The sequence below is a fragment of the Microbulbifer mixtoriginis (SeqCode) genome (genome assembly GCF_052467515.1).
Window position 1 is genome coordinate 4,127,843 of the sequence record NZ_CP174314.1, and the last position, 230,686, is coordinate 4,358,528.

Annotated in this window: 182 protein-coding genes and 1 tRNA gene (1 of these 183 only partly in view); 64 read left to right on the forward strand and 119 right to left on the reverse strand. The window is 52.2% G+C overall.

Going from position 1 to position 230,686, the window contains the following annotated elements; translation table 11 throughout:
- The 5 genes from alaE to ppc form a co-directional block, all read left to right on the forward strand.
- On the forward strand, window positions 1–88 hold the end of the coding sequence (gene alaE, locus ACJJIT_RS17815; RefSeq protein WP_444899208.1) for an L-alanine exporter AlaE. 407 nt of this gene lie to the left of the window's left edge; the window shows 88 of its 495 coding nt (coding positions 408–495); its start codon lies off the left edge, out of view; its stop codon occupies window positions 86–88.
- A gap of 39 nt (window positions 89–127) precedes the next feature.
- Window positions 128–829 carry an aspartate/glutamate racemase family protein gene (locus ACJJIT_RS17820; protein ID WP_444883594.1) on the forward strand — a complete coding sequence of 234 codons (702 nt, stop codon included), beginning with the start codon at window positions 128–130 and terminating at the stop codon, window positions 827–829.
- 385 nt (window positions 830–1,214) lie between these two features.
- Window positions 1,215–2,588, forward strand: coding sequence for a response regulator (locus ACJJIT_RS17825; protein WP_444899209.1), 1,374 nt, complete (start codon window positions 1,215–1,217; stop codon window positions 2,586–2,588).
- Between the two features lie 128 nt (window positions 2,589–2,716).
- Entirely contained in the window at window positions 2,717–3,079 is a 363-nt protein-coding gene (locus ACJJIT_RS17830) for a DUF4870 family protein (RefSeq protein WP_252084301.1), read from the forward strand.
- 394 nt (window positions 3,080–3,473) lie between these two features.
- Window positions 3,474–6,137, forward strand: coding sequence for a phosphoenolpyruvate carboxylase (ppc, locus tag ACJJIT_RS17835; RefSeq protein WP_444899210.1), 2,664 nt, complete (start codon window positions 3,474–3,476; stop codon window positions 6,135–6,137).
- A 269-nt stretch (window positions 6,138–6,406) separates the two neighbouring features.
- Here ppc and ACJJIT_RS17840 read toward each other — a convergent pair whose 3' ends face one another.
- Window positions 6,407–6,553, reverse strand: coding sequence for a hypothetical protein (locus tag ACJJIT_RS17840; protein WP_444899211.1), 147 nt, complete (start codon window positions 6,551–6,553; stop codon window positions 6,407–6,409).
- A gap of 66 nt (window positions 6,554–6,619) precedes the next feature.
- Between ACJJIT_RS17840 and ACJJIT_RS17845 the strand changes: the two genes are divergently transcribed.
- On the forward strand, window positions 6,620–7,828 hold the full coding sequence (locus tag ACJJIT_RS17845; protein ID WP_444899212.1) for a nitroreductase family protein: 1,209 nt from the start codon (window positions 6,620–6,622) through the stop codon (window positions 7,826–7,828).
- 152 nt (window positions 7,829–7,980) lie between these two features.
- On the opposite strand, the gene ACJJIT_RS17850 is transcribed toward ACJJIT_RS17845, so the two are convergent.
- The gene (locus tag ACJJIT_RS17850; protein WP_444899213.1) at window positions 7,981–9,228 is read right to left on the reverse strand and encodes a DUF945 family protein; all 1,248 of its coding nucleotides are present in this window, start codon (window positions 9,226–9,228) and stop codon (window positions 7,981–7,983) included.
- A 742-nt stretch (window positions 9,229–9,970) separates the two neighbouring features.
- On the opposite strand from ACJJIT_RS17850, the gene ACJJIT_RS17855 reads away from it, so the two are divergent.
- The 3 genes from ACJJIT_RS17855 (at window position 9,971) to ACJJIT_RS17865 (ending at window position 11,749) form a co-directional block, all read left to right on the forward strand.
- Window positions 9,971–10,390, forward strand: coding sequence for a hypothetical protein (locus ACJJIT_RS17855; protein WP_444899214.1), 420 nt, complete (start codon window positions 9,971–9,973; stop codon window positions 10,388–10,390).
- A gap of 92 nt (window positions 10,391–10,482) precedes the next feature.
- Entirely contained in the window at window positions 10,483–11,013 is a 531-nt protein-coding gene (locus ACJJIT_RS17860; RefSeq protein ID WP_444899215.1) for a GNAT family N-acetyltransferase, read from the forward strand.
- Window positions 11,014–11,152: 139 nt separating this feature from the next.
- Window positions 11,153–11,749, forward strand: coding sequence for a DUF1287 domain-containing protein (locus tag ACJJIT_RS17865; protein ID WP_444899216.1), 597 nt, complete (start codon window positions 11,153–11,155; stop codon window positions 11,747–11,749).
- 27 nt (window positions 11,750–11,776) lie between these two features.
- On the opposite strand, the gene ACJJIT_RS17870 is transcribed toward ACJJIT_RS17865, so the two are convergent.
- The 3 genes from ACJJIT_RS17870 to ACJJIT_RS17880 all read right to left on the reverse strand — a co-directional run bounded on the left by ACJJIT_RS17870 (window position 11,777) and on the right by ACJJIT_RS17880 (window position 13,504).
- On the reverse strand, window positions 11,777–12,631 hold the full coding sequence (locus ACJJIT_RS17870; protein ID WP_444899217.1) for an AraC family transcriptional regulator: 855 nt from the start codon (window positions 12,629–12,631) through the stop codon (window positions 11,777–11,779).
- A gap of 80 nt (window positions 12,632–12,711) precedes the next feature.
- Entirely contained in the window at window positions 12,712–13,014 is a 303-nt protein-coding gene (locus ACJJIT_RS17875) for a DUF1330 domain-containing protein (RefSeq protein WP_444899218.1), read from the reverse strand.
- Between the two features lie 58 nt (window positions 13,015–13,072).
- Entirely contained in the window at window positions 13,073–13,504 is a 432-nt protein-coding gene (locus ACJJIT_RS17880) for a DUF4345 domain-containing protein (protein ID WP_444899219.1), read from the reverse strand.
- Window positions 13,505–13,713: 209 nt separating this feature from the next.
- Here ACJJIT_RS17880 and ACJJIT_RS17885 point away from each other — a divergent pair, with 209 nt between their 5' ends.
- From ACJJIT_RS17885 to ACJJIT_RS17895, 3 genes are all read left to right on the forward strand, one after another.
- Window positions 13,714–14,628: an SDR family NAD(P)-dependent oxidoreductase gene (locus tag ACJJIT_RS17885; RefSeq protein ID WP_444899220.1), complete on the forward strand. Its 915-nt coding sequence runs from the start codon at window positions 13,714–13,716 to the stop codon at window positions 14,626–14,628.
- A gap of 118 nt (window positions 14,629–14,746) precedes the next feature.
- Entirely contained in the window at window positions 14,747–16,654 is a 1,908-nt protein-coding gene (locus ACJJIT_RS17890) for a multicopper oxidase family protein (RefSeq protein WP_444899221.1), read from the forward strand.
- A gap of 182 nt (window positions 16,655–16,836) precedes the next feature.
- Window positions 16,837–17,277, forward strand: coding sequence for a hypothetical protein (locus tag ACJJIT_RS17895; protein ID WP_444899222.1), 441 nt, complete (start codon window positions 16,837–16,839; stop codon window positions 17,275–17,277).
- Window positions 17,278–17,633: 356 nt separating this feature from the next.
- Here the strand turns inward: ACJJIT_RS17895 and ACJJIT_RS17900 are convergent, their stop codons facing one another.
- From ACJJIT_RS17900 to ACJJIT_RS17930, 7 genes are all read right to left on the reverse strand, one after another.
- The gene (locus ACJJIT_RS17900; RefSeq protein WP_444899223.1) at window positions 17,634–18,533 is read right to left on the reverse strand and encodes a hydroxymethylglutaryl-CoA lyase; all 900 of its coding nucleotides are present in this window, start codon (window positions 18,531–18,533) and stop codon (window positions 17,634–17,636) included.
- Complete coding sequence (locus ACJJIT_RS17905; protein ID WP_444899224.1) at window positions 18,533–20,533, reverse strand: acetyl-CoA carboxylase biotin carboxylase subunit; 2,001 nt, start codon at window positions 20,531–20,533, stop codon at window positions 18,533–18,535. The genes ACJJIT_RS17900 and ACJJIT_RS17905 overlap by 1 nt, the downstream gene beginning before the upstream one ends.
- A 4-nt stretch (window positions 20,534–20,537) precedes the next feature.
- Entirely contained in the window at window positions 20,538–21,335 is a 798-nt protein-coding gene (locus ACJJIT_RS17910) for an enoyl-CoA hydratase/isomerase family protein (RefSeq protein WP_444899225.1), read from the reverse strand.
- Between the two features lie 71 nt (window positions 21,336–21,406).
- Window positions 21,407–23,014: a carboxyl transferase domain-containing protein gene (locus ACJJIT_RS17915; protein WP_444899226.1), complete on the reverse strand. Its 1,608-nt coding sequence runs from the start codon at window positions 23,012–23,014 to the stop codon at window positions 21,407–21,409.
- Window positions 23,015–23,130: 116 nt separating this feature from the next.
- Window positions 23,131–24,300, reverse strand: a complete 1,170-nt coding sequence (locus ACJJIT_RS17920) for an isovaleryl-CoA dehydrogenase (protein ID WP_444887855.1) — start codon at window positions 24,298–24,300, stop codon at window positions 23,131–23,133.
- Window positions 24,301–24,434: 134 nt separating this feature from the next.
- On the reverse strand, window positions 24,435–24,851 hold the full coding sequence (locus tag ACJJIT_RS17925) for a MerR family transcriptional regulator (RefSeq protein ID WP_444887854.1): 417 nt from the start codon (window positions 24,849–24,851) through the stop codon (window positions 24,435–24,437).
- A gap of 128 nt (window positions 24,852–24,979) precedes the next feature.
- A complete protein-coding gene (locus ACJJIT_RS17930) occupies window positions 24,980–26,062 on the reverse strand; it encodes a hypothetical protein (RefSeq protein WP_252084281.1) in 1,083 nt (360 codons plus the stop codon).
- Between the two features lie 239 nt (window positions 26,063–26,301).
- Here ACJJIT_RS17930 and serB point away from each other — a divergent pair, with 239 nt between their 5' ends.
- Complete coding sequence (gene serB / locus ACJJIT_RS17935; RefSeq protein WP_444899227.1) at window positions 26,302–27,456, forward strand: phosphoserine phosphatase SerB; 1,155 nt, start codon at window positions 26,302–26,304, stop codon at window positions 27,454–27,456.
- A gap of 124 nt (window positions 27,457–27,580) precedes the next feature.
- On the opposite strand, the gene ACJJIT_RS17940 is transcribed toward serB, so the two are convergent.
- The 3 genes from ACJJIT_RS17940 to ACJJIT_RS17950 all read right to left on the reverse strand — a co-directional run bounded on the left by ACJJIT_RS17940 (window position 27,581) and on the right by ACJJIT_RS17950 (window position 30,075).
- Window positions 27,581–27,820 carry a hypothetical protein gene (locus tag ACJJIT_RS17940; protein ID WP_252084279.1) on the reverse strand — a complete coding sequence of 80 codons (240 nt, stop codon included), beginning with the start codon at window positions 27,818–27,820 and terminating at the stop codon, window positions 27,581–27,583.
- Window positions 27,821–27,964: 144 nt separating this feature from the next.
- Window positions 27,965–29,908, reverse strand: coding sequence for a M1 family metallopeptidase (locus ACJJIT_RS17945; RefSeq protein ID WP_444899228.1), 1,944 nt, complete (start codon window positions 29,906–29,908; stop codon window positions 27,965–27,967).
- Window positions 29,909–29,925: 17 nt separating this feature from the next.
- On the reverse strand, window positions 29,926–30,075 hold the full coding sequence (locus ACJJIT_RS17950) for a hypothetical protein (RefSeq protein ID WP_444883570.1): 150 nt from the start codon (window positions 30,073–30,075) through the stop codon (window positions 29,926–29,928).
- A gap of 143 nt (window positions 30,076–30,218) precedes the next feature.
- On the opposite strand from ACJJIT_RS17950, the gene ACJJIT_RS17955 reads away from it, so the two are divergent.
- Window positions 30,219–31,880 carry an alkaline phosphatase D family protein gene (locus tag ACJJIT_RS17955; protein ID WP_444899229.1) on the forward strand — a complete coding sequence of 554 codons (1,662 nt, stop codon included), beginning with the start codon at window positions 30,219–30,221 and terminating at the stop codon, window positions 31,878–31,880.
- A 65-nt stretch (window positions 31,881–31,945) separates the two neighbouring features.
- On the opposite strand, the gene ACJJIT_RS17960 is transcribed toward ACJJIT_RS17955, so the two are convergent.
- Together ACJJIT_RS17960 and epmB are read right to left on the reverse strand one after the other, a co-directional pair.
- Complete coding sequence (locus ACJJIT_RS17960) at window positions 31,946–34,033, reverse strand: EAL domain-containing protein (protein ID WP_444883568.1); 2,088 nt, start codon at window positions 34,031–34,033, stop codon at window positions 31,946–31,948.
- A 312-nt stretch (window positions 34,034–34,345) separates the two neighbouring features.
- Entirely contained in the window at window positions 34,346–35,368 is a 1,023-nt protein-coding gene (gene epmB, locus ACJJIT_RS17965; RefSeq protein ID WP_444900930.1) for an EF-P beta-lysylation protein EpmB, read from the reverse strand.
- 722 nt (window positions 35,369–36,090) lie between these two features.
- Between epmB and ACJJIT_RS17970 the strand changes: the two genes are divergently transcribed.
- The 4 genes from ACJJIT_RS17970 to epmA all read left to right on the forward strand — a co-directional run bounded on the left by ACJJIT_RS17970 (window position 36,091) and on the right by epmA (window position 39,680).
- Entirely contained in the window at window positions 36,091–36,801 is a 711-nt protein-coding gene (locus tag ACJJIT_RS17970) for a TenA family transcriptional regulator (protein ID WP_444899230.1), read from the forward strand.
- Between the two features lie 173 nt (window positions 36,802–36,974).
- Window positions 36,975–37,769: an aldolase gene (locus tag ACJJIT_RS17975; RefSeq protein ID WP_444899231.1), complete on the forward strand. Its 795-nt coding sequence runs from the start codon at window positions 36,975–36,977 to the stop codon at window positions 37,767–37,769.
- A gap of 332 nt (window positions 37,770–38,101) precedes the next feature.
- Complete coding sequence (efp, locus tag ACJJIT_RS17980; protein ID WP_252084272.1) at window positions 38,102–38,674, forward strand: elongation factor P; 573 nt, start codon at window positions 38,102–38,104, stop codon at window positions 38,672–38,674.
- Between the two features lie 52 nt (window positions 38,675–38,726).
- Window positions 38,727–39,680 (forward strand): EF-P lysine aminoacylase EpmA, encoded by a 954-nt coding sequence (gene epmA, locus ACJJIT_RS17985; protein WP_444899232.1) that lies wholly within the window; start codon window positions 38,727–38,729, stop codon window positions 39,678–39,680.
- A 41-nt stretch (window positions 39,681–39,721) separates the two neighbouring features.
- Here epmA and ACJJIT_RS17990 read toward each other — a convergent pair whose 3' ends face one another.
- The 11 genes from ACJJIT_RS17990 to ACJJIT_RS18040 form a co-directional block, all read right to left on the reverse strand.
- The gene (locus tag ACJJIT_RS17990; RefSeq protein WP_444899234.1) at window positions 39,722–40,516 is read right to left on the reverse strand and encodes a GNAT family N-acetyltransferase; all 795 of its coding nucleotides are present in this window, start codon (window positions 40,514–40,516) and stop codon (window positions 39,722–39,724) included.
- A gap of 73 nt (window positions 40,517–40,589) precedes the next feature.
- Entirely contained in the window at window positions 40,590–41,417 is an 828-nt protein-coding gene (gene cysE, locus ACJJIT_RS17995) for a serine O-acetyltransferase (RefSeq protein WP_252084269.1), read from the reverse strand.
- A gap of 1 nt (window position 41,418) precedes the next feature.
- A complete protein-coding gene (locus ACJJIT_RS18000; RefSeq protein ID WP_444899235.1) occupies window positions 41,419–42,405 on the reverse strand; it encodes a serine/threonine protein kinase in 987 nt (328 codons plus the stop codon).
- Between the two features lie 160 nt (window positions 42,406–42,565).
- A complete protein-coding gene (locus tag ACJJIT_RS18005; protein ID WP_444899236.1) occupies window positions 42,566–43,048 on the reverse strand; it encodes an ankyrin repeat domain-containing protein in 483 nt (160 codons plus the stop codon).
- 55 nt (window positions 43,049–43,103) lie between these two features.
- The gene (locus ACJJIT_RS18010) at window positions 43,104–44,603 is read right to left on the reverse strand and encodes a catalase (RefSeq protein ID WP_444899237.1); all 1,500 of its coding nucleotides are present in this window, start codon (window positions 44,601–44,603) and stop codon (window positions 43,104–43,106) included.
- Window positions 44,604–44,737: 134 nt separating this feature from the next.
- Entirely contained in the window at window positions 44,738–45,136 is a 399-nt protein-coding gene (locus tag ACJJIT_RS18015) for a DUF6632 domain-containing protein (protein ID WP_252084265.1), read from the reverse strand.
- Between the two features lie 39 nt (window positions 45,137–45,175).
- On the reverse strand, window positions 45,176–45,553 hold the full coding sequence (locus ACJJIT_RS18020) for a VOC family protein (protein ID WP_444899238.1): 378 nt from the start codon (window positions 45,551–45,553) through the stop codon (window positions 45,176–45,178).
- 193 nt (window positions 45,554–45,746) lie between these two features.
- Window positions 45,747–46,163 carry a RipA family octameric membrane protein gene (locus tag ACJJIT_RS18025; RefSeq protein ID WP_252084263.1) on the reverse strand — a complete coding sequence of 139 codons (417 nt, stop codon included), beginning with the start codon at window positions 46,161–46,163 and terminating at the stop codon, window positions 45,747–45,749.
- Window positions 46,164–46,306: 143 nt separating this feature from the next.
- Window positions 46,307–48,244, reverse strand: a complete 1,938-nt coding sequence (acs, locus tag ACJJIT_RS18030) for an acetate--CoA ligase (RefSeq protein WP_444883557.1) — start codon at window positions 48,242–48,244, stop codon at window positions 46,307–46,309.
- Window positions 48,245–48,504: 260 nt separating this feature from the next.
- The gene (locus tag ACJJIT_RS18035; protein WP_252084261.1) at window positions 48,505–48,870 is read right to left on the reverse strand and encodes a cupin domain-containing protein; all 366 of its coding nucleotides are present in this window, start codon (window positions 48,868–48,870) and stop codon (window positions 48,505–48,507) included.
- A 45-nt stretch (window positions 48,871–48,915) separates the two neighbouring features.
- Complete coding sequence (locus ACJJIT_RS18040; protein WP_444883556.1) at window positions 48,916–49,410, reverse strand: DUF523 domain-containing protein; 495 nt, start codon at window positions 49,408–49,410, stop codon at window positions 48,916–48,918.
- Between the two features lie 173 nt (window positions 49,411–49,583).
- Between ACJJIT_RS18040 and ACJJIT_RS18045 the strand changes: the two genes are divergently transcribed.
- Window positions 49,584–50,501 carry a polysaccharide deacetylase family protein gene (locus ACJJIT_RS18045; RefSeq protein WP_444899239.1) on the forward strand — a complete coding sequence of 306 codons (918 nt, stop codon included), beginning with the start codon at window positions 49,584–49,586 and terminating at the stop codon, window positions 50,499–50,501.
- Between the two features lie 44 nt (window positions 50,502–50,545).
- Here the strand turns inward: ACJJIT_RS18045 and panD are convergent, their stop codons facing one another.
- Together panD and panC are read right to left on the reverse strand one after the other, a co-directional pair.
- The gene (panD, locus tag ACJJIT_RS18050; RefSeq protein WP_252084259.1) at window positions 50,546–50,932 is read right to left on the reverse strand and encodes an aspartate 1-decarboxylase; all 387 of its coding nucleotides are present in this window, start codon (window positions 50,930–50,932) and stop codon (window positions 50,546–50,548) included.
- Between the two features lie 13 nt (window positions 50,933–50,945).
- On the reverse strand, window positions 50,946–51,794 hold the full coding sequence (gene panC / locus ACJJIT_RS18055; protein WP_444885947.1) for a pantoate--beta-alanine ligase: 849 nt from the start codon (window positions 51,792–51,794) through the stop codon (window positions 50,946–50,948).
- Between the two features lie 304 nt (window positions 51,795–52,098).
- Here panC and ACJJIT_RS18060 point away from each other — a divergent pair, with 304 nt between their 5' ends.
- The 6 genes from ACJJIT_RS18060 to ACJJIT_RS18085 all read left to right on the forward strand — a co-directional run bounded on the left by ACJJIT_RS18060 (window position 52,099) and on the right by ACJJIT_RS18085 (window position 59,219).
- On the forward strand, window positions 52,099–52,785 hold the full coding sequence (locus ACJJIT_RS18060; RefSeq protein ID WP_444883554.1) for a DUF6515 family protein: 687 nt from the start codon (window positions 52,099–52,101) through the stop codon (window positions 52,783–52,785).
- A gap of 232 nt (window positions 52,786–53,017) precedes the next feature.
- A complete protein-coding gene (speA, locus tag ACJJIT_RS18065; protein WP_444885946.1) occupies window positions 53,018–54,940 on the forward strand; it encodes a biosynthetic arginine decarboxylase in 1,923 nt (640 codons plus the stop codon).
- Between the two features lie 70 nt (window positions 54,941–55,010).
- On the forward strand, window positions 55,011–56,204 hold the full coding sequence (locus ACJJIT_RS18070; RefSeq protein ID WP_444887836.1) for a saccharopine dehydrogenase family protein: 1,194 nt from the start codon (window positions 55,011–55,013) through the stop codon (window positions 56,202–56,204).
- Window positions 56,205–56,276: 72 nt separating this feature from the next.
- Window positions 56,277–57,470, forward strand: coding sequence for a carboxynorspermidine decarboxylase (gene nspC, locus ACJJIT_RS18075; protein WP_444899240.1), 1,194 nt, complete (start codon window positions 56,277–56,279; stop codon window positions 57,468–57,470).
- Between the two features lie 61 nt (window positions 57,471–57,531).
- A complete protein-coding gene (gene speB / locus ACJJIT_RS18080) occupies window positions 57,532–58,404 on the forward strand; it encodes an agmatinase (protein WP_444891520.1) in 873 nt (290 codons plus the stop codon).
- Between the two features lie 110 nt (window positions 58,405–58,514).
- Window positions 58,515–59,219, forward strand: a complete 705-nt coding sequence (locus ACJJIT_RS18085; RefSeq protein WP_444899241.1) for a DUF6515 family protein — start codon at window positions 58,515–58,517, stop codon at window positions 59,217–59,219.
- On the opposite strand, the gene ACJJIT_RS18090 is transcribed toward ACJJIT_RS18085, so the two are convergent.
- The 6 genes from ACJJIT_RS18090 to rpsF all read right to left on the reverse strand — a co-directional run bounded on the left by ACJJIT_RS18090 (window position 59,209) and on the right by rpsF (window position 63,977).
- Entirely contained in the window at window positions 59,209–60,300 is a 1,092-nt protein-coding gene (locus tag ACJJIT_RS18090; RefSeq protein WP_444899242.1) for a winged helix-turn-helix domain-containing protein, read from the reverse strand. The genes ACJJIT_RS18085 and ACJJIT_RS18090 overlap by 11 nt on opposite strands.
- A 69-nt stretch (window positions 60,301–60,369) precedes the next feature.
- Window positions 60,370–61,812, reverse strand: a complete 1,443-nt coding sequence (gene dnaB / locus ACJJIT_RS18095; protein WP_444899243.1) for a replicative DNA helicase — start codon at window positions 61,810–61,812, stop codon at window positions 60,370–60,372.
- Window positions 61,813–61,920: 108 nt separating this feature from the next.
- Window positions 61,921–62,367, reverse strand: a complete 447-nt coding sequence (gene rplI / locus ACJJIT_RS18100) for a 50S ribosomal protein L9 (RefSeq protein WP_444883547.1) — start codon at window positions 62,365–62,367, stop codon at window positions 61,921–61,923.
- A gap of 37 nt (window positions 62,368–62,404) precedes the next feature.
- Window positions 62,405–63,247, reverse strand: coding sequence for a hypothetical protein (locus tag ACJJIT_RS18105; RefSeq protein WP_444899244.1), 843 nt, complete (start codon window positions 63,245–63,247; stop codon window positions 62,405–62,407).
- A gap of 43 nt (window positions 63,248–63,290) precedes the next feature.
- Window positions 63,291–63,521: a 30S ribosomal protein S18 gene (gene rpsR / locus ACJJIT_RS18110; protein ID WP_108731487.1), complete on the reverse strand. Its 231-nt coding sequence runs from the start codon at window positions 63,519–63,521 to the stop codon at window positions 63,291–63,293.
- A gap of 12 nt (window positions 63,522–63,533) precedes the next feature.
- Window positions 63,534–63,977, reverse strand: coding sequence for a 30S ribosomal protein S6 (gene rpsF, locus ACJJIT_RS18115; RefSeq protein ID WP_252084250.1), 444 nt, complete (start codon window positions 63,975–63,977; stop codon window positions 63,534–63,536).
- A gap of 335 nt (window positions 63,978–64,312) precedes the next feature.
- Here rpsF and ACJJIT_RS18120 point away from each other — a divergent pair, with 335 nt between their 5' ends.
- Both ACJJIT_RS18120 and ACJJIT_RS18125 read left to right on the forward strand, forming a co-directional pair.
- On the forward strand, window positions 64,313–65,143 hold the full coding sequence (locus ACJJIT_RS18120; RefSeq protein WP_444899245.1) for an alpha/beta fold hydrolase: 831 nt from the start codon (window positions 64,313–64,315) through the stop codon (window positions 65,141–65,143).
- A 230-nt stretch (window positions 65,144–65,373) separates the two neighbouring features.
- Window positions 65,374–66,180, forward strand: a complete 807-nt coding sequence (locus ACJJIT_RS18125; RefSeq protein WP_444899246.1) for an isocitrate lyase/PEP mutase family protein — start codon at window positions 65,374–65,376, stop codon at window positions 66,178–66,180.
- Between the two features lie 114 nt (window positions 66,181–66,294).
- Here ACJJIT_RS18125 and ACJJIT_RS18130 read toward each other — a convergent pair whose 3' ends face one another.
- From ACJJIT_RS18130 to rnr, 6 genes are all read right to left on the reverse strand, one after another.
- Complete coding sequence (locus ACJJIT_RS18130; protein WP_444899247.1) at window positions 66,295–67,605, reverse strand: tetratricopeptide repeat protein; 1,311 nt, start codon at window positions 67,603–67,605, stop codon at window positions 66,295–66,297.
- A gap of 51 nt (window positions 67,606–67,656) precedes the next feature.
- Complete coding sequence (locus ACJJIT_RS18135) at window positions 67,657–68,202, reverse strand: hypothetical protein (protein WP_444899248.1); 546 nt, start codon at window positions 68,200–68,202, stop codon at window positions 67,657–67,659.
- A gap of 60 nt (window positions 68,203–68,262) precedes the next feature.
- Window positions 68,263–68,835 (reverse strand): hypothetical protein, encoded by a 573-nt coding sequence (locus tag ACJJIT_RS18140; protein WP_444899249.1) that lies wholly within the window; start codon window positions 68,833–68,835, stop codon window positions 68,263–68,265.
- An 18-nt stretch (window positions 68,836–68,853) separates the two neighbouring features.
- Window positions 68,854–69,408 carry an RNA polymerase sigma factor gene (locus tag ACJJIT_RS18145; RefSeq protein ID WP_444899250.1) on the reverse strand — a complete coding sequence of 185 codons (555 nt, stop codon included), beginning with the start codon at window positions 69,406–69,408 and terminating at the stop codon, window positions 68,854–68,856.
- A 226-nt stretch (window positions 69,409–69,634) separates the two neighbouring features.
- Window positions 69,635–70,390 (reverse strand): 23S rRNA (guanosine(2251)-2'-O)-methyltransferase RlmB, encoded by a 756-nt coding sequence (rlmB, locus tag ACJJIT_RS18150; protein WP_252084243.1) that lies wholly within the window; start codon window positions 70,388–70,390, stop codon window positions 69,635–69,637.
- A gap of 12 nt (window positions 70,391–70,402) precedes the next feature.
- The gene (gene rnr, locus ACJJIT_RS18155) at window positions 70,403–73,132 is read right to left on the reverse strand and encodes a ribonuclease R (protein WP_444899251.1); all 2,730 of its coding nucleotides are present in this window, start codon (window positions 73,130–73,132) and stop codon (window positions 70,403–70,405) included.
- A gap of 242 nt (window positions 73,133–73,374) precedes the next feature.
- Between rnr and ACJJIT_RS18160 the strand changes: the two genes are divergently transcribed.
- Window positions 73,375–73,461: transfer RNA gene (locus ACJJIT_RS18160), tRNA-Leu, on the forward strand.
- 154 nt (window positions 73,462–73,615) lie between these two features.
- On the opposite strand, the gene ACJJIT_RS18165 is transcribed toward ACJJIT_RS18160, so the two are convergent.
- The 3 genes from ACJJIT_RS18165 to ACJJIT_RS18175 form a co-directional block, all read right to left on the reverse strand.
- Entirely contained in the window at window positions 73,616–95,425 is a 21,810-nt protein-coding gene (locus ACJJIT_RS18165; protein ID WP_444899252.1) for a filamentous hemagglutinin N-terminal domain-containing protein, read from the reverse strand.
- A 59-nt stretch (window positions 95,426–95,484) separates the two neighbouring features.
- On the reverse strand, window positions 95,485–97,470 hold the full coding sequence (locus ACJJIT_RS18170; protein ID WP_444887821.1) for a ShlB/FhaC/HecB family hemolysin secretion/activation protein: 1,986 nt from the start codon (window positions 97,468–97,470) through the stop codon (window positions 95,485–95,487).
- A 73-nt stretch (window positions 97,471–97,543) separates the two neighbouring features.
- Window positions 97,544–100,162: a bifunctional serine/threonine-protein kinase/formylglycine-generating enzyme family protein gene (locus ACJJIT_RS18175; protein WP_444887820.1), complete on the reverse strand. Its 2,619-nt coding sequence runs from the start codon at window positions 100,160–100,162 to the stop codon at window positions 97,544–97,546.
- Window positions 100,163–100,753: 591 nt separating this feature from the next.
- Between ACJJIT_RS18175 and ACJJIT_RS18180 the strand changes: the two genes are divergently transcribed.
- The 5 genes from ACJJIT_RS18180 (at window position 100,754) to ACJJIT_RS18200 (ending at window position 105,474) form a co-directional block, all read left to right on the forward strand.
- Window positions 100,754–101,242, forward strand: a complete 489-nt coding sequence (locus tag ACJJIT_RS18180) for an Hcp family type VI secretion system effector (RefSeq protein ID WP_252084237.1) — start codon at window positions 100,754–100,756, stop codon at window positions 101,240–101,242.
- Between the two features lie 156 nt (window positions 101,243–101,398).
- Window positions 101,399–103,306 carry a type VI secretion system Vgr family protein gene (locus ACJJIT_RS18185; RefSeq protein ID WP_444899253.1) on the forward strand — a complete coding sequence of 636 codons (1,908 nt, stop codon included), beginning with the start codon at window positions 101,399–101,401 and terminating at the stop codon, window positions 103,304–103,306.
- Between the two features lie 16 nt (window positions 103,307–103,322).
- Window positions 103,323–103,901 (forward strand): DUF6931 family protein, encoded by a 579-nt coding sequence (locus tag ACJJIT_RS18190; RefSeq protein ID WP_444883486.1) that lies wholly within the window; start codon window positions 103,323–103,325, stop codon window positions 103,899–103,901.
- A 3-nt stretch (window positions 103,902–103,904) separates the two neighbouring features.
- A complete protein-coding gene (locus ACJJIT_RS18195; protein WP_152450772.1) occupies window positions 103,905–104,198 on the forward strand; it encodes a PAAR domain-containing protein in 294 nt (97 codons plus the stop codon).
- 394 nt (window positions 104,199–104,592) lie between these two features.
- The gene (locus ACJJIT_RS18200) at window positions 104,593–105,474 is read left to right on the forward strand and encodes a hypothetical protein (RefSeq protein ID WP_444899254.1); all 882 of its coding nucleotides are present in this window, start codon (window positions 104,593–104,595) and stop codon (window positions 105,472–105,474) included.
- 263 nt (window positions 105,475–105,737) lie between these two features.
- Here ACJJIT_RS18200 and tssH read toward each other — a convergent pair whose 3' ends face one another.
- From tssH to ACJJIT_RS18290, 18 genes are all read right to left on the reverse strand, one after another.
- Window positions 105,738–108,401 (reverse strand): type VI secretion system ATPase TssH, encoded by a 2,664-nt coding sequence (tssH, locus tag ACJJIT_RS18205; protein ID WP_444899255.1) that lies wholly within the window; start codon window positions 108,399–108,401, stop codon window positions 105,738–105,740.
- A gap of 39 nt (window positions 108,402–108,440) precedes the next feature.
- Window positions 108,441–109,571, reverse strand: coding sequence for a type VI secretion system baseplate subunit TssG (tssG, locus tag ACJJIT_RS18210; protein WP_444883483.1), 1,131 nt, complete (start codon window positions 109,569–109,571; stop codon window positions 108,441–108,443).
- Window positions 109,535–111,364 carry a type VI secretion system baseplate subunit TssF gene (gene tssF / locus ACJJIT_RS18215; RefSeq protein ID WP_252084231.1) on the reverse strand — a complete coding sequence of 610 codons (1,830 nt, stop codon included), beginning with the start codon at window positions 111,362–111,364 and terminating at the stop codon, window positions 109,535–109,537. The genes tssG and tssF overlap by 37 nt, the downstream gene beginning before the upstream one ends.
- Complete coding sequence (gene tssE / locus ACJJIT_RS18220; protein WP_444899256.1) at window positions 111,364–111,837, reverse strand: type VI secretion system baseplate subunit TssE; 474 nt, start codon at window positions 111,835–111,837, stop codon at window positions 111,364–111,366. The genes tssF and tssE overlap by 1 nt, the downstream gene beginning before the upstream one ends.
- A 4-nt stretch (window positions 111,838–111,841) precedes the next feature.
- Complete coding sequence (tssC, locus tag ACJJIT_RS18225) at window positions 111,842–113,356, reverse strand: type VI secretion system contractile sheath large subunit (RefSeq protein WP_444883480.1); 1,515 nt, start codon at window positions 113,354–113,356, stop codon at window positions 111,842–111,844.
- 105 nt (window positions 113,357–113,461) lie between these two features.
- A complete protein-coding gene (tssC, locus tag ACJJIT_RS18230) occupies window positions 113,462–114,949 on the reverse strand; it encodes a type VI secretion system contractile sheath large subunit (protein WP_444883479.1) in 1,488 nt (495 codons plus the stop codon).
- On the reverse strand, window positions 114,946–115,467 hold the full coding sequence (gene tssB / locus ACJJIT_RS18235) for a type VI secretion system contractile sheath small subunit (RefSeq protein ID WP_252084227.1): 522 nt from the start codon (window positions 115,465–115,467) through the stop codon (window positions 114,946–114,948). Before tssB ends, tssC (ACJJIT_RS18230) begins: the two co-directional genes overlap by 4 nt.
- Window positions 115,468–115,511: 44 nt before the next feature.
- Window positions 115,512–116,807 carry a type VI secretion system protein TssA gene (gene tssA, locus ACJJIT_RS18240; RefSeq protein ID WP_444883478.1) on the reverse strand — a complete coding sequence of 432 codons (1,296 nt, stop codon included), beginning with the start codon at window positions 116,805–116,807 and terminating at the stop codon, window positions 115,512–115,514.
- 186 nt (window positions 116,808–116,993) lie between these two features.
- On the reverse strand, window positions 116,994–117,776 hold the full coding sequence (locus ACJJIT_RS18245; RefSeq protein WP_444883477.1) for a hypothetical protein: 783 nt from the start codon (window positions 117,774–117,776) through the stop codon (window positions 116,994–116,996).
- Between the two features lie 212 nt (window positions 117,777–117,988).
- Window positions 117,989–118,717 (reverse strand): SapC family protein, encoded by a 729-nt coding sequence (locus ACJJIT_RS18250; RefSeq protein WP_444883476.1) that lies wholly within the window; start codon window positions 118,715–118,717, stop codon window positions 117,989–117,991.
- Window positions 118,718–118,741: 24 nt separating this feature from the next.
- Window positions 118,742–119,413 (reverse strand): type VI secretion system-associated protein TagF, encoded by a 672-nt coding sequence (gene tagF / locus ACJJIT_RS18255; protein ID WP_444899257.1) that lies wholly within the window; start codon window positions 119,411–119,413, stop codon window positions 118,742–118,744.
- Window positions 119,414–119,428: 15 nt separating this feature from the next.
- The gene (tssM, locus tag ACJJIT_RS18260) at window positions 119,429–122,968 is read right to left on the reverse strand and encodes a type VI secretion system membrane subunit TssM (RefSeq protein ID WP_444899258.1); all 3,540 of its coding nucleotides are present in this window, start codon (window positions 122,966–122,968) and stop codon (window positions 119,429–119,431) included.
- Window positions 122,969–123,021: 53 nt separating this feature from the next.
- Complete coding sequence (icmH, locus tag ACJJIT_RS18265) at window positions 123,022–123,888, reverse strand: type IVB secretion system protein IcmH/DotU (RefSeq protein WP_252084221.1); 867 nt, start codon at window positions 123,886–123,888, stop codon at window positions 123,022–123,024.
- Window position 123,889: 1 nt separating this feature from the next.
- Complete coding sequence (gene tssK / locus ACJJIT_RS18270; protein WP_444883473.1) at window positions 123,890–125,227, reverse strand: type VI secretion system baseplate subunit TssK; 1,338 nt, start codon at window positions 125,225–125,227, stop codon at window positions 123,890–123,892.
- A 66-nt stretch (window positions 125,228–125,293) separates the two neighbouring features.
- Window positions 125,294–125,911, reverse strand: a complete 618-nt coding sequence (tssJ, locus tag ACJJIT_RS18275; protein WP_252084219.1) for a type VI secretion system lipoprotein TssJ — start codon at window positions 125,909–125,911, stop codon at window positions 125,294–125,296.
- Between the two features lie 23 nt (window positions 125,912–125,934).
- On the reverse strand, window positions 125,935–127,722 hold the full coding sequence (tagH, locus tag ACJJIT_RS18280; RefSeq protein ID WP_444899259.1) for a type VI secretion system-associated FHA domain protein TagH: 1,788 nt from the start codon (window positions 127,720–127,722) through the stop codon (window positions 125,935–125,937).
- Window positions 127,723–127,855: 133 nt separating this feature from the next.
- On the reverse strand, window positions 127,856–129,355 hold the full coding sequence (locus tag ACJJIT_RS18285; RefSeq protein WP_444899260.1) for a type VI secretion system contractile sheath domain-containing protein: 1,500 nt from the start codon (window positions 129,353–129,355) through the stop codon (window positions 127,856–127,858).
- A 70-nt stretch (window positions 129,356–129,425) separates the two neighbouring features.
- On the reverse strand, window positions 129,426–130,145 hold the full coding sequence (locus ACJJIT_RS18290) for a transposase (protein WP_444899261.1): 720 nt from the start codon (window positions 130,143–130,145) through the stop codon (window positions 129,426–129,428).
- Window positions 130,146–130,335: 190 nt separating this feature from the next.
- On the opposite strand from ACJJIT_RS18290, the gene ACJJIT_RS18295 reads away from it, so the two are divergent.
- The 3 genes from ACJJIT_RS18295 to ACJJIT_RS18305 all read left to right on the forward strand — a co-directional run bounded on the left by ACJJIT_RS18295 (window position 130,336) and on the right by ACJJIT_RS18305 (window position 135,408).
- Complete coding sequence (locus ACJJIT_RS18295) at window positions 130,336–131,199, forward strand: Stp1/IreP family PP2C-type Ser/Thr phosphatase (protein ID WP_444899262.1); 864 nt, start codon at window positions 130,336–130,338, stop codon at window positions 131,197–131,199.
- A 23-nt stretch (window positions 131,200–131,222) separates the two neighbouring features.
- Window positions 131,223–134,303 (forward strand): DUF6531 domain-containing protein, encoded by a 3,081-nt coding sequence (locus tag ACJJIT_RS18300; RefSeq protein ID WP_444899263.1) that lies wholly within the window; start codon window positions 131,223–131,225, stop codon window positions 134,301–134,303.
- An 82-nt stretch (window positions 134,304–134,385) separates the two neighbouring features.
- Complete coding sequence (locus ACJJIT_RS18305; RefSeq protein ID WP_444891552.1) at window positions 134,386–135,408, forward strand: succinylglutamate desuccinylase/aspartoacylase family protein; 1,023 nt, start codon at window positions 134,386–134,388, stop codon at window positions 135,406–135,408.
- Between the two features lie 7 nt (window positions 135,409–135,415).
- Here the strand turns inward: ACJJIT_RS18305 and ACJJIT_RS18310 are convergent, their stop codons facing one another.
- From ACJJIT_RS18310 to ACJJIT_RS18370, 13 genes are all read right to left on the reverse strand, one after another.
- The gene (locus ACJJIT_RS18310; RefSeq protein WP_444899264.1) at window positions 135,416–136,636 is read right to left on the reverse strand and encodes a lytic murein transglycosylase; all 1,221 of its coding nucleotides are present in this window, start codon (window positions 136,634–136,636) and stop codon (window positions 135,416–135,418) included.
- 170 nt (window positions 136,637–136,806) lie between these two features.
- A complete protein-coding gene (trhA, locus tag ACJJIT_RS18315; protein ID WP_252084211.1) occupies window positions 136,807–137,460 on the reverse strand; it encodes a PAQR family membrane homeostasis protein TrhA in 654 nt (217 codons plus the stop codon).
- Window positions 137,461–137,602: 142 nt separating this feature from the next.
- A complete protein-coding gene (locus ACJJIT_RS18320; protein ID WP_252084210.1) occupies window positions 137,603–138,925 on the reverse strand; it encodes an adenylosuccinate synthase in 1,323 nt (440 codons plus the stop codon).
- Between the two features lie 127 nt (window positions 138,926–139,052).
- On the reverse strand, window positions 139,053–140,246 hold the full coding sequence (locus tag ACJJIT_RS18325; RefSeq protein ID WP_444899265.1) for an ATP phosphoribosyltransferase regulatory subunit: 1,194 nt from the start codon (window positions 140,244–140,246) through the stop codon (window positions 139,053–139,055).
- A 188-nt stretch (window positions 140,247–140,434) separates the two neighbouring features.
- Window positions 140,435–141,307, reverse strand: coding sequence for a protease modulator HflC (gene hflC, locus ACJJIT_RS18330; protein WP_252084208.1), 873 nt, complete (start codon window positions 141,305–141,307; stop codon window positions 140,435–140,437).
- 11 nt (window positions 141,308–141,318) lie between these two features.
- The gene (gene hflK, locus ACJJIT_RS18335; RefSeq protein WP_252084207.1) at window positions 141,319–142,461 is read right to left on the reverse strand and encodes an FtsH protease activity modulator HflK; all 1,143 of its coding nucleotides are present in this window, start codon (window positions 142,459–142,461) and stop codon (window positions 141,319–141,321) included.
- A 145-nt stretch (window positions 142,462–142,606) separates the two neighbouring features.
- Window positions 142,607–143,938: a ribosome rescue GTPase HflX gene (gene hflX / locus ACJJIT_RS18340; RefSeq protein ID WP_252084206.1), complete on the reverse strand. Its 1,332-nt coding sequence runs from the start codon at window positions 143,936–143,938 to the stop codon at window positions 142,607–142,609.
- Between the two features lie 136 nt (window positions 143,939–144,074).
- Complete coding sequence (gene hfq / locus ACJJIT_RS18345) at window positions 144,075–144,359, reverse strand: RNA chaperone Hfq (RefSeq protein WP_020413623.1); 285 nt, start codon at window positions 144,357–144,359, stop codon at window positions 144,075–144,077.
- A gap of 191 nt (window positions 144,360–144,550) precedes the next feature.
- Window positions 144,551–145,474 (reverse strand): tRNA (adenosine(37)-N6)-dimethylallyltransferase MiaA, encoded by a 924-nt coding sequence (gene miaA, locus ACJJIT_RS18350; RefSeq protein ID WP_444900931.1) that lies wholly within the window; start codon window positions 145,472–145,474, stop codon window positions 144,551–144,553.
- Window positions 145,475–145,544: 70 nt separating this feature from the next.
- Complete coding sequence (gene mutL, locus ACJJIT_RS18355) at window positions 145,545–147,440, reverse strand: DNA mismatch repair endonuclease MutL (RefSeq protein ID WP_444899266.1); 1,896 nt, start codon at window positions 147,438–147,440, stop codon at window positions 145,545–145,547.
- A gap of 54 nt (window positions 147,441–147,494) precedes the next feature.
- Entirely contained in the window at window positions 147,495–148,805 is a 1,311-nt protein-coding gene (locus ACJJIT_RS18360; protein ID WP_252084204.1) for an N-acetylmuramoyl-L-alanine amidase, read from the reverse strand.
- Window positions 148,806–148,861: 56 nt separating this feature from the next.
- On the reverse strand, window positions 148,862–149,350 hold the full coding sequence (gene tsaE, locus ACJJIT_RS18365) for a tRNA (adenosine(37)-N6)-threonylcarbamoyltransferase complex ATPase subunit type 1 TsaE (RefSeq protein ID WP_444887795.1): 489 nt from the start codon (window positions 149,348–149,350) through the stop codon (window positions 148,862–148,864).
- A gap of 2 nt (window positions 149,351–149,352) precedes the next feature.
- Window positions 149,353–150,834, reverse strand: coding sequence for an NAD(P)H-hydrate dehydratase (locus tag ACJJIT_RS18370; RefSeq protein ID WP_444899267.1), 1,482 nt, complete (start codon window positions 150,832–150,834; stop codon window positions 149,353–149,355).
- Between the two features lie 134 nt (window positions 150,835–150,968).
- Between ACJJIT_RS18370 and queG the strand changes: the two genes are divergently transcribed.
- Window positions 150,969–152,072, forward strand: coding sequence for a tRNA epoxyqueuosine(34) reductase QueG (gene queG / locus ACJJIT_RS18375; RefSeq protein ID WP_252084201.1), 1,104 nt, complete (start codon window positions 150,969–150,971; stop codon window positions 152,070–152,072).
- 62 nt (window positions 152,073–152,134) lie between these two features.
- Here the strand turns inward: queG and orn are convergent, their stop codons facing one another.
- A complete protein-coding gene (gene orn / locus ACJJIT_RS18380) occupies window positions 152,135–152,677 on the reverse strand; it encodes an oligoribonuclease (protein WP_444883459.1) in 543 nt (180 codons plus the stop codon).
- A gap of 86 nt (window positions 152,678–152,763) precedes the next feature.
- Here orn and rsgA point away from each other — a divergent pair, with 86 nt between their 5' ends.
- From rsgA to asd, 3 genes are read left to right on the forward strand one after another with little or no spacing between them, the layout of a single operon-like run.
- Window positions 152,764–153,804, forward strand: a complete 1,041-nt coding sequence (gene rsgA / locus ACJJIT_RS18385; protein WP_444899268.1) for a small ribosomal subunit biogenesis GTPase RsgA — start codon at window positions 152,764–152,766, stop codon at window positions 153,802–153,804.
- Window positions 153,801–154,595, forward strand: a complete 795-nt coding sequence (locus ACJJIT_RS18390) for a sulfurtransferase (protein WP_444899269.1) — start codon at window positions 153,801–153,803, stop codon at window positions 154,593–154,595. Before rsgA ends, ACJJIT_RS18390 begins: the two co-directional genes overlap by 4 nt.
- Before the next feature lie 26 nt (window positions 154,596–154,621).
- On the forward strand, window positions 154,622–155,485 hold the full coding sequence (gene asd / locus ACJJIT_RS18395) for an archaetidylserine decarboxylase (RefSeq protein ID WP_252084197.1): 864 nt from the start codon (window positions 154,622–154,624) through the stop codon (window positions 155,483–155,485).
- Between the two features lie 54 nt (window positions 155,486–155,539).
- On the opposite strand, the gene ACJJIT_RS18400 is transcribed toward asd, so the two are convergent.
- From ACJJIT_RS18400 to ACJJIT_RS18450, 11 genes are all read right to left on the reverse strand, one after another.
- A complete protein-coding gene (locus ACJJIT_RS18400; protein WP_444899270.1) occupies window positions 155,540–156,895 on the reverse strand; it encodes an HD-GYP domain-containing protein in 1,356 nt (451 codons plus the stop codon).
- A gap of 172 nt (window positions 156,896–157,067) precedes the next feature.
- A complete protein-coding gene (gene hemE / locus ACJJIT_RS18405; protein ID WP_444887790.1) occupies window positions 157,068–158,147 on the reverse strand; it encodes a uroporphyrinogen decarboxylase in 1,080 nt (359 codons plus the stop codon).
- 159 nt (window positions 158,148–158,306) lie between these two features.
- The gene (locus ACJJIT_RS18410; protein ID WP_444899271.1) at window positions 158,307–159,725 is read right to left on the reverse strand and encodes an FAD-dependent oxidoreductase; all 1,419 of its coding nucleotides are present in this window, start codon (window positions 159,723–159,725) and stop codon (window positions 158,307–158,309) included.
- Window positions 159,726–159,745: 20 nt separating this feature from the next.
- Window positions 159,746–164,194, reverse strand: a complete 4,449-nt coding sequence (gene gltB, locus ACJJIT_RS18415; protein WP_444899272.1) for a glutamate synthase large subunit — start codon at window positions 164,192–164,194, stop codon at window positions 159,746–159,748.
- Window positions 164,195–164,538: 344 nt separating this feature from the next.
- Window positions 164,539–165,624, reverse strand: a complete 1,086-nt coding sequence (gene aroB, locus ACJJIT_RS18420; protein ID WP_444899273.1) for a 3-dehydroquinate synthase — start codon at window positions 165,622–165,624, stop codon at window positions 164,539–164,541.
- A gap of 79 nt (window positions 165,625–165,703) precedes the next feature.
- Window positions 165,704–166,225 (reverse strand): shikimate kinase AroK, encoded by a 522-nt coding sequence (aroK, locus tag ACJJIT_RS18425; RefSeq protein WP_252085944.1) that lies wholly within the window; start codon window positions 166,223–166,225, stop codon window positions 165,704–165,706.
- Window positions 166,225–168,414, reverse strand: coding sequence for a type IV pilus secretin PilQ (gene pilQ, locus ACJJIT_RS18430; protein WP_444899274.1), 2,190 nt, complete (start codon window positions 168,412–168,414; stop codon window positions 166,225–166,227). The genes aroK and pilQ overlap by 1 nt, the downstream gene beginning before the upstream one ends.
- Window positions 168,414–168,944 (reverse strand): pilus assembly protein PilP, encoded by a 531-nt coding sequence (locus ACJJIT_RS18435; protein ID WP_444899275.1) that lies wholly within the window; start codon window positions 168,942–168,944, stop codon window positions 168,414–168,416. Before ACJJIT_RS18435 ends, pilQ begins: the two co-directional genes overlap by 1 nt.
- Complete coding sequence (locus ACJJIT_RS18440) at window positions 168,941–169,561, reverse strand: type 4a pilus biogenesis protein PilO (RefSeq protein WP_444899276.1); 621 nt, start codon at window positions 169,559–169,561, stop codon at window positions 168,941–168,943. The genes ACJJIT_RS18435 and ACJJIT_RS18440 overlap by 4 nt, the downstream gene beginning before the upstream one ends.
- Window positions 169,562–169,573: 12 nt before the next feature.
- Window positions 169,574–170,164: a PilN domain-containing protein gene (locus ACJJIT_RS18445; protein WP_444899277.1), complete on the reverse strand. Its 591-nt coding sequence runs from the start codon at window positions 170,162–170,164 to the stop codon at window positions 169,574–169,576.
- Window position 170,165: 1 nt separating this feature from the next.
- Window positions 170,166–171,242 carry a pilus assembly protein PilM gene (locus tag ACJJIT_RS18450; RefSeq protein ID WP_444899278.1) on the reverse strand — a complete coding sequence of 359 codons (1,077 nt, stop codon included), beginning with the start codon at window positions 171,240–171,242 and terminating at the stop codon, window positions 170,166–170,168.
- 147 nt (window positions 171,243–171,389) lie between these two features.
- Between ACJJIT_RS18450 and ACJJIT_RS18455 the strand changes: the two genes are divergently transcribed.
- Window positions 171,390–174,074 (forward strand): penicillin-binding protein 1A, encoded by a 2,685-nt coding sequence (locus ACJJIT_RS18455; protein ID WP_444899279.1) that lies wholly within the window; start codon window positions 171,390–171,392, stop codon window positions 174,072–174,074.
- Between the two features lie 140 nt (window positions 174,075–174,214).
- Here the strand turns inward: ACJJIT_RS18455 and ACJJIT_RS18460 are convergent, their stop codons facing one another.
- From ACJJIT_RS18460 to pilG, 6 genes are all read right to left on the reverse strand, one after another.
- Window positions 174,215–174,697, reverse strand: a complete 483-nt coding sequence (locus tag ACJJIT_RS18460; protein WP_444899280.1) for a chemotaxis protein CheW — start codon at window positions 174,695–174,697, stop codon at window positions 174,215–174,217.
- Between the two features lie 42 nt (window positions 174,698–174,739).
- The gene (locus ACJJIT_RS18465; protein ID WP_444900932.1) at window positions 174,740–181,159 is read right to left on the reverse strand and encodes an Hpt domain-containing protein; all 6,420 of its coding nucleotides are present in this window, start codon (window positions 181,157–181,159) and stop codon (window positions 174,740–174,742) included.
- A 159-nt stretch (window positions 181,160–181,318) separates the two neighbouring features.
- Window positions 181,319–183,460 (reverse strand): methyl-accepting chemotaxis protein, encoded by a 2,142-nt coding sequence (locus ACJJIT_RS18470; RefSeq protein WP_252084184.1) that lies wholly within the window; start codon window positions 183,458–183,460, stop codon window positions 181,319–181,321.
- Between the two features lie 160 nt (window positions 183,461–183,620).
- Complete coding sequence (locus ACJJIT_RS18475) at window positions 183,621–184,160, reverse strand: chemotaxis protein CheW (RefSeq protein WP_444883443.1); 540 nt, start codon at window positions 184,158–184,160, stop codon at window positions 183,621–183,623.
- Window positions 184,161–184,176: 16 nt separating this feature from the next.
- On the reverse strand, window positions 184,177–184,539 hold the full coding sequence (gene pilH / locus ACJJIT_RS18480) for a twitching motility response regulator PilH (RefSeq protein ID WP_252084182.1): 363 nt from the start codon (window positions 184,537–184,539) through the stop codon (window positions 184,177–184,179).
- A gap of 235 nt (window positions 184,540–184,774) precedes the next feature.
- The gene (pilG, locus tag ACJJIT_RS18485) at window positions 184,775–185,170 is read right to left on the reverse strand and encodes a twitching motility response regulator PilG (protein WP_020413651.1); all 396 of its coding nucleotides are present in this window, start codon (window positions 185,168–185,170) and stop codon (window positions 184,775–184,777) included.
- A 353-nt stretch (window positions 185,171–185,523) separates the two neighbouring features.
- On the opposite strand from pilG, the gene gshB reads away from it, so the two are divergent.
- From gshB to ACJJIT_RS18530, 9 genes are all read left to right on the forward strand, one after another.
- Window positions 185,524–186,480, forward strand: coding sequence for a glutathione synthase (gshB, locus tag ACJJIT_RS18490; protein WP_444900933.1), 957 nt, complete (start codon window positions 185,524–185,526; stop codon window positions 186,478–186,480).
- Window positions 186,481–186,580: 100 nt separating this feature from the next.
- Window positions 186,581–187,489 (forward strand): energy transducer TonB, encoded by a 909-nt coding sequence (locus ACJJIT_RS18495; RefSeq protein ID WP_444899281.1) that lies wholly within the window; start codon window positions 186,581–186,583, stop codon window positions 187,487–187,489.
- A gap of 35 nt (window positions 187,490–187,524) precedes the next feature.
- Complete coding sequence (locus tag ACJJIT_RS18500) at window positions 187,525–188,109, forward strand: YqgE/AlgH family protein (RefSeq protein WP_252084180.1); 585 nt, start codon at window positions 187,525–187,527, stop codon at window positions 188,107–188,109.
- Between the two features lie 59 nt (window positions 188,110–188,168).
- Window positions 188,169–188,591 (forward strand): Holliday junction resolvase RuvX, encoded by a 423-nt coding sequence (gene ruvX / locus ACJJIT_RS18505; RefSeq protein WP_444899282.1) that lies wholly within the window; start codon window positions 188,169–188,171, stop codon window positions 188,589–188,591.
- An 89-nt stretch (window positions 188,592–188,680) separates the two neighbouring features.
- Window positions 188,681–189,598, forward strand: coding sequence for a hydroxymethylbilane synthase (gene hemC, locus ACJJIT_RS18510; protein WP_252084178.1), 918 nt, complete (start codon window positions 188,681–188,683; stop codon window positions 189,596–189,598).
- Between the two features lie 17 nt (window positions 189,599–189,615).
- Window positions 189,616–190,386, forward strand: a complete 771-nt coding sequence (locus ACJJIT_RS18515; RefSeq protein ID WP_444899283.1) for a uroporphyrinogen-III synthase — start codon at window positions 189,616–189,618, stop codon at window positions 190,384–190,386.
- 119 nt (window positions 190,387–190,505) lie between these two features.
- The gene (locus tag ACJJIT_RS18520; RefSeq protein WP_444899284.1) at window positions 190,506–191,864 is read left to right on the forward strand and encodes a uroporphyrinogen-III C-methyltransferase; all 1,359 of its coding nucleotides are present in this window, start codon (window positions 190,506–190,508) and stop codon (window positions 191,862–191,864) included.
- Entirely contained in the window at window positions 191,861–193,111 is a 1,251-nt protein-coding gene (locus ACJJIT_RS18525) for a heme biosynthesis HemY N-terminal domain-containing protein (RefSeq protein WP_444883436.1), read from the forward strand. The genes ACJJIT_RS18520 and ACJJIT_RS18525 overlap by 4 nt, the downstream gene beginning before the upstream one ends.
- A 93-nt stretch (window positions 193,112–193,204) precedes the next feature.
- A complete protein-coding gene (locus tag ACJJIT_RS18530; RefSeq protein ID WP_444899285.1) occupies window positions 193,205–194,245 on the forward strand; it encodes an alpha/beta fold hydrolase in 1,041 nt (346 codons plus the stop codon).
- Window positions 194,246–194,533: 288 nt separating this feature from the next.
- Here ACJJIT_RS18530 and ACJJIT_RS18535 read toward each other — a convergent pair whose 3' ends face one another.
- From ACJJIT_RS18535 to proC, 15 genes are all read right to left on the reverse strand, one after another.
- Window positions 194,534–194,863: a hypothetical protein gene (locus ACJJIT_RS18535; RefSeq protein ID WP_252084173.1), complete on the reverse strand. Its 330-nt coding sequence runs from the start codon at window positions 194,861–194,863 to the stop codon at window positions 194,534–194,536.
- 288 nt (window positions 194,864–195,151) lie between these two features.
- The gene (locus ACJJIT_RS18540) at window positions 195,152–195,664 is read right to left on the reverse strand and encodes a hypothetical protein (RefSeq protein ID WP_444891574.1); all 513 of its coding nucleotides are present in this window, start codon (window positions 195,662–195,664) and stop codon (window positions 195,152–195,154) included.
- Between the two features lie 242 nt (window positions 195,665–195,906).
- Window positions 195,907–197,025 carry a serine hydrolase domain-containing protein gene (locus ACJJIT_RS18545; RefSeq protein WP_444899286.1) on the reverse strand — a complete coding sequence of 373 codons (1,119 nt, stop codon included), beginning with the start codon at window positions 197,023–197,025 and terminating at the stop codon, window positions 195,907–195,909.
- A gap of 179 nt (window positions 197,026–197,204) precedes the next feature.
- Entirely contained in the window at window positions 197,205–198,671 is a 1,467-nt protein-coding gene (ubiD, locus tag ACJJIT_RS18550) for a 4-hydroxy-3-polyprenylbenzoate decarboxylase (RefSeq protein WP_444899287.1), read from the reverse strand.
- A 154-nt stretch (window positions 198,672–198,825) separates the two neighbouring features.
- Window positions 198,826–199,095 carry an RNA recognition motif domain-containing protein gene (locus ACJJIT_RS18555; protein ID WP_020413665.1) on the reverse strand — a complete coding sequence of 90 codons (270 nt, stop codon included), beginning with the start codon at window positions 199,093–199,095 and terminating at the stop codon, window positions 198,826–198,828.
- A gap of 269 nt (window positions 199,096–199,364) precedes the next feature.
- Window positions 199,365–200,624, reverse strand: a complete 1,260-nt coding sequence (gene rho, locus ACJJIT_RS18560) for a transcription termination factor Rho (protein WP_108731406.1) — start codon at window positions 200,622–200,624, stop codon at window positions 199,365–199,367.
- Between the two features lie 372 nt (window positions 200,625–200,996).
- Window positions 200,997–201,326 (reverse strand): thioredoxin TrxA, encoded by a 330-nt coding sequence (gene trxA, locus ACJJIT_RS18565; protein ID WP_252084169.1) that lies wholly within the window; start codon window positions 201,324–201,326, stop codon window positions 200,997–200,999.
- Window positions 201,327–201,470: 144 nt separating this feature from the next.
- On the reverse strand, window positions 201,471–202,685 hold the full coding sequence (gene hemW, locus ACJJIT_RS18570; RefSeq protein WP_444899288.1) for a radical SAM family heme chaperone HemW: 1,215 nt from the start codon (window positions 202,683–202,685) through the stop codon (window positions 201,471–201,473).
- A complete protein-coding gene (gene rdgB, locus ACJJIT_RS18575) occupies window positions 202,675–203,295 on the reverse strand; it encodes an RdgB/HAM1 family non-canonical purine NTP pyrophosphatase (protein WP_444899289.1) in 621 nt (206 codons plus the stop codon). The genes hemW and rdgB overlap by 11 nt, the downstream gene beginning before the upstream one ends.
- Window positions 203,296–203,425: 130 nt before the next feature.
- On the reverse strand, window positions 203,426–203,869 hold the full coding sequence (locus tag ACJJIT_RS18580; RefSeq protein ID WP_444883429.1) for a DUF4426 domain-containing protein: 444 nt from the start codon (window positions 203,867–203,869) through the stop codon (window positions 203,426–203,428).
- 136 nt (window positions 203,870–204,005) lie between these two features.
- Window positions 204,006–204,596, reverse strand: a complete 591-nt coding sequence (gene metW, locus ACJJIT_RS18585; protein WP_444899290.1) for a methionine biosynthesis protein MetW — start codon at window positions 204,594–204,596, stop codon at window positions 204,006–204,008.
- A complete protein-coding gene (gene metX / locus ACJJIT_RS18590) occupies window positions 204,587–205,792 on the reverse strand; it encodes a homoserine O-succinyltransferase MetX (RefSeq protein ID WP_444899291.1) in 1,206 nt (401 codons plus the stop codon). The genes metW and metX overlap by 10 nt, the downstream gene beginning before the upstream one ends.
- A 103-nt stretch (window positions 205,793–205,895) precedes the next feature.
- Window positions 205,896–207,863 carry a dynamin family protein gene (locus tag ACJJIT_RS18595; protein ID WP_252084164.1) on the reverse strand — a complete coding sequence of 656 codons (1,968 nt, stop codon included), beginning with the start codon at window positions 207,861–207,863 and terminating at the stop codon, window positions 205,896–205,898.
- A gap of 150 nt (window positions 207,864–208,013) precedes the next feature.
- Window positions 208,014–208,622 carry a YggT family protein gene (locus ACJJIT_RS18600; RefSeq protein WP_252084163.1) on the reverse strand — a complete coding sequence of 203 codons (609 nt, stop codon included), beginning with the start codon at window positions 208,620–208,622 and terminating at the stop codon, window positions 208,014–208,016.
- 63 nt (window positions 208,623–208,685) lie between these two features.
- Entirely contained in the window at window positions 208,686–209,519 is an 834-nt protein-coding gene (proC, locus tag ACJJIT_RS18605) for a pyrroline-5-carboxylate reductase (RefSeq protein ID WP_444899292.1), read from the reverse strand.
- 142 nt (window positions 209,520–209,661) lie between these two features.
- Between proC and ACJJIT_RS18610 the strand changes: the two genes are divergently transcribed.
- Complete coding sequence (locus ACJJIT_RS18610) at window positions 209,662–211,665, forward strand: alpha/beta fold hydrolase (protein ID WP_444899293.1); 2,004 nt, start codon at window positions 209,662–209,664, stop codon at window positions 211,663–211,665.
- Window positions 211,666–211,724: 59 nt separating this feature from the next.
- Here ACJJIT_RS18610 and ACJJIT_RS18615 read toward each other — a convergent pair whose 3' ends face one another.
- The gene (locus ACJJIT_RS18615; RefSeq protein WP_252084160.1) at window positions 211,725–212,009 is read right to left on the reverse strand and encodes a hypothetical protein; all 285 of its coding nucleotides are present in this window, start codon (window positions 212,007–212,009) and stop codon (window positions 211,725–211,727) included.
- A 72-nt stretch (window positions 212,010–212,081) separates the two neighbouring features.
- Complete coding sequence (locus ACJJIT_RS18620; RefSeq protein ID WP_444899294.1) at window positions 212,082–212,786, reverse strand: YggS family pyridoxal phosphate-dependent enzyme; 705 nt, start codon at window positions 212,784–212,786, stop codon at window positions 212,082–212,084.
- 69 nt (window positions 212,787–212,855) lie between these two features.
- On the opposite strand from ACJJIT_RS18620, the gene ACJJIT_RS18625 reads away from it, so the two are divergent.
- The 4 genes from ACJJIT_RS18625 (at window position 212,856) to ACJJIT_RS18640 (ending at window position 216,701) form a co-directional block, all read left to right on the forward strand.
- Window positions 212,856–213,890 carry a type IV pilus twitching motility protein PilT gene (locus tag ACJJIT_RS18625; RefSeq protein ID WP_252084158.1) on the forward strand — a complete coding sequence of 345 codons (1,035 nt, stop codon included), beginning with the start codon at window positions 212,856–212,858 and terminating at the stop codon, window positions 213,888–213,890.
- Window positions 213,891–213,937: 47 nt separating this feature from the next.
- A complete protein-coding gene (locus ACJJIT_RS18630; protein WP_152450611.1) occupies window positions 213,938–215,089 on the forward strand; it encodes a PilT/PilU family type 4a pilus ATPase in 1,152 nt (383 codons plus the stop codon).
- A 247-nt stretch (window positions 215,090–215,336) separates the two neighbouring features.
- A complete protein-coding gene (locus tag ACJJIT_RS18635; protein WP_444899295.1) occupies window positions 215,337–216,086 on the forward strand; it encodes an SDR family oxidoreductase in 750 nt (249 codons plus the stop codon).
- A 6-nt stretch (window positions 216,087–216,092) separates the two neighbouring features.
- The gene (locus tag ACJJIT_RS18640; protein ID WP_444899296.1) at window positions 216,093–216,701 is read left to right on the forward strand and encodes a LysE family translocator; all 609 of its coding nucleotides are present in this window, start codon (window positions 216,093–216,095) and stop codon (window positions 216,699–216,701) included.
- A 3-nt stretch (window positions 216,702–216,704) separates the two neighbouring features.
- On the opposite strand, the gene ACJJIT_RS18645 is transcribed toward ACJJIT_RS18640, so the two are convergent.
- Both ACJJIT_RS18645 and ACJJIT_RS18650 read right to left on the reverse strand, forming a co-directional pair.
- Window positions 216,705–217,445, reverse strand: coding sequence for a LytR/AlgR family response regulator transcription factor (locus ACJJIT_RS18645; protein ID WP_444899297.1), 741 nt, complete (start codon window positions 217,443–217,445; stop codon window positions 216,705–216,707).
- Window positions 217,442–218,512, reverse strand: coding sequence for a sensor histidine kinase (locus ACJJIT_RS18650; RefSeq protein ID WP_444899298.1), 1,071 nt, complete (start codon window positions 218,510–218,512; stop codon window positions 217,442–217,444). The genes ACJJIT_RS18645 and ACJJIT_RS18650 overlap by 4 nt, the downstream gene beginning before the upstream one ends.
- Before the next feature lie 176 nt (window positions 218,513–218,688).
- On the opposite strand from ACJJIT_RS18650, the gene argH reads away from it, so the two are divergent.
- On the forward strand, window positions 218,689–220,107 hold the full coding sequence (gene argH, locus ACJJIT_RS18655; RefSeq protein WP_444899299.1) for an argininosuccinate lyase: 1,419 nt from the start codon (window positions 218,689–218,691) through the stop codon (window positions 220,105–220,107).
- A gap of 75 nt (window positions 220,108–220,182) precedes the next feature.
- Here the strand turns inward: argH and cyaY are convergent, their stop codons facing one another.
- A complete protein-coding gene (gene cyaY, locus ACJJIT_RS18660) occupies window positions 220,183–220,509 on the reverse strand; it encodes an iron donor protein CyaY (RefSeq protein WP_444887768.1) in 327 nt (108 codons plus the stop codon).
- 105 nt (window positions 220,510–220,614) lie between these two features.
- On the opposite strand from cyaY, the gene lptM reads away from it, so the two are divergent.
- The 4 genes from lptM to ACJJIT_RS18680 all read left to right on the forward strand — a co-directional run bounded on the left by lptM (window position 220,615) and on the right by ACJJIT_RS18680 (window position 223,962).
- The gene (gene lptM / locus ACJJIT_RS18665; protein WP_252084151.1) at window positions 220,615–220,935 is read left to right on the forward strand and encodes an LPS translocon maturation chaperone LptM; all 321 of its coding nucleotides are present in this window, start codon (window positions 220,615–220,617) and stop codon (window positions 220,933–220,935) included.
- On the forward strand, window positions 220,932–222,185 hold the full coding sequence (lysA, locus tag ACJJIT_RS18670; protein WP_444899300.1) for a diaminopimelate decarboxylase: 1,254 nt from the start codon (window positions 220,932–220,934) through the stop codon (window positions 222,183–222,185). Before lptM ends, lysA begins: the two co-directional genes overlap by 4 nt.
- Before the next feature lie 125 nt (window positions 222,186–222,310).
- A complete protein-coding gene (gene dapF, locus ACJJIT_RS18675; protein ID WP_444899301.1) occupies window positions 222,311–223,141 on the forward strand; it encodes a diaminopimelate epimerase in 831 nt (276 codons plus the stop codon).
- Window positions 223,142–223,224: 83 nt separating this feature from the next.
- Window positions 223,225–223,962 (forward strand): DUF484 family protein, encoded by a 738-nt coding sequence (locus ACJJIT_RS18680; protein ID WP_252084148.1) that lies wholly within the window; start codon window positions 223,225–223,227, stop codon window positions 223,960–223,962.
- A gap of 77 nt (window positions 223,963–224,039) precedes the next feature.
- On the opposite strand, the gene ACJJIT_RS18685 is transcribed toward ACJJIT_RS18680, so the two are convergent.
- The 5 genes from ACJJIT_RS18685 to ACJJIT_RS18705 all read right to left on the reverse strand — a co-directional run bounded on the left by ACJJIT_RS18685 (window position 224,040) and on the right by ACJJIT_RS18705 (window position 227,515).
- Window positions 224,040–224,264, reverse strand: coding sequence for a hypothetical protein (locus ACJJIT_RS18685; protein WP_252084147.1), 225 nt, complete (start codon window positions 224,262–224,264; stop codon window positions 224,040–224,042).
- A 371-nt stretch (window positions 224,265–224,635) separates the two neighbouring features.
- Window positions 224,636–224,974, reverse strand: a complete 339-nt coding sequence (locus ACJJIT_RS18690) for a P-II family nitrogen regulator (protein WP_152450594.1) — start codon at window positions 224,972–224,974, stop codon at window positions 224,636–224,638.
- 86 nt (window positions 224,975–225,060) lie between these two features.
- On the reverse strand, window positions 225,061–226,320 hold the full coding sequence (locus ACJJIT_RS18695) for an ammonium transporter (RefSeq protein ID WP_444899302.1): 1,260 nt from the start codon (window positions 226,318–226,320) through the stop codon (window positions 225,061–225,063).
- Window positions 226,321–226,374: 54 nt separating this feature from the next.
- A complete protein-coding gene (locus tag ACJJIT_RS18700; RefSeq protein ID WP_444899303.1) occupies window positions 226,375–226,713 on the reverse strand; it encodes a P-II family nitrogen regulator in 339 nt (112 codons plus the stop codon).
- A 46-nt stretch (window positions 226,714–226,759) separates the two neighbouring features.
- The gene (locus ACJJIT_RS18705) at window positions 226,760–227,515 is read right to left on the reverse strand and encodes a TorF family putative porin (protein ID WP_444899304.1); all 756 of its coding nucleotides are present in this window, start codon (window positions 227,513–227,515) and stop codon (window positions 226,760–226,762) included.
- Window positions 227,516–227,937: 422 nt separating this feature from the next.
- Between ACJJIT_RS18705 and ACJJIT_RS18710 the strand changes: the two genes are divergently transcribed.
- The 4 genes from ACJJIT_RS18710 to ACJJIT_RS18725 all read left to right on the forward strand — a co-directional run bounded on the left by ACJJIT_RS18710 (window position 227,938) and on the right by ACJJIT_RS18725 (window position 230,591).
- Window positions 227,938–228,180, forward strand: a complete 243-nt coding sequence (locus ACJJIT_RS18710) for an accessory factor UbiK family protein (protein WP_252084143.1) — start codon at window positions 227,938–227,940, stop codon at window positions 228,178–228,180.
- A gap of 34 nt (window positions 228,181–228,214) precedes the next feature.
- On the forward strand, window positions 228,215–229,711 hold the full coding sequence (locus tag ACJJIT_RS18715; RefSeq protein ID WP_444899305.1) for a YifB family Mg chelatase-like AAA ATPase: 1,497 nt from the start codon (window positions 228,215–228,217) through the stop codon (window positions 229,709–229,711).
- 149 nt (window positions 229,712–229,860) lie between these two features.
- Entirely contained in the window at window positions 229,861–230,148 is a 288-nt protein-coding gene (locus tag ACJJIT_RS18720; protein WP_444899306.1) for a putative quinol monooxygenase, read from the forward strand.
- Window positions 230,148–230,591: a MarR family winged helix-turn-helix transcriptional regulator gene (locus ACJJIT_RS18725; RefSeq protein ID WP_444899307.1), complete on the forward strand. Its 444-nt coding sequence runs from the start codon at window positions 230,148–230,150 to the stop codon at window positions 230,589–230,591. The genes ACJJIT_RS18720 and ACJJIT_RS18725 overlap by 1 nt, the downstream gene beginning before the upstream one ends.
- Window positions 230,592–230,686 lie beyond the last annotated feature (95 nt).

Consider the following 230,686-nt stretch of genomic DNA (forward strand, 5'->3'; position numbering starts at 1 on the left):
GGGGCGGCCTTATGGAATTTATCTCGACTGGGTGCGCCGAGTGTGGATTAATACGCTGGTTCCCCTGCTGGGCAGACGCGCCATCTAAGGGGCACCAATACTCGATTGAGCATTACGAGAGAGGAGCATGACTGTGTTGACCGATAACGCCATTGAAAAAAGTTCTATGACCATTGGCGTGGTCGCCGGCACCCCCACAGACACCCGCTTTGGCCTGGATTTCCTCGCCGCGCGTCAGCTGCGTGGCGTCGGTATGTCTCTGTCAACATCGCCCCAGGCACAGACGCAACTGCAAGCCCTAGAGCGCGGCGCTCTCACCCAGCAGCTGATCGAAGCGATTGAACAGCTGCATCAGGCCGGCGCCGAAGCCGCCATGATCTACTGCAATTCCCTTTCCGGTGCGGTGGATATGGAAGCGGTCAAAGCCACCTCGCCAATTGAGGTGGTTTCTCCCCTTGAGGTATACGCCGAACTCACCCAGCGCTACCGCAACTTTGGCCTGCTCGCCGCCAACTGCCAAAGTTGCGCCAATATTGAACGTGAAATTCTCGAGCGCAACACAACCGCCAAGGTGATCGGTATCGGCAATCTGCAGATCGTCGAAGATATTGAGGATGGCCTCGCCGCCGAGATGATCGTGCGTCAGCACGCTTTGGATGATCTGGTCGCGGCTCTGGTGAAAAGCGGCGTACAGATACTGATTCTGGGCTGCACACATTTCGATTATTTTTATCAGGAATTGCTCGCCCATTGTGATGGAATTCGCCTGTTTCTGCCTTCTGAGCGCATGTTGCAGTTATTGCAGGAACGCCTACCTCAGGCCGCTTGAATCAACCCTGATATTTTTAATTTTTTGCGTATTTTATCGAGGAACACTGTGCCACCGATCTCGGTAAAATACGCCAATCCAGTGCAAAACCTCCCGCTATATAAGCCTATGTAATAGCGTGCAATTCTTCAGCATCAAGCCCCTCCAAAAAAACCATCCTCTGTTTTTGGCGCAATAACTCTTGGCTAATGGCGATAGCGTTCATGCCTCTGACCGGATTATCCACCCGTTAGCCTGCCAGTCCTATAAAAATATCTCTTGTACGCCGTGCCATATTGCAGTATCAAACGCTCTGATCTTTTCGGGAGTATCGATCAAAACCTACCGCGAAAATCACACTGCGGACTGCAGGATTTAGTCCGCCCTAACATAAGTGGTTATAAGGATGATAAAAGCCATTTCTTCTGGGGGATTGCCCTCTCGTCGTGTTTTTTTTCACGCTCTGCTAGCCGGAGCACTACTGTGCGGCTCAGTATTTATCTCCACCACCGCACAAGCCATTGAATTAAATGCTCTGCAGCAACAAATTCCTATTTACTGGTTGATCGCGGCGCTGATTTTAACTGTGCTAATTTGTGCTTTTACACTCAATAGACAACTGAGTCTGCGCAAATTGCGTAAAGAGAGTGCAGAGCGTGTCGATAATATCAGCGCTGAAAACAGTAATTTGTTTCAGCAGGTGCATAGCCGCAACAGTGAATTTCTCGCCCTAGAGAAGCAACTCGAAGAAACTCGTGAAAGCCTCGAATTACTGCGCCAGGAAAAATCCGATCTGCTCACAATAGTACGCCACCAGTTGCACCACCCCCTGGATACATTGATGGGCACCCTCAACCTGATTGGACGCAGCGAGGACAACAATATCAAAGCGCTGGTTGAAATCGGCAAGCGACAGTTAAACGCCGCTCTCAAATCTCTGGACGATTTACGTCAGATCGGTAAGGTGGAAACCGTAGAGCTGAAACTTCCCAAGGAAGTGCTCGGCAATACCGGCAGCGGCCTCGCCATCCTGTTGGTGGAAAATAATAAACACGAATCCCTGCAAGCGCCGCTGGAAGCCATGGGCCACCATGTACAAAGGGAGTGTAACGGTATCGACGGCAGCAGCGCAGCCCTCCAAAAAAACTTTGACTTAATCCTGACCGACACCCATCTACCGCTGATGGATGGCGTAGAGGCAGTACGAGAAATTCGCCGCGAACGGGGCAATGATTTACCCATTTTCGCCCTGCTGCAATCTGCCAAAACCGGCGATAAAGAGCGCTATCAGGCCCGAGGTTTTACCGGCGTACTTACCCACCCAATTGCCGATCGCCAGCTAATGCAACTGATGCAATGGGCTTCACGGCGCACGCAGGGGACGTCACCACAACAAAAAAACCGCCCCACCCAGCTGCTCAACACCAGTGCTCTTTTACGCCAGCAGGGCACTCTCGATCACCTGACCTTCGCCGAGTTACTCAGTGACCGCAGCGCCACCCTACCCAAACGAATCACTGCGCTCACCAGCGCCCTAACCGGCCGCCACTGGTTGGATGCAGAAAAACAGGCGCAGGATGTCGCCCGGGCAGCGGCAGAGGTGGGGCTCGATAGCGTAGCCAGTCGTCTGCGCAGTCTCGCCGCCAACCTCTCCATCGACAGCGAACGCGAACACTGCCGTCAGCAGCGTACAGAATTACTGCAACTGATGCGGGAATCGGTGCGACAGCTGAAGGCATGGCGCGAGCGCAATGTGCACACCGAGTGGGCACTAAAATAACATGGGACGTTACGACACCCTGGGCTCTTCACCGACTGTCGTGTAAAAATACCATTCCAACGCAGTCAAGTTGAATTGCGCATTGGGGACCACACTATATTTTTCAGAGTCCACAAGAGAATAAAGTTATGTCAGAGCAGTACCCCACACGCTCCCAAGAGGCCCGCGAACAGAGTGGTCGAGATCTGGCCATCATGGTCTACCTGATCCAGGCCATCAGCCTATTTACCGCGGTTCCGTTTTTTGTTGGCGTACTGATTAACTATTTCAAGCGCAGCGATGTACGCGGCACCCTGGCGGAGTCCCATTTCCGCTGGCAGATCCGCACTTTCTGGTTCTGGCTGCTGTGGACTGTGGTTGGTTCTTTGACCTTTTGGGTTTTCGGTCTCGGCTATGTGATTCTCGCCGTAAACTGGATCTGGGTTATCTACCGGGTTATTCGCGGCTGGCTGCGCCTAGTCGATCGCCGCCCCGCCTATGACTATTACTAAAAACCCAGCCCGCGTGAAAATCTCGCGCGGGCGCTTCTGCCCTGCGCAAATAGGGGATATTTAAAAATCCCATAAATTTTACGCCTTCCTAACCAATTTACTCTTCGCTTTTTCCAATTTAATTCCCCTCCTGATGACCTCCCGCCTAAAAAAATCTGGTCGAGAGCTCTCTCTAATAGCCGATAAAATACCTGGCATGATATTTATACCTGCTGGATTATAAATTTCCTAAAAACCAACTTTTATCGTAAGACTTTTCCTTTATTTATCATTATTTAAGTAAATTTATTACTGAAAAAATCTTTTATTTTGGCAGCACAGCCTCCTTACGAAAAAATTATGCGAAGATAAAGCCCGGTACTTTCACCGGATATCGTTAGGGAGATAAAGGCTTGTGAGTCAGGATCAAAACACCCCGTTGCGGGAGGACGTCCGCCTACTCGGCGAGGAGCTCGGTTCGGTTTTGCGCGAGCAAGCCGGTGATTCGCTATTTAATACTGTGGAAACCATCCGCCAGGCCGCAGTGGAGAGCCGCAGTAGCGGAGAGATGCAGGTGGATCGCTTACACCAGCTGCTGGACCCTCTCGACGACGATACATTGTTGGAAGTGGCGCGCGCCTTTAGCCAGTTTTTGAATCTCGCCAATATTGCCGAGCAGCGCCATCGCGAACGCCTGCACCGGCAGCACCAGCGTTTTTCTGGCGACCCTGATACAGACCGCGGCCTGCGCCAGGTATTGGCGGAACTAAAGAATACCAATCGCTCAACCGACGATATACACACCGCACTCAGGGATCTCTCCGTGGAGCTGGTCCTCACCGCCCATCCCACCGAGGTCACACGTCGCACCCTGATCCGCAAGTACGACCACGTCGCCGATCTCCTCGCCGCACTGGACCGACCAGACCTTACTCAGGAAGAGAGCCGCGAGCTGCGACGTCATCTACACGAGCAAATTCTCTCTGCCTGGAGCACCGATGAAATTCGCCGTGAGAGGCCCACGCCGGTAGACGAAGCCAAGTGGGGCTTCGCCACCATTGAACAGTCCCTATGGCAGGCAGTACCCCAGACTATGCGCGCCATCGAGGAGGAACTAACCCTAGCGGGATTACCGCCACTGCCGGATAACTGGGTACCCATACGCTTCGCCTCTTGGATGGGTGGCGACCGCGACGGCAACCCCAATGTCACCGCAGCGGTAACCCGCAAGGTCTTACTGCTGGCGCGCTGGATGGCCGCCGACCTTTTCTTGCGCGATGTGGAAAACCTCCTGGCCGATCTATCCATGCACAAGGCCAGCGAGGAATTACTGGCACAAACAGGCCCAAGCCATGAGCCCTACCGGCTCATACTCCGCCGGGTGCGCTACCGCTTGCGCAATACTCGCGCGCAACTGGAGGCCCGCATTAACGAGCAGCAGAAACCAGCGGGTGCAGTATTTCACAGCGGTCAACAACTGCTCACTGAGCTGAACCTGATCGACCGCTCTCTGCGCGCGGTGGGGCTCTCGGCTATCGCCGATGGCCAGCTCAAAGACACCCTGCGCCGGCTCAATTGCTTCGGTATCACCCTGTTGCGCCTGGACATTCGTCAGGAATCCACCCGCCATATGGATGCCATCGACGCTATCACACGCTATCTGGGGCTGGGGAATTACGCCAGCTGGGATGAGCAGAGCAAACTGGACTTCCTCCTGGCGGAGCTGGATAACCGCCGGCCATTAATCGATGAGGATTTCTACCATACGGATTTCTGCGATGGGGATGTGCGAGAGGTATTAGAAACCTGCAAGGTGGTTGCTGAGCAGGGCCACGAGGGGTTTGGTGCCTATGTGATTTCCATGGCGAAAAAGCCCTCCGATGTGTTGGCGGTCATGTTGCTGCAGAAAATTGCCGGGGTAACCCAACCTATGCGCGTGGTGCCATTGTTTGAAACCTTGGACGACCTCAATAATGCTGCCGACACCATGAGTACCCTGCTCAATATTCCCCAGTACAAACAGCGCGTGCTGGAGGGCCAGGAAGTAATGATCGGCTACTCAGACTCGGCCAAGGATGCCGGCTTCCTCGGGGCGGCCTGGGCACAGTTCAGTACTCAGGAGGCGCTCACCCAAATTTTCCGCAATCACGGCATTCCCCTAACCCTGTTCCACGGCCGTGGCGGCTCTATTTCCCGCGGCGGCTCTCCAACGCGCATGGCACTGTTGTCGCAGCCACCAGGCTCGGTGGCTGGGCGTATCCGTGTTACCGAGCAGGGAGAGATGATCCGCTTCAAATACGGCCGCCCCTCCGTTGCCGCCTACAATCTGGAGCAGTATGTGGCCGCCACACTGGAGGCTACCCTGATGCCACCGGCCCAGCCTCGTCCCGAGTGGCGCAATCAGATGGAACGCCTCACGGAAGTCTCGGTGCAGAGTTACCGCGAAGTGGTGCGTGACGACCCGGCTCTGGTGGCCTACCTGCGCACCGTCACCCCGGAGACGGAACTCCGCCGTCTGGCTCTCGGTAGTCGACCAGCGAAGCGCAAGCCCGGTGGCGGCGTAGAAACACTACGCGCCATTCCCTGGGTGTTCGCCTGGACCCAGATGCGCCTGATGCTACCCGCCTGGCTCGGCACCGGCACTGCACTCGAACAAGCCCTAAAACAGGCAGACGAAGCCGACACCCTGGGAGAAATGAGTCGTGAGTGGCCCTTCTTCCAGGGCGTGGTGGATATGCTGGAGATGGTTTTGGCGAAATCCGATACCCGTGTCGCCTCCTGGTATGAGGAACGCCTCACAGACAACAAGGAGCTGATAGAGCTGGGGGAAAGCCTGCGCGAACGCCTGGCCCATACAGTGAGTGCTTTGCAGCAACTCACCGGTCGCGAAAGCCTGTTGGACAATAACCCAGTGATGCGTTGGTCCATCCGCGTGCGCGATCCCTATACCGATCCACTACATTTGCTTCAGGCCGAATTAATGGCGCGTCTGCGCGAGCGGGAGAATGACGCCGTGTTGGAGAGTGCCCTAATGGTAACGATCGCCGGTATCGCCGCAGGCATGCGCAATACCGGATAACCGTTGGCGGGCAGAGTCCCCTACTCTGCTCGCCTATACCCTCGCCCCCTATAAAAAGCCTGATACATGTCCAATCAAATCGAGACACTACTGGATACCGGGGCAACTCCTGCACAGCACGAAACATCACGCCCCCATACAATCGATAAGTGTCCATATGCTCTTTTGCTAAAGCCCGTAGATCGTTATTCAGATCTCCCAAAATACAGAGCAACTCCAGCGGAGTATCAGCCAGGTGATGATCTATCGCCCGTGTGAATAAACCAGTTTTACCGCCAAAACCGCCGGAACAGCATCGCCTTATTAACGCCTGCGATACTGGCCATGTCCCTAGTTGTACAGCACCCATAACCATGAGCCATCCATTCGCTGATAACTACTTTAAACAGCTTGGCTTCATCAATGGTGCACCGCATAGAATCTCCTTTACGATATAAACTGGCGCATAATGCAAGTGGTCATTTGCATTACAGGAGATGCCGATGAGCGACCCTGAAACCACGGCTAGAACCCGCAAATCAAAAGTCATTTACGACAGCTTTGGACCCAACGAGCGGGCCATGGTCGACAAAGTGCATCCCCTTTGGCTTCGCCGCCTGTTTATTCGTCTTTTGGGTATAAAGTTGCAACTTCAATTTACTGGTTGGCTGCAGTACCTAATGCCTGTCCCAATCACTCTGGGCCTCTTCCTGTTGGTGGGACTCATATATCTAGTAGGTTTAATTGGACTGGCCAATGTGTTGATCTGGCTACCCTTGATATTAACGGCCATTATTCTTTTTGATATTGTGACTTGCCGTTTTTGTATCCGTTTGCCGGAACCGCTACCCAAAGCCCGCAGCCGAGAAGATATTTTCGCGCTGATTCGTGACCGTAGATCGTGCCGTGCCTATCAAACCCGTCCCTTAATCCCCATCCATGAGCAAGCACTAAAAGCTCGTATTGCAATTCACCTACAGCAACCACGTCTCGGCAATGCACCGATACGCCTGGAGTGGGTCAAAGCACCCATCACTGTTTGGCCGGTGGTCAATGCCAGATATTTCCTCGTTGCAATAGCCCCAGCGGAATACAATCGAACGGCCATTCTTGATATCGGCAGAACCCTGCAAAAGATTGTTTTAGACGCTACGCGAATGGGTTTAGGGACTTGCTGGATTGGTCCCGGAGCAGATCACCGCAGTGTCAAAACCCACCTCCGCGAGCGCTTTGATAAGAAAAAGGATTCTATTATTTGTCTCTGCGCTGTGGGTTACGAAAGCTGGTACGCACCATTATTTATCCGTTTTTTTAACACTCAATTTCATAAGCGTCTGCCGCTGTCCGACCTGTTTTTCGTAGATAACGCCATGAAAGAAGCATTAAAAATAGATAAATCGCCCTGGGAGGCGTTTAATCGATGTTTTGAAAGTTGCCGGTGGGCACCGTCTTCCTATAACGGTCAAACCACACGCTGTATTGCCCACAAGAAAGACTCTCAAGTGCGCCTTGATTTTTATGCGACAACATCTTCTAGATACTATGCCGCAGTGGCTACTGGTATCTGGTGCGCTAACTGGGAGATGGGGTGTGAAGCTCTAGGAATACAAGGAGAGTTTCTAAAGTTGCCCCCACAGGAAAGAAAAAACCTGCCGGACGATGTACTGCCACCTCACTATGATATTAGCTGGCTCAGTGCCCCTTTAATCTAACAGCAAGAGGATTTTTGCATTGTCCGGTCGATATAAATTAGGACGCAATGAGTCCCCAAGATACCGACTTGTTAAAAAATGGATTTACCGGAAAGAGAAAGGAACGATCACATCACTCCTTTCTCCAATCTAACCGTTAAGCCAATCAGATTTTAAAATTGCCCGGTCAGTGCCATTAGGAACAAATCTGGTGGCAACTGCTGGCCATTCACTTCCAGGCGCCCGCGATTCACCTCCAGGTGCATCTGCAGTTCATCATTTTGCTCAATCAGCAAACCGTATTGTCGCAACATCATTGCCTGGCCTACCAGCGGCGACTGCAGCAACGCCGATTCAGCCGCGCTCAGGGTCATGCTGCCCACCAGAGGATTCAGCCATTGATTTAAAGCGCTGCCGTTGCGATGGCGCGGAGGGCGCTTCATTCCTTTCCAGTCAATATCCGCATCCACCAGAACCGGACCATTGCGAGATTCCACTACCAGCTGTTGTTGCAGGCGCAGGGGTGGACGCATATCACTCGCCCAATTGCGCTCCGCCACCGGCAGTAGTACACGTAAATAGTGGCCCAGATCGGCAGCCTTGATCTTAGGCAGGGTCATCTGTTGGCGCACAGAAGTAATAGGAGTGGCAGACTGCACACTCGGTAGCTGCAGATCACTCACCACTTTGAGAGTCTGCGCAGCGAGCATTTCTATATCCAGTTCCAGGCTAATATCCCGCAGTTCCGCCGGCCCCGAATCACGCTCGGCGCGCAACAGTGACAGATATAGCTGTGCCTTACCGCCACGGCGGGGCTCTAACTGAAACTCTCCTTTAAGCGGTTCGGTAAATAATACTTCCACGCCATCGCGCATCTGGGTCAGGCTACCCAGATCGATTACCCCATCCAACACCGCGCCGCTGTAATCTGTCGACACTGCAATCTCACCACCTGTAAATTCCAGCTGGCCAAAATCACCTGAACTTTTAAAGGGTTCCAGGCGCAGGGTATTGAGTACCCGGTTATCCGCTAAAACCAGGGTTTCCAAAACCAGGGGGCTGTTCTGCAAGCGGCCATAGATTCCCTCAAGCTGAGCGCGTAGCTGCGGGTTTAATTGCTCTAGATCTAGGCGGGTCTCGCTATAGATAACCCCCAGACGGGGCCCACCAGAAGTTAACAGCAATGGGCCATGATGAATTTCAGTGTGCAGCTCAGTAGTGCCATTCTGTAGCGCCACCTCAGTATTGGTTTCAGCTCCAAACCAACCGCGTTGATAGCCGGTAGTGCTTCCCCCCTGCATCCTGCTCAGCTGCTGCTTCCAGACCTCCTCCACCTTAGGACCAATGAAACCTGGCGCCGCCAGGGCTGAAATTACCAGTAGAGCCAGTAGGATTAACAGAAGCCAACGCAAGAGTTTCATAAGAGTCGATCTAACAGCAGAATTTGCGCTGATGGTAGCAGATTATGGAGTTATTAGTGCGACAGCAGTAACAGGGCTGAACCTCCTTGCCTATTCCATAGCCCCAATGGGCGATTCCCTTTAGCAGGGGCCACGTTAAACAACCAGACATAACGAATTGCCAGGCTTGATATAAAATAACCCCTGAGCCTGTGAGTTAATGATAATACGGCACGAGTGTTCGCTATAAAAAATTAAAAGCTAAAAATATTCTCCCCTTTTATAAGTGCAATAACTCCCACAGATTCCAATAGCTAACTAACCCTCTATAACCCCAATATCTAGAGTACTTTGGCGCAGTCCTGCCGTATAATGGTATTCAAAGTTGTACCAATCAGAGAGATCTAATTTTGAAACCCGAGGTAACGTTACTAACCGTTAACGCTATAATCATCTGCGCCGCCTATCTCTATATCTACCCAAGGCATGCAGGCGCTGACCTTAACAAGGTCATAATTAATGACCTCCTGGCAACTGGTATCGCACTACTGATCGCCGGCGCTCTCTTTTGGGAGTCCGGATACAATTTTAATATGCTGCTATTTACTGCTAACTGGTTTGGCTTTTCTCTAATCAGCTTTTTACTAATTGAATTACCGTTCTTTAAATGGTACTGGGATAAATACAGCGTTAGCTTGAGATAAGCTCTTTTGGCAGCATAGCCAAGAAATGAGAAGATAAAGAAAAATATAGAGCACAGGGAATGAGTACTAGGCAACCTTATTTAAAGACGTTGGTTTTCTGGAGCATCCTACTTTTAACCTACGTGGTCACTTTATACCTTCCTGAATCAGAACCTTTCTGGAAAACAATTCTTATCACCACAGCTCTGATCTATCTAGCCACAAATCGTAAAAAGTTTCAGCAACCAATAATAGAAGATCCAGTTTCCCATGTAAGGTTTGATGGAGAGTTTATCTTCATTGGTGATCACTCAATCAAGAGATCAGAGATAAGGAAAGTTGCTATCGACTCGGTTAAGGATCGCGGCTACTTTTCTCTCCCTTACAATCAGATATCTCCGGGAGAAATTCCAGAGTTTATCTTTCCCTCCAGCAAATTCACCTCTTTTCGTGCACATCTGCAGAAAGAATTTGATACAAACGTGGAATTTATTACTTAAAAACCCTTGAGAAAACCGTTCCAAACTAACTGAAAAATTTCATCAATTAATCGCCATTACTATCCTTATTGATCAGGAAGTAGATAAACACTATGAAAATACGTAAAGCCTCAAAGCATGATGTACCCACCATCGCTAACATACATAGTGTCAGCTGGCAGGAGAATTATCGTAGCGTGCTTAGCAAACAGTACCTTGAAGATAAGGTTCCAATGGAAAGGATGCGACTCTGGAAAGATCGCTTTGAGCACCCTAAATCCAATCAGCAGGTGTTTTTAGCTGAAGTAGAGGGCAATATCGCCGGCTTTATCTGTCTATACATGGATAATCACCCTGACTGGGGTACACACCTGGACAACTTGCATGTACGCAAAGGCTACCACTCAATGGGAGTTGGCAAAGCGCTCTTTATAGAGGGCGCGCGCAAGGCTTATCAGCAGGCTCCACAAAGAGGCATGTGCCTTTTAGTCAACCAGGATAATATTAAAGCGCAATCCTTCTACCAAAAACTGGGCGGGAGACAAGTACAGGAAAGTATTTGGCATGCTCCCGATGGAAGTAAAGTACCAACTTATTGGTATATCTGGGAGCAACTAAACGAACTGGTCGAGTTAGAGCAATAAAGAACTCAATCTATACATCATTGAATGCACATCCTCTGACCAATGCACAATAGATAGTATGGAAGAGATTTTTATCTATATTATTTTTAGCAAAGTGAATCCACAGAACAAGCAAAATATAGAAGGATAAGATAATAAGGTGAAAAGGTTGATCTTCTTTATTGGTATTATTTCACCCAGTAGCTATGCACAAAATATGACTTTGGCCGAAGCTGCTCTGGAGCGAACCTATCATAAGGTGCGCTATGATCCTGCTTATGTGTCTATCTCCTATCCAAATGGAGATGTGCCGACTGATACCGGTGTTTGTACCGACGTAGTGATTCGATCATATAGGAAGCTGGGGATCGATTTGCAAAAAGAAGTTCACGAGGATATCTCGGGTCATTTTCAAGCCTACCCGTCTAAACGCATATGGGGACTTTCCAGGCCAGATAAAAATATTGATCACCGGCGAGTACCCAATCTACAGGCTTTTTTTACTCGCAAAGGGCAATCGCTCTCAATAAGTGACAAGGCAGAGGATTATCTACCAGGGGACATCGTTACCTGGATGCTGCCCGGTAATTTACCACATATCGGTATTGTGACTGCGAAACGCTCTCTAAAGACCAACCGGTACTTGGTCGCACACAATATCGGGGCTGGACCCGTGCTGGAAGATATGCTGTTTTCCTTTAAAATTACCGGGCATTACCGATACAACGCCGGTCAGGCATCCGAAAAGATTGAGTAGCGAAAAAACTACGCTATTGCCAAGCGATTACGGTCTTTCTTTGATCGGGATATGGAGAAACATTTCCGCTGTCGGGCTGGTAACCTGGTATCTGGGTGGGTACAGCTCAAAGTCTGGCCTCTCAATATAGTCGTAATTGGACTTTGGCAACCAGCTTCCCCAAATATACTTCAATGTCTGTTCCAGGGTGGTAATAGATCCGCGGTGAACAAATTTTGCATATAGCTGCTCCGGTAGTTCCCGCGCCACCATACCCTCGGGTACCTGAGTCAGGTCGGCAACCGGCGCACAGCAGACATACTTAAACTGAATTTCATCACCCGCTTCCTCATAACACTCATAGATACCAAAAGATTCATCGCTGATTCGATTGGGGATTTTATCCCTGTAGGGCTGAAATGCAGACCAGAGCTTTGGCAAGCTGAGATTTTCATGGTCGTATTCCTGCGCTACCCCCACCAACTGCATTGCAGGCCGCGAAATAATTTGTGGCTCCATGGATAGCTCATTTTGCAAGAAGTGCAGCATATGAGGGCTAAATTGATCTTTATACAACAACCGGAAAGGGTCCTGCTGCTTTCGATACTGCGCCGGGGTTACATTAAATAAAGCTTTAAACGCGCGAGTAAACGCTTCTTGGGAATCAAATTGGCACTCCATGGCAAGCTCAAGAATACCAATATCTTCATTCAACAACCTCTTTGCCGCGACGGTCAACCGGCGCTTACGCAAATATTCTTTCGGTGAATCCCCCACTAATGCCTTAAAAATACGGCTGAAGTGGTAGGTGGAGTAATGAGAGGCAGCGGCAATTTCATGAACAGAAATTTTGTCGTATAGATGCTGCTCTACGAAGTTGATACTTTTAAAAAATCTCTGCATATGAGGCTCCTTTCCTACTTGCTTACATTGGGACGGTGAGATTTTTGAGCAATATCTTCCCGGTTTAGCATGTCTTTAAATTAAATTCGTTCACTAGTGATAAAAAAGCGTAAATGGGAAAATGCCTTGTCCCTCAAAGGGATAATCGCCTGGTAGGCTGGATCACTGAAGAATGCATAGATCGCCTCCCGATCCGGAAAAGATACCACAACAAATGCCTTTGGTGACCTACCCCCATCCAGGGCCTCTTCCACATCATAAGAGGCAATAGGCACTCCTCCATACTGTTGCATTAATTGCGGTGCCAGACCTATATACTGATCAAATGCCTGCGATTCTTTCAGGTTTGGTGAAGACTCTATATGTAAAAATACTGGTAACAAAGCAATAACCTCTTAAGCGTAAATAACTTTTAGTTGCTTAACTAAGAGCTTCTAATGACTAACCTTGAGAGGCTACTCGCCTATGCCAAAAAACCAGAAGTGGAACTATCGCAAGCTCAATAATCGTAGGGGGTAAGACCTGATCATCCACCAATCCAAATTCCAGAATATTGCTTAAGCGGCCCAGACCGCCAATAAAGAGGGATAAAGCCACGAAGTAAAACAATGCTTTATGTTTTTCGATATTGCTCAGGAAATACAGTAGAACCAACCCCAGGGCAAAGAAAACACCAAAGGCAAATCGATATTGATTATCCCCAAATCCTCTCAAGGGGCTATCCGGGCCAAAAATCATAGCACCACCACTCAGAGCAGCACTGCCATTCAGCCCTCCAAATGCACTGATACCACCGGGTACAAAACAGATCACCGCTAGCGCTACCACTAACAATTGGAAAATTTTTCTTTCTATAGAACTCGCCTGATTCATAGTGTCACCTTAGTTTGCCGTATTTGGAGTGATGACCTAATCATATTGGCCAGTAAGGCCCTATTTTTGATATTTCTTGCGGTCTTGGTATCCCACTAAGACAGCAAGAAATGTCAAAAGACGAGGCGCTTAACCGCTTATCTTTCTCTCCAACAGCCGGGTATATCCATATCCGGGCACCAGTTCCCAATATCCACAGAGACAGAAAGATGATTAAGAGTGTTTTGATTACCGGAGCGAATGCAGGCTTAGGCAGGAAATGCGCCAAGCAACTGGCGGAATACCAGCAGATTAACAAGATCTATCTCGGCTGCCGCAATCTGCACAAAGCCAAGGAAGCCCAAGCCGATCTGGTGTCGGAAACAGGCAGGAATATCTTCGAAGTATTGCTGATCGATGTCGCGGATCAACAATCAGTGAGAGAGGCAGTTAAGAACCTGGACTCCCCAGTTGATGCTCTGGTTATGAATGCTGGCGGTACCGGGGGGAAAGAGTTTTACAACAAGACCCCTGAGGGAGTCACACAAATTTTCGCCGTCAACCTGCTCGGGCATGCACTACTGACTAACGAGTTGCTGAAAGCCAATAAATTAACGCAGGCTGCTATCTACGCCGGCTCCGAGGCCGCTCGCGGTGTAAAAGAGATGGGGATGAAGCGACCAGAGCTGAAAAGCGCCACTGTGGAGGAATTTATGCAGATCTGTGAAGGAGAGCTCTATGCCAGTACCAAAGACGCTACGGTACCCTATGGTCCGATAAAGTATATGGGCGCCCTATGGATGTCTTCCATGGCGCGAGAATTCCCCCATATCCGCTTCGTAACCATGAGTCCGGGGGCTACTGTAGGCACAGAGGGCTTCAATACACTGTCGTTATTCAAGCAATATATGATGAAGGGCATGATGCGGATTATGCTGCTACTTGGCAAAGTCCACAAAGTAGAGATAGGCGCCAAGCGCTATATCGATGCCCTGCTGGATACAACATCCTTCCGCACAGGTGTTTTTTACGGCAGTGAACGCGGATTGACTGGACCTCTTGGTGAACAGCGGAAGCTTTTCCCGGACCTGGACAATCCTACCTATCAGGACAATGCCAAAACGGCGATCAATCGCTTTATCTAATGAAGGGTCGCATCAGGTAAGGGCCCTGCGCGCCTTTGCCTGAAGTCCAAGTTAACTCCACCGAAACCACCTGCTTACCTATACTTGACTGTTAAATACTTACTGCTAAAAACAACCAATGTTTCGGGTAATCTTTTCCCTGCTGCTGTTAATTCCCCTTGCCCTGACTGCTGCTGAAGATGTGGCTAAAGCAACTCCCCTGCGGCTGCTGGATCCAGCAACTGTGGATAAGTTCGTCAATGAACTGCCAATACCCGTAGAAATCCGCCCTCAGGGCTCAGCCCCGATTAAACTACCCGCCCGCCCCACTGAAGTTTGGATGGGGCTACGGGATAAGGATGGCAAACGCATAATGACTAAGGCCTGGGGTTTTGAATATGCAGGTCGCATCCACTCTCCTGGCCCGACTATTCGCGCCCGAGAAGGCCAACCGGTATTTGTACACTGGGCGAATGAGCTACCGGGTCCGCATCTATTTCCTGTGGATCGATCCATTCACCTCGCCGACGTAAAAGATCCAAAAGCTGTACCTATGGTTATCCACCTTCACGGCGGGCATACAGAATGGAAAAGTGACGGCAACCCCCTCGCTTGGTACACCCGCAATTATCGTGAGACGGGACCATTATTTGAGAAAAGGATTTACGAATACGACAACTCCCAGGATGCCGCCACTATCTGGTATCACGACCACACACTGGGCATGACGCGCCTTAATGTTTACGCAGGTCTATTCGGTTTTTACCTGGTAGGCGATGACAATGAAGACCGTCTGATACAGGAAAAGCTGCTCCCCGCAGAAGAGCGCACTTTTGTAGCCGCTATTACAGACAGCTTGTTTAGCTCCGATGGGCAGCTGTATTTTCCTGGCAGGAGGGACCAGCCTCCATCACCGGTTTCCCATGAGATGGTTAAGGCCAATTGGCCCAATCCGTCCCATCTCGACGAATTTTTTGGCAATTTTATTCTGGTAAACGGTATGACCTGGCCCAAAGTCAGTGTCACTCCACACGTCTATCGATTGCGATTACTCAACGCATCCGATACCCGCACACTGATACTCAGGATCGACGAAAATATACCCTTTGTACAAGTCGGCGGTGACGGCGGATTTCTCGATTACCCTGTAAAATTGAACGAGTTGATATTGGCACCCGCAGAGCGAGCAGATGTTTTAGTAGATTTCAGTGGTTATGAAGAGCGTGAACTGACATTGCGGAACTTTGGACCGGATGTCCCTTTTAAAGGCTTTGTAGAGGCCAATGACCCAAAGAATTCGATTCCACTTGTCTATAACCTGGATGGTAAACGCGTATTAAGCGATGGACGCGGCGGCATCACACCTGCTACCAATCCAAATACTACAGGCCAGATCCTGCAATTCCATATTGCTCAGAAATCTACAGACGCCACTTCTAATAAACAGAAATCAAAGATCAAAAGTACCATTGGAGATTTAAAACTCACCCTAAATACTCCCTTGCGCACCCCTCTTAATAGGCTTAACCATGCCAGTCGCACACGACAACTTGCCACCTACCGGTTGGACGATCCCTACGGCCGCAATCTGCTAATGTTAGGTCCAGTAAAGGAGGGCTCCCTATTTTTTGAAGACCCCACTACAGAAATAATCCAGCACAACGCTGTTGAGATCTGGGAGATATACAACCCTACAGTATCGGCTCATCCAATCCATATTCATCTGGTGGAATTCCAGATACTGGATCGCCAGCCTTTTAAAGGCAAACTTATCCCCAAGCCGCAGAAATTTATGCATACCGATAAGATATTTCAGGGTGCACGATTGGAAATAGAATCTCTACAGGGAAAACCCCTTCCACCACAAGCAGAAGAAAGCGGCCCCAAAGATACGGTCATCGCCCTTCCCGGCCAAGTAACACGGGTAATAGCCCGCTTCGACCGCGAGGGACTCTATGTATGGCACTGCCATCTGCTCTCCCATGAGGACTACGATATGATGAGGCCGTTTAAGGTATTGGCGCCAAAACCAATAAACAACCAGTAATCCATTAACTTTTAAGCTCTAATCTAATATGAAAATTAAACACCTAGAAACTAATCGATAAACCGAACAATAAATAAGACAGCAAGAATAAGAATAGAAGCAAACAACATCATCAATGTTTACAATCACCCAAGAAAATCAAAAACAACTCGGAATTGAGCTTTACAAAATAAGTAATTACGATGAAAACACTAATAATATTATTATTTTTTACACTGGCATCAGGGGCAATTGCCACTGAAATACCGGAATTAACAAAGGAAAACTTGAAGAAAAAAGCTGTCCTTATCAATGAGCTACAAAACAAAATGCTGATGAAGGGATCGACAGTCGAAGATATCGACAAACTATTTTCTCACTACACCGACGACTTTATCTATATCCATGAAGTTTATGGCGGCACCTATACCAGAGAGCACCTATACAACAACTCTGTAAAATATTTAAAGGATGGAGAATATCAAATGACTGGCGCTAGATATAAAATTATATCAATCATCGCTGGTTACAAAGCAGTCTCACTTGAGCGGCAACAAACCTATCAAGACGTTACCTCTAACCACTTAACAGTATTTGAATTTGAGGGCGATCAGATTTCTAGGATTATTGAATACTGGAAATAGGAATCTAATGAAATGTTAGATTTTAGAGCTCTATACATGTCTCTCAATCTATCACTCTTTATTTTGAAATCTACCACTCTGCATATCGTTAATTTCTGGCAATAAAAATCAACAAACAAGAGGGGATATTATTTCTCTAAGCGGAAAGCTGAGCAGCCCCTTAAAGGTTTATATTTATGGAATTAACTGAGAAAGGCGTAAGTATCTTGTATCAGTAAAAGGCAATAGAGAAGGGGTGAGGCAGAAAGTTTTAGAACAGGCAACCCTGTTTATTTTAGCATCGACAAAAATGATTCTAAAATTCTCTAAAAGGTCCTCTCCAGAAAAACACTCTCTGGAGAGAACCCACTACTCACTCAGCAGGGCGCCAAAGCCTTAGCCACACGGGAGTTAGTCTCCCGCCCCAGCTGTTCAGAAATAAAGTTCCCTGCCTCTGCCAGCAACTGTAAATCCACGCCGGTTTCAATACCCATGCCATTGAGCATATAAAGCACATCCTCACTGGCAACATTACCGGAAGCGCCGCGGGCATAGGGGCAGCCACCCAGGCCGGCTACGGCGGAATCCACTACTGCGACCCCCATTTGTAAGGCTGCGTAGATATTGGCCAGTGCCTGGCCGTAGGTATCATGGAAATGTACCGCAAGTTTTTCCACAGGTACACGGGCCATCACCTGCTCCAGCATACGCTTGGCGGCTTCCGGGGTGCCGACACCGATGGTGTCGCCCAGGGAAATTTCGTAGCAACCCATTTCCAGTAGAGCGGCACTAACTTCTGCCACTTTAGCCGGATCAATATCGCCTTCATAGGGGCAACCAAGTACGCAGGATACGTATCCGCGCACGGGTATGCCGTCTTGCTTGGCTTTTTCTACCAGTGGACGGAAGCGCTCCAGACTCTCAGCAATACTGCAATTAATATTTTTCTGGGTGAAGGCTTCTGAGGCCGCGCCAAATACGGCGACCTCATCTGCTTTGGCTTCCACTGCGCGCTCATAACCTTTTAAGTTTGGCGTGAGCGCGCTGTAGATAACACCGGCTTTGCGCTGGATACCCGCCAGCACTTCCTCGCTGGCGGCCATTTGCGGTACCCACTTGGGGCTGACAAAACTGCCGGCTTCAATAACCGACAGCCCACTGGCACTGAGCTTGTCCACCAGAGCGATACGGGTCTCCACAGAGATAGGCTGCTTTTCATTTTGCAGCCCATCGCGGGGGCCCACTTCGACGATTTTGACTTGCTTGGGCAAAGTCATTACTGCTCCTCCCCGGCAAAATCCACCAGCAGGCTACCGCCATCCACCAGCTCACCTTCAGCACAGAAGAACTGCTGCACGGTGCCAGCGGCTGGAGCCCGCAGGGTGTGTTCCATTTTCATGGCTTCCATTACCAGTAGCGGCTGGTCTTTTTCCACCATAGAGCCGGCCTCAACCAGCAACGAAATTATGGTGCCGTTCATGGGGGCATCGAGGCCGTGAGCTTGGTCATTGCTCTCACCGATATCCGGTGGCAACAGCTTGAATTCCACCTGAGTGCCATCGATAAATACAGCGCCACCATCGCGGGTATCCACCGCGGAGAAACTCATGCGACAGCCATCCACCAGCATCAAGTCGCGCCCTGGCAGCAGGCGAACCTCACCGCTGTTTTGTTCCTCAGGCAAGGCATCGCAAGTCCAGCGCAGGCTATCGCCCTCCGCAACAAAGCGAATTTGAGCGTGCTGGCCACGGTAGTCCACCGTCTGGGTGCGACTGCCAGCCAGAGCATTGCGCCAGTTATCACCATTGTGCCAAGGAGAGAAAGGATCCCGCTGAGGTGCGCTATTGCGCAGATCGCGCTCTTCACGCCGCTGCAAATAACCGGCAATAGCAGCACATTTCAGCGGCGTCAGTGTCTGCTCCTGATGCAGTACTTCCGCCTCGTAGTCCTCGATAAAGTGCGTCGAAATACAACCGCTGGCAAATGCCTGGTGATTGATCACTCGGCGCAGGAATTCGATATTGTGGCGCACACCGGCAATCTGGTAATCACGCAGTGCGCGATCCAATTTGGCCAGGGCTTCTTTGCGGGTGCGGCCGTGGCAGATCAATTTGGCGATCATCGGGTCGTAATGCACGCTGATTTCATCGCCGGTCTGCACACCGGTATCCACCCGCACACCCTCGCCTTCCGCCGGGGGCTGGTGGCGCACCAACACGCCTGTTGCCGGCAGGAAATCATTGTCCGGGTCTTCGGCGTAGATGCGCACTTCCATGGCGTGGCCGTTGATCTGCAGCTCATCCTGGCTCATGGGCAGGGTATCGCCAGCGGCAACTGACAACTGCCAGGCCACCAGGTCCTGGTCGGTGATCATTTCCGTCACCGGGTGCTCTACCTGCAGGCGGGTATTCATTTCCATAAAGTAGAAGGCACCGCTAGCATCCAGCAGGAATTCCACCGTGCCGGCACCCACGTAACCAATCGCGTGGGCCGCGCGCAGGGCCGCTTCACCCATGCGCGCGCGCAACTCAGGAGTCATGCCCGGTGCGGGGGCCTCTTCCACTACTTTTTGGTGGCGGCGCTGCACCGAGCAATCCCGTTCAAACAGGTAGACACCGTTGCCCTGCTGATCGCAGAACACCTGGATTTCCACATGGCGGGGACTCACCACATAGCGCTCCAGCAGCATGATGTCGTCGCCAAAGGCATTCATGGCCTCTCGCTTGGCAGCAGCTAACGCTTCGTGGAATTCATCGGCACTGTCGACACGGCGCATGCCCTTACCACCACCGCCGGCAGCAGCTTTCAGCAATACCGGGTAACCGATGCGATTGGCGTGACCTTCCAGCAGCTCTTCATTTTGGTTGGTGCCGTGGTAACCGGGCACCAAGGGCACATTGGCCTCTTCCATAATACGTTTGGCGGCGGACTTGGAGCCCATCGCCTCAATCGCGCCGGTGGGCGGGCCGACAAAAATAATGCCGGCGCTATCGCAGGCGCGGCAAAACACCGCATTTTCCGACAAGAAGCCGTAACCCGGATGGATGGCATCGGCACCAGTCTGCTTAGCAGCACCCAATACCTTGTCGATATCCAGGTAGGAATCCCTGGCCGGGGCCGGGCCCAGGTGTACCGCTTCGTCCGCCATCTGCACATGCAGGGCATCGGCATCCGCATCGGAATAGACGGCAACGGTGGCCACCCCCAGGCGGCGGGCGGTCTTGATAATACGGCAGGCGATTTCGCCGCGATTAGCTATTAACAGTTTGCGAATCATAAAATTATCCTTCGCCACCATTCATCCACTTGGGTGCGCGCTTTTCCAAAAACGCACTCAACCCTTCCTGTCCTTCCGGCGATACACGCACGGCAGCGATCAGCGCGCTGGTCTGGCCCTGCAATTCATCGTTGATAACCCGGTTGGACATGGACATGGCCAGTTGCTTGGCCATGGCGACCGCTTTGGGGCCATTATCGGCAATGGCATTCACTAATTTCTGCACATGCAGATCCAGCTCGCCCTCGGCGCAGACTTCGGATACCAAGCCCATCTGTTCTGCGCGCTCGGCGGAGAAGCGCTCCGCAGTGACAAAGTAACGGCGCGCGCGGCGAGTGCCGATCGCATTGATGACATAAGGGCTGATGGTAGCGGGCAGCAAGCCGATTTTGACTTCCGACAAACAAAAGCTGGCGCGCTCAGAGGCCACGGCCATATCGCAGCAGCTCACCAGACCCACGGCGCCGCCAAATGCAGCGCCCTGTACTCGTGCAATAGTGGGAGCTGGGAAAGTGTCGAGCTTGTACAGCATGGCAGCAAGCGCGGCCGCGTCGCGGCGGTTTTCCTCTTCTGAATAAGTCGCCATGCGCTTCATCCAGTTGAGGTCAGCTCCGGCAGAAAAGCTCTTGCCATTGGAAGCCAGTACCAACACACGAACAGCGGGATTTTGCGCCAGAGTGTCAAAGGTGGTGGCCAGCTCGTGAATCAGTTCATCGTCAAAAGCGTTGTGGATTTCCGGCCGATTCAGGGTGACTGTGGCCACGCCCTCGCTATCCACTTCGCACAGCAATTTATCGCTCATTGTAATTCCTCGATTGGGGCGTTTCTCTCTAGCGGCACCGGGGTAGCCCGCGGCACCGCAACCACGGTTCCTTACATACGGAACACGCCGAACTTGGTCTCTTCCGGCTCTTTGTGGCTGGCCGCCGCCAGGCACAGGCCTAGCACGCGGCGGGTATCCGCCGGATCGATAACGCCGTCATCCCACAAACGTGCAGAAGCGTAGTAGGGGTGCCCCTGATGCTCGTAGTTATCCACAATCGGCTGCTTAAACTGCTGCTCTTCCTCTTCGCTCCAGGATTCACCTCGCGCCGCCATCTGATCGCGCTTCACCTGGGCCAACACGCCAGCAGCTTGTTCCCCTCCCATAACCGAGATGCGCGCATTGGGCCACATAAACAGGAAGTTGGGGTCATAGGCGCGGCCACACATACCGTAGTTACCGGCTCCGAAAGAGCCGCCGATGAGGATGGTAATTTTGGGCACCTTGGCGGTAGCTACAGCGGTCACCATCTTGGCGCCGTGTTTGGCGATGCCGCCCGCCTCGTACTGTTTGCCCACCATGAAACCAGTGATATTTTGCAGGAAAACCAATGGAATCTTGCGCTGCGCGCACAACTCAATAAAGTGCGCGCCCTTCTGCGCACTCTCCGCAAACAGGATGCCGTTGTTGGCGACGATACCCACCGGGTAGCCCTGGATACGGGCAAAACCGGTTACCAGGGTGGTGCCGTACAACGCTTTAAATTCATCGAACTCGGAGCCGTCCACAACTCGCGCGATAATCTCGCGCACGTCAAACGGCTGGCGCGAATCTTTGGGCACCACACCGTAAATGTCTTCCGGTGGATAAATCGGCTCCACAGGCTTTTGGATATCCAGGCCGGGATTTTTGATGCGATTCAGGCGAGCTACAGAGCGGCGCGCTAACTGCAGGGCGTGTACATCATTATTGGCATAGTGATCGGAAACCCCGGAAGTGCGGCAGTGCACCTCAGCACCGCCGAGTTCCTCCGCGGAAACTTCTTCACCGGTGGCCGCTTTCACCAGGGGCGGGCCCGCCAGGAAGATGGTGGCCTGCTCTTTCACCATAATGGATTCGTCTGCCATGGCCGGCACATAGGCTCCACCGGCGGTGCAGCTACCCATCACCACCGCAATCTGCGGAATATTCTGTGCAGAGAGATTGGCTTGGTTAAAGAAGATGCGACCGAAGTGCTCTCGATCCGGGAAAACATCGTCCTGGCGCGGCAGATTGGCACCACCGGAATCCACCAGGTAAATACACGGCAGATTATTCTGTTCGGCAATGGTCTGCGCGCGCAGATGTTTCTTTACCGTGAGCGGGTAATAGGTACCGCCTTTTACCGTGGCATCGTTGGCGACGATGACACAAGGCTGGCCAGAGACGGTGCCGATGCCGGTAATAATACCCGCGGCTGGGACATCTTCACCGTAAACCTCATGAGCGGCCAACTGGGAAAATTCCAGGAAGGGGCTACCCGGATCGAGCAGCGCATCGATACGGTCCCGTGGCAATAATTTTCCTCGCGCCAGGTGTTTTTCCCGTGCGCGCTCGCCGCCGCCCTGGGCGATGGCTTCCACTTTCTCGCGCAGGTCTGCCACCAGCGCCTGCATCTGCTCGCGGTTTTCGCCAAAGGCGGCATCGCGCGTATTTATTTTGCTCTGCAACTGATTCATAAAATCTGATTCACTTTCCCGGAGAAAAGACCTCCACGGAGCGCGGCTTACCGCCGTAATGTCCGTGGAGACAGCTGCCGCCGACAGGCGCCGGCAGCGAGAAGAAATGCCCAGCCTTAGCGGGTCTCGTTAAACAGCTCGCGACCAATCAGCATACGACGCACTTCAGAAGTGCCCGCGCCGATTTCGTAGAGCTTGGCATCGCGCAGCAGGCGACCGGTGGCGTACTCGTTGATGTAGCCATTGCCGCCCAGAGTCTGGATAGCCTGCAGGGCCATCTGGGTTGCGCGCTCTGCAGTAAACAGGATTACTGCGGCGGCGTCCTTGCGCGAGTCCTCACCGCGATCACAGGCACGCGCCACGGCGTAGAGGTAAGCACGGCTGGCATTCAGGTCGGCATACATATCGGCGATCTTGCCCTGCATCAGCTGGAATTCACCAATAGCCTTGCCGAACTGCTTGCGCTCGTGGATATAGGGAACCACCACATCCAGGCAGGCCTGCATAATACCGACAGGGCCACCGGAGAGAATGGTGCGCTCATAGTCGAGGCCGCTCATCAAAACGCGTACGCCGCCGTTCAACTCACCGAGAATATTTTCTTCCGGCACTTCACAGTCTTCGAACACCAGCTCACAGGTGTTGGAACCGCGCATACCCAGCTTGTCGAGTTTCTGCGCCTGTGAGAAACCGGCAAAACCGCGCTCAACGATAAATGCAGTGATACCACCGGAACTGATGCCCGGCTCAGTGCGCGCGTAAATCACATAGGTATCGGCATCGGGGCCGTTGGTGATCCACATTTTATTGCCGTTCAAAACAAAGTGATCACCGCGCTTTTCCGCGCGCAGTTGCAAGCTCACTACGTCGGAACCGGAATTCGGTTCGCTCATTGCCAAGGCGCCTACATGTTCACCGGAACACAACTTGGGCAGGTACTTGAGCTTCTGCTCGCGGGTACCATTTTTGCGAATCTGGTTTACACACAGGTTGGAGTGGGCACCGTAGGACAAGCCCACAGAAGCGGAGGCGCGGGAAATTTCTTCCATGGCCACAGCATGTGCCAGGTAACCCATATTGGAACCGCCGAACTCCTCTTCCACGGTCATACCCAGAAGGCCCAGCTCACCGAATTTTTTCCACATGTCCGCGGGGAACAGGTTGTCTTCATCGATCTGCGCCGCGCGCGGGGCCAGCTCCGCCTGGCAGAACTTGTAAACCATGTCGCGGAGCATATCGATGTCTTCACCGAGACCGAAATTCAAGGTTGGGTAGGAGGTGTTCATAGTGACTCCAATAATTATTAAATAAGTCTTTTAAACTGACGGCACCTGCAACCACTCGATACATCGGGTGACACGCTAAACCTCTGCGGGTCACAGGCTTTCGCAGGCGCCTGTCGAAATTTTTAACCGGTGAACTAGGGGCTTTCCTCGTTGCGGCTCTTTACCAAAGCCGCTTGTGCACGGGCTTCGGCTTCACCAAGTTCCCCCATCAGGCTCTCAATATCCCGCAACTGCTGCTGCAACTGTGCCCGCTTCTGCGCTATACGCTCCAGCAGGCGCTGTAACTGCTCTACATTGCCATGAGCGGGGTCGTACATATCGATAATCTCGCGGCTCTCATCGAGGGAAAAACCCAGGCGCTTGCCGCGCAAAATCAGCTTCAGCCGTACACGTTCTTCGGGGCTGTAGACACGGGTCTGACCATGCCGCTCCGGTTTGAGCAGGCCCTTGTCCTCATAGAAACGGATGGCGCGGGTGGTTATCTCAAACTCCCGCGCCAGCTCCGAAATACTGTAACTCTGGGGCTCTACGATGCTGGCTTTGGCTTTCATAAGTACTTCCTCGAGACGCAACAGAGCCTAACAAGAGTTTACGTTGACGTAAACGTAAAGCAAACGCCAAAAATAACTGCGAGGGGCTATTCAGTCATTAACCCATCGAAGTAATCGGAAGGGAGGGATCAGACGCCCAGCAGCTGTTGCAACTGATTGTCGAGCAACTTTTGATAGGAAGGTGTAAGGCCTGTGATTTCCAGAGCCCAGCCAGCACCATGGTGCTCAATACGCCCAGCCAGAGAGCTATCCTCCAGCAATTCAGGATGTAAAAACAAACCACGCGATTGGTTTAGTAGCTGTTCAGCAGAAAAATCTGGCGTGCTTGGCTCACAGGGCGCTACCGCCAGGGCCAACTTCAAACCGGTAGCGCGGCTGACACTCTGCATCTCCCGCAGCAACAGGCCACAGCAGACCGCACGAAACGCCGAATCAGCGCCAGAAAACCCCAAACCAACTTGCGGCCCTGCACAACTCAATGGATGGGCACCGTAGATCCGACGCAGCAACTGCATACGCCCATCCAATTCCCGCTGAATTCCTTCGAGCGCACTGCGACTCAATTGATTGGTCAACTGAGCCCAATTCAATGGCCGCAGGTAGAGGCCTATAGAGTCTTGCTTTTGCTCGGGAAGATCCGCAGAGGAAAGAGGCTCTTCCGCTGGCAAACTGCGCTGCGCGGAAAACCCCCCTGTCATCAGTGCCGCCACTGCACTAAATGGCAGGGCAAATACCAGCGTCAGCAATAAGCTGGCCCAGGGAAAGCTGACGTCTGCACCAGGAATCAGGGCTACGGTAACATTGCCAGCGATACTGTCATGCAGCACTACTGGCACACTGATGGTCTCGCCACTCTTCAGATCACCAACTTCCGCCAGGCTATTGGATTCCACATCCTCAACAGCAACACCGCTGATAGCGGGCAATTCCAGCAGCTGCCTGGCCAACAGCTGCATACTGATACGATCATCGGCAACAATACGCTCCAGGCTCTGCCCGGCGAGAAAACTGGCCGCAACCTGCGCAGAGACTCGGTCTCTCTCCACCGCATCGGCATGGCGCTGCGCATAGTAATGACCGAGAGCCACACTGCAGAACAGCGCCAGTATCAGCCAGATCATCGCAGCCAGCAGACGCTGGCGGGTACGTTTAGATAAACGCGCAAACTGCTCTGGCAACCTGCGCAGAAGGGAAATCATCGATACAGACATAAATACGGCTTTAATACCTTGCCTTGTTTTTTATTACCTTGCGTTTTTGGAACTCTCCACGGCCAAGGGCCCTGGCGCAATTTTATCCTCACAAAGCGCGAATAATACGCAGTGTAATTTCCTGTGCCGTTGGTCGATCCCGCAACAAAATAGTTCCACACGGGATTTTTTAATTTGTAATAAACAAGCGGGCCCAACCTGCGGCGCTGATTTTAACGAAGATTCCCGCTAGAGCTATAATGCGTCGCTTATTGAATAAATTGGGGACCTTCGCTATGGGCGTCGAGACTAAAGCACAAGAATTTCATCTGCCCCTGGCACAAATTACCCAGTCACACTTCGACTGTTCTGTGCGCTACCTCACCTATAGCGGCGGCCATGCACTGCTGGGGTTGGAATACGACAATACAGCCCCCTTTTCGAACGCCGCCAGTTGCCAATTGAATTTACCCAGCGCGATACCATCAGACGTGCAATCGCCCTGGTGCCTGACCTTCCTAAGCCCAGCAGCCACCCTGTCACAACTGCAGCGCCTGCTGGATTTTTGTGCTGAACAACACTGGTATATCGATGTCATCGACACCCTAGCCCACCGGCACGAGTGCACGGTCATCCGCTTTCAGTTCAGCGCTGAACTGGAGTTTTCCCCGGCACGTTTTGCCTGCCTACAACTGGCCGAAGCAATCGGAGCCGATCTGGTCTTGCAGGAGGGCACCAGTCAGAGAGTACCGGCACTGGCTGGCTTCGATATGGATTCCACTCTGATCGATGCAGAGGTGATCGACGAGCTAGCCAAGATTACCGGAATCGGCGACCAGGTGGCGGCCATCACTGCGGCCGCCATGCGCGGCGAATTGGATTTTCGCGATAGTTTCAAAAAGCGTATGGCGTTGCTAAAAGGTTTTTCCGAACAGCGCCTGGCAGAAATCGCCAGGCAACTGCCACTAAAAGATGGAGCCCAAAACCTGTTGCACTGCCTGCGCAAACTCGGCTGCAAAACGATCATTTTGTCCGGTGGTTTTACCTACTTCGCCAATTTCCTACAAAGGGAACGCCTGGCTGTTGACCTGATATACGCCAATGAACTGGAGTTTGCCGAAGGCGCGCTCACCGGTGAAGTGATAGAGCCTATCGTGGACGGAATGCGCAAGCGGTTATTGCTGGGGGAAACTGCAAAGGAGATGGGAGTGCCGCTAGAAAAAGTGGTTGCCGTTGGGGATGGGGCAAACGATATCCCCATGTTGAACCTGGGTGCCCTGGGTATCGCCATACATCCGAAACCCAAAGTCCGCAGGGAGGCACCGCAAGCTATCACTCTATTTGGATTAGATGCGGCGCTTTACCTGTTCGGTCTCAACGACCAGCAAATTGCCGAATTGGGACAGCCTTCTTAAAGGTGTCCCAAAAAGGTTTATATCACCGCGTGTGGGAAGGGGAATGAGCGCGGCTTAGTGTTATCCGAGCAGGCACTGGGTTCATACTCGCAGCCTGCTGCCAAAAGGCTGAGAAAAGCCAATATTAAAATCCGCCTGTACATAGGTACCTCCCTTTGCCTAAATGGATTTTTATTCGAGCAGCAGGGTACGCAATGGGTTCCGTTTTGAACAGCAGTTTAATGATTTTTATGCCAGAAAATTGACGTAAAATTCTTTCTTTTGTACCAGTTTGTTCAGCTTTGCTACACAACCGATTACACAGGCCTTTTTTAGCATTGCGCGCCAGCCAAATCCAACCCGAAACCAGCTTTAGCAGATTCATTGAGTTAATCTTGGCAAGAGGAAAAACGGGCAGATAAAGCTAGGGAAAGCTCGTAGGTGGCCAGTGTTGCGCTGGCAACAACCAGTATGGAGAGTGGCGATTCTGGTGCACAGCACCAAAATCGCACAAGTGTTGAAGACAGAGCTAACCTTCTTTTTTACCGTAGATTACCAGGCTGTTCACTTTTACCGTCAGCGGGTGATACCCCTCCTTGGCGCGTTCAAAAATACGCGCTGCCACATCCTGTTTGCCGGTTTCAACCATATTGCGGTATAGCGGGCGCAGGAACTTGTTGCGGCCGATGCTGGTGAGGAAGTTTTCCAGGCGATTGAATGCCGGCTCGTAGTCGTTGCGCACGGCAATCATCAGCCAGCTAAAGGCCACTTCGTTATTGCGGGATTGGGTCAGGCCAAAGGCGCTGTCCAGTTCCTTCAATTGCGTTTCAGTCAACTTTTCCGGCATACCGTCGAGGAAGTACTTCCACTGGTGGAAGGTCCAGCCCTTGGTGTCGATATCCTTCGCTACCAATTTGCCGTCCAACCACTGCTGACGCACTGGGTCCAACTTGCTGAAGGCATCGGACTGCGGGTGCGGCGCACCTTCAGGAATACCCGGCTCGAAAATCCACTGGTGAATGCGCTCTCGATCCAGCTTGTCAGCGTGCTCAACCAACAAGGTCTTGTCGAGGTACTTAACGAAATCCTCGGTGGTAATACTCTGGAAGGAGAAGTGGTTGAAGTACTCCATCAGGAAGCGGTCGAAAGCTTCGCGGCCCACTTTCTGCTCCAGCTCATACAGGAACAGGGAACCTTTCTCGTAAGGAATATTGGAGAAGACTTCATCGGGATCACGGCCGCGCAGGTCGATCGCCATAATTTCATCGCGGGGCTCTTTATCGGCCAGGTCCGCCTGCAGGTCGTCATAACCCAGGGCCATTTCCATCTGATAGCGCTCATCGCCGTAGACGAACTGCATGATGCGGTTGGTCAGGTAGGTGGTGAAGCCTTCATTCAGCCAAAGGTCGCGCCAGCTGGCATTGGTCACCAGGTTGCCGGACCAGGAGTGGGCCAATTCGTGGGCAATCAGGGCTACCAGGCTCTTATCGCCGGCGATCACCGTCGGAGTGATAAAGCTCAGGCGCGGGTTTTCCATACCGCCGAAGGGGAAGCTGGGCGGCAGAATCAGCAGATCGTAGCGGTCCCAGTGGTAGGGGCCATACGCCTTTTCGGTCACTTCCAGCATGGATTCGGTATCGGCAAACTCCGCCGCTGCAGATTCCAGCATGGAAGGCTCGGCGTAGACACCGGTGCGCTCACCCATGGGCTTAAACTGCAGGTCGCCTACTGCCAGGGCAATCAGGTAAGAGGGAATGCGCTGGGGCATTTCAAATTCGTAAACGCCATCTTTGGCCGCCTGCGGATCGTTGTTCGCACTCATTACTGCACGCAGTTCTTTCGGGGTGCGAACGGTAGCGTTGTAGGTGATACGAACTTTCGGGGAATCCTGCAGCGGGATAAAGCTGCGCGCGTGAATCGCCTGGGCCTGGGTAAACAGGAACGGATGCTTCTTGCCCGCGGTCTGCTGCGGTTCCAGCCACTGCACGCCAGAGGCGCCCGGCACTGTGCGGTAGCGGATAGTAATGCTGTCGGCATCTTCCGGCAGCTCGATATTCAGCGGAGTGCCCAGGTGGCTGTCTTTCTCACCCATGGAGAACTTCACCGGCGCGCCATTAGCCGATACAGAAACCACCTCCAGCTCGCGGGTATCGAGCACCATCGGCAGGTTCTTATCGTTGAGGCGTTTGAAGTCCAACTTGGCTTCGCCCTCGAGTACCTTGCGGGAGAAGTCGACAGTCAGGTCCAGATCCAGGTGCTGCACCTGGTAGTCATTGCTATTGGCGAAGGAGTGATAATCCACACCGGATTGCGGCGCCTTTTCTGCAACGCTTTTCTTCTCGATCACCGCAGCCGCTTTTACCGACGTATCGGCGCTGTCAGCTTCGACCTTGGTCGGTTCATTCTTGGAACAACCTGAGGCTACGGCGAGGCCGCCGACGATCAGGCTGGTGCATAGTAAACGGGGCAACATGGGTCTACTCCCTGGGTTCAGCTTTTCAATTTGCGCCACAGGATACCCGAGAGTAAGCGCTTGCGGAACGACAGCGGGAAAGACCGCTGCTGGATACCGGTCACAATGAAGGTGTACAGAGTCTCGCCAGCGGCGATCGTGCTCTCAGGGGCAATAAAAATAGACATATGTCTCAACTTATCGGTTGGCGGACGAATTTGCCGACTAATCCGCACCTACAACACAAAAATCCCCCCATCAATTAACAAAGCCTTCACTTTCCCTATTCAGACTGCGGGCCCTCTAAAACAAGCACATAAAGGAGAGTCCCATGTCACTATCCCGGAGGCGGTTTCTACAATTTTCCGGCGCCGGCCTGGCATCGCTGCCACTGCTGAAAGCCTATGGTGCTGGCCTGCAGCCATTCCAACACGGCGTAGCCAGCGGAGATCCCCTAGCAGATCGCGTTATTCTCTGGACCAGGATCACCCCCTCCGATGATCCCGCCTTCCAGTCCATGGTGCCCTATAGCTGGCAGATCGCACTGGACCCGGAAATGGCCATGGTGGTTAACAGCGGCAGTGGTCTCACCGGCCCAGCAGTGGATTACACCATCAAGGTGGACGCCTCAGGACTACAGGCAGGCACTAGTTACTACTATCGTTTCTACTCCAACGGTATCGATTCACCGATCGGCCGCACCCGCACCCTGCCCACCGGTCATGTGGAGCGCCTGCGCTTCGCCGTTACCAGCTGCTCCAATTACCCGATGGGCTATTTCAATGTGTATCGCGAGATCGCCCTGCGCGCAGATCTGGATGTGGTACTGCACCTGGGAGACTACATCTATGAATATGGTCCCGGTGGTTTTGGCACCGGTAGCGGCCTCGGACGCGAGCCAATTCCCGCCAAGGAAATGGTGGATATTCAGGACTATCGCCAGCGCTACGCACAATATCGCTCAGACCTCGATCTACAGGAAGTCCACCGCCAGCACCCGTTTATTTGCGTATGGGACGACCACGAAACTACTAACAATGCCTGGGCCGGTGGTGCGGAGAACCACAACCCCCAAGACGGCGAAGGCGACTGGGCGGTGCGCCGCTCTGTGGCAAACCAGGCCTACTTTGAATGGATGCCAATCCGCGATAACGGCATCCTCGATTTATTTGGTGACAAGGCCATTTACCGCAGCTTCCGCTTTGGCAACCTGATGGATTTGATGATGCTGGATACGCGAATTGCCGCGCGTGACGAGCAGGCCAATTGGTTCGACCAGAAGACCGCCGATAATCCCGATCGCAGTATCCTCGGCGCACAACAGGAGCAATGGTTGCACAGCGGCCTGACGCAATCCCAAGCGGACGGTGTGCGCTGGCGGGTACTGGGGCAGCAAGTGATGATGGCGCAACTGACTCTGGCCAAAGATCTGTCGATCAATATGGACCAATGGGATGGTTACACCGCCTCCCGCGAGCGCCTGTTCAATCACATCAGCAACCACAATATCGATAATTTTGTCGTGCTCACCGGAGATATCCACAGCTCCTGGGCCTGGGACCTGGCCAGCAATCCATTCAATATTCTCGAGTACGGCCGCCTAACCGGCCGCGGTGCCCTGGGCGGCGAGTTTGTCACCCCGGGAGTGACCTCCAGCTTCCTGGACAAGTCCCATTTAACTGATGTAGCCGCCATCGCCATGGATGGACTGATTCCTCATCTGAAGTGGGTTGACGTAACCCAGCGCGGCTACCTGCTGATGGATGTATCCCACTCTCGCACCAAAGCCCACTGGTACCATGTGGATACTGTCACCAGTAAGAGTTACAACACCAACCTGGCGCGAATCTATAAGCAAAAGGCCGGCGCCAACCACATACAAAGAGCCTGGAGTGAGAGTAGTGCTCCCGCTGAAGTGCCTGCACCGGCTCCAGGCTATGCCACTCTGGCGCGCAACGCCATTGCTGCCCTGCGCAGCCGCTATCAGGTTTAAGCGGCATAAAAAAACCGCGCGGCCCATCGAGTCGCGCGGTTTTCTCTCGCCAATTAAGAGCCGGATCAATCCAGGCTAAAGTCGAAATTCATCTCATCTGCCGGAGCCTGCACATAGTAGCCCTGGATATAGTCAGTGCCGGTTTGCCAAAGAGTGGGCAACATGCTGGCCTGCTCGATATGGGGCACGATCACCTTGGTATTCGCCTCACCCAGGCGCTGTACCAACCCTGCAAGGGTGTCGCTACTCTCGCCCTCGTCCTGCACTTCGCGCACAAATGACGGGTCGATCTTGGCGATATCCACCTTCACATGCTCCAGCGCCTTAAACGGATTCAGGCCGGTACCGAAGTGACAGACTGAAACACGACAGCCGATCTGCTGTACCTGGGTCGTGAAGTCCCGCGCAGCGTGTAAATTGCTGGTGATATCCTCCTGGCGCAACTGAAAAACCACCGAGGCGGGTATCAACTTGGCGGCCTTGAAGGCCACCCCCAGCCAGGCCGGCAGGCTGTTGTCGAGTAGTGAAGCGGTAGTGAGGTGCAACAACAGCGACACCTCCTTGCCCTCGGCCCTGGCGGCGGCCGCGGCCTTGATCGCGGTAAGGATCACCCAGCGATCCATCTTTGCCGACAGCCCCGCATCACCCAGTTCCTGCAGAAAAGCCAGCGGCGCCAGTTCCTCTTTTTCATCAAGCATACGTACTAATACCTCGTACATCTGCTCGCCGGTGCCCTGCAGACTCAGGATCGGCTGGTACAGTAGCTTGAGGTTGCCCGCTTCCAGCGCCTGCACCACTCGGGCACGGTGATAGGTACCGGCATCGGCACTGTTTTCGGTATCCGGCTCATAAAGGGCAAAAGCACCGCCCTGAGCGTCTTCGCCGAGGGCCTGTTTATGGGCCGTTTGTGCCTGCTCCAGCACTTGCTGGGAGCCACTGGAAGCCTCGCTCAGTAATGAAATCCCAATCGAGGCGGTCACCTGCTGGGTCTTGCCGGCAGCATCGAAAATGGTGTCAGCAATTCGCTTGAGTATGTCTTTAGCGCGCAGCTCGATACTATCCGGCGTGGTATCGGAGCTCAGCAGGCAGAAACTGTCATCACTGTAACGTGCTAGGGTATCACCGCTGCGCTGGCAGCCCTGTAATAATTCTGCCATGGCTTTCTGCAGTGCGTCGGCACCAGCCACACCCACAACTTTTTGCACCTCCTCAGCAAAGCGATCCACCTGAATAAACATTAAGCCACCGGTGCGATGTGAATCCGCCGAAGCCTTGATGGTGGAGTCCAGTAGCTGCAAAAAATGCTGGCGGTTATATAGGCCAGTGAGAGGGTCCCGATTTTTAATATCGCTGAGCTGGGCTTCCAGCTGTTCAGTATCGCCGCGACGACTGGCAATGCGCACTTGCAAACAGCGCTCATCCTCGTAAGTCGTACTGAGTACCTCTGCACGGGTGGGCAGTGGATCGCCGCTCACAGTTCTGGCAGTAAACTGCCACTCCTTGGCTTCAACTTCATTGTTGTCGATAGCGCAGCGCTTGAGAAATTCCCGTGCGCCCTCCTGCTCATTTTCCGCCAACATATCGATCAGCGGTTGGTATTCGATATCCTCACCAGTTTCATAGCCGAAACGCTCGGCAAAGGAATCGTTGGCATATACCAGTAGGCCGTCGGAGACATAGGCTATGGCATCTTTGGAGCTGTCGAGTAATTCTTTAGCCCGCTTGAGTGTGGCGTGATATCGACGGTCGTGTAGCCGCGCCTGGCGGCGGTTTTCGAGAGCCGACATCTCGCGCTGGATCACCAACAATAGGTGTTGATCTTCATCCACCGTCACCACGTCCCTGGCGCCCAGTTTCAGCCCTTCAACCACCGGCTGAGAGCCACTGCGCTCACTCAGCAGAATCACCGGAATATCTTTTTGCAGTTTACTGATAGTGCGTAGAGTTACTGCTGGAGGAACCTGAGTACTACCTTCTGAGGCAATCACTAGGTCCCAGGTTTTATCTTGCAGCAAGCGGGTAAAAACCGCTTCATTAGCGACATGCTGGGCACGATTGGGCCTACCTGCATTGTGCAACATGCTCACCAGGCGCTGTGCCTCTGAAGGCATATCGTGAATCAGAAGGAGTCGGATAGTGTCGTTGCTATTCATTATTTGCTCTATTTATTCAGGGTAGCGCACCGCAACCCCATGCGGTAGTTTAGGGGGCCCCTGTGGTGGCATACAAGAGCACATCTGGGTGGTACGCGTGATTCAAGTCACACTATTCTTCCTACCAAAAACAAGCCCGAGAGTATTTTTTTTGCGAATAAGTAATCACTGAGCAGGCCAGCAGCTGCTTTTCTGGCCCGCGGGCTGTGCTGCGCAATTGATTGGCAGCCACTATATAGATAGGCCCTGCCGTGTATTTAGCACAGATCAATTTGACGCCATTTTTCTATCCTCTGCCCCTCAGGATTTTTATTAATCGACTTTAGAAGGTTTGACGCAAGCCTCTATTGGCGACTTGGAAGCGACACCCGGCACTTCTCGCACCAGCTTCGGCACCAAATAACCCGGTAGGCGCCGGCGCAATTGCTCAACGATTTCCACTGCCACGCTATCACTCACTTCGAAGTGGGCCGCACCGTTGACCCTGTCCAACTGATGTAGGTAATAGGGCAACACACTCGCATCAAACAGAGTTTCGCTGAGGGCCTCCAGGGCTTCGCAGCTATCATTGACGCCGCGCAGCAGCACCGCTTGATTTAACAGAGTCACTCCCGCTTCGCGTAACCTGAGCAGGGCCCCACGCACCTCAGCATCAATTTCGTTAGCGTGATTACAGTGCAAAACCAGCACTGGCTTCAGGCGCGACTGGCTGAACCAGGACAGCATCTCATCAGTAATGCGGCTCGGCGCCACAATGGGTACACGACTGTGCACGCGCAATTTATTTAGATGGGGGATCTGTGCCAGCTCACCGGCGAGCCAACCGAGTTGGCGATCATTCAATACCAGTGGATCACCACCGCTCAAAATCACCTCGCGCAACTCTGTGTGTGCGCGCACATAATCAAGCGCTGCAGACCACTGTTTGCGATTCAAATGATTATCGCCATAGGGAAATTCCCGGCGAAAGCAGTAACGACAATTTACCGCGCACTGTCCCGCTGTAATAAACAGCAGGCGACCGTGATATTTATGTACCACCCCCGGCAGTGGATTCGCCTCAGCTTCTTTTAGCGGGTCTGCACTATAACCCGCTACTACTTCCAACTCTGCAGCGCCGGGCAAAACCTGCAACAACAGCGGATCATTTGGGTCGGCAGGGCGTATACGGCGGAGAAACGGGCGCGGTACCCGCAAGGCAAACTTGTTATTGGCCCGTTGCGCCCAAGGCATCTGCGCCGGGTCAAGCTGCAGCAACCGGATCAACTCTTCGGGATCAGTGATCAGGTCTGAAAGTTCATCCTGCCAGCGGCGGGCTTCGGAGATGTCGATCATTTCGCTGTCGACGGCTGGGGATTTCACCATAGGAATACGCACGGAAGGGAGCAACACTAAAGAAGCCATTGTACCAGAAGCTGCTCCCAGCACAGACGCTCCAGGTATTCGGCCTACCAAGCCTGATAGCGGTACCCAAAAGGCGGAAAACTGTCGATCAAAGTTACCGATCCAAAACCAATAAAACCACACAGTCACAATGGTTTTAAAGCCAATTAATATCGGGTTCAGTCAGGTCCACACCCTGAATTTCAGTAACAAGGAGTGTAAACCAAGCCTATGCCAAATATTTTTTCTCTCACAATTATTCAACTTTGTCACATAAACAACGAAAAAAAATCGACAAAAAAATAAACGCCACACTGGCCTTGAGATTAGAAAATCTCAATATCGCCCTTTCAATATAGGCGCACAGCCTGCGCTGCAAGCGAAGTAACGACTTCACTACCACTAAAGTAAAAAATCACTCCGAATCAATAAAAGTTGTTACTAACAAAAAAATAACTACCAGCATAAAAATATTACTACTCATACAAATTTCCTTAGGAAAATCTTCACAATTCCCCCATTCACAACAGGGTTAATACGGTGTTAATTTAACCAAAGACAAAGCGATAACAACCTTGTCTTTCTTGAATTCAGTGCACTCGAATTTCAATAAAAAAATAAACCGGACATCTTCCTCGTCCAATAAAAATGGAATTACATAAAGGAATAATTCGATGGAAATGCAGCTTGAGTTACTTGAGGCAAATAAAGATTTACTGATTGAGCAAACTCGTGCTCACCCATTCCTCAAGCGCTGCCGCGATGGCTCTATAACCATGGAAGAGCTGAAAATTTTCCTGGTCCAACAGGGAATTTACAGCAGCTACTTCGTACGTTACCTGTGTGCGATGATGGCCAACCTCCCCAGTAATCAAGAAGTACATAAGCTGGCTGAAAACCTGATGGAAGAACTGGGTTTGGAACCCGACAGCCCCAAGCCCCACGCTGAGATTTACCGCGAGACTCTCGAGCATTTTGGTCTGAGCTTGGAAAATGCAGAAATTCTGCCGGGCACCCAGCACCTGATCGACACTATGTTCCAACACTGCCGCGACCTGCGTGCCAGCTCGGGACTGGGCGCACTATGCCTGGGCGCAGAGGCACTGGTACCGGACCTTTATAGCGATATCGTAGCCGGCTTCCGCGCCCGCGGCGTGGCAGACGAACAGTTAACTTTCTTTCTGCTGCATATCGAATGCGACGACGGCCATGCTGAAACCATCCGCGATATTATGGTCGATATCGGCAGTAAAGATGCCTCCCAGCTTGATGTCATGCTCGATGCGGGACGCCGTCTGGTGCAGGCCCGCCAACAATTCTTCGATTCTATCGAAACTGCCTACCGCACCTCGAAACAGAGTCAGCCCCAAGCGATCCCCGCCTAAGCCGTGTTTGCCCGGCCATGTATTGTGGCTGGGCACAATACAGGGATGTTTTTACCACAGTGAAATCACTGTGCTTGCTGCAAAAAATTAAAAAGATTGAACGGCACTTTCCCAGAGTTCCACCGCGTACGGCAACCGGTGAACATTCTGTGCCGTAAATATTGGAGTTAAAAATGGCTGAAACACTATCAATGAATAAAAGCGAGCTGATTGAGCGCGCCAGCAAATCCATGAAGCAGCATCTGGGCGTGCCCGATTGGACTCTGCGTGAAAAACTTGCGCTCACCTGCCGTATTCTTTTTGCCCACGGACACGACTCCGGTCTGGCCGGACAGATCACCGCCCGAGCAGAAACACCAGGAAATTATTACACCCAGCGCCTGGGCCTGGGTTTTGATGAAATTACCGCGTCCAATTTGCTGGAAGTGAATGAAGATCTCGAAGTCCTTTCCGGCGACGGCATGGCCAACCCTGCCAACCGCTTCCATACTTGGATTTACCGTGCACGTCCGGATGTTAAGTGCATAGTGCACAGCCATCCAATTCATATCTCTGCACTGTCCATGCTGGAGCGCCCACTGAAAATTTCCCACATGGACGCCTGCATGCTGTACGACGACATCGCCTTCCTCAAGGAGTGGCCAGGCGTGCCGGTGGGCAACAGCGAGGGCGAGTTGATTGCTGAAGCGATCGATGACAAGCGCGCTATTCTGCTCGCTCACCACGGCCTGATCATTGCCTGCCGCTCCGTCGAGGAAGCCTGCTCCATGGCCCTCCAGTGCGAGCGCGCCGCCCAGTTGCAAATGCTGGCGGAGTCCTCTGGCACCATTCAGGATATAAAACCGGAACTCGGCCGCGAAGCCCACGACTGGATCCTGCAGGAAAAACGCAGTCAGGCTACCTTCGCTTACTATGCCAGACGCCTGCTGCGGGATATCGACAAAAGCAGCGATAATCCGCTTGGCTAATACACAGCCACCGCTACTTTTTTCAGTCCGCGGGCCCAAACCTGCGGGCTCGCAAGCAGCTCCAGACAAGATCTGTACAAGCGGCCATAACAACTCTTCAAATCGCCGCACGGAGTCGTTCAAGCCGCCGCCCTCCTGTATAATCTCGCCCCAACATTTCAGGGCCGCAGGTAAAGTCTCTGCGCCGCGGCCTAACGAGTCGCCTGCAGCTACCATTTTTGGCGGGAGCGCACGGGATTCCCAGGGCTGGAGCGGGCCGCGGCCGGGCTTTTGTGAGGGGAAAACTCGTTAAAAATCATAGAGATACATGACTTATAAGGGCTCTAATTGCTATGGCTAATTACTCTACCAACGAATTCAAGGGCGGCCTCAAGGTAATGCTCGACGGCGATCCCTGCTCGATTGTAGAAAACGAGTTCGTCAAACCTGGCAAGGGCCAGGCATTCAACCGCGTTAAACTGCGCAACCTGAAAACCGGCCGAGTTTGGGAGCGCACCTTCCGCTCCGGCGAAAGCTTGGAAGGCGCAGATGTTATGGACCGCGAGATGGAATACCTCTACAACGATGGAGAGTTCTTCCACTTTATGGAGCCCGAAACCTTCGAACAGCACCAGGCCAGCACCGACGCAGTGGGCGACGCATCCAAATGGCTGAAAGAGCAGGATATCTGCACTGTAACCCTGTACAACGGTTCTCCGCTGGCAGTCACTCCGCCCAACCACGTCATTCTGGAAATCACTGACACCGATCCCGGCCTGCGCGGCGATACCGCCCAGGGCGGCACCAAGCCGGCTACCCTGGCTACCGGCGCTGTGGTTAAAGTGCCGTTGTTCCTGGAAATCGGCGAGACCATCAAAGTAGATACCCGCACCGGTGAATACCTGGGCCGCGCCAAAGAAGATTAATTTCCCACCTCTCGCGGGCGGCCACCGGCCGTCCGCCGCCTGAGCCAATCCCATGACCTTTAACCTCTGGCGTCCTAGCGCCACCATTGAAGCCCTGCGCCATCGCGCCGCGTTACTGGCTGAAATTCGTCAATTTTTTACTGTGCGCAAGGTGCTGGAAACCGAAGTGCCAGTGCTTTCACGCCGCGCTACCAGCGACCCGCATATCGATTCCATTCCCACCCAATGCGGTGGTGACAACGCCTACCTGGCCACCAGTCCAGAGTTTGGGCTGAAGCGCTTGCTGGCCGCCGGTTTCGGCGACTGCTACTACCTGGGCAAGGCGTTTCGCCAAGGTGAAGCAGGCAGCCGCCACAACCCGGAATTCACCATGTTGGAGTGGTATCGCTGCGGCTGGGATGATCGACGCCTGATGGACGAAGTGGCCGATCTACTGAGCAAAGTACTAGAAATCCAACAAGTGCAGTTACTCAGCTATCGGGAGTTGTTCCAGCGCGAATTACAGCTGGACCCCCATAACGCCAGCGATAGTGACTTACACCGCTGTGTCGAGCAGGAGATGGACCTGGCCTTCAGCCCCGCTGATCGCAGCGAATGTCTGGACTTGCTGATGAGCCATCGCCTGGAGCCCACCATGGGTGAGGGTATTACGCTGCTGTACGACTTCCCCGCAGACCAAGCGGCGCTTGCCAAGGTGCTTCCCGACGAAAGTGGCACCCCAGTGGCAAGGCGCTTCGAAGCCTATGTGGGCGGATTGGAGCTAGCCAACGGTTATTGGGAATTGACCGATGGTGCGGAACAGCTGCGCCGTTTCCAAGCGGACCATGCCTATCGCCAAAAGCGCGGCCTCAATCTCTATCCCTATGAGGAGCGATTAGTGGAGGCATTGCGGGCGGGGATGCCGGAGTGTGCCGGTGTGTCACTTGGTGTGGATCGTTTATTGATGTTGGCCGGTGGTTACAAAACCATCGAAGAGGTGATCGCCTTTCCTATTGAACGCGCTTGACCCTCGTCAGACTCTATAGAACAGCAAGCTGATCAGCCCCCTCAAGGCGTGTAAACATAGCGCGCCACCTCGCCCACAGCAAAAAAGCCGCAATCCAATGGCAACTGCTGACGTTCCGCAGGTACCAGCGCCACTAGACTGCGGTGATGACTGCTCTGAGCCTGCTCCAGCAGATAGTGAAACAGAGCCCGACCAATCCCCTGCCCTCGGTAGTCTTGCAGAGTCACCAGATCGTAGAGTCCCAGAGCATCGGCGGAGGCAAACAGGCAGCCCGCCGCCACCGGAGTACCCTGCAACCGTGCCAAAAAGAACCTGAGCCGCGCTCGGCGCTGTTCGGGAATCTCCGCCAGTGCCGTGTAAAATTTTTTTAGCTCCGCGGCTTCCAGGGCACTGCCGCACTCCGCCGCCTGTACTTCTGCATATTCGGGCAGAGCCTCTTTTTTTACCGGGGACAGCACCAACCCATCCACTTTCTGTGCGGCCCCCTGCACTGCCAGGCGTTCAATTTCTGCGGCCATCGCCACCTGCGATTGCTTGCGCTGTAATCCCAGCTGCGCCAGAGCCTCGTCATCGAGCGGCTTGGAGGCGCTGTGCCACAAGGTAAATGCGCTGTGGCGCTCGGCAAAATAGTCCAGCGCAAAGCGCTGCAGTATACGTGGCTGCATCACTGTATTGGAAACCGCCTGGTTGAGATGGCCCGATAAAAGACCAGTATCACTGCGCACAATACCGGTGATCTCTTTGGTGTGATTGGGATTGAGCAGAGCCGCACAATAACTGGCGTGAGCCTCTAGATTGCGGCAGACAAGGTTTTTGGCGCTGAGACTATATTTCATGGGTACAAGGATAGTTCCGTTTATCCAACTCCCTAAAGAACGAAAAACCCCGCACAAGGCGGGGTTGCGATCACTACTTTTCCACTTGCGAAAGCGCGCACTGATCCATAGACATTGCCGGCTGGGCACAAGTCGCCGGCCCCACCACTTTGGCCGGCACACCGGCCACCAGGGTTTTTGCCGGTACCGGCTTTAAGACCACACTGCCAGAGGCCACCTGGGCGCATTCGCCCACTTCGATATTGCCCAGTACCTTGCTGCCGGCGCCAATCAGAACCCCACAGCGAATCTTGGGATGGCGGTCGCCACTCTCCTTGCCGGTCCCCCCCAGGGTTACTGACTGCATGATAGAAACATTGTCCTCCACTATCGCAGTCTCACCAATCACAATACCGGTAGCGTGGTCCAACAGGATACCCTCCCCCACTTTTGCCGCAGGGTGAATATCCACACTGAACACCACCGAGACCCGGTGTTGTAAAAACATGGCCAGCGAACGCCGCTGCTGCCTCCACAACCAGTGCGCCACCCGGTGCACCTGCAGGGCGTGAAACCCTTTGAAGTAGAGGAAGGGCTCGTGCATGGAATTGCATGCGGAGTCCCGTAGGTAAGTGGCATTCAGATCCGCGCGCGCCGCACGACCTATTTCCGGGTCGGCCGCCAGGGCTTCATCGATCACCTCGCGGATCAGCAGTGCCGGCGCCACGGCATTGTCCAACTTGTTAGCCAGGTGAAAGCTGAGGGCCGCCTCCAAGGAGCTGTGATTGAGAATAGTGGCGTGCAGAAAACTGGCCAGGATCGGTTCGCGTTCGACCTGCTGTGCCACTTCGATGCGAATTCGCTCCCATAGTAAATCCGAGTTTGTCTCGGTGCATGAGGCATTCACAGTGGACTCTTCCATATCAAACCGCTCCCAGTGTCAGAGGTGGCTCCAGTAGTGCCGATTGCTGCTCGCGCAGTGCCAGTATATGTTCCGCCCAATAACGAGGCGTGTTAAACCAGGGAAATGCCTGGGGAAAAGCCGGATCCTGCCAGCGGCGCGCCAGCCAGGCAGCGTGGTGCATCTGGCGCAAACAGCGCAATGGTTCCACCAGCTGCAACTGCTGAGGATCAAAACTATAGAAGGTTTCATAACCTTCGAGTACCGCATCAAGGTAGGCGGTTTGCTCGGCGCGATTGCCAGAGATCAGCATCCAGATATCCTGGATGGCCGGGCCCATCAGGCAGTCATCCAGATCCACAAACCAGGGAGTCTCATCGCGCCACAGGAAGTTACCACTGTGACAGTCACCGTGCAGACGCAGTAAGTCCCAGTCACGCTCAAACAACGGGGCGACCTGTTCAATAATATGCCCGGTTACCGAGGAGTAGGCCTCACGGTTTTCCCTCGGTAAAAAATCACCATCCAGGATAAATTCTCGGCTATCAATGGCAAAGTGCTTTAGAGTCAGAGTCGGGCGATGAATAAAGGGCTTGGCGCCACCCACTGCGTGGATACGCCCGAGCATAGTGCCCACCTGCTCCAGATGATCGAAATTATCCAGCTCCAGCTGGCGCCCCCCGCGGCGGGGAAACAAGGCAAAGCGAAAGCCTGCCGACTCCAGCAGGGTATGCCCATCAAACTGCATCGGCGCCACCACCGGAATCTCCGCTTCGGCCAATTCCAGGGTGAAACGATGCTCTTCCTGAATCTGCTCATCACTCCAGCGGCCGGGGCGGTAAAATTTGGCGATCAATGGCTCCGCACCCTCAATGCCCACTTGGTAGACCCGGTTTTCATAACTGTTTAAGGGGAAAATACGCGCATCGGAAATCAGCCCGGTGCTCTCGACACAGTCAATCACCACGTCCGGCGTAAGGGCTTCATAGGGATGGTGGCTCTGGGTCATAGCGGGTACCAACTGAATATCGGTTGGCTATGCTAACGCGCTCGCGGGGGCGGGGACAAACACAGAATAGCCCCGCAGCTTTAGCGACACCCAAAGAGGCTGCAGAAGGGGAAGTGGCGTGCAATAGCACTAACCAGAACCACTCCCTGAATTGCAGTGACTAACCGCCACTTGACCGCTGTTGCTGCAATAGCTGAACCATTTGGTCACGACCAAAGAGCTCGGCAAAATCCTCTGCCGAATGGCCGGCCCTATTGACCTGTTGCGAATCACAGTCCTGCTTTAACAGGGTTCTTGCCAAGGCAAACTCACCACGAAAAATTGCCGCCATCAACGCAGTATTGCCGCGACGATCCTGTGCACAGGCATCCGCCCCCCTTTGCAACAAATAATCCACAGCTTCCCTGCGGCCGTTATAGGTGGCAATCATCAGTGCCGTATAGCCTTTTGAATTGCGGGTATTTAGGGGAAATCCGGCTTGCGAGAATTCACGCAGCACCTCGGTATCACCAATCCTGGCAGCGGCAAAAAAATACTGGGAGAGTTCGGTAAAGTCAGAGTCATTTTTTTCCGGCTCCACTGCCTGAGCCATTAGAGTTAGCCCCTGAGCGAGAAAGACGATTGCAAAAAGAATTGATCTCATGAGTTCACCTAAACATTTTAGTGGGCGGCAACTGCCGCCCACCAATGGGTCAATATTACTGGGCCAGTTCTTTCACTCGGCTCAGGTTGCCACCAACCACTTTGGTCAGGCGCTGGCCATAGTCTTTATCGGCGTGGTAGAAATAGCTCAGCATAATGTGTTTGGTGTTGTCATCGCGCACCTTACCCAGATCACCGGCTAGGTTTTCGATCAGGTTCTGACGCTCTTTCAAGCTCAAGCTGCGATAGAAAACACCGGCCTGGGCAAATGGCAGTTTCTTCTCAATCGCCTTTTGCTGGGTACTGCCAGTGAGCAGCTTATTGCTGTACAGGCCTTTGGGATCTTCGCTGCGGGCATCAATACGGCTCGGCTGATAGTTCACATCGGAAGTCTGCTGCCCGTAATTTGCGGCTCCATCTTGGTTCCAGTTATTCACTACTGCGCGGGGACGATTGATCGGCAGCTGCTGATGATTCGCTCCCAAGCGATACATTTGAGTATCGGAGTAGGAGAAAACACGGCCCTGCAGCAGACGGTCTTCAGACGGTTCAATGCCGGGCACAATATTGGCTGGCGCAAATGCGGCTTGCTCAGTTTCCTGGAAAAAATTAGTGGGCACACGGTTGAGCGTCATGGTGCCGACTTTGGTTTCCTCCACATCCAGCCACATTTTAGTCGCGTCGAGTGGGTTGTAATTAAAGCCATCAAGCTGAGAAGGTTTCAGTACCTTGATATACAAATCCCACTGGGGGTAGTCTCCTTTCTCAATGGCCGCGTACATATCTCGCGTCGCATGACTGAAATCTTTCGACTGGATTTCCGCCGCTTCCTCCGCACTTAGGTTTTTAATACCCTGGCGGGTTTTCCAGTGGAATTTCACATAATGTACTTCGCCCTTATCATTGATAAGTTTATAGGCGTGCACACCCCAACCATCCATTTGACGCAAGTTTGCCGGGGTGCCGTAGTCAGAATAAACCCAGCTGAGCATATGGGTGGCTTCTGGTACATGGCTAAAGAAATCGAAAAAGCGATTTGGATCCTGCTGATTAGTTACCGGAGAGGGTTTCAGGGAATGCACCATATCCGGAAATTTAATCGCATCGCGAATAAAAAATACCGGCAGATTATTGCCTACGAGATCCCAGTTGCCCTCATCGGTATAAAACTTGGTGGCGAAGCCACGGGGATCACGCAGAGTTTCCGGCGAGCCTTTGGAATGAATTACGGTTGAGAAGCGTACGAAGACTGGTGTCTTACTACCGGGCTCAAATACCACCGCTCGGGTCAGGTCACCAATATCCTTTGTAGCGACAAATTCACCGTGTACTCCTGTGCCGCGCGCATGTACAACCCGCTCTGGAATACGCTCGCGGGCAAAGCGTTGTAATTTCTGGATCAGGTGCACATCCTGCAGTAAATTTCCACCATTTTCTCCCGCAGTTTGTGAGTTCTGATTGTCACCTATCGGTGCGCCATTATCGCGAGTTAATGTCTCAGCATTGGCACCGCCTATCAGGCCGATAGTTAATGCAAATAAAGGAAGATATTTCATCGGCAAGTCCGTCCCTAAAATTGTTTCTATTACAGGGACAGAGCTTATAAGCGAGTATATTTAGTGGGAAATTAGACCTTATTATCGTTCTTATAGTTGGGATTAATAAGCTGCACTGACTATAAAATTCCCCCTCAAGTTTTATCACTTTTTTTAAAGTGACGCTTTGGCATCAGATACCAAAGCACAATTGCCACCAAAAAAAGCGCAGGAATATCTCCCAACAAATTCGCTCGCTCAGTGCGATCGTACAATGCCTGAAACAGCATAATGGTGGCATGCACCAGGCTGGACCAAACGGTAAACCAAATTAAGCTGGCATTGGCTGCGGGATCTTTTGCCGCGCGAATAAGAAAAACACCCAAAGTTGCATAGATCCCCATAATCATCTGCTCATATTCCGGCTGTCGTGGGGTCCACCCCCACCCAGATGGCCAAACCCACATCATCATCGGATAAATAGCAAATATAAAGATCAGACCTACGACTACCAGTGCAATAGGTAGGTACTTGGCGCGGACAGCATCATCCATAATAAAGTCTCTATTTTATTAGCTAAGCAACTACCTGAATTATTCCTGCAAATCGCCGGGCAAATGACAAACCACCTCAAGATTGTTGCCATCCGGGTCTAATACATAGGCTGCGTAGTAATCCGGGTGATACTCTTCATAGATATCCGGTACACCATTATCGGTACCACCCGCTGCCAATGCGGCTCGATAGAAATCACGCACCACCTCACGTTCCTCGGCCCGAAAGGCAATATGTAGCTGAGAGCTGCTGACTTCCTCGCCGCGAATCCAAAATTCCGGCTTATCCGCCCAGCCAAAACCAGCTGAATTATCAAACTCCATCACCAATTCATACCCCAAACACGCCAGGGCCTGGCGATAAAACTCACGGGAGCAGGTAAAATCTTCGACCGGTATTCTGATGTGATCCAACATGGATTTACTTTCCCTTTCATAGGCTGGCTTCACCGCCAATCTGCAAGATAGTCCAGGGAAGGGAGTTAGACCTTGCTCGGAGTGGAATCGTGACGGGCTTTACTGCGTGAAAAGAACCATTACAGTGTCGAGGCTGACGGCAACCCAGCAAATTCTGTCGCCAAGTTGCCATGCCAAAATTTGAGGGGTCGGGTTAAGGAGTGATATACCAGTGATACAACCCATATGCTGCCACACCAAATCCAAAGATAAGCTGGCCGACCAAAAGTACCCGATAGGCAAAGGTGTAACGCGCAATTTCTCCACGGCGGATAGCGTCATTGGAAAAAATTCTGGCCTCTTCGGGATACTGCTGCTCGAGATTTTGCAGGGCGGGTACCGCTAACCTAAGTAGCTCGCGGCTGCGTACATCCATCAACCAAAATACCGTTACCAGGATCATCACAAAACCACCGAGCAGGGCCAATATAAGCGGGTGAAAATTTTTCTCCACCGCAGTAAAAATCCCACCCTCCACAAACATGGTCAGTACAACAAAAAAATTAAAAACCTTGAGGCGCTGGTCAGCTGCAAAGCGATAGTGCTCACAAAGGTACTTTACCTGCTCCAAACTCTTTCTCCTTGAGTCAATTTACTGGCCTTGAACCACCGCGCGATGGCACCGATAAGAGCAAAAAAGCCGGGCGATGCCCGGCTTTTCTACAGTCCCCAACAGCCGCGCCGCCAGGGAATAGTACTTGCGCTAAATTCAGGTCAGCGATTTTCGCGATGTGCCAGTAGATCGTCAACTACTGCAGGGTCCGCCAGGGTGGAGGTATCTCCAAGGTTATCCAACTCATTACAGGCTATCTTGCGCAGAATACGCCGCATAATTTTTCCCGAGCGGGTTTTAGGCAGGCCCGGCGCCCATTGAATGACATCCGGCTTGGCAATAGGCCCTATCTCTTTGGAGCAGAGTTCAATTAACGCCTGCCGCAAGGCTTCACTGGGTTCCCGCCCTGATTTCAGGGTAACAAACGCATAGATACCCTGCCCCTTAATATCATGTGGATAACCCACCACCGCGGCCTCTGCGGTGTCCGGGTGCAATACCAGAGCACTCTCGATCTCAGCGGTGCCTAGGCGGTGGCCGGAAACATTCAACACATCGTCGATACGCCCAGTGATCCAGTAGTAACCATCCGCATCCCTGCGCGCACCATCGCCAGTAAAGTAATAACCGGGATAAGTGGAAAAGTAGGTATCGATCATACGTTGGCGATCGCCATATACTCCGCGAATCATCGAGGGCCAGCTTTTTTTAATCGCCAGAGCACCCTCTCCTGCTCCTTCGATTTCTTTGCCGTCCCCATCCAACAACACCGGCTGCACACCAAAGAAAGGCTTTGTGGCAGAACCCGGTTTAAGCGCCATAGCACCGGGTAGCGGTGTGATCATATGAGCGCCGGTTTCCGTCTGCCACCAGGTATCCACAATAGGGCAGCGCTCATCACCGACTACCTTGTAATACCACTCCCAGGCCTCTGGATTAATTGGCTCACCCACTGTCCCCAATAGTCGCAAGGAGCTGCGTTCTGTACTGGTGACAAACGCATCCCCCGCTCCCATTAGTGCACGGATCGCTGTAGGCGCAGTGTAAAAGCTGTTGACCTGATGTTTATCCACAACCTGCCAAAAACGTGAGGCATCCGGATAGGTGGGCACGCCTTCAAACATTAACGTGGTGGCTCCGGCAGCCAGGGGACCGTAGACGATATAGCTATGGCCGGTAATCCAACCGACATCCGCGGTGCACCAGAAAACCTCACCCTCCCGATAATCAAATACATATTTGAAAGTCATGGTGGCCATCAGCAAATAACCAGCGGTGGTATGTAGCACCCCTTTTGGTTTGCCGGTGGAACCGGAGGTATAGAGGATGAACAGCGGATCTTCAGCGCTGACGACTTCTGGTGCACAGTCGCCATCCATTTCTGCGATGGCATCCGCATACCAGATATCCCGTTTACTATCCCAGTCCACTGGGGCGCCGATATGCTTTACCACAATGGCCGTATGAACGCTGGGGCACTCAGACAGGGCCTGATCTACATTAGCCTTGAGGGGAATATGCTTACCCCCTCGAATCGCTTCATCGGCGGTAATCACCAAGCGACAATCAGAGTCGAGTATGCGATCCCTTAGCGAAACCGGCGAGAAACCGCCAAACACCACCGAATGCACCGCACCAATACGGGCACAGGCGAGCATGGCATAGGCCGCCTCGGGAATCATGGGCATATAAATGCAAACCCGATCCCCTTTCTTCACTCCACGAGATTTCAACAAGTTCGCCAGGCGGCACACATTGTCATACAGAGTGCGATAGGTAATCGCTACACTATCCGCAGGGTCGTCTCCCTCCCACAAAATGGCGGTTTGCTCACTGCGGCTAGCTAAGTGTCTGTCGATGCAATTCACCGTGACATTGAGTTGACCATCGGCAAACCAAGCCGTATGCCCTCGGTGCATATCCTCCTCCAGCACCTGGGTAAAAGATTTTTCCCACTGCAGAAAATCCTTGGCCTGCTGAGCCCAGAATGCCTCTGGATCTTGCACCGATTGTCGATACATTTTTTCGTAGTCTTCAGCGCCAATCAGAGCATTGGCGGCAAACTTGGCAGGTATGGGGCGGGTATGCACATCTGACATCATCTTCTCCCTTATTATTAGCGTGGCACCTTGGCCTAGAGAATTCTGAATTTATGGGGTCTTATTCGACTCACTTTATAGCATTGCCTGGGTGAAACAATCCCCCCACCGCTGGCAGAGTTGAAAAGTAGGAAACATTCACACGGTACAAGATAATTCGTCCATTCCTCACCCACTGGGGACGGCTAAAACAACAAGGGGCCAGAAGGTTGACTAACAACAGAAAATTATCGATTAAGCCCTGGGCAATTTACCGGATATTAAATCCAGATATTATTATCCGCGGTCAGTTCACCTCCGGCATCACCAGTATTCACAACGCCTCTGGGCTCAACCAGTAAAATCTCGCACTCCTGTTCAGCCCTTGGCTTGTGCTCCACGCCTTTGGGCACCACAGCCATCTCCCCAGGACCCAAACAGATAGTATTATCGCGAAACTCAATTTCCATTTGTCCTGAGACAACGATAAAAACCTCATCCGTATCGGGATGATCATGCCAGGTAAACTCTCCTTGTATCTTTACCAGCTTGAACTGGTAATCATTCATCTCCGCGATGACCTTAGGAGACCAATGGTCCGAGAACTTTGCTAGCTTTTCTCTAAAATTAATGACTTTATAGCGCATTTCTAATCCTTTCCTCCTAAGCAAGAAAGCACTTATTAATTAAAACTATATCAAACGTGAGATCTCAACTAAGTCTCTGAGGCTTCCAACAGTATGCTGACTAAAAACCAACACCCCCGATTCACTTAGACGGGCAGCCACTATTCCAATCCCTTTTTTCTTCACTCCTGAAAAACTGCCATCGTAAATAAAATTCGAACCACAGGATGGGCTGTTTTCTGTAAGCACCGCAAACTTGATATCCTGATTTCGACACAAGCTCAGGGCTACGTCCGCTCCCCATATAAATTGATCTGTCAGATCCTTATGATCAATTCCTATAACTCTGGCCGTGCCCGCTAAAACCTCAGATCCACTACCGCCGAAAATCTCTGCCGGAGCCCTGGGTATAGGCAATCCGGCTGCAACTTCCGGACACAGAGGAACGACATCCTGGGTTTCTATAAGCCAATCAAAATCGCTGTTATGGACCCCAACATCACTACCGTTATAACGCACGGCACACCCCAGGAGACAAGAACTCACTAGTATTTTGGTCATATACACCTGCGGTCAAAATGGACACAATAGAAAATAATGCTTAAAGGTCACTTAGATTACACGAGCATAAAGGTTGCCCAGCAAGTAAATTAAGATAGAAAGTCGGAAAAGTAAGACAAATAAATCCAGGTTAAGCGAACGCCCCCTAAACAAATCCATTAGAGAAATAAATCATGCTGCGCTCTATACTGATTTTGATTATCTGCCTGTTCACAATTCCTGTAGCTAATGCCAAACAATTGGCGATTACGCTTGACGATGCCCCCCGCAAAGCCGATGGCTACTTTGACGGACCAACTCGAGCAAAAACACTAATTGAGAACCTGGAAAAGCACAAAATTGGACAAGTAGCCTTCTTTGCCACCACACAATCACTGAATCAGGAAGGCCTAGAGAGAATAGGTACATACAACAAGGCCGGGCATACTATTGGCAATCACACCCATAGCCATCCCAACTTTCTTGAGACAGAGCTATCCGTCTATCAGTCGGATTTTTTACAAGCCCATCATCTACTGCAACAATTTGACAATTTTAGACCCTATTTCCGCTTTCCCTACCTGCGCGAGGGAGAAACTATCGAAAAACGGGATGGCATGCGAAATCTATTACAGAAAAATAATTACCAAAATGCCTATATCACCTTAAATAATTACGACTGGTATATCGAAGAGCTTTTCCAAGCGGCGGTGAAAGTCGGAAAACCGGTTGATATGGAGAGACTCTCAAAGTTTTATGTCGACGTTCTTATGGCGAGTATTAATTACTATGACGATATGGCGAGCAAATATCTTGGGCGTTCACCCAAACACGTCCTACTGTTACACGAAATGGACATTACGGCGTTGTTTATTGGCGATTTAGCTCGTCGCCTGCAGCGGGAAGGCTGGGAAATAATTTCTTTGCAGGAGGCCTATCAAGATCCCATCGCCAAATACCAACTCGACCAACCGATTAAATACAATCCTGGCAGAATCGGCGAAATCGCCCTTACTAAAGGGCAAAAGAAAAATCTCTGGCATTACACCCTGGATGAGTCCTACCTGGAAAAGAGGTTCAATCAGGAAGTGTTATTGATGTCTGATCACTAAATGGCAGGGATGCTACAGGGCACAAAGCCCTGTAACGGAGAGAATCAGGCTTCAGCGAGCTGAACCGGAATGGTATTAGTGCTGCGCTCTACCTTGTTGCTTTCATCCAGGTAGACCAGCTTGGGCTTGTGGCTATCGGCCTCTGCCTCTGTCATCTGGGCATAGGAAGCGATAATAATACGATCGCCAACTTGTACACGGCGGGCAGCGGCACCATTCATGGAGATAATACCGGAGCCGCGCTCGGCCAGAATCACATAGGTGTGAAAGCGCTCACCGTTGCTCACGTTGTAAATATCGATTTTTTCGAATTCGCGCAGACCGGCCAGCTCTACCAGATCTTCATCAATTGCGCAGGAGCCGTCATACCAGAGTTCGGCCTGGGTCACCGCGGCCATATGCAGTTTGCACTTCAACATTTCAATTTGCATGGTTGGATGCCCCTCAGAGTTCCAGGGATACGTTGTCGATCAGGCGCGCGGCACTGGTGTACATCGCCCCCAGAATCGTAATTTGTTTATCGTCATCAGCCGCCGGCTGTAAGTCCTTGCTGTAGCAAATGGAGAAATAGTCGACGCGGAAGCCAGTGACTTCGATACGCTGGCGCGCCTCTTTTTCCAGGTCGGCAAAATCCCGGCGCCCACCCACGATTTCATCTTTAACCCAATTCAGTGACTGGTTGAGCACCGCCACCTTGGGGCGCTCATCGGCAGTGATATAGCCATTGCGCGAGCTCAGAGCCAGACCGTCGCTCTCGCGGTGTACCGGCGCAGCAATGATTTCCACCGGAATACACAGGTCCTCGGCCATACGGCGAATCACCGCCAATTGCTGGAAGTCCTTGATGCCAAATACGGCCTTGTCCGGCTGCACAATATTAAACAGCTTGGAGACTACCGTCGTCACCCCTTCAAAGTGACCGGGGCGACTCGCGCCACAAAGCACATCGGTCATGGCCGGGCAAACCACGCGGGTCTGCTGGTCCATACCGTTGGGATAAATCTCGTTCTCATCCGGGTGGAACAGGAAATCGCACTCGGCTTCGCGCAACCGGGCCATATCCCGCTCCATAGTGCGCGGATATTTGTCCCAATCCTCATTCAGGCCAAACTGCAGGCGGTTGACGAAGATCGATACCACTACTAGGTCGCAGTGCTGCTGGGCCAACTTGACCAGCTCGATATGGGCGTCATGCAGATTGCCCATGGTGGGCACGAAGCCCACGGTCTTGCCGTCTGCTCGGGCTTTGGCCAGCGCCTCGCGCAGGCTGGCTACGTGGTGGAAGACTTGCATCTCTCTACCGCTCACTATGTATCAGCGCGGCATCATACTCGCTGAGACGAGGCGTCTCAACTTAGCAAAAGTGCCGCTATCCCCAGGTTTTTCCCACGACATCTCTGATAGCTCACAGACCACTGTCTAGGTCATATCAGCCGGATTCCAAGTCACTTACAAATTATCCCACCACACCTCCCCCGCCTCAGATTATCGAGCAGAGTTCAGGAAGTGTTCATACCCGCCAGGGCAAACTGCCCGCCAAGATCCACAAACGACTTTAAACGACATCAAAGAGCCATCCGTGCTCGGGAGCGCTGCCATGAGACACCTCACTACTGCCATCGCCGCCGCGGGCCTATTGCTCCTGGCAACCCCTGCCATATCCGAAGTACATAGGGGACACCAGCGGGCAATGGACCAGGATCACCACGGACAGGGAAGAGCCCATCGCGAGCAGCGTCACATGGAACGCGACAGACATCATAATCGCAAGCACGAGAGAGAACATCGTAGAGAAGAGCGCAGACAGCGCAAGGAAGCACGCAGAGAGCGTAGAGAGGAGCGCAGACATCGCCGAGAAGTCCGCCACGCTTACAAAGATGGTTACTCCGATGGCTATAGCCGCGGCCACCGCACAGGCCACCGGCACGAGCACCGCGCGGTGCACAGACCCCATTATCGCCGTGGCCACCATGGGCATCGTCCTCGCTGGCGCCCAGCACATTACGGCTACGGCTACAGCTGGCGCCACCTACCGCAAAATTTTGTCAGTATCAGCATCGGCGCCACCGGCTTCTACTATAGCGAAGGTATTTTCTACCGCCCGGCTTCTCACGGCTATGTGGTAACCCGTCCGCCCCACGGCGCCATCGTGCATAGCCTACCGGCCTCGGCCCTGACAGTGGTTGTCGGTGGTTACAACTACTACGTAGCCTACGACACCTATTACCGCTGGGATGACCGACGACGCGGCTACCGCGTTGTGCCCAATCCCGGACTATTTTAACCGCCCTATTCCATCCCCCCAAGCTTCAGCGGTCTTCGGACCGCTTTTTTATTTCGCGGCTAAATTTCCACAACAATTCCTCATCGTAAAGCGCGCTGAAGCCAGAAAAAAACCGAATAAATATTTAGTTTTTTACAGGGAAAAAAATCAACGTTTTTTTATCTATAGTTATTGCTTTCCAGCACTGCTGGGCCCAAGATTCGCGCCCGCCACAGATCAACGGAAAGGCGCCATGAAACAGCAACAAGTAAAAAACTGGACCTGCGACGATTCTGCCGAACTTTACGGCATCCGCAACTGGGGCGCCGGCTATTTCGATTTAAATGAAGACGGTGAAGTTTCGGTCCTGGTCGAGGGTCCCAACGGGGAATCCCAAAGTGTCTCTCTGATGGAAATCGCCCGCGGCGCCACCGAGCGCGGCTTGGGCATGCCCCTACTACTGCGCATTGAAAATCTGCTCGATGCACAGATCGCCCGCATTAATGAATCCTTTGCCCGCGCCATTGAGGATTGCGGCTACGGCAATGTTTTTCGCGGGGTCTTCCCGATCAAAGTCAACCAGCAATGCCAGGTGATCGAGGAGATCGCCAGCGCAGGCCGCCGTTTTAACCACGGCCTGGAGGCTGGCAGCAAGGCGGAGCTGATCGCTGCACTGTCCATTCTGGACAACACCGAATCTCTGATCATCTGTAACGGCTACAAGGACGAGGAATTTATCAACCTCGGCCTGCAGGCGCAGCGCCTGGGTGTACAGATTTTCTTCGTAGTAGAAACGCCCTCGGAAGTGGAAACCATCATCCGCTGCGCAGAGCGCGAGCAGGTGCGCCCCAATATCGGCGCGCGGGTGAAACTCGCCTCCAAGGTGGGCGGCTACTGGAACGCCACCAGTGGCGACCGCAGCATTTTCGGCCTGGGCAGTAACGACCTGATTGCCATGGTCGACCAGCTGCGCAGCCACAATATGCTCGACTGCCTCAAGCTGCTGCACTACCACCTGGGCTCGCAGGTACCGAATATTCGCGATATTCGCACCGGAGTGTTGGAAGCTTGCCGCTATTACGCCGATCTGGTGGAAGAAGGCGCTCCCATGGGCTATCTGGACTTGGGCGGTGGCCTGGCGGTGGACTACGACGGCACCAAGACCAACTACACCCACTCCAAGAACTATTCCCTCGACGAGTACTGCGTGGATGTCGTGGAAGCCATTATGGGGACTCTCGACAGTGAAGGGGTTGCCCACCCGGTGATTATCACCGAGTCCGGCCGCGCTACCGTGGCCTACTCCTCTGTGCTTTTGTTCGATGTGCTCGACACCACTCGCTTCGAACCGGTGGAACTGGAGCACACCAAGATCAGCGACGGCGACCACCAGATGTTGCTCAATCTGCAGGATGCGGTGAGTAGCATCACCCCCAAAAACCTGCAGGAGAGCTACAACGACGCCCTTTATTATCGCGACGAGGTGCGCTCTTTGTACCTACACGGCCAGGTGAGCCTGCGCGAGCGCGCCAATGCGGAGAACCTGTTCCTGCAGGGTGCCCAAGAGATTCGCGCACTCCTCGACGAAGCCGAAGTAATACCCGCTGACCTGCAGGCCCTGCCAGAGGTGCTGTCGGATATCTACTACGCCAATGTGAGCGTCTTCCAGTCGATCCCGGATATGTGGGCCATCGACCAGGTATTCCCGCTACTGCCGATCCATCGCCTGGATGAGGCGCCGACCCGCTCGGGTATCATCGCCGACATCACTTGCGACTGCGACGGTAAGATCGACCGCTTTATCGGTCGCGAGAAGGAGCAGAAAACCCTGCCCCTGCACGAACTGAAAGACGGCGAGGACTATATCCTCGGCACCTTCCTGGTGGGGGCCTACCAGGAAACTCTGGGCGATTTGCACAACCTGTTTGGCGATACCAACGTGGTGAGTGTACGTATCCAGGAGGACGGCAGTATCGACTTCAGCCATGAGATTCACGGCGACAGTATTTCCGACGTGCTGAGTTACGTAGAATATCAACCCAAAGAACTGTTCGAGCGTTTCCGCCGCCTGGCGGAGCGCGCTGTGAAACAGGGGTTAATCACCGCTGCCCAGCGCAAGCAGATTCTGCATACCTATACCGCCAGCATGAGCGGTTACACCTACTTCGAAAAGTAAGTTTAAAAAATAAGGCGGCAAGCCTTTAAGAAGATAGCGGCGGCCAACGCCGCAGACTAAGGAGATCTTTATGGCCAACGTACTGATCATCGGCGCCGGCGGCGTCGGCCAGGTAGTTGCGCACAAGTGCGCACAAGTTCCTGAAGTATTTGAAAACATCACTCTCGCCAGCCGCACCAAGAGCAAGTGCGACAAGATCGCGGAGATGTTGCCGCGGAAAATTGATACCGCCGAAGTCGATGCGGATAATGTACCCGAACTGGTCAAGCTGATCGAAAAAGTGAAGCCGGACATGATCATCAATGTGGCCCTGCCCTACCAGGACCTGCACATCATGGATGCCTGCCTGGAAACCGGCGTGCACTACCTGGACACCGCCAACTACGAGCCGCCGGAAGAGGCCAAGTTCGAGTACAAGTGGCAGTGGGCCTACCAGGAGAAGTTCGAGAAAGCCGGCCTGATGGCCCTGCTGGGCAGCGGTTTTGACCCCGGCGTGACCAGTGTATTTACCGCCTACGCCAAGAAGCACCACTTCGATCGTATCCACACCTTGGATATTCTCGACTGCAACGCCGGCGACCACGGCCTGCCTTTCGCCACCAACTTCAACCCGGAAATCAATATCCGCGAGATTACCGCCAACGGCCGCTATTGGGAAAATGGCCAGTGGGTAACCACCAAGCCGATGGAAGAGAAGCGTGTCTTCAACTTCCCCGAAGGCATCGGCGACAAAGACATCTACCTGCTGTACCACGAAGAGCTGGAATCCCTGTCCAAGCACTTCCCAGAAATCGAGCGCGCGCGCTTCTGGATGACTTTTGGTGAAAGCTACCTGAAGCATCTCGAAGTACTGCAAAACGTCGGTATGACCGGCATCGAACCGGTACAGTTCCAAGGCCAGGAAATTGTGCCCATTCAGTTCCTCAAGGCGATGCTGCCAGACCCCGCCAGCCTGGGCCCGCTAACCAAAGGCAAGACCTGCATCGGCAACATTATCCGCGGCAGCAAAGACGGCGAAGAGAAGATCTACTACGTCTACAACACCTGCGATCACCAGGATTGCTACAAAGAGGTACAGTCCCAGGCCATCTCCTACACCACTGGAGTACCGGCAATGATCGGCGCCAAGATGATGCTGGAAGGCAAGTGGATGAAGCCCGGCGTGTGGAACATGGAGCAGATGGACCCGGATCCCTTTATGGACGACCTGAACAAGTACGGCCTGCCCTGGCAGGAAACCTGGTTGGATAAGCCCTTCCAGTAATTCCGCACTTTTCCATACCCCTCGGGATGGGCCCTGGCGCCCATCCCGCGCAGCAGGATAAAGAAGCTCCCTATGGATCTCACTCCCCGCCTAGACTACTTCGGACACTTTGACCCCTACCGCGTACCCTCTCCCTGTTTCGTGGTCGATGAAATCGCCTTGCGCGACAACCTGGCACTACTGGCCGATGTGCAGAAACGCAGTGGCGCCAAAGTATTGGCCGCATTGAAAGCGTTCTCCATGTTCAGCACCGGTCCAATTGTTGCTGAATATCTGTCGGGCACCTGTGCCAGTGGCCTGTTTGAGGCGAAACTCGGCTTTGAAGAGTACGGCGGGCGCGACCAGGGCAAGGAAGTCCATGTTTTCAGTGCCGGCTATAAAGAAGATGAACTACGCGAAATTCTGCAGTTCGCCCACCACGTGATCTTCAACTCTTTTTCCCAGTGGAAACGCTACCGGGAACTGTGCCTGGATATGCAGAAGCAGCGCCCGGAACTGCGCTTTGGCCTGCGTATTAACCCAGAGCACTCCGAAGGCCACACCGACCTCTACGACCCCTGTGCGCCCTGCTCACGGCTCGGTATCGTGCGTTCACTGTTTGACGATGAGTCGCTGGAGGGCATTAGCGGCCTGCACTTCCACACCTTGTGCGAACAGGACTTTAAACCGCTGGAGCGCACCATCGCTGCCGTGGAAGAGAAATTTGGCGACCTGATCCCGCAGATGGAGTGGATCAATTTTGGCGGTGGCCACCATATCACCCGCCGCGATTACCAGGTCGACGAGCTGATTGCCGCCGTGCGCAATTTTTCTGAAAAATATGATGTGCAGGTTTACCTGGAGCCCGGTGAGGCCATTTCCCTGTTCGCTGGTATCCTGGTGACAGAAGTGGTGGATACCGCCTGGAATGGTCAGAACCAGGCCATACTCGACGCCTCCGCCACCTGCCATATGCCGGATGTTCTGGAAATGCCCTACCGCCCGGGAATCACCGGTGCCGCGCGCCCCGGCGAGCTGCCCCACACCTACCGCCTGGGCGGGCAGAGCTGTCTGGCCGGGGACAGCATTGGCGAATACAGCTTCCACAACCCCCTCAAGGTAGGTGAGCGCTTGGTATTCGAGGAGATGGCCTACTACACCATGGTGAAAACCAACACCTTCAATGGCATCCCCCTGCCCTCCATCGCCCTGTGGAACTCAGAGACCGACGACCTGAAAATCATCAAGAGCTTCGGTTACGACGACTTCAAAGAGCGCCTCTCCTGATAGCCCCAACAAGATAGTGATGCGGCGGGCAGTACAATCCCCGCCGCCAGAGGATACGTAGATGCAGCCAGAAAACGATTACCCGATCTTCCTGGGCTCCGAAATTGAGCAACCCAAGCCCGAGGACGCCTTCTTTCATATCATCCCCATCCCCTATGAGGAGACTGTTTCCTACGGTGGCGGCACTGGCAAGGGCCCGGCCTCCATCCTCGAGGCCTCCTGGCAGCTGGAAACTTTCGACAACTTCTCCTCACCCTGCGAGCTAGGTATCTACACCCGCCCGCCTGTCTCGGTCTCCGACGCTGCAGAGCAGGTAATGGACAATATCGCCGCAGCAACTCAAGAAGTGTTGGCACTGGGTAAGATGCCAGTGGGCATCGGCGGCGAACACTCGGTGACCTGGGGCATTATTAAAGGCCTGCTGGATGCCGGTGAAACCGACTTCGGTGTGGTTCAGATCGACGCCCATGCCGACCTGCGCGACCGCTATGAAGGCCACAAGCACAGTCACGCCAGCGTGATGCGCCTGGTGGTAGAGGCCGGCGTGCCCTTGTTCCAGTTGGGGATTCGCGCCTACTGCGAAGAAGAGATGCAGGCGCGCAAGGATTACAACGTCGGCTATCTGGACGCCCATCAGCTAGTGCCCAACAACGTGCAGGAATTCCAGCTGCCGGAAAACTTCCCCAAGAAAGTCTTCTTTACTCTGGATGTAGATGGCATGGACCCTTCGGTGTTTCCCTCTACCGGCACTCCAGTACCCGGCGGTCTGGGCTGGTACCAGACCCTCAACCTGTTCGAATCCGTGGCGCGTCAACGCCAGATTATCGGTTTTGACGTACTGGAATTCGCGCCGATTGACGGCTTCCACGCCTATGATTTCGCCGCAGCCCAGCTGATGTACAAGCTGATGGGCATTATCCAGCGCAACCGCTGAGCGAGATTTCACTCTTCAGCGCTTTGACAATTCTTAACCAATTAACCTGTCATTGCTGTCAGATTAAGGGTTAGTATGTCGATGTGAGTAATCACTTCGCTGGAGAGACTGTGAATAAGCTGAATCTAGTTCTTGGCGCCAGTGCCTTCATTGCACTGGCGGCTTTTGCCTTTAGTCCATCTGCGGACGCCCGTGGCTACGATCGCTGGGGGGAGCACCGCCATCATCATCGCCACGGTCACTACCATGGCGGCAGCCGCATTTCCATTGGCTTTATCGCCCCGATACTACCCACCAATCATGTACGGGTTGCCGTTGGCGGGCGTCCCTATTACTACCACGGCGGACACTTCTACCGTCATGGCCCAAGGGGTTACGTCGTCGTGAATGCGCCGCTGGGCGCTTCAGTGGTAACACTGCCAAGCCGAGCCGTGCCGGTACAAGTGGGCGGCGTAACCTACTACCAGTACGCCGATGCCTATTACCAGTGGGTACCGGCTACCCGCACTTATGTGGTAGTAGCGCCTCCAGCACCGGTGGCGGTCGTTCCAGCTCCGGCACCAGTGGTTACGGTTCCAGCACCAGTCGCTGCAACTCCGGCGCCTACTCAAGCTCCAACCGCGGCACCGGCGACAGTCCCCGCAACCCCGGATCCTGGCCCAGAAGGTTTCCAGCCCGGTCAGGTCCTGGAGACGCTGCCCAAAGGCTACGCGGCTGAAGTGATCAATGGCATCCAATACTACCGCTATGGCGGCAACTACTTTATGCAGACCCAACGCGATGGCCAGGAAGTCTATGTGGTGGTCAAGCTGTAAGCGCCGCCGCACTTTCCAGCCCGTGAAAGCGGGCGAACTGACCCAAGGCCCGGTGAAAGCTCGCCTCCAGCGAGACACCGGGCTTTTCCAACCAGTGCAGAGTCTCGATACGCAGTGCTCCCGCATCCCGATCGGCCTTCAAGTCCACCAACCCCACAAAACGATCGCCGTATAAAATCGGCAGACAGAAGTAGCCATAGCGGCGCTTGGCTGCAGGGACATAGCACTCCAACTGGTATTCAAATTCAAATAGCCGGCTCAGGCGCTTGCGCTGTAGTATCAGTGGATCGAAAGGCGATAACAGCCGCACCTTGCGCGCTGGCCGCGCCGGACTCTGCTCCAGCTGCTCTGTCAGCATCAACTCTTTGCCATGAGAAGTCAGCTCACCAGTGGCAAGCATATTTTCGATGGCCCGTTGAATCAGGGGCTTGTCTTCACGACGTAGATAGGCGACTTCCTCAGGGCGGCCAATGCCCTGGCAACCGAGAAAAGTGCGTACCAGGTGACTGCCGTATTCCAGTTCGGTAGCGGCGCTGATCGACGTATTTGCAGGCAACACCCGCTCGGGGAGATCAAAGACCTTTTGAAAACCCTCTCGGTGGCTGACCATCAGCTCACCCTCGTGAAATAGCTGCTCCAGCGCTTTCTTTTCATCGGACCACTCCCACCAACCGCTTTTGGTGCGTACAAAATCACTGGCCCGCAATGGTCCCTCAGCGCCTACCCGATCCAGCACATAGCGGCACAGTTTGGCATTCTTCTCATACCAGTGGCGCTGCCCAGAGCGGATACGATCCATACGCACCCGAGCATAGGGGTAGTGTTCCATCGACATATAGGCGGCGGCGTGGGACCAGTATTCGAAAATTTGGCGGCGCTGTTCCGCTTCGGCTAAGTCTGGCTCACGGTAACGGGGCAAACGGTTGTACAGCTGGTGGTGGTGTGCACGGGTAATGCGCTGAATGGCATCCAGTTGCAGCGCGCCGAGATGCGCTACTAAGGCGGGGAGCCCCTCCTTCCAGGGGCTGTGGATAAACTGACGCTCCAGCACCAGTGCGCGGACCTGTTGCTCTGACAACATGGTATCACCCTCCTTGTATTTGCTGAGCAGCAGTTACCAGTCAGGTTTCAGAGACTGGCACCTAGCGATCTACTCGCCCTGATAATATTCCGGTGCCAGGTTATCGAAGCGCGTATATTTACCGATAAATGCCGCGCGACAGGTGCCTATCTCACCGTTACGCTGTTTACCGATAATCAGCTCTGCCAGCCCCTTATCCGGGCTGTCCTCGTTGTAGTACTCATCGCGATAGATAAACAAAATCACGTCGGCATCCTGCTCGATCGCCCCGGATTCCCGCAGGTCCGAGTTCATCGGCCGCTTATTGGGGCGCTGCTCCACACCGCGGTTGAGCTGCGACAGGGCGACTACCGGGCAGTCGTATTCTTTCGCCAATGCCTTGAGAGAGCGCGAGATTTCGGAAATTTCCTGGGTGCGGCCCTCAGTAGAGCCCTTCACCTGCATCAGCTGCAGGTAGTCCACCATAATCATCGCCGGCAGGCTCTTGGCCTCGGCATCCTCGCGACTCATACGCGGATTTTCGCGCATCAACTTATTGGTGTGATCGCGCACGGTGCGCTTGGTGCGCGCGCGCACCTCACTGGGGCTGAGCGCAGGCGTATCGTCGATATACAGGGCTTTGCCCTTCATTTTTTGTACGGCGCTGGAAAGTTTGGGCCAATCCTCTTCCTGCAGCTTGCCATTGCGGATACGACCCTGGTCGATACGACCGATTGAGGACAGCATCCGCATTACCAGGCTGTCAGACGGCATTTCCATACTGAAGACCAGGGTCGGGCGCTCCTGGCTGAGCATGGCGCTCTCGATAAAATTCAGTGCCAGCGCGGTCTTACCCATAGAAGGACGTGCTGCAAGGATCACCAGTTCCCCAGGCTGCCAGCCGGAGGTGCGCTGATCCAATTCGGTCAGGCCGGTACTGAGGCCGGTGATATCGCCTTCAGTTTTAAACAGCTCATCGATGCGCTCGACGGTTTTCTTTAGCAGGCTATCCACACCGACGAAACCGCCCTCTTTGGCGCGTCCCTCGGCAATTTCCGCCACACGGCGCTCAGCCATCTGCAGCAGATCGGCGGAGGCCAGGCCACCGGGATTGAAACTGGTACGGCTGATTTCACCGGCGGCGGCAATCAGCTGGCGCAACATGGAACGTTCGCGCACTATCTTGGCATAGGCGACAATATTCGCCGCGGAGGGAGTGTTCTCGGCCAGTTCCGCCAGATAGGCCGGACCGCCCACCTCGCCGAGGAGGTCGCGACTGGCGAGGCCTTCGGCGAGAGTAACGATATCCAGCGGCTGCTCACCATTGCTCAGCTCACCCATTACCGCGAAGATCTTGCGGTGACTGGCGCTGAAGAAGTCCTCTTCACTTAGCTGCTCGGCAACCGCATCGATGCGGCCCGGATCCAACATCAGGCCCCCCAGCACCGATTGTTCCGCCTCTACCGAATGCGGCAGGGGTGAACTCTCTTCACTGTGGATTTCTTCTTCGGGGGTAGCGTATTCGTCGATCATGGGGCTTTACTGGATACCAGAAACAAAACAGGCGCTGACCCGGTAGGGTGCAGCGCCCGATTGTAGCGCGGCTGGCGCCTGTGGCACCAACTGCTTGTCGGCAAAACCTTACTCGGCTTCGATAACGACTTTAACTACAGCAGTCACGTCGGAGTGCAGCTGTACGTCTACTTCGTACTCGCCCACTTCGCGCAGAGCGCCTTCCGGCAGCTTCACTTCAGCCTTGGCTACTTCAACACCGCCAGCAGTGATTGCGTCTGCGATATCGCGAGTGCCGATAGAGCCGAACAGTTTGCCTTCGTCGCCAGCGTTGGCAGCGATGGTTACAGCCAGGTCGGCCAGCTTGGTAGCGCGGCTCTCAGCTTCTGCCATTTTGGCAGCTGCAGCGGCTTCCAGTTCAGCGCGCTTGGCTTCGAACTCAGCAACATTGGCTGCGGTAGCCGGAATTGCCTTACCAGTAGGCAGCAGGAAGTTGCGGCCGAAACCGGCTTTAACCTCAACGCGATCACCCACGTTGCCCAGTTTGCCTACTTTATCGAGCAGAATAACTTCCATCTCGGTTTCCTCAATTTCTGTATTGTGCAGAGCGCGCCTACTTTGCGGAGCGCCCGCGAATATCTATCCAGCTATCTACCAGAGCCAAACCACACAGGAATCCAGCCAGGGGCAAGCCACCAATCACCAGCATCACGTACATCGCCACCAGGGGACCAATCCCCCAACCGCGACTGGCGACTAGCCAGTGAATAAGGGCGATACCTGCAACCACCATGGGGAAGGCGATCACTGCGCCCCAGAAGGCGTAACCCGGGGTCACCAGGCTCACCACCCACAGCAGCATACTCAGTGCCGCCAGCCATACCGGCATACGCAACTGGTGAAACTCCTGGCGGAAACCGCCGGGGTTGTACAGCAGCGCCTGCCAGTAGCGCCCCAGAACCAAAGCCAGTGTGGCGCTCATCGCCGATATCAGGCTCAGATATCCAGTGATCTGCAATTCGCCTGAGAACACCTGCTTCAGTTCTTCCATCGGAACCGTATTGGGCTGCTCTGCCGCTCTTTCGAGCGCTTGCATAAAGCCCTGGAGCAAACCGCCGCTGAAGGCAGAGGTGAGCAAAATACCCACCGCCGAGGCCGCTGTTAAAGTGAACAATGCGGCGACCCATGAACGGCTACTGCGCAGTGCCACGGCGCCGCAGAATACTGCGGCAAAGTGGCCGGCGGAAATACCGGTCACCAGTGGTGGTACATGACCGCTCATGCCCATAACAACGATCGGCAACAGTGCCCAGGCCAAAACCATCAGGCCTTCACTGCTGCCGCGGCGCAAACTCACTAGAGCGAGGATTGCCGGGCTTATCAGCGGTATCCCCACCATAGTGAGGATCACCGCCCGCACGCGCCCGCGCATAATAAACTCAGCTACGGCGCGCATAGTTAGATAGCTTCTCTATTAATGAGTCTAAGCAAACTGCGGCTTAGGCTTCGTGGCTGTCCGTGTACGGCAGCAGGGCCAGGTAACGCGCGCGCTTGACCGCGGAGGCCAGCTGACGCTGATACTTGGCTTTGGTACCGGTGATACGGCTTGGAACAATCTTGCCAGTCTCAGAGATGTAGGCTTTCAGGGTATCGAGATCTTTGTAGTCGATACGCTTAACACCTTCGGCGGTGAAACGGCAGAACTTGCGACGACGGAAAAAACGTGCCATCTGATAATCCCCTTACTCTTCGCTTTCAGCGTTATCGGAAGAAGCTTCTGCGGCGTCAGAAGAGGACTGCTCTTCTTCAGCGCGCTCGCGACGCTCGGTGCGCTCTGCACGGGCAGCTTTGCGCTCACGGCTTTCTTTTTCCGCTTTCATGATCGGGCTCTCGTCGGTGATCGCCTCATCTTCACGGATTACCAGATTACGGATAACCGCATCGTTGTAACGGAAGTTGGTGGTCAGCTCTTCCAGAGCTTCTTCGGTGCACTCAACATTCATCAGAATGTAGTGGGCTTTGTGGATCTTGTTGATCGGGTAAGCCAGACGGCGACGGCCCCAGTCTTCCAGACGGTGTACTTCACCGCCAGTGTCCTTGATGGCAGCGGTGTAACGCTCCACCATGCCGGGTACCTGCTCGCTCTGGTCCGGATGAACCAGGAATACAATTTCGTAATGACGCATTTTAGCTCCTTACGGGTTAATCAGCCTTCCGGACAGCCCGGTAAGGCAAGGAGTACAACGGGCGCGGATAGACCGAGCCCATTGCGGGCGGCGTATTCTAGGCAGTTGCGGGATTGCTTGCAAGTTGATCAATTATTTGAGGGCAGTGTCTTCTCCAGCTCGGGGACAAGTGAACTAATTATTCCAACTGCTCCCTCAGCCACCCGTTCCACCCTGGGCCTTAGTCCAACGAAACCCTGCCTTTGTGTAGATTCAGCCACTGAACTGCGCGTTCTGGTCATGGGTTTGTGGCAGCGAGCTGGCATATAGTGCCTCCCTCTGTAGGGAGAAGTACCATGCCCCAAGAAACGCACAACCTTAGCTTTGGCGCCTTCCAGGTGCCCGTCACCACCGTTCGCAACGGCGAAGGCCCACTAGTCCTGGTGATTCCCGCCATGGGCGTTCCCGCCAATCGCTACCATCTTTTGTTGAAGGAATTACAGCGACTCGGCTACAGCACCGCCATCACCGAACTGCCGGGAACCGGCGAAAGCCTGCCAAGACCCAACCGCAATGCCGACTACGGCTACGATGACCTGGTATTTGCCTTTATCCCGCAACTACTGGCACTGCTGGAAGAGTCCTTCCCCGCAGGCCCGGCCCTGATTCTCGGCCACAGTATCGGCGGCCAAACCAGCACCCTCGCGGCCCGTGCCGGCCTGACCGGCAATGCCAGGGTTGTCACCATCGCCTCCGGCCATGTAGATCACCGCAGCTGGAGCGGACTGCACAGGTACGCCATTTTACTTTTTGCCTCAATAGTGAGTGTCACCTCGAGTCTGCTCGGCTATTTCCCTGGCGCACGCATGGGTTTTGGCTGGCGTGAAGCGCGCAAACTGATGAAAGACTGGGCCCGCTCTATTTTCAGTGGGCGCTTCGCTCCAGAAAAACGCTTTGGAAAACACAAGCCCAACAGCCAACCCACTCTTCATATCGCCCTGGCCGGAGATCCCTTTGCACCAGTAAAGGCTGCGCGCAAACTGGCTGCTATCGTAGATGGCGAGACCCGTGAGATGGCTGCCACCTATCCGAAAGGCAACCCCCACCTAAGCTGGATAAAAAATCCACGCCCGATTATCGCCGAGGTGGACAACTGGTTGACTCAGCACCCGGCCGGCTCTTACTGAGTGGATACAGGTCTTGGCGCCATCCAAAGTATGGCGCCAAGGCAGCGGATATCTTCAAGTGCTCAACCCCTAGTTTTCTACTAATCCTTTTAATTTCTGCCGCAGTAATACCCTCATACACAGTAACGCCTACTCTGTTCACTTCCGTTTTTGGCCAGAAGTTAGAAAAGGCTCGAAGTAATTTTCTACCCCAATCACTCGATCAATAAATCGTCGCATGGGGAAATTTAATGGCCATTAATTACTTCGAACAATTCAACGCTTTGCATGAAGGCAGCCAACTCTTAGTCCTTCCTAATATCTGGGATGCCGCTAGCGCACAGCTCTGCCAAGCAGCCGGCGCTCCCGCCTTAGCTACCAGTAGCGCCGCTGTGGCCTGGTCACTGGGTTATGCCGATGGCAGCAGCATGCCAATATCGGAACACCTGAGCGCCGTTAAGCGCATTTTGCGGGTTTCCCGCGTCCCGATATCCATTGATATTGAGGATGGCTACAGCTCTGATCCCAGGCAAGTCGCCGAGCTAGTAAAAACTTTATGTGATCTTGGCATAGTCGGTATCAATATCGAAGATGGCAAGGAAAGCCCACAACTGCTGCGTGAAAAAATCCTGGCTATTCGCTCCACGTTAAAGGCGCGACCCTTTTTTATTAATGCGCGGACCGATATTTACCTGAACAGTGCTGAGAACAGCCAGGATCCACTGAAAGAAGTGATGCAAAGGTTGTCCGATTACCGGGAGGCCGGTGCCAACGGAGGATTTATTCCTGGTTTAACCTCCCTGGCGGACGCACAAAAGCTAACACAAGAAGTTAGTATGCCACTCAATCTAATGCTGCTAGCCGGTATGGAAGAGCCCGCCCATTTCTGGAGAGCCGGAATTCGTAGGCTAAGCTGGGGACCTGCTTTATTTCAATCGACTTATGCGCTTTATAGCAACATGACCAATAAGTTATTCCAAGAAAAATATCCAAAACAAATCTTTGAACACAGTTTGGACTATAACTATCTAAATAACCTGGGCGCCAATATCCAATAAAAAAGATCAATAATCTCGAAAAGTAATAACTTAAACTTCTCAATACTCACTATAAATTTTCAGATGCGCTTGGGGGAGCCATCCTTGCCCCCAAGCGATTTAATAGTTCAGCTATCAAAAACTATAACCGACCCCTAAACTATATTCACTTTTGTCGTAAGTATAGAAATCCCGATTCTCCTCATTTTCAATATATTGGTACTTCCCATTAACATGGAGATTTGGGGTAATACGAAGCTTTGCTCCTAACCAGGATCTCATTCGATCGGATTCCCTAAAATAGAGATCCACATCGCCTTGGCTATCGGTAATACGATTGCTTTCGTTATAGAGGCTACTGCGATACTCCACCCCTGTGGATATATTCCATCTTGGTGAAGGTATCCAAACCAGGGTGCCTCCAAGAGTATGACGAGCAGGTGAATAGCTATAATAATCCCCCTCTGCTTTCTCCTGCCCTTCACGATCGTTGTAATCGAATCGATAAAACAACTTCGCCTCGGTCGAAAATAATGAACGCTGCCAACTCAAGTCAAAGTACTGACGCCAGCCATCCAAATAAGCATAATCCTCGCCACCAAAGTAGTAACCTGGGCTATAGGAAAAAACAATTCTGGAGCGCCCCCAATTCCCTGAAACTTTACCCAACAGCCGTGCTTGCTGTGTGACAGGCTCCCCCCCCAAGGTCACCATTTCGACGGCAAATCCCATCTCTGCAGTCCAACCAAACAGGCGGCGATCATGGAATAATCCCGCCCTGGCGCTGGCTAGATCGAGATTGTCATATTCCTTGTATTTGCGCCCAAATCCGTAACCTTGCACCCGCCAGCCACTCCCAGCAGTTCCCTTGAGGCGGTATTGACCCCAGGCAAACAGCTCGGCGTAATTGTCATCCCCAATCGAGGCTTCTTCCAGTAGTTCATTTTGCAACGCATAGGCGTTGTCATCATTGCCCACCGTCAGGCTGACAGTGGCCAGCCAGGGTTTCTCACGCTCGCCGCGATGATCCTCTGCCAATAAGCGCAGACGGCGCGCAGCCATGTCCCGCAGCTTTTCTGTAGCCGCCCCTGCTCGCACAATACGGTAATGTTTAAGTGCGACCAATTCTCGATCACTTCGCTCTGCGGCAATGGCCAAGTTATAACGGGCCAAATCCTTCCAGCGGGCATTATTCAGGAGGCCGAGAAAATATATCGTGGCCTCCGAATAACGCTCTAGTTTCATCAAGGTAACGCCAATGTTATACCTGAGCTTTGCAGAGTTATTGCCAGACTCACGCTCAATTTCAAAGTACTTAAGCGCCCTACGGTATTTTCCCTGCTTGAAAGCCTCCGTAGCCTCACTGAAGAACTCTGCAGCTATTGATACTGGTGATATCAACACCAACAGCGTAATTAGCACTATTCCGATTCGCCCATTTCGCACTGTGGATTACCTCTAAACATTCCCTGTCATAAATTTTGCAATGCCAATTAATTAGGCATCTGGCCCATCGGGTAAATTGTCCTGAGCCTGCTCAAACATTCCATCAAGCTCCATAGAAATCTGGTCGCGAATATCCGCAGGTAGACTAGAAAGAATATCCTGCATCACTTGCTCGATAACGCCTTGTATATCTGCACCGTTCATCGCACTCTTAACGGCCTCTTCGATACTTTCCCTGGCTACTTCAGCGGTGCGCAGAGCTTCCTCCCTGGCCGCTTCTGCTGAGAGACGCGCATTGGCAATCAACTCCTGGTGGCGTGTGAGGGCCTCACGCATCCTTGCTTCAATTTCCTCACTATGTTCGGCTCCCTGCCCAGTAGCCGCTACTGCTTCCATTACCGCCGCGATGGTTTCCTCAGCCACCTCCTGCATATCCGGCGGAAGCTCTATGTTGTTCACCACATCTTGCGCATCCTGCCCCTCCTCAACCACAGTGAGAGTGACATCCAGGTCTTCTGGTGCCTCCTGCGCCAATAAAGGGCCGCTATACATAACTGCTGCAGCGACACCCGCCGCCAATAATCTCTGTTTCCACATCGCTTGGTTACCTCTAGGTTGTGACAAAAATTGCTATCGAACCCTACATTGCGGCCGGCTTCACAAGTGCGTTAATCGTTGACGCAGTCGCTTGCTCACCCCACCGTATTCCACTTCGATCAATATCTCCCCCGTGCTATTTTCACCGAGGATTTTCACCGGCAACGACAAGCGATTACTTCCTGCAGCAATATCCGTTTGCCATTGCAACACCTGACTGCTCGCATAACCATCAAGTTGCATATTTTCCGGTAAGACGACCCTGATTAGTGCCCCCGGCATCCGGCGACTGCTGTGCAGTAAAAGGTGCACTGGCCGCCTGATAGTGCCTTCGACATCTTGCTGCGCATAACCAGCCCCAACATCCATCGGGGTATCTTTTAAGAATGTCAGTATCACTCCCAATGTCACGACCACGAAGAAACCCGCAGCTACAGCCAACTGTCCCACTCGCCGGTATTCGTCAAAAAATAATTTTGATAAAGAAGGCGATTGACTGCTTTCCTGCCCAATGAGGACAGACTTTAAGATACGCTCTTCCAAGTCATCGCCAGGGTTCTCAACCGGCAGGGCGCGGAGCTGGTGACGTAACAACATCTCACTGGAAAAATCTTCAGCGTCATATTTCAGCATTGGCTTTTCCTCTGATTACTAACACGGATGACCCTCGCTAATAGTTCCCTCACTGAGCAATTTTTTTAATTTTTTATGGGCACGATGTAGGCGTGATTTCACCGTGCCCACACTTATGCCCAAAATATCTGCCACCTCTAGCAGGGAGTACCCCTCTACATCGTGCAGCAATACCGTATCGCGCCAGTCGACCTCTAGTTTCGATAGCGCCTGCAGTAAAATGCGCTGCATTTCCACCTGAGAAGAAAGTCCCTTCTCTGGCGTGCCGCTTGCCACCGTCTCCCAATCAACCTCTTCATCAATGGGGGAGCTTCGGCGTCGGCGGTAGAGATCCACATAGCGGTGATAGAGCACCTTGATTAACCAGGGACCTAAGCGCTGAATTTTTTCCAGTGCTACAGATCGCGTCAGCAGGCTTGCCAAAACATCCTGTACCAGGTCCTCAGCCTCCTCGCGATTCCCTGTCCAGCGAAAGGCCATACGATAAAGTTGGCGAATATGTGGATGTATCAACTCAGCAAAACGAGCATTACGCGATCGTCGTCGCAGTAATTTTTGGGGCCAGGCGTACAAACCGCTACTCCCGGATATCAAAGGAAAGTTACCCGCAAATTTTTCACCTGCGGCGTGAAATAGAAAGCTGCACAGTAAAATTGCTGTGTGACAGTGGAAAAAATCTAGCAGTGAATAGTAGAAATAGAGGGGAAAAAGAGGTTTGCGTGTGAAGCGCTACGCCGAGATACTGCAAGTCCCGGCATCAGTAATCACCAGGACTTACAAATCAAAAAAAAGGAATAAATCAGGCGCTGCGCTGACGCACCGCTTCAAATAGACAAACACCGGTGGCAACAGACACATTCAGGCTGCTGACTTCACCGGCCATCGGAATTTTAATTAAATGATCACAGTGCTCCCGGGTTAATCGGCGCAGGCCACTGCCTTCGGCACCCATCACTAAAGCCATAGGACCCGTCAACTGAGACTGGTAGACATCCTGAGTAGCCTCTCCTGCCGCACCAAAAATCCACACTCCAGCCTGCTGTAACTGCTGTAGGGTACGCGCGAGGTTGGTCACCGTAACAAAGGGTAAAACCTCAGCCGCACCACAGGCCACCTTGCGGGCTGTCGGGGTCAAACCTGCGGATTTATCCTTGGGCGCAATCACCGCGTGCACACCGGCAGCCTCCGCTGAGCGCAAGCAGGCACCCAAATTATGGGGATCGGTCACGCCATCCAGGACCAAGAGAAATGGCGCCTCACCTTTCTGGTCCAGCTTTTCGAGCATGCCAAACAGAAATTTCTCATCCAGAACCTGGGTTTTACTCGCACAAAGAGCGATTACCCCCTGGTGATTAGCGCCCTCTTCCACCTTATCATCCAGAGTGCGACGGTCGACAAAACGCAGTGCGATATCATTTTTTTCCGCCTGCTGAATAATTTTTTGCAAGCGCTGGTCTTTGCGCCCACGCAATAGCATCAACTCCTGCACATTTTGTGGGGAACCCTTTAACAAAGCCTGCACCGCGTGCAGGCCATATACCAATTCTTGGCTCAACTTATGCCTCGATCACTTTTTCTTTTTACTGGTAGAAGAAGCTTTCTTCTTCTTTTTAACTTTGCCGCTACGCGTTTTGGCCTTTTCTGCTTTCTGTGCAGCCTTGCGCGCAGCTACCGCTGGGCGTTTACCGCCTTTGCGCGTGGGAGTGCGCTTGCTTCCGCGACGCTTTGCCGGCGCCTCAGTTTTTTGCTTGTCGGCATCCTCGCTTGATTTTTTCTTGCTCGTACTGGGCTTATCCTCCGTCAGCTCTCCGACAGGTACCGCTTCTTTGGAGCCGACCTTACGTTTGCGAATAGGCGCTACTTCCGCTGAGGTTTCTGCGCGCTTTCCCCAGGGGCTGGTATGTGATTTACGGCTGCTGTCTTTTTTCTGCTTGCTGCGTCGCTCCCGCTCCAATTGATGCTCCACAGCCATTTCCATCGCGCGGGCACTGACATTAGTCGTTTCTTTCTTAGCACGGGAGGCTTTTTGACGCGGCACCAATTCCTCGAGGATAAAATCTACTTTGCGCTCTTCAAGATCGACCCGCGCCACCTGAACGCTAACTGAGTCACCGAGGTGGTAGCGTTTACCACTGCGTTCGCCGATTAAACGCTGGTGCGCCTGTTCAAAGCGGTAATAGTCTTTTGGCAGCGCGGTCACATGGATCAACCCCTCAACAAAAAGGTCATTAAGCTCGACAAATAAACCGAACCCCGTTACCGCACTGATTACGCCGGAATAAACCTCACCCACATGGTCCTGCAGATATTCGCACTTGAGCCAGCTAACCACATCGCGGGTAGCATCGTCAGCACGACGTTCGGTCATGGAACACTGTTCGCCAAGCTGTAACATCGCCGACATATCGTAGGGCAGTATCTGCTGTCGATCGATAGGTCTGGCGCCCGGCACGCTGTACACCTTCTGCACCACTGCGGCTTCATTGGCACTGCCATTGCGAATTAGCCAGCGCAGGGCACGATGCAACAGCAAATCGGGATAGCGGCGAATGGGCGAGGTGAAATGGGCATAGGCGCGATAATCCAAACCAAAGTGGCCGCGATTTTCCGGCTGATAGACCGCCTGATTCATGGAACGCAGTAACATCACTTGAATTATATGGGCATCCGCACGGCCCTCGACCTGCTCCAGTAACGCCTGAAAATCCGCGGGCTGTGGCTCGGAGCCACCGGGCAGTCGCAATCCCAGCTCACCGAGGTACTCGCGCAAGTTGCTGAGTTTTTCTTCTTTCGGGGCATCGTGCACGCGATAGAGAGCCGGTAATTCCGACAGCTCCATTAAATCCGCCGCACAAACATTGGCCGCCAACATGCACTCTTCGATCAGTTTGTGCGCATCATTGCGGGTAACCGGCACTATGCGCTCAATTTTGCGTTCGCTGTCAAACAGAATACGGGTTTCGGTGGTTTCAAAATCTATCGCCCCACGCCGATCGCGGGCACTGCGCAACGCCAGGTACAAATCGTGCAAATTATCCAGATGTGGAACCAGTGCGGCGAGCTGCTTACGCAGACCACTATCGCGATTGTCCCGCTCTTCTAATACCTGCCCTACCTGGGTATAAGTCAGACGCGCATGACTGCGCATCAAACCTTCAAAGAAACGGTAATCGGTAATTTCACCGCTGCGATCAATGTGCATCTCGCACACCATACAAAGGCGGTCGACCTCCGGATTTAATGAGCAGAGCCCATTAGACAATTTCTCCGGCAGCATAGGCACGACAAAGTCGGGAAAATAAACCGAGTTGCCACGGCTGTGGGCCTCCTCATCGAGCACCGAGCCGGGGCGCACATAGTGAGACACATCGGCAATGGCTACCAGCAGCTTCCAACTATTGTCGGGCAAAAGCTCACAGTAAACTGCATCATCAAAATCGCGGGCATCCTCACCATCAATAGTGACCAGGGGTAATTGGCGCAAGTCAACCCGCGCTTTTTTATCCTCTTCCAGCACTTCATCGGCAATGGCATCCACTTCCGTCTGTAAGGCCGCGGGCCAGATATGGGGGATGCCATAGTTGCGGATCGCGACATCGATCTCCATGCCCGGTGCCAAATGATCGCCGAGCACTTCCAGCACTTCCCCCTGAGGTACGCGGTCACGCCCAGGTTGTGTGACAATTTTTACCACGACATATTGGCCGTGTTCAGCACCGGCGGCATCTTCTGCCGCTACCATCACATCAAGGTTCACGCGGGGGTTATCGGGCCGCACAAAACAGATACCATTTTCCCGGTAAAGGCGCCCAGCCAGCTGTTCGGTATTGTGCTTGATTACCCGAACCACGGCACCTTCACGCTTGCCGCGAAAGCCGCCGGGAGTCTCCCGCACCAGCACCTCATCACCGTCAAAGACTTTGCGCATTTGTCGATGGGACAAAAATAAATCGCCGTCACCATCCGTGGGCACAACGAAACCAAAACCGTCGCGGTGGCCAATAACGCGGCCACGAACCAGGCTCATTTTGTCCAGCACACCAAAATCACCGGAGCGATTGCTGGCAATCTGGCCATCTCGGGACATGGCGATTAGGCGTCGGCGCACCCCTTCACGCCGGTCTTCATCTTCTAATTCAAGAAGGTCGGCAACAAATTCCCAGGGCACCGGTTCCGCCTGCTGCTCCAAAAGTTGCAGCAAATATTCTCGGCTGGGGATAGGCTTTTCATATTTTTCCGCCTCTCGCTGGGCATGAGGGTCAGCGTTGAGGGGGCCTGAAGTATTTTTGTGTGTCAAAACAGCATCCGTTGTTGAGATAACCGCCCATTGAGGCGGCTTCCGGAGGTTATCCGGTCAAAGGCAGACGGCGGAGGTAGAGAGTTTTTGTTCAATGTTTCGCCGCTGTTGAACGCATTATAAGCGATTTCAGCACATTTCCAGACCTTTGGGTAAAATGTTGAAATAAGCGCTAAGAAACCGTTGACACTCCCCCTGCAGATCTCTATAGTTCGCGTCCTCAACGGAGCACACGTTGATTTGCCCAGGTGGCGGAATTGGTAGACGCGCTAGCTTCAGGTGCTAGTGACCTAACGGTCGTGGAGGTTCAAGTCCTCTCCTGGGCACCAATTCCAAAAGGCTGACTCGAAAGAGTCGGCCTTTTTTCGTTGTGGCTTATTTAAATCTTCCCCACGAAAGTCCCCGAGATATTTCCGATACAAACGCCCATAAAAAAACCGGCCACTGGGGCCGGTTCGGTATTTTAAAGTCTTCTAGGGACCATCAGCCCCCTGAATTAATGGAGGCCAAGGTCTCCTGCTCACGGTAGTCGACAGTAACATCCTGGCTCTCTTCCAGCCTGGCATCGAATTCTGAATCTTCCTCATCGGTTCCAGAAAGTCCCGCTGCAGGTAACAACTCACCGGATCTCAAACGCATTTCTGGGGAATTTACCGCATCCACACCACTACTATAAGGTTTCACCGCACTGAAAATCGCCGGGTCAACCTGGGTGAAGTCCTCAACACCGTTTTGGATTGCGGAGCGCAATCCCTGGGATGCCTGAGCACCAGCGATAGACTGCAGCTCGTCACCCTTACTAGTGAAGTTCGGTACCTGCCCAATAAATTCCGGCTCGTAGTAGGAGACAGAAACAATGGCCACATTGGTAAGCGCATCCATACGCAACGGCACCAACTCGCTACCGATAATACTCCAGAGTTGAGTATCGGTACCCAGAGTGATATTGCCCGCTGTGATATGGGTATCACCATAGGATTCAGCGGTGAGCATACCAAAGCCCTCACTCGCCAACTGAACGTTACCGCGACCTGCATTGATTTCATCAATCAGTAGGTTGTCTTTCGCCAGTACCGTAATATCAACATCCGGCCCGGAAGTGGAGATAGCGAGGACATCGACATCAGATTCGATATTCACATCACCGCTAACCACCATATCCGCACGCTTGGCCTTGAGGCTACCGCCAATAGTACCTGTAGCACTGCTGAGCACATTAATATCGCCGTTGCCATCGTAACCGAGACGCATACCACTGCCAGCAAATCGCAAACCTACGCCGCTTTTGTTGAAACTGCCGGAATTAACACCGCCATTTTCAAAATCAAAAGCAAAGTCTGTTTCCAAAGTAAGATTACTGGAAGTGTTATCAAGGAACTCAAAGTCAGAGAAGCTAAAGTTGCCTACTTTGTTGCCAGAGGATTTCACCTGCCAGGTATCACCAGCAAGGTTGTACTGGAAGGAATCACTTCCGCTGCCACCAGAGAGTGCTACTGTGTCAGAGCTATTCTCATTCACTTCCACGTAGTCATCCCCCTCTCCCAGGGAAATACTATCGATGGTGGTTGCAGAGAGTATGACCGTGTCATTACCTGCACCGGTATCTATTGAAGCAAGCTCACCGCCATTTAAATTAAAAGTATCCTGGCCACTACCCGCATTTATCGCTTCAATACCGCTAAACACAAGCTTTTTGTTATTGCCGCTTACGGTACTCTGCGCATCGTTGATATCCCAAACCGCATCGATATTGGCCCCCTCGATAGTATCGTTTCCACTGCCCGCACTCAGGCTCTCCAGATCCGCAAAAGTAACCCCGGCAACTGTCATGCTGTTGAGGCTATCGAAGACATAGTTACTGCCGATGTCCTGGCCAATATATGTACCCACTCCCTGGACCATCTCAAGATTATCAAACAGAACAGTAAGGCCATTCACCCTGGCTTGAGCCGCTCCGTTTTCTAGGGAGCTGCCATTACTGGAAGATGTCCAGCTAGCGCCACTACCGGCTGCATTAACAGTGTCCTCACCCTCACCAGTATCCACACTTTCAAGCCCGGTAAAGAGAATACCCGCAGCAGTAATATCACCATTGGAAGCCAGAACAAATGTATCCTTGCCAGAGGTACCTACAAGATGGTCAGTACCTCCCTCACTGCTGACTTTAGTAATGCCTGTAAATGCTATTCCCGCAGTGGCGATTCCAGACTCAGTTAGGGCTAAGACATCATCAGCATCAGTACCGTATAACTGTGCATTATTAGTTTCTACATGATCAATACCGCTAAATTGAACACCATTCACCTCAAGGGCATTTGCAGTACCAGCTAACTGCCAACTTCCCGCATCGCTCTGAATCGTATCGCTATCTTCGTTACCACTTCCCGCAGAAACGCTGGCAACAGACGAGAACTCAATACCCCGCGCTTTGAGCGATTTCCCAGTTTTGGCCAGTTCGAAAGTGTCTGCCTGATTATTTGTTGATGCGTCCAGCGACACGTTGTCTGCATCAACCTGCTCAATGCCCTCAAAGCTCACACCTGCAACAGCAAGAGCACCGCGGCCTAATCCCAATACCCAGGTTTCTCCAGCTATATCACTTGTAGCCACAATAGTGTCTGAGCCTTCGCCTGCATCCACAGAATCAAGTTCCATAAATGTCATGTTGTCGACTCGCACTATGGCATCCGCTCCGGACTTACTTAAGGTGAAAGTGTCCGTATGTTCTCCACCCGCCAGCGTGCTGGTGCCGCCGCTGATGAACTCGGCGTTCTGGATGGTGATCGTGCCGTGCTCTACTTCATTCGCATTGTCGGTCAGGGTCCAACCTTGGCCCGCCTGGCCAATCACGGTGTCATCACCACCGGCGGCGGCGACCGTGCTGAGGCCGGCGAACTGCATATTGTCCACCTTCACCAACTGACCCTGGCTGCCGCCGTCGAGGAAGGTGTAGGTGTCAGCGAAGTCTCCCCCCATCAGGGTGCTGATGCCGCCGCTGATAAACTCGGCGTTCTGGATGGTGATCGCGCCGTGCTCTACTTCATTCGCATTGTCGGTCAGGGCCCAACCTTGGCCCGCCTGGCCAATCACGGTGTCATCACCACCGGCGGCGGCGACCGTGCTGAGGCCGGCGAACTGCATATTGTCCACCTTCACCAACTGACCCTGGCTGCCGCCGTCGAGGAAGGTGTAGGTGTCAGCGAAGTCTCCCCCCATCAGGGTGCTGATGCCGCCGCTGATAAACTCGGCGTTCTGGATGGTGATCGCGCCGTGCTCTACTTCATTCGCATTGTCGGTCAGGGCCCAACCTTGGCCCGCCTGGCCAATCACGGTGTCATCACCACCGGCGGCGGCGACCGTGCTGAGGCCGGCGAACTGCATATTGTCCACCTTCACCAACTGACCCTGGCTGCCGCCGTCGAGGAAGGTGTAGGTGTCAGCGAAGTCTCCCCCCATCAGGGTGCTGATGCCGCCGCTGATAAACTCGGCGTTCTGGATGGTGATCGTGCCGTGCTCTACTTCATTCGCATTGTCGGTCAGGGCCCAACCTTGGCCCGCTTGACCGATCACGGTGTCATCACCACCGGCGGCGGCGACCGTGCTGAGGCCGGCGAACTGCATATTGTCCACCTTCACCAACTGACCCTGGCTGCCGCCGTCGAGGAAGGTGTAGGTGTCAGCGAAGTCTCCCCCCATCAGGGTGCTGATGCCGCCGCTGATAAACTCGGCGTTCTGGATGGTGATCGCGCCGTGCTCTACTTCATTCGCATTGTCGGTCAGGGCCCAACCTTGGCCCGCTTGACCGATCACGGTGTCATCACCACCGGCGGCGGCGACCGTGCTGAGGCCGGCGAACTGCATATTGTCCACCTTCACCAACTGACCCTGGCTGCCGCCGTCGAGGAAGGTGTAGGTGTCAGCGAAGTCTCCCCCCATCAGGGTGCTGATGCCGCCGCTGATAAACTCGGCGTTCTGGATGGTGATCGCGCCGTGCTCTACTTCATTCGCATTGTCGGTCAGGGCCCAACCTTGGCCCGCCTGGCCAATCACGGTGTCATCACCACCGGCGGCGGCGACCGTGCTGAGGCCGGCGAACTGCATATTGTCCACCTTCACCAACTGACCCTGGCTGCCGCCGTCGAGGAAGGTGTAGGTGTCAGCGAAGTCTCCCCCCATCAGGGTGCTGATGCCGCCGCTGATAAACTCGGCGTTCTGGATGGTGATCGCGCCGTGCTCTACTTCATTCGCATTGTCGGTCAGGGCCCAACCTTGGCCCGCCTGGCCAATCACGGTGTCATCACCACCGGCGGCGGCGACCGTGCTGAGGCCGGCGAACTGCATATTGTCCACCTTCACCAACTGACCCTGGCTGCCGCCGTCGAGGAAGGTGTAGGTGTCAGCGAAGTCTCCCCCCATCAGGGTGCTGATGCCGCCGCTGATAAACTCGGCGTTCTGGATGGTGATCGCGCCGTGCTCTACTTCATTCTCATTGTCGGTCAGGGCCCAACCTTGGCCCGCCTGGCCAATCACGGTGTCATCACCACCGGCGGCGGCGACCGTGCTGAGGCCGGCGAACTGCATATTGTCCACCTTCACCAACTGACCCTGGCTGCCGCCGTCGAGGAAGGTGTAGGTGTCAGCGAAGTCTCCCCCCATCAGGGTGCTGATGCCGCCGCTGATAAACTCGGCGTTCTGGATGGTGATCGCGCCGTGCTCTACTTCATTCGCATTGTCGGTCAGGGCCCAACCTTGGCCCGCCTGGCCAATCACGGTGTCATCACCACCGGCGGCGGCGACCGTGCTGAGGCCGGCGAACTGCATATTGTCCACCTTCACCAACTGACCCTGGCTGCCGCCGTCGAGGAAGGTGTAGGTGTCAGCGAAGTCTCCCCCCATCAGGGTGCTGATGCCGCCGCTGATAAACTCGGCGTTCTGGATGGTGATCGTGCCGTGCTCTACTTCATTCGCATTGTCGGTCAGGGCCCAACCTTGGCCCGCTTGACCGATCACGGTGTCATCACCACCGGCGGCGGCGACCGTGCTGAGGCCGGCGAACTGCATATTGTCCACCTTCACCAACTGACCCTGGCTGCCGCCGTCGAGGAAGGTGTAGGTGTCAGCGAAGTCTCCCCCCATCAGGGTGCTGATGCCGCCGCTGATAAACTCGGCGTTCTGGATGGTGATCGCGCCGTGCTCTACTTCATTCGCATTGTCGGTCAGGGCCCAACCTTGGCCCGCCTGGCCAATCACGGTGTCATCACCACCGGCGGCGGCGACCGTGCTGAGGCCGGCGAACTGCATATTGTCCACCTTCACCAACTGACCCTGGCTGCCGCCGTCGAGGAAGGTGTAGGTGTCAGCGAAGTCTCCCCCCATCAGGGTGCTGATGCCGCCGCTGATAAACTCGGCGTTCTGGATGGTGATCGCGCCGTGCTCTACTTCATTCGCATTGTCGGTCAGGGCCCAACCTTGGCCCGCCTGGCCAATCACGGTGTCATCACCACCGGCGGCGGCGACCGTGCTGAGGCCGGCGAACTGCATATTGTCCACCTTCACCAACTGACCCTGGCTGCCGCCGTCGAGGAAGGTGTAGGTGTCAGCGAAGTCTCCCCCCATCAGGGTGCTGATGCCGCCGCTGATAAACTCGGCGTTCTGGATGGTGATCGCGCCGTGCTCTACTTCATTCGCATTGTCGGTCAGGGCCCAACCTTGGCCCGCCTGGCCAATCACGGTGTCATCACCACCGGCGGCGGCGACCGTGCTGAGGCCGGCGAACTGCATATTGTCCACCTTCACCAACTGACCCTGGCTGCCGCCGTCGAGGAAGGTGTAGGTGTCAGCGAAGTCTCCCCCCATCAGGGTGCTGATGCCGCCGCTGATAAACTCGGCGTTCTGGATGGTGATCGCGCCGTGCTCTACTTCATTCGCATTGTCGGTCAGGGCCCAACCTTGGCCCGCCTGGCCAATCACGGTGTCATCACCACCGGCGGCGGCGACCGTGCTGAGGCCGGCGAACTGCATATTGTCCACCTTCACCAACTGACCCTGGCTGCCGCCGTCGAGGAAGGTGTAGGTGTCAGCGAAGTCTCCCCCCATCAGGGTGCTGATGCCGCCGCTGATAAACTCGGCGTTCTGGATGGTGATTGTGCCGTGCTCTACTTCATTCTCATTGTCGGTCAGGGCCCAACCTTGGCCCGCCTGACCGATCACGGTGTCATCACCACCGGCGGCGGCGACCGTGCTGAGGCCGGCAAACTGCATATTGTCCACCTTCACCAACTGACCCTGGCTGCCGCCGTCGAGGAAGGTGTAGGTGTCAGCGAAGTCTCCCCCCATCAGGGTGCTGATGCCGCCGCTGATAAACTCGGCGTTCTGGATGGTGATCGCGCCGTGCTCTACTTCATTCGCATTGTCGGTCAGGGCCCAACCTTGGCCCGCCTGGCCAATCACGGTGTCATCACCACCGGCGGCGGCGACCGTGCTGAGGCCGGCGAACTGCATATTGTCCACCTTCACCAACTGACCCTGGCTGCCGCCGTCGAGGAAGGTGTAGGTGTCAGCGAAGTCTCCCCCCATCAGGGTGCTGATGCCGCCGCTGATAAACTCGGCGTTCTGGATGGTGATCGTGCCGTGCTCTACTTCATTCGCATTGTCGGTCAGGGCCCAACCTTGGCCCGCTTGACCGATCACGGTGTCATCACCACCGGCGGCGGCGACCGTGCTGAGGCCGGCGAACTGCATATTGTCCACCTTCACCAACTGACCCTGGCTGCCGCCGTCGAGGAAGGTGTAGGTGTCAGCGAAGTCTCCCCCCATCAGGGTGCTGATGCCGCCGCTGATAAACTCGGCGTTCTGGATGGTGATCGCGCCGTGCTCTACTTCATTCGCATTGTCGGTCAGGGCCCAACCTTGGCCCGCTTGACCGATCACGGTGTCATCACCACCGGCGGCGGCGACCGTGCTGAGGCCGGCGAACTGCATATTGTCCACCTTCACCAACTGACCCTGGCTGCCGCCGTCGAGGAAGGTGTAGGTGTCAGCGAAGTCTCCCCCCATCAGGGTGCTGATGCCGCCGCTGATAAACTCGGCGTTCTGGATGGTGATCGCGCCGTGCTCTACTTCATTCGCATTGTCGGTCAGGGCCCAACCTTGGCCCGCCTGGCCAATCACGGTGTCATCACCACCGGCGGCGGCGACCGTGCTGAGGCCGGCGAACTGCATATTGTCCACCTTCACCAACTGACCCTGGCTGCCGCCGTCGAGGAAGGTGTAGGTGTCAGCGAAGTCTCCCCCCATCAGGGTGCTGATGCCGCCGCTGATAAACTCGGCGTTCTGGATGGTGATCGCGCCGTGCTCTACTTCATTCGCATTGTCGGTCAGGGCCCAACCTTGGCCCGCCTGGCCAATCACGGTGTCATCACCACCGGCGGCGGCGACCGTGCTGAGGCCGGCGAACTGCATATTGTCCACCTTCACCAACTGACCCTGGCTGCCGCCGTCGAGGAAGGTGTAGGTGTCAGCGAAGTCTCCCCCCATCAGGGTGCTGATGCCGCCGCTGATAAACTCGGCGTTCTGGATGGTGATCGCGCCGTGCTCTACTTCATTCTCATTGTCGGTCAGGGCCCAACCTTGGCCCGCCTGGCCAATCACGGTGTCATCACCACCGGCGGCGGCGACCGTGCTGAGGCCGGCGAACTGCATATTGTCCACCTTCACCAACTGACCCTGGCTGCCGCCGTCGAGGAAGGTGTAGGTGTCAGCGAAGTCTCCCCCCATCAGGGTGCTGATGCCGCCGCTGATAAACTCGGCGTTCTGGATGGTGATCGCGCCGTGCTCTACTTCATTCGCATTGTCGGTCAGGGCCCAACCTTGGCCCGCCTGGCCAATCACGGTGTCATCACCACCGGCGGCGGCGACCGTGCTGAGGCCGGCGAACTGCATATTGTCCACCTTCACCAACTGACCCTGGCTGCCGCCGTCGAGGAAGGTGTAGGTGTCAGCGAAGTCTCCCCCCATCAGGGTGCTGATGCCGCCGCTGATAAACTCGGCGTTCTGGATGGTGATCGTGCCGTGCTCTACTTCATTCGCATTGTCGGTCAGGGCCCAACCTTGGCCCGCTTGACCGATCACGGTGTCATCACCACCGGCGGCGGCGACCGTGCTGAGGCCGGCGAACTGCATATTGTCCACCTTCACCAACTGACCCTGGCTGCCGCCGTCGAGGAAGGTGTAGGTGTCAGCAAAGCCTTCTTTGCCCGTCAGCGTGCTACCGCCTCCACTAATTAAATTCGCATTTTTTATAATAATTCCTGCATGACTTACTTCATTATCATTAGCAGTCAAAGCCCAGCCTAAATTTGAGTACCCTTCTAAACCTGCATTCTTTGCAATTAAGTAAGAGACATCAAAAAATGTAATGCCATTATTCGCCGCAGTGTTAGCGTTATTAATTATCCAGTTGTGGCCAAGTAAACCAGTTACAGTTCTTGCATAGCCATTTGTTTTAACACTTGTTACACCAGTGAAATTAAATTCATATCCAGGATTTTGCGAATCAGTATCAGATGAAACCAACCCATCCCCTAATACATAAAAATCTCCTTCTTGGGACGCCCCAATAACAATGCTACTGGAGATAATGTCACTGAGATTAACGAATTGGATCCCGTTGATTTTTCCATTTTCTAGATTTGCCTCATCGACGGATAAGGTGTCCTGGCCTCCCAATGCATCGACAATTGTCACCCCAGTAAAATCGATCGCTGAGGCAACAACAAGGTTGTCATTTCCGTTTTCAATTATGCTGAAAGCATCAACATTATCGGTGCCATAGAGAGTTGTCGTGTAAGCGTCTTCAATATCCTGGAAAAGTAACCCCTGAGAGTAAAGACGTAACTCTCCAGCAATACCTGTTAGCTCCAGACCATTAGAGTAATTTTCGGCATCTACATAATCATCGCCGCCCAAAGCATTGACAGACTCAAGACCAGTAAACGTTAAGCCATTAACCTGTAGCTCAGCACTGTCATTAAAAGTAAATATTTCTTTATCATTGGTGCCTAGTAAAATATCCGATGTATTAACACCAGCATGTGCTCCGGCTTCCACTCGGGTAAGCCCATTAAAGTGCATTCCATCAACTTGGATCGCCGTTGTGCTATCAGCATTTTTTACAATTTGGTAGCTATCATTGCTATTAGACGCACCCTGCAGTATTCCATTGCCGCCACTGAGTATATCAGCATCGTTGATAATGACATCGGCATGCTCTACCTGGTTATCACTTGTTGTGAGCGCCCAGTTTCTATTGTTAACACTACTGTTAATCGTGTCTGTAAAAGAGCTTGAGTCCCCAGCGCTTAAAATATCAATACCGGTAAAGGCCATGCCTTTAGTATCAATCTGGGTCTTTTGCTGTCCATTATCTGTGTAAGCAGAAAGCGTAAAGATTTCATCTTGGTCATTTCTACCAACCAGCTCACCAATATCTGCCTGGATAGTTTCTACATTACTGAAGGCAATGTTGTAGCCTGTGACCTCTTTATTTCCGGATCCCAAAATCCACTGGCTGCCGGTTTGCCCAGTACCGTCAATAATATTGTCTGTACCCGCACCGGTATTGAGGCTTGAGATACCGGTAAAGGCTATCTCATTGGCCTTGAAGGCCTTGTCTCCAGTAATTTCGATCGTATCGTCCGAATCTGAGCCGACAAGGTTTTCACCACCAGTACCCGCTACCTCAATCTGTTTAAATAAGATATTGCTGGTAATCAGTTCTTTTGCGATTCCGGTGAGTGCAACCGTTTCTCCAGCCTTTGCATTCACGGTGTCGGCAATATTAGTATCGTTGCCGGCTAATACAGAGCTCACATCCGAGAACTGGATGCCTTTGCTGCGCAGCTTATTATCACCCTCTACGGTGAAGGTGTCTGCACCCGTGGTGCCGGTTAAAATTCCTGTATTAGTAACCGCATCAATGCCGCTGAAGTTGATGTCATAGCTGCTACCATTAGGATCGATGGTTACACCAAAGGCATTATTACCTTGAAGAGTAACTGCACCGGTTGCATCTACCGTGTCCGTATAATTAGTATCATCCGTATTCGCATTCACATTGCGAATACCTTTAAAGATCATGGAGTCAACGGTGATATCGCCTGTCAGGGAAAGCTGATAGCTATCTCCGTTATCAGCGGCACCAACGAGGGTGTTATTACCACCCGTCAGACTACGCATTCCTGCAAAAGTAATGCCTGAGTGCTTAACTTCATTATCCGCAGAAACGAGTTCCCACTGGTCGCTGGTCTCAGAGGTAACAGCTCCACTAGAGCCAGTATCAACAATACGATCAACACCGGAGAAGGTGATCGCTTTAGCGAAAACTTTGTTGGTATCTTTTACTGTATAAGCGATATCCGCACCCAGCAGATTACTCGCTACCGCTTCATTAATACCGGATATCGTAATATCGATAATATTGCCATCGGTAAAATCTGCTTTTACCTTGTTGTCATCTAGCAAAAGAAGATTGCCACTAATAGCACTGGCATCTAGTGACGCAGTACCGTTCCCCTCAATTGTGGTAAATCCAGTAAAGCGAATAGCATCAGCATCAATACGTCCATCACTAGTCAGGGCAAATTCATTATCATCGTTCTTACTTTCCAGTGTGCCCTGATTATCTGAAGCGGTGACTTTTTCTATATTGGTAAAGGTAATTCCGCTGCTTGTGGCTTCTTTATCTGTATTCGAGAGACTCCATGTACTGTTGGCTACAAGCGTACTAACGGTGTCAGTGCCCTCGCCGGTATCAATCGTTTTATTGAAGCCAGTAAAGTCGATATTATTAGCCGTGAGCTTGTCAGCGGTACTGGCTATGATAAAGCTGTCATCTATAGCCGATCCGACAATCTTGCCGTTCGAGTTGTTAATAAAGGCGACCTGTTCAATATCTTTGAACAGGATATTGGCATTGCGCAGCTCTTCTTGATTTCCGGTGAGATTTACATCAGTTTCTGTATTCAGTTGATCAGAAATTCCATCATTACTTGTGCCTCCGGCATTAACTTCTTCAATACCGGTGAAGCTGATACCGTAAGTATGTAATTCGCCACTAAGGAAACCAAACGTATCGGCCTCGTCGGTACCGATCAAAATATCTGTTGTGTTAACACCAGCATGTGCTCCGGCTTCCACTCGGGTAAGCCCATTAAAGTGCATCCCATCAACTTGGATCGCCGTTGTGCTATCAGCATTTTTTACAATTTGGTAGCTATCATTGCTATTGGACGCACCCTGCAGTATTCCATTGCCGCCACTGAGTATATCAGCATCGTTGATAATGACATCGGCATGCTCTACCTGGTTATCACTTGTTGTGAGCGCCCAGTTTCTATTGTTAACACTACTGTTAATCGTGTCTGTAAAAGAGCTTGAGTCCCCAGCGCTTAAAATATCAATACCGGTAAAGGCCATGCCTTTAGTATCAATCTGGGTCTTTTGCTGTCCATTATCTGTGTAAGCAGAAAGCGTAAAGATTTCATCTTGGTCATTTCTACCAACCAGCTCACCAATATCTGCCTGGATAGTTTCTACATTACTGAAGGCAATGTTGTAGCCTGTGACCTCTTTATTTCCGGATCCCAAAATCCACTGGCTGCCGGTTTGCCCAGTACCGTCAATAATACTGTCTGTACCCGCACCGGTATTGAGGCTTGAGATACCGGTAAAGGCTATCTCATTGGCCTTGAAGGCCTTGTCCCCAGTAATTTCGATCGTATCGTCCGAATCTGAGCCGACAAGGTTTTCACCACCAGTACCCGCTACCTCAATCTGTTTAAATAAGATATTGCTGGTAATCAGTTCTTTTGCGATTCCGGTGAGTGCAACCGTTTCTCCAGCCTTTGCATTCACGGTGTCGGCAATATTAGTATCGTTGCCGGCTAATACAGAGCTCACATCCGAGAACTGGATGCCTTTGCTGCGCAGCTTATTATCACCCTCTACGGTGAAGGTGTCTGCACCCGTGGTGCCGGTTAAAATTCCTGTATTAGTAACCGCATCAATGCCACTGAAGTTGATGTCATAGCTGCTACCATTAGGATCGATGGTTACACCAAAGGCATTATTACCTTGAAGAGTAACTGCACCGGTTGCATCTACCGTGTCCGTATAATTAGTATCATCCGTATTCGCATTCACATTGCGAATACCTTTAAAGATCATGGAGTCAACGGTGATATCGCCTGTCAGGGAAAGCTGATAGCTATCTCCGTTATCAGCGGCACCAACGAGGGTGTTATTACCACCCGTCAGACTACGCATTCCTGCAAAAGTAATGCCTGAGTGCTTAACTTCATTATCCGCAGAAACGAGTTCCCACTGGTCGCTGGTCTCAGAGGTAACAGCTCCACTAGAGCCAGTATCAACAATACGATCAACACCGGAGAAGGTGATCGCTTTAGCGAAAACTTTGTTGGTATCTTTTACTGTATAAGCGATATCCGCACCCAGCAGATTACTCGCTACCGCTTCATTAATACCGGATATCGTAATATCGATAATATTGCCATCGGTAAAATCTGCTTTTACCTTGTTGTCATCTAGCAAAAGAAGATTGCCACTAATAGCACTGGCATCTAGTGACGCAGTACCGTTCCCCTCAATTGTGGTAAATCCAGTAAAGCGAATAGCATCAGCATCAATACGTCCATCACTAGTCAGGGCAAATTCATTATCATCGTTCTTACTTTCCAGTGTGCCCTGATTATCTGAAGCGGTGACTTTTTCTATATTGGTAAAGGTAATTCCGCTGCTTGTGGCTTCTTTATCTGTATTCGAGAGACTCCATGTACTGTTGGCTACAAGCGTACTAACGGTGTCAGTGCCCTCGCCGGTATCAATCGTTTTATTGAAGCCAGTAAAGTCGATATTATTAGCCGTGAGCTTGTCAGCGGTACTGGCTATGATAAAGCTGTCATCTATAGCCGATCCGACAATCTTGCCGTTCGAGTTGTTAATAAAGGCGACCTGTTCAATATCTTTGAACAGGATATTGGCATTGCGCAGCTCTTCTTGATTTCCGGTGAGATTTACATCAGTTTCTGTATTCAGTTGATCAGAAATTCCATCATTACTTGTGCCTCCGGCATTAACTTCTTCAATACCGGTGAAGCTGATACCGTAAGTATGTAATTCGCCACTAAGGAAACCAAACGTATCGGCCTCGTCGGTACCGATCAAAATATCTGTTGTGTTAACACCAGCATGTGCTCCGGCTTCCACTCGGGTAAGCCCATTAAAGTGCATCCCATCAACTTGGATCGCCGTTGTGCTATCAGCATTTTTTACAATTTGGTAGCTATCATTGCTATTGGACGCACCCTGCAGTATTCCATTGCCGCCACTGAGTATATCAGCATCGTTGATAATGACATCGGCATGCTCTACCTGGTTATCACTTGTTGTGAGCGCCCAGTTTCTATTGTTAACACTACTGTTAATCGTGTCTGTAAAAGAGCTTGAGTCCCCAGCGCTTAAAATATCAATACCGGTAAAGGCCATGCCTTTAGTATCAATCTGGGTCTTTTGCTGTCCATTATCTGTGTAAGCAGAAAGCGTAAAGATTTCATCTTGGTCATTTCTACCAACCAGCTCACCAATATCTGCCTGGATAGTTTCTACATTACTGAAGGCAATGTTGTAGCCTGTGACCTCTTTATTTCCGGATCCCAAAATCCACTGGCTGCCGGTTTGCCCAGTACCGTCAATAATATTGTCTGTACCCGCACCGGTATTGAGGCTTGAGATACCGGTAAAGGCTATCTCATTGGCCTTGAAGGCCTTGTCTCCAGTAATTTCGATCGTATCGTCCGAATCTGAGCCGACAAGGTTTTCACCACCAGTACCCGCTACCTCAATCTGTTTAAATAAGATATTGCTGGTAATCAGTTCTTTTGCGATTCCGGTGAGTGCAACCGTTTCTCCAGCCTTTGCATTCACGGTGTCGGCAATATTAGTATCGTTGCCGGCTAATACAGAGCTCACATCCGAGAACTGGATGCCTTTGCTGCGCAGCTTATTATCACCCTCTACGGTGAAGGTGTCTGCACCCGTGGTGCCGGTTAAAATTCCTGTATTAGTAACCGCATCAATGCCACTGAAGTTGATGTCATAGCTGCTACCATTAGGATCGATGGTTACACCAAAGGCATTATTACCTTGAAGAGTAACTGCACCGGTTGCATCTACCGTGTCCGTATAATTAGTATCATCCGTATTCGCATTCACATTGCGAATACCTTTAAAGATCATGGAGTCAACGGTGATATCGCCTGTCAGGGAAAGCTGATAGCTATCTCCGTTATCAGCGGCACCAACGAGGGTGTTATTACCACCCGTCAGACTACGCATTCCTGCAAAAGTAATGCCTGAGTGCTTAACTTCATTATCCGCAGAAACGAGTTCCCACTGGTCGCTGGTCTCAGAGGTAACAGCTCCACTAGAGCCAGTATCAACAATACGATCAACACCGGAGAAGGTGATCGCTTTAGCGAAAACTTTGTTGGTATCTTTTACTGTATAAGCGATATCCGCACCCAGCAGATTACTCGCTACCGCTTCATTAATACCGGATATCGTAATATCGATAATATTGCCATCGGTAAAATCTGCTTTTACCTTGTTGTCATCTAGCAAAAGAAGATTGCCACTAATAGCACTGGCATCTAGTGACGCAGTACCGTTACCCTCAATTGTGGTAAACCCAGTAAAGCGAATAGTATCAGCATCAATACGTCCATCACTGGTCAGGGCAAATTCATTATCATCGTTCTTACTTTCCAGTGTGCCCTGATTATCTGAAGCGGTGACTTTTTCTATATTGGTAAAGGTAATTCCGCTGCTTGTGGCTTCTTTATCTGTATTCGAGAGACTCCATGTACTGTTGGCTACAAGCGTACTAACGGTGTCAGTGCCCTCGCCGGTATCAATCGTTTTATTGAAGCCAGTAAAGTCGATATTATTAGCCGTGAGCTTGTCAGCGGTACTGGCTATGATAAAGCTGTCATCTATAGCCGATCCGACAATCTTGCCGTTCGAGTTGTTAATAAAGGCGACCTGTTCAATATCTTTGAACAGGATATTGGCATTGCGCAGCTCTTCTTGATTTCCGGTGAGATTTACATCAGTTTCTGTATTCAGTTGATCAGAAATTCCATCATTACTTGTGCCTCCGGCATTAACTTCTTCAATACCGGTGAAGCTGATACCGTAAGTATGTAATTCGCCACTAAGGAAACCAAACGTATCGGCCTCGTCGGTACCGATCAAAATATCTGTTGTGTTAACACCAGCATGTGCTCCGGCTTCCACTCGGGTAAGCCCATTAAAGTGCATCCCATCAACTTGGATCGCCGTTGTGCTATCAGCATTTTTTACAATTTGGTAGCTATCATTGCTATTGGACGCACCCTGCAGTATTCCATTGCCGCCACTGAGTATATCAGCATCGTTGATAATGACATCGGCATGCTCTACCTGGTTATCACTTGTTGTGAGCGCCCAGTTTCTATTGTTAACACTACTGTTAATCGTGTCTGTAAAAGAGCTTGAGTCCCCAGCGCTTAAAATATCAATACCGGTAAAGGCCATGCCTTTAGTATCAATCTGGGTCTTTTGCTGTCCATTATCTGTGTAAGCAGAAAGCGTAAAGATTTCATCTTGGTCATTTCTACCAACCAGCTCACCAATATCTGCCTGGATAGTTTCTACATTACTGAAGGCAATGTTGTAGCCTGTGACCTCTTTATTTCCGGATCCCAAAATCCACTGGCTGCCGGTTTGCCCAGTACCGTCAATAATACTGTCTGTACCCGCACCGGTATTGAGGCTTGAGATACCGGTAAAGGCTATCTCATTGGCCTTGAAGGCCTTGTCCCCAGTAATTTCGATCGTATCGTCCGAATCTGAGCCGACAAGGTTTTCACCACCAGTACCCGCTACCTCAATCTGTTTAAATAAGATATTGCTGGTAATCAGTTCTTTTGCGATTCCGGTGAGTGCAACCGTTTCTCCAGCCTTTGCATTCACGGTGTCGGCAATATTAGTATCGTTGCCGGCTAATACAGAGCTCACATCCGAGAACTGGATGCCTTTGCTGCGCAGCTTATTATCACCCTCTACGGTGAAGGTGTCTGCACCCGTGGTGCCGGTTAAAATTCCTGTATTAGTAACCGCATCAATGCCACTGAAGTTGATGTCATAGCTGCTACCATTAGGATCGATGGTTACACCAAAGGCATTATTACCTTGAAGAGTAACTGCACCGGTTGCATCTACCGTGTCCGTATAATTAGTATCATCCGTATTCGCATTCACATTGCGAATACCTTTAAAGATCATGGAGTCAACGGTGATATCGCCTGTCAGGGAAAGCTGATAGCTATCTCCGTTATCAGCGGCACCAACGAGGGTGTTATTACCACCCGTCAGACTACGCATTCCTGCAAAAGTAATGCCTGAGTGCTTAACTTCATTATCCGCAGAAACGAGTTCCCACTGGTCGCTGGTCTCAGAGGTAACAGCTCCACTAGAGCCAGTATCAACAATACGATCAACACCGGAGAAGGTGATCGCTTTAGCGAAAACTTTGTTGGTATCTTTTACTGTATAAGCGATATCCGCACCCAGCAGATTACTCGCTACCGCTTCATTAATACCGGATATCGTAATATCGATAATATTGCCATCGGTAAAATCTGCTTTTACCTTGTTGTCATCTAGCAAAAGAAGATTGCCACTAATAGCACTGGCATCTAGTGACGCAGTACCGTTACCCTCAATTGTGGTAAACCCAGTAAAGCGAATAGTATCAGCATCAATACGTCCATCACTGGTCAGGGCAAATTCATTATCATCGTTCTTACTTTCCAGTGTGCCCTGATTATCTGAAGCGGTGACTTTTTCTATATTGGTAAAGGTAATTCCGCTGCTTGTGGCTTCTTTATCTGTATTCGAGAGACTCCATGTACTGTTGGCTACAAGCGTACTAACGGTGTCAGTGCCCTCGCCGGTATCAATCGTTTTATTGAAGCCAGTAAAGTCGATATTATTAGCCGTGAGCTTGTCAGCGGTACTGGCTATGATAAAGCTGTCATCTATAGCCGATCCGACAATCTTGCCGTTCGAGTTGTTAATAAAGGCGACCTGTTCAATATCTTTGAACAGGATATTGGCATTGCGCAGCTCTTCTTGATTTCCGGTGAGATTTACATCAGTTTCTGTATTCAGTTGATCAGAAATTCCATCATTACTTGTGCCTCCGGCATTAACTTCTTCAATACCGGTGAAGCTGATACCGTAAGTATGTAATTCGCCACTAAGGAAACCAAACGTATCGGCCTCGTCGGTACCGATCAAAATATCTGTTGTGTTAACACCAGCATGTGCTCCGGCTTCCACTCGGGTAAGCCCATTAAAGTGCATCCCATCAACTTGGATCGCCGTTGTGCTATCAGCATTTTTTACAATTTGGTAGCTATCATTGCTATTGGACGCACCCTGCAGTATTCCATTGCCGCCACTGAGTATATCAGCATCGTTGATAATGACATCGGCATGCTCTACCTGGTTATCACTTGTTGTGAGCGCCCAGTTTCTATTGTTAACACTACTGTTAATCGTGTCTGTAAAAGAGCTTGAGTCCCCAGCGCTTAAAATATCAATACCGGTAAAGGCCATGCCTTTAGTATCAATCTGGGTCTTTTGCTGTCCATTATCTGTGTAAGCAGAAAGCGTAAAGATTTCATCTTGGTCATTTCTACCAACCAGCTCACCAATATCTGCCTGGATAGTTTCTACATTACTGAAGGCAATGTTGTAGCCTGTGACCTCTTTATTTCCGGATCCCAAAATCCACTGGCTGCCGGTTTGCCCAGTACCGTCAATAATACTGTCTGTACCCGCACCGGTATTGAGGCTTGAGATACCGGTAAAGGCTATCTCATTGGCCTTGAAGGCCTTGTCCCCAGTAATTTCGATCGTATCGTCCGAATCTGAGCCGACAAGGTTTTCACCACCAGTACCCGCTACCTCAATCTGTTTAAATAAGATATTGCTGGTAATCAGTTCTTTTGCGATTCCGGTGAGTGCAACCGTTTCTCCAGCCTTTGCATTCACGGTGTCGGCAATATTAGTATCGTTGCCGGCTAATACAGAGCTCACATCCGAGAACTGGATGCCTTTGCTGCGCAGCTTATTATCACCCTCTACGGTGAAGGTGTCTGCACCCGTGGTGCCGGTTAAAATTCCTGTATTAGTAACCGCATCAATGCCACTGAAGTTGATGTCATAGCTGCTACCATTAGGATCGATGGTTACACCAAAGGCATTATTACCTTGAAGAGTAACTGCACCGGTTGCATCTACCGTGTCCGTATAATTAGTATCATCCGTATTCGCATTCACATTGCGAATACCTTTAAAGATCATGGAGTCAACGGTGATATCGCCTGTCAGGGAAAGCTGATAGCTATCTCCGTTATCAGCGGCACCAACGAGGGTGTTATTACCACCCGTCAGACTACGCATTCCTGCAAAAGTAATGCCTGAGTGCTTAACTTCATTATCCGCAGAAACGAGTTCCCACTGGTCGCTGGTCTCAGAGGTAACAGCTCCACTAGAGCCAGTATCAACAATACGATCAACACCGGAGAAGGTGATCGCTTTAGCGAAAACTTTGTTGGTATCTTTTACTGTATAAGCGATATCCGCACCCAGCAGATTACTCGCTACCGCTTCATTAATACCGGATATCGTAATATCGATAATATTGCCATCGGTAAAATCTGCTTTTACCTTGTTGTCATCTAGCAAAAGAAGATTGCCACTAATAGCACTGGCATCTAGTGACGCAGTACCGTTACCCTCAATTGTGGTAAACCCAGTAAAGCGAATAGTATCAGCATCAATACGTCCATCACTGGTCAGGGCAAATTCATTATCATCGTTCTTACTTTCCAGTGTGCCCTGATTATCTGAAGCGGTGACTTTTTCTATATTGGTAAAGGTAATTCCGCTGCTTGTGGCTTCTTTATCTGTATTCGAGAGACTCCATGTACTGTTGGCTACAAGCGTACTAACGGTGTCAGTGCCCTCGCCGGTATCAATCGTTTTATTGAAGCCAGTAAAGTCGATATTATTAGCCGTGAGCTTGTCACCGGTACTGGCTATGATAAAGCTGTCATCTATAGCCGATCCGACAATCTTGCCGTTCGAGTTGTTAATAAAGGCGACCTGTTCAATATCTTTGAACAGGATATTGGCATTGCGCAGCTCTTCTTGATTTCCGGTGAGATTTACATCAGTTTCTGTATTCAGTTGATCAGAAATGCCATCATTACTTGTGCCTCCAGCATTAACTTCTTCAATACCGGTGAAGCTAATACCGTAAGTATGTAATTCGCCACTAAGGAAACCAAACGTATCGGCCTCGTCGGTACCGATCAAAATATCTGTTGTATTAACACCAGCATGTGCTCCGGCTTCCACTCGGGTAAGCCCATTAAAGTGCATCCCATCAACTTGGATCGCCGTTGTGCTATCAGCATTTTTTACAATTTGGTAGCTATCATTGCTATTGGACGCACCCTGCAGTATTCCATTGCCGCCACTGAATATATCAGCATCGTTGATAATGACATCGGCATGCTCTACCTGATTATCACTCGCTGTGAGCGCCCAGTTTCTATTGTTAACACTACTGTTAATCGTGTCTGTAAAAGAGCTTGAGTCCCCAGCGCTTAAAATATCAATACCGGTAAAGGCCATGCCTTTAGTATCAATCTGGGTCTTTTGCTGTCCATTATCTGTGTAAGCAGAAAGCGTAAAGATTTCATCTTGGTCATTTCTACCAACCAGCTCACCAATATCTGCCTGGATAGTTTCTACATTACTGAAGGCAATGTTGTAGCCTGTGACCTCTTTATTTCCGGATCCCAAAATCCACTGACTGCCGGTTTGCCCAGTACCGTCAATAATACTGTCTGTACCCGCACCGGTATTAAGAGTTTCGATGCTAGAAAAGGACAATTTTAGATGATTTACATTGGTCTCATCAGGGTTTGTTGAGGTTGATACCAGATCAAATGCATTATTCCCAGTGATGAATACTTCATCTTGCCAATCACTAAGAACAAATATATCAGAACCACTGCCACCTAAAACGTTGAAAGTAGCTTGCGATGCACCATCAAAATAAATCTTACCAAGATAATTAGTTGAGCCCTCACCTTTTTGACCAACCTTTAATTCGAAGCTACCCCCTTCAAAAGCACCCTGATCATCTAAAGTATCTGAAAAATTTATCTTGCCGTAATTATTAAAAGAGCCACCAGCAGATAAATTAATCTTATTAGCAACTATTTCTGCTGCCTTATCTCCATCCAGATTATTTTCGATATCCCCTTGAGCTATAATCTGAATGTTCTCAGCAGTTATGGAACCAAAATAACTATCATTCAATACGGCCGATGCGGCATTAATGAAACTACCATCTGTTGCCACAGAAAAGTTTACTAGGCCTTGAATAGTTCCGTTATTAATTACATCTGTTTTGGCAAGGATAGAGAGGCTACCAGCTCCACCAGCATTTACAGTTGCATCTTGGTGTATCATTACTCCAGCATGGGAATCTAGAGTTAATGTAGTATTACTGCTCCAACTCAAGTTATTTCGAATACGTATTCCATAAGTAAAATCACCAGAATAACTTTCATTACCACTATTCCAAGCAGCATTTGCAGTATTATCGGAAGTTGTTTTTACAGTTACACTATTATTAGTTAAAGCGTCCTGTAATGTACCCACACTCATGCAGTTACTTATGCAATCAGGAACATCCTCTGAACTATCATCTAGGATATCGAACCAACCTGGATCTAATAGCCATTCTCCTGTAATTCCTTTGCCATGGCTTAATGTAGAAACATACATGCCATCTTCACCAAGGTTAAGATAAACCTTACCTGAAGTTTCGACAAAACCACCATCACCACCTTGCTTACCTGACTCGGCTAAAATAGTTCCGGCAAAATTCGTAGTGTGGTCGGCCCAAACAATAACCTCACCACCATCGCTTTCGCCTAAACCACTCGCGTCAATATGAGCATCTTCAGTGACTGTTGTTTTTTTGGCATTACGAATCCGGGAATTTTTTCCTTGATAATCTCCACCGATTAATGCTTCACCACCTGCCGCCGTGCCACGGGCATCTATGGTGCCGCTGACCAGCACTTCATCGCCGAGAACCATGGCCTGACCGCCCCGGCCAGCGCTACCACGAACATCAATCGCACCACTGTGTTCTGCAGTATCACCCTCGAGCACCACCTGACCGCCCGTGGAACCAGCGGCTTGTAACTCGCCACTATTGATGACACTGGAACCCGAACCAAATAAACGGATTTTGCCTCCGCTGGTGTCGATTCCCTGGGCTTTAATCGTGCCTTCGTTATTTACTGCAGCAGTAAATAAGTCACCAGATACACTCGCTTCCAGGAGAACCTGGGCACCATCGATATTACCTTTATTTAAAACAGCGCTATCAACACCGAGGTCGTTTTCCATCACCTCTTTAGTGACTTGCACACCGATCATGCCGTCGGCATCGAAGGTAAGGATCGCTTCATCTGCAGCGGCCAAACTGACCAGCTCTGCACTAATCAGACCTGACGAGGCGTTGGTGACTTGTTTACCTACCAATACAGCACTGGCTGCATTGATAACACCTTTGTTGACAACAAAGCCCGCGGAGCCGTCCTCCCCCTTAAAGGTAAAGTCGCCATTCATAAAATCCTCTGGGCTCATATCGAGCCCAGAGGCGGTAATGGCACCAACATTAATAGTGGCACTTTCGGTAAAGAGTACCCCGCGCGGGTTTACTAGAATAACGTGGCCATTGGCTTCAATGGAGCCATGAATCGTACTAGCACTTTGATCCAAAATTCGGTTGAGTACGACTGAGGAGGTATTTGGCTGAAGAAACTTAACCAACTCTTCAGCACTTAGATTAAAAGAATCCCAATCTATCGAGAGCAGATCGGTATTTTGATCGATTGTGGTGGTCGTACCATTCACATCGATTGTGCCACTACCACCGGTTACCACACCGCCTTCCGGGCCTGCATGCGTCAGAGGGCTTAGTAAGCCTGCAAACATGCCAGCATACGCTAAGCGGGATACCTTGATTGCAGAAGTCAGTTTTTTCAGTTCAAGAGTATTTTTTTTGGCTTTCATACCGGTACCTTGCATAGAGCGGTCAGGTCAGCTTCAGCTATCGATGATATTCTGAATTATTAGTTATAAAAAATGGAAAAATCGGCATAGACCATAGGCTGATCTATATCTTCACCAGTACCTTCGATGGAAGAGGCTTTTTCAATAGGCCAACCGACTGATACTTTGCTGGAGAAGATTTCATTCCAGGTAAACTTAAACAGCAGACCACCTCCGGCAAGCCTGGCCCAGTCATCCTCTTTCCCTGATTTATAGTTATTCACAATGCCGTAACCCACATCGGCAAATAACGCAATTTGCATCATATCGTTTAGGCGCTGACCAAATAAGATAGGGTTCACCACTTCGGGGAAACTGGGATACCATTCGGCAGATAAAAGTCCGGCCCTATCAGCAGAAAAGTCTCGTACATCAAAGGCTCTAACTCCATTAGCCCCCCCCAAGGACATCTGCTCAAACGCAGGCAGGGGATTATCGCTTTGCTGTATACGGCTTTTAATTATTAGGCGAGACTGATCATTAGTGAACGGCATCGGCAAAAATAGTAGTGAGCTACTATTTAAAGACACTTTGGTAAAATGGTCACCGCGCGCTGCTTGCAATTTACCTTCAAGTTCCCTTTGATGCTCCCCATATTGAATATTGGTACTCAATATATTAAGCATGGAAATAGCACCACTGGAGAGGTGGTCCATGTAAAAACCTAGTTCACCGCCGTATACATGATCTCCAGGCTCATCAAATTTGGTAATTGCACGTAGATTGGACTTTTTATCAGTGAGTCCAAAAGAGCCCGTCAAGTTGAAACCCCTAGAACGACGAAATTTATGATCCACTGTAAGCGCGTAACTGGTATTGTCACCATGAATATCGAGCACATTTACAGGGTTATCTGGATCCTCAACATCACGCAATACAAAGTCATTGTAATCTGCTGTTAACTCAAGCCTAGTGCGCGGTCCAAATAGTGGAAGGCTGTATCTTAACTGGCCAAGATCAGAACCGAAGTCCGAATCAAAATCGGAAACATTAGTCGATTTCAAATAGCCAATGGTAAGTGCATCTCCAATACCCAAAGGGTTTAACCAGTCTACGGTTGTATAAAATCTCTGGTCACCAGTATAAGCTGATCCGTGGTTATCCACCCTAAATGAAGTTTTCCAGCTAGACGCATCGCGTACTTTCAAGTTGAGCTTAGTTTCACCAGGATTTTCACCTGCACTAAAATAGCCGGTAACATTTAAGCCTGGCAGATCATTTAGAAGGTAAAGACCCTCTTCTATATTATCGTGATTAACTAGCTTACCTTTTTGTTTCTCAAAGGGCTTAGCCAGCTGTTCTAGAGCATATTCTTTATTATCCTCAGCAGCGACCTGCCCCAACAATCCCTCTTGAACCGTCAGAGTTACAACGCCATCCTCAACATCTTGGGCAGGAATTTGTACCTGAGCGAGAAAAAGTCCTTGGCGACGATAAAAATTAGTCAGTTCCGCAGCAATTTCTTCCAGATCAGCGTAACTCAAACCACGCTCTTTATTCTGCTTCTCAATGACACTGACGAGTTTTTTGAGTTCAGCAGGCCCCAAACCACCTGGATTAAATTGGGCTTGCATATTACCCAATAAAACTGCTAACTCCTCTAGGTTATCAACCGTATAACCGCTAGCGAGGATTTTATCCTCTTTCATAAATTTGACGCGAAGTTTTTCTGCCATCTCTTCGACAATTTCACGTTCAATACCAAAATCTGGGTATTCTTCTAACCTATGAAACTTAAACTCTTTTACAGTAATTCTTGGGCCTTGATTACGTTGAGAGATATCTGGAATCTCAGTATTCAAATTTGGATCTTCCGCTTCATAGGTGCGCTGCAGGAAGTCCTTGGTTACGTCCGCCTCATTAACTGTTGGCGTATCCTGGTCAAAAGCCTGCTTTACACGACTGCGAAAACTGGAACCCTCGTCTTGAGCATAAACAGGCAAATTTGATAGCAGGAAGCCTGCGCCCACAAATAGCGCCAGCTTACTTTTTCCAAGCCCAAGCATAACTCCCCCAAATTACTCATATTTATTTGGCCGAATCCAGCCTTCACATGGCTAGAAAAGGCGTATTTTTTTATTAATTCACATCTCTAACGATGCGAAAGCCTGTTAATTCATCTGCGAGTCCTGCATGCAACCTTTTGGATGTAGCGAGACAACGGCTCATGGGGTCTTGTCGATTACCGCCAAGCGCAAGTAACTCCCCGTCAGTACCTTTCGCCCACTCTTGAACATTGCCCACAGCATTCACTAGGCCAAATCTGTTTGTCGATCCGTCCTGGGCTGGTACCAACTCGACCCCTTTCTCAATACCGCCATACTTTAAATGGCAGTTGCGATCTGCAACCTCTTCCTCGCCATTAGCACTGGCAGCCGCAAACCACTCTTGCTCTGATGGGAGGCGATAACGGTACCCCGTCTCATCGGATAACCAGCTGATATACGCTTCTGCATCTTGAAGAGTTAAGTTATTGGCTGGCAGATCGCCCGCGGCGATATCGATGGCTGCACATTGCTTGGTTGCACTACAATAGTGCTCGAGGTCTCGGTTACTTACTTCATACTTTCCAACTGCCAAGGGCCGACCACTCACACCTCGAACCACTACCATTGCTGGCCCCTTGGTACCATCTGCAAGACGATCGCGACAGCTGTAGCGATCTCCCCTGCCACCGCTACCTGGGATTAGGTGTCCACAAAAATCCAGCTTGAATTCTTTGAGGGGCTGATAACCAGGCAGGAGCGCCCTGAACTCATCGACTAGAGCCTCTGTCCTTAGTGGGTCTTCAGCACCCAATTTGGTGGCACAGTTATTAAGCTCTTCACCAACAACCGGACGAATCTGTCTGGCTTTAACACTATCTAGCCCTGCCAGCTGAGATAACTGCGCTCCCACAGCGGCGACATTCATATCAAAGCCACAGGTAAGTGTGGATTCCATATTGGCCAGAACAGTGTCGATTTGCCTGTTTTTAATAGAGGCCAAGCGTCGGCGTTCAGCGCGTTCTTCCGCAAGACGAATGCGCTCAGCCTCACGCTCTGCCTCTAGGCGCTCAGCCTCCAAGCGAGCTCGCAGGTTCTCTCTATCCGTAGCCAGCTGGGATTTGATCGCAACAGCCTGGCTGGATACGCCATACCAGCTGGCAGCGCTTTCCAGCATGGAATCCGCTTGATCCAGATTACCCAGGTTTAACTGACCGGTAGCCGCGGCGAGAAACAGCTCCGAAATTTCACGGCGTTTATTATCGAGAAATTCTTCATCGCTGGGGTTAAGCTCAGAATACTCATGAAGCTCCAAGCGAAGGTCCTTTTCCCAGGCTGGAGTAAGGATACTCAGTGACACCAAACGATTAATCGCTTCTTTTTTATCACTGATTCGCCGCTGTAGTAGCTCTTCCTGGAGCTTCTTTTCAAGCTCAATCTTTACTCTTTCTTGCTCAGCTGTATTCTGCTGTTCCAAGTGGCTATAGCCCACCCCAGCACCTACAAGCACCATGGTGAAAGCCCCACCTAATACCCACTTCCAGGTATTGCTGACAAAAAATGCCTGAACAAATTTTTCTACTGTGTCAGTACGATCTTCTCGTTTTAGCTGCAGAGCGGCCTCAAGAGCACGCCACTCCCGTCGATTTAACCCCCTGATACGTTTCGGGCGTAGCTTCTTTTCTAAGGCCTTGTCGGCGGGAACCTTGTCATAAGGATGCCGGCCACAAAATAGCTCGTAGGCCACACAGCCCAGGGCATAGACATCATCAGATGGAGCGGGCTCCCCCCCTTTCAGCATCTCGTAACTGGCATAGGCGGGCGTCAAAGCTCCCAGACTGCCGGCATCAAAAACCGTAGTCTCGCCAGTTTTATTGGCGATCCCCCCTTCAGATACGGCTCGAGCAATACCGAAGTCAAAAACCTTCGCACCTTTCTTACTGGTAACAAAGATATTGCCAGGCTTAAAGTCGGAATGGACGATCTTATGGGAATGGGCGTAAATGAGGGCCTGGGAAATATCAGAAAAAACTGAGCGCGCCTTTTCGGGTTCCAGCCCAACATCCGCATGCTCTCGCAGGAGTTTGTCAAGCGGTGCACCCTCGAGAAACTCCATGGTCATAAAGACCCTATCACCATCGCGGTCAAAATCGTAAACCGTTACGATGTTGGGGTGGGCCAGCGTTTGTGACTTACGCGCTTCGCGCTGTAAGGAAATAAAGGCATCAGGATGTTTCTGGAAATCATCATTTAACAGCTTGATTGCTACATAAGGCTCGCTGTCATTCGCTTCCAGCTTACGGCGATCAAGTGCCTTATAAACAGCTCCCATACCGCCAACCCCAAGGAGCTTATCTAGCTCAAATCGCCCCTTGATCACTGTTTTGGTTACAGCGCCAGATGGCAATGGCTCAAAAGAGTCAGAAGTATCAATAGGGTTTGCAGAAATTCCACCAGAAAGTTGGCCCAGCTCTTTCTTTTGGCCGGTATTCTTTCGAGGTGCAGGGCTAAAAACTGTTGCATCTGGATTAAACCCAGATGCAGCAGAGGGCAGTATTGCCTGCGCACCCCGCACCGGAGGGTGATCATTTTTCCCAGTGGAGTCCTGATTAACAACGACGGTTACGTCGCCATCATCTGTCAGTCCCTTTTTAGATTGATCCGGTCCGGGCAGATTGCCGTTCGGCCGAACAACACGTGTCTTATCGTTCAATTCCGCCTCCATGGGAAAGCTTTTCGACACATCCAAAGACCGTAACAAAATATTGCTACGGGCAGGTTGTCAAGCTAAATAAGGGGCAAAGTATATCGAACAGCCTTTTAGGCAACAATGAACAGGTAAGCAAATATATTTGACTATATACCGTTTTGAAAAAACTACTCGACAATTACAGACTCAGAAGAGAAACTGATACTGAAGACAAATAATTACACCTTCTTACAAGCTCACCTGACAAAAGAAAATCCCTAACTTAAAATATTTTATTAACGTGATTCCGTTAACAATTCTTAATATTTTTTCCTCAAATACTCATTTTTTTTGACATCAAGCTTTTCTGTTCAATAGAAAATTAATTAGTGTCAGAGTCGAATAAGCGCAGACGGCATACCTCCAGCAATCAATATACTCCCCTGGATAATTAGTGCCAGAGTCGATTTTATAAGCTGAAATTTCGGTTTTTTTTTGTATTTCACTCTGTTTAAATCACCTCAGTTGTCATTGCGACACCATCTGAGTTACCGCACTAATGCGGTAGTAAGGAACTAACCACCAATATCTCAAGCCAACAAAGAGGGATTTCCCATGGCTATTTACATGAACTTCAACAGCCTCGCCACTAAGGGTAACGTTACTGCCAAGGGCTACGAAGACTGGATCGAAGTTGACAGCTTCAACTTTGGTGTTGGTCGCGGTATCACTATGGAAGCCGGCGCTACCTCCAACCGTGAAGCTTCTCGTCCGAGCCTGAGCGAAGTTACCTTCACCAAGCGTATTGACGCTGCATCTGGTGGCCTGTTTAAGGCTTCCGTAACTGGTGACGAAGGCGTACCTGTTGAGATCCACGTTGTACAAACTGGCGCTAACTCTGTAGAAAAGTACGCTGTGTATAAGCTGGAAAACGTACTGATCTCCTCTTACAGCATCGGCGCTTCTGCTGGCGGCGCACCTCAGGAATCCATCTCCCTGAGCTTTGCCAAGATTGAGGCTGACCTCAATCACGCAGACAAATCCAACAAGAACCCCAAAAACATGCGTGTTGGATACGACCTCACTACCGCTACTCCGCTGTAATAGGTCTATACCCTTTTGGGATAAGATGGCCTGCAGAATCTCTGCGGGCTGTCTACAGGTCTTTAGCTGAATGCTCATTGAGTTTTCAGCTAAAGATCTGCAAATCTGCTAGTTTCTCATTTCTTTCAGGCACCGTAGGGATAGTTGGGGCTGCCCATGGCTACACTCAATCAAGATAAAAGAATGATTACGGTCGATAGCCCGGTTGGCACAGATGCGCTAATTGCTACGACCCTGCAAGGCGAAGAGCATATATCTAAGCTTTTCCGCTATGAAGTGCAATTGCTTTCTGATGACCATGCTATTGAACAAAAGGATATTGTTGGCAAACCGGTAACAGTTTCCATTCACCACTCTGAAACACCTCGCCATATCAATGGTTATGTTACCCAGTTCTCTCTACATGATGTTAATGCTGAGGGTGTACGCAGTTATAGCGCCATTTTGCAACCGGGTCTGTGGTTTACCAGTTTAGCCGGCAGCAACCGAGTCTTTGAAAACAAATCTGCCAAGCAGATTCTAGAAGAGGTTCTGGGAGAATATAGCCGAGTAATAAAACTCACGTTAAAGTTAAATGCTGAGTATATTACCCGTGAATATTGTGTTCAGTTTGACGAGAGCGACTTTGATTTTATCAATCGCTTGATGGCTGAAGAAGGCATATCCTACTATTTCAAGCATTCCACAGGACAGCACGAACTCGTTCTTTGCGATGATTCTCAAGACTTTTATGATTGTGAAAGCGCTGACATTGAGTATGACGGTGGAGGCAGCCATCCAACCAAAAATACCATAAGTAGCTGGAGAAGAAACTTCAACTATCACGGTGGTGGGTTTGAGCTTAAAGATTATAGCGAGTACACAGCAACTAAAGACAACAAGCAGCAGGTAAAAACGACTAGCCAACTTAATGATGTTGCAAATTATATGCGCGGCCTCTATGGCTTAAACCATTTCCAGGTTGATGGTGAGCACAAGCACAAATTTACAGACAGCTATCACAAAGCACTTGCCGAACGAGCAATGGAAGCGCAAGAAGCACTTTTTGATGTAAGCCACGGTCGCAGTGATTGCCCCTCCTTTACTGCAGGCGGTCGTTTCAATTTCGATCACTCATTATCTTCTGAAAAGGGCAAATATCTTATTACCTCAGTGCATACTTCTGCAGCAGATGGAAATGGTATTGATACCCACTTCCACAACACCTTTAGCTGTATACCTTCTGCGGTAATGCCACGCCCGCAGCCCAATGTATGTGCGAAAAAAATCCATTCACCACAGGTAGCACGAGTTTTAGAGGTCAAGGCCACAGCTTCAGACAGCTCACAGGATCCCTATACACAGCTCAAAGTTAAATTCCCCTGGAATTCTCAACAGAACAGCTGCTGGGTAAGGGTAATGCAGTCCTTTGCTGGTAAGAACTGGGGCGCGAATTTTGTTCCAAGAGTTAACCAAGAAGTCGTTGTTACCTATATCAATGGCGATCCGGATCGGCCATTGATTACCGGGGCGGTTTATAACGGTGACAACCCTGGACCCAACTACACAGCGACCCAAAGTGGATGGAAAACCGAGTATGAAGGTAGCACTTTCAATGAGCTTAGGTTTGATGACAAGGGTGGCAATGAAGAAATTTATATGGAAGCTGGCAAGGATCATAACTTTGTGATCCATAACGATCAAACCGGCAAAATTGAAAACCAGCAAACACTAGAAATCAAACAGGATCGCAGTGTTACCGTCACGGATGGTAGCGAAGTTGTCACCATTGCCAAAGGGGACCAAAAACTCAATGTCAATAAGGGCAACCAGATTGTCACTATCGGTTCAGGCAACCATACCCTTAAGGTGAGTAAAGGCACCCAAACAACCGATGCTATGGGGGCAATCAAGATATCCTCCAAGGCTTCAATTGAGTTAAAGGTTGGTGGCAGCAGTATCAAGCTAACGCCGGCAGGTATTACCATCAAAGGAACAATGCTCTCCTGCAAAGGAGACGCGACGGCTGAAGTTAAGGGCGGTGGTATGCTTACCTTAAAAGGTGGCGTTACCATGATCAATTGATGGGATTAAACAGCAGATGACCGACCTGATCAAAGTACAAGCGTTAACTGCAGCTGAGCTCCTTAAGAATTTTGAGGTTAGCGAGGAGGCGGAAGAGCATCTGGTGCCAGATACCGCACCTGAAGTTAGCATTAACCAACTGATAGAAGCTGGCCTCTATCCGGATGCAATAAAACTACTAGCCCACGGACTGCCAAAACGAGAAGCGGTATGGTGGGCCTGCCTTGCGGCACGCGATATACAAAGTCCTGAGACTGACGAAGACAACGTTAGTGCACTGATCGCAGCAGAAACCTGGGCTAAAAAACCCAATGAGGAGTCGCGATTAAATTGTAAAACACTGGGTGATAAAACCAAACACAAGACGCCCGCAAGCTGGGCAGCAACAGCTGCCAGCTGGTGTCACGGCAGCCTCGCAGCCGAAGGCGAGCCTGTGGTTGAACCGCCAGAACACCTCTATGCGCACGCAGTGGCTGGCAGTATTACATTAGCAGCAGTCTTATCTGACCCAGTAGACCCCGCCAAACGCTTTGACCGCTATATGAAACAGGGTCTGGATCTGGCCCGCGGCGGCAATGGAAGAGTGAAGGATTAAGTTATGGGCAAGCCAGCTTCACGTATCACCGATATGCATGTATGCCCCATGGTTACTGGTACGGTACCTCATGTAGGTGGCCCTATTCTCAGCCCAGGTGCTCCAACAGTAATCATCGGCGGCATGCCATCCGCAACTGTTGGCAGCACTTGTACTTGTGTGGGACCACCAGACACTGTTGCTATGGGTAGCACTACCGTAATGCTACAAAAAAAACCAGCTGCCCGTATGGGGGATACAACTGGACATGGAGGGAAGATTGTTATTGGCTGTCCAACAGTATTAATTGGTGGTTAACCACTCACAGTGGCCTTTGCTTAACTTAAATAAGAGCAAAAAAATAATTTAAGGGACAATAAATTTATTTAATAACACTTATAAGACAAACTCTGTTTGTCATGACGTGCAAATTAGCAGTATAAATTAAAAAAATTAGAAAAGACCATAAAAGCCAAAAATATAATACAACTCAATTAAGTATAAGGTCTTTTATGTCTAAGTTGCTCCAAAAATATCTCGATTAGTTTTTCGTATTTATAATCTTTTACTTCGAGAAGAACCGCTTAGTCAACTACAAATACATACATTCATACCCAAAAGTGAAAATCTACTGGCTGACAACAAACTTTCCTATTGAAGTAAATAAGAGCCATAGCTTTATGACAATCAACAACCATAAAAGGAGGATTTTATGGGACTCTGTATTGATTCAACCAATGTTGCATTTATTAATCAAGTTAGAAACGCTTTAACTGTTCTTCTTGGGCAAGCCAATGCCCTAGCATATTCTGCAGAAAAATATCACTTCGGTGCTCGTACGGTTACTCGAATTACACGGGGTGTTGGTATGACCAATGCACTCTTACAGCTACCTCAAAGTGCAACCCTTGTTTCTCGGATTATTGCCAGCCCACATGATACAAGAATAACTGAAAGTGCGGGATTAGCGGCAGTTCCAGATAAGTGGTTAAAAGATAGGGTATGGAGTAACTTTAAGTATTACGTCCCACTGGTTAAACACGATCAAGGTTTCATGGGGAAAGTAATGAGCACAGGAGCCAGTGCATGTGTCCACTGGAATAACACAGTTCAGACTACCACAAACCTCAATCAAAATGGCACCGTGACTGATGGCGGTGCTTGCCCTATTTTTATCACGTTGGCACATGAGCTCGGCCACGCTGATCGAATAAATCGTGGAGTTTATTTAAGTGGCGCAACTGAAATTACTTGCTTAGTAGATGAGCGTCAAAACATGCTACATAATGTTCAAGTAACCCAACCATCACGATTCTTTAGGGCTCGAGTAAATACTGGCGGGGCAAGCATTAGAATTCCAGATCTCAATAGAACCGTCAGCAACCCAAATAATGTTATTACTACGAGAACCCAAGGCTGGATTTGGGTAGCAACTGAAAGAATTCTACTTGAAGAGCTAGCTAATGTAGGGGGCCTAAGCGATGACAACAATGTTCTACCTAATGACCCACTGACAATTTCAGAAAATACTATTCGTGTTGAACATGGTATAGCTAGACGAAGAAAATATGGCAGCATTGGACAGGTGAATTAAGCTATCGCACAAAGCAAAAAACCTTAGGCACCCCTTTAAACATAGAAAAATGTACTAAATTCCCCAGTAAGAAAATTATTTGAATAGCCCATATAGCTTATGAAGCTTCACTTGTATATTTTTCAGGAATTGTATCCAAACACAACGCCAAAACAGATAAAAACCAATATAAATTAAATGAATTCATTTAGCGTTTTTTGATTAAGGTATTGGATACATCATGAATAGCCCAGGAGTTTAGCACTACTGGGCTAATTTCCAGGTTATTCTACCTTATAAGCGAAATCACCCTCTTCAGTCGCAGACACTTTAATTGCCTTAACCTCTTCACCTTTCGCCATTTTATCTAAGCACTCACTGGCTAATTCTGGTAGTAAAGTTTTATTTAGAATTACCTCAATGTTGCGGGCTCCAGTATCTGCTTCATGGCAACGCGCCACAATATTGATAAGTACATCCTCATCATATGAGAAAGAAGCGCCATAGTGTTCACGAACACGCTTCTCAATCTTACGCATATTGATTTTACAAATCTCAACCAGATTCTCGTCATCCAGAGGATAGTAGGCAACAACATTAGCACGGCCAAGAAACGCTGGTTTGAACTTCTGTAGTAATTGGGGACGTATATTATCTAGCAGTACATCTGGTTCTGGCTTTTCCTCTACCTGGCTGAATATAGCCCTAATAGCATCCTCACCAGCGTTAGAGGTCATAATGATAACGGTATTTTTAAAGTCGATATCACGCCCTTCACCATCTTTGATGGTACCTTTATCGAACAGGTTGTAGAAAATATCCTGTACGCCGGGATGGGCCTTCTCCATCTCATCCAGTAGGATTACGGAGTAAGGTTTACGCCTAGCAGCTTCGGTTAGAACTCCTCCTTCCCCATACCCTACATATCCGGGAGGAGACCCTAGCAGCATAGATACTTTGTGTTCCTCTTTAAATTCAGCCATGTTTATCGTAGTGATGTTTTGTTCACCACCAAACAACTCATCAGCCAAAGCCAATGCAGTCTCAGTTTTACCCACGCCACTAGTGCCGCAAAACATAAATACACCAACTGGCTTGCGTGGATCAGTCAATCCTGCCCGTGAAGTACGAATTGCCTGAGCAACGGCCTCGATGGCATGGGGTTGACCAATCACGCGCTTGTTCAGTCGCCCAGCCAGAGTTTTAACAGCTACGATTTCATCACTGACCATTTTCCCAACGGGAATACCTGTCCAGTTGGCAACCACCGCAGCGATAGCCTGCTCATCAACAGATGGCTGCATCAAAGGTGTATCACCTTGTATTACTTCAAGTTCTGCAGACAGGCTTTTCAATTGTTGCTGATAGTCAGCTAAAAGCGCTGAATCGGGCTCCAGATTTTCACTCTTTCCTTTCATAAATTCGGAGTCAATTTGATCTCGAATTTTTTGTATCTGTTCAATCAGCTCATTTTCTTGAACAAGCTGTTGTTTTAATGAGGATAATCTCTGCTCTTCAGTCAGCTTGAATTCTTTCAGTTCTGTCAGCTGTTCTTCGTGCTCACCCATCGCTGCATTTTCACGTTCCAACTTAGCAAGCGTTGTGTTAGTCCGCTCAATATTAATTTGAGCATCTTCAATAGCGCCAGGAGTAGCTGATTGGCTCAGGGCCACGCGGGCACAGGCGGTGTCCAGCAAGCTTACAGATTTATCAGGTAGTTGACGCCCAGGAATATAGCGGTGGGATAACTTAACCGAAGCAATAACTGCCTCGTCAAGTATGCGTACTTTATGGTGTGCTTCAAGAGTAGTGGCAATTCCACGCATCATATCAATGGCATTTGCTTCACTGGGCTCTTCAACTTTTACAACCTGAAAACGCCGAGTCAGAGCAGGGTCCCGCTCAAAGTATTTCTTATATTCAGCCCAGGTCGTGGCTGCCAATGTTCTCAGCTCACCTCGCGCTAAAGCGGGTTTAAGTAAGTTGGCCGCATCCCCCTGCCCTTCCTTACCTCCTGCACCAATCATGGTGTGAGCTTCATCAATAAACAAAATAATAGGCGTTGGGGAGGATTTGACCTCTTGAATCACAGATTTAAGACGATTCTCAAACTCGCCCTTTACGCTAGCACCGGCCTGAAGTAAGCCCAGGTCCAGCGTCCGAACTGCTACACCACGTAGAGGCTCAGGTACATCTCCACTGGCAATTCGTAAAGCAAAACCTTCAACTACGGCTGTTTTACCAACACCTGCCTCACCAGTGAGAATCGGGTTGTTTTGTCGACGACGAGTGAGGATATCAATACACTGCCGAATCTCTTCATCTCTGCCTAGAACTGGGTCAATCTCCCCCTTCTTCGCTCTTTCAGTCAGGTTGACGGTATACTTATCGAGAGCTGGCGCTTTACTAGCGGCGGCCACTACGGCAGCAGCGCCATCATCAGTTGCGCTGACTGCACCAATATGACTCGACTCACCACTTTGCCCAAACATCGCCCGGGCAGTTTCACGAATAGACTCAGGCGCTATATTTTTAAGCTCTGGACAAGATTCTTGAATTTGTCGACGTGAAGTCTCTTCCAACAGCAGAGCTGCGAGGAAGTGTCCAGAACTGATTGCACGGTGCCCATAGTCGATAGACGCCAGCATCCAGGCATTCTTTGCCGCTTCGACAATTGTCGGAGATAGTGCAGGAGGTCGGCTACTTCCCGAGCGGAATCCAGCTATAGAGGAGGCAAGCTGTTTAGCAAAATTTGCCGGATTACAGTCATGTTTTTCCAGTAAGTGATAAAGGTCTGTATCTGATTGATCTAATAATTTAAGCAGCCAGTGCTCAAGTTCAACATTGTATTGATTTTGAGATAAACAAAGGCCGGCTGCGCCTTCAAGAGAATCACGCATATGCGGTGTCATGGTATCAACAAGCCGCTTCAAATCGATATTTATCACAGTAAAAAGATCCTTTTAAAAATTATTGTTAATGAACAATTATGCTGCTGGCAAGGCTTCATCAGGCGACATATTTTCAGCACTTAAGGTAATCTGTATGAGTTCTGCTGATTCCTGTTCACTGGCCATATGTGTATTCCACCCTAAAAGAGGTTCATGATCAGATTTTTTGTTTAACTGAACAGGCGAAACTTGTTGCGCAGGTAAAGATACTGATAGCTCGAAGTCCAACTCAATCCCTGCACTTAGTTTGATAAAGGCTTTAAGCGATTCCAGTTTCTGAGTTCCCGGGGCAATAGTCATAAATTGTTCATAAGCCATTGGTTCAATGACTATTCGAAATTTATTTTGAGCTTGGAAACAGTGCGTACCCAGAATTGTGTTTACCCCTAGACAGTTATTTACTCCATTGGGAGCTTCATCACAAGGCAGGCGACAGAGAATGTCTTTCGGTAATTCATCCCACTGCCCCTGAAATTGCTCTATAGCGACATCCAAACCAAAGAAATGCTTAATCATGCTGGTCAGCGCAGCTGCAGAGCAACGTCCCTGCCCCAAATGGCCTGCCATACCCAAAAGAGCTTCATCGGGAATTGGCAATCGATAGCGCATCTCGCTAGTACCCAGGCCCGCCAAAGAGGCAATCGCCTGTGTAAAAATATCTGGAACCCTTTCATTGCGTAAACGCTGGCGTTCATAGTTCACAGGCAATTGGTATTTATGCCATGCTTTATAAAGTAGCGAAGTATGACGGTGATTAAACATATCGAGAAAATCCCGCAGAGCGGTATTATTTTCTCTGAGCTCTTTTTGAACTATTTCCGTCAGGTAGTAGGGCATTACACCCTGACTCCCTATAAGACCAGTAAAGCCAACCTCCATATGCCATTGACTAACTTCTTTATCTTGTATTTCTATATTATTACTGGTCTTTTTTTCCAGACGTAAAACGTCTGACCCAATAAAAGATAAACTGGTCTGGGCGCTGAAGCGAACCATTTCCTTCGCTGGTGGAGCCGCACTGGCAATAGGTTCATCGCAAAATCCGCCATCCGCCAAAGACACAGCACGCTCCAGGATACGCACCGCCTGATAGAATTCGAAATGATAGGGCTCTCGACGCAGCCGCTCTATTACAGTAAAGCTTTTTCGCCGGCGCGAGGTGGCCATCTTTTAAGTTCTCCATCTCTGCCACTCATCGTAGCAATCAATTTAGTAAATGAATTAATAGAACAATATAAACCAAGAAAACGTTCAATGATGCTGGCAAATAATAAAGGGCTAGTGCCAGTGAGCATCATCGAGTCGAGTTCAATTTCTACCTCAGTTCCCCGACAAAGAACGACGCTTTGATCAATCTGGATAGGAGCAGTAATGGGTTTTGTATTCAGCTTTAATAAAGATTCAATCAAATTACGAGTACTGGCTGAATCCCTAAAATCATACAGTCTGAAAATTTCTTTGAGGGCATCACATCCCTGACTTCCAGATAAGGAGAGATGATTCAAGTTCAGGTGTGATATCAGCTTCCAGTAGCCTCGCTCTCTTCTCGGAGGCCTCAATGTCGCAGTTGGTGCCACAACACAGCTAATTCGTTTCGCTGGGACATCACCATCAACTACTTCAAGATAAGGTTGAGAGTTGCCGCTGGGTAACTTCTTAGGCAGATTCCGATTACAGCAAGTTAATTTAATATCGAGTGTTTGATCATTAATCCTGTGCGGATTGAAATCTAAATCAACGAGACTCAAATCAACTTCGGAAGCCTGCTCATTGCGATGCTCCCCTTCTATAACTTCACGACGCCGACTGAACCAAAATGCTGACTGTTCCGCGTGGTGTTGGCTATGCTTAATCCCGTAGAAAGGTCTATATTTAGTGGTTTCGCCATCACCGTCTGTGGCTGCCACCTCATCAATAGAATATATTTCCAGTCCATCGCTACGACGAGCATCTGCTATAACATGATATTCATACTGGGTATGGGTGAGCGGTATAGGATCTGCACTCTGCTTGAATAAATTAATAACAGGCGTACAGCCGAGTGCAAACATACTTGGAACCAATTGTTTTTCCAGTTCCTCATGCGTCTCTGAAAGATAAAAATACAAGTTCAATGTGTCTGCATAACTATCATTCAAAGCCCCCTGTAGATTTTCAATATCCAAGAAGAGAAATTTTTCTGGGAAAGCAAAATACTCGGTAAGCAACCTGTAACCGATGAATGCTGTATCTGGATAGGGTAATAAACCTTCTTCTACATTCATCCCGACCTGGCAAATATCCTCTGGGGATAGAAAAGTCGGTTTTGGATCACTCTCTCCATTTGCCACAACCAGCTTTACACATTTTGTTAAAAGTAGATCATAGAGGCTATACACATGTGTCGCTTGACCACGCAAGAAGAATCTTATTTTTTCTGGATTCATCTCCGCAAAGCTCAGATCAGGACTCAAAGCTTTAAGGGAGAGCTTAAGAACGGCGTTTGCTCCCTGAATCTCATTACAACCAGGAGCAATAAACGGGCGTGGCATTAAGCTTGCGCTGACCGGTTGAAACGGATTAATTTCCACCGGATAACAAGTTGTAAACCTGCAAGTTTGTCCCTGAAAGCTGTCACTTTCCAACAACGTTTTTGCATCAACCTGCGTTATTGCATCAAGGTCTGAATCCGGTTCAAATTGAACGATCGCACATGATGGAATGGGTCGTAAATAATGTGGATACAATGTTTCCAGCATTGCATCTGTAAGTTCAGGAAAATCATCACTAAGTTTTTGTTGAACCCTGGCATTCATATATGCAAAACCAGACAACAAACGCCCCACAAGCGGATCATCTACGGTATCTGCATCTAACTGCAGACGTGATGCAGCTGCAGGGTGCATACGGGCAAACTCAGCGGATGTTTGCTGAATAAATGCGAGCTCACGCTCATAGAGATCTATTAATTTTTCACTCATTACATAATCTCAGACACGTCTACCATTTGTGTTACCGGGTTTAAGGCAGAGTCAAATACGATAACCTCAGATGCAGGATTAACATGCAATACTGCTTCTACACGAAAACGTATACTGGGATCTTCCACATCTACCTTATCTTGAGTGGTAACTTTTACAGAGCGAATTCTTGGTTCAAAATGTAAAATTGTCTTCTCAATATCCCGGCAGAATTGTTTTCGACTGTCTAATGAGGATAAATTGACAGTAGACAGATCTGGCAGACCATAATTGATATTTGACTCTTCCAAGTGCCGCAGTTCAGATGGTGGTGAAATACAGCGATAACGTGTATTAAATAAATATTCCAGGTCGCGTCTAACCCCTTCACGTAGCTGGCGTAAAATCTGATGGGATTGGTGAACATTTACTTTACTAGATGATTCAAGTAGTCGATCTAGCACTGGGGCTAACAGTCTTTTTTCTCTTGCCATAATTCTATGAAGCCCCAACACCTATCGTTGCCAGAGCCGTAGTGAGCTTGAGCTCGGAGACCAAATGATCAACCGTATAGTGGCTTTTAAGATGAATTACGCTTTGATAACTACCTACTTTGCCAGGCTCATCCGCCACACGAACTCGAGCTTCACGCAGGGGGTAACGTGCCAACATTTCCCAGGATAAATCATCTCGCCCAGTAGTATACTGGTCCAACCAATGCTGAAGCTGGCGCTCACAATCAGCAGCATTCATATAGGCACCCACCTTATCCCTAATCATCACTTTGATATAGTGAGCAAAACGTGAGGCGCAAAGAATTTGTTGCAGCATAGAACTAATACGCGCATTCGCCGTAGCCGCTTTCGATGTATATTGTTTAGCTTTCTGAAGAGAGGGCACACTATTAAAAGCACTATATGGCGTGTCATAACAGTGGCTCAAGCATGCAAAACCCAGTTCTGATAGGTCCCTTTCTACAAAATCTGTAACCAGAATCGAAGTGGTCATCTTAACCATACCGGGGCGACTGTCCGGCTTATAGGCCAGGGTGGGCAGCTGAGTCACCAATCCACCGCCAAGATGATCCCGTGCAACACCGCGAATATGGGAAAACCAACCAACTTCACTGAATTCGCGTAACAGTACTGCCCCCATAGCAAAGCAGGAATTCCCCCAAAGATATCGCCGGTTGTGAGATCCGCTAACCTGTTCCTCAAATCTCAACCCACGATATTCTGAAAATTCTAGGCTATAGGGCTCGCGCATAAGCACTTGAGGTAAAGTAATGGCTATAAAGCGACTATCTTCTAAATCTCTCAAGCTATTCCAGCGTATATATTCTTTTTGACGAAAAACCTCAGAGAAGCGAATTGGCTTGGCCAAATCATCAAAATGATCGACGCCAAAAAGTTGAGGTGTCGCAGCACAGATAAATGGCGCGAAAGCGGCGGCGGCTGTATGGGCTATGCCCTGCAGGGTAAAAATATCATCGTAAGGGTGATCTGCCATCGGCCGATGCGAGATATAATAATCTCCCATTAACAAACCAAAGGGCTCTCCACCTGGAGTACCAAACTCTTCGTTATAAACTAAATGAAAAAGTCCAGACTGATCGAAATCTGGGGCCCTCTCCATATCTTTGCTCAAGTCTTTCCAGCTGGCATCTAGCAGTTTTATCTTAATATTGTCTGAATGTGGTGTATCAAATACCAGCATCGATAGCCCACGCCAACTTGCCTCTAGACGCTGAAAACGAGGGTTATGAAGAATTCGATTAACTTGATCGCATATAAGCTCATCAAGCTCAACAATAATACGGCTCAAATATTGGCGAACAGAAAAATTCTCCTTTTTTGGACAAGGACATATTTCTGTTAACCAGTATTCAAAAGAGAATAGTTCGTCTGGTTCGCGTAAAAAACGCTGTAATTGACCCTGATCTCCACTCGCTAAATTTTCCGGCAAAATATCTAAATAATCTTCCGTAAATTCTTTTTTTGTTGCGCAGGGCACCGGAAAACTCCCATTAGCATTTCTGACAGCTTCAAGTAATTTAAAGCTTTGATGAAGACTTTTCAAAAAATTGCCCGCCCCTTATTCCGAGGCGGGCACAGGTTTTTATCCGGCAGATGGGATATTGGCAACCATACGCATGGAGGTGGTCAACTCCTCCATTTGTAACCAGGGCTTCAAGTAGGCAACAGCACTGTAGCACCCAGGTTGACCTGGAATTTCCTTCACTTCAACTCGAGCTTCTGAAAGCGGATACTTTGCCTTCATCTCTGGGCTTGCGTCCGGATTTGAGTTGGTGTATTGAGTAATCCACTTATTCAACCAACGTTCACAATCACTAGCCTCCATAAAGGAGCCTACTTTGTCACGCGCCATTACTTTCAGGTAATGGGCAATTCTAGAAGTAGCCATCAGATAGGGAAGACGTGCAGAAATCGCCGCATTCGCGGTAGCATCCGGGTCGTCATAGGCTTTTGGTTTTTGCGCACTTTGAGCACCAAAAAATACAGAGTAATCGGTATTCTTGTAGTGACATAACGGCAAGAATCCTTGAGCGCTCAATTCCGCTTCACGGCGATCAGTAATACCGATCTCTGTTGGACATTTCTGGTCCATATCGCCGTCATCACTCTTGAATATATGTGAGGGCAGACCTTCCACTTTACCACCACCCTCGGCACCACGAATGGCTGTACACCAGGAATTCTCAGCAAAGGCCTTGGTCATGGTGGTGCCCATTACATAAGAGGCATTCATCCAGCAGTACTGGTCGTGGTCCGCAGGGCGTGAAACTCCAGATTCATCAACTTCAAACTCTTCAAAGTCAAAAGCTTCGATTGGCTTGGTATTTGCGCCATAGGGAGTTCTGGCCAGAGTCCGTGGCATAACCAGAGTAACGAAACGAGAATCTTCACTATCTCGGAAACTACGCCACTTAATATATTCAGCTGACTCAAAGATTCCACCGAGGTCACGGGGTTTCGACAGTTCGGTAAAGTTATCAAATCCAAACATACCGGAACCGGCTGCAGCAATAAACGGACAGAAACCCGCTGCCGCAACATTGGACATTTTACTCAGAAGCTCGATATCTTCAGGGTGACTGGTGAATTCGAAATCACCTATCATGCATCCGTATGGCTCACCACCTGCAATACCAAATTCTTCTTCATAAATCTTTTTGAAGGTCTGGCTCTGATCAAATTCAACTGCTTTATCCAGGTCTCGGAACAATTCGCGTTTGCTCAAATTGAGCATGCGAATCTTCATGGTTGCACCTGTTTCAGAATTCATCACCAGGTGATTCAGTCCGCGCCAGGAACCTTCAAGCTTCTGGAATTTTTCATCGTGCAGAATAGCGGCCATTTGCTTAGACATAGCCTGGTCAATTGCACTGACTGCTTTTTTGATTGTCTGGGTAAGGTTACGGTCCCAGGTTACGGTTCCTTTTAAAACCTGCTCTGTCAGGTTTGCGATCAGATCCTGGGCTTCCTGCGGTTCTGTTTGTTTGGTCGCGGCAATAGCCTGCTCCAGTAGGTTGACCGATTGTTCCTCAGCTTCACCTTCCGCAATATTTTCTACTTCTGTGCTCATTCTGAGTCCTCTCCTTTATCCTTGTTCAACCCCAACTGCTCGGAAATAGCACCGACATTTTCCGTACTTTTCAGGATGTCTTCTAAAACTTTTTCTAGTTCTTCAGAGCGGTCTGCCTTACTGAGAAGGTCACGTAATTTACTGCGTGCTTCCAAGAGTTGTTTCAGCGGCTCAACCTGATCGACGATTTTCTCTGGAGAAAAGTCATCCATATGATTGAAATCTAGATCAATACCAATTTTGCTGCCATCACCAGACAAGGTATTTTCCACCTGAAGATTCAGTTTTGGATTAACCTTGGTCATTACATCGTTAAAATTATCGCGATCAATTTGAACAAACTTACGATCTTTCAATGCTTTGCGATTTTCGGTGTTATCCCCTGAGTAGTCGCCCATTACACCAGCAACAAAGGGAAGTTCCTTTTTAACTTCCGCACCATTGGTTTCAACATCATAAGTTATATGTACACGTGGTTTGCGCACACGCTTAAGTTTATTGTGGATACTCTCAGACATCTCAGGTCTCCTTCCTAGATTTAGGGACTGCTGTTCTTAATTAATTACCAACCCGAGCTGGCTTCTTCTTGTGCTTGCCCACCCCAGCTATCCTCAGCTGCAGATGCAGCTTCAGTGGCTGTTGATGCTGGCTCAGATGCAGCTGGAATTGGTGATGGGGTATTACTCGTTACCGGCGGAGCTACATAACGTTGGGTATCCGTTCCATCGAGACGAACACCTGTCAACTGGGAATATAGGGCTCGGGACTGCTCATCTGGTAGTAACTCAGTCATCAATTCAGAGACTGTCATACGACCCCAGCCTATTAATCGCTCCAACCCTGGAGCCAAAGGAGTATGTGGCTCGTAGGTACGGAAATATTTCGCGGCCTGTTCTAGTAATTTAAGAGCATCCTCTCGGGAGCTAACCGGTCCGGTGGGTGCTGCAATAGCATTCGCAACTATTGTTGATGCCACATTGGGAACAGCTTCCTCAATGGGGGAGTTACTCTGTGTGTCTTCAGTTACTTCCGGTGCCTCATTCTGTGCTAGCGCATCAAGCTGACTCTTATAAATGAATCTCGCTGTACGCAATACTTCATCCAGTAGAGAGGAAATATTAGTTGATGGCGGTGCATCATGACCGCAACTAGAGCGCAAAGCATCATTGATATTTTTATAGCTGCTAATAGTAGCTTCTATAGTTTCTATCAGATTCTTAGCCCATTCATTAGTCGCGCTGTTCACACATTGATCTACATCTTCCAGGCTATATCCCAGAGTCTCAATGCGGGCCGCTTTAGCATCTTCATCTGCGATACGATCTGCATCCCGGGCTTGCTGATGCTGGAAAAAAGAGAAATCTCCGTAATCCCCCTCCGGGGTTACTGGTGCACTACGGATCGGCATCATTAGCGTACCGTCACCGCCATCACCATTAAGGCCCGTCAGTGGTGCAACCGTAGTTTCAATACCATCCTCATCAGGAACTGGGTATAGGCCATCCCAAAAATTGGTAACCAGCTGCTCAATTAATAGAAAGCCATCTCTGAGGCCACTAAAGCCATGGAGACGAATTAGGGCCTCTGTATACCAGCTGGCCACTTCCAGATCTTTACTTTTCTTTGTCAGAATCTTTTCTGCGGCCTTTGCCACATCACGCCAAGGGGCCAGCAGATCAGAATCTGTGTCATCAAACATGGCCGAGCGCTCTGCGGCCCTAGCACTATTTCGCGCATCTTTGATGGAGTAGTAATCAGAGGTCGGTGATCGATCCTCCCGAATATCCTCACCGACAGGGCTCTCTGAAGAAATAGGAGCCGTGAGTTCTTCGATATTTATTGTATTTGGGAATGCCATGAAAAAAGTCCCTTCTACCCAATCAATTCCTTCAAGAAGATTTCCGAGAAGAGTACACGTTGTAAAGATCTAATCAAGGCAAATGACACAATGTAATCGCAATACCTTAAAAAAAGTGCACAGCGCACAATATTAAACAAATAATTTTTGTTATTTTTTTAGATTTTACAGCCGCTGACAAGCCGATTACACAGCAATTACAGCTGAGGCCTTACTTTCTGCGGTAGTCTCACTTTCCGGAGAGCATTGAAAACTTGCCACTATCTGAATAAATTCTGTTTTTGCTTGTGCAAAGCTTTGCAAAGAGGTCCATAGAAAAAGGGTATAGAAACTCTCTTTGCCGCGAAAAAAAACAACCATATATTGAACCGAATCTTTGCCGACATTAGCACTCATCTCGTACAACAAACCCATTTGCCAATCGCGCTCTAGCACTTGTGGGCCACTTAGAAGGTTGCCATTAGATACTTTGCTCAAACACTGCTGCATCTGAGCCTCGGCATAGTCCGTGAGGCTTAGCTCTTCGGGAAGTTCAGTTCTCTTTTGCTCCAATACAATCAGGTACCGGTTTAATTCGGTATCACCAGCCTGAATTTCAGCGTTTGGATTCAAATTATTACAAACTACCCAATTACGCGGTGCGCACAGTTGCAGCTGCGAGCCTTCACAGTGGAGTTTTCCCATAACCACAGGTAAATGAGAAGCACCACGCTCAACGGATTCTTTAGTAGAGTGCAACAAGTCAGAGTCCAAAAATAATTTGGAGTGCCAACCGGCCACCCATAATTTCTGAACAAAACGACAGGCTTCTGCACGATCTGCAGTCTTTCTAAGCTGTGAGCGGCTGCTAGCCATAAGCGCTTTAATTTGTGTAAAACTAAATCCAAACTCGCTACCCAGGGCTGATATTGCCTTTCGCCGCTCAAAAAGTGCTCTAATCTCCCCAGTAAATACCACGATATATGACATACCTTAACCCTTGCTTCCTGCAGTTATAGATAGGTTGGCGGATATTTGGACAACCAAAGAGCCCTGTACACTGGTAGCTTTTTCCTAAATAGGCTACTCAATTAATTTCACTTATGCCATGAGCTTTAATGCACCTGGAGTAAGTTGCCATTGCTTCACCAAGCTCAAATGGTTTAAAAACAATAGGGTTTTTATTGTTTAGCCTTAACCCTCTAGTGAAGTAGCCTCGCTTGATACTTTTTGAATAGCCGGCTTAAATTTGTTGACTGATGTAAAGACAGCATATGAGCGTATATTGGAGCTAAATAGCCACGCTCTTTTAAGCGTAAGAAGTCATTATCATCCAATGCATTCATACGCTCTGAAGTAACACAAAATACACCGGTTAATCGATGTTTGGTATTACCAGGTAAATCGACTACCACTACCTGCTCCTGAAAGAGTTCCATCTCAGTGAGGCAACGAATAAACTCTTTATTATTTGATTTCTGCTGATGAATTCCACTCAGTAAGTTTCTGGCCTGCAATAATGCATTTGTCGCTTGCCCCTCATCATCGAATAGCCTACTTCTATTTCCATCTAAGCTACCAAGTGAGAGAGAGGATGAATCCACACAAATTATTGGATTTGTTTCCAGTTGATCTTTGTAATGCAAGTAAAATGGATAAGCTCTCAATGTTGCCGGGATATAACCACCCAACCATTTATCCTGCTGAATAAAAAGATTCTGCCCCGGTTTTATTCCTAATAAAGCACAACTTTCCAGGGCATTCTCTTCTTGAGACTTTAAAAATATGATCGGACATTCTCCAGCCAGGGCCGTGAACTCGGGTAGGTACACTTGACAGATATGTCGAGTTTCACTGTGTGAAATATCACCGGTTAACACACTATGCCGCCGATGCTTATTACTATTTAAAGCCACTATTATTTGCTTCACACTAGATATCCTTTACCTATTTATTCACTGTCTTTGCTGACTGGCACCCAACATAGAGCAGTAAAATTCAGGGCTGGGTAAAGAGGGGCAAAGCACGCTGGTTGGGGCTAGATGCTGTGATCCTTCGCAAGACCACAGACTGTAACTGGCGAACTGCTTACGACATACCTGTCCGAGTAACCCCGCGTAGCGCTTTTCGTTACCCGAGGCATCATTACTCGCGACAAAGAACTCACTCTGTGCTGCAGCTGTAGCAAGCTGCCCCAGTTCTACCGGCACCTCACTAAAGGCCTCGAACAACTGATCTGCATGGAGCATATTTTGCAGTGCGCTGACAGCCAATTCTGTAAGTTCCCGATACCACCTATCTGCATCTGACATAAAGTTAATTATGTCCATAGAAGAGGGTAACGGTGCGGCGATAGTCAAAGGAAAATAACGCCCCACACTATCCACACTAGGCACTAGAACCCCTACCCAGGGGGTCTCATCAATGATTCCTTTACTGTGGGCAAAGCGCCAGACCGGACTGGTCAAATAGTAGTCCAGCCAGTTTTCACCCATTATTTCTCGGGAACCATGCACTGCACGCTGCAGCCATTCATCCCACACCCTGACGAAACTCGCTGGAAGCTGACGCTGGATAAAATCTCCATGCCCAGGAAGCTTGCCAAAAATACCTATGCTGCTTTGCAAGTCACTCACTCCCTACTACAGAGTCTCCGGGCACCGATAACCACGCAGTAAACTGCGATCGAAAGGATTATTTACATTCGAAGCCACTAGTTTGAATTGTGCTTTCCGCCCTTCTTCAGAGAAGGTCACCAAACGCTCCGCATTGCTTCGCCCTGTCTCAAGATCTGAGCTTGCAAGAAGTCGATACCAAGCCCAATCTCCTTCGAAATGTTTACGGTGTACGGTTTCATTGAGATCTTCAAAGATAATCCGCACCCGATTACTCTCACCACCGCGCCAGGTAAGTTTTTTACTGGTCTTGGGGCCATGCGAATAGGGAACACGCTGATCTCCCAGCTCAAGTTCAAACAGGCGCACACTGGAATCCAGCTTGGTTGGCTCTATACGGAAAGAATAAGCTGCGCTTTCTCCCGATTTAAAGAAGGTCTTACGAATCTTCTCCGCTCTACGCAGCTGAGACAGCGTTTCAGTTGAAAGGCTCATACCCTGCCCTTCCACATACTTCACTTTCCAATTTCTAGTATCGACGAAAGGCTTTAAGTATTCAGTAACAAACTTTTGCTCAATGCCCCCAGGCTTGAAGTATTGATTAAATTCAATAACTGGTACTTCCTGGTCCCGGTCACTGCGCAGCGGATAGCGATTTGCCAGGCTGCTGGCGTAGCTTTGATAAACTTGCTCACGCCATACCCGGTTTAGATGCCCCTTGGCTTTCGACATAACCAGAGCCCAAGTGCTGTCAGCAATTTCGGTCAGCCATTTATCAAAAGGCGCCGGCGCATTGGCCGCTTTGACTCTTAGCTGCTTAATCGCATCGCCGCCCCCAGCAAAACGGGCTTTGGCACTGGCGAACGCCGCTTCATTGGAGTCTGGAGCACTGTCAATTTCAGTCAGATATTCCTGAATCTTATTGATAGACTGGAGATACTCCTGAACCCGTGCGGGTCTGCCTTTCTCGCTTTGTGTAATGCGCTGTATTTCCTCAAAGCGCACATCGACAATATTAGGCTTGTATCGGTCCTTCAACGCCCCTGCCGCGCTATCCAGTGCCGCACCACCGAGTCGGCGAGTTGTACTGGATACCGGTAATGGCACCCCCTTGGCATCCACCGACAGCTCCGGTCGCAATGTCAGGCGTGTGTTATCCGAAGTAATTTCCGTGATTGCCAGTAATGGGGAATAAATTGGGTCTGACAGGGTTGAGAGAACCTCAAGCGCCTGGGAAGTGCTGTTGAATCTGCGAATGCTGAAACCGCCAAGGAAGGATTGCCAGTGCTGAAGATACTCCCCCAGATAAATACGCTTTACATCCTCGCCAAGTTTCGTCCGGTCGGCTTCGGTAAAGTCCTCACCACTGAGTTCCCCACCGTAGATCCAGCGCTCATCCGCCATAGTGGTCATCAACTGGGAATCTGCACCAAAGTCCACGTCCTTATAACCCGCCTTGGTATATAGGAAGGGGGTGCTAAAGCGTGAATCGCCAGCTCTCACACCAAACACCTGTTGGGTATCACCGCCGATTTCCTGATACAAGTCGACAGAGGTCTGCCCAAGATCGCTATTTTGCAATTGCGCAAACAGCCTTTGCGGCACAGGGATGCGTCGCAGCTGTTGGCGGGCGCGAGCCACTACACGCTCATTTTGTTGAACACTTTCAGGTATTGGACGCGCCAACAATTGATCGAGGTGGTAGCGTAAATTATCTTGCTCCTGAGCTTCGCCGGGTAATTGGCGTTCCCAGCGGGCACTGTAGTAGCCCTCAACGGTCGTGATGTCCAATTTGTCCGGGTTGAAGAACATCAGATAGGTTTTGAGGGTACTGACCAGTGCAGGGTCATCACTCCCCAAGCGACTGAGGTTACTTTCAATATCTCGCAATAGCGCCGGTAAAAAGATCTCTTCAAGCTTTTGCCGATAGAGGTTATCCAGCGTCTGATCTATACGGGTGTCATACAAGCCCAGATTGGAGATCCAGGGGTGCTCCTCGCGGTCATACACCGAAGTCGCCTGCCGCAAGGGTTCGAGCATCTGCAAAACATTTGCCGGTGTAGGCCTCTTGCCCTTAAGCTTTTCCTCGGCTTGCTCATAGGCCGCCAGGTGGTCATTGACTTCACCCATGGACAATTTGTTGGATGCGAGACTGCCACTCCAGAGAAAGATCGAACCCACAAATGCCGCAGCTAAAGTGACATATACCCCTCTGCGCAACCACAGGTTAGCGCTCTCTACCTTGCGATTGACCCCCACCAATTCAGCTTCGGGGAATACCACATCCTTGAGCAGGCGATTCAGGAAGAAACTTTTTCCAACCCCCTGGAATTTGGGCCCAACACTGCGCTCCAGGCCAAAATCCGCTGTTACCGAAGCCATCATACGGTCTACCGGGCTGCCCTCCTGGGTACCACTGGTAAAATATATACCGCGAACCATAGGCACAGTTTCATAGCGGTTTGGCTCGAAGGTCTGCTTGATAAAGTCCGCTAAAATATCTGACAAACTCTCCATGCGGGCGGGAAATCCCTGCAGCAGCGCGCGCTTCTCAACATTGCGCTCCTGGTGCACACGCCACAATACCCTCTGATTTAAGCGCTCAATCAGCTGGTTAAACTCGGCCCTGAAGTTATCCAACGGCGCGCCGACAGCGGCATTGGCTTCACGGGGAAAACTCATACCCCAGACCTGCTCGCGCTCCGCCTGTGAAAGGTTGTCAAAAAATTCACTAAAGCCCGCTACCAAATCACACTTGGTAAAGGTGAGGTAAATAGGGAAACGTATACCCAGCTCCTGCTGGAGTTCATTCACTCGCGAACGAATCGTCTTGGCCTGATGTTGGCGCTGCTCATCGGTCTGTACCATCAGGTCCTGCAAACTGATGGCAACCAGGGCACCATTAATCGGCCTGCGACGACGATAGCGTTTTAATAGCCCGAGGAATGCTCGCCAGGCACTGTTGTCGTAAACCCGGTGGCTGTCCTGAGTGGTATAACGGCCGGCGGTATCGATCAAAACTGCATCGTTGGTAAACCACCAATCGCAATTTCTCGTGCCGCCAACTCCTCCCAGGGCTTCTTTACCGTGGCTTTGCGCCAGGGGAAATTCCAACCCTGAATTTACCAACGCAGTAGTTTTGCCGCAGCCGGGTGGACCAATAATGACGTACCAGGGCAGCTGGTACAGGGACACCTTGCCCTTCTCTGACTTAAAACGAGCGTTGCGCAATACATCCATGGCCTCGCGGAAACGCCCCGATAAAGCCTCAAGCTCCTCGAGGGAATGCTCTTCATCCGGATCCTGGGTATCTTCCTGAGACTCTTCAATGCCCTTAATCAGAGCCTGGTTTTGGCGCCGTTCAACCAGCCACTGGCTCAGGTTCCACACCAACCAAATTGCGAAAATAAAAACAATGATGGTAATGCGAACTGTATGGGACAGTGTGGCGTTATCACTGCCAAACTTGATGTAGTCCGCCCCAAACCAAATCAGAACAGACAGGGCTGCGAGGCCGATAATGCCAAGCACCCATTTATTGGTAAAAAAGTCGCGCAAGCGTTTCATGAATAGCTCCATCTCCCGGGCTCAATCGGCACCGGATCAATTCGGTCCGAGTGTCACCCTTCCCCTTGCGGGGGCTCGCTGTCACTGCCTGTTAATTCCACTACTCGGTCAGCCACAGGGGTAGTCGTTTCGTAAAGCCACCAGCGATAGCCGCTGTAGGTGGCAACCAACAACCCCAGTGCGACGCTCATAATCACCCACAAAGGCATGTAGTGAATCAGGCCCGACTTGCGCTCGACACAACCCTGCCAGTGGGGAGAGAGATCACGGTCCATTGCCGATTTGTGCTGCTCTATGGTCCGATAAAGCTCATCGCGAATCTGCTCAATCTGCTCGTGGCCCCGCTGCACCAAGCGATACTTGCCTTGAAAACCGAGACTGAGGCAAAGATAAAAGAGCTCTAACAACTCCAGGTGGGAAGCAGGGGTTTCCAGCATACGCTGCAGAATGGAAAAACATTTCTCACCACCAAACGTCTCCTTGTGGAACAGGCTGAGCAACGAGTGCTGACTCCAACCACTCGCCGTACCCCAGGGCGTAGTCAGCACCACTTCATCCACAACGGTACACAGCAGATAGCGCGCGGTAAGCACTGCCTCAGGGGCCAGGCCCAGCTGTTTGGATTCCCGCTCAAATGCCTGAATTTCCTTGGTCAGCCGCTTGTGCAGATCCGGCACATTGGAGTGATTCATGGTAGTGCGCAGCTTGATAATCACCCCCAGCAGCTTGGAGGCTGCGGAGACCAGGGGATTCAAACTATTGCGAATCTGCATATCCGCTGAACTGCCGGGATTGGCAAAGAACTGCGGCTGTGCAGATGAACCGGGCTGCACCGGAGCTGCGGCACCTGGAGTGGGAATCATTACGGTCCTGTCACCTGCATTGGGCGACGGTGGAGTGCTGAAGCTGTCGTTGCTCATATCAATTATTCCTTATGGCCCAGAGCTCCATGGTCAGCCCCGGGAATTCCGCGCCGAGATGCACCGCAAAGCCTCCAGATCTCTGCATGGCCTGCCAAAGCTCACCGCTGCGCTCCATTTCGAAATAGGTAAAACCCGCGTGATAGGGAATTTGTCTCGGCGCCACTGGCAAGGGGCGCAATGACAATCCCGGCAGCTGAGCGGAAATCAACTCACGGATAGCTTCCACTGGCGCCACTTTGGCCTGCGTGGGGAAACGACTGCGCAACAGGTCGCCGGGCATATCGGCTTTAGCAGCCATCACGAAGCTGGCCGTTTTCAGTAGCGAGGGATCGGAGACCGGGGCCACATAAATACCAAACTTTCTCTGCACCAATTCCATGGCAATAGCAGTCTGCTCCAGAACTGTAGAGAGCGACTGGCGCAGGGCTGAAAACAACCCAGCAAAGCTGAGTTGTAGGTTTTCGTGCGAGTAACTGGGGATTTCCGGTGGGCGCTTGGTCGATGAAGTAAATGTCGACAGCTCACCAGCCAATTGCAGCAACTCCACAAACAAACTGTGCGGGTGCAGGCGTGGCTGAGCTGTAATTTGTTTTAGCAGGGGTTCAAAACGATTAATAACCTGCAGCAACAGGTAATCGGCAATCTCTGCTGAGCCGCTGCGGCCACTATCACTCAAGCGGTGTCCCAGCGCGGAGCCGCGGTGATCCAACAGGCCTTTAACCTCTTCGATATAGGCTTTGATTACCGCTGAAGTCTCTGCATTCAATAGCGGTGGAATATAGTCAGAATCCAACTCGACCGGTTTCTCCGGCTGGCGCTCGCGTATTCTGGCGATACCAATAGACGCGTACCCACTGAGATCATCGCTCTCAAGCTTGAGACACACTCGCAGTTTGCCCACCTGGATACGGGCAGACTCCCCGGAGGCTGCGGCACTATTGCGCGCATCGAAGTTTGCTGTCTGGTAGCGCGCCTGGGGAAAATCTTCCTGGTCACGGATGGATTCCTGGCTGCCGGGACGCTTCATCGGTACACATAGATAGACGATCTCATCGCGGGTGTTAACCGGCACATCCAGGACATCCGGTAGGATTTCATTTTCCGGTGCAAGAATTGGCGTACCATCGGGAAATATCGCACGTACACGGGATAGCGATATCTTTCCCATAGAGAGCGGTTCACTATCGATCGCCAGCTCCAGCACACCCCAGGTATAGGGCCCCAGCGAAGCTGTGCGAGCCTCAACTAACTGTTCGAGATAGCGGTCCTGCTGCTGGAAATGTTGAGGGCGTAAAAACATGCCCTCACTCCAGATCACCTTGTTGTTAACCGACATATGTCTTCCTTGTAAAACCCAATTCCACTTGAAGTGGGCTTAATTAAACCTGTGCCGAGCGACGCTCTACTTGGATTTTTCCGCTTCCTGAAGACGCTTCTTCATCAAGTCATAGTCCTCACTGGAAATTGTCACCGTGTCGCCCTTCTTCCCACTGGTATCGTTGCGAGATAGCGGTGAAACAATGCCTCGGCGTCGCTTGGCGATATTATCGGGTGTGCCGATACGCGTGTCGGCCAGGGCAATCTGATAACTATTCTTTTTGTGGTCGGTTATCGGCAGCACCATGAGTGCATCGGCTTTTTGATACTGCACAAATTCTGCCAATAAACCGATGTACTTCACTTCTGGAGTCAAAGGCAGCTCTTCCACACGCTGCTCACCAGGTGCGAACTCCTTCAGGATAACGGTATCAAGGAGATCCTTGCCGAGACGGGATTCCGCATTTTCATAAAGATTAAGGAAATCCTCTCGGGCAAACTGGCGGTCATCTGCCAACATAAACACACGCACTACCACCGGCGATGCACGACCATCATCGTCCGGATTGACGTCACTGCGGATGTTGACCGAGAGCTCGACACTGGTATCCAGATTCAGGGTGCGCCTAGTTGTTTGGCACGCTGCCAGACTGACTACCAGTATTCCGAGTAGGGTGAATTTCAGTAACTTTGTTATGGACACGACCAATTCCCTCTTCCGATCTATTAATTTTTCAGCTGTCTGGCGTTCTTCAGCTCAGACAACTGGTTTTCATAAGTCACAGCAAACTCATCACCGAAAAGCTTGCGGTAACAAGCATCCGGATCGCCCACTAATTCCCGATACATCGCGCTGAAGCCCTCCCATTTCTTTGCATTCTTATTGCCGAATACACCAGAGGTATTCCCCAGGCGACGTTCAATATTGTCCGGGCTGAAATACTGCAACATCGCACTGTAACCAGCGCGCATCCCCGCCAGCACCGCGACCTGGTGATCGGAGAGATCATCGAAACTATCCTGCACCGCCTCCTTGGGCTGTAAAAAAGCACCATTACCGGCGAACATCGCCTCCAGCGCATCTCTTTCCGTGGCACTGAATTTCAGTGGGTTATTCGCCTCTGTCTGGATCATAGTGCGCTGTACACGCAGCTCATTCTTGATACTGCTGCGCGCACGTAGGAGGTCGATCAGGCGGGAAACCGTTTCGCGGACGATCTCCGCGGCCTGTTGATCGGCTATTTGTTGTTGCCCGGGATTCATATTCAGGCCCAGCGTTGCCGCCAGCACACTGGATACCGGAGGAACCGGGGCTGGCTGCACCGGCGCTACCGGTACTTCAGGCGCCGGGCTCTGCTGAACAGGAGCCGGTTGTTGCAATTGGGAAAAGCTCTGCCCCTGAGAGGCAAAACCCATAGGGCTTGCAGGAGGCGCCTGTGCAGTATCAAAGCCCGGTGCGCCCGCTACCTGTTGTCCCTGTATTGCCGCAAAAGAATCCGCAAAAGGATTATCCTGTGGAGCCTGTGGAGCCGGTGGGGCTTGTGGCTGCATTTGTACCGGGGGTGGTGACACTGGCGTTGGGGTGAACTGGGGCCGCTGTTGGGCAACTGGCTGTGATGGGGGCGCAAGCGGAGGCTGAGGAGCTACCTGGGGTTGCGGAGCTGGTGCCTGGAAAGATTGCGGCTGAGGTGCTTGAGGCTGTGTGGAGGGAGGAGCCTCAAATGACTGGGCCGGAGTTTGTGGAGCAATTTGCACAGAGTGTTGATCTGCCGGCACATGGTCCTGGGCACTGCCATCTTTCCACCACTCATCATCGGACCATTGCCCTGGCGCCGCCTGCCCTTGGGGTTCGCTACCAAGTGAACCGAGTCCCTGCACATCTGACGCCCCGAAAGACTGAGGCTGCTCAAAAGCCGACATGGGGTCCAGTGGACCCGGATCTGCAGCCAGTAAATCATCCTGCGCGGGAGCACTCTGACTACTCTGTGGGACGTAACCCCATTCGCCAGACTGGGAAATATCGTTGCTGCCACCGGGTTCCAACCAGTTATCCAGCTGCTTTGCCTCCGCTTGGCTCTGCATCTTGGCCATAGCACTGGCATTGAAGGTGGTGCGATCGGAAGTATCAAGAAAATCGGCACTGCCCAATCCCTTTGGCAGGTCACTTTCGGCCTGAGGCTGTCGCAACGTCACCTTGAGGCGATATTCACCCACATTGATGATATCCCCCTCGTTCAGAGGGAGTTTATTGCCTTTACCCAGCGGGTTATCGCCATCGTTATGATAGGTACCGTTAGTGCTGGTATCTGTCAGGAAAAATTGCCCATCACTGAAAGAAATTTGCGCGTGCTGAGATGAGACAACACGTTCGGGATCGGGTAGCACCCAGTAATTATCAGCAGAGCGCCCCAGACTACCCCCATCTTTAGTGAACAGTTTGGTGTGCTTGAGCATATTGGCCCCTGCGGGGTCGGCCAATACTGAGAGAATTAGATCCATGTCTTCCTGACTCACACAGTTGTTGTACTTCGCTCATCCGCTGGGACACAAACTACCAAAGAGAGCGAAAATGATTCGGGCACAATGGCCTTCCACACAAGAAATTCAAACCCGGCCTACAGAGAATGCCGTGACCGGGAAATACTTTTTAACTCCAGGGCCCTTTTAATTCTCCACCGGCGAGAGATCTCAAACTGGGGAGGACAATCTGATCGCGGCCCTGTACCGAGCGCATAGTACTCAGCCCCGCCTGACTAAACTCTGCTGCTGCACGATCGGTAAGCAACGCTTCAGCACAGGGGGTAATCCACTGTCCCTGGGGCAGTTTACGCAGATGCAAAGGCAGGCTTTCATAGGTTGCAGAGGTGGGAGCCTGGAATCTGCCAGTTGTGGAAAAACCCTGGCAGATAGCCAAGGCGAGCAGATAGGCACTATTACCCCACTGATAGTATTGGTGGCCCTGATCGGGGGTTAGTTCTTCAAAATCAAAATGCTCAGTGGTGGAGGTCTCACGGCCAAATGGCAGCCGTAACATAAAGCGGGGGGCAGCCAGTGCAACATACTCACTGGCGGAGTAATCCCGTACCGCCTGCCAGCTTTCGGCAAAGCGCTCACTCAAGGGATAATACCAATCGTCTGGATCAACCGATCCTGCCAAGCTGGGACAGCCGGCCAATTTGGTGTCCCCTCCAAGAAGCAGAGTACTTCCAGCCGCTTCCGCAATAGTGGAGAGATCAATCAACAGATGCAGATCCCTCTCCTCGTCCGTAATAAAAAAGTCACCCAACACGAGGTTGTAGGGACGGTCACCGGCGACTGTTTCACGCTCAACCAGTAATTTAAAAACCTGAGACTTTTCCAGATCGCTCTCAGCACTGGCAAAATCGGCAAGCAGCTCTTCCTTGCTGACATCAATCAGGTGCAGCTGCAAATTTGGGTGTTCGTCTAGTCGCCTCATCAAGAAATGCAGACTGAGCCAGCTCGCCTCCAACTGGCGGAAATCACTATGATGCATCACCTTGCGCATAGTGTCAGAGGTCGCCTCTGCCAAGGCGTTTAAATACTCCCCTTGCATGGGGTCCACACTTTTTTGTACATAGGGGGCAACAATGTCCCTAATCAGTTGATCCACCTGGAAAGCGCTGCCATTTTCCCTAGCCAGGCGCTCGCGACCCGCCGCGAGAATCTCATCGAGGATTGACTGCTCAGATGAATAATCCGCAGCCTCTTGTCCGGTTTCAGTCAGCTCCGGTTTCCATTGACGAATCTCCTCTGCGGCTTGCTGGAATTGGCCAGGATCACGCAGGCGTTGACCGAGCGCTATAAAATGTTTGAAAAGCGGTAGGCGGCTGTAGAGGTAATCCGGGTGTAAATCATCAAAACAAGGTAATTGCAGCGGCTCATCCATCACCGGCAACTGCAGGCTCACCCTAAGATCACTGAATACTCCTTCAAAAGTATCCCGGTTCAGCACATATACCCTGCGCTGAGCAATAGTCTCAGGCTCGCACTGACGACGGCTGGAGCGACCACTAAAATCGCCCAAGATTGCGACTTTTAGAATATCACTGCCATGGTCCATGGTTTCTTCCTTTTTATTTTTATCGCCGTGGATTTGAAATCCGGCAGCTATAGTGGCTTTGCTCACAGTTAATTATCCACAGGTAAAAAAAATACGCAGCACAACGAAACCTCTTGTACTCATCATGCGTTTTTATCTATTTGGTTTCCATTACTTGTTTTTCGATTTTATTCGACTTTCTTGGTCGTCCCCTTTTCAGCGGACGAACCCTCTGATTGGCGATTTGTTCAATCTTATCTTTAAAAGCATCTCCACCCAGAACATGCCCCAACTTAATGGTTTCAGCGATGTAATCCAGTAGCCGGCTATCAAAGCTATAGCGAAAAAGCTGGCGATAAGCCTGTGCACGTTGCCCGGCATTTTCACCCAAGTCGGTATATAAACGATGATCTTTAATCAAATTATCATGCTTAGTGTTTACATGATGATTGAAACTTGACCACTGATAATTTCCCAGTGAGTCAGCAAGTCCCAAATAAAGAGGGCGCAGTTCCACATAGCGGTAGCAGGTCAGCAAGTAGGCATCGGAGTCAATCAAGCTGGATTTATAACGCCCTCGCCAAATGGTGCCGGAACGCTTGTAACGGTGATTGACAAACTGTACGTAACGACGCCCTAGAGATTGCATCATTGAAGGTATGCCATCTGGAACCCTCGGGGTGGCAATAATCTGAATCATATTGGGCAGCAGGACGTATGCATGCACATCCACATGGTACTGATCAGCAGCATTGCGCAAACTAATCAAATAATATTGATAATCCTCCTCATCAAAGAAGCACGGCAAATTATTGTGACCAACTTGCACAATATGCTGAGGGATATCTATTAGATTGAGCCTGGGCAAACGAGGCATTTTGCCAGCAAATCCTTTTTTATAAGGCGCAATGCCTTTCTAGTGATGAATAAAGGTTTTATTATCGCAAATCAGGGAAAAAAATTTCAAACTTAGTCTACTGCCAAGTTAACATGAACTCTGGTTAGTGGTTGTAATCATGTTACGCTGCATTTTGTTGCTATTTAAATAAAGGGGAGTTGCACCAGACATGGATCAGATAAGTCTGGCGGTCAACGGACGTACTGACATTGGTCAAGTTCGCGAGGAAAACGAGGATAGTATTCGCTGGTATGCCAGCGCCGACCAACCTTTCGCCTATATCGTGATAGCGGATGGTATGGGGGGATACACAGGCGGTGCCACAGCTAGCAAAATAGCGGCAGAAACTGTTCAATTCCATTTAGAAGACCTTTTAAAACATACCTTTCTCTCCTGCACACCCGAGCAACAACAATTGATTTTACGCGCGACTTTGATCGACGCTATCAACAGTGCCAACAACGCCCTCCTAAACACAAAAAATACCAACCCTCATTTTGCAAAAATGGGAACAACAATTGTTGTCGCCGTTATGTGGCACGATTTCCTGATCGTCGCGCATATTGGTGATTCTCGCGCTTATCTATGGAATAACTTCGGCTTACAGCGCCTTACACGCGATCACAGTGTTGTTCAGGAAATGATAGACAGTGGTCAAATAAGCGAGGAGCAGGCACAGCAATCCAGTGTACGAAATCACATAACCCGCGCTTTGGGCGTTTCCAATTCTGTAGAAGCAGAAATTAATAGCTGGAAATTAACAGAGAACGCTTTGCTATTACTCTGCACTGATGGCTTAACTGAATATCTGGACGATCATGCGATTGAGCGAGTGCTTGCCACTCACCGCCCTGCTCTGGAGTGTGTTTATCGCTTTATTGATGATGCCAACAGAATGGGAGGACGCGACAATATCAGTGCGGGTATTCTTGAATACTCCTCCCAACCCGCAGCGCAGATACTCGCACAAGAGCAGAGCGAAACCCAAAGACCAAAATCACCAGATGTAACTATCAGAAAAGCGCAACGATAAAACTGTTTGCCGGAAGCTGAAGAATGACACCGGAACGTCTCACCCAGCTGGTCCCCAACCTGCTCAAAGTCTTAAGCCCCTCCACAGCCACCTTCCCCCAGGGAAATCCTGCGGCAGCCTATCGCTGGGTGGAGGCTATTGAAGAACTTCCCGAGGCCCAAATTACTGACGGCCACCACCGACCTCTGTGGCCAGAACCACCCACTGTCGAGGTCAACACCTATACAATTTCAGCTGCACCTGAAGTCGAGCTGTTACCCGGAGTCAATGAGGGCCCAGTTCAATTTATTAATACACCCGGTACCAACCCACTGGGGACTCATGTCCCCGCTCTTAGCCGGTGCCGTCGGGTACACGAACAGGTAATCATTGCAACCGGCGAACTGAACTTCGAATGTGTGGACCTCACAATACCGGGGCCACTGCCATTTTCTTGGAAACGATACTACCGCTCTAGTATCGATGAAGACAGTGGAATTGGAGCTGGCTGGCGTCATTCACTGAGCGAACAGTTACTGGTGCAGGATAACCAAGTAGAACTGTTTAATGCCGAAGGCCGCAAGATTCAATTCCAGTTACCCGCGATTGGGCACGGCTGTTATAACCGCTTCGAACGACTGCTGCTATTCCGGCAGAGTCTGCACAGCTATCGACTCTCCACCTTTAATGAGCCCGATAAAATTTTTCGCGCAGATGGAGTCAACAGTGCACTCCCGCTTACCGAGATTCGAGATCAGTTCGGCAATTCCCTAACCATTGATTACAGCGAAGGGTTACCCAGAAAAATTGTCAGCTCCTGGGGGCGGGTACTCGACTTCGAAAGCCGCGGCGGGCGCCTTACCAAACTGCTGAATAACCACGCTCCCGACGATCAGCGCAATCTGTGCAGCTATGAATTCCAGGGCGGTCTACTAACCGAAGTCCACAGTAACCACGATCTGGAGAGCTATCACTATCACGATTTATTGCTTGTGCAAGCGCACAGCGGTGTGAGTGGCAAGCGTCAATTTGAGTACGACCTGCAAGGGCACTGCCACAGGCTGATACAAGAGGAGTCGGAAACATTATTAACCTGGCAACACAACCGTGGGAATTGCCAGGTAGAAAATACTGATCGAACTCCACAACAGCTGCACTTCAACCAGTTCGGCCAGCTCACCAAAGAGCGTCAAGGGCAGCGGCAAAAAAGCTGGCTCTACGACTGTTACGGGAATCTCTGCCAGCAGATTAACGCAGATGGACAGCGTACCTTCTTCCGCTACGATGAATTTGGCCGCTTGCGGCGCATCACCGAAGGGAGCAACAGCAAACGTTATTTATACAGTGAAGACGGCTACCCACAGGCAGTACAGTTAAGTGAACAACAATCATGGCTGTTCACTTACAGTGACAAGGGACGGCCACAGGCAATTATCGACCCGGAACAGCAAGAGTGGAAATTGCTCTATAGCGATCGCGGTTTGCTCTCGCAAATTACAGATCCCGAGGGCGGCTGCATTGAGTTTACCTGGGATGGCCAGGGGCAGTTACAAACGGTGCGCCGAGGGGAAAAGCAGTGGGGTTTCGAATACGATCACTGGCAGCGCATGACCACGCTGGTCGTCAATGGGGAAACTTGGCGTGAGTGGCGCTATGGCCCCACCGGCGAATTACGCGAGTCCCACATAGGCAGCTACCAATATGGAATCGATTACTGCGAGCGTGGCCAACCCCACGCCATCCATGCCAGTAACAGCCAAAGCTTGCAGTGGGACTACGATAGCTGCGGCCGTATTTGCCAGATACATTTCGCCGATGGCAACCAATGGGCTTTACACCACAATACCCAGGGCCAGTTGACCCAGCTGCAAACCCCCACCGGAGATTACTGCTGGCAATATGATGGACTCGGCCAACTGATCAGCCACCGCACCCCGGACAAGCGCCAACTCACTTGGAACTACAACGTTGATGGCAGCCTTAGTGAATACTGTGATAACGACTGCCGTTGGTACTTCCACTATTACGACAGAGGCACCCTCGCCAGCATACGCAATAATAATGGCCAAATTAATGAGTTCCATTACGATGCTGAAAAACGCCTGATTCAAGCTAACAATTTACATTCATCTGTCCGTTTTAAATACGACCGACGCAACCGGGTTATCGCCGAGAACCACGACAGCAGTGACGTGCGCGATTTCAGCCTGAGGTATCAGTACGATTCACGCGGCTGGTTGAAAAGCGCCAGCTCCGACAACCTCGACTTGGCCTACACGCTCACACCCTGTGGCGCACTTTACGGTGTGGATGCCAATGGCGAGCCGGTGCTGCGCAGTGAGTTCAAAGAGCAAAACACTATTCATATTCAGGGAGAAGTGCGCAGTACGGTCAAACATCGGTTTGGAAGCCCTTTTAGCCTGGAAAGTGGACTCGCCCTCGCTTGGCAATTCGATAAGTGCCCCCCGCTACAGCTCACTACTCCAATACGCCAGACCGGGTTTCCCCAGGCACAAATCGACAGGGATAAGCGCGGCAACGTGGTCGCCGAGCGGCAAATTCCCGGGCGCAGAGATTATCAATACCAGTACGACGGTTGGGGGCTGATGAGCACCGCAGAATGCGGCGATTTTAAAACTTATTTCCGCTATGACCCGTTCGGGCGCCGTCTGAGTAAAACCTGCACCCATCGCAAATCGTCACGCCAGCGCCGGGTCACCAGCAGTTGGAGTGGCCTGGGCATCTGGGCTGAAGCACACCAGATCGATGGTAAATCCCGCGGCATCGGCCATTGGATAACACACCCCTTAAACGGATCCGTACTCTGCCACTGGAGCTCCGGCCGCTGTGAGTACTATCACACTGACTCACAGGGAAAACCGCTGGCTATTTTCGACGCACAGGGCACGGTGCAATGGTCTCAGGGAAAAGATGCCGAGGACAGAAATGGCCGAGCTTTTGGACAAACTCCTGGCCCCTGGCGCGGTATCGGCTTAATCGCCGATATTGAGACTGGCCTGTGGTACACCACTTCCGGATATTGGAATCCCGCCCTGCAAATGTGGCTGAACGGCTCAAGGATTTTCTCTCACACTACGTCCAATATGCCGCTAATCAGGCTCTAAAATCCTACTGGCGCCCCTCACCGGGGCCCACCCTGGCCTGCTCTATTCCCTAAACTTAGAGCTCTCAATTGCGAACGTAACCATGCAAGAATCCCCGAACTTTGAAATTGGCGGTATCGCAGTGGCCAAGGGGGAATCCCGCCATATAGACCTGCCTGTAGTCAGCCTCTACACCAATACAGAAATGGCCATACCCGTTTATGTACAGCGCGGTAAACGGGAGGGTCCCACGATTTTTGTCTGTGCGGCCGTGCACGGCGATGAGCTGAACGGCATCGAAATCATCAGCCGTTTGATTCAGAGCCGCAGTCTAAAATCCCTTCGCGGTAACCTGATTGCCGTACCTATGGTCAATGTCTACGGTGTGCTCCAGCACACCCGCTACCTACCCGATCGCCGCGACCTCAATCGCAGCTTTCCCGGTTCTGCCAAAGGCTCCCTGGCTGCGCGTATGGCCCATGTGTTTCTGCGTGAGATAGTGGCCAAATGCGATTACGGCATCGATCTACATACCGGAGCCGCCCACCGCAGTAACCTTCCCCAGGTGCGCGCCAATCTCGACGACGATGTGACCCGTGCTATGGCCAAGGCTTTCGGTGTACCCGTATTGCTAAATGCATCGATTCGCGATGGCTCCCTACGCCAGGCGGCCGCAGATCGGGGAGTGAGAATCCTCCTCTATGAGGCAGGAGAAGCCCTGCGCTTTGATGAGTTGTGCATTCGCGCTGGCCTGAAAGGAGTGACTAACGTTCTCAGGCATCTGGGTATGCTCCCGGTAAGGCGCAGACGCAGCTTGATAGAGCCCTTTATCGCTCGTAGCAGTGGCTGGCTAAGAGCCGGCGACAGCGGCATAGCCACCCACCTTAAAGCGCTTGGTGATCAAGTGTACGCAGGTGACCTGCTCGCCACTGTTGCCGACCCCTATGGCAATGAACTAGACCAGGTACGCAGTAATGGCGAGGGAATCATAATCGGCAAGCAGAACATCCCACTGGTGCAGGAGGGCGAGGCGATGTATCACATCGCCTATTTCCACGAACCCCAGGAGGTAGTTGAAAACCTCGAGTTATTGCAGGACAGCCTACTACCGGATGAGAACTTTTAGAGGCGCCCTACTGTTTCTGAAGCAACTCCAATACCTCTTTGCTGGGAAAGCCCTTCTCCTCCACACCGGCGCTCTTCTCGAAAGCCTTTATCGCTTTTCGGGTTCCCGGACCAGCTTTACCATCAATCTCACCACTGTAGAAACCCTTCTGCTTCAGCAGTTTTTGCAACTGTTCAACTTGACTGCCGTCGAGGGGAGTAAATGGGCGGTTCCAGTCTTTCACCAGCGGCGCGCCGCCGCCAATACGATCCGAAAGTAAACCAATGGCTATAGCATAACGATCGGAGTTGTTATAACGCTTGAGTACAAAGAAATTCTTAAATACTAGAAAAGCCGGACCATTGCGCCCATCAGGCAGCTTCAGCTCCGCCACCGCTTTCTTACTTGGAAAGGGCTCACCATTGGCGCGCTTGACTCCGAGCTTTTCCCACTCCGCAACTGTCAATTTGCCGCCCGGCATTTTCTTGGCGGGAATGGTGACCTCATAGCCCCAGGGCTTACCTTTCTGCCAGCCATTACTGGAAAGTAAATTAGCAGCGGTAGCCAGTGCATCCGGCACCGAATTCCAAATATCACGCTTGCCGTCGCCGTCGATGTCTACGGCATAAGCTTGGTAGCTGGTGGGGATAAACTGCGTGTGCCCCATAGCCCCTGCCCAAGATCCAAGCAGGTGTTGACCTTCAACATCACCGGCCTGCAGGATTTTCAGTGCTGCCAACAACTGCTGTCGACCAAACTTCTTGCGCTGGGGATCTGCATAGGCCAGGGTTGCGAGAGAGCGGATTACACTGCGCATTACCGTCTCATTGCCAAGAATGCCTCCGAAGCTCGATTCCACCGACCAGATTGCCAGTAGGATATTGGGGTCCACACCGAAGCGCTTCTCGATTTTATCGAGCCAGGGCTGCATCTTCTCTTTTTCCCGCTTGCCCCGCTCGATAGCGCGCTTTTGCACACGGTTGTCGAAGTACTGCCACACCGGCGCCTTGAATTCCGGCTGGTAACTGGCTCTATCCAGCACCCACTGGTCAGGAGAGGTAATGCCTTTAAAAGCCTGGTCGTAAACCTGGGGGGAAATCCCATTCTTAATGGCCGTTTGGCGGAACTCCTTTACCCACTTTTCAAAAGCCGGGTCCGGCTTATCGGCAGCCTGAGCCTGTAGAGTGAATAACGTCAAACAGAGGGTAAGAACATAGAGCAGTGCGGGGAACCGTTGCAATCTGGGCATGGGAGTACCTTTGACACGACATTTCGCTCGCACAAGGTTAGAACGAGCCTCTCTCTTCCGGAAGGCGGATTTCTCCAATGGTGTCATCCGCTTGATCCGTCATTAATGGGGACAGTGGAGTCGAAAGGAAGTTCTGGTGATGGCGAGGCCCTGTGACCAGGGCCACAAAATCAGGGAATGACGTAAAAGAGTACGGCGAAGAAATGCAAAATACCGCCAGCCAGAACAAATAGGTGCCAAATAGCGTGGTGAAAACGCAGGCTGCGCCACAAATAAAAAGCAATACCGCCGGTATAACAGAGCCCCCCCAGCACCAACAGCCATAGGCCACCGGTCTCAAGACTATTCGCCAGGGGCTTGATTGCAGCGATAACCACCCAGCCCATCAGGGCGCTGAGGGTGATCGACAGTGCACGGATCTTTTTCAAGGGAGTGAACTGGATAATCAGGCCCAGCAGTGCCAAGCCCCAGATAATGCCAAACAACCACCAGCCCCAGGGCCCGCGTAGGGTCACTAAGGTAAAGGGCGTATAGGTGCCGGCAATCAGCAGAAAAATCGAGGAGTGATCCAGAGTTCGCAATATCGCCTTGGCGCCTATATGGCTGACGGCGTGATAAAGAGTCGAGGCGAGGAAACAAAGAATCAGGGTGGAGGCATAGACACTGGAGCTGACGATATGCCAGGCATCCCCGCGCAGTGCGGCGAAACCAGTGAGAACACCCAAACCAGCAATAGCCAGAACGGCTCCGATACCGTGGGTTACGCTATTGGCAATCTCTTCAGCAAAGCTATAGCGGCTGGCAACGGAAACGGAAGAGGTCATAAATTGGCCCGATTGAATTCTGGTAGCGAGTGGCTTCAAAACCACTCGACCGATAACTTGAATCAGGTCTAATGATCAAAGGCCTCACTAAAAATAGCAAGGCCAGGGTTTGACCGTAGATTCACAAGCAGGCTTTAGAGGCTTATACGCTCGCGTTATGGATTCCCATTTCACATAGAGCGGAAGAGGCGCGGACGATAGTCTCATTGCGGTCCGGACCTGTAGAAACAATATCTACCGGCGCACCCACCAGCTCCTCGATACGGGCGATATAAGCCTTGGCATTAGCCGGCAGGTCCGCCTCACGACGCACCCCGAAGGTATTCTCTGTCCAGCCAGGCATGCTTTCGTATACAGGCTCTACCCCTTCCCAACCGGCAGCGTCGAAAGGTACCGGTACTTCTTCTCCGGCACTGTTGCGGTAACCGACACAGATCTTCACTTCCTCGAGACCATCGAGCACATCCAGCTTGGTCAGGCACAAGCCGGAGATACTGTTGATACGAATAGCATGACGTACGGCGACCGCATCGAACCAGCCGGTGCGACGCTGGCGCCCGGTAGTGGCACCAAATTCATGTCCCTTCTCACCCAGGTGACGCCCTACTTCACAGTCGAGTTCGGTGGGGAAAGGGCCACTACCAACGCGGGTGGTGTAGGCCTTGGTGATACCCAGTACGTAATCCAGGTAGAGGGGGCCAAAACCAGAACCAGTGGCGGTGCCGCCAGCAGTGGTATTGGAGGAGGTCACAAACGGATAGGTACCGTGGTCAATATCCAGCAGGGAACCCTGAGCCCCCTCGAATAGGATGTGCTCACCCTGTTCGCGGGCCTTATGCAGCTGGTCGGCCACATCGATGATCATCGGCACCAGTTGCTCACGCCAGATCTTGGCCTGCTCGAGAGTGTCCTCGTAGCTCACCGGATCGACTTTGTAGTATTCGGTCAGGGCAAAGTTGTGGTAGTCGATCAGCTCCTTGAGCTGATTGCAGAAGTTCTCCCAGTTACACAGGTCACCGAGGCGCAGACCGCGGCGGGCAACTTTGTCTTCATAGGCGGGACCGATACCGCGACCGGTGGTACCGATTGCTTTGGCACCGCGCGCCTTTTCACGGGCCTGATCCAGTGCCACATGCACCGGCAGAATCAGGGGACAGGCTGGGGACAGACGCAGGCGCTTGCGCACTGGAACACCGCGCTCTTCCAACTCAGACATTTCCTTGAGTAATGCTTCCGGTGACAGCACCACACCATTGCCGATCAGGCAGGTCACGCTGGGGCGCAGGATACCGGAGGGGATCAGGTGCAGTACGGTTTTCTCACCGTCGATCACCAGGGTATGGCCGGCGTTGTGTCCGCCCTGAAAGCGCACCACCAGGGAGACCTGTTCTGTCAGCAAATCGACAATTTTACCCTTGCCTTCATCGCCCCACTGGGTACCCAGCACTACTACATTCTTGCCCATCTGTATCAATCTCTAACTCAGGTTTCGTTCTGCAGGAGGCCGAGAGGCCCCTACATCAATGAATCTTGCGGGGTTCACCGCACCAATATAGGCACATTATTGGCACATCCGCTGCGCCCGCCTTTGTTCAATCCCGGGGCTTTACCATCCAGGAGTCGCCCTCGAATACCAGCTCGCGATCACAGCGCGAATGAAGATCGCTCTCTGCACTATCGGAAAGAGTGGCAATGACCACCTCTCCCCGCTCGCGCAGCTCATCAATTGCGCGCCACAGCCCGGCGCCCTGGGGACCACTTACCTCCGGCGCGAGTATGGCGCCCTCAGCGGGTATCGCGCTGGTACCCAGCGTGTTGAGAGCCACTAAATCACTACTAAAGCCCGTTGCCGGGCGGTCCCGGCCAAATACTGCACCGATACCGTTGTAGCGGCCACCATTGGCGAGTGCCTGCCCGTGGCCCGGTGTGTAAGCGGCGAATACCAAGCCGGTTTCATAGTCGTATCCACGCACTTCACTCAAATCGAAGAACAGGGTCACCGCCGGGTAGCGCTGCCCCAGAGCCTCGGCGACCTGCTGCAGATCAGACAAAGCATCCAACAGAGCCTGCGGCGCTCCCGCCAACTGAGTGGCGGCTCGTTCCAGGCAGTCGAGCCCGCCGGCAAGACTGGGGAGAGCTTGCAGCCAGCCCGATACCTGTGAATCACTAATATTCTCAGACACCCAGCTGTAAACATCGGCACTGGCCTTGTTCTGCAGCAGCGCGGAAAGTTCTTCACGCTCACTGTCACCGAGCCCGGCTGCCTCGGCGAGACTTCGGTAAATCGCTACGTGGCCGAGGTCCAAATAAATATCTTCTACCCCGGCAACCTGCAGGCTCTCCAGCATCAGGGAGATCACTTCGATATCTCCGCTGAGGCTGTCCACGCCAAACAATTCCGCACCTATCTGGATCGGCGCACGCGAGCCCATCGCGGTACGTGGCCGGGTGTGCAGGACCTGGCCCGCGTAGCACAGGCGGTTAGCCCCCGCACGAGGAAAACTATGCGCATCGATACGCGCGGTCTGCGGGGTAATATCGGCGCGAATACCGAGTGTGCGGCCGGAAATCTGGTCTGTGACCTTGAAGGTGCTCAGGTCGAGATCACGCCCCATACCAACCAGCAGGGACTCGGTGAATTCCAACATTGGCGGTATCACCAACTCGTACCCCCAGCAATGGTAGAGGTCCAACAGTCGGCGGCGCAGGGTTTCAACTTGAACAGCTCCCGCGGGCAAAATCTCCGCGATGCCATCCGGCAGCATCCAACGATCGGCTTGAGTCATGGTGAAACGGACTTTTCAGAGTTAATGAGGCGCGTCGGCTTCCACAAAAAAACCGGGCGAGGCCCGGTTTGCGTGATTTTAGCACCAACTGCCGGCAGGAAGGTAGGGCTGTCGCAAGGACAGCCACGACCTCGGGCAAACAGCTGGGGGTTAGGGATAATCCGCTGCCATTTGCCCCGCAAGTTGGTTTATTGCCCTTTAGGGTCCTTCAGATAGCGGAAAAACTCACTATCCGGATCCACCAGCAACATATCGGATTTGCTGCGGAAAGATTCCCTATAAGCCTGCAGGCTGCGCGTGAAGCGGTAGAACTCGGGGTTCTTGGTATAGGCTGCGGCATAAATCGATGCCGCCTCCGCATCCCCAGCACCACGCAGTTCTTCGGCCTGGCGGTAGGCCTCGGACTCAATCACCACCTTTTGGCGATCGGCATTGGCTTTGATCCGCTCACTGGCCTCCTGGCCTTTGGCTCGGTGATCCCTTGCCTCCAGCTCACGGCCTGCACGCATACGCTGGAACACGGACTCGGAGACTTCTGGTGGCAGGTCGATGCGCTTGACGCGCACATCGATCACCTCCACACCCAAGTCGCCCTGAGCAACCTTATTCAGGTTTTTGGTGATCTCCGCCATCAGCTCATCGCGCTCACCACTGACTACCTCATGCAGGTCACGCACACCGAACTGGTTACGCAGCTGATCGTTGATCCGCTCAGACAGTAGACGCACCGCATTGCGCTCATCGCCACGGGTAGCAATGTAGAACTTACTCACATCCGAGATACGGTATTTAGCGTACGAGTCCACCATCATGAACTTGTTTTCGCTATTGAGCATACGCACCGGGCTTGAATCCACAGTTTGGATACGAGCATCAAACTTGCGCAGCTTCTCCGCAAACGGAATCTTGAAGTAGAGACCCGGCTCGGTATAGGTGCGCACCAGCTCACCAAAGCGCAGCAACACGGCCTTTTCCGTTTCCTTCACCACGAAGGCGCTGGAGGAAACCAACAGGACGACAAGCAGCAGTGCAACAATAATTCCCAAAGATTTGTTGTTCATTCCATCACCTCCTAGCGAACAGTCTGGCTGCGGCGGCTGCTGGCGGCATCCTGGCGCAGGCGCTCGACGATACGCTGGTAGACCTCTTCGATTACGATCGGGGAGGTGTCTTTACGTTGGACAGCCTGGGATGTGCTCTCTTGCGTCAGCTTATCCAGCGGTAGGTACATCATGTTGTTGCCACCCTCGACATCAACCATCACCTTGGAGGTGTTAGACATCACATCCTGCACCGCATCCAGGTATAGGCGTTCGCGGGTCACTTCCGGCGCGCGCTCGTATTCGGACAGCAGTTTCTCGAAGCGCACCGCCTCACCGCGGGCACTCTCTACAACGCGTGCCTTGTAGCCCTCGGCCTCTTCGATAATTCGCTGTGCCTGACCGCGGGCAACCGGAATCACTTGGTTGGCGTAGGCCTGGGCTTCATTTTGCAGACGCACCTCATCCTCGCGAGCCTTGGTTACATCGTCAAAGGCATCCTGCACTTCGCGGGGCGCCTTGGCGTCAGTCAAGTTCACCACATCAATGCGGATACCCGTCTGGTACAAATCGAGGTACTCCTGCAGGCGCTGTTGGGTGTCGGTGGATACTTGGGTCCGGTTTTGCGAAATCACACCGTTCAGAGTGAGAGAGCCCACTACGTGGCGCAGGGCACTGTCAGTGGCCTCCTGTAGACTCTTCACAGGTTCGCGTACACGCAGTACAAAAGACTCCGCATCACTTACCTGCCATTGCACGGTCAATACCACTTCAACGATATTGGCATCTTCGGTCAGCATCTGTCCGGTGGTGCGCTCGGTACGCACCTCAGTCATATTGACCTTGGTTACACTGTCTATCAACGGTGGATTCCAGTGCAGGCCGGCCGATTCGGTCGAGTGGTATTTACCAAGGCGTAAAACCACCGCCTGTTCGTTGGCGTTGACCTGATAAATACCGAGTCCCGCATAAATTAATACCGCGATAACAATCACCAGCATCCATGGGAACTTACCCGTTCCGGTGCTTGGGCTACCGCCAAACAATCCGCCGAGTTTCTGCTGGACTTTGCGGAACAGCTCGTCGAGATCCGGTGGGCCATCGTTATTGCGGTTACCACCGCCGCCACCCCAAGGGTCTTTGCCGTTGTTACCACCCGGTTCATTCCAGGCCATCTAAATTACTCCAACTCTGATCATTTAAGCTTTGACTCCGGCGGATTCTAGCATTCCCCGCCGGCAAAATATTGCCGCCAGACCTCTGCTGAAGGCAAGTTTGTCGCAATTGGGGCCGCATCGGCCACACGAAAATGTGCTGGCGCTAGTGTTCTTGCGCCTCATTATCATCGGGAAGTGCCTCTTTTGGCAGCCACTCCGGCTCTTCACCACCATCTGTAAATGGGGCCAGTAAACGCTGGAAATCACTGCGCGGAAGCAATAACTGCAATTCGCAATCGCCATTATCCCGATAGTGTTCGCTCTGCACCGCGTTGATCTGGTAGAGCTGTGCGCGCAGGCGGGATTGCTGTGGTTTTACCACCAGCAGCCCCTGTACCATCTGCTCTCCCAGGCGCTCTGCAATCGCCTCCACCAGCAGGTCACAACCAGCACCGGTCACCGCAGAGAGCCAAACCGCACGCGGTACCCCCTCTTCATCGCGGTCAATGCGGGGCTCACTGTCGGCGAGCAGGTCGATTTTGTTGTACACCAGCAGCTGCGGGATATCCGCAGCACCAATTTCTTCCAGTACGGTCTGAACCTCTTCCATCAGGTGCAGACGATCTTCCGCGGCGGCATCCACCACATGTAGAAGCAGCGTTGCCTGCGCAGCCTCTTCCAGGGTCGCGCGGAACGCCTCCACCAGTTTGTGTGGCAGGTGCGAAACAAAACCTACCGTATCAGCAAGGATCATGGCGCCGACATTGGGTAATTCAACCCTTCGCATAGTAGGGTCTAGGGTCGCGAACAGTTGATCGCGCACATACACGTCGGCATCAGTAAGCCTGTTAAACAGTGTCGACTTACCGGCGTTCGTGTAACCCACCAGGGAAACCGTAGCCACTTCGGCACGGGAGCGCGCACGCCGGCCCTGCTCTCGCTGACGGCGAACTTTTTCCAGGCGCTTCTCAATGGAATCGATACGCGCGCGCAATAAACGCCGATCCGTTTCCAGCTGGGTCTCGCCCGGTCCGCGCAAACCGATACCGCCTTTCTGCCGTTCCAGGTGGGTCCATCCTCGCACTAGGCGGGTGGTCATATGGCGCAACTGTGCCAGCTCCACCTGCAATTTACCTTCATGAGTACGCGCGCGCTGGGCGAAGATATCCAGGATCAGGCCGGTGCGATCCAGCACCCGGCACTTGAGTTCACGCTCAATATTGCGCTCTTGGCTGGGTGAGAGGGTGTGATCAAAGATCACCAGCTCGGCACCCTGCTCTTTCACTTCCTGGCGAATCTCTTCCAGCTTACCTCGACCAACAAAGGTTTTAGGGTCTGGAGTGGCACGTTGTCCAAAAATAAAACTGACCGGATCGGCTCCGGCAGAGAGGGCCAGCTCCTCAAATTCGCGAGGATCATCGGGGCTGTCTATAGCGGAGAGTTCAAGGTGTACCAGTACTGCCAGTTCACCAGATTCCGGTCGATCGAAAAACAATGGGAAATCTCTATATGAGGAAATGGGCGCCTATCTGACTCCCTAGATTGAAATGGCAGCCGCAAGTCCAACTCCGGATTCACTCGGCTGCTTGCGCCCCGGTAACGGGGCGCGAGTCTCGTTAAGCGCAACTCAATCAGCTGAAAGATTCGCGCTCACCGCCTTCACCATTGCCCTCGCCGCCATGCTGTGCGGCTGGGTTCAACAGGGGAACGCGCACTGCGCGGGACGGTACAACAGTGGAAATAGCGTGCTTGTAAACCATTTGGCTGACGGTATTTTTCAGCAACACCACAAACTGGTCGAAAGATTCAATTTGCCCTTGGAGCTTGATGCCGTTTACCAGATAGATAGAAACCGGGATACGCTCTTTGCGCAATACGTTGAGGTAAGGGTCTTGTAAGCTGTGCCCTTTTGACATCTTTTTTCTCCTTGTCAAAAAGCTGAATGCGGTATGCAGGCCGCAATCGTATCCGCGAAGTGCGCGGATCAAAAAACGACTGAGGTCGAATACGCGTAATAAGTAGTGTAGTTGCGAGCCGGAAAAGGCCGACCCTGTGAAAACTGACTGACTGAGCTTGTCGTTTTATAGCCCAACCACGTTATGGATGCTCAAGCGAGAAATTTCAAGGCTTCGGCCAATATTTCATCATTCTCACGCACCCTGCCCTCGCTGTCCTGAGTGTACAAAATTTCCAACTCGGGCCAGCGCCGCAACCACGTCAGCTGTCGCTTGGCCAACTGGCGGGTGGCCGCAATTCCCGCAGCAACCATCTCATCATAATCGCAGTGCCCTTCCAGATACTGCCACACTTGACGATAGCCCACCGCACGAATCGCCGGTAGATCCTCATGCAGATCGCCACGATCAAATAAACCGCGCACTTCCTGCACAAACCCAGCTTCGAGCATCCGCTTAAAGCGCAGTTCGATACGCCGATGTAACAGCGACCTGTCCCGGGGCATAATCGCCAGCTGAGTCAAGTGGTAGCGTTCCTGTACCCCGCCACCAGATTGTTCTCGACGCAACTGGGAAAGAGGCACACCGGTAATCCGATAAACCTCCAGTCCCCGCTCGATGCGCACTGAGTGATTGGGGTGCAGTTCCGCGGCTAATTGCGGGTCGACTTGTGCGAGTTCCGCATGCAATGCCGGCCAGCCTTCACGTTCGGCACGCACTTCAATCTCAGCGCGCAACTTCAGGTCGGCCTCTGGCAACTTTGCCATTCCTTCCAGGAGAGCACGGAAATACAACATAGTTCCGCCAACCAGTAAAGGGATCTTACCGGCTGCGCTGATTTCGTCCATAGCTTCGAGAGCATCTTTGCGAAATCGGCCGGCAGAAAAAGACTCGCTGGGATCACAGATATCGATCAAGCGATGGGGATAGCGGGCTAGCTCCTCCGCGCTGGGCTTGGCCGAGCCCACGTCGAGACCCCGATAAACGAGAGCCGAATCCACACTAATTAATTCCACCGGCAGGCGATCGGCCAAAGCCATGGCCAAATCCGTCTTGCCCGATGCCGTGGGACCCATCAAAAAAATTGCGCGGGGTTTATCGTCCAGAGTGCGCTCGCTCAAATCACCACCTACTTCCAAAACGCGATTATTGACCGCGCATAAACCACTTATCCATATCCGCCAGTTTAACCTGGGTCCAGGTCGGACGGCCGTGATTGCACTGGCCGCTGCGCTCAGTGCGTTCCATATCCCGCAGCAGCGCGTTCATTTCCGGAATCGTCAAGCGGCGGTTGGCACGTACAGACCCGTGACAGGCCATGGTGGCGAGCACTTCGTTGATTTGCTCGCCTATACGCTCGCTGTCACCCTGCCCAAGTAAATCTGACAATACATCGCGCACCAGCTGCTCCACCTGAGCACCGTGCAACATGGTCGGCACCTGCCGTACCAGTAGAGTTTCCGGGCCTGCGCGCTGTAGCACGAATCCGAGAGCCGTAAATACTTCGCTGCGCTCCTCGAAGCAATCCGCCTCGCGCTGGCTGACCGCCAGGCTCACTGGTACCAGCAATGGCTGTGCCTGAATACCGCCCGCAGCATGGGCCACTTTCATCTGTTCATAGACAATACGCTCGTGGGCGGCATGCATGTCCACCACGATCATGCCCTGCTCGTTCTGCGCGAGGATATATATGCCATGCAGCTGAGCGATGGCAAAACCCAACGGCGGAACATCTTCTCCATTAGCACTCTCGTTAATCGTGGGTGCCTGCGCAGCCATTGGTGCAACAGGAGCGCCAGCCGGAAGCGCATCTGGAGAAGGTACCGCAGGCTCAGCAACAGCCGCCGGCTCCCGATAGGGTTGATGCAAGGCACCGTAGGCATTCATTTGCTGCTGTAAGCTCGCCGGTGAGGGGCGATTGGAGAGCGGCATTTTTTGTTGGCCGGAAAACTCTCCTGCCTGAATACCACTGACTCTTTCAGCAGCACCATTTTCTTGCCCATCAGCCTCTTCAGCTTGCTCATCTTTCTGCCCTGGGCGCACATCCGCCAGAGCCCGATGCAAACTGCCAAACAAAAAGTCGTGTACCAAGCGACCATCGCGGAAACGCACCTCGTGCTTGGTTGGGTGTACATTTACATCTACCGATGCCGGGTCCAGCTCCAGATAGAGCACAAACGCCGGATGGCGGCCGTGATAGAGCACATCCGCAAAGGCACGGCGCACCGCATGACTCACCACCTTATCGCGGATAGCACGCCCATTGACGTAAAAGAATTGCAGATCGGCCTGGGAGCGGGAGAAAGCCGGCTCGGCCACCCAACCCCATAGGCGCAAACCACTGCGCTCCACATCGATATGCAGGGCGTTCTGCATAAAAGCCGGACCGCATACCTGCGCCACACGGCGCTCCATCTCCACGCGGCCGCTGCCTGCACGCAGGTTATGCACGCCCTTGCCGTTGTGGCGCAGAGTGATAGACACATCGAAGCGGGACAGAGCAAGGCGCTTGATGGTGTCGTCGATACGGTTAAATTCAGTCTTCTCGGTGCGCAGAAACTTACGCCTCGCCGGCGTATTGAAAAATAGATCACGCACATCCACGGTGGTGCCGCGGGGGTGGGCCGCTGGGGCCAGCTGCGCCTGCATATCACGGCCCTCGGCACTCACTTGCCAGCCCTTGCCGCTCTCATCGCGGCTACTGATCAGATTCAATCGCGCGACAGAGGAAATACTGGCCAGGGCCTCACCACGGAAACCCAGGGTGGCCACCGCTTCCAGATCTTCCAGCACATGGATTTTCGATGTGGCATGACGCGCCAACGCCATGGGCAAGTCCTCTTTCTCGATACCCTTGCCGTTATCCCGCACTTTCATGCGCTTGATACCGCCATTATCGATATCCACTTCCAGCCGCGTGGCGCCAGCATCCAAACTGTTTTCCAGCAGCTCCTTGATTACAGAGGCGGGGCGTTCGACCACCTCACCGGCAGCGATCTGGTTGGCGAGACGCGGAGATAATTGCTGGATACGTTCGTGCATAACTCTGTCTTGTTAACGCTAATTTGAAGGGCCGATAAGGCGGTAACTTTGCGGCTAACCCGAGGGGATACTCAGAGTCTGCCCCACGCGGATCACTGAGCTTTTAATACCGTTGGCTTTCTTCAGGGAGGCCACGGAAATCCGGTAACGCGCGGCAATTCCGGACAGTGTCTCGCCGCGGCTAATCACGTGGCGGCGCGACTTGGCAGGCTTGTTGGCTGCCAGCCAGGTACCCGCCGGAGGGTTAGCGCGAAAGTAAGCCACTATACCCTCACTGAGCTTTTCTGCCATACGCTGCTGAAACTTGGGATCACTCAATCGCCGTGACTCGTAGGGATTAGTGATAAAGCCCGTTTCCACCAAAATTGAGGGTACATCCGGGTTGCGCAACTCCGAAAAATTCGCCTGCTCCACTTTCTTTTTGTGCAAGTGTGTAAAGCTGGCCAGTGAATTCAGTACACTGGCGCCAATATCCAGGCTGGCATTCATGGTGGCGGTCATCGACAAATCCAGTAATACCCCAGCCAGGGTGTCATCCTTGTCATCCAGGCTCAAGTCACCGGCACCGCCTATCAGATCGGATTCATTTTCCCGCTGGGCCAGGAAACGTGCAGTCTCACTGGTAGCGCCACGCGAGGAAACGGCATAGACACCGGCACCACGGGCCTCCTTGCGGGTAAAGGCATCGGCGTGAATCGAAATGTACAGATCCGCGCGCATTTTGCGCCCCTTCTTCACCCTCTGGCGCAGGGGAATAAAGTAATCACCGGTTCTGACCAATTTCGCGCTGAAACCCCGCTCGCGATCGAGTTCTTTGTGTAGTTTTCGCGCAATAGCCAGCACCACATCCTTCTCGCGCAGACCTCTGGGACCCAGTGCACCCGGGTCCTCACCGCCGTGACCAGCATTCACGGCAATAACGATGTCGCGTTCAGTGCTTACCTGCTGCAGGGTCTTCTCTTGATTTTCCACTTTGTCGTAAAGATCAAGCACCAGGCGATCCGGCAGTACTTCATGACGGCGCAAGGAAAAACTGCGGGGATTGATCTGCTGCTTCAGATCGAGGACAACGCGCAGGTCTTTCTTGTTGTGGCGGGCGTGGCGTACTTGGGCGATGGGAGTACCCTTCAGATCCAGAGTATCTAACTGCGCCTTTAACTGAGTATCGGCAATATCCACCACAACACGGTGCGGCCCGCTCAAGGTGAACAACTTGTGCTCCGCCGGGCCGCTCAAGTCGAAGACCAGGCGCGTGTGGTCCGGCGCCCGCCACAGGCGCACGCCCTCCACTTCAGCCGCCATCAGCGGCAGTGCAATTACCAGCCCAGTTACCAGGGCCACCAGCGAGCGCCACATCCTACTCATTACTTCCCAACCCTTTCACTTATTGTTTTTACACATCCCTGAATCCAGGCCAATTGCTATTTATTTAGCATCTTTGCCAGAGTATCGAGTACCGCTTCTCCCTGTTTGGAATGGGTATTCAACAGCAGCTGGCGGCCGCTGTCCGGTACTTGCAGAGTCAACTCCAAGTCCGGTTCAGGTAAAACGCCAGCGCCACGTTCCGGCCATTCCACCAGGCTCAGGCTATGCGTGGCGAAGTAGTCCCGCACCCCCATAAACTCCAACTCTTCGGCATCTCCCAGGCGATATAGGTCGAAGTGATATACCCGCTGGGGTCCAAGTTCGTAGGGCTCAACCAGGGTGTAAGTGGGGCTCTTCACCGCACCCTGATGCCCAAAGGCTCTAAGCACGCCGCGACAAAAGGTGGTCTTGCCGGCACCCAATTGGCCATTCAGGTACAGAGTGAGCCCCTGCTGGAGACCACTGGCCAGGCAGGCGCGGCCCAGCGCTTCGCCGCCTGCCACCGTTGCCTCTTCGTCCGCTAAATGCAATTTCAGTTCACTCACTATCAGTCCACCAACCGTCGAATCCAGGGCAATAAATCTGTGGCCAGTAAGCCGCGCTGACCACCCTCCGCGGCGCGGTTACCCGCTTCGCCATGCAGCCAAACTGCCAGGCGCGCCGCATCTACCAAAGGCAGGTGCTGACCGATCAAGGCCGCCACTATTCCGGTGAGCAGGTCCCCCATGCCTCCCGAGGCCATACCCGGATTACCGCTGTTGATCAGATCGACACCGCCTTCGTGGGCAATCAGGGTGCCGGCGCCTTTTAGTATCACCACACCACTGAATTTCTGCTGAACTGCCACCGCCGCCGCGCGGGGATCTGCCAGTACCTCGGCGGTATCGCAGCCGAGCAGGCGCGCCGCCTCGCCGACATGGGGCGTTAGCACCCAATCATCGCGTTTTACACCTGCGAGTACCCGCCCGGCGGCGAGGATATTCAGTGCATCCGCATCCACCACCAACGGCACCTGAGCGCGGCCGGCGCGGGCCAGCAGCTGTTCGCTCCAGGGAGAGCGGCCAAGACCCGGGCCCACTGCGATGACATCGGGCCCCTCTAAAAGTGGCTCCAGTTCCTGGCCAGAAATAACCGGATGGGCCATGACCTCTGGGCAGCGGGTCAAAGCGGCAGTTAAGTGTTCCGGGCGGGTTGCCAGGGAGATCAGACCGGCACCACTGCGTGCAGAGGACTGCGCCGCCATCAGCGCTGCGCCACCGAAACCGCTGTCGCCACCAACCACCAGAATATGGCCAAACATATTTTTGTAGCTGTCCGCAGCACGCGTGGGCAGGCGCCTCAGGCTGGAGCCCTCAAACCGTTGCGCCAGGGGCTCTACTGCTTGATAAACCGGTGCGGGGGCGCCGAGATCGGCAAAGATCACCTCGCCACAAAGCGCCGGGCCACGCCCACAGTAGAGGCCCAGCTTGCGACCGATAAAGGTCACGGTCATATCGGCCTGAACGGCCAGATCAGCGCTGCCACTATCGGCACTCAGGCCCGAAGGAATATCCACAGAAAAAACCGGACCGGGACTCTTGCGAATTCGCTCAATGACATGAGCAACATCCTGACGCAACTCACCGCTAAACCCTGTCCCCAGCAGTGCATCCACGATCAGGGTGTTACCATCGGCACTGTCCAGCTCGGTCAGGGAGGTCAGCACCTGAACGCCTTCGCGAACGGCGTAGGCATGGGCCTCGCGGGCATCGCCCTTCAAGAGTTCGGGGTCGCTACAGGCAAACACCGTCACCGGTATCTTCTTCTGCGCGGCCAGAGCCGCAATCACATAGCCATCACCGCCGTTGTTGCCACCGCCACAAAATACCTGGATGCGGCCGATATCCGTCCAGCGGGCGCGCAAATGGGTGAAAGCTGCGCGGGCCGCGCGCTTCATCAGCTGTATCGAAGGAATTTCCAGCGCGGCGATTGTTTGTCGGTCGAGTTCCCGTACCGATTCGGCACTGTACAAAGGTTGTGGCGTATCCATGCGGCTCCCGCAATGTGGTGAAGATGTCATCTGTGGCAAAATGGGCAATTGTATCGCTGGCACTTGCACTGACAGCAAAGTATACCGCCCCGGCCAGTCATTGTGCTTGCATGGGATATCGAGCCGCTTTATCTATGACCGAATCACTGCTCGCCGAATTAGCCGACCTTATCAAACTCTGGGGACGGGAGCTGGGCTTCCAGCAAGTTGGTATCACCGACTGCCAGCTGGAGGAGGACGGTGAGCGCCTGCGCGCTTGGATCGATAAGGGCTACCACGCGGATATGGAGTGGATGGGCGCCCACGGGGAAAAGCGCTGGCGCCCGGCACTACTGGAAGAGGGAACCGTGCGCGCCATCAGTGTGCGCCTGGACTACCTGCCACCGGATACCCAGCCGATCAAAGTGCTCAAGGATTCCAGTAAGGCCTATGTCTCCCGTTACGCCAATGGTCGCGACTACCACAAGCTGATTCGCAAGCGCCTGGCCAGCCTGGCCAAGAAGATCGATGCCTTCTGTGCCGAACAGGGTATCGATTCCAAGGGTCGCGCCTTTACCGACAGCGCACCGGTAATGGAACGCGCTCTGGCGCGCAAGGCCGGCCTCGGCTGGGTCGGCAAGAACTGCCTGCTGATCAATTCCAAAGCTGGCTCTTTTTTCTTCCTCGGCGAGATCTATACCAATCTGCCCTTGCCTGTCGATGAGGGAGATTTTGCCGACGAGTGCGGCGATTGCGTGGCCTGCCTTAAAGTCTGCCCAACCGATGCCTTTATCGGCCCGCGCACCTTAGATGCCGGGCGCTGTATCTCTTACCTAACCATCGAAAACAAGGGGCCGATTCCGGAGGAATTCCGCGAGCCAATCGGCAACCGGGTTTTCGGCTGCGACGATTGCCAGACAATCTGCCCCTGGAACAAGTTCGCCAAACCCACCGCAGAGCAGGATTTCCACCCGCGCCACGGCCTCGACAACGGCGAGCTGCTGGCGCTGTTCAACTGGAGCGAGGAGGAGTTTTTGCGCAAGACCGAGGGCTCGCCAATCCGCCGTATCGGCTATGAGCGCTGGCAGCGCAACCTGGCGGTAGCGCTCGGCAATGGCGCGGCCAGCGAGGAGGTATTCGAAAGCCTGGAACAATCGCGGCAAACGGCCACGCCTCTGGTGCTGGAGCATATCGATTGGGCCCTGGCGCGGCTACGCAGTGGACGCAAACGCAAACGCAAGATCAAACGCGTAACCTGAGCCCCTTATCGAGACGCAGAAAAGAGGCTCTAATCGGCCGAGTGCTCCGCTAAGTCGGAAGCTTAACTGAGGCGAAAGAAGGTCTCGCGGTAGTGACGCAACTCTTCGATGGAATCGCGAATGTCGTCTAGAGCCAAATGGCTGCTGTGTTTTTTCACCCCATCCAACACATCCGGACGCCAGCGCCTGGCCAGCTCTTTCACCGAACTCACATCCAGATTGCGGTAGTGGAAGTAAGATTCCAGCTGCGGCATATATTTGACCAAGAAGCGACGGTCCTGACCGATAGAGTTACCACACATGGGCGAGGCACCCTCCGGCACCCAGTGGCGCAGGAACTCCAGGGTCTCTCGCTCCGCTTCCCGCTCGGATATATTCGACTCCTTTACCTTTGCCACCAAACCAGAACCGCCGTGTTGCTCGGTATTCCAGTCATCCATGGCATCCAGCAGGGCTTTGCTCTGGTGAATCACCATCGCCGGGCCTTCGGCGAGCACATTCAGCCGCGAATCGGTCACAATGGTGGCGATTTCGATAATGCGCTCTTTTTCCGGATCGAGGCCGGTCATCTCCAGATCTATCCAGATCAGGTTGTTCTGATCCACAGCGGGTCTCCTCAAACTTTCCGCGCAAGTTACCGCAACTACCCGGCAATGGCTATAATCCGCCGCTAATCTCCAGGTGCCAGTGCATGAGTAAACGCAAATTAAACCGCCGCCAACAGTGGCGCGTCGCCAAGATCCAGCAGGAGCGCGAGGCCCGCGCGCGCAAGCGCGAAGAGTCCGCAGAACAAGCTCTGGACGACGGTCAACTGGGCCAGGAACAGACCGGTCTTGTCATCGCCAACTATGGCACCCAAATTTTGGTGGAAAGTGAGAGCGATGCTTCCCTGCGCCAGCGCTGCCACATGCGTGCCAATATCGATACCCTGGTAACCGGCGATCGCGTCGCCTGGCGTCCCGCCACTAGTGATAGTGATGGCGGCTATGGAGTTGTGGGTGCGCGGTTGCCGCGCAACACAGAGCTGCAGCGCCCTGATCGCTACGGCGACCTGAAAACCGTAGCAGCCAATATCAATCGCATTGTGATTGTTATAGCCCCCTACCCGGAGCCCTTCGCTAATGCCATCGACCGCTACCTGGTCGCCGCAGAGACCACCGGTATAGCGCCAATCCTGCTGCTGAACAAGATCGACCTGATCGACGATGGCAACCGCCAGGCACTGGATACCCTACTGGCCCCCTACCCCGACCTCGGCTACCCAGTACTGCGCCTTTCCACTAAAACCGGCGAGGGCCTGCCACACCTACTCGAGACCCTGGCCAAGGGCAGCAGCGTCTTTGTCGGGCAGTCCGGCGTGGGTAAATCTTCACTGGTCAACGCCCTGCTACCGAGTGCCGGCGCCCGTACCGGCGCCCTGTCCGAGGCAACCCTGAAGGGCACCCACACCACCACCGCAGCGGAACTGTTTCACCTGCCCAGCGGAGGCGATCTGATAGACTCTCCCGGCATCCGCGAGTTTGGCCTCTGGCATATGGAGGAGGCCGCGCTACTGGAAGGGTTTGTGGAATTCCGCCCCTTTATCGGCCACTGCCGCTTTCGCGACTGCAACCATCAGGGCGAACCCGGCTGTGCCATTCACGAAGCACTGGCCAACGGCGACATCAGTGAGCGCCGTATGAACAGCTTTTTACACCTGCGCAACAGCCTGGAATCGGAGAATAAATTTTGAACCTGATTATTGAGGCGGAAGAGCTCGCCGCCGAGCTGGAGCATGAAGAGCTATTGGTTGTCGACCTCAGCTCCCTGCAAAATTACTTGAACGGACACATCCCCGGCGCCCTGCACCTACCATTTCAGGCACTGATGGCGGGTACTGCCCCTGCGCCGGGTAAACTCCCCAGCGCCGAGCAGCTGACCCGAGTTTTTCGCGCTATTGGCCTGCGCCCGGAAACCCATGTAGTGGCCTGTGATGATGAAGGCGGCGGCTGGGCTGGACGCCTCCTGTGGACCCTGGAGAGTATTGGCCACCGCAATTACAGCTACTTAAACGGTGGTATGCACGCTTGGCGCGGTGCCGGGTTACCACTGACCACTGAAGAACCACAGGCTACCCCAAGCGATATCGAAGTCTCGATCGATACCGATGCTGCCATGAGTGCCCGAGAAATCCAGGAGCATCTTGGCAACCCCGACTTCCTCGTTTGGGATGCCCGTTCCCCCCAGGAGTACAGTGGAGAAAGGGTCTTGGCTACCAAGGGCGGTCATATTCCCGGCGCAATCAACTGCGAGTGGACCCAGCTGATGGACCCTCAGCGCGACCTGCGTATCCGCACCGATGCGCGCGAGCTACTCGCCAAGCTCGGCATCAATGAAAAACATAAAATCGTCACCCACTGCCAAAGTCATCACCGCTCTGGTTTTACCTGGTTGGTGGGTAAGTCCCTGGGTTTTGATATTCGCGCCTACCCAGGCTCCTGGAGTGAGTGGGGCAACCTGCCCAATACGCCCGTCGAACAGTAAGTATTACCGGAAAATGTTGTACCCGTATGAATCCAAAACTCTTTACCACCCTGCAATACCTGACTCCGCAACACGCTCTTTCCCGCGCTGCGGGCTGGCTGGCGAACACCGAAATCAAGTCGATCAAAGACCCTTTCACCCGCTGGTTTGTCGAAAAGTACGGTGTCGATATGCAGGAGGCCAAAGAGACCGATTGCACCGCCTATCGTACCTTCAACGACTTTTTTACCCGTGAACTCAAAGAGGGCGCACGGCCGATTGTCAGTAGCGAGGGTAGCCTGGCCTGTCCCGCAGATGGTGCCATCAGTCAGCTCGGTGCTATCCACAATGGCCGTGTGTTCCAGGCCAAGGGGCACGACTACAGCTTGCTGGAATTGGTGGGTGGTGATCCGGAATTGGCGGCCCAGTTTGACGATGGCCACTTCGCCACCGTGTACCTGTCACCCAAGGATTACCACCGGGTACATATGCCTATCGACGGCACCCTGCGCAGCATGACTTATGTGCCGGGCCAGCTGTTCTCGGTCAACACCGTAACCGCCGAAAACGTACCGCGTCTGTTCGCCCGCAACGAGCGCCTGGTGTGTGTATTCGATACTGAAGCCGGACCCATGGCCATGATTTTGGTTGGTGCCATGATCGTTGCCGGAATCGAGACTGTTTGGGCGGGCCAGGTGGCGCCCCATACTCGCGATGTGCGCACCACCAACTATCTTGAGAATGCACCAATTCACCTGCGAAAAGGCGAGGAGATGGGTCGGTTTAAATTGGGCTCCACAGTCGTCATGTTGTTTGGGGCGGATCAAGTGCGCTGGCTGGACAGCCTTGAGGCGGAAACCCCTGTGCGTATGGGTGAGTATTTCGGCAGCATGATAGCTGACGCCGGCTGATTCTTCGGGAGAGCGGTAAGTTACGCCGCTCTCAAGGCTTCCCCCGGGAATAAACTATCTCGCCAGGCGCGAGAAAAAGCGGGACAGCTGCCCACCACTATTGAAAAGGTAATCATCCCGCACCGCCGAGGTATTCACCTCCGGATAAGCCCCCGGCTCTATATCCCGCACTATGCTGATCTTTTCCTCCGGGCGCATCTTGCCACGCTCAATCAGCTTTTCTGCACGATCCTCGGCAGCCGCCAGGTCAAACAGGCGCGGTTTACTCAGCTGGCGCTTGTGTGCATCCAGAACAATCATCACCTTGGGGCGCAAACGCCGGTCATAGGTCTGCTCCACCACTACACCCACTTCGCCACTGGAGAGCTCTACCTGGGTACCGGTGGGGTAGAGTCCTATCGCCTGAATAAATTCGACGACCAGCTGTTCCTGGTAGGCAATGCCACGCAGGTCATAGAGTTCGGCCACGGCCTTTGAAGGCGCTATGGGCTGGCTGGCGCCGCGGGGGTTCGTCGCTTCATCATAAAAAGTAACGATGCCGCACATGCGCGCCAATACGGGAATCTTGTCACCGCGCAAGCCAACTGGATAACCACCGCCGTCGTGGCGCTCGCGATGACCGCGCACAATATCAATCACCTGAGGGTCGACCTGGGCATCTGCCGATAGCATCTGCACGCTGTGTTGCACAAATTTACGATACTCCAGCTCGCTGCGCGGGTCGCGCTTGGGCATCTGCAGCACTTCTGCGGGAATCGATAACTTGCCCACATCCTTTAACAGGGTGGCCACCCCAAGCTGCAACAACTCATGTCGCGCCAAGCCGATATGCCGGCCAAACAGCACCGCCCAAATACTGGCGCGTACCGAGTGACTGTAAGTATGTTCATCCCTGTCTCGCACTCGCGCCAACCAGGCGAAAGCATCCGGGCTGCGCAGCACACTCTCAACCAGATCCTCTACCACCCGGTTCATCTGTGGCACCGGCAGTGGTCGATTGCTCGCTACCAACCCCATAACTTCACCCATGCCGCGCAATATCTGGCCGTGCAACTTGCGCGCATTGCCTGCCTCGCGCTGGGCGGGCTGAGGGGGGGGGTAAGTCTTGTGAGAGACCGCAACTGGGCGGCAGGGAATGGTGACGCGCACGGCGGCTCGGCCATGCCCTTTAGCACTTGCACCACTAGCGCCGATCAAACGGCGCAAGGTAACACCGGCACTGCCTACGGTTTTGTGCACATCGACATAAACAAAGCGGCAGTACTTCTGTAGTTGGCGAATCTCCTCCAAATCGCGGATATAAAAGCCCTGCAGGGCGAATGGAGTCTGTGTCCAGGGTTTGTCTAGCCTGGACACAAACATGCCGCGCTGGAGATCACCGACGGAAATTTTTGCCTGTTCGAGTGCCACTTGGGGAGGTACCGACCACTGTAGTAAATGCTTGGAGACCGCCCTCAGCAAGGGCCCCGTTTCTAAATCCGGGCCCCCTCGGGCAAGCGCACATTTATATCACGGACAGATATTGGCGAGCACCTATACAAAGTGAGACTGTATTCACAGACTCAGACACTAGTTGCCACAGTTAGACGTGATATTTTGCGGAAAGCTCTACCACTGCCTCGATCATGGCGCCGGCATGGGCCGGATCTACTTTCGGAGTAATACCGTGGCCAAGGTTGAAAACATGGCCACTACCCTGGCCGTAGGACTGCAGCACAGCTTCCACTTCTTGGCGGATGCGTTCAGGATTGGCGTAGAGTACGGAAGGATCCAGATTACCCTGCAGGGCAACGCGATCCCCAACACGGGCACGGGCACTGCCGATATCAGTGGTCCAATCGAGCCCGAGAGCATCAGCACCGGTATCCGCCATCGCTTCCAACCACTGACCACCCCCTTTGGTGAACAGGATAGCGGGCACCCGGCGGCCATCGGCTTCTTTGATCAGACCGCTGAGAATACGCTGCATATATTGCAGGGAGAACTCGCGGTAGGCGCTGTGACTCAAGGCGCCGCCCCAGGTATCAAAAATTTGTACCGCCTGGGCACCGGCGCGAATCTGTGCATTCAGGTAGTCGGTCACCGAATCGGCGAGTACGGTCAGCAGCTGGTGCATCAGCTCGGGGCGGTTGTAGAGCATTTCCTTGCTGCGAGCAAAGTCCTTGCTGGAGCCGCCCTCAATCATGTAAGTGGCCAGTGTCCAGGGGCTGCCGGAAAAACCGATCAACGGCACACGACCATTTAGCTCGCGGCGAATGGTGGACACAGCGTTCATCACATAGTCCAGATCCCGTTCGCTGTTCACCACTTCCAATGCCTCAATATCAGCGGCAGTGCGCAGCGGCTTATGGAATTTGGGGCCCTCGCCCTCGGCAAAATAGAGCCCAAGGCCCATAGCATCTGGGATGGTGAGGATATCGGAGAATAAAATCGCCGCATCGAGTGGGTAGCGTTCCAACGGCTGCAGAGTGACCTCGCACGCCAATTCGGTATTACGGCATAGATCCATAAAACTACCAGCCTCGGCGCGGCTGGCGCGGTACTCGGGTAGGTAGCGACCCGCCTGGCGCATCATCCACACTGGTGTTCGATCCACGGGCTGGCGCAACAGGGCGCGGAGAAAGCGGTCGTTTTTCAATTCGGACGGTTTGGTATCAGACATAGGTACACCGAGCGGGCTAAAAAAACGGCCATTGTACAGGGGGCGGGGCCACTAGATACAGCTTGGCAACAATATCATCCAGGCAGGTTGAGGGCTGGTGCCGCTCTACAAAGATATAAAAATGGGAGGCTTAAAGCCTCCCATCCGCAACCGGGAAAATCAGATATCCAGATAATCGAGAATACCCTCTCCGGCCTGGCGCCCTTCCCAAATAGCTGTTACCACCAGGTCGGAACCGCGTACCATATCGCCACCGGCAAAGACCTTCTCGTTGGAGGTCTGAAACTTGTATTTCTGTTCTTCCGGGGCAACGACACCACCCCAGTCCGCTACTTCAATGCTGTGCTCTGCAAACCATTCCGCCGGGCTTGGGCGGAAACCGAAGGCGACCAGCACGATATCTGCCGGGATGACTTCTTCGGAACCGGGCACTACCTGCGGACGGCGACGCCCGTTTTCATCGGGCTCACCCAGCTCGGTAGTGACCACTTTCACTCCAGAGACCTTGCCATCGCCGACAATTTCCACCGGCTGGCGGTTGAACAGGAACTGCACCCCTTCCTCTTTGGCGTTGCCCACTTCACGGCGGGAACCCGGCATATTTTCCTCATCGCGACGATAGGCACAGGTCACGCTCTTTGCCCCCAGTCGAATAGAGCTGCGGTTACAGTCCATGGCGGTATCACCACCACCCAGCACCACTACACGCTTGCCTTCCACCGAGACAAATTCTGCGGGGTCCTTCTCCCAACCCATATTGCGATTGACGTTGGCCACCAGGAACGGCAAGGCGTCGTGCACCCCGGGCAGGTCCTCACCGGGGAAGCCGCCCTTCATGTAGTTGTAGGTGCCCATCCCCAGGAAGACGGCATCATAGTCATTGAGCAACTGCTCGAAGCTGATGTCCTTGCCCACCTCGGTATTGAGGCAGAACTCCACCCCCATCTCAACAAACACCTCGCGGCGCTTTTCCATCACCGATTTTTCCAGCTTGAATTCCGGGATGCCGAAGGTGATCAGGCCGCCGATCTCCGGGTGCTTGTCGAAGACTACCGGCTGCACTCCGTTGCGTATCAGGATATCAGCGCAGCCCAGTCCGGCTGGGCCCGCGCCTACAATCGCGACTTTTTTACCGGTCTTTTCCACATGGCTGAGATCCGGACGCCAACCCAGGGCAAAGGCGGTATCAGTGATGTACTTTTCAGCATTGCCGATGGTCACAGCGCCGAAACCGTCGTTGAGGGTACAGGCGCCCTCGCACAGGCGGTCCTGGGGACAAACGCGCCCGCAAACTTCCGGCAGGGTGTTGGTCTCGTGGCAGAGTTCCGCCGCCTCGATCACATTCCCCTCGCTGATCAATTTCAGCCAGTTGGGAATATAGTTGTGCACCGGGCACTTCCACTCACAGTAGGGGTTGCCGCAGTCCAGGCAGCGGTGTGCTTGGCTCGCCACCTGGTTTTCACTGGATGGCTGGTAAATCTCCACAAATTCACTGGTACGCGCGATGATATCTTTCTTCGGCGGATCTATACGGGCCACGTCGATAAACTGGAAATCGTTGTTCAGTCTGTCTTTCATACTGTCTCTCCACCCCAGCCTTATTCGCCGCGCTTGCGCACGTCAGAAAGAAGATCCGCAAGGCTGGCTGCCTTGGGTTTCACCAGCCAGAATCGGCTCAGGTAATCGTCGAAGTTATCCAGCAGCTCTTCACCCCAGGCGCTGCCGGTCTCCGCGACATAGGTTTCAATCACCTCGCGCAGGTGACTCTGGTGCGGCTCGAGAATTTCACTACTGATACGGCGCAGCTCGATCAACTCATGATTGCAGCGGTCGAAGAAATCGCGCTCCAGATCCAGCACATAGGCAAAACCACCGGTCATACCGGCGCCAAAGTTGTAGCCGGTGCGCCCTAGCACCGCGACCATTCCACCGGTCATGTATTCACAGCAATGATCGCCGGCCCCTTCCACTACGGCGAAGGCGCCGGAATTGCGCACAGCAAAGCGCTCGCCGGCGCGGCCAGCGGCAAATAACTTACCGCCAGTAGCACCGTACAGGCAGGTATTACCGACGATGCTGGTGTCTTGGGAAGCAAACTCACTACCCTCAGGCGGTCGAATTACCAGCTTACCGCCGGCCATGCCCTTACCGACATAATCGTTGGCATCCCCTTCGAGATACATCTCCAGCCCTCCGGCGTTCCATACGCCGAAAGACTGCCCGGCAACTCCATTGAGGTTGAGTTTTATTGGCGCCTCCACCATGCCCTGGTTGCCGTGGCGCTTGGCGATCTCGCCAGAAAGACGTGCCCCCAGAGAGCGATCGCAGTTGGTCACCTCAAAGCTGAATTCACCACCAGTCAGGTTCTCAATGGCGGGTAGAATTTCTTCCACCATGCGCTCGGCCAACTCGCCCTTATCCCAGGGCTCATTTGTGGCCTGCTGGCAGGTTTGCGGTTTGCTATCGAGTAGTGCATCGGTATGCAAAAGCGGCGACAGATCCAGTTTCTTCTGCTTGTCGGTTTCTCCCTCAATGATGCGAAGTAGGTCTACACGGCCGACCAGCTCTTCCATGGTGCGCACACCAATGCTCGCCATCCATTCGCGGGTTTCCTCGGCAACAAAGCGGAAGAAGTTCATCGCCATTTCTGCGGTGCCGATATAGTGCGCATCGCGCAAGTTCTTGCGCTGGGTCGCGATACCCGTGGCACAGTTATTCAGGTGACAGATACGCAGGTATTTACAGCCAATCGCCACCATTGGCGCAGTACCAAAGCCGAAGCTCTCCGCACCGAGAATCGCCGCCTTGACTACATCCAAGCCAGTTTTAAGGCCCCCATCCGTCTGCACCCGAACTTTGCCGCGCAAGTCATTGGCTCGTAGGGTCTGGTGTGTTTCCGCCAGGCCCAATTCCCAAGGTGAACCAGCATAGCGAATAGAGGTGATCGGGCTCGCTGCAGTACCGCCGTCATAGCCGGAAATGGTAATTAAATCCGCATAAGCCTTAGCCACGCCAGCGGCGATAGTGCCAACTCCTGGACGGGACACCAGCTTTACGGATACCAGTGCATCCGGGTTAACCTGTTTGAGGTCGTAGATCAGCTGGGCCAGATCCTCAATGGAGTAGATATCGTGGTGCGGTGGCGGTGAAATCAGGGTGACACCGGGCACCGAGTAGCGCAGCCGAGCAATCAGGTCATTCACCTTGCCGCCGGGCAACTGACCACCCTCACCGGGCTTAGCGCCCTGAGCCACCTTGATCTGCAGCACTTCGGCATTGACCAGATAGTGCGGCGTCACGCCGAAACGGCCGGAGGCGATCTGTTTGATTTTGGAGACTTTGTCGGTGCCAAAACGGGCCGGATCTTCACCGCCCTCTCCGCTGTTGGAGCGTCCACCCAGGCGGTTCATGGCCTGAGCCAGAGATTCGTGCGCCTCGGGAGACAGAGCTCCCAGGGACATAGCTGCGGAGTCAAAGCGACGCACAATCTGTTCAACCGGCTCCACTTCCTCCAATGGCACAGGCTCGAGGTTTTCCTTGAAAGCCAGCATATCCCGCAAGGTTGCCACCGGGCGCTGGTTGACCAGTTTGGAGTAATCACGCCAAGCGGAGTAATCCCCTGTGCTGGCCGCTCGGCGCAGGGCCGTCACCACATCCGGGTTAAAAGTATGGTATTCGGTGCCATGCACATATTTGTGCAGGCCGCCGGGGGACACCGGCTTACGCGCTTTCCAGGCGATATCCGCACGCGCGGCCATATCTGCCTGCAACTCGGCAAAGCCGGCGCCTTCGATACGAGTGGGTGCACCGGGGAAACACAGGTCCACCACCTCTTTGGAAAGACCGACCAACTCAAACAACAGCGCACCGCGGTAAGAGGCTACCGTGGAGATACCCATTTTTGACAGGATTTTTAACAGGCCCTTGATGATGCCGTTGCGGTAATTCTTCTGCGCTTCTGCCGCATCCAGTAGCAGCTCACCTCTATCGATCAGGTGATTAATAATGCTGTAGGAGAAATAGGGATGTACTGCCGTCGCTCCCACACCCACCAAGCAGGCGAGCTGGTGCGCATCCCGTGCACTGGCGGTATCCACCACCACATTGGAATCACAGCGCAGGCCCGCATGCACCAAATGATGGTGCACGGCACCGGTGGCGAGCAGCGCATCTATGGGCAGATGGCCCTGGCGAATATCGCGGTCGGACAGCACCACAATCACGGTGCCGGCACGAACAGAAGCCTCTACCTTGGCACACAGACGTTCAATTGCACTATGAAGATCCAGATTTGCCGGATCGTAGTTCAGGTCGAAAATCTCCGCGTCGAAGCCGGGGCGATCCAGCGACAGTAACGCGGTGTATTTCATATGGGAGAGCACCGGCGAGGACAGAATCACGCGGTCGGCGTGCTCTGGCGTCTCCTCAAACACGGATTTTTCACGGCCCAAGCAGGTTTCCAGGGACATCACCACCGTTTCCCGCAGCGGGTCTATAGGCGGATTGGTCACTTGGGCAAACTGCTGGCGGAAGTAATCGTAGAGCGAGCGGTTGTAGCGGGACAGCACCGCCATCGGCGTATCGTCGCCCATGGAACCCACCGCTTCCTGGCCGGCTTCCGCCATCGGGCGCACTACCTTATCGCGCTCCTCCAGAGAGGAACTGAACAGTTTCTGGTAGACCTTAAACTGTTGGTGGGAAAAATTATTGTCAACCGGTGCGGTCACTAAGGTAGAGCGAATACGGCGCGCCTTCTCTTTCAGCCAACGTTTATAAGGCTGGGCGCGCTTGAGCATATTGTCGATATCGGCAGTGTGGTACAGCTTGCCTTCCTGGGTATCCACAGAAAGCATCTGCCCGGGCCCGAGACGCCCTTTAGCTACTACATCTTCCGGTGCATAGTTATAAACACCGACTTCCGAAGCCACGGTAATAATATCGTCTTTGGTAATCACCCAGCGGGACGGGCGCAGGCCGTTGCGGTCGAGAGTACATACCGCGTGACGGCCATCGGTCATCACCAAGCCGGCGGGGCCATCCCAGGGCTCCATATGCATGGAGATGTATTCATAGAAAGCGCGCAGGTCTGCATCCATACCCTCAACATTTTGCCAGGCAGGCGGCACTAGCATGCGCACCGCACGGTGTAGCTCCATACCACCCGCCAACAACATCTCCAACATATTATCCAAACTGGAGGAGTCGGAGCCCTCGCGGTTCACCAGCGGTACCAGCGCATTCAGCTCGGGAATCAGCTCGGTAACAAATTTGTTGGTGCGTGCCACCGACCAATTGCGGTTGCCGGTAATGGTATTAATTTCACCATTGTGCGCCAGCAGGCGGAAAGGCTGGGCCAGAGGCCAGCGCGGCATGGTATTGGTAGAGAAGCGCTGGTGGAAAACACAGATAGCGGTTTCCAGGCGCGGATCCGCCAACTCAGGGAAGAATTTCGGCAGATCCGCCGGGATCATCAGTCCTTTGTAGGAGAGCACACTAGTCGATAGGCTGGCGATATAAACATCACCACTCAGCTGCAACTCGGCCTTACGCCGGGCCACATACAGCCGAGCATTAAAACGGGCTTCACCCAGTGGCTCTTCGGCATCATTGATCAGCAGTTGTTCGAAGCGAGGTTGGCAGTCCCTGGCGATGGGGCCAAGACACTCGGGGTTGGTGGGCACGGTGCGCCAACCAACAATCCGCATTCCTTGCGCCTGCAGCTCAGACTCAAAGATTTGACGAGCGCTTTGCGCCTCACTGTCATCCAGAGGCAACATCACCGAACCTACGGCATAGGCCTCAGTGAGTTCCAGACCGAACAACTTTAGCGCTTCCTCGCGCAGGAATTTATCGGGCTTCTGCAGCAGCAAACCGCAGCCATCGCCAGTTTTACCATCGGCGGCAATACCTCCGCGGTGGGTCATACAGGTGAGGGACTCAATGGCCGTCTGCACTAACTTATGGCTCGCCACACCCTGTAAATGAGCGATCAGACCAAAACCACAGTTGTCCTTAAACTCATCCAACTGATACAGACTGCTACCCATAGAATTCCTCGTCACTATCGATTGGGGGACCACAGGCACTGCCGATAGCGGCCTGATATGGGCAAAAATGGCTTAACGCTCGCGCTACGCTCTCCTGCGGTCCCTAAGTAAAAGATCCCGAGATAAAAAAAGCCCTCTAATGGGGCTTTCTTTATTGTTCTTATTGGCGGTTATTTTGCCCCGCCATTATTTCCGGGGGGCGCGCAATATTACTTGCTTACCACTACATTTTCAATAATTCACAGTTTTTTTAACTGCCAAACAAAAATAAGGCAGATTTATTTCCTGTCGACTTGATTTTAAGTGATCGTACTCTCTAATAAGCGCAGTTCGCGAATCCCCTGTCACCTGGCACCACAGTTCCTTAGCGCATCTATAACTTTTTCCTGAGGCGTATCATCGACAACTTTTGCGTCCCCCAAAGATCTCAGCAATACCAAACGCAACTTGCCATCCAGCACTTTCTTGTCTAACTGCATAGCCTGTAGAAAATCATCGACACTCATATCCGCGGGAGACTGCTGCGGCAACTGGGCTATTTGCAGCAGCTGACGAACACGCTGAACCAATTCACTGTCCACGTCTCCCAGTAAATGCGAGAGCTCCAGAGCCATCACCATTCCTGCGGCCACCGCCTCACCATGCAACCAACGCCCGTAGCCCTGCACAGTCTCAATTGCATGTCCAAAGGTATGACCAAAGTTTAATATGGCGCGGCGGCCTGCCTCACGCTCATCACTAGCCACAACCTCTGCCTTATCACGACAACAACGATCCACGGCATAAGCCAAAGCCTTGGGATCTCGCGATAAGAGTGCATCAATGTTGGTCTCTATCCAGTGGAAAAATGGTGCATCACAGATCAGGCCATACTTGATTACTTCAGCAATACCTGCTGAGAATTCACGATCTGGCAGAGTCGTCAATGTATCCATATCGGCAAGTACTAGCCGGGGCTGGTAAAAAGCCCCAATCATGTTTTTACCTAGCGGGTGATTGACGCCAGTCTTACCTCCCACAGAGGAGTCCACCTGGGCAAGGAGTGTAGTGGGCACCTGAATAAAATCGACGCCGCGCTGATAACAGGCAGCGGCAAATCCACACATATCTCCCACAACACCACCCCCTAGGGCAATTAGCGTAGTCGTGCGGTTGTGACGCTGTTCCAATAGAGTGTCAAAAATTCGATTGACGGTATCCAGAGTCTTGAAGGCTTCCCCGTCGGGTAGTTCGACAACATCAACCTTATCGAAATCAGAGAGCCCATCCAGTAAGCGGGACAAATACAGGGGAGCCACTGTCTCATTTGTTACCACACAGATCTGGCGCCCACGTAAATAGGGCAGTAAATATTGTGAGTCGGCTAATAACTTGGACCCAATGACAATGGGGTAACTGCGCTCCCCCAGTTCCACATTAAAACAGTGCACAATGCTCTCCTTCCCACTAGCGCCAATATGTAGCGCATTGAGTTAATGAGACGCACTTTAGCACAGAGTGAAAAAGGGGTTATTGGGAGAGGCTTTCCATAAGGCGCTCAGCTACCAGGGCTGATGCTTGCTTGGGGGTCAGGTCATCAGTGTCGCAGATAACATCCGCAACTTCGCGATAAAGAGGGGCGCGTTCTTGTAAAATTTCTTCAATACGCGCGCGTGGATTGGGCACTCGTAAAAGAGGGCGGTTACTGTTCTTGGAAGTGCGTTCCAGCAACTGCTCTACCCCGGCCTGTAAATAAATCACATGACCAAACTTTTGCAGCAACCGCCGGTTTTCCTCCAGTAGAACGATGCCTCCACCGGTGCCGATAACTTGGTGGGGACCCAGACAAAGTTCTTCGAGCACTTCACTCTCGCGTCGACGAAAGCCGGCTTCGCCTTCTACATCAAATATCCAGGGGATATCTGCCCCTGTGCGCTCTTCCAGGACTTTATCGGTATCAGCAAAAGGCAGCTGCAATTGTGCCGCTAACAACCTGCCAATCGTGGATTTGCCGGCCCCCATGGGGCCGACTAAAAAGATGGAGCGGTTAATCACTTAGATAAAAAAGTCTCACTTTCGATAATACGCGGGGTGATAAACATCAATATCTCACGTTTATCATCTGTGCGTACAGTTTTCTTAAACAAGTTACCTATGTACGGAATATCCCCAAGTAAGGGTACCTTAGTCTCCCCCTCAAGAACATTGCTCTCAAACACACCGCCTAAAACAATTGTTTCGCCATTACTGACTAGTACTTTTGTCGCTAGGGTGTTCACATTAATTGTAGGAACAGCCGTATTAGCACTAACACTAAACAAATCCCCAACACTATTCTGCTCGATATTAAGCGTCATTATTATATTGTTATCTGGAGTTATCTGAGGTGTTACATTTAACTCAAGAACAGCTTCTCGAAATGTCACAGAAGCTGCACCAGAAGAGGTAGCCTCCAAGTAAGGTATTTCCACTCCCGATTGGATATTCGCCTCTTGTTTATCACCAGTTACTACTTTGGGCTGGGATACAATCTCAAGCATGCCCACATCTTCCATCGCAGACAGCTCCAAACCCAAATAAAAATTGTCCTTTAATATCGCATAAGCTAGTTGCCCAGCAGGTGTTCCAACACCTAAGTCCACCAGCAAAGGATCATGGGTGCTGGCCGGTGAAGAGACACTGGGTCCAAATCCAGATCCACCGACACTAGCGCTATTTTGCCCTCCAGAACCAATGACTACAGAGTCATCGTTAATATCATGAGTACCTGTATAGTTCCACTGGACACCGAGCTCGCGCTCGAACTCACTATTTGCAGTGACGATCCTGGCCTCAATCATCACCTGACGAATAGGAACATCTATAACTTCTATCAGTTCGCGAAACTGTGCGATTTTTTCTTCTGTATCTGTAAGGATAATTGTATTAGTTCGCTCATCTACAATTGCACTACCACGGGCTGACAAAATACTTGCTTGATTAGCGTCTTGTTTACCCCCAGCAAAATTGCCCTTTCCTTGATCATCAGTTTGCTGACCAGAAAATAATGTAAACAGCTCTCCGGCGTCAGCATAGCGCACACTAATATATTCAGTTCTTAATGGAGCCAGCTCCTGCAGTTGCCTACGGCTCTCCAACTCCTGGCGCTCTCTTTCTGCAATCTCAGCAGCTGGAGCTACCATAATGACGCTACCTTCCTGGCGCTTATCCAAGCCCTTGGCCTTAAGAATCAAATTCAAAGCCTGATCCCAAGGCACCCCATCAAGCCGTAATGTGATTCGCCCCTGCACGGTATCACTTGCCACCAGATTGAGATCAGTAAAGTCAGCAATAATTTGGAGCACGGAACGAACTTCAATATCTTGGAAGTTTAACGAAAGCTTTTTCCCTGTGAATTGAAACTCTTTCTCCTTCTCGCGAATTTCCGCTGCGGACAGAGGTTTTACGCTCAACACGTACTGATTATCGGCTTGATAAGCGAGATAATCATAATCTGCATCTGTCGGATCCACAGCTATTACGGTATTGCGGCCATCAGAGTCTACCGTAATGGCATTCACAGGGGTTGCAAAGTCAGTTACGTCAAGCTTCTGGCGAAGAGATTCGGGCAATTCTGCGCCCAGAAAAGTCAAATAGATTTTGCCTTTGGTGCGTTCCACATCAATATTTACTGCCGGATCAGAAAGGCTAACAATGACTTTACCTTCGCCCTCTTCACCGCGCCGGAAGTCAACCCCGTTAACAGCAATAGCACCCAAGGCATTGAACTGCTTGTTTCCACCAAGATTAAGGCCACTGTCATGGGTGGGGGATTGTGGAGATGAAGCCGTCGCAGCTACAGATTCACCAATCTCCATCACGAGCTGGCTACCATGACGTTCACTGGTGTATACCGGCAGTTGATCCAGATTAACAATTAGGCGAGTTCTCCCCTCACTGGAAACTACCACAGCGCTGCGAGCGGCACCTATTCCCAGTGAATATTTCTTTTGTGGTAGCACACTTTCAACACCGGCAAAATCCATCACAATCCGAGCCGGTTGCTCTATTGTATATCCAGTGGGCTCTGGAGGCTCCTCCGTGAAAGTTAAACGCAGCTGAACCCGGCCACCGGGAAGCTCTGAAAACTGTATATCGTTCAGTTGATTCACCTGCGCTTGTAACGCCGCAGGAACCATCAATACAGCGAGCAGTAAAATCTGAAACGGTGCCAAACACTTAGCAAACTGCTTATTAATCATTATCCGTTGTCCTTCTCTTCCAGCGCGAGTGCACGTGGCCTCTCAATCCAGCCCCCGGTACCATCCGGTATAATTTCCAACACATCGAGTTGCGTGGGTGTAGCGCTCACAACTCGCCCGTGATTTTTCCCTAAGTAGTTCCCCACAGTTACTCTGTGAATTCCACCATTACCATCATCAATCAGGGCCCATAACTGGCCATCACGGGAAATCGTGCCCACCATTGCCAAAGCATCAAAGTTAATACTTTCAAGCAACTCTCTACGCCTACTTAAATCAGGTGCTATTTCAAGTCTTCTACCAACTAATCGCTGATCAGACTCCAAAACAGGGCGAGTAAATGGACTCCTTTGAGCAGCGGCACTATAAATATATGGGCTATATGGAGTAAACGTCGGGATAGGCTCAATTTGACCTTTAGGCCTCCGCTCAACCTCAGCCATTCTTTGATGTAAATCATTTTGATCTACATTCATACTGCAAGCAGAAACCGCTAAAAGTGTAGCTACGATGGCTGTTTTTTTTGTCACTCCTCATCCTCCTGATCTTTATAGCGGTAGGTTTTTGCATTGATAACCATATCAAGCAGCCCACCACTATCTCGGTTGGTTGAGATAGTAAAATCATGAAGAGTCACAATCCTAGGCATTCCAGCAATACCACTCACGAAAGAACCAAATTCATGGTACCCCCCTTGAACCTCTATACGAATTGGCAGCTCAACATAAAACTCTCCAACCAACTCACTTTCCAGAGCAACTTTTTCGATCGTTAGGCCGCTACCTCTCCCATACTCATCAATATCCTCTAACAATCCTGGAACTTCTGTATCTTTTGGTAGTTGCTTTAGCAGTGCGCCAAAGGTGCCCTCCATCTCCCTTAGTTGCTCACGATACGCATCCAGATTTGCAGCCTCAAATTGCTTGTTTTCAAACTGCAAAAACAGCTCTTTCTCTTTATTCTGCGCACGTTCCAGGCTGTTATAAAGATCACCTATCCAGAGGTAATACCCAATAAAAACTAAAACTGCTGAAACAATGATTAAGAGAGTAATACGACCAGCTATCGGCCAGACTCCAACTCTTGAAAAGTCGATGTCATTAATATCTAAATCTTGGAGTTGTTTAAGAGTTTCTGCGAATGCCATTATATAATTCCTTTACTCAACGCCAGTGGTAGTTAAATCACTATCGTTAGCATCGTCACTCTTACGACCACTCAAATTTACTGTTAACTGAAAAGCACTCGCTTGTTCCCCATACTCAGGGCTAGCAGTAACATCCGTTAAGTTTGGAGATTCATACCAGTCGGATTGGTCCAAATTGCGCATAAAAGATGATACACGGTTGTTGGATTCTGCTATTCCTGACAACTCCAATTGAGAACCTTTGCGGGTGAGTTCAAGGAGCCAAAGCCCTTCCGGAGTTGCCTGTACCAGCTCATCAAAATAACGAACAGCTAGAGGACGGTTCCCCTGGAGCTCCTGAATCACACGCATACGATCAATCAGTTCCTGGCGGCGCTTTTTCAGGTCCTTAATCTCACTTACCTGTTTATTTAGAGCATTAATCTTGACCTGCAATATCTGATTGCGCTCATTCTGGGAAGCAACTTGCCGATCAACCGTTTTCATCCAAAGAAAGACCGACGCCGCAGCAGCAATAATCACCAGCACTAATACTTGCTGAAATTCTTTCTGCTTTTGTGCGCGATATTCCTGGCGCCAGGGGAGTAGATTAATCTTGGCCATCTCAGTACTCCTTCTCCCGCATGGCGAGCCCTGCCGCGATCATCAGCCCTGGAGCCTCTTTGGCTAATATCTGTTGGTTAACCCGAGATGAGGTGGTCATTTTGTAAAAAGGATTGGCAATCACTGTGGGTTTGCCCAGTTTTTCACCGACCAAATCAGACAAACCTTCCATCGCGGCAACCCCACCACTGAGCAATATGTAATCCACATCGCTGTAGGAAGTCGAAGAGTAAAAGAACTGCAGCGCGCGGGTGACTTGCTGAATCACCGCATCCCGAAACGGCTCCAGAACCTCGGCATAATAGTCATCGGGCAATCCGCTGCCACCCTGGTGCTTCGCCAGAGAGGCCTCTTCGGCGGAGAGGCCGTAGCGCCGCTGAATCTCATCGGTGAGCTGCCGACCACCGAATAGCTGCTCCCGTGTATAAACTGTCTTGCCATCAACCAGTACAGACAGTGCACTCATAGTCGCACCGATATCCACTACCGCAACAACCAACTGCTCTTGGGGAGGAAACTGATCTTCCAGTAGAGTGTAAGTGCGCTCAATAGCGTAAGCTTCCACATCCACGACACCCGCCTCCAACTCAGCCTCACCGAGGGCGGAAACCCGCTGTTCGATATTTTCGCTGCGGCATGCTGCCAGTAACACTTCCACCTGGTCATCCCCTCTTTCGGATGGCCCCTGTACCTCAAAATCGAGACTAACTTCTTCGAGGGGATAGGGAATGTACTGATCCGCTTCCAAGGCAATACGCGCTTCCAGATCCTCATCGGAGAGATCAGCGGGCATTTCCAGGGTCTTAGTGATCACTGCGGAGCCGGATACGGCGACAGCCGCACGGCGCAGTCGGGTTTTGGAACGGCGCACTACCTTGCGGATAGCTTCCGCCGTGGCGCCAACATCATTGATGTTCTTATCCACTACCGCATTCGGCGGCAGGGGTTCCACGGCGTAGCTTTCGACCCGATATTTGTCACCATTGCGACTTAGCTCCAGCAACTTTACTGCGGTCGAGCTAATATCGAGTCCCAACATGGCCTTCGGGCCTTTATCCAGAAAAGGGAAAATCCCCATTTTTCTTATCTTTTCCGTGGGTTATGAAAGTTTGATGTTATAGCACTTTAAATTACCGCTTCAACCGGCATTTGCATAGGTAATAGCGCACAATATTCGTATAATTATTCACCGAATCACTCAAATGAAGTACACAGAAGCAGTTTCATGACAGTAAAAGCCCGAAATCGTCTACTAGCGCTGCTCTGGCTCTGTCTCGCCGGCGCAGCCGGCGCAGCCATGGTTTTCGCCAGCATTTACCTCTACCTGAAACCCGGGCTGCCCTCAGTCGAAAGCCTGCGGGATATTCGCCTACAGACCCCACTGCGCGTCTATTCACAAGACATGAAACTGATAGGCGAGTTTGGTGAGAAACGCCGCAACCCTATCACCATCGAACAAACGCCAGAACCATTTATCAAGGCAATACTGGCAGCAGAGGATGCGAGCTTCTACTCACACAGTGGGGTTTCGATTAAGGGTTTGATGCGGGCAGCCTCGCAGCTCGTGCAGACCGGCTCAATCCAGTCTGGTGGTAGTACCTTAACCATGCAGGTGGCGCGCAATTTCTTCCTGAGCCGTGAGCAGCGTTTTATCCGCAAGTTCAATGAGATTCTCTTATCATTGCAAATTGAGCGCGAACTCAGCAAAGATGAGATTCTGGAACTCTATATCAACAAAATATTCCTGGGTAACCGCGCCTATGGCTTTCAAGCTGCCGCACATGTTTACTACGGTCGCGACATCAAGGACCTGAGCATGGCGCAATGGGCAATGATGGCGGGGCTGCCCAAAGCCCCCTCCACCTTCAACCCCATCGCCAACCCCACTCGAGCCCTGGTGCGCCGCAACTGGATCTTAAAGCGCATGCTCGACCTGGGGTATATCGATCAGGATGAGTACAAGCACTCCATTACCGCACCGGTGACCGCCAGCTACCACAGCCGCGATCTGGATCTGGATGCCCCCTATATCGCCGAAATGGCGCGCAAAGAAGCTGTTGAGCTTTTTGGCGACAGTGCCTACACCGATGGCTATCAGGTCATCACCACGGTCAACAGCCGCCTGCAGGACCAGGCGCGCAGGGCACTGCAACACGGCCTCGAAACCTATGATTCTCGCCACGGTTATCGTGGCCCGGAACAGCGACTGCCACCGGAATTGCTGCATGACAGTGACCAACTGATTGATCTGCTCAATGAAATCCCTGTGCTGGGTGGGCTTGAGCCTGGGGTAGTCACTGCGGTGGAGCCAAAGCTGTTGCAAGTACAGCTGCGCGACCGCCGTGTGGTCGAGGTTCCCTGGGAGAATGGGCTCGACTCCATTCGCCCCTATATTACTGAAAGTTCACGAGGACCACGCTTACAGTCTGCTGAGAAGATGTTTGCACCTGGTGATGTGGTGCGCCTGCGCCGCATTGAGATTAAGCACACTGAGGTTATCGGCTCCCAGGGCGAACCTACCAGCGCAGGTGGGGCAGCCCAACTTGCTAGCGCCTTTGAAGACACACCCAACCCCGATCCATTTGCAGAGCCTGAAGAAGTCTCTTCCAGCCCCCTGGAGCCACAAATTACTGAGGAATGGGAGCTAACCCAAGTGCCATCGGCCCAGGGAGCCCTAGTCTCCATTGATCCCCAAGACGGCGCCATACGCGCCTTAGTAGGTGGTTATGACTTCCGCCAGAGCCACTTCAATCGCGTCACCCAGGCGGCGCGACAACCGGGCTCCAGTTTCAAGCCATTTATCTACGCTTCGGCTATCGAGCGCGGCTATACCGCCGCCAGTGTGATTAACGATGCCCCAATAATCTTCGAGGAAACCAACCTGCAGGATGTGTGGCGCCCGGAGAATGATGGTGGCACCTTCCTTGGCCCCACCCGCTTGCGTATGGCTCTGTATAAGTCACGTAACATGGTCTCCATTCGCCTGCTGCAGGCACTGGGGCTCGATTACGCCCTCGGCTTTGTCGAGGGCTTCGGCTTTGACCGCAGCAAATTGGCGCGCAACCTCACCATCGCACTGGGCAGCTCGGCCCTGACGCCCCTAGAAATGGTGCGTGGCTATGCAGCTTTCGCCAATGGTGGCTATCGAGTGGAACCCTATCTTGTTGACCGGGTTTTAGATGTAAATGGCGAAACCCTCTACCAGGCCCTACCACTCACTGTGTGCAATGACTGTCCTGAGCCTGGCAGTGAGTCCCAAGGATTCAATAATCAGGAGCCACTCGACCTAGCGGCAATTCAACCCGGTGAAGAGGGCCCGGACCAAGGCAAAGAGCCTCCGGAGCTGAAAGTACTCCCGGTTGGCCCACTGGATTCATCCAAGCCCCAGGCACGCCCCCTGGCACCGCGCGCCATGACCCCGGAGACGGCTTACATCATGGATTCCATTCTCAAGGATGTGATCAAAAAAGGCACCGGCCGACGCGCCCTCGCTATGAAGCGCGGTGATATTGCTGGCAAGACAGGAACAACCAACGGCCCGCGCGACGCATGGTTCTCAGGCTATAGCCCCTACCTAGCCACCAGTGCTTGGGTGGGTTTCGACTCTTACGGCGAACTCGGTAAAAATGAGTACGGTGGCTCTGCGGCACTGCCTATCTGGATAGATTTTATGAGTACTGCCCTGGAAGGCTTGCCCGAGCGTCACCTGCCCCAGCCAGACAGCATAACGACCGTGCGTATCAACCCCAAGAACGGCCTACGTACCTCCTATGGCGGCATGTTTGAGATATTCCGCACCAATAGGGTACCCGGGCGCGAGGCCTACAACCCCTATCGCCCCAGATACTCCGACGATGAGATGCCGGGCCGGGACCGATCGAGTGAGCCACCACCCGAAGAGCTTTTCTAAGATACGGCATCCCTGCCATAAGTCCACTTAATGAGTGGGCATACCAATAAAAGAAAAGGGGCCCATGGCCCCTTTTCTTTTATTGGTTGTTGTTTACTTTCTTATCACCTGTCACACAAGAGACACGCGCTATTACGCCACTATTCTGACTCTCTATACCTAAGGCAGGCACGCTCTACGCTCTGCAGATCGGGAATGACGGCCTCTTCACCTAAAAGTGCCACGTGCATTAGCTCCCCTGGGCTCAGGGTCTGCTCCCGCAGCACTAGTTCTTCCTGGGTCACCCTTACTAAACGCGGTGTCCCCTGCAATATAAGAGCAAAATAGGGCAGGTCTCCATCGGGGTTTCCGCTACTCAGCACCGCGATACGGGCATTATCTGAGGTTCCACCCAGTGCTTCGCCACGCATCACATCAAAAGACAACAGCGGCAGGCGTTGCTCACGCCAAATGAGGTCCCCCAGATACCACTCAGGCACATCGTATGCCGCCATAGGTACCTGCATAGCGATCACCTCGGAAAGGCTTTCTACAGGAACCAACATCTGGCCCTGTTGTAGCGGCAACAGCAGGCTGCTCACCTCCTGGGGAACATCTAGCGGCAGCGCTTCAACTTCACTCATTGCCCACCTCTTGCATGCAATATTTCATTTCTTGGTATTCGTTCAACTGCCGACGGCCGAAGTGCCGGCATATTCTCGAATAGCCTCCAGCAATACGTCTTCCTGGTAGGGCTTACCCAGGTAGTGATTGACTCCGAGAGACATAGCGTGATCACGGTGCTTACTACCGGTACGGGAAGTAATCATCACGATGGGGATATCTCGCAAGCGACTACTGGAGCGAATATGCCGCGCCACTTCGAAGCCATCCATACGGGGCATCTCGATATCCAGAAGTATCAGATCTGGAACCTTATCCTGCAGCTGAATCACCGCATCCTGACCATCTTTGGCGGTACTGACCAGATACCCCTCGCGCTCCAGGAAGCGTGTGGTTACCTTGCGTACCGTTACGGAATCGTCCACCACCATTACAGTCTGCTGGCGTTCTTCTCGCTCGGACTGCTCTTCTACCTGCAACTGCAGCTGTGGGATATCCGGGCGTGCTAACTGGGTTGCCTGACGCCGCAGCAGGGCATGGGCATCAAGAATCACCACCACACTGCCATCACCAGTTACCGTTGCCCCAGAAACTCCTTGTACACCAGAAAACTGCGGACCAAGACTCTTTACAACAATCTCGCGGCTGCCGCGGATAGCATCCACTTGCAGGGCCATAGCGTGACCTTCGGAGCGCACCAGCAATACCGGTAACTGCATATCATCAACACTGAGCTTCGGTTGGGCACCAGATTTCAGCAGGGTGCCGAAGTAGTTCACCTCGTACAGCTCGCCCGCATATTCAAAGCGGGCATCGCTAGAGCGGTAGTAATGCTCCAGCTCAAAGGGGCTCAGGCGTACGATACCTTCAATAGTGTTGAGTGGCAGGGCAAACAAGTCTTCGCCAATCTTCACCATCAGTGCGCGGTTGACCGATACAGTAAACGGCAGACGCACTACAAATTCCGTGCCGGCACCCGCCTCGGAATTGATATGCACGCTGCCACCGATCTGTTTGAGTTCGGCGGAAACTACATCCATACCGACACCACGGCCGGAAATTTGAGTAACTTTTTCCGCAGTGGTAAAACCTGCCTGGAGAATAAACTGCAATATCTCGGTATTGGAGAGCTCCGCATCCGGGCGCATCAGGCCATTTTCCACAGCCTTCTCCCGCACACGGATCAGGTTCACCCCTGCTCCATCGTCGCGAATGGTCAGCACCACCTCACTGCCCTCTCGGGCCAGAGCCACATCGATGCGACCGCGTTCGGCCTTGCCTGCCGCGCGGCGTGCATCAGGCATTTCAATGCCGTGGTCTACCGCGTTGCGCAGCATATGCTCCAGAGGTGCCACCATACGTTCCAGCATGGACCTGTCCAGTTCCCCTTCGACATTGGAGAACACCAGCTCCACCTGTTTTCCGAGCTCAGCACTTACCTGACGCACAATACGGCGAAGCCTGGGCACCAAGCGTGAGAAAGGTACCATGCGACTGCGCATCAACCCCTCTTGCAACTCGGTATTAACACGGGATTGCTGCAGCAACAGTGTCTCGGTATCGCGGGCTTTGTTATCCAGGGTGGAGCGCAGCTCCATCAAGTCAGAAGTGGACTCAAGCAGGGAACGGGACAGCTGCTGAATAGATGAGTAGCGGTCCATCTCTAGCGGGTCAAAATCACCATCCTGCTCGGCTAGCTGCTCCTGACGGAACAAGATTTGTGCCTCGGTCTCACGATCCAGACGACGCAGCTGCTCATTGAGACGCAACAGGGTTGAATCCATCTCATCAAGAGCCAGGCCAAACTCGCTCATCTGCTCTTCGAGACGGCCTCGGGAGATTGCGGTTTCACCAGCAAGGTTCACCAGCTCTTCCAAAAGCTCAGCGGCAACCCGAACCATTTCCTGTGGTTGGTTCCGGGTGGGAGCCGCCACCTCATTTTCCACACCCTCGGGCTTGCGGATAAATGGCAGAACATTGCCGGCATCAGAAGATTGTACTGGCTGCGGCAATGACTCAGAGGGCTCTAGCTGCTGCTCAGATTCAGGACGCTCCTCGCTTTCTGCGGACAGTGGCTCCTGTTTATCGACAATGATGGACTCATCAGCAACAGTCACAAGCTCAGCATCAACACTTGGAGGTACTTCCTCCGTGATAGCTTGAGTGACAGGATCAGACACATTGCCAAGCGGGTTCTGAATATCGGCCCAATCGGTGGTGATCAGTTGAACAAAGGCCTCCAACTGCTCACCTGCCATCCAGGCGCGAACTGTTTCTACTCCCTCGGCAATACGGTCATGTGTGAAATGCGCCTCGCTAAAGAATTGTGCAGAGGGTTTCACAATATCGCGCATGCCCTCAATCGCTGTTTCAAAGCGGTGAGCAACTTCACCAAGCCCCATAAGGCCGGCCATGCGGGCACCGCCCTTGAAGGTATGCAGAACCCGTTTGAGCGCCTCAGCCTGCTCACCACTCTCTGGTGTGTCTTCCCAAGCCTGAATCAGCTCTTCCAGCTCGTCGGTAAGATCGCCAGCCTCCTCCATAAAGACATCGACCACATCGGGATCAATATCTGCCAACAGGCGCTGTTGTTCGGCAATACTCAGCCCAGCTTGTGACTCTGATACCACTTCTTCCAAAGTAGACGCTTGGTGAATAGGCTCCACAGCCTCAATAGCAGGCTCTACTGCACTCTGTTCAGATTCAGCTGCCTTGTCAGCGCAGATGTCTTTAGTCTCGGCCACCTCGAACAGTGCGTCATAGAGGTCATCCAAGACTGGCTCGGGTGAGACGTCCTCGGATTCCACAGCGCTCTCGTCTACCATCTCCACCATTGGAGCATCGACAGTTTCAACTTCCGTTGATTGCGCGGACTCTAACTCTACCTCAGGCAAAGTCGCAGAAACGGACTCAGCGGTAGGGGCAAAAATCGGCTCCAGTACGGAGGCTTGCACCTCGTCGACGGAAACTGAGTGCTCTTCAATATTTTCAGTTTCTAGATCAGAAACCTCTGCAGCCACTCCAGCTTCAGGGTCGAGAGTTTGTGCCTCGATACCCAGTTCGCTCAGGTCGTAGTCATCCTCTGATACATCTTCGCTCACTTCGCCTTCGGCCAGATAGCGCAGAGCTTCCTCTACCGCCTCACTAACCTCAGGTAAGTCCTGGGCAGCGGCGACAGCATCCACTAGATCGAGTAACTCGTTGTGCCCCTGTTCAAGGGAAGCCCACAAGGCGGGTTCTTCCTCTAGCTGATCGGCCAATACTTTGCGATAAACCTCCAGCAGTAACTGTGCCAGCTCTGCCAGGGTCGGTAGCTGAGCGCGGCTGGCGGCCTCCTGCAGGGTATTGAGCTCTTCGGCAACTTCACTCACCTGAGATTTATCGGCAGGGTTTGCACGCCACTGATTGAGCATCTGATCCGCATCCAGCAGGACACGCATACCGTCTGCCATCAACACTTCAAGAAGTTGAGGATCTACTGCTCTGGGCTCATTCGCTTCGCGCTCGCGGATCAGGTGACCTACGGAACGTTCCTGCAACTCGGCAACACGGGCAAGGAATTGCTCGGCCCTCTCAACCTCAATGGGCTCTGCAGCGCGGATCTGTGCCAAAACCTGACGCACGTAATTTGCGCCATCGCCAATCAGCTCGAAGATATCCGCATCGATGGGCACCTGGTAAATACGCAGCTCTTTGGCGAAGCGCTCCAGAGGCGCCATCATTTCGGCCACCACCTTGACCTCTGCCATATGCGCAGAGCCCTTCAGGGTATGCAGGGCTCGGTGCAGGGGGTCGCTGGGTACACCGTAAACCGGAGCCGCAGCACGCATGTCTGCAAGGTAGTCATCAACGACACCCAGATGGGTATCGGCCTCTTGGGCAAAGATCTCCCACAACTGTGCCCGCTCGTCGCTGCATTCTTCTTCCTCAACGATTGCAGTAGCTGCGGTATTGGCATCTTCGACCAGCAGTTCCGAGGGGATATGCCCCTGGCTGAGCTGCTCCGCCCAGGCTTGTAACTGCAGGGTAAGGGATTTGTCCGGATCGCTCTTGCGGAGACGGAATGCCTCGATCATCGATGGCAGCTTCTGATATACCCGCTCAATTAACAGCACATGGGCGCGCTCAGGCTTTATGCTGTCATCGATTACCCGATTAAGCATATTTTCCACGGACCAGGCCAACTCACCGATATCCAGCGCCTCCACCATACGGCCGGAGCCTTTCAGGGTATGGAAGCCACGGCGGAACTCCACCAGGGCGTCTGAGTTGGCAAAATTAGCGGCCCATTCCGGAAAATAATTGCCGATATGCGCGAGTACTTCGCTGGCTTCTTCGAGGAAAATTTCGATGATCTCATCATCGATCAAGCTCTCGCTATCATCGACTAACTCTTGCGATTCGCTCTCAACAGGCTCTGAGGTTGACCCAGTTTCTGCAAGCGGCTCCACTTCGTTAGGTGACAACACATCTTCGCTGTCTGCTGCCATTGCTACAGAAATTTCTTCTTCTGCAGCTACCGCCGGGGCCTCGGAAAGAGTCTCAGGCTCGACAGTACTTTCAACTGTTGAGAACCAGTTGTCTTCATGCTCATTAGCTTCTTCCGCAGCAGGGGCTTCCACTTGCTGCAGATCCAGTGTTTTCTCCACTGGCTGTTCAACATTAGGGACGGATTCGATCTCAAGCTCAGCCGGTGCAGAGACAACATTGAGAAGTTGCTCTTCACGATTATCTTTGTCGGTGTCTGCGCTATCGAAAAACTCCGGTGAAAATAGCTCAAGTCCAGCGTTATCCTCTTCAATCACCGCGCTTTCGTGGACGGACTCAGCCTCCTCCGCAGATACCTCAGCGTCAGTAAAGGCAATGTCGAGGTTCGCGACACTGTCTTCCGCCAGAGCCAGCAACATCTCGGTATCATCCAGGCCTTCAACTCGGCGTTCCAGATAGTATTCGACACTCGTAATCGCGTCGGCCAGGGTATCGAGCATTCGCCATTCCGGCTGCTCTGCCCGGTCGATCAGTGCATCGCTGATAAAGTGATTACAAGCGGCAATAATTTTGCTTGCACGCTGGTAGCCCACCATTTCAAGGCCACCACATACCTCTTGCAAGCGCTGGGGTACGCGGCTTAGATAGCTGATATCCCAGTGGCTGGCCACATACTCCATGACCGCCTCTTTAACCGCCTCCAGGCCCAGGCGCGCTTCGCGCAGCACCGAATCTGTAGCATCCCCCATAATCGGCTGTTCGTTATCACCGCGCTTATTGCGGTCGACAGCAGCCGATAGGGCTGAGTCAAGCTGCACCAGCTCACCTGCGGCGCGCATCAGGTACTCTTCGACATCAGTGCCGCGCGAAGCATCGCGTAGGTACTCATAAATGCCGCGGGCACGACCTCTCGGCGCTTCGAGACCCAAAACGCCGAGGGTGTCTGCAATCCGCTTGGCGATAGCAGCAGTCTCACTGAGGGGAGGAAGTTCGGAGGCTGCGCCACTGGGTTCTAGCGCCTCACGCACCAGCTGCAACTCTTCACGCAGTGCAGTTATTGCAGTACCCAATGCTTCAGGCCCCATGGCCAAGACATCTTCTGTATCTGGGCGGGGCGTGCCCGGCACTGCCCTATCCAGGGCAAAGCGTTGGTACAGTTCCTGGCAACGGCTACCATTTGGACCGGCCAGATAAACGTAGAAGAGTAGGTTGCTCAGGAAGTCTGCATCCAGCTCGGCATCCAGTACTCTGGCACCGCGACCCTGCAGCAGGCGGAACTCTACATCGACTCGACGCAGCAGATGGCGCAATGCTGGTTGCACATTGATACGGTGCTCTGCCAGGGCTTCCAGGATACCCAGTAATACTTCCCACAGAGACTGCCGCCGACTACCGCTGTAGAGAAGCTGCAACTTCTCGACAATTTTCACCAGGTAAGAGAGGCTCTCACCACTGTTTACATCGCGGATTAGCCCTGCTGCGGCAACGTGATACATCTTGCGCAACTTGCCCACCAGCTCCTGCAAGCGCACATTGTCTGCAGTCAAAGGTTGGCGCTTTCCGGTGATGCGATTCGATGAAGTGAGGTCCGGGGAAAAGAGTGCGCCCTCGGTAATCAGGCGCTCGCGGCGCACCGCGCGCAAATCATTGAGGAGGGGCAGCAACAGCACCGCATTATCACGGCGCTGAAAAGAAACCTTCTCTAAATAGAGAGGTAATTCCAGCAGGGCGCGCATCATAAATTCGCGCGTCTCATCGGTATTTTCAACGGTGCCACCGGCCAGTGACTGAAGCAATTGCTCCATTTCTTCAGCCAGCATCGCCGCACCATTGAGTTGCGCCATATGCAGGCTACCGTGTACCTGGTGCACCAGGGACAAGCTGTTCTGCAGCAGGGTCTCACCGGCTTGCGGATCCGTTGCGAAAGTCTCGAGGAACTGGCGTGCCTGTGCCAGAGTCTCGTTAATTTCGCCTATCAGCCAGTCCAGGGCCATGAAGTTCGGATTGTCGTGACTCACGCCAAGTCCCCAATAATTCATTCTCTATGCAGGCGCTCTACCCGAAGCGATCCAGGGTTCGCAATCTTGCGGAAATTGCTCCGTGCGCCCTCTCCGCCCGGCAGCCAACGAAGGCGCCGGGCTTTATTTTGTGGGTTAGGCCAGAGCCCGGTCTTCACGGGACTCCAAGGAGTTGCTTTCCTCACTGTCGAGCGTGAAAGTTTCCGCATCCATCTCCGGCAACTCCACGTCGTACATTTCACTATTGGTTTCCACGCTCTCCTCTTGCGGCAGTTTGAAGCCGGCAACAGATTCACGCAGGGCACTGGCGGTCTGCGCCAGATTACCAATAGACTGAGCAGTCGCCTGTGTACCGGCAGAGGTCTGCGAAGTAATCTCCTGAATCACGTTCATGGTGTTGGAGATGTGGCCAGCAGAGGAAGCCTGCTGGCGGGCGGCGTTGGAGATGTTTTGAATCAAAGAGGCCAAGTTGCTGGATACATTCTCGATCTCTTCCAGCGCAACACCGGCGTCCTGTGCCAAACGTGCACCACGTACCACCTCTGTGGTGGTCTGCTCCATGGAGATTACCGCCTCGTTGGTGTCAGACTGAATCGCTTTTACCAGGCCTTCAATCTGTTTGGTTGCCGCGGCAGAGCGTTCCGCCAGTCGCTGAACCTCGTCCGCAACCACGGCAAAGCCTCGACCGGCGTCACCCGCCATGCTCGCCTGAATGGCAGCATTCAGTGCGAGGATGTTGGTCTGGTCGGCAATGTCATTAATCAGACTTACGATATCGCCGATCTCCTGGGAAGATTCACCCAGGCGCTTGATCCGCTTGGAGGTGTCCTGAATCTGCTCCCGGATATTATCCATGCCCTTAATGGTGTTCTGTACCACTTTGGAACCATTGCTGGCGATCTGTACCGAGCGCTCGGCAACCTGAGCAGATTCGGAGGCGTTAGCAGATACTTGGTCAATGGTGACCGCCATTTCGTTCACCGCGGCAGAGGCCCCGGCAATCTCCTGAGCCTGATGCTCGGAAGCCTCGGCAAGATGCAGGGCTGTCTGCTGGGTTTCTTGAGAAAGCCCGGATACTTCCTGTGCGGTGCCGTTAATTCGAGATACCAGCACACGCAACTGGTCGATGGTGAAGTTGATAGAGTCTGCAATCGCACCGGTAAAGGCCTCGGTTACCGTTGCGGAGGTGGTCAAGTCACCATCGGCGAGATCAGCAAGCTCATCCAGCAGCTGCATAATCGCCTGCTGGTTGCGCTCATTGGTCTCGGCTTCTTCCATCAGGCTGCGGCGGGTACCGGAGAAGGCCATTCCCATCATGGCAAAAATTAACAGCACGAATGCTGCAGCCAAAATGGTAATAGTCATATTGTTTGGCTGACGTTCATCGGCCAGGTTCACAATACGGTCGTTCAGAGTACTGAGAGCCTCAAGCAGCTGTGGCGAGGATGCAATAATGCCGTTGGTTGCCTGACGTGATGCAAACAGTGCCGGGGTTGCTTCGAAGATCTCGCGAACAGACGAACTTACAAATTCAAACAGTTCGGTAATTTCATCGAGCGAGCGGCGCGCTTCCTCATCGGTAATGCGGGAGATACCCATCACTACATCACCGCTCTTCATGCCATCTACCACTTTACCGAACAAGCTAGCATCGGTATTAAACTGGTCGGCTGCGCCTTCGGCATCGTCATCACCCTGCAGCATCTTGTCGATGTTTCGACCGATTCGCTCAGCCCGCCATACCTGTAACTGAGCCTGTTCAACCTGATTAGCGGGGGCATTATTAGCTAGCAGAATTTCCACAATATTGTTGTGCTCAGCCTGCAATTCCGGCAGGGAGTCACTCAAAGTGGTGGCAACATCGTTCAGGAAGATAATCGTTTCTTTGTTACCGGTAATCGTTTCTACCTGCTCGCGCAACTTACGCCAAACGGTACCGTAAGTCGCTAGCTCAGCGTCCAGCGCCCTGCGGCTGCCTTTATCCATTCCCTGCAGCTGATTCCAGGCGTTAGCCATCTGCCCGGAAACTTTTTCCAGCTCGGCAAACGCTTCGTCGTCTCCGGAAGTGGCCGCCGGTGCATAGGAGACCAGCTGATAGGAAAGTGCTCGAAGTTCAGCAACTTGCTGTAGGTACTCTTTATCGCGATCACTGCGGGTCTGCACCAAATAGATACTGACAATCAGCCCCGCCAGTACGGCGAGTACCAGCAGACCCAAACCCAGCGCAGCAGGGTTACTGCGAAACGCGGAAAAGGAGCTCTGGGAGCCTGTTTTCATAGTTTACTCCTAGCGGGCCCAAGCATTAGGCCGGTTTAATACCACTGAATATTTAACGCTTTAATGACAATGGCCCTCAGCCAGTGCGAATATCCCTGCACCGCTTTAGGGTCCCCCCAACATCTCAAAAGCTGCGAGATGCCGAAAATTCAATTGGACCTTAACGAGTGGCAGCATCCATGAAATGAGGGTCTTTGAGCAGAGCCCGCATGTCGAACACCAGCCACCGGTCCTTTTGTAAAATAAACTGGCCATGCACCATCGGCGCAAATGGCTCAATTAAATCTGTTGGTGCTTCACGGGCATATTCAAATGCCAAATGCTGCATTCCGTGCAACCTGTCGACAATCAACCCCACGTAGGTTTTTTCCCGCTCCAACACCAGAACCCTGCGCTGTTGGCGCTGGCCCGAGAGGTGGCCGCCGTAAAAGGCTGCGAGATCAATCAGGGGTAACAGGCGGCCGCGAACATTAGAAACACCTTTTACCCAGGGCTGAACGCCGGGAATAAAGGTGTGCTGCGGCACTTCGAGCAATTCCACAACATCATCCATTGAGGCGACGAAGTTGTGGCCGAGTAAAGAGAAACCGATTCCGGTCCAATAGGGTTTGATTTCTCGGCGGCCGGGCAGGCCGGTGGCCTGCGCTTTAGCTCGCCGAGCGATATCAACAAGTGCTAGATAGGGGGTTTGTGACTGCACGCTGAGCAGCTGGCCGTCAGGCCAACACCTCCCCAATTGCACTCAACAATTTGCCCTCATCAACGGGCTTGGTGAGATAAGCTTTTGCGCCCTGGCGCATACCCCAAACCCGGTCGGTATCCTGATCTTTGGTAGTCACCATAATGATCGGTATCCCCGCGGTATTGCCATCCTTACTCAGCTGGCGTGTGGCCTGGAATCCATTTAACCCAGGCATCACAATATCCATCAAAATCAGATCTGGTCGCTGACTGCGTGCAACATCCACACCATTTTCACCATTGGGCGCGGTGATTACCGAATGGCCATGCTTTTCAAGTATTGTGGTCAGCTTGTGTGTTTCGGTAGGAGAGTCATCAACTATTAATACTCTTGCCATCATTTCCCCCATGACTTCTTCGAATTGGCAACTGCTCAATAAATGACAGTGCTTGGCGATTTGTTGTATTTATTTTGATGGCATGTGCCAAGTCTGCACTTACTGCCAATGCACTGCCAGACTACAGAACCTTCCACCACAGGCAGATGTGGTGAACGGTATGTCTGTTAATTCATCCCCCCCAAAGAGCGAAGGGGTTGGCCCAAAAAATCAGACCCTTTTTGTTAGTGATTACTTAGGCTGCGTGGTGCGGCTTTGCGTGAGCGGAAATTGCTCCCAACAGCTCGCTTTTACTAAATGGCTTTGTCAGATATTGATCACAACCAACAACGCGGCCTTTCGCTTTGTCGAACAAACCATCTTTACTCGACAACATCACTACTGGAGTGGAGCGGAATTCACTGTTGTTTTTAATCAGCGCACAAGTCTGATAGCCATCCAGGCGCGGCATCATGATATCGACAAAAATAACATCGGGACGGGAGTCCGCGATTTTCGCCAACGCATCAAAACCATCTGTAGCAGTGACGACCGTGCAACCTGCTTTTTGTAGCAGAGTCTCGGCAGTGCGGCGAATTGTCTTACTGTCGTCAATCACCATTACAGTCAGACTTTCCCAGTTAAGCTCCATAGTCTTTATTGAATCCCCTGTTTACTTATTTTCGGGCACGCGAAAATTTTTATCTGCACCCTTTTTTGAGCCGCTTGCGGGGCCTGGGTGTCTCTCTTTGCCAAGATCGCACACTGGGTGGAACTTTTATCACAGAACCCCAGGTGAATCTAGCCGCGCTGAAGCACCGCAGACCTTATGGTGCAAATAATCACCACTTTTTATTGCCAATCCAGACAACTTATCTAATTAAGTTGCACCTAGACGAAGCTGCTCTTACCTTATCCACCCTACAAGTTGGCAGTGGCAACATTTCAATCAGCCACAACCACCGCGGCGCGGGATCAAAAATCCCTTCAACTACGGAAGCTAAGATGAATTACTCCCTCGGTGTGGTGATGGACCCCATCGCCCAGATCAATTTTAAGAAAGATACGACACTCGCACTGTTACAGGCCGCACAAGACAGCGGTTTCCAGCTGTTTTATTTTGAGCAAAGCGACCTGTATCTGGACAATGGCCGCGCCATTGGTAAGGGCAGACCACTGAGGGTATTTGACGATGCCGAGCGTTGGTTTAGCCTGGAAGAAGCCAGGGAGATGCCCCTTGGAGAACTCGATACCATTTTAATGCGTATCGACCCCCCCTTCGATAATGAGTACATTTACTCCACTTACATCCTTGAAGCGGCTGAGCGCGAAGGTGCATTAGTCGTTAACAAACCGCAGTCTCTGCGGGACTGTAATGAAAAAATTTTTGCAACGACTTTTCCCCAGTGCTGCCCGCCTGTATTGGTCAGCAAGGATATGCAGCGCCTGAGGGAGTTTCATAAAACCCATCGGGATGTCATTTTCAAACCCCTCGATGGCATGGGTGGCGCAGGTATTTTTCACTGCAAACCGGACGGCGCTAATTTAGGCGCCATCCTGGAGATGCTCACCCAACACGGCCGCCAACAAATCATGGCGCAGCGTTATATTCCCGAAATTAAAGATGGCGATAAGCGCATTCTGGTTGTCGATGGTGTAGCCGTACCCTACTGCCTAGCCAGAATTCCCGAGGCGGGTGAAACTCGCGGCAACTTAGCCGCCGGTGGCCGTGGTGAAGCGCGGCCACTGACTGATCGAGATCGATGGATCGTAGAACAAGTCGCCCCCACCCTGAAGGAAAAAGGGCTGTTATTCGTCGGTCTGGATGTTATCGGTAATTACCTAACGGAAATTAATGTCACCAGCCCAACCTGTGTGCGTGAGATTGATGCGGCCTACGATACTTATATCGGTGCGCGACTAATGAGCGCCATCACACACCGTCTGGCACAAAAGCGCTAAACTGCGCCTTTAACTTGAATGACTCCCACCAGTGAACGGGCCGGATGGGAATGCCGAGCGTAACGCTCGGCAAGATATAAGCAGTAACCGATAATAGATAATGAATTCCACCGCCAACACGACGCCAAATTATGCAGACCAGCCCGAGCGTTTTACGTTCTCGCTGTTTCTCGCTGGCGCCATTCACGCGCTTTTGATTTTTGGTGTGGCTTTTGCCGAACCTGAAGGGCGGCAAGCCGCACCAACCCTGGAAGTTACTCTGTCACAATATAACTCGGCACAAGCACCGGAAGATGCCGACTACCTGGCCCAACACAACCAGCAGGCCAGCGGCACGGCAGATACCCCAAAGGAGCTGTCCAGCAATCGTCGCGCCGAATTTGCCGATACGCAAATTCACGATGTAAATCCTCTACCACAGCAGCAAGCCGCACGGCCTGCTGACCAGCGCCGCCAGTTGATCACCACCATCGGCGACAGCCCTCTGCAGGCCCCGGAGCTACCCGCTGAAGACAAGTTTTCCGAAGAGAAGCGCGGCGATGCCCCAAATGATCTAGCCAGGACAAATCCAAAGATTGCCAGCCTGCAAGCGCGCCTGGATAAAATTCGCCAAACTATTGCCCAACGCCCGCGAGTGCGACGCCTGACCTCAGTGGCAACAAAAGCCTCTGCAGATGCCGCTTATCTGCACGAATGGCGCCAGAAGGTGGAAGCAATAGGTAGCGACAACTTCCCCGCGGAAGCCCTGCAGCAGAAAATCACTGGCAGCCTGCGCATGATGGTGCGCTTGCTACCCACAGGCGCGGTGGAGGAAGTCATGATTCTGGACTCTTCGGGAGAGCGAATCCTCGACGATGCCGCCCAGCAAATTGTACGCCTGGCAGCCCCCTTTGCGCCTTTCCCAGCGGAGATTCGCAAGGAGGCTGACCGCCTCGAAATTATCCGCACCTGGCGCTTCGATTTAACTGGCTTCTCCACTACCGCAGGTGAGCTGCCCGAGCGCGGCTAAACTTGCCTTGCACGCAAGCGACCTAGAATCCAACTATGCCCAATTCGAACATTGACAGCGACCTAACCCATGGCAGCTTGCGCGGCCAATTCCTACTGGCCATGCCCGGCATGGAGGACCCGCGCTTCAAGCACAGCATCGCTCTAATTGTTGAGCACAGCCAAGAGGGGGCTATGGGCATAGTGATCAACGCCCCCAGCAAAGTGCACTGGCGAGAGGTTTTCGAGCAGTTGTCGCTGAAGGACTCCAGCCAACGTGGCGATGAAACTGTCCTGCTGGGCGGGCCTATTTCTCCCGAGCAGGGCTTTGTCCTGCACGGTGCCGGTGTACATTTCGACTCGACGAGCGAAATCAATATGGAAATCAGTCTTACCGCTTCCAGGGATATTCTCGAGTCACTGGCCTCAGGACATGGCCCCGACGATGTGCTGCTAGCTCTAGGCTACGCCGGCTGGGGGCCAGGACAACTGGAGCAGGAACTGGCGGAAAACGCCTGGCTGACTCTACCGGCAGAACCCGAAATCCTGTTTGCCACCCCAGTGCAAAAACGCTGGCAAAGTGCCGCCGCTCGACACGGTATCGACCTCTCAGGGCTCGGCTCACAGGCCGGACACGCCTAGCCCTTCCCGGTTATCATTCGGCCCAAGATTGATCCCTCTAATACCGGATGTTCCCTCTGATGAGTAAACCCATTACCGCCCTCGCCTTCGATTTTGGCACCCGTTCCATTGGCCTCGCCTTTGGCCAGAGCCTGACCGGAAGTGCCAAAGAGCTGCCACCACTGCCGGCAAAGGATGGCAAACCCGACTGGGACAAGGTCCAGCGACTAATCGACGAGTGGAAGCCACATTATTTGCTAGTGGGTTTACCACTGAATATGGATGGCAGTGAGAGTGAATTTGGTGCTCGTGCGCGTAAATTTGGCCAGCGCCTGCACGGGCGCACTGGGCAACCAGTAGAAATGATTGATGAGCGCCTCAGTACCCGCGCAGCCAAAGAAGAGGCAGCGGAACGTGGCCACCGCGGCAGCTACGCCGATAATCCAGTGGATTCCATTGCCGCGCGTATCATTCTCGAGGACTGGCTGCGCACACGCTCCTGATATCCGCTCTCAGAATCTGTGCCAGCTGAGCCATAGCTGCCGGCGCTCTGATAGAATTACCCGCCCACACAAATGAGTGATCGAGCCCAATGCCCATTTCCCGTATCCGCATCGCTACGCGCGAGAGCGCCCTGGCCCTATGGCAAGCAAATTATGTTAAGGATCGCCTGCAGCAGGAGCACCCTCAACTGGAGGTAGAGTTACTGCCAATGACCAGTCGTGGCGATCAGGTGCTGGATATCCCCCTAACTAAGGTGGGCGGCAAAGGGCTCTTTGTAAAAGAGCTGGAAGTGGCCATGCTGGAGGGACGCGCGGATATCGCCGTACACTCTATGAAGGATGTGCCGATGGAATTTCCCGAAGGCCTCTACCTGCCAGTTATTTGCGAGCGCGAGGACCCGCGTGATGCCTTCGTCAGCAACCGCTTTGCCAATTTGGAGGAACTACCACAAGGCGCGATTGTGGGCACTTCGAGCCTGCGCCGCCAGTGCCAACTTCTGGCGCAACGCCCCGATCTGGAGGTCAAGTTCCTGCGCGGCAACGTAAACACTCGCCTAGCCAAACTGGATGCGGGGGAGTATGACGCCATTATTCTCGCTGCCGCCGGGCTGCTGCGCCTGGAGATGCGTGAGCGCATTCGCAGCTTTCTTCCCTCCACTGTATTGCTGCCCGCCGGCGGCCAGGGCGCTGTCGGCATCGAAGCCCGCAAAGACAGCGAGCTGGAAGCCCTACTGCAACCACTGCACTGCCATGAAACCGCCGCGCGACTCAGTGCAGAACGCGCACTGGTTAAGCGCCTGAACGGCGGCTGTCAGGTTCCCATCGGCTGTTATGCCGAGCTGGAAGGCGACGCTCTGTGGCTTCGCGGCTTGGTCGGCAGCCCCGATGGCACCCGCATGATCCGCGCCGAAATCCGTGGTGCAGCCATTGATGGCGAAGCTCTGGGCGTTCAACTCGCTGAACAGTTGCTGGAGCAAGGTGCCGACAAAATTCTCGACGCGATTTAAGCCCAGGACAGATCCATATGGCCAAGCGCCTGCAAGGCAAGCGCGTACTGATCACGCGCCCCGCCCATCAAGCCGACACCTGGGGCGCGCTATTGCGCGCTACGGGCGCGGAGGTTGACACTATCCCCATGTTGGCTATTGAGCCCCTCATTGATGAGGCGGCTCAGCAGGCCATTAAAAAACGGATTCTCGATTTCGACCAGGTAGATTTTGCCATTTTCGTCTCCCAAAATGCTGTGTGCTACGCCGTAGACTGGCTGGAGGATTACTGGCCACAGTTACCCCAGGGGCCACGCTACCTCGCTATTGGCGCGGCCACGGCTAAAGCATTACTGATGCGTGGTATAACCTGCGAGCACAGCGGCGAACACATGACTTCCGAGGACCTACTCGCCCTACCCACCCTACAAGAGGTTTCAGGACTTCGGGTACTGATCTTCCGCGGCACTGGCGGACGCACTCTTATTGGCGACACCTTGCGCGCACGGGGTGGGCGTGTGGATTACTGTGAACTCTACCGTAGGTCCCTACCTGCAGATGCCCCAGCGGATTTGGCGGGGTATTCTTTCACCCCGGATGCCATCACGGTCCACAGTGGCGAGACTCTCGCGAACCTACACAGCTGCATTGAGCGTGCAAATTGCGCGCACCTCCTCCAGGCTGCCCTTATCTGTCCCAGCGCGCGCGTCGCGGAGCAAGCCCGTGCTCTGGGTTTTATCTATACCAGCAGTGCTCAGAATGCCGGAGACAGCGCTATGCTAGAGGCACTGCTCAGGGCGCTAAACTGAATTGCTCTCGAATTTGCTGCCCTATTGGGTTAAAAATCTCAAAACGACGCCACCGGCGCTATTATGGTCGGTGCCACTCGCTATAATTCGACGACAATTACCAGCTGCGCCCCAAGCCCATGACCAACGAAAAACCCAAGGACAATCCTTCCACCCCGGCTAACGAACTCACTTCCGATGCACTGGACAAGGGGGGGAGCAAGAGCAATTTTGCCAAAGCAGCAGAAGGCAAAACTGATAAGGCCGCTAAAAATGTGATGCCTAAAAAGGGCGGTGGGCATTGGTGGTGGCTGGTCTTTATTCTGCTGCTTATCGCTTTGATCGCTTTTGCCTGGTACAGCTGGCCCCAACTGCGCAACCGCATCGCACAGCTGGACTTTTTCCCTGCCAAACAAACTGTATCCACACAGAAAGCCGAATCACAAGGTGAAGTCACATCGCCAAATATTTCTACCGGGCCTGATACTTCCAGCCAAGCCCGCGAAGAGACAACTTCTACTGCACCCGCTGCACAATCTACTGCCGAACCTCCTCCCATAGAACCCCAGCAGGCAGAAGCGCCGAGCGTCTCCCCACAGAACCAGCAGCTTGATCAACTTCAACAGACAGATACTGAGTTGCGCAATCAAATACAATCGCAAACGCACACTATTTTGCAGCTACAGCAACAGCTAGCGGCTCTTCAGCGCAGCCTCACCGCCCAGGGCAACCGGCTCAGTGAGCTCGGTAATGTGAGCCGGGAGGACTGGCAGCTGGCCGAGGCCGACTACCTATTGCGAATGGCCAATCAACGGCTGATGCTCGAAGACAATAGCCGCGCCGCTCTGGGCCTTGTTGAAAAGGTCGACACCATTTTGCGCCAAGTAAATCTTCCCGATCTCTACGGAGTGCGCCAACAGTTGGCACGGGATATCACCGCTTTGAAACTCGTAGAAAATATCGATCGAGAAGGCCTCTATTTACGCCTGCGCGCCCTGGAAGAGCAGTTGATCCGCGCCTCTATACAGCCGCAATTCGATATGACCCAAACTCCAAGGGAGGTGGCAAAAACAGAGCCCACGCCTGATAACCAATCCGCATGGGAGCGCAGCTGGCAAAATTTTACCAACTTCCTACGCGACTCTGTTCGCCCCATCGATGGCGATATCAACCCGGTAATGCTCTCCCCTCAAAGCGAGGCACGCTTTCGCCAAACCCTGCGTCTAAATATGGAGCAGGCACAACTGGCTCTATTGCGCGGCGATAGCACCGTTTACAAGGACGCTCTTGATAGCGCCCGCGAGCTGCTTCTGACTTATGGCACAGCCAATTCCCAGCGCAACACACTCGCGCAACAACTGGCAGAACTCAGCAAACAGCCCATTCAGGCGCAAATGCCAGACCTGAATGCCTCACAGGTGGCTCTCTACAATTACATTGAGCGGCTGCACAAAACGTTAGGGTATGGCACCGGCACCACCGAGGAGGTCAGCCAGTGAGAAAGGTCCTTTTTGCTGCTGTCGCCCTATTACTTCTCGGTGCCCTACTGCCGCAGATAAATCAGAATTACCCCGGGTATTTGGTAATCGGCTTCGGTGGCGAACTCAACAAAGGCTATGAGATGAATCTCTGGTTCGCCATAGTCGCGCTAGTTGCCCTTTTGCTCGCCCTGTTTCTTCTCACCTGGATAAGCCGCAGTCTCTTTCGCGCTGTGCGCGGCAGCGTCGATCGCCTGCGCTTTGGCCGCCAGCGGGTCGCCCGCAGACGTCTCACTAGTGGCCTGGTGGAGTTTATGGAGGGCAACTGGTCACGTGCCCGACGACAACTTTTAAAAAGTGCGCCGCGCTCCGAGGCGCCACTGATTAATTACCTGGCTGCCGCACGCAGCGCTCATGAGCTTGGATTTCGCGAAGAAGCCAATGAGTTGCTGGCAAAAGCCGAAGCCTGTGGCGATGACACTGGCTTGGCAGTGGCTTTGAGTCAGGCCCGTATGCAGCTACAGGATAAACACTACGAACAGTGTATCGCCAGCCTCAAGCGAGCCAAGCAATTAGAACCTAAGCACCCGGCTCTGCTACAGATGCTCAAGCAGGCCTATTACGCTTTGGGGGACTGGAGCAACCTGAGAGAACTTCTCCCTGAATTAGAAAAACACGCCAATATGTCCGAAGAAGACCGACAAAAACTAGAGCGGGAAGTCTACGAACATCAACTCATCGAAGCCGCAAACCGAAACGACAGAGAGAAACTACATGACATCTGGCACGGCTTGAATGGCCGCTGGCAACGCAACGTAGAGCTTCGCAGTCTCTTTGCCCGTCTGCTGCACCAAAGCGGTGATGACAGCGCCGCGGAAAAACACCTGCGTTGGCTACTAAACCGAGAGTGGGCTCCCAAGCTGGCCGATCTATACGGCCGCCTTACCGGTGCCGACGCAGCGGCTCAGCTCTCTGCTGCAGAGGGCTGGCTCAAGGAATATGGTGAGAGTGCCGACCTACTCACCTGTCTCGGGCGCCTGAGCTTACGCAACGAACTGTGGGGAAAGGCACAACAGTATTTTGAGAAGAGCCTGTTGTTACGTCAGGACCCCGCAACCTCTGCAGAACTGGCACGGCTATTTAAAGCACTCGGCGAGAAGGACAAAGCCTCGCGCTTGTTTGAGGAAGGGCTGATGCAAGCTGTTCCAAACTTACCTCCTGTATCCATGCCCAGTCAGGACAAACCCCTGCTCGGGGTGCACGCCTAACCGTTTCTCCAAGGGTCCAGATAATCTGGGCCCTTTTCCTGTTATACTATTTGCCCCATAGTAAGCCTCCGCATCCTTTTTGAGGCTTGCTCCATGACACCGTCACAGCAATATCTCTCATCCTTCGCTATCTTATTTTCCATTCTCTTATCACAGGTGACGCTGGCTGCTGACAACCCAATCCAGCCACAAAATAAGCTGCTGAGTGACTACGAGTACCCCTATCCGGTTAAGACTCTAGAGCTATCCAAATTAGGCCAGCCTGTGGCCATGGCCTATATGGATATTTCTGCGAACAAGCTTGTACCCTCTAAGGGAACAGTACTGCTTCTGCACGGTAAAAATTTTTCCGGTGCCTACTGGAAAGATAGTATCGCCGCGCTCACAGAACAGGGCTACCGTGTTATTGCTCCAGACCAAATTGGCTTCGGAAAGTCCAGTAAGCCATTGATGCAATACAACCTGCACGGTATGGCTACAGATACCAAATTTCTGCTCGACAAACTCAAAGTGGATCAGGTTTCTGTCGTTGGTCACTCCATGGGAGGCATGCTGGCTATACGCTTTTCTTTAATGTACCCGGGGATGGTGAGAAAGCTCGCCTTGGTAAACCCAATCGGCTTGGAGGACTGGAAGCGCGTCGTACCATACGAACCCCTGGAACAAGCCATCCTTAGAGAACAGGCACAAACTCCCGAAGGGATTAAGAGCTATATGTCCAGGGCCTATTTTGATGGAAAATGGAGAAAGTCCTACGATTCCCTGCTCGATATTCAGGCCGGATGGTCACTGGGTCCTGATTCTAAGCATATAGCCAAGATTGATGCCCTCACTTCAGAAATGGTTTTCACACAGCCGGTTATCTATGAATTCGCAGATCTCACTGTGCCTACCTTACTGATTATCGGTACCCGGGATCGCACCGCGATTGGCCGCGCCCGCGCTGCCGAACCCATTAAAAAGACTCTGGGGCGTTATGACCTATTGGGTAAAAAAGCGGCTGCCATTATTCCAGATGGGAAGTTAACCGAACTTGATGGGGTCGGGCACATTCCGCAGTTCGAGGCCTTCAACGATTATTTCGAACCCCTGAGCCAGTTCCTTGATGAGGAGTCTCAGCAGGATTCCGATTGAAAAATTCCTTTCAACCTAAATCAGCCCCACTTGACTGAAATAGCCTCAATGGAAAAATAAAAGCTTTCCAGACAGCAATAAAATTCTCTAGCTTGGGGATTTTCACTAAATCTATATCGTAAAGCAGCGAAGCTTCTGTTTACCTTTACACCAGAAAAAAAGAAAAATTTATAAAACAGCACCACTTAAAGGGAGAGATAACTTGGATCAGGAACAGAAGACATCCGTAAAAAAGCTATTTGAAAGCTACCTGACCAAGCTGAATAAGAAAAAAATTGCCCGAAGCTATTAGATATTTGCGAACATACCAGCAAAAAGAAGCATCGCTAGGAAAGTAATTATTCCCTGCAGAATCGCAATAATTATTGCTTTCAAAAATCCAGTACCCAATACCAACATATAGGCAATAGCCGCCAGTGGAATAGTCAAGAGAACTCCGGCGCTGTCACTCACACCGGGCAACATGCCGCCCACTATTCTCTGTACAATTAATGCCAACAATAAAGCAAAAAGACAGTGGAAAACGCCTGTATTTCTCGCCCCCATCATGGCAGCAGCCATTTTTAATGGCAGGACTAAGACTGCCACCATAATGATTACAAAAAGAATCAATTCCATTTATCACCCCTCCCTCATATTGTAGTTATTTGCCCTAATCCCCAGGACCATCATGATGTAATTTGTTTATCGACCACTAAAAGCCAGACAAGAATGTCATCAAATGTTAAATATATTGGTCGACTGCATAATTAACATGCAATATAGCATCGAAGTATAGAAGAGATTACATCATACTACCTAAGTCACATTTGGTTGAATTAGACGCACAAAAAAAAGCTGGCAGAAGAATCACTACCAGCTTTATTGCAAGAAAGAGTGATATACAGAATTGATTGATTTGACAGTTTACTTACGTACTAGACGCATACTCGAAGGCTTTAGAGCTCCATTTTCCATATAGCTCTCTGTACGGATGATCCCTTCACTCTCCAACCACTCAAAGCCCAAACTATGTTGGTGATTGGCTTCTAAATCCAAAAGATTGGTAGCATCTTTGAAAGAAAATACCAGCTGTCCTCTTTCACCACTTGAACTAAGCTGCAAACGGGGCTGATTTCCTTGAGGGCAATAGTGGGTTGCCAATAAATTGCCATTATCCATATGATAGATAGTGAGCGAATGAGATTTACCCTTATACAGCCAATTCTCTACCAAAACAGAGGCTCCGGCAGTCTGGGAAAATTTAATATAAAAATCCCCCCCAGTATCGCCTTCCTTTTTCCAGTCTCCGCTAAGTGATTTTATTCGTTCGAAAGCTTCCTTACTCTTCAGGTTAGTCTCTTCTGCATTCACCATAAGTGGAAAACAACACAGGACGACTGAAAGAAATTTAATTATATCCTCTTTGGCTCTAATCATAATTGGTACTCCTTTTCCTATAGTGAGAGAGCTCAACCCAATGATACCCATTGGAACTTCCTCAATCACCGAAAAACCTATTAATGGATTTTGAGAAATTTCAGATAAAATCTTGATTATTTTATCTTATTTATGATTATTATATTTGCACTAAGCGCTTGGCAATATGCCTCATCGCCTCGGCTGACTTACTATCCATACCACGGTTCATTAGTATAATAAAGCCATCCTTACGGTCTGGGTCAAAATACATAGCAGTAAAAACCCCCAGATCTGACCCCATATGCCCCACAAGCCCATCGCGATCTCTCCAAAAAAAAGCGTTGCGAATCAGAAACCGATTTGGGCAACTGCAAACGAAACATTTCTTCATACATGGTATCAGACAAGAGTTTCGCCCCTGATTTATCCCGGTTATGAAGGACTGCCAGTAGGAAATCACTAAGGTCTGCAATACTTACGCGAACACCACCATCCGGATACTGTGGATTACCATTGTGAGGATATGGATGAAATTTTTTATATTCGAAAGGTGGCTTAATAAACCTTCCCACAAAATAATTTATTTTGCTTGATTCATCATCAGTACACAGGCCGACAAATGGTACACATTGCTCTACTTTATAAGGCACAGCTATAGAATTCAGATCCATTCCATTAAGTTTCCAGCTTGCACTTTCCATTTCCAAACGGTGAAAAAGGGTATCCTTGCTATAGTCAGCGAGGGTTTGGCCTATTGCAGACTCCACTAGAAGGCCCGCCAAACCTGCAGATAAATTGCTGTATTGCCGTCTTTTCCCCGGCATAGATTTCAGATAATGGTCTCCATTATTGTACAGACTACCTTCCTTAGTAAGGAGAGCACGGAGGTGTTGCTCAAGACTAATTTCTGGGTCGCGGTTTTCAGAATAAGTGGCATAGTCATAGTAATCCGCAATACCTGCAGTGTGACTTGCCAGATTTCTTAAAGTAATTTTTTCACCCCTTGTATGTGGATTATCCACCTTAAATGGTAAATAGGTATTGATATCCCGATTGAGCTCCAAATTTCCATTATCGACCAATTGCAATAACGTTACGCCCATAATAGGTTTGCTAATTGATGCGATATTAAAAGGGGTATTCTGGGTAACTGCCTCACCAGATTCCACATCCGCCATTCCGTAGACTTGCTGAAAAACAAGCTTACCGTCTTTTACTCTTGAGACGGCCATACCAGGAATAGCCGCCTCTTTCATAATTGTGGGCAGAAATTCTTCAATATTGGTAATCTCGGCGCTTCTCTCCTGCTGGCTTGGCAATATAGCCCAAAATCCGAAAACGCCAACAATCATTAAGCTGACAGCATAAAGTACTCTCATTTAAATATTCCCCACAATTAATCAAAGACGGCCATAAAGCTGATACCGAGATTTGACGTTATCAGCTTTATCTATAGATGCGGGAATATGGAAAATGGTTAAATGCTAAGAAATTAGCAACTAGAGCGCCTCTTGGGACGCCCTATGGAAGAACAACTAAAATAAAGTAGGACCAGTAATTATTCAAAACCTAGTTTGGACCAGATTTCATCGACTCTCTGGACCACCTGTGGATCTTTCTCGATAGGATTACCCCACTCTCTGTTGGTTTCTCCCTGCCATTTATTAGTAGCATCAAAACCAATCTTCGAACCCAAGCCAGAAACTGGCGAGGCAAAATCCAGATAATCAATCGGGGTGTTTTCCACCATCACCGTATCACGCGCGGGGTCCATACGGGTTGTCATAGCCCAAATTACATCTTTCCAATCTCTTGCATTCACATCATCATCGGTAACGATAACAAACTTGGTATACATAAACTGGCGCAGGAAAGACCAGACTCCCATCATTACCCTTTTGGCATGACCGGGATACTGCTTTTTCATAGTTACTACAGCTAGCCGATAGGAGCAGCCTTCAGGTGGCAAGTAAAAATCGACAATTTCAGGAAATTGTTTCTGTAAAATAGGCACAAATACTTCATTGAGTGCCTCGCCAAGGATCGCGGGTTCATCCGGCGGACGGCCAGTGTAAGTACTGTGATAGATGGGGTTTTTCCGGTGGGTGATTTTCTCCACGGTAAACACCGGGAAACGGTCCACCTCATTGTAATAGCCCGTATGATCCCCATAGGGGCCTTCATCGTCCATGTCATCGGGGTAGATAAAACCTTCCAACACATACTCAGCACTGGCGGGAACCTGCAGATCACTGAGCAATGCACCAGTTACTTCGGTTTTATCTCCACGCAATAGCCCGGCAAAGGCGTATTCCGACAGGCTATCAGGTACCGGGGTCACTGCTCCCAGTATTGTGGCCGGATCTGCGCCAAGTGCTACAGCTACAGGATAGGGCTCCCCGGGGTGCTTCCGGCACCAATCACGGTAATCCAACGCACCTCCCCGGTGGCTGAGCCAACGCATTATCAGTCGGTTTTTACCGATTAACTGCATGCGATAAATACCCAGGTTTTGGCGCTTCTTCTCTGACCCACGAGTGATCACCAATGGCCAGGTTACCAATGGAGCCGCATCTCCCGGCCAGCAGGTCTGAATTGGCAATTTGGTGAGGTCTAATTGAGCTTTATCTACTACCACCTGCTGACAGGCTGCACCCTTGACCACCTTCGGCCCCATATTGAGCACTTGCTTGAAAACCGGCAGTTTTTCCCAGGCATCGCGCAAATTCTCAGGCGGTTGAGGTTCCTTGAGGAAGGCGAGTAATTCACCCACCTCACGTAGGTCATCAATGCTCTCACGCCCCATCCCAAGCGCTACTCGCTCAGTGGTGCCAAACAGATTGGCGAGCACCGGCGTATCAAAACCGATAGGATTTTCAAAAAGTAATGCAGGACCTCCCGAGCGCAGAACGCGATCAGAGATTTCTGTCATTTCCAGATTGGGGTCTACAGGGAATTTAATCCGTTTGAGCTGGCCACGCTTTTCCAACAATTGGATAAAATCACGCAGGTCTTTGTATTTCATGGGCTGCCGGTCAAGAAGAAAAATCCAGCGCGCAGTGTAAAACAGAAATTACAAAATGGGGAACAGCCCCAGGATAGGGTGCCAATTGAGAAAAGGAAGAAACGACCCGCAAACAAAATGCTGCGGGTCGCAAAAAACTTAAGCTAGCCGTAGCTTAGAAGCGAGGGCGACGCGGACGATCTTCGCGAGGCTTAGCTTCGTTCACGCGGATGTTACGGCCAGACAGAGGCTGGTCGTTCATCTCTTCGATCGCTTTGCGCGCTTCGTCGTCGTTAGGCATTTCTACGAAACCGAAGCCCTTAGAGCGGCCAGTCTCACGGTCAGTAATAACAGTAGCCCGAGAGATTTCTCCGAATGCGCCGAAAGCTTCGTGCAGGTCGTCAGAGGTTACCGCGTAGGCCAGATTTCCAATATAGATATTCACAAAAGGTTCTCACTAGATGTGTGGGCTGTCGTGCAGTCACAAATGAATAACCAGCTCCACCAGATTATCCATTTGAGATTGGCCCTTTGCGGGGTTATCCCTGGGCCAATTCGGTCGGGCGCCAAACTATAAATTTCATACCCAGCGCCACGATGTGGAACTTTATATGCCTTATAGCTCGCCTTTTCAACATTAATTCGCGCAAATAATCACTTTGTGCAAACCAGAATATAAAAGGCGCCGATATGGGCGCCTTTTATATAAAAAAATTATTTCCGTTTCATGGACAGGAAGAATTCGTCATTTGTCTTGAAGTCTTTCAGCTTGTCCACCAGGAATTCAGTTGAGGCTACATCTTCCATATCATGTAGTAACTTGCGCAGGATCCATACCCGCTGCAGCTCGCCCTCAGGCATCAGCAGCTCTTCTCGACGTGTTCCCGAACGTCGAACATTAATTGCCGGATAAACACGTTTTTCCGCGATCTTACGATCCAACTGCAACTCCATATTACCCGTGCCTTTAAACTCCTCGAAAATCACCTCATCCATCTTCGAGCCAGTATCAATCAGTGCAGTAGCAATAATAGACAGACTTCCGCCTTCTTCAATATTCCGTGCGGCGCCGAAGAAACGCTTAGGTCTCTCGAGGGCGTGGGCATCCACACCACCTGTCAATACCTTACCGGAACTGGGTACCGTGGTGTTATAGGCACGCGCCAGACGGGTAATAGAGTCCAACAGGATGACCACGTCTTTCTTGTGCTCTACCAAGCGCTTGGCCTTTTCGATAACCATCTCGGCAACCTGTACGTGACGTGCCGGAGGCTCATCAAATGTAGAGGCAACCACTTCTCCGCGCACCGAGCGCTGCATTTCGGTAACTTCTTCCGGGCGCTCATCGATCAGCAGGACAATAAGGTGGCACTCCGGATTGTTGCGCGTGATAGCCTGAGCCATATTCTGCAACATAATCGTTTTACCGGCTTTTGGCGGCGCCACGATCAAACCCCTCTGGCCCTTACCTATCGGCGCAACCAGATCAATAATGCGGCCAATCAGGTCTTCGGAAGAGCCATTTCCACATTCCAGGGTTAAGCGATCGTTGGGGAAAAGCGGGGTGAGGTTTTCAAAAAGAATCTTATTGCGGGCATTTTCCGGTTTATCGAAATTAATTTCGTTAACCTTTAATAGAGCGAAATATCTCTCACCCTCTTTTGGTGGGCGAATTTTTCCGGAAATTGAGTCACCCGTGCGCAAATTAAATCGACGAATTTGGCTGGGGGAAACATAGATATCATCCGGACCCGCGAGATAGGAGGAATCAGCGGAACGCAAAAATCCAAAACCATCCTGAAGGATTTCCAATACGCCATCACCGTAAATATCTTCACCGCTTTTGGCGTGGCGTTTGAGAATATTAAAAATAATATCCTGTTTACGCGACCGGGCCAGGTTTTCCAGGCCCATGCCTTTGGCTATTTCAATCAACTCTTCAATGGGTTTGGTTTTTAATTCGGAGAGATTCATACCAATTGCTTATTAAGGTTTCTGTTGTCATTGGCGCGGACACGCCGGAAATAATTTGAGGAGGGGTTTGAAAATCAGAGATTTGCTCGTTTATTTGCCCGATACTCCAGGACTCCATGCCTTTCAAAAGCGTAATACTCATTGGCTTTAGCTTTCCAACACTAAACGTTATAGGGAAAGCCGTCTCAATTAAGCTCAATTCGAGGAATAAATACGCCGGGAATAGTCAGGGACCTATGGGGGGGCGTTTTCTTCAGCTGGTCGTCACTGGATTCACAGCTGACTGAACTATTACAGAATTACAGCCAGTATAACGGGTGTTTCCCATCCTGCAAAGAAATTTGCCTTCTTTGCAGGATGAATTAACCGGGATTAAAGCTGGCTATCGATAAACTCGGTCAACTGGGCGCGAGACAGGGCGCCAACCTTAGTGCCTTCCACATTGCCACCTTTAAACAGCAGCAGGGTAGGAATACCGCGTACATTGTACTTTGCCGGGGTTTCTTTGTTGGCATCCACGTCAACTTTGACGATTTTCAATTTTTCTCCATAGTGACCAGAGAGGTCTTCCAGGACCGGAGCGATCATTTTGCACGGACCGCACCATTGCGCCCAGAAGTCCACCAGCACCGGACCTTCAGCCTTGAGAACCTCGGCTTCAAACTCAGCGTCGGTTACGTTGATGATTGCGTGCTCGCTCATAATGCTTTCCTGTTCTTTAGTTACTCGATGCGGGGACACCGCAGGCGCATCATCTCACGATGCCGGCTGTGGTAATACAGCTGTACTGCGCCGATCAGCCCAGATTTTGGGGCATTAATTCCGTTTTCAAGCCCTGCTCATATATCAGGCCTGCTCCAAAAACCGCTGAAGAATCTCATCAAGATAGTCAAAGCCAAAGGCACTGGCAGCAATACGGCGCTCCAGCGGCTGTACCAGATCCATAGCCATCAGCCCAGGCCAATGTCGCTGCAGGGCCTCCAATGATAGGCCGGTATAGCGCTCAAAAGTATCTACCGGTACACCCTCGACCAGGCGCAGGGCGTTCATCAAGAACTCAAGGGGCAAATCGCTAAACTCTATTGAATCAATATGGGGCTCAGCCAGTGCGCGCTGCAACAACTCCCCCCCCTGGGGTGCAATCGATAGGTAGTCTCTTGGAGTTCGCGTACGGCGACTGCGCAATACCTTCCCCTCTGCAGGCAAGCTGACTTTGCCGTGGGCTCCGGCACCAATGCCCAGGTAATCGCCAAAGCCCCAATAGTTGAGGTTGTGGCGCGACTCCAGTCCCCTGCCACTGTAGGCGGACACCTCGTAGCGAAAGTATCCCTCCGAGGCAAGGAACTCGCGCCCGTGGCTCTGCATACTGGCGATCAGCTGTGACCCCGGTGTCGAGGGGGGAGCGCTGTAGAACACTGTATTGGGTTCAATGGTTAATTGGTACCAGGAGATATGTTCAGGCGCCAGGGAGACAGCGCGCTGCAGGTCTTCCAGAGCCTCAGCCTCTGTCTGTCCAGGCAGACCATGCATCAGATCGAGATTGATATTATCGAAGCCGGCCTTCCGCGCCATCCCTAGGGCCTCACTGGCCTCTTCGCCGCTGTGGATGCGGCCCAGATTGTGCAACTGGCTACTGCTAAAACTCTGCACGCCAATCGAGAGTCTATTAACCCCTGCGGCCCGATAGCCGGTGAATTTAGCCTGCTCGAAAGTACCCGGATTGGCTTCCAAAGTTATTTCAATATTCTCACTGAAGCCAACCAGCTCCTCGGCCATTATCAGGATCTGGCCGATTGCTTCGGGAGAAAACAGGCTCGGGGTACCACCACCAAAGAAAATCGAGCGCAGCTTGCGTCCCTGCACCCAAGGCAGCTGGCTGATCAAATCACGGCGCAATTGCGCCACATAGTCCGCCTGTGGGAGAGCATACTCCGTATCCGTATGATCTCTGCTCGCCTGGTGGGAGTTGAAATCACAGTAGGGACATTTACGCACACACCAGGGGATATGTACGTAAAGGCTAAGCGGCGGTAACTGCAAACTATGGTTTCTATCCTGCAAGATCGGTACCCAGCATAGTTTCCTGCCACATCGTTTCAAATGCCACCACTGCCTGGGCGCGGTGGCTAATGCGGTTTTTCAGCTCTCTCGGCATCTGCGCAGAGGTCATTCCTTCCGCATCCACAAAGAACAGGGGGTCGTAGCCAAAGCCCTGCTCACCGGCAGGCTCATTGAGTATACGGCCGCGCCACTGGGCACTACATACTAGGGGGACCGGGTCATCAAAACTGCGTACAAAGGCTAGTGCACAGTGGAAACTGGCACCACGACGCACCTCTTCGATCCCTTGCAAGGCCTCAAGCAGCTTGCTGTTATTGCGTGCATCCGTAGCACCCTCGCCGGAATATCGCGCCGAATAGATTCCCGGCGCACCACCGAGCACATCCACTGCCAACCCAGAGTCATCGGCCAGCGCCGGGAGGCCGCTAATGCGGCTGGCGTGGCGTGCTTTGATCAGGGCATTTTCAATAAAGCTGAGCCCGGTCTCCTCTGCATCACTCACACCGAATTCAGACTGTGGCAGAACCTCGATGTCCCAGCTGTTGAAGAGTTGGGAAAATTCTCGCAATTTGCCGGCGTTACCGCTGGCCAAAACAATTCTTTTTAACATGCCGTATCAAATAAAAAACGGGCTCTGGGCCCGCAAAGGATTCAGTTTAATTGAGAAGTCTTTCTTGATCACACAGCTTGCAGCCGTATAAACAGAGAGAATCGCTCACTCAGATCATTCACCATTGCCGCTAGAGCTTGCGACGGAAGGAAATTGTCTGTTTCTTGCCATTGGGCAGAGTCACATCCACATTGAAGGTGAGAGTTTCCTCTTTTTCAAAGCGCAAGGGTGCCAAATAGTAAACCGCGTCGCCTTCCCGAATTTCTTTAAACTTCAGCGGTCGCGACTGCTGAATCAGGTTTGTCGCATTGCCGGACATCTCCGCACTGAGGCCCTTGGTACCACCATCTTTTTTCACCACAGAGACATTCACGTAGGCGCGGTCTTTAGCCCTCACCAGTTGGTACTGTTGGGCGATGTCCGGCTGGATAAAGTCACTGTTGAACACCGAGAAAATCACCCGATAATCTCCGAAGTCCTCGTAATTCTTAATAACACGGGCCTGTTGTGCCATGGCACTAGCGGTCAGGAAGAGCAGCGTAAGAGCGGCAGCGACATTAAAGATGCGGTTCACGGGTCACCTCCAATTGTTATGAGCGCCCTTTCAACTGAATAACCGGGCAGACCCGGCGGTTTGGCCAGAGCGATAATCACCCATATCAGCAGTTTGCCCCAGAGACCCGGAACAAAAACTTGGCGCAGATATTAGTTTAGCGAGTCAGGTGGTATATCGCGGTCTCACCGAATAAATTTGGCAAAAAGTCTTTAAAGACCACCCCTAATTTCGACTCAGATACTACCTGGCGGTGCAAAATAGTCCAATCGTTCTGCTCGCACAGCACCTCGAAGTCTCGAAAAGTACAAAAATGAATATTGGGTGTGTCATACCATTCAAATGGTAATAAATCGGAAACCGGCATACGCCCAGAAAAAGCCAGGTGCCAGCGTGCCTTCCACTGGCCAAAGTTGGGGAAGGTGATAATACAGTCGCGCCCAACTCGTAACATTTCACCCACCACCAGATGCGGGTGCCTCAACGTTTGCAGGGCCTGGGTCATTACCACGGTATCGAAACTGGCATCGGCGAAATTGGTAAGCCCCGCATCGAGGTTTTGCTCGACGACATTGACCCCACGCTGCACACAGCAGTGTATCTGCTGCGCATCTATTTCCAGTCCGTAACCGACAACGTCTTTGTTCTTCTGCAACTGTTCCAGCAGTTCACCATCACCACAGCCCAGATCGAGTACTCGGCTTGCGGGTGCTATCCAGTCTTGGATTACATTGAGATCTATACGCATGCGGGCTGCCCTGCTTTGTGCTCCAGCGCTACACGCTGCATGTAGGCACGAAAGACGCCCTCGTAGCGCTTATTTGGCAACAGGAAGGCATCGTGTCCCATGGCGGACTCTATTTCTGCATAACTCACCGCCCGATTGGCGTGCATCAACGCATCGGCGATTTCCCGCGAGCGGCTGGGGGCGAAGCGCCAGTCCGAAGTGAAGGAGATCAACAGGAAGCGGCAACGCGCATGGGCAAAAGCCGCTACCGGGTCGTCGTTGTACTCCCGTGCGAGATCAAAAATATCCAGCGCTCGTGTCATAAGGATGTAGGTATTTGGATCGAAACTGCTGGAAAAGCTATCACCCTGGTAGCGCAAATAACTCTGAATCTGAAACTCCACCTCTTCGTCAACGCCCTGCTGGAAGCTGCCGGAACGCAGTTCACGACCAAATTTATGCGCCAAACCATCATCGGAAAGATAGGTAATGTGGCCAATCATGCGCGCGACAGCCAAACCTCCACGTGGCAGTTTCCCCACCTCCAGATAGCGCCCTGCACAGAAATCCGGATCCGAGGTTATCGCCTGACGTGCGGTCTCATTGAAAGCAATATTCTGCGCCGAGAGTTTCATCGCCGAAGCAATCACCACGCAATGGCGCAAGCGTTCCGGGTACTCCAGAGACCAACGCATGGCCTGCATCCCCCCCAGGCTGCCACCAATCACTGCGGCCCACTGCTCTATGCCAAGAATATCTGCCAAGCGCGCCTGGCTGTGTACCCAGTCGCGCACTCGCAAGGAGGGAAAATCCGGGCCCCAGGGTTTACCCGTGGCGGGATTGATAGAGACGGGCCCGGTAGAACCATGGCAGCCGCCCAAGTTATTGACCGCCACCACAAAAAACCTATTGGTATCGATGGGCTTGCCGGGACCGATATAGTGGTCCCACCACCCTGGGCGCTTGTCCTCGGGGCTGTGTCTGCCCGCAGCATGGTGGTGACCGGATAACGCATGGCAAATCAACACCGCGTTACTTTTATCGGCATTCATTTCGCCATAGGTTTCATAGACTAGGGTGTAGTCCTGTAAAACACGCCCGCAGGCCAACTGCAGAGGTTCACAAAACTTATGGCTCTTTGCTGTTACAAGACCTACAGAGCCGTGATCTGCTGTACTGAGTGCCTCGCGGGAGGGGCTGGAGTTTTCCGTGGACAAAGTAATTATATCTGTCGGGTTATTTGGCGGTTGGTTATTGTCACTGCAGCAAGTGTACGGGAGTGCTGCAACTTATGACAATTAGCAACCGCCGGCGAGAGTGTTAAGTCGTCAGAGCTGGTTTCAGTGGGGTGACATTGTGCGCGCGCGGCGCTGGCGCCAAAGGCTGTGGTGCCGAAGTACTGTAGCGCAGCAAGTCCTCCAGTGCCGACAGGGCCCGATCATTGCGCAGTACCTCGTCCTCTAGGGTACGCAAATCGGTGTGCCGACTTCGGGTTTTCTGCTTCAGCTCGGTCAATTTGATCAAGTGCCGATTCAGAAGATGTTTTTGGTATTGCGTATGTTGCTTGAGAGGTTCCAGAGCCTGCTCAAGCCAGTTTTCTGCCGCGGCACCCATTTCGCTATAAAGGCGCCCTACCTCACTGGCCAGGGTCGTAACAAAACGCTCGCTCAAACGGTTGCGCCGCGCCAGTAAAAGCTGTGGGGAGCGTCGCAGCTGGGCCGCCTGGCGGTGTAAGCCGCGCAGGGTGATACGGAATTGGCGAATGGTGAAGTACTGTTCGGCACTGTCCACCTTCTTCAGGCTGGAACGCTCAAAAATCGCATCCAACAGTCGATTCGCCTGATCCACTTCCCGCTCTAAAGTGGCTAACTGGCAATCGACTCCCTCCATAAAAGTATCGATGGCCTTGGCAAGCCCCATGGGTGTCCAACGCTTATGCAGCGCCTTACTGGTTTCATCAACCAACCGTTGCAGCTGTTGTATGGTAATAGGCGCGAGTAGGGCCGTACTCTGCCGCATTAGCATGCGCTGGCTGGACTTCAGAGTGAGTAACTCCTGATGGCAGAGCTTATGTTGCTCACGTACAGTCTGCTGCAACTGGCCCAACTCGGTCAGTTGCTCCTCAGTGCTGGCACTATTGCGCTGCAAATGCATCAGCGCGGCACGGCCGCTGTTGAGCCGGCGCTTGAGCAGATCGCGGGTATCCGCCATCAACGTCAGGGCCTGGTGCAGAGAGCGGTGTTCCGCCACTTTTTGGCGGTGCTCCAGCAAACGTTGAACCAACAGCTTTTCAAAATCAGTAAAACAGCTGTTGCGCAAAAGTTCGACATCCTGCTGTTGACGCGCCAACAGGGCCATTTTTGCCGAGACTCCGGTGACACTCTCCTGTGGCAGGGACAGTAATTTTGCGACCTGAGAACGCATGCGCCGCAACAGTTGCTGCGCATCTTCATCTGGATCATCCCAAAGAACATCCACTTTATTCAACAACGCCATAACTGGAGTGCCGCGATGTTCGCGCAGAGGGGCCAGGTGGGTCTCCCACATATTCATATCAGTGCCACTGACACCGGCATCGGCGGCCAGCAGAAATGCGACTGCCTGGGCGCCAGGCAGTGTGCTCAGAGTCAGTTCCGGCTCATTGCCCAGAGCGTTGAGTCCCGGTGTGTCAATAATCCGCAGGCCTTGATCTAGCAGTGGATGTGGCAGGCAGATCAGCGCATAGCGCCAGGCGGGAATTTCCACCAAATTGCCTTTGTCATCCAGGTGGCGGCGATCGAAGCCATAACGCGCAGCCTCCTCCGGCAACACCGATTTGGTGGCGGCCACTTTTAGTAAAGCTTCGCGGGTCGCATCGGGATTATTGGCGTCGAACTCGTGCGTGACCCACTTCTGTGGAATTCGCCGGAAGCTCTCAAGGCTGGTATTGGTCGCCAGGGTCTCAATGGGCAACAGGCGCAGGCTGGCGCGCTCTCCGCCATCGCTAAAGATCTCCGTTGGGCACATGGTGGTGCGGCCGGGTTTGGAGGGTAGCAGCCGCTGGCCGTAGGTCTGTGCCAAGAGGGCATTGATCAGCTCGGTTTTGCCACGGGAAAATTCTCCCACAAACACCAAGGTGAACTGATCATCGCTGAGAAGCGCACGGGCCTGTTGTACAACTTGGCAGGCGCCGGCAGAGTTGGGGAAATGCTGCTGTAACCACTGACTGAACTGGGCGAATTGTCGATCCAGATTCTTTTTCCAGCGATCGTATTCAGAGATATGTTGGCGTAGGAGTGCGTCTTCCATTTCACAGTATTCTTGTAATTTATACTCTGCTGGCTACCGACCCAAAACACTCAAAGCTGAGTTGGTCCGGTAGCCGTTAGTATAAAAGTCTAACACTGCGCCAAATGCGATCCAGTGCGCGCGGTGGAAGAAAAGCGCACAGTAGTCAATTTAAAAACCGGGGATATGCCAGAAAAGGCTGTAAACAAAGCGCGGCATATTGGCCATACTGGCAAAGCCTAATAGCAACTTATCCGCCACAGTAAGTAGAATAAACACGAAGATAGGGCTGATATCAATCACCCCCAAGGGCGGAATCAAGCGGCGTACCGGTGCGCAGAAAGGCTCTAGCAACTGGCGCAGTAGCATCAGTGCTGGGTGGCTGCTCTGCGGAGCGATCCAGCTGAACACAATGGAGATCAGCATTCCCACAAACACGACCGCAATCACGGTAGCGACACAGCCGATCAGAGACCACAGCAGTGCACTCAGGGGATTGAAAAGACCAAATCCGGCAAACGCACCGCAAACCAGTATCATCACTAGACCCACCAGCAAGGCCAGCACTACCGAGGCCATATCCACGCCGAAGAGACCCGGCACTACCTTGCGCAGGGGCAGTAGTAGCGGATTGGTAACTTTAACGATGCCCTGAGAAATCGGGTTATAGAAGTCTGCCCGGGCCAACTGCAGCAAAAAACGCATCAATACCGCAAATAGGTAGAGGATACCCAGGGTAGCCACCAGGAAAACACCGATGTTGCTGAAGGTACTTGTCATTGAAAATCCCTAAAGAGTGATCAACTCGCGGCGCAGCCTGCACCATTTATTGTGTTGATAAGTTTATTGGTCCAGTTCGCGAGCCATTTCTGCAGCGCGCTCGGCACAATCGCGCATGGCATCGGCCACCAACTGCGGCAGGCCGCCCTGCTCAAAGCGCTGCACAGCGCGCTCGGTGGTACCACCCGGCGACATCACATTGCGCTTCAACTGAGCTACATCTACATCACTGGTCATGGCCAGTTTGGCGGCGCCCAGGGCAGTTTGCAACACGAGGCGCTCGGCATCGGCGCGGGCAAAGCCACTGGCTGCGGAGGCGTCGATCATCGCCTCCATAAACTGAAAGAAATACGCCGGCGCCGACCCTGCCACAGCGATCACCTGGTCGATGCCCTCTTCTTTATCCACCCATAGGGAGATACCTACTGCGTTAACTATACGCGCAGTAATGGCGCGATGCTCCGCAGTTACCGCCTCGTCTGCAAACAACCCTGTCACCCCACTCTGTACTAGAGCCGGCGTATTGGGCATAGCGCGTACAATCGGCAGATGCTCCCCCAACCAGCGCTGGTAGGCAGCCAAGGGAATACCTGCGGCCAAAGTAATAATCAGCGGCTTGCTCCCTTTCAGGTGGGGGCGCAAATCCATGCACAGATCGCGCATCACCTGGGGCTTTACCGACAAAACGATGACATCTGCGCCATCAATCGCATCGATATTATCACTGTGCACCACGGTATTGTGGCGCTTGGCAAACGCCTCAAGTTTGAGGGGATCACGCCCGGTAGCCACAATTCTATCGGCCGGGTATCCCGCCGCCAGCAGGCCACCGATTACCGCACCGGCCATATTTCCGGCACCGCCGATAAAAACAATTTTGGGATTTGTTGCAGTCACTTGGGTTACCTCGGCGAGCATTCGCCTCATTCTCTGTGAGTTTTACTGGCTGTTATACCCCGCAGGGATTCCGATAATATGTGGTCGCTCAATTCCAATAACAAGAGAAGCGCGCCCGAGCGCGCTAGCCAAGGAGAACACAATGTTGAAATGGCGCTATTTGGTGACCGCCGCAATGCTCAGCGCGGCTGCTGTTGCCCATGGAGTGGAGACCCGCACCGAGAACAATGGCCAGCTGCAGTTACAGGACATTCCCCCAATCCCAGCGAGCCTGGTGGAAGAGCTCGACCGCTACCAGAATGTGCGCTCAGCCAGTTTTCGCGGCTGGGATATGGAAGGCAGCGGTATGTATATCAGTACCCGCTTTGGCGAGGTAAACCAGCTGCACAAGGTAGAGCGCGCTGGAGGAGCCCGCCGCCAGCTGACTTTTTTTGACGAACCAATTGGGGAAGTACTTACCCGCCCCCAGCACCGACAGCTGGCCTACACAATGGACGCCGGCGGCAACGAATATGCGCAGATTTTCCTATTTGACAGTGCCAACGGTAAGAGCAAGATGCTCAGCGATGGCGAATCTCGCAATGGTGCCATTCTTTGGAATAAGCAGGGCTCAGCCCTGGCTTACCAAAGCACCCGTCGTGACGGTAGGGCCAACGATATCTGGATGACTACGATTGGCGACAAGAAAAATGAAGATCGCCTGATACTAAAATCGGAGGATGGTAGCTGGTGGGGACCCAGTGACTTCTCTCAATCCGGCAGCCAGCTACTGGTTCTGCAATATATTTCTTCCACCCGCTCTAAAGTTCACCTGTTGGACCTGGACAGCGGCGAAATAACATTGCTCTCCGGTGATGATGAAAAAGACTCTCGCAACTTTCCCGCCGGCTTTAGCTACGACGACCGCTCCATATACCTGGTTAGCGATAAAAATGGCGAGTTCACCCAACTGATCCGCAAAGATCTAGCCAGCGGCGATGAGAAAATTATTAGCGCCGGTATTCCCTGGGATATCAGCAGCTTTGTCCTTAGTGAGGACGGCCGCCGCGGTGCTTTCGTGTCCAACGAGAACGGCATGTCGGCACTGTACTTGTACGATCCGCGCAATGATCGCTACCGCAAAGTCGACACACTACCTATTGGTGTGATCGGCGGTATCGAGTTCAACCCCAGCGGAGACAAGTTAGCGTTATCACTGAACACCCCCAAAACCCCCACTGATACCTTTGTTTTGGATCTGGGCCGGCGCCCCCTATCCAGTGGCGATCTGAACCGCTGGACATTTAGTGAGGTGGGCGGCCTGGATACCGAGCAATTTATCGAGCCCAAGCTGGTGCACTACCCCACTTTCGATAAGGTAAATGGCGAGCCACGCAAGATTCCCGCCTTCGTCTACAAGCCGCGCGATATAAAGGCACCTGTGCCGGTCATTATTTCCATTCACGGCGGCCCCGAAGCTCAGTACCGCCCACTATTTTCCAGCAAGTACCAACTGTGGTTGAAGAAATTGGGGGCTGCAGTGATCGCTCCTAATGTGCGCGGCTCCGCCGGCTACGGAAAAAGTTACCTGGCCATGGACAACGGCTACAAGCGTGAAGATTCGGTGAAAGACATTGGCGCGCTATTAGACTGGATCGCCACCCAGCCGGACCTGGATGCCAAGCGGGTTGCCGTCTTCGGGGGTAGCTACGGCGGCTATATGGTACTGGCCAGCAGCGTCCACTATTCGGATCGCCTAAAAGCGGCTGTGGACATTGTCGGTATCTCCAATTTTGTCACCTTTCTCACCAATACCAAGAGTTATCGCCGGGACCTGCGTCGTGTGGAATACGGTGACGAACGCGATCCGCAAATGCGCGAATTCCTGGAAGGTATCAGCCCTAACAACCATGTGGAGAAAATCCAGATCCCCATGTTTGTGGTGCAGGGAAAAAACGACCCTCGCGTCCCCGTCACAGAAGCGGAACAGATCGTGACGGCACTGCGAGAAAGCGGTAACCAGGTTTGGTACATGAATGCGTTAAATGAGGGGCACGGCTACCGTAAAAAGGAAAACAATGATGTCTTCACCCAGGCTACCGCATTGTTTTTTGCCGAACACTTGCTCGACGAAACACAGAAGGAAAAACTGACTTTAGTTGAGTAGTGCCAAAGGCTCTTATAAATCGTAATGCTTAATAAACGGCCCAGTGGGCCGTTTATTTTTTAAGGCCTTAAACTCAATGTTTCCACAACAGCGATCAGGTTGAGCGCTATGGCAAGTATCCACAACCAGTGCCGGCTCTCAGGCCACAGGGCCTGGGAGACGGTGCGGTCTAAGAAATTGGTGATCAGTGTGACCTTAGGTAGCGCAAAGGAAAGCAGGCAAAGAAAAGCCAGCCATTCCAAGGCCATCCAGGTCACCAGCAGGGTGTGCGCCATAGACAGGGAAATCACTGCGCATAGCGTCAACCCCAGCAATATCACTTCGAGAGTCCCTGAGCGTTTCATTGGTCTCTTACACTTTCCCCACGAACTCAGCCCTAGAACTTCGGGCAAGCGTTCGGATAAAAATAGGATCTTTCATTCAGAGTAATTGCGCGCGCCAAAAATATCTGTGCCGATGCGCACAATGGTCGCACCGCAGGCAATCGCCGCCTCCATATCAGCAGACATACCCATGGAAAGTGTATCCAGCTCCTCGTTGGGAAATAACACTTGCAGAGAATGCAGCAGGCGCGCCATCTCTAAAAAAGGTTGGTGTTGCGCCTGTACTGTCTGTCGCGCCGCGGGGATCGCCATCAAACCACGCAGGCGCAGCCCCGGCAATTGCACTACTTCCCACGCCAGTGTCTCCAAATCCTGTGGAGCTATGCCAGACTTGCTCTGCTCATTATCGATATTGACCTGCAGACAGATATTGAGGGGAGCCAAATTAGTTGGCCGCTGGGATGATAGACGCTGGGCGATCTTCAGTCGATCCACCGTATGCATCCAATCAAAGTGCTCGGCTACCGCGCGAGACTTATTCGACTGCAATGGCCCGATGAAATGCCAATGGATATCCAGATCTTGTAGGGCATCCTGTTTTTCCAGGGCTTCCTGCAAATAGTTTTCGCCAAAGTGTCGCTGACCGGCCGCATAGGCGATACGCAAATCCTCCGCTGGGCGGGTCTTGGAAACCGCCAGCAGAGTGATTTCTGCAGGATCGCGATCGCAGTTGTTGCAGCAGGTCACAATCCGCTCACCTACTGCATTCAGGTTTTCGACGATTGTCGCTTTGCGCATATACTGAGGCCCTTACCGAAATGAGTGGCGATTTTACCTGAGCCCAAACAAGAACCATAAGGTAGCAGTATGGATATCACTGAACTCCTCGCCTTTAGCGCCAAACAAAACGCTTCGGATCTGCACCTCTCCGCAGGCCTTCCGCCGATGATCCGTGTGGATGGCGACGTGCGCCGTATCAACCTGCCGGCCATGGAACACAAGCAAGTGCACGGCCTGATCTACGAGATCATGAACGACAAGCAACGTAAGGACTACGAAGAATTTCTCGAGACCGACTTCTCTTTCGAGGTACCTGGTGTAGCCCGCTTTCGTGTGAACGCCTTTAACCACAACCGCGGTGCCGGTGCCGTATTCCGGACCATTCCCTCCAAGGTTTTAACCATGGAGGATCTGGGCATGGGCCAAGTTTTCAAACAGATCTCCGATACTCCGCGCGGCCTGGTCTTGGTCACAGGGCCCACCGGCTCCGGTAAGTCCACCACCCTCGCCGCGATGATGGACTATATCAACGACAACAAATACGAGCATATCCTCACCATTGAGGACCCAATCGAATTCGTGCACGAATCCAAAAAATGCCTGGTGAACCAGCGCGAAGTGCATAGAGATACCCACGGCTTCGCAGAAGCATTGCGCTCGGCCCTGCGTGAAGACCCGGATATCATTCTGGTGGGGGAGATGCGTGACCTGGAAACTATTCGCCTGGCATTAACCGCAGCGGAAACCGGCCACTTGGTATTCGGCACCCTACATACCACTTCCGCCGCCAAGACTATCGACCGGGTAGTGGATGTGTTCCCGGCACAGGAAAAAGCCATGGTGCGTTCCATGCTATCGGAATCCCTGCAAGCAGTAATCTCGCAGACACTACTGAAGAAAAACGGCGGTGGCCGTGTCGCTGCCCACGAGATCATGCGCGGCACTCCCGCAATCCGCAACTTGATCCGCGAAGACAAAATCGCGCAGATGTACTCCGCCATCCAGACTGGTGCCAGCGTTGGTATGCAGACCATGGACCAGTGCCTGGAAGACCTGGTGGCGCGACGTATCGTCAGCCGCGAAGTCGCGCGGGAAAAAGCCAAGATGCCAGAAAACTTCTAAGCATTAACGGCCCCTCTTCAGTCAAAAAATAATACGCGGTAACAATCATGGATATAGAAAGACTCCTACAGCTGGTAGTAGAGAAAGGTGCATCGGATCTGTTTATCACCGCCGGCGTACCGCCTTCCATCAAACTGCACGGCCGCGTAGTGCCTTGCAGTAGTAGTGCCCTCACCCCAGAAAAAGCCCGTGAGCTAGTAGTGGGCACCATGAATGAGAAACAGCGCCGTGAGTTCGCCGAAAAAAAGGAATTAAACTTTGCCATTGCGGTACGCAACGTGGGCCGTTTCCGGGTGTCGGCTTTCTTCCAGCGCAACTTGGTGGGTATGGTGCTGCGACGCATCGAAACAAAAATCCCCACCATTGACGGCCTCGGCCTGCCGGATGTACTCAAAGATCTGGCCATGACCAAGCGCGGGCTGATTATTTTTGTAGGTGCCACCGGTACCGGTAAGTCCACCTCCCTAGCCTCGATGATCGGCCACCGCAATGAGAACACCAAGGGTCATATCATCACCATTGAGGACCCGATCGAATTTATCCACCAGCACCGCGGCTGTATTGTGACCCAGCGCGAAGTGGGTCTGGATACCGACTCCTTCGAAATCGCCTTGAAGAACACTCTGCGTCAAGCGCCAGATGTCATCCTGATTGGTGAGGTGCGCTCCCGCGAAACGATGGAGCATGCCATTGCTTTCGCCGAAACTGGTCACCTGTGCCTGTGTACACTGCACGCCAACAATGCCAACCAAGCCCTCGACCGGATCATTCACTTCTTCCCGGCAGACCGTCACCAACAGCTGTTTATGGATCTGTCCCTGAACCTTAAGGCCATGGTTGCCCAGCAGCTGGTACCAACACCGGATGGCGATGGCCGCCGCGCCTGTCTGGAAATTATGATCAACACGCCGTTGATGTCAGACCTGGTGCGCAAAGGCCAGGTGCACAAGATGAAGGAGTTGATGAAACGCTCCGGCGAACAGGGCATGCAGACCTTCGACCAGGCGCTGTATGAACTCTACGATCGCGGCGAAATTACTTACGAGGACGCCCTCGCCCACGCCGACTCCGCCAACGACTTGCGCCTGATGATCAAGCTTAAGTCTGAATCCGATGCAGAGTATTTAAACAGCGCAGCCGGCGAGTTGAGTCTACAAAATGACTCTGAGTACGGCGATGGTGGGCCGCAACTTTACTAAGGTTGCTACTTAGCTATCCAAGAACCGTTTACAGAAAAATCAACGCCCTAACACCTGTAAACGGTTCTCATCTAAAAAAACCGCTTTTAATTTCCCGATAAGTCTACAGCAAGCTGCGCTCAATAATTTACGAGCTGCTTTATTCCAAGATACTCAGGGCCCCAACCTACTATTTGACTTGGGGAACAATATTTCCTTACCCTTCTCCTCCCCTCACCGAATTACTCACTTCATCGCGGCCATAGAAATGAAAAATAAAGTTGCCTTGATAACCGGAGGCAGCCGGGGAATCGGTGCCGCCACAGCAAAACTACTGGCTCAACGTGGATATCAGATTGCCATCAGCTATCGGGAACGAAGGAAGCAAGCGGAAGACCTAGTAAATGAACTTCAATCTTTGGGCGTTACTGCAATAGCGGCACGTGCCGATATCACTTCAGAAGTTGAGATTATTCGTCTATTCGAAAAGGTTGACCAAAATCTCGGCCCGATTAACAGCTTGGTAAACAATGCCGCAATCATTAAACCGCAGATGCGTGTTGAATTAATGGATTCTCAGCGTATCAACGAGATCCTTCGGACCAATATCACCGGTACATTGCTCTGCTGTCGCGAGGCGATTAAGAGGATGTCAACAAAAAGCGGGGGCAGCGGAGGAACCATTGTCAATATCTCATCCGCCGCCAGTCGTTCAGGGTCACCTAATGAATATATCGATTACGCGGCTAGCAAAGGTGCTGTAGATACTCTAACCATCGGACTCAGCCAAGAAGTCGCCGGTGAGGGAATTCGAGTGAACGGCGTAAGGCCGGGTTTTATTTACACGGAAATGCATGCTGATGGCGGCGAACCAGATAGAATTGAGCGAGTAAAGTCTGCAATTCCACTCAAACGCGGCGGGCAAGCCGAAGAAGTGGCTAAGGCAGTGGCCTGGCTTCTCAGTGACGAATCAACCTTTACAACCGGCTCATTTATTGATGTCGCAGGTGGAAGATAAGAATATATGTTTGAAGCACTTTTTTCCCTTGTTGCAGCAACAGCTCTGCTACTTGGCTCCCCCGGTCCCGCACCACTCGCGCTGGCCGCTTCTGGGGCAACTTTTGGGATCAGGAAAAGTAGCCATTTTCTTATCGGTATCCTACTGGGACTAAGCGTTGCAATTATGGGCGCAACCGCCGGGATAGCGGCCCTGCTGGCAACCTGGCCCAAGGCGCGCTTTGCCGTACAACTTTGCGGGGCTTTGTATATTGGCTATATCGCCATAAAAATTGCCACAGCCCCGGTAATGGAGAAAAACCCATCAGCGGAAACTCAAGCGCCATCACTGTTGGATGGGTTTATTTTTAATCTACTCAACCCCAAAGCTTATGCCGCCTTCTTTGCCATCTTTTCCCAATTTTTACTGCCAATTGAAGAAAGCAACTTAAGTTACATTGCTACCGGAATGGTCTGTTTGATAGTCGCGGCTGTGGTCGATTTTATCTGGCTATGTCTGGGAGGAAGTTTGCGGTCAGTTTTTCATAAACCTAAACAGGCACGTCTAATCAGAGTTTGCTTTGCCCTGCTGATGTTAACGGCTGTGCTAATCGTTTTCCTGCGCGGAATGGTTTAGCTACTAGCAAATCTCCGTGATCAGGTTTTTTACCGAAGACAGCATACGCCGGCTTACCAATGGGGCTTGTGTTACCCCTTCCAGCTCCACCCGATAATTCGCTCCGTCTCTGCGTAAGCCTGTAATAAATGCTACTGCCACCAGTGCACTGCGGTGCACTCGAACAAAGCGCTCGGCAAATTCGCTTTCCAACTCTTTTAATGACTCATCAAGAATCGTCTCACCGGCAGGGTGATGGGCCACCACATATTTGCTGTCGGCAACCAAACAACGAATGCTGTCCACTTCCAATAGCTCGACCCCCATACGGCTCACCGCTTTGATACGGCTGCGACCGCGATCCTTCTCGTCACCACTAACAAGTTTTTGTTGGGGTTTATTGAGGCACTGCACCTTTGCCAGCGCTTGGCGCAACTGCTCCACGCTGACAGGCTTGAGTAGATAACCCACCGCGGCGGTGGCGAAGGCCGGCAGGGCGAACTCATCGTGGGCAGTGCAAAAAATTATCGCGGGTGGGCACTCGCGTGTGGAAAGCTGCTGGGCAAGTTCTAAGCCGCTGCCGCCGGGCATTTCTATGTCGAGCAAGACCAGATCTGGGTCCAGTATCTGCACCTGTATCAACGCGGATTCAATATCCGCCGCTTCACCAACAGGAATACAATTTTCGATTGTAGACAACTGCCGCTGCAGGCGCGCGCGGGCCAGGGGTTCATCATCGACAATCAGGACTCGCAACTGGGTCACTCCATCACCTCAGTATCTCTACTGGAATTTATGGTCGGTTTTGTTTCACGCTGAACCACCTCCCGGGGAAACAAGGGTAGTTGTAGGTGCACTCGGTAGTGGTCCTCCACCCGACCGGCGGTAAACTTGAAGCGATCACCGTAATAGGCGGCAAGGCGCTGACGAATATTCTCCACTGCCATACCGTTGCTTTCCTTGGTGAAATGCACAGTTTCTGCCGGAAGTGGGTTTTCAATATCAATGTACAGAACACCGCCTTCGGTTTTCACGGCCACAGTAATTGTGCCGCCCTCACGCAGCTGTGCCACACCGTGTAAAACGGCATTCTCAAGCAATGGTTGCAACAACATGCTGGGTACTTGTATATCCTCCAAAGTACCCTGCTGCTGCCACTGCTGCTGCAAACGCTCGCCCAGGCGCAGAGCCTCAATCTCCAGATAACGTTGGGACAATTGTATTTCCTGCGACAGCGGCACCAGCTTTGGGTCGGCGAGGCTGGCCCGAAACAACACGCACAAATCTTCCACCAAACGCTCAGCGCGATCTGGGTCTACCGCGATCAGGCTGGCCAGGCTATTCATGCTGTTAAACAAAAAATGCGGTCGTATGCGCGATTGCAACGCCTCGATACGCGCGCCCAGTTCCGCCTGTTGCTGGTTGTATAACTGCTGTTGTAAATAGGCGTAGCGCAATACCACCCCGGCGCAGATAGCCCCAAGGAGACAATCACTAGCCAGTCCCCACCAGTCGAAATCCGCCTGCAGCAATAGAGCACGCACATAGCGCTGAATCCCCATTACTAATCCAAGCACGCCCAACACCGCGATAAAGCTGATAGCGCCGGCATGTTTGTGGGGTAACTTGGCTAGATAGGGGCGCAGCCGGCAAAGCACGGCGGCACAGGGCAATATCACCCACTGAATCACCAGGGACACTAGGCCAAGGCGCTGCCAACTGAAGTCGTGCAGCCCGTCCAAGGCGAGCACCAGAACCAGGGCCAGCAATTCTCCCATCAACACCAATGCGGCCAGGGCGGTGACACTGCATAAATCCGGAAGAAAAGGCACCTGCCTGCAAAGCGCAGAATCCTTGCTATCAGTGTCAGTTTTTCGAATTTTCTGCGATATAATGCCCGACGGCCTGGGAAATGACATGCAGTTGTTATTCTTGATTGTCCCTATATTCAAAGCGCACGATACCACCAAGCTCCCCGGCCTTTCACCTCACTGCAGCCAGGAAAACCATGAGCAACGACAAACCCGACTCCGTCACTAATCCCGCCGCCAAACTCTGGGGCGGCCGTTTCAGCGAAGCCACCGACGCTTTCGTAGAGCGATTCACTGCCTCTGTCACCTTCGATCAGCGCATGGCGCTGGAAGATATTCAGGGTTCCCTCGCTCATGCACAGATGCTATCCGAGGTTGGGGTATTGAGCGGTGATGAATATCACCAGATTGCCGATGGCCTGAAAGAGATCGCAGTGGAAATTGAGGCGGGTGACTTTCCCTGGTCGGTGCAGTTGGAAGATGTGCATATGAATATCGAGGCGCGCCTGACCGAACGCATCGGTGCCACCGGTAAAAAACTGCACACTGGCCGCTCCCGCAACGACCAGGTCGCCACCGATATCCGCCTGTGGCTGCGCGGCCGCATCGACCGGATCGGCGCCGAATTAACCCGACTGCAAACCGGGTTGGTAGACCTGGCCGAACGCGAAGCCGATACCATTATGCCCGGCTTTACCCACCTGCAGAGTGCGCAGCCAGTGACCTTCGGCCACCACCTGCTGGCCTGGAATGCCATGCTCAGCAGGGATTTCGAGCGCCTGATGGATTGCCGCAAACGAGTCAATCGCTCGCCCCTGGGTGCCGCAGCACTGGCCGGCACCAGCTACCCAATCGACCGCGCGCGCACTGCCGAACTGCTGGGCTTCGATGCTCCGACCGAGAACTCCCTGGACTCGGTGAGCGACCGGGATTTCGCCATTGAATTCTGCGCCTTCACCGCCCTACTGCTCACCCATCTTTCCCGCGCCAGCGAGGAACTGGTGCTCTGGGCTTCTAGCCAGTTCGACTTTATCGACCTACCGGATCGTTTCTGCACCGGCTCATCAATTATGCCGCAGAAAAAAAACCCGGATGTGCCCGAACTGGTGCGTGGCAAAACCGGCCGTGTGAACGGCCACCTAATTGCACTGCTGACCCTGATGAAGAGCCAACCACTGGCCTACAACAAAGATAATCAGGAAGACAAAGAGCCTTTATTCGACGCTGCCGATACCGCACTGGACTGCCTGCGCGCCTTTGCGGATATGGTGCCCGCACTCAAGGCAAAAAAAGAAAATATGCTGGCGGCAGCTGCCAAGGGTTTCTCCACTGCCACCGACCTGGCGGATTACCTGGTGCGCAAAGGCATTGCCTTCCGCGATGCCCATGAGATCGTCGGCCAGTCGGTTTCCTTTGCCATTGAGCAGCAGAAAGACCTAGCGGAGCTGAGCTTAGAACAGCTGCAGCAATTCTCTGCTGATATCGGTGCGGATGTCTTTGAAGTGCTCACCCTGGAAGGCTCGGTAGCCGCCCGTAACCATATCGGCGGCACCGCTCCCGACCAGGTTCGCGCTGCCTGTGCACAAGCACGAGTGCAAATTGAAGGGCGTCATTAAGGCCGGCCCCAGCAGGACTAGGAGCCCGTTTTTTGCATCCGGGCGCCTGGGGTACGGCCGATCAGTAAACCGGGATTACTGCGGTAATCCCAGTTCGACCGATTCACCCTGCTGCTCGCTCAGCACGCGATTGAGCAGGGTCGGTAGATTTTCCTCGGTGGTACTGCATTTCCAGCCGGGCGCGATAAAAGTGAGGTGGTAACCGCCAGACTTGGCAGCTACCCAAAGTTCCTGATTGGCAGATTGCCGGGAGAGAATAACCTGACTGCCATTATCCTCCAGGGTCAGAGTGAGCACGGCACCACTGCGCTCGTAATCGATATCCCAGTCACAATCGTCCAGGGCATCCTCAATCGCCATCAGGGTATGCTCAATGGCCGCTTCATATTCCGTTTGGCTCATCTTTTATTACTTCTGTTACCGTCTACTGTGTTCAATCTATTGGCTCGCTATACTATCAGGCTTTTGCCGAACACCGCTCTAAAGCCCGAGTGCAGGATGTCACCCATGCCAAAGAAAATGCTCTACCCCCTTTGCGCCCTGCTGAGTGCATCCGCACTCCTCAGTGGCTGCGGTCAGAAAGGACCGCTGTACCTGCCTCAGGCGCCGGCCGAACCCGCGCCAGCTATCACCACAGGCCCGCCCACTACGGTGCCCACTAGTAGCACGGCGGTGGAGCCGGATGAGCCGGTACTTGTTCCAGCCGGAGAAACTGTTGTACCGGAAGGGTACTCCGAACCAAACGACTATTCAGAACCTGGGGATTACTCTACGCCAGAAGACTACCCGGAAGAGGGCTACCCAGAGGAGCAAGCACCGCAGAAATGAGTGAGTTCAGTTATCGCCAAGGCAGCCTGTGGGCAGAACAGGTATCACTGGAAGAGGTCGCCGAGCGTTTCGGAACCCCCACCTACGTCTATAGCCGCGCCCACTTCGAGCGCCAATATCAAGCCTATGCCGAAGCACTGGACAGCCACCCGGGCCTGATCTGCTATGCGGTGAAGGCCAACAGCAATCTGGGTATCCTGTCGCTTTTGGCCCAGCTTGGCGCTGGGTTTGATATCGTCTCCGGGGGTGAACTGGAAAGGGTATTGTTGGCGGGAGGAGATCCCTCGCGAATAGTATTTTCCGGTGTGGGTAAAACCGCAGACGAGATACGCCGTGGCCTGGAAGTGGGTGTGCACTGCTTCAATATCGAATCGGAGGCCGAAATGCGCCGCCTCGAGCAAGTAGCGGCGGAGTGCGAAGCTGTTGCCCCAATCTCACTGCGGGTCAACCCAGATGTAGACGCACAAACCCACCCCTATATTTCCACCGGCCTCAAAGAAAATAAATTCGGCGTCGCCATCAGCAGTGCTCTGGATGTGTATTTATACGCAGCGCGCTCGCCTCACCTGAGAGTTACCGGGGTGGATTGCCATATCGGCTCCCAGCTCACCGAGGTGGCCCCCTTCCTGGATGCCCTCGACCGGCTGTTGATGCTGGTGGACACCCTCTCCGCCGAAGGTATCCAGCTGGAACACCTGGATCTGGGCGGCGGTCTCGGGGTCCGCTACCGGGGTGAAGAGCCCCCAGTAGTTGCAGACTATCTACAAGCGGTTCTGGAGCGTATCGGCGAACGCCAGCTGGGCCTGATACTGGAACCCGGTCGTTCGATTGCCGCTAACGGCGGCGTTCTGTTAACTCGGGTTGAATACCTGAAGCACACCGAAGGACACAACTTCGCCATTGTCGATGCCGCCATGAACGACAACCTGCGCCCTGCCCTTTATCAGGCCTGGCAGGATATAGTGCCGGTTACTCCGGGCGACGGTGAGGACACACTCTGGGATATCGTTGGCCCCGTTTGCGAAACCGGTGACTTCCTCGGCAAGAACCGCGCCCTGGCTCTGCGCGAGGGGCAATTACTGGCCATGCTGTCCGCCGGCGCCTACGGCTTTACCATGAGTTCCAACTACAATAGCCGCCCGCGTGCAGCGGAAGTGCTGGTGGATGGCGAGAATAGCTATTTAGTGCGCACACGGGAAACTTTCGACGACCTGGTTCGGGGTGAGACCCCGGTGCCTGAAAAGGTCTAACGCTTTGTGTCACCCTTGCCTCTTAATTACCAACCAACAGAATTCCGGGACGCCAGCAATGCCGGCGTCACCGGTGGCGAGCACCCCTAGGATGGCCCGCTCAATCAGTTTTACAGAGAAATGGAATGCGCGTTAAATTCAGCAAGATGCATGGACTCGGCAATGATTTTGTAATGCTCGATGGCATCAGCCAGAGACTCAAGCTGTCACCAGATAAAATTCGCCGAATCGCCGATCGGCGCCTAGGCATCGGCTGTGATCAAGTACTACTGGCAGAGCCGCCACGGGGGCCAGAGGCAGATTTTCGCTATCGAATTTTTAATGCCGATGGCGGCGAGGTGGAAAACTGCGGCAATGGTGCACGCTGTTTCGCCCGCTTTGTACGCGAACGCCGCCTGACGGGAAAAAAACGGCTCAAGGTCGAGACTGCTGCGGGTATGCTGCACCTGCGTGTACTGGATAACGACCAGGTCAGTGTCGATATGGGCGCCCCCGTTTTAGAGCCGGAGAAGATTCCGTTCAATGCCGATCGCCGTGCGGATAGCTACCTGCTGGAAGCCAGTGACGAGACCTTTACCATCGGTGCAGTCTCCATGGGTAACCCCCACGCCATACTGTTGGTCGACGACATTCACAGCGCCCCGGTAGTGACCCTCGGCCCTTTAATCGAGGCACATCCCCGCTTCCCCCAGAAGGTGAATGTGGGTTTTCTGCAAGTCGACTCCCGCAGCCAGGCACAGTTGCGTGTATTTGAGCGCGGCGTAGGTGAAACTCACGCCTGTGGCACCGGTGCCTGCGCAGCCATGGTGTATGCCCACCTGCGCGACCTGATGGATGAGCAGGTGGAAATCCGCCTTCCCGGCGGGTCCCTGACAATCCACTGGAGTGGGCCGAATCAGCCGGTTACTATGACCGGGCCCGCGACTACAGTTTTCCACGGGCAAATCATTGTTTAAATAATTTAGCGGGCGAGCCTCAGCTCTAATTTCGATAGAGCACAGGATTCACCACGCGCCCGCGCCAATGTGAACAGAACACGATGGAACACACAGACGCCAATCAAACTTCTGATGAGATTGTCGCCGGCAACCACAGGGAAACCCAGCGCGATGACAAGTTGCTCGCGCGCCAGGTAGCTCGCTACCTAATGCAAAACCCTGAGTTTTTTGTCGAGCGCATGGACCTGCTCGAAACCATCAAACTGCCGCGGGAAAATGGCAAGACCGTGTCGCTGATGACACATCAGACCAATCTGCTACGCGAGCGCAATATTGAGATGCGGCAACGCCTCGACCAATTACTGCACAATGCACGCGATAATGATCAGTTGTTTTTTAATAGCCGCCGTCTGATCCTCGCCCTATTGGAAGCACAGACGATTGGTGAGGCCACCACGGCTCTGTACAACAGCTTTTCCCATGACTTCAATGTGGAATTTACCAGCCTAACTCTATTTGGGCCGCTGGGCGTGTCAGCCGACAAGCTCGGTGAAGTGCGCACCAGCACACTCTCCAGCGCAGAGACGGCCATTGGCGCCATATTGCGTAATGGCCGCCCAATATGTGGAATTTTGCGTCCCGGGGAAAGAGAGTATTTATTCGGAGACCAATGGCAGGAAATTGCCTCCGCCGCAGTGGTCCCGCTCGGCAATCAGCTCGGCATGCTGGCAGTTGGGTCATCCGATCCTCAATACTACCGTTCCAGCCTCGGCACTCTGTTTCTCTCTTACATTGGCGAAGTTTTGGAGCGCTTGCTGCCCAGGCTACTGAATCCCTGAGGCCAACAGGCTTCGGGGTTTCCTGCAGAAAAGATTTTGCCGCCGACCTGATCTCAGGGGCGGCAACGTTGAAAGCACTAAATAGGTCGACTACCGTATTTTGGCTGCGGTTTCCGTGGCGGGTCGGCGGTGACGTCTGGATCGACTTCATTAATCGCCCCGCCACCGGCTAGAAATTCCTCAACATCAGAACTCAGCTGGCTTCTGGCGCGTTCACGGGAGGTAATGGAGCGCTCTTCGGCAAATTCCTCTGTATCCTTGCTGCGAGCGTTCTTACCCTGATCTTCATAACTATCTTTCATAGCAAAACCCTGTAACCCTTACTCCTGTTACAGAGGGAGTACCTCTGTGCCGCCCCTTCCCGCGGCGCCAATGAAATTGAAAGCCACCGGAGTAGCAATCGCCCACCGCATCAAAAGCGGCGATTAATATATAGGCACTTACAATCTACGCTGCCAGCTGCAGGCACCGGAGCCCGTAGAGTTTTTTGTTGGGAAAAAATCGAGGAGATATTGCAGTTTGTTATGGAGATTTAAGTGACAGGTAGGGAGAAACCTTCTAGTAGGAGACGACAGGGATCATTTTTAGGGGATAAAGAAAAGCAAAAGCCCCTTACGGGGCCTTAAACACACTGGGCATTATTAATAGAAATACCCTGATTAATCGGCAAACATTACACCGCTTCGCTACCGGTTTCCCCAGTACGGATTCGGATCACTTCCTCTAGCGCGGTGATAAAGATTTTTCCATCACCGATTTTTCCGGTTTGCGCCGCTTTGGTGATAGCTTCTACCGCCGCATCCACCATGCTGTCATCGACGGCCAGCTCCAGTTTAACCTTGGGCAGAAAGTCCACCACATACTCCGCACCACGGTAGAGTTCGGTGTGGCCCTTCTGGCGGCCAAAGCCTTTCACCTCTGTTACCGTCATTCCCTGGACACCGACCTCAGAAAGGGCAGTGCGCACATCGTCCAGCTTGAAGGGCTTCACTACGGCCGTTATTAATTTCATCTTGTGTTTTCCCCTGGTTTATCTTCTTTGCGGGAACCTCAATGCGACGGTCACCCCAATATTAAGGCGACGCCACTACCGAGCGACTATTTGCTCATAAATTCTGGGTAAGCTTCCATTCCACACTCGGCCAAGTCAACACCCTCCATCTCTTCATCCTCACTGACACGGATACCGGTTGCCAGCTTGAGCAGGTACCAAACCGCCAGGGAGCTTACAAAGACCCAGATAAAGATGGTTAGTGCTCCAACAAACTGGCCAACAAGTGTGGATTCCTCATTGGTAAGGGGGACCAGCAACAGGCCGAGCAGACCAACTACACCGTGCACGGAAATAGCACCTACCGGATCATCAATTCTGAGTTTATCCAGAGTAATGATGGAGAAGACCACCAGAACACCGGCAAACATACCGAACACAGTGGCCTGCAGAGCAGTAGGAGTAGAGGGCTCGGCAGTAATTGCCACCAAGCCCGCCAGCGCGCCGTTGAGCAGCATCGTGAGATCGGCCTTGCCGAACAGCAAACGGGCGGTAATCAGTGCGGCGATAGCACCACCGGCTGCAGCGGCATTGGTATTAACAAACACCATAGCTACAGAATGCGCACTGGCGGCATCGCCCAGTTTTAATACGGAACCACCATTGAAGCCGAACCAGCCCATCCACAGGATAAAGGTACCGAGTGTGGCCAGTGGCAAATTGGCACCGGGAATCGCATAAACCTGACCATTGGGTCCGTATTTACCTTTACGTGCGCCCAGCAACAGCACGCCAGCCAAAGCGGCGGCGGCGCCGGCCATATGTACGATACCGGAACCGGCAAAATCGGAGAAACCGAGGTCACCCAGGCTAAATAGACCAAAGACATCCTGGCTACCCCAGGTCCAGGAACCTTCCAGTGGGTAAATAAAGCCAGTCAATACCACCGCGAAAGCAAGGAAGCTCCACAGCTTCATACGCTCGGCCACGGCACCGGACACGATGGACATAGCGGTGGCGACAAATACGACTTGGAAGAAAAAGTCAGAAGCACTCGAATAAACGGAATCGCCTTCAAATCCATTACTGGAGGAATCGGCCAGTACAGTGTCAAGGCTAAATGCCTCAATGCCAGATAGCATCCAGTTGCCATCATACATAATGGCGTATCCGGTGAGCAGATACATAATGCAGGCTATTGCAAACAGCGCAACATTTTTGGTGAGGATTTCTGTAGTGTTCTTTGAGCGCACCAAGCCGGCTTCCAGCATGGCAAAACCCGCAGCCATCCACATCACCAGGGCACCGCACATCAGGAAATAAAAAGTATCAATTGCATACTGCAACTGAAATATCTGGTTTTCCATGTTTCTCTCCGTTCAAGTCTGTATATTTTTAAAATTATGTTTGTTGCTATCGAGTTAGATAGCGTCTCTGCCGGTTTCGCCGGTGCGTATGCGCACTACCTGCTCCAGGTTGGCAACAAATATTTTTCCATCACCGATTTTTCCGCTGTGTGCACTGGAGCCCAGTGCCTCCAAAACTTTGTCTAACTCAGAATTCTCTACGGCAATCTGCAGCATGGTTTTCGGCAAAAAATCCACAACATACTCAGCACCCCGATACAATTCGGTATGGCCCTTTTGCCGACCAAACCCTTTTACCTCAGTAACAGTCACGCCATTAACACCCACTTCTCTGAGGGCATCGCGCACGGCATCCAACTTAAAAGGCTTGATAATTGCGGTGATTAATTTCATGGATTCCCCCCAAAAAAATGCCCGCGAAATATCGCGGGCGAATTGATTACCAAGTATAAGTAGCACCAACTACCAGGGTTGGCTCACACCAATCGGTATCCCAACATTCCTCTTTACTGACATCGGTACCAACGTAAGCTGCACTCAGATTCAAACCACCGAAGTCTCTGCTGAGCGTTACGGAGTAATCGATATAATCATCGTCCTCATAAAGGAACTCACTACGCTCCATAAAAATGTTGTAACCAACATGCAAATCCAGGCTCAGATCTGCTGGCAGTGAGAAACTGTACTCCGCAAAGGTGTAATAAAATTCGTCGCTCTGCGCCCAATAGTCGGGAGAGTAAGCAACTCCGAGGGTCAGATCTGAAATGCTGAGGTTGCCGTAAATTTCCCAGTAATCTTCATCCTGGTCACTACCGTGATAGGCGTAATAGATATAGCCGACGTCGTAACTAATGGAGTCATTGATATCCGCGGAGAAACCACCGTAAAAATCCTGCTCGTAATCGGTTTCATCAAATCCATAAGCAAAATCCACTTGCGAAGCCCAGGTACCCACGTAAAAGCCATTGCCAAAATCCAGATCCAGACCACCCTGAATTGCGGGATTTCTATCCTTTTGGGAAATGCCTCGGAAGCGATAATCTGAAACCATACCCAGGTTGGCGCTGAAACTGATGCCCTCTTCCTGAGAGCTGCTGGAAGAGGTATTTTCTTCAGCATTTGTTAGATTGGCAGTGCCCAACGCCAGTAAAGCGCCAGCGAAAATAGTGGCAATTTTATGCTTTTTAACTTCCACTTTATTTCTCCTAAATTTCTATAGGCTGTATTTCAAGAGCTGTAATGGCGCCGCCTGCAATCGGTCCTGCACTGTCGGGTATGACAGAGGGTCTCTTGCGTCTTGTGAACCGCTACTTTCCCAGACTCCCAGTGATCGTAAATGGCACACCTGCCTTTTCATTGCAGACTTGATGCCAGGACAGCAATATCCAATAAAATCAATAAGTTAACGGGAAAGCAGACAACCGGAATAAATACGAACAATGAGCCCGCAAAGTCTCACGCACCAAGATGGAACTGTTTGTCATCGCGTGCACAGAAGTGGGGAATCTTGCAGAGGCAGTGATCAGAATAGTGCACAAAGAGTCAGCTTTTGTGGCTATAGGGTGTGGGTTACAATCTGGTGCCATTAAATAAGATTTTGACAGCAAGGAGTTGCCCGTGGCTGCGGACAAACTGCAACAACTCTTAAAAGAACTGCAACAGCAAGGCACAGTAGTTACCAATGACCTGCGCAGTGCGCTGGAGGTTTCACTGGATAAATTGCCGCTGGTCTCCCAGCGCGAGTTCGATACTCAAGTGGAGATACTGAGGCGCACCAGAGAAAAATTGGCTCGCCTGGAAGACAAGGTGGAAATACTGGAGCAGGCTCTCGCACAGAGAGAACACAAACCCGAGGATTAGTTCTTCCACAAGCCGCCGCATCAAGGATGAAAATGTGAGCCTGTCAGTTAGCTACACCCGTGCCCAGCTGGGTGTTAACGCCCCATTGGTCACCGTTGAGACCCACCTGGCCAACGGGCTCCCCGCCTTTCATATCGTCGGCCTGCCCGAAGCTGCTGTGCGCGAGAGCCGCGACCGGGTACGCAGTGCCCTAATTAACAGCCACTTTGAATTCCCCCAGCGGCGTATCACCGTTAATTTGGCCCCCGCGGACCTACCCAAAGACGGCGGGCGATACGATCTCGCCATCGCTATAGGCATACTCGCCGCCTCCGGCCAAGTGCCTAGTGAGCCCTTGGAAAGCTACGAATTTATCGGAGAGCTCGCCCTTACCGGCGGAATACGCCAGGTCAGCGGCGCACTTCCTGCAGCCATCGCCAGTGCTGCAGCTCAACGCCTATTAATAGTGCCGAAAGAAAACGGCAGCGAAGCCGCCCTGGCTGGCAGCGAAATCGCTAACGCCAACTCGCTTCTTGAAGTGTGTGCAGAACTGCATGGCCGGGAAAAATTACCCCGCGCCGAGCAGCAATTAGAGCGAGTAATTACACACACTGCAGACCTCGCTGATGTTCGCGGCCAGCTCAAGGCAAGACGGGCCTTGGAAGTCGCTGCAGCAGGAGGCCACAACCTTTTGTTCTATGGTCCACCGGGTACAGGCAAGACCATGTTAGCCAGCCGTTTGCCCGGTATATTGCCGCCTTTAACCAGCCGTGAATCTATAGAAGTGGCAGCTGTGTACTCCAGCGCTGGATTACCCCACCAGAGTCACAGGCCCTTCCGCGCCCCCCACCACAGCGCCTCCCCAACCGCGCTGGTGGGCGGCGGTAGCACACCGCGCCCAGGGGAGATTTCCCTGGCCCACCGCGGGGTCTTATTTCTAGATGAAATGCCGGAGTTTCCCCGCCATGCCCTAGAGATATTGCGTGAGCCGCTGGAGAATGGCGAGGTGCGTATTTCCCGCGCCAGAGCGCAAGTTACCTTCCCAGCCCACTTCCAATTAGTGGCTGCGATGAATCCCTGCCCCTGTGGTTATTTGGGGGAAACTCGTTGCCGCTGTACACCGGACCAGATAGACCGCTACCGCAACAAGCTGTCCGGACCCCTGCTGGATCGTATTGATATGCAGGTGGAAGTTGGCGCAATGAGTGCAATACAGTTACAGGACTCTCCTCCCGGTGAGTCATCTGAGAGTGTGCGTGAGCGAGTCTGTAATGCCCGCCAACAGCAGTTACAGCGACAGGGAACGATCAATAGCTTGCTAAAAGGGGCGCCGCTGGAAAATCACTGCGCCCTAGGTGATACCGAAAAACTGCTACTGCGACAGTCAGTAGAAAAACTTGGACTTTCCGCACGCAGCTATCATCGAGTGCTTAAAGTCGCGCGCACTCTGGCGGACCTAGCCAAACAGGAAAGAATTGGTACAGCACAAATTGCCGAAGCGTTGGCTTACCGGAACCTAGACAGACGCCAGGCAAGCGTTCATACACATTAAAAGCTCTTTACGCCCTCTAAATCTCGAATATACCGCCAGAGTGAATTCTCATTGCTACAGCGCCATCAGCTGTATATTGCACTGATATTTGACAGGTCAAAAACTATAGTTATCATGGTAACTATATTATACGCTGCTGAGTTAACCTTATGAATAATCACCTATTCATTATTGCCAGAATTTTCCCCAAGACAGAATTCTTTGCGCAAGCCAAACAGGCCATCTTATCCATAGTGCCAAATACTCTCGAAGAGGAGGGCTGCCTGCAGTTCGCAGTGCACGAGGATAAGGAATGCCTATTTTTATACGAGGAGTGGCGCAGCCAGGAAGACTTAGAAAAGCATTACACCATGCCCTATATCGCTCCGATATTCGAAGCCTATCAAGAGTGGCTAAAAGAGCCGGTGGAGATCAATAAGCTCAAGAGACTGGCCTAATGTTTTTCCTCAAAGATCTTCCCTCGCAACAAATGATTGAAGGATATGCCAAACGTTTTTCAGTAAAAGATCTCACAGCCGTTCAGGGCGCACTTACCATGATGCGGGATGCAAGCCTACTTTTACGAGAGCTGGAGAGCTATTTTACTGAGCACGGAACCTCCCAGCTGCGTTTCCTAGTAATGATTGTTATCGACCGGGAGCCACAAAGAGACAGCTTACTAGCTTCAGAAATTGCAGAACGAATTGATGTTTCTCGGCCGGTAATGACACGAACCTTGAAAAGTATGGTGGAAGATGAGCTTATCGCTATGGTAGCAGATTCCAGTGATGGCCGAGCAAAATGTATAGCACTCACTAAGAATGGAAAAAAATTTTTACAGAAAATTTTGCCTGGGTATTTTAAGACAATTTCCAAATTTATGGAGGAACTGAAAAAATGAAGGGACCGATAGTACACGCCCTGTGCATATGGGCATTGGTTTATCCCATTGTTACTCTATTACTTCTGGGGATACAGGCACTGGAATTGCAAATT

Excerpts from the sequence above, each read along its gene's own strand:
- ACJJIT_RS18700 (WP_444899303.1), bottom strand. The coding sequence starts at position 226,713 with ATGAAATTAATCACCGCAATTATCAAGCCTTTTAAGTTGGATGCCGTG.
- ACJJIT_RS18000 (WP_444899235.1), bottom strand. The coding sequence starts at position 42,405 with ATGACCCAGAGCCACCATCCCTATGAAGCCCTTACGCCGGACGTGGTG.
- hemC (WP_252084178.1), top strand. The coding sequence starts at position 188,681 with ATGCCCATTTCCCGTATCCGCATCGCTACGCGCGAGAGCGCCCTGGCC.
- tssB (WP_252084227.1), bottom strand. The coding sequence starts at position 115,467 with ATGTCTGAGAGTATCCACAATAAACTTAAGCGTGTGCGCAAACCACGT.
- hflK (WP_252084207.1), bottom strand. The coding sequence starts at position 142,461 with ATGGCCTGGAATGAACCGGGTGGTAACAACGGCAAAGACCCTTGGGGT.
- ACJJIT_RS17900 (WP_444899223.1), bottom strand. The coding sequence starts at position 18,533 with ATGACTTTGCCCAAGCAAGTCAAAATCGTCGAAGTGGGCCCCCGCGAT.
- ACJJIT_RS18470 (WP_252084184.1), bottom strand. The coding sequence starts at position 183,460 with ATGAAAACAGGCTCCCAGAGCTCCTTTTCCGCGTTTCGCAGTAACCCT.
- ACJJIT_RS18640 (WP_444899296.1), top strand. The coding sequence starts at position 216,093 with ATGTTTGAAGCACTTTTTTCCCTTGTTGCAGCAACAGCTCTGCTACTT.
- hflC (WP_252084208.1), bottom strand. The coding sequence starts at position 141,307 with ATGAACAACAAATCTTTGGGAATTATTGTTGCACTGCTGCTTGTCGTC.
- ACJJIT_RS18630 (WP_152450611.1), top strand. The coding sequence starts at position 213,938 with ATGGATATAGAAAGACTCCTACAGCTGGTAGTAGAGAAAGGTGCATCG.
- ACJJIT_RS17880 (WP_444899219.1), bottom strand. The coding sequence starts at position 13,504 with ATGAATCAGGCGAGTTCTATAGAAAGAAAAATTTTCCAATTGTTAGTG.
- ACJJIT_RS18105 (WP_444899244.1), bottom strand. The coding sequence starts at position 63,247 with ATGCGCGCCGTAGCTGAGTTTATTATGCGCGGGCGCGTGCGGGCGGTG.
- ACJJIT_RS17855 (WP_444899214.1), top strand. The coding sequence starts at position 9,971 with ATGAGTACTAGGCAACCTTATTTAAAGACGTTGGTTTTCTGGAGCATC.
- ACJJIT_RS18005 (WP_444899236.1), bottom strand. The coding sequence starts at position 43,048 with ATGAGATCAATTCTTTTTGCAATCGTCTTTCTCGCTCAGGGGCTAACT.
- ACJJIT_RS18295 (WP_444899262.1), top strand. The coding sequence starts at position 130,336 with ATGGATCAGATAAGTCTGGCGGTCAACGGACGTACTGACATTGGTCAA.
- panD (WP_252084259.1), bottom strand. The coding sequence starts at position 50,932 with ATGCAAATTGAAATGTTGAAGTGCAAACTGCATATGGCCGCGGTGACC.
- argH (WP_444899299.1), top strand. The coding sequence starts at position 218,689 with ATGAGCAACGACAAACCCGACTCCGTCACTAATCCCGCCGCCAAACTC.
- ACJJIT_RS17825 (WP_444899209.1), top strand. The coding sequence starts at position 1,215 with ATGATAAAAGCCATTTCTTCTGGGGGATTGCCCTCTCGTCGTGTTTTT.
- queG (WP_252084201.1), top strand. The coding sequence starts at position 150,969 with ATGACCGAATCACTGCTCGCCGAATTAGCCGACCTTATCAAACTCTGG.
- ACJJIT_RS18170 (WP_444887821.1), bottom strand. The coding sequence starts at position 97,470 with ATGCTTGGGCTTGGAAAAAGTAAGCTGGCGCTATTTGTGGGCGCAGGC.
- ACJJIT_RS18200 (WP_444899254.1), top strand. The coding sequence starts at position 104,593 with ATGGGACTCTGTATTGATTCAACCAATGTTGCATTTATTAATCAAGTT.
- ACJJIT_RS17905 (WP_444899224.1), bottom strand. The coding sequence starts at position 20,533 with ATGATTCGCAAACTGTTAATAGCTAATCGCGGCGAAATCGCCTGCCGT.
- acs (WP_444883557.1), bottom strand. The coding sequence starts at position 48,244 with ATGTCAGATGTGCATACCCGCCCCATACCTGCCAAGTTTGCCGCCAAT.
- miaA (WP_444900931.1), bottom strand. The coding sequence starts at position 145,474 with ATGGGTCCCACGGCATCGGGCAAGACGGATTTGGCCATGGCTTTGGCC.
- ACJJIT_RS17955 (WP_444899229.1), top strand. The coding sequence starts at position 30,219 with ATGTCACTATCCCGGAGGCGGTTTCTACAATTTTCCGGCGCCGGCCTG.
- ACJJIT_RS18515 (WP_444899283.1), top strand. The coding sequence starts at position 189,616 with ATGGCCAAGCGCCTGCAAGGCAAGCGCGTACTGATCACGCGCCCCGCC.
- speB (WP_444891520.1), top strand. The coding sequence starts at position 57,532 with ATGCAGCCAGAAAACGATTACCCGATCTTCCTGGGCTCCGAAATTGAG.
- trxA (WP_252084169.1), bottom strand. The coding sequence starts at position 201,326 with ATGAGCGAGCACGCAATCATCAACGTAACCGACGCTGAGTTTGAAGCC.
- ACJJIT_RS18540 (WP_444891574.1), bottom strand. The coding sequence starts at position 195,664 with ATGATTAGAGCCAAAGAGGATATAATTAAATTTCTTTCAGTCGTCCTG.
- ubiD (WP_444899287.1), bottom strand. The coding sequence starts at position 198,671 with ATGAAATACAAAGACCTGCGTGATTTTATCCAATTGTTGGAAAAGCGT.
- ACJJIT_RS18545 (WP_444899286.1), bottom strand. The coding sequence starts at position 197,025 with ATGAGAGTACTTTATGCTGTCAGCTTAATGATTGTTGGCGTTTTCGGA.
- ACJJIT_RS17950 (WP_444883570.1), bottom strand. The coding sequence starts at position 30,075 with ATGTCTATTTTTATTGCCCCTGAGAGCACGATCGCCGCTGGCGAGACT.
- epmA (WP_444899232.1), top strand. The coding sequence starts at position 38,727 with ATGACCTTTAACCTCTGGCGTCCTAGCGCCACCATTGAAGCCCTGCGC.
- ACJJIT_RS17945 (WP_444899228.1), bottom strand. The coding sequence starts at position 29,908 with ATGTTGCCCCGTTTACTATGCACCAGCCTGATCGTCGGCGGCCTCGCC.
- ACJJIT_RS18120 (WP_444899245.1), top strand. The coding sequence starts at position 64,313 with ATGCCCCAAGAAACGCACAACCTTAGCTTTGGCGCCTTCCAGGTGCCC.
- ACJJIT_RS18695 (WP_444899302.1), bottom strand. The coding sequence starts at position 226,320 with ATGGAAAACCAGATATTTCAGTTGCAGTATGCAATTGATACTTTTTAT.
- ACJJIT_RS18450 (WP_444899278.1), bottom strand. The coding sequence starts at position 171,242 with ATGGGGATTTTCCCTTTTCTGGATAAAGGCCCGAAGGCCATGTTGGGA.
- ACJJIT_RS18720 (WP_444899306.1), top strand. The coding sequence starts at position 229,861 with ATGAATAATCACCTATTCATTATTGCCAGAATTTTCCCCAAGACAGAA.
- tssE (WP_444899256.1), bottom strand. The coding sequence starts at position 111,837 with ATGGCAAGAGAAAAAAGACTGTTAGCCCCAGTGCTAGATCGACTACTT.
- speA (WP_444885946.1), top strand. The coding sequence starts at position 53,018 with ATGAAACAGCAACAAGTAAAAAACTGGACCTGCGACGATTCTGCCGAA.
- efp (WP_252084272.1), top strand. The coding sequence starts at position 38,102 with ATGGCTAATTACTCTACCAACGAATTCAAGGGCGGCCTCAAGGTAATG.
- ACJJIT_RS18610 (WP_444899293.1), top strand. The coding sequence starts at position 209,662 with ATGTTGAAATGGCGCTATTTGGTGACCGCCGCAATGCTCAGCGCGGCT.
- tssF (WP_252084231.1), bottom strand. The coding sequence starts at position 111,364 with ATGAGTGAAAAATTAATAGATCTCTATGAGCGTGAGCTCGCATTTATT.
- tssC (WP_444883479.1), bottom strand. The coding sequence starts at position 114,949 with ATGAGCACAGAAGTAGAAAATATTGCGGAAGGTGAAGCTGAGGAACAA.
- ACJJIT_RS18530 (WP_444899285.1), top strand. The coding sequence starts at position 193,205 with ATGACACCGTCACAGCAATATCTCTCATCCTTCGCTATCTTATTTTCC.
- ACJJIT_RS18010 (WP_444899237.1), bottom strand. The coding sequence starts at position 44,603 with ATGAAATATCTTCCTTTATTTGCATTAACTATCGGCCTGATAGGCGGT.
- ACJJIT_RS17840 (WP_444899211.1), bottom strand. The coding sequence starts at position 6,553 with ATGCGGTGCACCATTGATGAAGCCAAGCTGTTTAAAGTAGTTATCAGC.
- ACJJIT_RS18305 (WP_444891552.1), top strand. The coding sequence starts at position 134,386 with ATGCAAGAATCCCCGAACTTTGAAATTGGCGGTATCGCAGTGGCCAAG.
- tssM (WP_444899258.1), bottom strand. The coding sequence starts at position 122,968 with ATGAAACGCTTGCGCGACTTTTTTACCAATAAATGGGTGCTTGGCATT.
- serB (WP_444899227.1), top strand. The coding sequence starts at position 26,302 with ATGCGTCGCTTATTGAATAAATTGGGGACCTTCGCTATGGGCGTCGAG.
- ACJJIT_RS17990 (WP_444899234.1), bottom strand. The coding sequence starts at position 40,516 with ATGAAATATAGTCTCAGCGCCAAAAACCTTGTCTGCCGCAATCTAGAG.
- dnaB (WP_444899243.1), bottom strand. The coding sequence starts at position 61,812 with ATGATCGACGAATACGCTACCCCCGAAGAAGAAATCCACAGTGAAGAG.
- ACJJIT_RS18620 (WP_444899294.1), bottom strand. The coding sequence starts at position 212,786 with ATGCGCAAAGCGACAATCGTCGAAAACCTGAATGCAGTAGGTGAGCGG.
- ACJJIT_RS18370 (WP_444899267.1), bottom strand. The coding sequence starts at position 150,834 with ATGGATACGCCACAACCTTTGTACAGTGCCGAATCGGTACGGGAACTC.
- ACJJIT_RS17870 (WP_444899217.1), bottom strand. The coding sequence starts at position 12,631 with ATGCAGAGATTTTTTAAAAGTATCAACTTCGTAGAGCAGCATCTATAC.
- ACJJIT_RS18725 (WP_444899307.1), top strand. The coding sequence starts at position 230,148 with ATGTTTTTCCTCAAAGATCTTCCCTCGCAACAAATGATTGAAGGATAT.
- ACJJIT_RS18680 (WP_252084148.1), top strand. The coding sequence starts at position 223,225 with ATGGAACACACAGACGCCAATCAAACTTCTGATGAGATTGTCGCCGGC.
- ACJJIT_RS18615 (WP_252084160.1), bottom strand. The coding sequence starts at position 212,009 with ATGAAACGCTCAGGGACTCTCGAAGTGATATTGCTGGGGTTGACGCTA.
- ACJJIT_RS17845 (WP_444899212.1), top strand. The coding sequence starts at position 6,620 with ATGAGCGACCCTGAAACCACGGCTAGAACCCGCAAATCAAAAGTCATT.
- ACJJIT_RS18035 (WP_252084261.1), bottom strand. The coding sequence starts at position 48,870 with ATGCGCTATAAAGTCATTAATTTTAGAGAAAAGCTAGCAAAGTTCTCG.
- ACJJIT_RS17890 (WP_444899221.1), top strand. The coding sequence starts at position 14,747 with ATGTTTCGGGTAATCTTTTCCCTGCTGCTGTTAATTCCCCTTGCCCTG.
- ACJJIT_RS17915 (WP_444899226.1), bottom strand. The coding sequence starts at position 23,014 with ATGAATCAGTTGCAGAGCAAAATAAATACGCGCGATGCCGCCTTTGGC.
- ACJJIT_RS17860 (WP_444899215.1), top strand. The coding sequence starts at position 10,483 with ATGAAAATACGTAAAGCCTCAAAGCATGATGTACCCACCATCGCTAAC.
- ACJJIT_RS18125 (WP_444899246.1), top strand. The coding sequence starts at position 65,374 with ATGGCCATTAATTACTTCGAACAATTCAACGCTTTGCATGAAGGCAGC.
- ACJJIT_RS17830 (WP_252084301.1), top strand. The coding sequence starts at position 2,717 with ATGTCAGAGCAGTACCCCACACGCTCCCAAGAGGCCCGCGAACAGAGT.
- ACJJIT_RS18455 (WP_444899279.1), top strand. The coding sequence starts at position 171,390 with ATGACAGTAAAAGCCCGAAATCGTCTACTAGCGCTGCTCTGGCTCTGT.
- ACJJIT_RS18595 (WP_252084164.1), bottom strand. The coding sequence starts at position 207,863 with ATGGAAGACGCACTCCTACGCCAACATATCTCTGAATACGATCGCTGG.
- ACJJIT_RS18195 (WP_152450772.1), top strand. The coding sequence starts at position 103,905 with ATGGGCAAGCCAGCTTCACGTATCACCGATATGCATGTATGCCCCATG.
- ACJJIT_RS18180 (WP_252084237.1), top strand. The coding sequence starts at position 100,754 with ATGGCTATTTACATGAACTTCAACAGCCTCGCCACTAAGGGTAACGTT.
- rplI (WP_444883547.1), bottom strand. The coding sequence starts at position 62,367 with ATGGAAGTTATTCTGCTCGATAAAGTAGGCAAACTGGGCAACGTGGGT.
- ACJJIT_RS17820 (WP_444883594.1), top strand. The coding sequence starts at position 128 with ATGACTGTGTTGACCGATAACGCCATTGAAAAAAGTTCTATGACCATT.
- lptM (WP_252084151.1), top strand. The coding sequence starts at position 220,615 with ATGCCAAAGAAAATGCTCTACCCCCTTTGCGCCCTGCTGAGTGCATCC.
- asd (WP_252084197.1), top strand. The coding sequence starts at position 154,622 with ATGAATCCAAAACTCTTTACCACCCTGCAATACCTGACTCCGCAACAC.
- ACJJIT_RS18410 (WP_444899271.1), bottom strand. The coding sequence starts at position 159,725 with ATGAAAGACAGACTGAACAACGATTTCCAGTTTATCGACGTGGCCCGT.
- ACJJIT_RS18690 (WP_152450594.1), bottom strand. The coding sequence starts at position 224,974 with ATGAAATTAATAACGGCCGTAGTGAAGCCCTTCAAGCTGGACGATGTG.
- ACJJIT_RS17930 (WP_252084281.1), bottom strand. The coding sequence starts at position 26,062 with ATGTCTGTATCGATGATTTCCCTTCTGCGCAGGTTGCCAGAGCAGTTT.
- cysE (WP_252084269.1), bottom strand. The coding sequence starts at position 41,417 with ATGGAAGAGTCCACTGTGAATGCCTCATGCACCGAGACAAACTCGGAT.
- ACJJIT_RS18495 (WP_444899281.1), top strand. The coding sequence starts at position 186,581 with ATGAATTCCACCGCCAACACGACGCCAAATTATGCAGACCAGCCCGAG.
- ACJJIT_RS18185 (WP_444899253.1), top strand. The coding sequence starts at position 101,399 with ATGGCTACACTCAATCAAGATAAAAGAATGATTACGGTCGATAGCCCG.
- tssG (WP_444883483.1), bottom strand. The coding sequence starts at position 109,571 with ATGGCCACCTCGCGCCGGCGAAAAAGCTTTACTGTAATAGAGCGGCTG.
- ACJJIT_RS18020 (WP_444899238.1), bottom strand. The coding sequence starts at position 45,553 with ATGTTGGATCACATCAGAATACCGGTCGAAGATTTTACCTGCTCCCGT.
- ACJJIT_RS18070 (WP_444887836.1), top strand. The coding sequence starts at position 55,011 with ATGGCCAACGTACTGATCATCGGCGCCGGCGGCGTCGGCCAGGTAGTT.
- ACJJIT_RS18140 (WP_444899249.1), bottom strand. The coding sequence starts at position 68,835 with ATGCTGAAATATGACGCTGAAGATTTTTCCAGTGAGATGTTGTTACGT.
- tssA (WP_444883478.1), bottom strand. The coding sequence starts at position 116,807 with ATGGCATTCCCAAATACAATAAATATCGAAGAACTCACGGCTCCTATT.
- trhA (WP_252084211.1), bottom strand. The coding sequence starts at position 137,460 with ATGACCTCTTCCGTTTCCGTTGCCAGCCGCTATAGCTTTGCTGAAGAG.
- ACJJIT_RS18360 (WP_252084204.1), bottom strand. The coding sequence starts at position 148,805 with ATGAGTAGGATGTGGCGCTCGCTGGTGGCCCTGGTAACTGGGCTGGTA.
- rho (WP_108731406.1), bottom strand. The coding sequence starts at position 200,624 with ATGAATCTCTCCGAATTAAAAACCAAACCCATTGAAGAGTTGATTGAA.
- ACJJIT_RS18685 (WP_252084147.1), bottom strand. The coding sequence starts at position 224,264 with ATGAAAGATAGTTATGAAGATCAGGGTAAGAACGCTCGCAGCAAGGAT.
- ACJJIT_RS17940 (WP_252084279.1), bottom strand. The coding sequence starts at position 27,820 with ATGAATCTGCTAAAGCTGGTTTCGGGTTGGATTTGGCTGGCGCGCAAT.
- ACJJIT_RS18625 (WP_252084158.1), top strand. The coding sequence starts at position 212,856 with ATGGATATCACTGAACTCCTCGCCTTTAGCGCCAAACAAAACGCTTCG.
- ACJJIT_RS18060 (WP_444883554.1), top strand. The coding sequence starts at position 52,099 with ATGAGACACCTCACTACTGCCATCGCCGCCGCGGGCCTATTGCTCCTG.
- ACJJIT_RS18245 (WP_444883477.1), bottom strand. The coding sequence starts at position 117,776 with ATGTCATATATCGTGGTATTTACTGGGGAGATTAGAGCACTTTTTGAG.
- ACJJIT_RS18440 (WP_444899276.1), bottom strand. The coding sequence starts at position 169,561 with ATGGCATTCGCAGAAACTCTTAAACAACTCCAAGATTTAGATATTAAT.
- ACJJIT_RS18090 (WP_444899242.1), bottom strand. The coding sequence starts at position 60,300 with ATGTTGTCAGAGCAACAGGTCCGCGCACTGGTGCTGGAGCGTCAGTTT.
- ACJJIT_RS18325 (WP_444899265.1), bottom strand. The coding sequence starts at position 140,246 with ATGACTCAAGCCGATCGTTGGATGCTGCCGGATGGCATCGCGGAGATT.
- ACJJIT_RS17925 (WP_444887854.1), bottom strand. The coding sequence starts at position 24,851 with ATGAAAGCCAAAGCCAGCATCGTAGAGCCCCAGAGTTACAGTATTTCG.
- hemE (WP_444887790.1), bottom strand. The coding sequence starts at position 158,147 with ATGTCTGATACCAAACCGTCCGAATTGAAAAACGACCGCTTTCTCCGC.
- pilG (WP_020413651.1), bottom strand. The coding sequence starts at position 185,170 with ATGGAGCTTAACTGGGAAAGTCTGACTGTAATGGTGATTGACGACAGT.
- panC (WP_444885947.1), bottom strand. The coding sequence starts at position 51,794 with ATGCAAGTCTTCCACCACGTAGCCAGCCTGCGCGAGGCGCTGGCCAAA.
- nspC (WP_444899240.1), top strand. The coding sequence starts at position 56,277 with ATGGATCTCACTCCCCGCCTAGACTACTTCGGACACTTTGACCCCTAC.
- mutL (WP_444899266.1), bottom strand. The coding sequence starts at position 147,440 with ATGCACGAACGTATCCAGCAATTATCTCCGCGTCTCGCCAACCAGATC.
- cyaY (WP_444887768.1), bottom strand. The coding sequence starts at position 220,509 with ATGAGCCAAACGGAATATGAAGCGGCCATTGAGCATACCCTGATGGCG.
- tssK (WP_444883473.1), bottom strand. The coding sequence starts at position 125,227 with ATGTCGGTTAACAACAAGGTGATCTGGAGTGAGGGCATGTTTTTACGC.
- icmH (WP_252084221.1), bottom strand. The coding sequence starts at position 123,888 with ATGAGCAACGACAGCTTCAGCACTCCACCGTCGCCCAATGCAGGTGAC.
- pilQ (WP_444899274.1), bottom strand. The coding sequence starts at position 168,414 with ATGATTAATAAGCAGTTTGCTAAGTGTTTGGCACCGTTTCAGATTTTA.
- rpsR (WP_108731487.1), bottom strand. The coding sequence starts at position 63,521 with ATGGCACGTTTTTTCCGTCGTCGCAAGTTCTGCCGTTTCACCGCCGAA.
- ACJJIT_RS18320 (WP_252084210.1), bottom strand. The coding sequence starts at position 138,925 with ATGGGCAAGAATGTAGTAGTGCTGGGTACCCAGTGGGGCGATGAAGGC.
- pilH (WP_252084182.1), bottom strand. The coding sequence starts at position 184,539 with ATGGCAAGAGTATTAATAGTTGATGACTCTCCTACCGAAACACACAAG.
- rsgA (WP_444899268.1), top strand. The coding sequence starts at position 152,764 with ATGAGTAAACGCAAATTAAACCGCCGCCAACAGTGGCGCGTCGCCAAG.
- ACJJIT_RS18460 (WP_444899280.1), bottom strand. The coding sequence starts at position 174,697 with ATGAGTGAAGTTGAAGCGCTGCCGCTAGATGTTCCCCAGGAGGTGAGC.
- ACJJIT_RS17895 (WP_444899222.1), top strand. The coding sequence starts at position 16,837 with ATGAAAACACTAATAATATTATTATTTTTTACACTGGCATCAGGGGCA.
- ACJJIT_RS18600 (WP_252084163.1), bottom strand. The coding sequence starts at position 208,622 with ATGACAAGTACCTTCAGCAACATCGGTGTTTTCCTGGTGGCTACCCTG.
- ACJJIT_RS18040 (WP_444883556.1), bottom strand. The coding sequence starts at position 49,410 with ATGACCAAAATACTAGTGAGTTCTTGTCTCCTGGGGTGTGCCGTGCGT.
- ACJJIT_RS17920 (WP_444887855.1), bottom strand. The coding sequence starts at position 24,300 with ATGAACACCTCCTACCCAACCTTGAATTTCGGTCTCGGTGAAGACATC.
- ACJJIT_RS18165 (WP_444899252.1), bottom strand. The coding sequence starts at position 95,425 with ATGAAAGCCAAAAAAAATACTCTTGAACTGAAAAAACTGACTTCTGCA.
- ACJJIT_RS18190 (WP_444883486.1), top strand. The coding sequence starts at position 103,323 with ATGACCGACCTGATCAAAGTACAAGCGTTAACTGCAGCTGAGCTCCTT.
- ACJJIT_RS17960 (WP_444883568.1), bottom strand. The coding sequence starts at position 34,033 with ATGAATAGCAACGACACTATCCGACTCCTTCTGATTCACGATATGCCT.
- rdgB (WP_444899289.1), bottom strand. The coding sequence starts at position 203,295 with ATGTTAAAAAGAATTGTTTTGGCCAGCGGTAACGCCGGCAAATTGCGA.
- epmB (WP_444900930.1), bottom strand. The coding sequence starts at position 35,368 with ATGATCGACATCTCCGAAGCCCGCCGCTGGCAGGATGAACTTTCAGAC.
- ACJJIT_RS18445 (WP_444899277.1), bottom strand. The coding sequence starts at position 170,164 with ATGGCCAAGATTAATCTACTCCCCTGGCGCCAGGAATATCGCGCACAA.
- ACJJIT_RS18465 (WP_444900932.1), bottom strand. The coding sequence starts at position 181,159 with ATGGCCCTGGACTGGCTGATAGGCGAAATTAACGAGACTCTGGCACAG.
- ACJJIT_RS18310 (WP_444899264.1), bottom strand. The coding sequence starts at position 136,636 with ATGCCCAGATTGCAACGGTTCCCCGCACTGCTCTATGTTCTTACCCTC.
- ACJJIT_RS17910 (WP_444899225.1), bottom strand. The coding sequence starts at position 21,335 with ATGAGCGATAAATTGCTGTGCGAAGTGGATAGCGAGGGCGTGGCCACA.
- ACJJIT_RS18045 (WP_444899239.1), top strand. The coding sequence starts at position 49,584 with ATGCTGCGCTCTATACTGATTTTGATTATCTGCCTGTTCACAATTCCT.
- ACJJIT_RS18300 (WP_444899263.1), top strand. The coding sequence starts at position 131,223 with ATGACACCGGAACGTCTCACCCAGCTGGTCCCCAACCTGCTCAAAGTC.
- ACJJIT_RS17850 (WP_444899213.1), bottom strand. The coding sequence starts at position 9,228 with ATGAAACTCTTGCGTTGGCTTCTGTTAATCCTACTGGCTCTACTGGTA.
- ACJJIT_RS18135 (WP_444899248.1), bottom strand. The coding sequence starts at position 68,202 with ATGTGGAAACAGAGATTATTGGCGGCGGGTGTCGCTGCAGCAGTTATG.
- ACJJIT_RS18290 (WP_444899261.1), bottom strand. The coding sequence starts at position 130,145 with ATGCCTCGTTTGCCCAGGCTCAATCTAATAGATATCCCTCAGCATATT.
- lysA (WP_444899300.1), top strand. The coding sequence starts at position 220,932 with ATGAGTGAGTTCAGTTATCGCCAAGGCAGCCTGTGGGCAGAACAGGTA.
- ACJJIT_RS17885 (WP_444899220.1), top strand. The coding sequence starts at position 13,714 with ATGATTAAGAGTGTTTTGATTACCGGAGCGAATGCAGGCTTAGGCAGG.
- ACJJIT_RS18015 (WP_252084265.1), bottom strand. The coding sequence starts at position 45,136 with ATGGATGATGCTGTCCGCGCCAAGTACCTACCTATTGCACTGGTAGTC.
- gshB (WP_444900933.1), top strand. The coding sequence starts at position 185,524 with ATGAATTACTCCCTCGGTGTGGTGATGGACCCCATCGCCCAGATCAAT.
- ACJJIT_RS18635 (WP_444899295.1), top strand. The coding sequence starts at position 215,337 with ATGAAAAATAAAGTTGCCTTGATAACCGGAGGCAGCCGGGGAATCGGT.
- gltB (WP_444899272.1), bottom strand. The coding sequence starts at position 164,194 with ATGGGTAGCAGTCTGTATCAGTTGGATGAGTTTAAGGACAACTGTGGT.
- metW (WP_444899290.1), bottom strand. The coding sequence starts at position 204,596 with ATGCGTATAGATCTCAATGTAATCCAAGACTGGATAGCACCCGCAAGC.
- ACJJIT_RS18500 (WP_252084180.1), top strand. The coding sequence starts at position 187,525 with ATGCCCAATTCGAACATTGACAGCGACCTAACCCATGGCAGCTTGCGC.
- ACJJIT_RS17975 (WP_444899231.1), top strand. The coding sequence starts at position 36,975 with ATGGCTGAAACACTATCAATGAATAAAAGCGAGCTGATTGAGCGCGCC.
- ACJJIT_RS17970 (WP_444899230.1), top strand. The coding sequence starts at position 36,091 with ATGGAAATGCAGCTTGAGTTACTTGAGGCAAATAAAGATTTACTGATT.
- hfq (WP_020413623.1), bottom strand. The coding sequence starts at position 144,359 with ATGTCAAAAGGGCACAGCTTACAAGACCCTTACCTCAACGTATTGCGC.
- ruvX (WP_444899282.1), top strand. The coding sequence starts at position 188,169 with ATGAGTAAACCCATTACCGCCCTCGCCTTCGATTTTGGCACCCGTTCC.
- ACJJIT_RS18535 (WP_252084173.1), bottom strand. The coding sequence starts at position 194,863 with ATGGAATTGATTCTTTTTGTAATCATTATGGTGGCAGTCTTAGTCCTG.
- ACJJIT_RS18520 (WP_444899284.1), top strand. The coding sequence starts at position 190,506 with ATGACCAACGAAAAACCCAAGGACAATCCTTCCACCCCGGCTAACGAA.
- dapF (WP_444899301.1), top strand. The coding sequence starts at position 222,311 with ATGCGCGTTAAATTCAGCAAGATGCATGGACTCGGCAATGATTTTGTA.
- rpsF (WP_252084250.1), bottom strand. The coding sequence starts at position 63,977 with ATGCGTCATTACGAAATTGTATTCCTGGTTCATCCGGACCAGAGCGAG.